Here is a 230,686-nt window from a genome sequence, read left to right as displayed (position 1 = left end):
AGACCACTTCTCCAGCGCTTCCGGCAGCAGGGTGTGGTTGGTGTAGGAGAAGACCTGGTAGCAGATGGCCCAGGCGGCATCCCAGTGCAGGTCTTCCTCGTCCACCAGCACTCGCATCAGCTCGGGGATGGCCACTGTCGGGTGGGTATCGTTGAGCTGAATGGCAATTTGCGCGGCAAAGTTGCGGAAGTCCGCACCATGGACCCGCTTGTAGCGGCGCATGATGTCCTTGATGGAGCAGGCACAGAAGAAGTACTGCTGGATCAGGCGCAGCTCTTTGCCTGCATCTGTCTCGTCGTTCGGGTAGAGCACCTTGGAGATGGTCTCGGCCTGGGCCTTCTCGGCCTGGGAGTCGATGTAACCACCGGCGTTGAACACATCCCAGTCAAAGAACTCGGAGGCGCGAGATTCCCACAGCCGCAGTATGTTGACGGTGTGACCGCCAAAACCCACCACAGGAATGTCCCAGGGCACCCCTTTGATCTTGCGACCGGCGTGCCACACCTTCTTCAGGCCGCCCTTGTCACCGAACACGGTTTCCACATAACCGTAGAGCGGGATCTCCTGCACCGACTCGGGGCGGCAGATCTCCCAGGGGTTGCCATATTCACGCCAGGAGTCCGGGCGCTCGATCTGGCGCCCATCCTGGATCTCCTGACGGAACAGACCGTGCTCGTAATGGATGCCGTAGCCCACCGCCGGGTAGTTCAGGGTGGCCAGGGAGTCGATGAAGCAGGCGGCCAGACGACCCAGGCCGCCGTTGCCAAGGGCCATGTCCGGCTCTTGTTCGCACAGATCGGTCAGTTCCAGACCGAGTTCACCCAGGGCCTCTTCGCAAATCTTGTACAGAGAGAGGTTGTGCAGGTTGTTGGAGGTCAAACGCCCCATCAGGAATTCAGCAGAGAGATAGTGAATCGCACGAGTATCTTTCTTGAAGTGAGTCTGCTGAGTACGGGTCAGGCGCTCGTACACCTGTTCGTTGACGGCGGCAGCGGTCGCTTTCCACCATGCTTCGGGGGAGGCTTTCTGTTCGCTTGTACCCAAGGTAGAACGCAGGTGACGCACGATGCTCGCCTTGAGCTGATCTTTATCCAGTTGGAGATCCTGGTCTGTCTTCTTCTTGGTAGCCATAAACCATTTTCCTTCGTTACAAATAAAAATGTTATCCCCTTGAGGGACCGGCGCTGTTGTTATCTCAGAATATGTTCCGGCGTGGGCATACTAGCTAAAGCCGGGGGTTTAAAAGTTAACGTGAGTCACACTTTAACGTATAAAAATGACAGTTTCACCATGAAAACCCTTTCCTATATCCCGCCTGAACAAAATAAAAATAACCTTAAAAATCAAAACATTGAATGAAATTCAAAAAGATGAATTCATGAATAGGTTTTCAATGATTGCCAGCGGCTGAAAATACGTGAAAATAAGCGGCTATTCGGCCGGTGATGAAATCGCTTTCAATGCTTGATGCATCAGCGCGGCAATAAAAGGAAGCTGCCCCAATTGGGGCAGCTTCCTGAGCTGAATTAACCATGAGCCTTGAACTGGTTACTCATGGGGTCGTAGTGATAACCAATCTGCTGCAGACGGGTGGCCAGCTGATCCTCCGTCATGTCGTAGTAAGCCAGCAACTCTTCCAGACCATCGCACTCCAGCCGCAGCTTCTCGTTGATGATCCCGAGCAGAATATTGGCGTCCAGCCGTTGCAAGGTGCTCACATCCATCTTGGTCCCTCCTCTTGCCATACAGACTGTATAACCATGAGCGCCGACCCGCGCTTTGTCTACAGGTTAAAAAACACCCGCCCCACCATCAATATAAATAGTATTTAAATTCAAATAGTTAATAAAAAACCCTGTTAGTCGGCTCACATTTTTAATCACAAACGCCTTGTCACTGGCATGAGATAGAACTACTGTATACACATACAGCATGGTTATTCATACAGGACGCACATATGAGCCAGCCCCTGAGTCACAGCCCACTCTCCTCCTCTGCCGGTGTTATCCCCACCTGGCCCACCCGCCATCAGGGCAAGGCGGAGCATGAGCATCGACTGGCCATGGATCTCCATGAAGCCCCGCTGCTGGATGCGCTGGGAAGATTGAGCCAGAGCGACAGCGGCTGGATTTTGCTCATAGCCCCGCCAGGGCTGCCCGTGGCCAAGCAACTGCAGGCACAGGGGATCAACCCCGCCCGGGTACTGGTGGTCCACGGCCCCAAGATCAAGAACTGGCAACGTCTGCTGGAGCAGAGCCTGGCCAACGGCCATTGTGCCGCCGTCTTGACCTGGCTGCCGGAACGGGTTGCCCTGGATCGCAGCCGCCTCAGCACCCTGGGGCAACGTGCAGGTGTCCTGACCCGCTTCTTCGAGCCCACCCCCTCCCAAGGTGGCCCCCTCTGTTACGGTGGGCAGGACGTCTACCTGAACCATTGAGTCATATAGTGCCAACCCAGGCTGGCAGGGCTCCCCGCCCCCGCGCGTCAATCAGGCGGTAACCAAGACGAGAAAGGCGACCCTGAGGTCGCCTTCTGTCATATGGCCTGTGTGATGGGCTGCTATCTGCCCGGCCCCCGCCAGGGGCTTGCACCGGATCAGGCGAGCCTGGTATCCAGCTCGGCGATTTTGGCAGACCAGTAGGCCGGGCCGGTTTCATGGATATTGTTGCCCTGGGAGTCCACCGCCACTGTCACCGGCATGTCTTCCACCTCGAACTCATAGATGGCTTCCATCCCCAGATCGGCGAAGGCCACCACACGGGCCTTCTTGATGGCCTTGGCCACCAGGTAGGCGGCGCCCCCCACGGCCATCAGATAGACGGCCTGGTGCTGCTTGATGCTCTCGACGGTTTTCGGACCCCGCTCGGACTTGCCTATCATGCCGATGAGGCCGGTTTCCCCCAGCATCATGTCGGTGAACTTGTCCATCCGGGTGGAGGTGGTGGGGCCGGCCGGGCCGACCACTTCGTCACGCACCGCATCGACCGGGCCGACGTAGTAGATGAAGCGGTTGGTGAAGTCGACCCCTTCCGGCAAGCCTTCGCCATTTTTCAGCATGTCGGCAATGCGCTTGTGGGCAGCGTCACGGCCGGTGAGGATCTTGCCGGACAGCAGCACTGTATCACCGCTCTTCCAGCTGGCGAGTTCGGCCTTGGTGATGCCGTCGACGTTGACCCGGCGCACGTTGCCGCCCGCTTCACGGGTGATCTGTGGCCAGTCTTCCAGCTTCGGCGGGGTCAATTCGGCGGGGCCAGAGCCATCGAGCTCGAAGTGAACGTGGCGAGTCGCGGCGCAGTTGGGGATCATCACCACCGGCTTGGAGGCGGCATGGGTCGGGGCGGACTTGACCTTCACATCCAGCACTGTGGTAAGGCCGCCCAGCCCCTGGGCACCAATCCCCAGCCGGTTGACCTTGTCATAGAGCTCGACCCGCAGCTTCTCTTCTGTGGTCTCTGGACCCCGGGCGATCAGCTCCTGAATGTCGATGTGCTCCATCAGGGCTTCCTTCGCGAGCACGGCCGCCTTCTCGGCGGTGCCGCCGATGCCGATCCCCAGCATGCCAGGCGGGCACCAGCCGGCGCCCATGGTCGGCACGGTTTTGAGCACCCATTCGACCACGTCGTCGGAGGGGTTGAGCATCACCATTTTGGACTTGTTCTCGGAGCCGCCGCCTTTGGCCGCAATGCTCACTTCCACCTTGTCCCCCGGGATCATGTCGATGTGCACCACGGCAGGGGCATTGTCCTTGGTGTTCTTGCGACTGCCGGCCGGATCCGCCAGCACGCTGGCACGCAGCGGGTTGTCCGGGTTGGTGTAGGCACGGCGGGTGCCCTCATCCACCATCTCCTGGACCGTCATGTCGCTGTCCCACTGCACCTGCATGCCGATCTTGACGAAGCAGGTGACTATGCCGGTGTCCTGGCACAGAGGGCGATGCCCTTCGGCAGACATGCGGGAGTTGATCAGGATCTGGGCCAGGGCATCCTTGGCGGCCGGGTTGATCTCGCGGTCATAGGCAGCCTTGGCGGCATGGACAAAATCGAGGGGGTGGTAGAAAGAGATGTACTGCAGGGCGTCAGCAATGGAATCGATAAAGTCCTGTTTTCTAATGATGCTCATATCATCCTCACTGGTCCTTGTCGTCGCTTGCGCGAGCAAGGGCTTCCATATGAGCCGGGCCTTCGGCAGGCGGCGAATGCGCACAGAGCCGGCGACTACGGCGTGTTTTTATAACGGTGTTTTTCTTAAAAATGCCGGCGGCCATGATACGCTTGAGCACCTGAACCGGCTAGGGAGCTGGGTGCAAACTGTTGCCTGTGTAACAAAAAATGAAACCAAGACTGCATATCCACCATTTCGACCCGCAAGCATCGCTTCACGCCCTGTTTGCCCGCTTGCAACACCAGGCCTGGGCCATCTTGCTGGAATCGGCAGGCCCAACGGGCGCCGACAACCGCTTTGACATCATCAGCGCCGATCCGCTCGCCACCCTGGAGACCCGGGGTGCCAGCACCAGCCTGCGCCACGCAGGCAGCCAGACCCTGCATGAAGAAGATCCCCTCACCCTGCTCGCCCGCACCCAGCAGGCCCTGCTGGGGGATCTGGTGCAGGATGAACATGACCTGCCCTTCATCGGGGGTGCCCTGGGGCTCTTTGGCTACGATCTGGGGCGGCGATTCGAGCGTCTGCCCACTCAGGCCAGTGCGGACATCCAGGTACCCGACATGGCGGTGGGGATCTACGACTGGGCACTGCTGCGGGAGGTCGCGACCGGCCGCTGGCAGCTGGTGCACTGGGGAGATGAGGCCGGGCTCGCCAGACGATTGCAGTGGCTGGCGGCGCAAACCCCGCAGGCCGGCGCCCCCTTCGCCTTGCAGGGAGAGTGGCAGAGCAACATGAGCCGGGCCGAGTACGGCGAGAAGTTCTCCCGCATCCAGGCCTATCTGGCGGCGGGGGATTGCTATCAAATCAACCTGACCCAGCGCTTCAGCGCCCCCTATGGCGGGGACGAGTGGTCCGCCTATCTCGCCCTCAGTGCCGCCAACAAGGCCCCCTTCTCGGCCTTTGTCCGGCTGCCCCAGAGCGCCATTTTGAGCCTCTCCCCCGAGCGCTTCCTGCTGCTCGATGGCCGCCACATCGAGACCAAGCCCATCAAGGGCACCCGGCCCCGTCATCCGGACACCGCCATCGACAGGCAAGTGGCCGAGTCGCTCGCCAGTGCCGACAAGGACAGATCGGAGAACCTGATGATCGTGGATCTGCTGCGCAACGACATAGGCCGGGTCAGCCGCCCGGGCTCCGTCAGCGTGCCGAGCCTGTTTGCGGTGGAGTCCTTCCCCGCCGTACATCACCTTGTCTCCACCATTCACGGTGAGCTGGATGCGCGCTGGCAGGGGGTGGATCTGCTGCGGGCCTGTTTCCCTGGCGGCTCCATCACGGGGGCCCCCAAGATCCGGGCAATGGAGATCATAGAGGAGCTGGAGCCGGTGCGGCGCAACGCCTATTGCGGCAGCATCGGCTACCTGAGCCAGCACGGCCGGATGGACACCAGCATCTGCATTCGCACCCTGATAGCCGAAGCCGGCCGGCTCCATTGCTGGGCGGGAGGGGGCATCATCGCCGACTCAGACCCGGACGCCGAATATCAGGAGACCTACGACAAGGTGGCCCGCATCCTGCCGCTGCTGGATGCCCTGCGCCAATGAACCTGTGACTGCCCTCGCCCGCCCCAAGGAGACCAGGACCGAGATGGATATCGAGATGAACCGCGCCGAGCTGCTGACCCGTTTCCTGTTGCAGCGCCCCGCCCCCGCCCATCGCCTGATGCTGGCGGGGCTCAAACCGGCGGCTGTGCTGATCCCCCTGGTGGAACGCCCCCAGGGGTTGCACCTGTTGCTGACCCGCCGCAGCCCCACCCTGCGCCACCACCCGGGGCAGATAAGCTTTCCCGGCGGGCGCCAGGATCCGGAAGATGAGAGCCTGATCCACACGGCCCTGCGAGAGACCCACGAGGAGTTGGGGATCCCCGCCTCCCAGATCCGGGTCATCGGCAGCCTCACCCCCCTCAACACCATTTCCCTGTATGACGTCCTGCCGGTGCTGGCCATGATAGACCCCGACTATCGGCTTGCCCTCAGCCCCGATGAGGTGGAGCAGGCCTTCGAGGTGCCCCTCAGCCATGTGCTGGATCCGGCCCATCACATAGCCCTGACCCTCCCAAGGGCGGGCAAGCGCCACACCATCTACTGGATCCCCTGGCAACACTCCTTCATCTGGGGGGCCACCGCCAGCATGATCCGCCAACTGGCCCAGCACCTGTCAGGACAACATATTGATAACCTGGCGAGGTGAAAGATTATCCATTTAACATTCAACTAACACAGCATATGATAAATAAATTTTGATTATTTATTCTTTTGATCACATTTCTATAAGAAAGTGCGGGTTTCAGCCTCATAAAGGTGAATCTGATCAACATTTTTGATTAAAAAAAAAGTATTCTTGCGCCGACTAATTAAAACCACACATTCGGGGTGAGACACATGTCCAATACTGTCACTGGCGCACAGGATGTTGCAGCCGCACAGGAGCAAGGGATCCGCTCGGTCCAATCACGCGGTTGGAGCAAACAAGACACCACCTGGGTTATCAGCCTGTTCGGCACCGCCGTCGGCGCTGGCATCCTGTTCCTGCCCATCAACGCCGGCATGGGTGGCTTCTGGCCACTGGTGGTGATGGCGCTGCTGGTCGGCCCCATGACTTACCTGGCCCACCGTGGCCTGGCGCGCTTCGTGCTCTCCTCCAAGAAGCCAAATGCGGATATCACCGAAGTGGTGGAAGAGCATTTCGGCGTGGGCGCCGGCAAATTAATCACCCTGCTCTACTTCTTCGCCATCTACCCCATAGTGCTGATCTACGGCGTGGGCATCACCAATACCGTCGAGAGCTTCCTGGTCAACCAGCTGCAGATGACGGCGCCACCGCGCTGGATCCTCTCCATCGTGCTGATCATGGCCATGATGTCGGTCATGCTGGCCGGTGAGAAGCTGATGCTGAAGGTCACCGAGTTCCTGGTGTACCCGCTCATCGCCATCCTGGCGGGCATCTCCCTCTACCTGATCCCGGACTGGACAGGTGCCGCCCTGGCCCAGGTGCCTTCCGCCAAGGATTTCGCCACCACCCTGTGGCTGACCATCCCTGTGCTGGTGTTCTCCTTCAACCACAGCCCGGCCATCTCCAGCTTCGCTCTGGCCCAGCGCCGTGATCACGGTGACAACGCCGTCGCCAAGTCAGATGCCATCTTGAAGCGCACCGCCATCGTACTGCTGGGCTTCGTGATGTTCTTCGTCTTCTCCTGCGTGATGAGCCTGACTCCGGCCCAGCTGGCAGAAGCCAAGTCCCAGAACATTGCCGTGCTCTCCTACCTGGCCAACCAGCATGCGAGCCCCTTCATCTCCTACTTCGGCCCGCTGGTTGCCTTCGTCGCCATCGTCTCCTCCTTCTTCGGCCACTACCTGGGTGCCCGTGAAGGTCTGAAGGGCATGGTGATGCAGCAGATGCGCTCCTCCGGCAAAGAGCCGAACCACAAGAAGATTGAGCTGTTCATCATCGCCTTCTTCATTCTGACCCTGTGGAGTGTGGCCGTGATCAACCCCTCCATCCTCGGCATGATCGAATCCCTGGGTGGCCCCATCATCGCCACAATCCTGTTCCTGATGCCGATGTACGCCATCAAGCGCGTCCCGGCCATGGCGAAATACCAGGGCCAGATCAGCAATGTGTTCGTGGCAACCATGGGCCTCATTGCCATCTCTGCCATCCTCTATCAGCTGGTCGGCTAACCCCGTCCCCGATAGCCAGGGTCAACCGGATCGCCGGCTGACCCGACCAGAGACCCACAGCCCGGCAGGCTCAGCGTGCCGGGCTGTTTTCATTGCTCTGCCCCGGGCCCCTTCAAGGGCCAGGATCAAGGCCATCTTCCGTATCAAGCGCCCTACCCCAGTCGTTTCCCCCGCCCGTGCAATCTGCCCCTCTCCTCACACCCCACCCTTGGGCGAAAAGCAGGGATGACTGCCTGGTAGCCCCCTTGCTGCCGAGTGACCCGTATCCCCGCCCACTTTCCCTTCTTACCTTCCCCAGCCCTTTGCCGGGTGCCAATGCACGGAGATGGATGCGATGCCGCGCCAGCATGGTGCCACCAGGGCCGCCCCTCAGGGGCCTGGGTTTGCACCCGAAACACGGGATGTCGTCGCTCGCCCACGATCCGATGCGGCGACACAGAACGAGAGCCCTGATGCGCCAATCCTGCGCCCATATGCCTGCTGAGGAGCCTTGGTGCTTTGCCGCTATGACGACGCAGCGGTTGACTGCCCATCAGCGCCTGAGCCTATAGACACCACCACGCCTGCGGCCCTTCTTGCCAGAGGGGATAGGCGCGACCGCCCTCACCAGCAGGCGCATCCTCCCATGGACAAGAGGCCCACAGCGGCAACCGGCAGATGGGATTAAGGAAGGGGCAAGTGTCGCTGACATGAGATCGCAGGTAATAAAAAGCGCCCTCCGAAGAGGGCGCCAGCATTTAGGGAAAAGCTAAGGGGATCAGGCTTCGCGGCTGGGGACCGGGGCCGCCTCCATCAGGCTCTCATCCTCGGCCATGCAAGCGGCCGCGGTGAACAGTACGTCGGTGGAGCTGTTGAGGGCCGTCTCGGCGGAATCCTGCAGCACCCCTATGATGAAGCCCACGGCGACGACCTGCATGGCGATGTCGTTGCTGATGCCAAACAGGCTGCACGCCAGCGGGATCAGCAGCAGGGAACCGCCGGCCACGCCGGAGGCGCCACAGGCGCTGACGGTGGCGACCACGGAGAGCAGAATGGCGGTAGCCAGATCCACTTCCATCCCCAGGGTATGCACCGCTGCCATGGAGAGCACAGTGATGGTGATGGCGGCGCCGGCCATGTTGATGGTGGCACCCAGCGGAATGGAGACAGCGTAGGTGTCTTCCGGCAGACGCAGCTTCTCAGCCAGCGCCATGTTGACCGGGATGTTGGCGGCTGAGCTGCGGGTGAAGAAGGCGGTCACGCCACTCTCTTTCAGGCAGGTCAGCACCAGCGGATAGGGGTTGCGCTTGATCTTCCAGAACACGATGAGCGGGTTGACCACGAAGGCGATGAACAGCATGCAGCCGATCAGCACCATCAGCAGCTGGGCATAGCCAAACAGGGCATCGAAACCTGTCTCGGCCAGGGTGGATGCCACCAGGCCCAGAATGCCGAGCGGCGCGCAGCGGATCACCGCCTTGACGATGGCAGACACCCCGTGGGACAGGTCGGTGATCAGCGCCTTGGTGCTGTCACCCGCGTGACGCATGGCGATGCCAAGGCCGATGGCCCAGGCCAGGATACCTATGTAGTTGGCATCCAGCAGCGCCTTCACCGGGTTGGTCACCACGTTGAACAGCAGGGTCTGCAGTACCTCGGTGATGCCACCCGGCGGGGTGATCTCGGCGCTGCTGGCCACCAGATGCAGGTTGGTGGGGAACAGGAAGCTGGCCATCACGGCCACCACGGCTGCCAGGAAGGTCCCCAGCACATAGAGCAGCAAGATCGGCTTCATGTTGGTCTTCTGACCCTGCTTGTGACCGATGATCGCCGACATCACCAGTACGAAGACCAGCAGCGGGGCGACCGCCTTCAGGGCACCGACGAACAGGCTGCCAAGCAGACCCGCCGCCTTGGCCCATTCAGGCATGAACATGGCAAGGAGGATACCGAATACCAGACCGACCAGGATCTGGCTAACCAGACTGGTGCTGTTGACCAGTTTTATGAGGGGGTGTTGTTGTGTCATCAAATAGTCCCTGTGCACTCATGGTGCGTGAATCATTAGTCCTGTTGGCAACCTGCCGCGCGCATTGACACCGGCCTGTGGACGGTGGTGCCGTTGGCAAACCTTCTTCTGGATCTGTCCAGTACGCGTGGTGTTGCGGACAAGGAATATCCCATCTGCCACCGTTTTTTTCCACATAATCACTGAAAAATATCAGGGTTACCTCACAAAAAATCTACAACAATGTGATAACACAATATCAACCACGGTCGAATTGTCACCAAACCAGTCCGATCATCGGCCGATGTAGGGGCGACAGTGGTATCATGCCGCTCACTTTGCACTGGAGCCTGTTGCCATGATCACCTCTTTATTGACCCGACACTTCGGCTTCGATCGGCTGCGACCCGGCCAGGAAGCGGTGATCAGCCGCCTGCTGGCCGGCAAGAGTGCGGCGGCCATCTTCCCGACCGGCGCAGGCAAGTCCCTCTGCTATCAGTTGCCCGCGCTGGCACTGCCCCATCTGACCCTGGTCATCTCCCCCCTGCTGGCGCTGATGCACGATCAGCTCGCCTTCTTGCAGCGCAAGGGGATTGCCGCCGCGACCCTGGACTCCAGCCAGACCCCCGAGGAGAGCCGCCGGGTGATGCAGCAGGCCAGTGACGGCCAGCTCAAGATCCTGATGATCTCGGTGGAGCGCCTCAAGAACGAGCGCTTTCGCCGCTTCATCGCCCAGGTGCCGCTCTCCCTGCTGGTGGTGGATGAGGCGCACTGCATCTCGGAATGGGGTCACAATTTTCGGCCCGACTATCTGAAGCTGCCGGACCATCGCCGCGATCTGGCCATTCCTCAGGTACTGCTGCTCACCGCCACCGCCACTCCGGCGGTCATGGCAGACATGCAGGCCAAATTTGCCATCGAGGCCGAGGATCTGGTAGTGACAGGCTTCTATCGCCCCAATCTGGATCTCGCCGTCATTCCGCTGGCCGGCAGTGCCCGCGATGGCTGGCTGCGTGACGAGCTGCGCCGCGATCCCGCGGCCCCCACCATCGTCTACGTCACCCTGCAGCACAGCGCGCAGCAATGTGCCGATCAGTTGCAGGCCATCGGCATTCGCGCCTGTGCCTATCATGCGGGGCTGGATCCTGCCCTGCGCAGCCAGATCCAGCACGACTTCATGGCCGGCCGACTCGACTGCATCGTCGCCACCATCGCCTTTGGCATGGGCATCGACAAGGCCGATATCCGCCGTGTCATTCACTACGATCTGCCCAAATCCATCGAGAACTACAGCCAGGAGATAGGCCGCGCCGGACGTGATGGCCTCCCCTCCCGCTGTATGGTGCTGGCGAGCCGCGCCCAGTTGCCTGTGCTGGAAAACTTCGTCTATGGGGATACCCCGGACAGGGACGCCATCCTGAGCTTGCTCCAGATCCTGCAACAAAGCGGTGCCGAGTGGGAATTTGGTCTGCTGCGCCTCTCCAACGAGACCAACATTCGCCAACTGCCCCTCAAGACACTGCTGGTCTATCTGGAGATGGCGGGGATCATTGCCCCGGCCTACAGCTACTTTGCCGAGTATCGCTTCAAGTTCGTGCTGGAAAAACGGGAGATCCTGGCCCGCTTCAACCCCGATCGCCGCCAGTTCCTGGAGCAACTGTTTGCCTGTGCTCCCCAGGCGCGCAGCTGGTGCACCATGGACTTCGATGCGCTGTGGCAGGGGTATCAGGGGGAACGGCAAAGAGCCGCCGCCGCGCTGGACTATCTGCAGCAGCAGGGCTGGATCGAGCTGGAAAGCAAGCAGATGACGGAGGTATATCGAGTCGTGCGCCAGGATCTCGCCATCGAGTCGCTGGCAGATCAGCTCCATGCCCTGTTCGAGCAAAAGGAGCAAAGTGAATTGGCCCGACTCCAGGCCCTGCTGGGGTTCTTTACCTCGAGCCGCTGCCTGAGCCATGAGCTGGCCCGCTATTTTGCCGATGAAGAGGCGCCCGAGCAGTGCGGGCACTGCTCCGTCTGCCGGGGGGAGATAGCCGTGTTGCCGCCGTTGCCGCCGCAGGGCTTGCCCAACGAGCATGGCTTGCGCGCCTGGTGCGATCCGCTGATTGCCCTGTGTCAGCAGCGCCATCCCCGGATCCTGACCCGCTTCCTGTGTGGTATCGCCACCCCCCTGACCACCCGGACCAAGGCGAGAAACCTGGCCGGTTTTGGCCAGTTGGCCTCCCATCCCTTCGCCGAGGTGCTGGCGGCGGTGTCGGCGATCTATCCTGCCGACTCTTGATCACCAGCTTGCCGGACGCTGAAAAAATAAGACCCTCGCGGATGCGAGGGTCAAGCCAACGGAAACGTGCTTAAACAGAGCTTAGTATCTGCACAATCACCCACTCTCTTGCTAAAGCGATGACTGCTCGACACAGGGCCAATCTAGAGCAGCAGGAATGTAGCGTCAATGTAAAAATTAGAGCTTAAACACCAAACAACAGACGTTACGTTGACGTAAGCGTCATTAAGTTTCACCTCTTCTCCCCTACCGCCCTTGCCCCGCCTGCACTTCGATTCCACAAACCAGGAAGCCATCATTTTCTGCCCCTGCCACACAAACATTTATTTTTTATGTCTTTGACATTTGCATCACTGTCGTGGCAAAAATAATTTAACAGTCAGTAACATAGAGATGTCATTGGCTGCCTCTTCCCGCATGAGGATCGGGAAGCTCCCGTACAAACTTAAACCAATGACGGCGATGGATTACTGGGGGCTGTTGACTAGGCTTAAGAGGTAAACAGAACAAAAGTAGTGATCCACTCTTTTTCAGGGTAAGCGACTATAACGAGGGCTAAGTTATGGGCATCTTCGAGCACTATCAACAGCGGTATGAGAAGGCCAGAGAGGAGGAGTACAGCATCCAGGAGTTTCTGGATATGTGCAAACAGGACAAATCCTGCTACGCCTCCGCCGCCGAACGACTGCTGGTTGCCATCGGCGAACCGGAAATGATCGACACCTCCGTCAATCCGCGCCTCAGCCGCCTCTTTTCCAACCGCGTCGTCGCACGCTATCCCGCTTTCAAAGACTTTTATGGCATGGAAGAGGCGATCGAGCAGATCGTCTCCTACCTCAAGCACTCCGCCCAGGGACTGGAAGAGAAGAAACAGATCCTCTACCTGCTGGGTCCCGTTGGCGGCGGCAAATCCTCGCTGGCCGAGAAACTCAAGTCCCTGATGCAAAAAGTGCCCATCTATCGCATCAAGGGATCGCCGGTCAACGACCACCCCTTCTGCCTGTTCGACATCGAAGAGGACGGCGAGATCCTGGAAAAAGAGTACGGCATACCGCGCCGCTACCTGAGGCCCATCATGTCTCCCTGGGCGGCCAAGCGGCTGCACGAGTTTGGCGGTGACATCACCAAGTTCAAGGTGGAGAAGGTCAACCCCTCCATCCTGGATCAGATCGCCATCGCGAAGACAGAACCCGGCGATGACAACAACCAGGACATCTCCTCCCTGGTGGGCAAGGTCGACATCCGCATGCTGGAGCACTATGCCCAGGATGATGCCGATGCCTACTCCTACTCAGGCGCTCTGTGCAAGGCGAACCAGGGGATGATGGAGTTCGTGGAGATGTTCAAGGCGCCCATCAAGGTGTTGCACCCCTTGCTGACCGCGACTCAGGAAGGAAACTACAACGGCACCGAGGGGCTCTCCGCCCTCCCCTTCGACGGCATCCTGCTGGCCCACTCCAACGAATCCGAATGGCAGCAGTTCCGTAACAACAAGAACAACGAGGCCTTCCTAGACCGGGTTTACATCGTCAAGGTGCCCTACTGCCTGCGTGTCTCGGAAGAGGTGAAGATCTACGAAAAACTGTTGTTCAACAGCGAGCTGACCGAGGCCAAGTGCGCCCCGGGTACCCTGGAGTTGCTGGGCCAGTTCTCCGTATTGTCACGGCTGAAAGAGCCGGAAAACTCCAGCCTCTACTCCAAGATGCGAGTCTATGACGGCGAGAGCCTCAAGGACACGGATCCCAAGGCCAAGAGCTATCAGGAGTATCGCGACTACGCTGGCGTCGACGAGGGCATGAACGGCCTCTCCACCCGCTTTGCGTTCAAGATCCTCTCCCGCGTCTTCAACTTCGACCATGCGGAAGTGGCGGCCAACCCGGTGCACCTCTTCTATGTGCTGGAGCAGCAGATAGAGCGCGAGCAGTTTCCGCAGGAGCTGCACGATCGCTACCTTGAGTTCATCAAGGGCTATCTGACCCCGCGCTACGTGGAATTTATCGGCAAGGAGATCCAGACCGCCTACCTCGAGTCGTATTCAGAGTACGGACAGAACATCTTCGATCGCTACGTCACCTACGCCGACTTCTGGATCCAGGATCAGGAGTACCGTGACCCCGAAACCGGCCAGCTGTTTGATCGGGCATCGCTCAACAGCGAGCTGGAAAAGATTGAAAAACCGGCCGGGATCAGCAACCCGAAAGATTTTCGCAACGAGATCGTCAACTTCGTGCTGCGTGCACGGGCCAACAATGCAGGCCGTAACCCCAACTGGACCAGTTACGAGAAGCTGCGCACCGTGATCGAGAAGAAGATGTTCTCCAACACGGAAGAGCTGCTGCCGGTTATCTCCTTCAACAGCAAAACCTCGGCCGAGGAGCAGAAGAAGCACGATAACTTTGTCGAACGGATGATGGAGAAGGGCTACACCCGCAAACAGGTACGCCTGCTCTCCGAATGGTATCTCAGGGTACGCAAGTCATCCTGACCCTGCCGTGTTCAAGGGGGAGTTATGGCGCATTTTATCGACCGCAGGCTCAACGGCAAAAACAAAAGCGCTGTCAATCGGCAGCGCTTCATCCGCCGCTACAAGAAGCAGATCAAACAAGCGGTCTCGGATGCTGTCTCCAAGCGCAGCATTCAGGACGTAGACAAGGGCGAGAGCATCAGCATCCCGACCAAGGACATCGGTGAGCCCCATTTCCATCAAGGCCAAGGCGGCAAACGGGAGATGGTGCACCCGGGCAACGATCAGTTCGTCTCCGGTGACAAGATTGACAGACCCAAGGGAGGGGGCAGCGGTCAGGGCGGGGGCGAAGGCCAGGCTTCTGATCAGGGAGAGGGAGCAGACGACTTCGTGTTCCAGATCTCGAAAGACGAATACCTGGACCTGCTGTTTGAGGATCTGGAGCTGCCACGGCTGCAGAAGACCCAGCTCAACCAGCTGATGGAGATGAAAACCTACCGCGCGGGCTACACCTCCAACGGGGTACCCGCCAACATCAACGTGGTGCGCTCGCTGCAAAATTCGCTGGCGCGTCGCATGGCACTGCAGGCGGGCAAGAAGCGCCAGATGCGTGAACTGGAGGAGCGGCTGGCCCTGCTGGCCCTCGATCCCAACGAACATTTTGCCGAGATGGCACAGCTCGAAAAAGAGATCAGGGAGCTGAAACGACGGATCGAGGCTGTGCCCTTCATCGACACCTTCGATCTCAAGTTCAACAACTTCGTCAAACGGCCCGTGCCCTCCAGCCAGGCGGTGATGTTCTGCCTGATGGATGTCTCCGGCTCCATGGATCAAGCCACCAAGGAGATGGCCAAGCGTTTCTACATCTTGCTCTATCTGTTCCTGAGCCGGACCTACAAGAACGTCGAAGTGGTTTACATTCGCCACCACACCCAGGCCAAGGAGGTTGACGAACACGAGTTCTTCTATTCCCAGGAGACCGGCGGCACCATAGTATCCAGCGCCCTCAAGATGATGAACGACATCATCAACGAGCGTTACCCTGCCAACCAGTGGAACATCTATGCGGCGCAGGCGTCCGATGGCGACAACTGGGCGGATGACTCGCCTCAGTGCCGGGAGATACTGATGCGCGACATCATGCCGCGGGTGCGCTACTACTCCTACATAGAGATCACCACCCGCGCTCACCAGACCCTGTGGCACGAATACGAGTCGGTAGCCGACCACTACCCCCACTTCGCGATGGAGCACATTCGCAAGGTAGAGGACATCTATCCGGTGTTCCGGGAGTTGTTCAAGAAGCAAGCGGCTTGAGGGATCACATATGGTAGAAACCGCGAGAAAAATAGCGCCGCTGGACGATGGGCCTGACTGGAACTTCGATCTGCTGGAGACCTATCACCAGGAGATAGCCCGGGTTGCCAAGTTTTATCGGCTGGATACCTATCCCAACCAGATCGAGGTGATCACCGCCGAGCAGATGATGGATGCCTACTCCAGTGTGGGCATGCCCATCGGCTACCAGCACTGGTCATTTGGTAAGCGTTTCATCCACACCGAACGCAACTACAAGCGCGGCCAGATGGGCTTGGCTTATGAGATCGTCATCAACTCGGATCCCTGCATCGCCTACCTGATGGAAGAGAACACCATGCCGATGCAGGCTCTGGTGATGGCCCACGCCTGCTATGGTCACAACTCCTTTTTCAAGAACAACTACCTGTTCAAGGCCTGGACCGATGCCTCCTCCATCATCGACTACCTGCTGTTTGCCAAGAACTACATCACCGAATGCGAGGAGAAACACGGGATTGATGCCGTGGAGCGGCTGCTCGACTCCTGCCATGCCCTGATGAACTACGGGGTGGATCGCTACAAGCGGCCCCAGAAGATCTCCCTGGCGGAGGAGAAGCGGCGCCAGAAGGCGCGGGAAGATTACCTGCAGACCCAGGTCAACGAGCTGTGGCGCACCCTGCCCAAGCAGCACAAGGCAGCCGGTATCGAGGACAGACGCTATCCGCCCGAGCCTCAGGAGAACATCCTCTACTTCATCGAGAAAAACGCCCCATTGCTGGAGCCCTGGCAGCGGGAGGTGGTGCGCATAGTGCGCAAGATCAGCCAGTACTTCTATCCGCAGAAACAGACCCAGGTGATGAACGAGGGCTGGGCCACCTTCTGGCACTACACCATCCTCAATCACCTGTATGACGAGGGGAAGATCAGCGATCGCTTCATGATAGAGGTGCTGCACAGCCACACCAACGTGGTGTACCAGCCCCCCTACAACAGCCGCTACTACTCGGGCATCAACCCCTATGCCCTCGGTTTTGCCATGTTCACCGACCTGCGCCGCATCTGCGAGCACCCCACAGAGGAGGACAGATACTGGTTCCCCGATTACGCCGGCACCAACTGGGTCGATACCCTGCACTTCGCCATGCAGAACTTCAAGGACGAGAGCTTCATCAGCCAGTTCCTCAGCCCCAAGGTGATGCGCGACATGAAGCTGTTTGCCATCGATGACGACGATCTGAAGAACTACCTCAAGGTCTCCGCCATCCACAACGAGGAGGGTTACCGGCTGGTGCGCAACACCCTGTCTGCCCAATACAACTTGAGCAATCTGGAGCCCAACATTCAGGTCTACAACGTGGCGGTGAAGGGGGATCGCTCACTCACCCTGCGTTATGTCCCCCACAACCGGATCCCCCTCGGCGAGTCGCGCCACGAGGTGCTCAAACATCTGCACCAGCTGTGGGGATTTGATGTGGTGCTGGAGCAGGATAACGGCGAGCTCACCGCCGACATCATAGGGCGTTGCCCGGATCGCAAGAGCCTGACCTGATGGGCAGGCGAGGAGCATAAAAAAACGCGCCATTCGGCGCGTTTTTTCTTGGAAGCAAAGGATCAGTTATCGCACAGGTTGCTCGGCATGTCCTGGCGAAGACGAGTCCACAGCTTGCCGGATTCTATGCCGTACTGACGCACCGTCATGAACACGGCCTCGTGATTCTTGGTCTCGGCCAAGCCCAGCAGCGTCTTGTAGTAGGCATCCGCCGTCTCGCGCGCCTGCTTGTCGGAGAAGTAATAACGCCCGACGCGGCTGTACAACCCTTTGAAGCCATTGAGGATCAAGGCATAGATGGGGTTGCCGGAAGCAAATGAAAGCTGATGGTGCAGGCGATAGTCGAACTCAGCGTACGCCTCCGGGGAATTATCAACCTCATCGGCCCCGCGCAAGATCTCGGCCGCTTGCTCCGGGTTGTTGCGAATGGCGCCACGGATGAAGATGGTGCAGATGTTGGTGCGCGCAGACAGCAGCTGAGCCACCAGATCCGGCACCTTGTCCTGATCGAGCCGTGCCAGGGTCTCCAGGATGTTGAGACCCGAGGTCTCCCAGAAGTTGTTGACCTTGGTCGGTTTGCCATGCTGGATGGTGAGCCAGCCATCGCGGGCAAGGCGCTGCAGCACTTCGCGCAAGGTAGTGCGAGTCACGCCAATCAGCTCGGACAGCTCGCGCTCCGCCGGCAGAATGGATCCTGGAGGAAAGCGATTGTTCCAGATGGACTCGATGATGTATTCCTCGGCAAACCCGGCAGGGCTTTGCGCTTTTATGACCATGTGGTGACTCTGTTGTAGTGCGTAAAAAGGCTCACGAATAATAGCAAAGCCGGTCATGCTGGCAAGCAGAAGGTCAGTCCTCTGCTCACATTAACCCGAACTTTTTGTTAAAAGTATGTATACAGCGACATGGCAGGAGCCAAGCAACACCAAATGATGGTGATATCGACGCCTCGCCGCTGGGCAAGCACAGCGGCGTTATTTATAGTTAGCGCTCCCTTGATTAAAATCATGTGCAATCAATTTGATAAAGGTGAATATCCGGATGTTCGGGTCGAGTCGGGCTCGACTGCATAGACGCAGATACCAACAACAGAACAGAGAACCATCATTATGCCAATCAGCCTAGGGCGCGCTTTTGCAAAGAATTTTTTGGGTAATGCCCCTCGGTGGTACAAAATTGCCATCGTCATATTCCTGCTGATCAATCCGATCGTCTTCCACATTGATCCCTTCCTGGCTGGCTGGTTGCTGGTGGTCGAGTTCATCTTCACCCTGGCCATGGCGCTCAAGTGCTACCCGCTGCAACCCGGCGGCCTGCTGGCCATCGAAGCCGTGCTCATCGGCATGACCTCGGCGAACCAGATCAAGCATGAGCTGGTGGCCAACATCGAAGTGCTGCTGTTGCTGGTCTTCATGGTGGCCGGCATCTATTTCATGAAGCAGTTGCTGCTCTACGTCTTCACCAAGATGCTGGTCCGCATCCATTCCAAGACCCTGCTCTCCCTCGCCTTCTGCCTGGTATCGGCCTTCCTGTCCGCCTTCCTCGACGCCCTGACGGTGATCGCCGTGGTCATCAGCGTCGCCACCGGTTTCTACGCCATCTATCACAAGGTGGCCTCCCGCGACGAGTTTGAGGGTCAGCATCAGGATGACGAGGACATTGACGAGCTGTCTCGCCAGCACCTGAACGAGTTCCGCGCCTTTTTGCGCAGCCTGATGATGCATGCCGCCATCGGCACTGCCCTGGGGGGTGTTTGCACCCTGGTCGGCGAGCCCCAGAACCTCATCATTGGTGAGCAGGCGGGCTGGCATTTCGGTGAATTTGCCATTCGCATGGCCCCGGTCACCCTTCCCGTCTTCCTCTGCGGTCTGCTCACCTGCATCCTGGTGGAGAAATGCCGCTGGTTCGGATATGGCACCAAGTTGCCCGAGCCCGTGCGCCACATCATGGAAGCCTACGAGCGCGACGAAGATGCCCAGCGCAGCCCGCAAGAGAAGGCCAAGCTGCTGGTCCAGGCGGCCATCGCCATCTGGCTCATCACAGGTCTGGCCCTGCATCTGGCGGCGGTGGGCCTGATCGGCCTGACCGTCATAGTGCTCGCGACGTCCTTCACCGGCGTCACCGAGGAGCATGCCCTCGGCAAGGCCTTCCATGAGGCGCTGCCCTTCACCGCCCTGCTCACCGTCTTCTTCAGCGTGGTGGCGGTGATCATCGATCAACAGCTGTTCAAGCCGGTGATCCAGTGGGTGCTGGCCGCCAAACCCGAGGATCAGCTCGCCCTCTTCTATCTGGCCAACGGCTTGCTCTCCATGGTGAGCGACAACGTCTTCGTCGGCACCGTCTACATCAACGAGGTGAAGACCGCCCTGCTCAATGGCGCCATCAGCCGCGAGCATTTCGATCTGCTGGCGGTGGCCATCAACACCGGGACCAACCTGCCGTCGGTGGCCACCCCCAATGGCCAGGCAGCCTTCCTGTTCATGCTGACCTCGGCGCTGGCGCCGCTGCTGCGCCTCTCCTATGGCCGCATGGTGTGGATGGCCCTGCCCTACACCCTGGTGCTGGGGCTGGTGGGTTTCTTTGCGGTGGAGCAACTGCTCGCCCCTGCCACCGAATGGTTCTACCAGGCTGGCTGGCTGACGCAGGGTGGCGCCGTGCCGACCCTGGTACCGGCGGCACACTGATGATGCTAGGGGCCATTAGGCCCCTTTCTTTTTAAGTAGGGCTCTGCTCTAATTCAGCCACTATTTTTCTCTGTGAGATCAATCAGATGATCGAGTTTCTTCGCCGTATTGCCAGCCACCGTCTGGCCTGGGGCTTGCTGGCCGCGTCCGCCCTCTGCTTCGAGCTGTGCGCCCTCTTCTTCCAGCATGTGTTGGGTCTGCACCCTTGCGTGATGTGCATCTATGAGCGGATCGCCATCCTGGGGGTGTTCGCTGCCGGTCTGCTCGGCATGGTGGCACCAGAGAAGTGGTATCTCCGCTGGAGCGCCATGCTGCTGTGGGGCTACAGTGCTTTCTGGGGCCTGAAACTGGCACTCAAGCATGTGGATTACCAGGTGAACCCCTCCCCCTTCAACGTGTGCGAAGGCTTCGTCGATTTCCCAAGCTGGGCTCCCCTCGACAAGTGGGTGCCCTGGCTCTTCTTCCCGGACGGCGATTGCAGCGAGATCAGCTGGCAGTTCCTGAGTTTCTCCATGCCGCAGTGGCTGGTGGCCATCTTCGCCGCCTACCTGCTGGTGTTTGCGGTGGTCGCCATCGGCAACCTGGTCAAGGGCCGTTGCTGCAACTGACGCTGACGCCGCCATATATGACGCACACAAAAGGGAGCCATCGGCTCCCTTTTCAATCAGCGGTGTCAACCACCCAAGCCGATCCCGTTTCTCCATGCCCCTGTCATCTGGCTGGTGGCCATCTTCGCCGCCTACCTGCTGGTGTTTGCTGTGGTCGCCATCGGCAACCTGGTCAAGGGCCGCTGCAGCCACTGGCCATCACACCCGCGTGGAAACAACAAGGGGGAGCCATGATGGTTCCCCCTTTCGCATTTTGTCTGGCCTTTCTACGCCTTGGCGGTGTTCATCCTGGCCTTCACCATGCCGACGACCATGGGCAGCAGCGAGATACCGATGATGCCGAAGATGAGCAGAGTGAAGTTGTGACGCACCACCGGCAGGTTGCCGAAGAAGTGGCCCGCGTAGACGAACGACAACACCCACAGCAAGCCGCCAATCAGGTTGAACGCCAGGAAGCGCGGGTAGGTCATGGCTCCCATGCCGGCCACGAAGGGGGCAAAGGTACGCACTATGGGCAGGAAACGGGTGATGATGATGGTCTTGCCCCCATGCTTGGCATAGAAGGCATGGGTCTTGACCAGATAGTCGCGGCGGAAGATCTTCGAATCGGGATTGCGAAACAGCTGATCCCCGAAGAAGTGGCCTATGGTGTAGTTCACCACGTTGCCGAGCACGGCGGCGATGATCAGCACCCCCGCAAGGGTGTGCACGTCCAGCACACTTCCCACTGTGAGGGCGCCTGCGGCAAACAGCAGGGAATCGCCGGGCAGGAAGGGGGTCACCACCAGGCCGGTCTCACAGAAGATGATGAGGAACAGGATGGCATAAACCCAGATGCCATAGTGCTCGAACAGCTCTTTCAGGTGCACGTCAACGTGCAGAATAAAGTCGATTGCAAACAGGATCAGATCCATTTTTTCATACCCATGAAGTGAACGGCGTGGAGTCTACGCCAATGCCTTACGCCCGACAATCTGCGGCATCGCCTCTCCCCTCATTCCAGGGTATCCAGCCCCTTCCTGACCGTTGCGGGCAGGCAGGACTCCCACCCCCAGAGCAGCAACAGCAGCAGGCTGACGTCGTCGAGCCAGCCAACGAAGGGCACCAGATCCGGGATGAGATCCACCGGACTGATGCCATAGACGAGGATGAGGATCACCAGCCCCTTGGCCCACCAGGGGGTGTCCGGGTGGCGAAAACCGGCATAGAGGCGGCGCAGGCGCCGCCAGATCAGCCAGCGCTTGCCACTCATGATTCGATCAACTCGCCGCGCAGCCGCTGGATCTGATCCCGCATGGCGGCGGCCTGCTCGAACTCCAGATCCCGGGCATGCTGGAACATCTGCTCTTCCATCCGTTTAATCTCCTTGGCGATCTCGCTGGCGGTGCGAGCATGGTACTCCCCTTGCGGCTCGGCCGCCTTGCGACTGCCTCTGCCCGGTTTGCCGGCGGTGCGGCTCCCCCCCATGTCCATCACATCCCCCACCGACTTGTTGAGGCCTGTTGGCGTGATGCCGTGCTCCAGGTTGTGGGCGTGCTGCAGGGCTCGGCGCCGCTCGGTCTCTTCTATGGCCACCTTCATGGAGTTGGTGATGGTGTCGCCGTAGAGAATGACCTTGCCGTTGAGGTTGCGGGCGGCGCGGCCTATGGTCTGGATGAGGGAGCGGGTGGAACGCAGGAAGCCCTCCTTGTCCGCATCCAGGATGGCCACCAGCGACACCTCCGGCATGTCGAGCCCTTCCCGCAGCAGGTTGATGCCCACCAGCACGTCGAACTTGCCGAGGCGCAGATCGCGAATGATCTCCACCCGCTCCACGGTATCTATGTCCGAATGCAGGTAACGCACCCGCACATCGTGATCCGCCAGGTACTCGGTCAAGTCCTCCGCCATCCGCTTGGTGAGGGTGGTGACCAGCACCCGCTCCTCCACCGCCACCCGCAGCCGGATCTCGGAGAGCAAGTCGTCCACCTGGGTGGTGACGGGGCGCACCTCGATGACAGGATCGAGCAGGCCGGTGGGACGCACCACCTGCTGCACAACATCGCCGCCGGATTTTTCCAGCTCGTAGGGGCCAGGGGTCGCCGAGACGAACACCGTCTGGGGCATCAGGGCCTCGAACTCGTCAAACTTCAGGGGTCTGTTGTCGAGCGCCGAGGGGAGCCGGAAGCCGTACTCCACCAGGGTCTCCTTGCGGGATCTGTCCCCTTTGAACATGGCGCCTATCTGCGGCACTGTGACGTGGGACTCGTCGATGATGAGCAAACCATCCCCCGGCAGGTAGTCAAACAGGGTGGGCGGCGGCTCGCCGGGGGCCCGGCCCGAGAGGTAGCGGCTGTAGTTCTCGATGCCGGAGCAGTACCCCAACTCCTGCATCATCTCGATGTCGAACTGGGTACGCTGGCTGATGCGCTGCTCTTCCACCAGCTTGTTCAGGGACAACAGCTGCTCGCGGCGTCCCTTGAGCTCTTCCTTGATGTGATCGATGGCGCCCAGTATGGTCTCCCTCGGCGTGGCGTAGTGGGTCTTGGGGTAGATGGTGTAGCGCACCACAGTCTGCTCGATGGCCCCGGTCAGGGGATCGAACTGGGAGAGGCGCTCCACCTCCTCGTCAAACAGCTCCACCCGCAGGGCCAGCTTGTCCGATTCGGCAGGGTAGATGTCGATCACCTCCCCCCGCACCCGGAAGGTGCCGCGGCTAAACGCCACGTCGTTGCGGGTGTATTGCAGCTCGGCGAGGCGGCGCAGTATGTCCCGCTGGTTGATCACATCCCCCACCTTGAGATGCAGCATCATGCTGAGGTAGGCCTGGGGGTCCCCCAGACCATAGATGGCCGATACCGAGGCGACGATCACTACGTCGCGCCGTTCCAGCAGCGCCTTGGTGGCCGACAATCGCATCTGCTCGATGTGATCGTTGATGGAGGCATCCTTCTCTATGAAGGTGTCCGTGGTCGGCACATAGGCTTCCGGCTGGTAATAGTCGTAATAAGAGACGAAGTACTCCACCGAGTTCTCGGGGAAGAACTCCTTCATCTCCCCATAGAGCTGGGCGGCCAGGGTCTTGTTGGGAGCCAGTATCATGGTCGGGCGGTTCAGGGTGGCGATGACGTTGGCCATGGTGAAGGTCTTGCCCGACCCAGTCACCCCGAGCAGGGTCTGATGAGCGAGGCCGGACTCTATGCCATCGAGCAGGCGGGCGATGGCCGCGGGCTGATCCCCCGCGGGTTGAAACTGGCTGGCCAGCTTGAAAGGCTTATTCATGACGACTCCCGACAAAAAACGGCAAGAGAGCAGTGTACCCCGAGTTGACGGGCCTGGGTATCCGCTCTCGGCCCCTGACGGCTATTGACCCCGAAATGCGACCTCTGTATGATGCTCCTCCTTGCCTGATGTTCCCCCGTAGTTCAGTCGGTAGAACGGCGGACTGTTAATCCGTATGTCACTGGTTCAAGTCCAGTCGGGGGAGCCAATTCCTCACCATCTCGGTGCAAGTTATCCACTTTAGTGCTTTCCTCTGCCAATTTTAATGCACAAGCCGTCCCTCGCGGCGCACTCCCCATTTGATCCCCGGTTCCTGGCCAGCAGCGTTTTGTTCTGCTGCGTATAACTATTTGATTTTTATAGAAACATTTTTTTGCCGGTATTTTTTGAACAGCGCTTGCACCCCAGTATTGGCGCGGCTTGCAGGCTGATCACCAAGTTTCATGAACAGGGTTATCCACAGTTTCTGTGGGTAAGTGTGCCAAACCCAATGCAGGCCTAGGTTGGCAGCGATTGTCTCCGCTTTGGCGAGGCGACACACCTCGCCCCCCATTTTCTCCTGTTTTTGCCCTCCCCCCTAAATGGGTCGGACGGGGGCGAGACATCCTCTTTCTCCCGCTTTTTTTTCGCCATGCCCCGTGCCATGGGTCAGCCTCCCCCTGACGGCAAAAAGGGTTCCTTTGCATCCCTTTATCACCACCAGTCAAAAATGCTGAAAACCATGCTCAATAGCCCCCTGCGCAGCAGGTAATAAATTGTCCACAGGGCTGTCACGCCTTCCCCCGCCGACAGCAGAAATCACTCATTGACAGCGAGAACGGCAGCGGAAAATAGAGGTATTTTCCCCAAGTCGCCCGCGCATCCCTCCCCTCCCCGGGGAGACCAGCACTTAACTGGCTGTTAATCCGCTTTCGCGCTTCTTTCTTGATGAGGGATCCGGCACAATATCGGCCCCACTTTTTTCCTCGGTTTTTCCGGGCATGACCATAGATTTCGTGACACTGCTACATCAAAGCGACTCCCTGCTGCTGTTCGTGGTACTGGCCTTCGGCCTGCTGCTGGGCAAGGTGCGCATCGGCAACTTCCAGATTGGCAACACCATAGGGGTGCTGTTCACCGCCCTGCTGTTTGGCCAGATGGGGTTCCAGTTCTCCACCTCGACCGAGAACGTCGGCTTCATGCTGTTCATTTTCTGCGTGGGGATCGAGGCTGGCCCTCACTTCTTCAGCGTCTTCCTGCGCGACGGCATCCACTACATCACCCTGACCCTGGTGATCCTGCTGACCGCCTTGCTGCTGACGGTGGGACTGGCCAAGTTCTTCAACCTGGGGCCCGGCATGGCGGCGGGGATACTGGCGGGATCGCTCACCTCGACCCCGGCGCTGGTGGGGGCCCAGGATGCCCTGCGCAGCGGCCTGCTCAACCTGCCCCACGGTACCGACATGCAACCCGTGCTCGACAACATGGGGATAGGCTACGCCCTGACCTACCTGGTGGGCCTGGTGGGGCTGATGCTGGTGGTGCGCTACCTCCCCTCCCTGGCACGACTCGACCTCAATACCGAGGCGCAGAAGATAGCCCGCGAGCGGGGACTCTCTGACAGCGAGAGCCGCAAGACCTATCTGCCCATCATTCGCGCCTACAGGGTCGGCCCCGAGCTCGCCGCCTGGATAGGTGGCCGCACCCTGCGCGAGACCGGCATCTACCCCCACACCGGCTGCTATGTGGAGCGGATCCGCCGCAACGGCATTCTGGCAAGCCCCGATGGTGACGCCGTCATTCAGGAAGGGGACGAGATCGCCCTGGTGGGCTATCCCGAGAGCCACGAGAAGCTCGACGTCAACTACCGCAACGGCAAGGAGGTGTTTGATCGCAACCTGCTTGACCTGCAGATAGTCACCGAAGAGATAGTGGTGAAGAACGATTCAGTGGTGGGCCGCCATCTGGTGGAGCTCAACCTCACCGAGAAGGGCTGCTTCCTCAACCGGGTGGTGCGCTCCCAGATCGAGATGCCGTTCGATCGCAACATCATGCTGCAAAAGGGCGACGTGCTGCAGATCAGCGGCGAGAAGCAGCGGGTCAAACTGCTGGCCAACAAGATAGGCTTCATCAGCATCCACAGCCAGACCACGGATCTGGTGGCCTTCACCACCTTCTTCGTGCTGGGTCTGCTCATCGGCTCCGTCTCCCTGGTGTTCGGCCAGATAGAGTTCGGCCTCGGCAACGCCGTCGGCCTCCTGCTGGCGGGCATCCTGATGGGCTACCTGAGGGCCAACCACCCGACGGTCGGCTATGTGCCGCCGGGGGCGCTGCGCCTGGCCAAGGATCTCGGTCTCGCGGTCTTTATGGTGAGCACTGGCCTGAAGGCCGGTGGCGGCATCCTGGATCACCTCAGCGAGGTGGGGGTGGTGGTGCTCTTCTCCGGCATGCTGGTGACCACCTTGCCGGTGCTGGTGGGCTATCTGTTCGGGGTCTGGGTACTGAAGATGAACCCGGCCCTGCTGCTCGGGGCCATCACCGGGGCCCGTACCTGCGCCCCGGCCATGGATGTGGTCAACGAGGCCGCCAACAGCTCGATTCCGGCGCTCGGCTACGCCGGCACCTATGCGGTGGCCAACGTGATGCTGACCCTGGCGGGCTCCTTCATCATCGGCTTCTGGTTCTAGCCCGGGTCGCCTTGACAGGATGTAAACCGAGAAAAGGGAGCCCAAGGGCTCCCTTTTCTGTTGCAGGGCTGACGCCTTTTCAATGGCCAATGGGAGCTCGGCGCTGGATAGCAAGAATCGTGCTATCGGATGGCATCGATGAAACTCAAAGAGCTAAAGCCCCCCCTGCGCGGCACTTACACTCAGTAAAACGAGTGAGGTGATCTTTATGAAACGCTTATGGATTTTCCTTTTTTGGGTACTGGGCTCCCTGCCACTGGCCTGGAGTGCTGAAGCGGACAAGGCGGCAACCGAAGCAGAGGAGCGCAGCGCCCTCAGCTTCGCCAGCGAGGAGCTCGCCAAGCCCATGTTGGGGGATCTCGACGCCATGATGGAGCGGCGCACCATCAGGGTGCTGACCACCTACAACAAGACCGGCTACTTCATCCACAAGGGGGTGCAACGGGGGGTCACCTACGACGCCTTCATGCAGGTTGAAAAACGGCTCAACGAGCAACTGCGCAAGGACAAGGCCATCAAGCGCCACCTCAAGCTGAACTTCGTCTTCATTCCGGTCGCCCGGGAAAACCTGCTGAAGGCCCTCATCGACGGCAAGGGGGACATCGCCGCCGCCAACCTCACCATCACGGACAAGCGCAAGCAGCAGGGCGTGGAGTTCAGCGCCCCCCTCATCGAGAACGTGCGCGAGTTGCTCATCTCGGGGCCGGACTCCCCCAAGGTGGAGAGCGCCGCGGATCTGGCGGGCAAGAGCATCTATGTCAGGCCCTCCTCCAGCTACTTCGAGAGCCTCATGGCCTACAACCAGGCGCGCAAGGAGGCGGGAGAGCCTCTCATCGACATCCAGCCCGCCTCCGAGGTGCTGGAGGATGAAGATCTGGTGGAGATGGTCAATGCGGGCCTGCTCCCCTTCATCGTCATGGATGAGCACAAGGCCCGCTTCTGGCAGAAGATCTTCCCGGCTATCCAGATCCACGAAGAGCCGGTGTTCCGCGACGGCGGCATCATCGCCTGGGCGGTACGCAAGGAGAGCCCCCAACTGCTCACCATGCTCAACGAGCAGATCAAGGCGCTGCGGGGCAAGGCCACCGGCGAGGCCATCCTGGCCCGTTACCTCAAGCAGAACAAATTCATCAAGAGCGCGGCCGCCGAGGCAGAGCGCAAGAAATTCCTGCAGGTGGTGGAGCTGTTTCGTGAATACGGCGGCAAATACGACGTGGACTGGCTGTTGATCGCGGCCCAAGGCTATCAGGAGTCGGCCCTCAACCAGAAGGCGCGCAGCCACGTCGGCGCCATCGGCATCATGCAGATCATGCCCGCCACCGGGAAAGGGCTCAAGGTGGGGGACATCCGCCAGCTCGAGCCCAACATCCACGGCGGCGTCAAATACATGCGCTGGATGATAGATCACTACTACGCCGACGAGCCCATGACGGCCCTCGACAAGGCCCTGTTCTCGTTTGCCTCCTACAACGCCGGTCCCGCCCGGGTGGCGCGGCTGCGGGCCGAGGCCAAGAAGCGGGGGCTGGATCCCAATGTGTGGTTCCACAACGTCGAGTACGTGGCGGCGGAGAAAATTGGCCCGGAGACAGTGACCTATGTGGGCAACATCTACAAGTACTACATCGCCTACAAGCTGGTGATGGAGCAGTTGCAGCTCAAGGAGCAGGCCACAGAGACTCTCAAGCAGCAGGAGAAGATGGTCGAGAAAGTCTCGGCGGCAGAGAAATCATAGGCAGCTCAAACCAAGGCCAGTTGCAGGCGGGGCTCCCTCTTCAGCAGAGGCGAGCCCCGCCTCTTTTTAGGCGAAAAGACCCCTTCTCCCCATGACCAGAATGAACAGAATGGGCACAACAGCCTTAATAGCCATTACGGCCAGATTGTTTTCCAATCAGATACGATTAATTAACCTCCTCGCAACAATCACAAGGAGAACACCATGTTGCAAGGAACCTTCAAGCGCACCCTGCTCTGCTGCCTGCTGGGCGCCAGCCTCGGCGTCCAGGCCAAGATAGACGAAGTCCACTTCCTGATCCCGGGCGGCGCCGGCGGCGGCTGGGACAACACGGCCCGTGGCACCGGCGAGGCCCTGACCAAGTCCGGCCTCATCACCACAGCCTCCTACCAGAACATCTCGGCCGGCGGCGGCGCCAAGGCGATCGCCCACCTTATCGAGACCTCGGCCCAGTCCGACAAGACGCTGCTGGTCAACTCCACCCCCATCATCGTCAAGTCCCTCTCCAAGGAGCTGCCGCAATCCTTCCGGGATCTCACCCCGGTCGCCGCCATCATCGCCGACTATCAGGCGCTGGCGGTGCCCCTGGACTCCCCCTATCAGAACTGGGCCCAGTTGCTGGCCGCCTATGAAGCCAATCCCGCCAAGGTGAAGATTGCCGGCGGCTCCGCCCGCGGCAGCCTGGATCACCTGGTGGCGGCCATGACCTTCAAGAATGCGGGGGCCGATGCCGGCAAGCTACGCTACGTGGCCTATGACGCCGGTGGCAGCGCCATGGCGGCTGTGCTGGCGGGGGAAACCCAGGTGCTCTCCACCGGCTTTGGCGAGGCGATGGAGGCGGTCAAGTCCGGCCAGATGCGGATCCTCGGCGTCACCGCCCCGGAGCGGATGCCGGACGCCAGCCAGGTGCCCACCTTCTCCGAGCAGGGCAACCCCACCGTCTTTGCCAACTGGCGTGGCTACTTCGCCTCCCCCGACGTCAGTCCCGAGCAGTCCGCCGAGTTCGCCGCCCTGCTCAAGCAGATGTACGACAAGCCGGAGTGGGAAGTGGTGCGCGCACGCAACAGCTGGATCAACCAGTATCAGGCCGGTCCCGAGTTTACTGCCTTCCTCAACAGTCAGGAGCAGCAAATTGGCGGCCTGATGCGCGAGCTCGGCTTCATCAAGTAACCCTCAGCCCGTGGCGGGCCAGGCCCGCCCATCGGAGTCATCATGCGACTGACCAAGGAAAGGTTCGGGGGGCTGCTGTTTTTGCTGCTCTCCCTCGCCTACGGCTATCACGCCACCCAGATCCCCGGTTACCCGGGGGACGAATATGAACCCTTTACCGCCAGCACCCTGCCCTATGCCCTGGCGGGTGTCGGGGTCCTGCTCTCCCTGATCCTGATCTGCTCGCCAGGAGGAGAGCGACTGGGCAAGGAGTCCGGCAACTGGCGACTGGTGTTCGCCCTGCTGGGGCTGATGCTGGTCTATGGCCTGGCCCTCGGCTGGCTCGGCTTCCTTATCGCCACCATCTTGTTCCTCATCGGCGGCATACTGCTGATGGGCGAGCGCAGCCTCGCCTTCGCCTGCAAGGTGAGCATACCTTTCACCCTCATCTTCTGGGCCCTGCTGACCAAGGGGCTCAATGTCTATCTCGAGCCGGGTCGGCTGTTCACCCAGTTGCTGGGATAAGGAGAACCCATGTTAGACGGAATCCTGCAAGGGCTCGGCACCGCCATGATGCCCATCAACCTCTTCATGGTGGTGGTCGGCTGCTTCGTCGGCACCTTCATCGGCATGCTGCCCGGTCTGGGCCCGGTCACCGCCATCGCCCTGATGATCCCCATCACCTACGGGCTGGATCCGGCCTCCGGCATCATCTTGATGGCCGGGGTCTATTACGGCTCCATGTTCGGCGGCTCCACCGCCTCCATCCTGATCAACACCCCGGGCTGCTCCGCCAGCATGATCACCGCCATCGACGGCTATCCGCTGGCCTGCAAGGGGCAGGCGGGCAAGGCGCTGGCCATCGCCGCCTACGCCTCCTTCGTCGGCGGCACCCTGTCTGCCATCTTCCTGATGGTGGCAGCCCCCCTGCTCGCCAAGGTCTCCCTCTCCTTCCAGTCGGCGGACTACTTCGCCCTCATGGTGCTCGGGCTCTCCGCGGTGGCGGCCTTCGCCGGCAAGGGCCAGGTGCTCAAGGCGCTGATCATGGCGCTGTTTGGCATAATGATCTCCACCGTCGGCATCGACCGCAGCGTCGGGGTGGACAGATTCACCTTCGGCCTGCCGGACTTGCGCGATGGCTTCTCCTTCCTGCTGCTGGCCATGGCCACCTTCGCCCTGGCGGAGATCCTGATGACGGTGCTGCGCCCGGGCAAGGACACCAGCCAGGAGGAGGCGAGCAAGATGCAGCAACTCGGCTCCCTCAAGCTGAGCCGGGACGAGGTGAAGGAGATAGCGCCCCCCATAGCCCGCTCCTCTGTGCTGGGGTTCCTCATCGGCGTACTGCCGGGGGCCGGTGCCACCATCGCCTCCTTCATGGCCTATGGGGCCGAGCGCAACTTCGCCCGCAAAGCGAAGCGGGACGAGTTTGGCAAGGGCAGCCTGACCGGCATAGCCGCGCCTGAAGCGGCCAACAACGCCGCCTCCAGCGGGGCCTTCGTGCCGCTGCTGACCCTGGGGATCCCGGGGTCCGGCACCACGGCCCTGATGCTGGGGGCCCTCATCGCCTACGGCATCCAGCCTGGCCCGCGCCTCTTCATGGAGCACCCGGACGTGTTCTGGTCGGTGATCATCTCCATGTATCTGGGCAACGTGGTGCTGCTGATCCTCAACCTGCCGCTCATTCCCTATCTGGCCAAGATACTGCAAGTGCCGCGCCCCGTGCTCATCCCCATGGTGCTGCTGTTCTCGCTGATCGGGGTCTATCTGGTCTCCTTCAACACCATGGACATCTATGTGATGGTGCTGGTGGCCCTGGTGGCAATAGGGCTGCGCCTGCTGGACTTCCCCATGGCCCCCATGCTGCTCGGCTTCATCCTGGGGGGCATGCTGGAGGACAACCTGCGCCGGGCCCTGGTGATCAACGACGGCTCCCTGAGCTTCCTGTGGGAGCGCCCCATCACCCTGGGCTTCACCCTGGTCACCCTGGTGATGCTGTTGCTGCCGCTCTGGCAGTGGTGGCAAGCTCGTCGCACGCCGGTGGCGACCCTGCAATCCGATCCGACCTGATCCCAGTCATCCCAAAAAAAAGAGCGCCAACAGGCGCTCTTTTTTTTGGGATGTGAACCCGCCACTCAACGCTGGCGGTAGCGCCGCTCCGGCCGCCCGACGGTGCCGTATTCGAGCTCGGGGCTCGCGAGTTGCTGACCCACCAGAAACTCCAGGTAGCGGCGCGCCGTGGTGCGGCTCACCCCGACCCGATTGCCTATCTCCTCGGCGCTGGCCCCCTGCTGATTGAGGGCCGCCAGCACCCGTTGCAGGGTGAGGGCGTCTATCCCCTTGGGCAGGCCGCCCGCCGCCACCTGTTGCAGCGGGGTGCCAAAGAGCGCATCCACCGCCTGCTGATCGATGTCCGCCAGGGCCGCCAGCGCGGCGCGGCTCTCGGCATAGTTGCCCAGGGTATCGCGCAGTCGCTCGAACACCACGGGTTTCAAGATGAAATCCACCACCCCGAGGCGCATCGCCTCCTGCAAGGCCGCGGCCTCACGGGCGGCGGTGAGCAGGATGACGTCGAGGTGGGCCCCGCTCTGGCGCAGCTCCCGCAACAGGGAGAAGCCCTCCCCGTCCGGCAGCCACACATCCAGCAACACCAGATCCGGCTTGAGTATGGCTATCTGCTCTCTGGCATCGAACAGGGTGAGCGCCACCCCCAGCACCTCGAACCCCGCCAGCCGCTGCACGAAGCGACGGTGGATCTCGGCAATGGCCGGATAATCCTCGACGATCAGGATCTTGATCACTCACACCTCCTTGGGAATGTAACAGACGACGCAACTTCCCTGCGCCGTGGCTTCTATGGTGATGGTCCCCTGCAAGGCATCCAGGGTCTTGCGCACCAGGGCCAGCCCTATGCCGTGGCCGGGCTCCGCCTTGCTGCTGACCCCGCGCTCGAACAAGGTGTCCGCCAAAGCGGGATCCACCCCACCTGCCCCGTCCTCCACCTCCAGGATGAGATCCTGGCCAAGATCGCTCAACGAGACCCGGATCGGCTGGTAGGGGGCGCCGTGGCGGCGGGTCGCCTCGAAGGCGTTGTCGATGAGGTTGCCAAGCAGGGTCACCAGCTGGGAGCCGCTGACCCGGGCGGGAATGTCGTGCAGGCGGGAATCCGGGTCCACTTCCAGCACCAGTCCCAGCTCATGGGCCCTGTGGTACTTGCCAAGCAGCAGGCCCGCCACCTTGGGCTTGGCGATGGCCCCCATCAAAAAGCTCAGCAGGGTCTGCTCGGTGGCCGCCTCCCGGCCGATGAAGGCGAGCGCCTCCCGGGTGGCGCCCAGCTCGATGAGACCGGCTATGGTGCCGAGCTGGTTGTTGTGTTCGTGGGTCTGCACCCGCAGCAGATCGCTGTAGGCCTGCACCTGGGAGAGCTGGGCACTGAGCTCGGCCAGCTCGTCCTTGCGCCGAAAACTCGAGACGGCGCCAATCAGCCTGCCCTCCTGCACCAGGGGCAGCCGGTTGACGATGAGGGACTGGCCGTTGAGCACTATCTCCTCGTCATACTGGGGCCGGGGATCCTGAATGAGGGAGAGCATGCGGCTGCCGGGCAGCAAGCGGGTGACGGGCTGGCCTATGGCGGCCTGCGCGGCCCGCTCATCGAGGCGCAGCAGCCGGATGCCGTTGGGGTTGAGGGAGGTGAGCCTGCCTTGCTCGTCTATGGTGAGTATCCCTTCGCGCACTGTGCGCAGGGTGCAGTCGAGCTCCGCATAGAGGCGCCCTATCTGCTCGGGCTCAAACCCCAGCAGGGCCCGCTTGTAGCGCTTGGCCAGCCAGGCCGCGGCGGCGCTGTTGAGCAGCACTATGAGCAGGGTCATGGCGAGGCCAAAGCGCAGGAAGCCCTGCAGGTCCGCCTCTATGTCCCGCACCAGATAACCGACCGAGACCACGCCTATGACCCTGCCCATCTCATCCCGGATGGGCCCCTTGCCGCGCACCGAGACCCCGAGGGAGCCTTGCGCGCGGGAGATGTAGAACTCCCCCCGCAGGGCCCGGGCAGGATCGTCCCCCATCATGGGTTTGCCTATCCGGTCCGCATTGGGGTGCACCAGGCGGCGCGCCTCCTCATCGCCGATGACGATGTAGCTGGCACCGACCTCGGCCCGCATCCGCTCCACCAGCACGTTGAGCCGCGCCCGATCGACCCGCTTCACCCCGGCGATGACGCCGGGCTCACGGGCCACCAGCCGCGCCACATCCAGGGCCTGATCCCCCACCTCCCGGTAGCGCTGCTCGGCGACATAGTAGTAGCTGGCCCCGCTCAGCAGCACCAGTTGCAGCAGGCTGACCAGGCAGAGCATGAGCAGGATGCGTCCTTGCAACCCGAGCCTCATGCCTCCCTGTCACCTCGCAACAGGTCGAGCAGCAGGCTGCCGTCCCGCAGGGCCTTGTGCACCTGCACCGAGGTGGGCTTGGTGGGATCTTCGTAAAAATGGGTGGACTCGATCTGCAGGCGCACCAGGTATTCTGCTGGCAGCTGGCTCGCCAGGGACTGGTGCAGCATGGGGAACAGCAGCCGGTCGGCCCGGGTGATCTCCCCCCCCAACAGCAGCTTGCCCGGGTTGAGCAGGCAGATGAGGTTGGCAAGCACCCGGGAGAGCCGACCCGCCGCCTGATGCAGTATGTCCTGGCACAGGCTGTTGCCCGCCAGCGCCAGCTCGCACAGTTCGCGGATGTTGACGCTCGCCGGCAGATCGTGCTCCTGCATCCGCTCACGCAGGTCCCGGTACTGGGCCTCCAGGGCCTGGTTGGTCACCAGGGTGCAGGCGCAGCCGAAGCCACCGCAGTAGCAGCGCTGGCCATAGGGTTCGAGCTGCAGGTGGCTGAGATCCCCGAGCAGGGCCGACTCGCTCTCGATGAGCTGGCCGTTGACCACCATGCCCACCCCTATGTCGTTGTGGACGAACACCAGCACCGCATCGGCGCAGTTCTTGGCGGCGCCCCACTCCCGCTCGGCCTGGATCCAGGTGCGCACGTCACCGCTCACCAGCACAGGCACCTCGAAGGCCTCTTGCAGGGTCGGACCAAGGGGCCAGTTGCGCAGATCGTAGAAGGGAAAGTGTTTGACCATGCCGGAGTGGCGCTCTACCTGCCCGGGCAGGCAGAGGGCGATGCAGGCCAGCCGCAGGGCCTTCTTCGGCAAGAAGCCCTCGATGGCCCGCACCAGGCTGGCCAGCAGGTCTTCGCGTTCCGACTCGCTGAACAGGTGGCGATGGCGCGCCAGGGAGTGACCGGCGAGATCGAACAGGGCCATGTCCACGTAGCCGCGGCCAAGACGCATGGAGAGAAACTGGAAGCGGCGCTCGTTGATGCGCAGCAGGGTCTGACGACGGCCGCGGCCCACCGAGCTCTCGCCACAGGTGACCACCAGACCGCCATCGAGCAGTTCGCGGGTGATCTTGGTGATGCTGGCCGGTGAGAGGCCGGTCAAACGGGACAGATCGGTACGGGACAGTTCCTTGTGCTCTTCCAGGCTGGCGTAGACCAGGCCGTAGTTGAGCTGACGGATCAAATCGATACTGCCTTTCACGATCTCATTCATAGGGTAGGGGCTAACGAAAGGAACGAATGGCGCGATTTTCCCACATTCTGCGCCGATCCCCAAATTTGCCGTCTGGAAATGACGTCCAGACGGCAAAAATGTGACTAGTAACGGAAGCGGGAGACGAGTTGACGCAATTTGTCACCCGTGCCGGCCAGGGCGCGGGTGGTGGTGTTGGACTCCCCGGCGGCCTCGGTCAGCTCGCTGACGATCTGCTGTATGGCCACCAGGTTCTTGTTGATCTCCTCGGAGACCGCATGCTGCTCCTCGGCGGCGGTCGCTATCTGGATGTTCATGTCGTTGATGGTGCTGACCGCCGTCACCATGCTGTCGAGGGAGCTGGCAATGTGGCTCGCCTCCTGCACCGTCTCCTGGCTGCGCGCCTCGCTCGCCTGCATCACCTCCACCGCCTGGCGCACGCCCCCCTGCAGCCGTTGCAGCATCTCGTTGATCTCCTTGGTGCTCTGCTGGGTGCGACCGGCCAGGGATCGCACCTCGTCCGCCACCACCGCAAAGCCACGCCCCTGCTCACCGGCCCGGGCCGCCTCTATGGCCGCATTCAGGGCCAGCAGGTTGGTCTGATCGGCGATGCCGCGGATCACCTCCACCACGGATCCTATCTTGCCGGTCTCCTGAGCCAGCTGCTCGATGACACCGGAGGCGGTGTGCACCTCCTCCACCAGGCGGTTGATGCTGCCGATGGCACTGCCCACCACCTCACGGGCCGCATCGGATTCCCGCGCCGCGTCGCTGGTGGCCGTGGCCGCGTTGGAGGCGCTGGCCGCCACTTCCTGGGCGGTGGAGCTCATCTCGGTCACCGCGGTGACCACCTGATCCGTCTCACGGCCATGGCCGTGCATCTGCCGGTCGGCGTGCTCGCTCAAGCTGTGCAGCCTGTCCACGGCCCCCAGCAGCTGATGGCTGGTCTCCCCGACCTGGCTCACCACCGACTGGATCCGCTCCACGAAACGGTTGAAGGCGCTGGCCAGCTGGCCCACCTCGTCCTCGCTCTGCACCTTGAGGCGTCGGGTCAGATCCCCCTCCCCATCGGCGATGTCATTGAGGGCCGCGACCGCATCCGCCAGCGGCCGGGTGACCCGGTTGCCAAGCACCACTGTCACCGCCAGGGTCACCCCCAGGATCACCAGAATGAGCAGCACGCTGCTCTGCAGGGAGCCGTGCATGTTCTCCTCGCGCTCGCTGCGCAGGGCCGCCAGCTCGGCGTCGATATCATCTATGTAGAAGCCGGTGCCCACCACCCACTGATACTTGTCGAGCACCAGGTTGAAGGAGAGCTTGGGCGCATCCCGCCCTATGGAAGGCTTGTTGGTCCAGTACTCCGAGTAGCCATCCCCCTCACGGGCCGCCTTGACGATCTCCTGAATGAGGAAGGTGCCCTTGGTATCCTTGTCCTGCCAGCGGTTCTTGCCCTCCACCTCGGGGCGGGTGGGCAGCAGCAGAGTATTGCCCTGGAAGTCGTAGACGAAGAAGTAACCGTCACTGCCATAACGCAAGGGGCGCAGGATCTCCTTCACCCGGGCACGGGCCTCTGGGCTGTCCGGCTCGGCATAGACCTTGTCGATGGCCGTCTTGGCGAGCATCAGGTAGCTGCTGAGCAGGGCCTTGCGCTCCTTGACCGCCTTGTCCCTCGCCACCACCAGCTCGGACTCCAGGTCGCTCCTGGCCACCAGGTAGTTGCTGAGGTTGACCACCAGGGCCATCAGCAGCACGGGGATGGCCCCCAGTAACAGGATCTTCTGCTTAAGTGTCATGGTGTAATCCTTTCTGCTGTTTATTCTTGATGTTCAGTTCCTACCGTATCGGCATGGGATGCTGGCCGAGGGGGGGCCGCTTTCGCTACAATCCCGCCACCTTCTATATCGACCCGATGAACCGACCCATGAGCCAATGTCCTTGCGGATCCTCTCTTTCTCTCCCCCATTGCTGCGGCGCGCTTCACGAAGGCCAAGCCGCCACCACCACAGAGCAGCTGATGCGCTCGCGCTACAGCGCCTTCGTGCTGGGGCTGGGGGAGTACCTGGTCCACAGCTGGCACCCGGACTATCTGGGCCCTCTGACCGTGGAGGAGCTCTCCCGCACCGACACCCGCTGGGATGGGCTGGAGATCCTGGCTGCCCAGGGCGGCCCAGCGGATGAGAGCGGCATGGTGGAGTTCAAGGCCTGGTTCTTGGAGGGGGATGAGCGCCCCTTCCTGCGCCATTGCCTACATGAACGCTCCCGCTTCGTGCGTTACCAGGGGCGCTGGGTCTACACCGAGGGCGAGCAGGATCCCGCCCCCCTGCGGGTCGGTCGCAACGACCCCTGCCCCTGTGGCAGCGGCAAGAAGTTCAAGAAGTGCTGCGGCTGAGGACCTGGCCCGCGCGGCTGCGGGGCGGCCATCGGGGGCGAGCCGCCATCTGCCCCTTCCTCTCTCTGCTCGGTTCTTTGCTCTCGACTCTCTGCTCTATCCCGTATACCCCTTCCCGCTTTTCTCTTTTTTGAGGTGCCGACCCTGGTCCCGCCCTGATCGGGATGTGACTATGGTCACAGTTCGCTCATCAACCCCACCATCAATGAGCGTTTGCGAACATTAATTTGGCCCATATCAAACATTTTCAGCCAGACAGGCGCCACACTGGCCCCATCTGGACGAGATGAGACGGGCAAGAATGAAAAGAATAACCACAGAAGTCGTCATCATAGGCGGCGGCGCTACCGGGGCCGGCATCATGCGCGATTGCGCCCTGCGCGGCATCGACTGCATCCTGCTGGAGCGGGATGACATAGCCGCAGGCACCACGGGGCGCAACCACGGCCTGCTCCATTCGGGGGCCCGCTACGCGGTGACGGATCCGGAGTCCGCCCGCGAGTGCATTCAGGAGAACCGCATCCTCAAGCGGATCGCCAGCCACTGCGTGGAGGCGACCGGCGGCCTCTTCCTCACCCTGCCGGAAGATGACATCCATTTCCAAAGTACCTTTATGGATGCCTGCGCCCTGGCGGGCATAGAGACACGCCAGCTGGATCCCCGCGAGGCGCTGCGGCTCGAACCCAACGCCAACCCGGCGATGATAGGCGCCATTCATGTGCCGGATGGCACCGTCGATCCCTTCCGCCTGGCCGCCGCAAACGTCTTGGATGCCAAGGAACATGGCGCCCGCATCTTCACCCACAGCAAGGTGCTGGGGCTGCTGCGCACGCAAGATCGGGTGCACGGGGTCAAGGCCATCAACACCCGCACCGGCGAAGCGTTCGAGGTGGAGTGCCAGGAGGTGATCAACGCCGCCGGCATCTGGGGCCAGCAAATCTGCGAATACGCCGATCTCGGCATCCGCATGTTCCCGGCCAAGGGCTCCCTGCTCATCATGGATTACCGCATCAACCAGCTGGTGCTCAACCGCGCCCGCAAGCCGGCTGACGCGGACATTCTGGTGCCGGGCGATACCATCTCCCTCATCGGCACCACGTCCAGCCGCATCGATTACAACAAGATTGATCAGCTCACCGTCGAGCCCGAAGAGGTAGAGGTGCTGCTGCGCGAAGGGATCAAGCTCGCCCCCATCATGGCCCGCACCCGCTTGCTGCGCGCCTACGCCGGGGTGCGCCCCCTGGTGGCGGTGGACGGTGACGACACCGGCCGCAACATCAGTCGCGGCATAGTGCTGCTGGATCACAGCGATCGTGACGGTCTCAAGGGCTTCAACACCATCACCGGCGGCAAGCTGATGACCTACCGCCTGATGGCGGAGTGGGCCACCGATCTCGTCGCCAACAAGCTGGGCAATTCCCGGCCCTGCCGCACCGCCGAACTCAATCTGCCCGGCTCGCGGGATCCTGAGAAGGTCTCGGCCCCCGGTCTCTCGGTGCCGGTCGAAGGCTCCGCCCAATACCGCCACGGCGAGCGGGTCATCGCCTTCTTCCGGGACAACCCCAAGGCCAACGCCCTCATCTGCGAGTGCGAGATGGTGACCGCAGGCGAAATCGAATACGCCCTGCGCGAGCTCGACGTGGACAACCTGGTGGATCTGCGCCGCCGCACTCGCCTCGGCATGGGTCCCTGTCAGGGAGAGCTGTGCGCCTACCGCGCCGCCGGTCTGATGCAGGAGTACGGCAAGGCCGATGGCCGTGAGGCCTGCGTCATGCTGCGCCAGTTCCTGGAGGAGCGTTACAAGGGGACCCGCCCCGTGCTCTGGGGGGATGCCCTGCGCGAAGCCGAGTTTACCTACTGGATCTACGAAGGGCTCTTTGGCCTGGGGGAATGGACGGCGCCCCATCTGGTGAGCGATCCCCCCTTTCCCCTCGCCCGGACCTCGTCAAGCCCATCCAGCCAAGGAGTGCAGCCATGAAATTTGACACTATCGTGATAGGCGGCGGCATGGCAGGCCTGTCGGCGGCCCTGCGTCTGGCCGAGGCGGGCCAGAAGACCCTGCTGATGGCCTCGGGCCAGAGCGCCCTGCACTTCTCTTCCGGCTCGGTGGATCTGCTCGAAAGCGAAGGCGACCCTCGCGCCACCCTGCCCGCCTTTATGGCCGCCCATCCGGATCACCCCTACAGCAAGGTGGGGTTGACCAATATAGAGGCGAGCCTCACGGATCTGCAGCGCCACTGCCACGAGCAGGGGTTGCCCCTGTTTCGCCAGGAACGCAACCATCAGCGGCTGACCCCCATCGGCACCCTGAAATCCACCTGGCTCTCCCCCGAGACCTGCGCCTGCGTCACGGAGGCCCCCGCCCCGGACGTCCTGCTGCTGGCGACGCTCGAGGGCTTTCGCGACTTCCACCCGGTGCTGGCGGCTGCCAATCTGGCGACCCATTCCCGCTTCGCCCACTGCCGCATCCTGACCGGTGAAATTCGCCTGCCCCAGCTCGCCGCATTCAGCCGCAATCCCCACGAGTTTCGCTCCGCCGATATCGCCCGCCTGTTTGACAAACAGCAGCACGACAAGCAGGACCTGCTGACGGATCTGGCCCGCGAGATAGGCCGCATGGTGCAGGAGTGCGGCGAGCCTGGCTGCCGCCATATAGTGCTGCCCGCCTGCCTGTCGCTGGGGCTGGTCGGCCCCCGTCTGGCTGAGCTGGAGGCGCGCACCGGCTGCACCATCAAGGAGGTGGCCACCATGCCGCCGTCCCTCATCGGGATGCGGATGCAGGAGGCGCTCAAGCGCCGCTTCCTGGCCCTCGGCGGCACCTTCCTCACCAGCGAACGGGTGCTGGGCGCCAGCTACGACGGCGATCGGGTGGTAGGCGTGCACAGCCAGAACGGCGACGATCAGCTGTTCGAGGCGGACCACTTCGTGCTCGCCTCCGGCAGCTTCTTCAGCCGCGGGCTGGAGTCCCGCCTCGGCGGCATTCGCGAGCCCATCTTCGACGCCGACGTCTTGAGCCTCCCCGAGCGCGACGCCTGGGCCGGCCGCCGCCTGTTCGACCACCACCCCTTCATGGGCTTCGGGGTCAAGACGGACGACCAGCTGCGAGTGCTGCGCGGCGGCAAGCCCCTTGCCAACCTCTATGGCGCCGGCAGCGTGCTGGCCCACTACGATCCCGTGCGAGAAGGCTCGGGCTCCGGGGTCGCGGTCGCCACCGGCTGGCAGGCTGCCGGCCATATTCTGGGCGCGGCCCAATGATTACTTCGTCCCATATCCCGTGTCTTCATCATCGCCGGGAGGAGAACTGACATGCTACTGGATCACGCCAATCAAACCTTCGATCAGTGCATCAAATGCACCGTCTGCACCGCCTACTGCCCGGTGGCCAAGGCCAACCCCGCCTACCCGGGCCCCAAGCAGGCGGGCCCGGATGGGGAGCGGCTGCGCATCAAAAGCCCGGAGCTCTTTGACAGCGCCCTCAAGCACTGCACCAACTGCAAACGCTGTGAGGTGGCCTGCCCAAGCGGGGTGCGCATCGGCGACATCATTGCCAAGGCCAAGCACCAGTACAGCGGCTTCAAACCGGGGATCCGCGAGTTCGTGCTCTCCCACACCGATCTGATGGGCAGCATGTCTACCCTGATGGCCCCCGTGGTCAACTTCACCACCGGCCTCAAGCCGATGAAGCTGGTGCTGGACAAGGCGCTGGGGGTCTCCTCCCACCGGGATCTGCCCAAGTATTCCCAGGGCACCTTCCGTGGCTGGTACAAAAAGCAGAAGGCCACCCAGGCCCGCTTCGAGCGCCAGATCGCCTACTTCCACGGCTGCTACGTCAACTACAACCACCCGCAGCTCGGCAAGGAGCTGGTGCAGGTGCTCAACGCCATGAACATAGGCATGCAACTGCTGGATCGGGAGAAGTGCTGCGGCGTGCCGCTCATTGCCAACGGCTTCATGGACAAGGCCAAGCAGCAGGCGGCCTTCAACATTCAGCAGATGGAGAACAGCCTGCTGGGCAACGAGATGCCGCTCCTGGCCACCTCCTCCACCTGCGGCTTCACCCTGCGCGATGAATACCCCCACCTGCTGGAGCAGGACAACCGCAAGGTGCGGGATCGCATCTCCCTGGTGACCCGCTTCCTGTGGAACGAGTTCTACCGGGGCAACAAACCGGCGATGAAACCGCTCAACCTGCACATCGCCTACCACACCCCCTGCCACATGGAGAAGATGGGGGGCGTCATCTACACCCTCGAATTGCTGCGCGCCATTCCCGGGGTCAAGGTGACCGTGCTCGACTCCCAGTGCTGCGGCATCGCCGGTACCTACGGCTTCAAGTCGGAGAACTACGAGACCAGCCAGACCATAGGTGAGGGGCTGTTCGATCAGATAAACCGCCTCAAGCCTGATCTGGTGATCACCGACTGCGAGACCTGCAAATGGCAGATCGAGATGAGCACGGCGTTCCGCTGCGAGCATCCGATCCATCTGCTTGCCCAGGCATTGGTATAGCGGGCGACAGTCGGGGGCATAAGCAGAGACTTATCGAGATGAGCACTCCGATCTGCCGCTGCGAGCATCCGATCCACCTGCTGGCCCAGGCGCTGGCCTGACCGACCCGGGTGCCCGACTGATAACAAAAAACAATCCACGCAGAGATCCGGTTACGCGGTGATCAACCCGCAGTAACAAACAGGCAGTGATAAAACAAGAGCCGGCAATTGCCGGCTCTTTTCCATGGTGCTGTCTCCCTCAGATTCAGGGGTGCTGGATGATCAGGCTGTGCTGATCCAGCATGGACTGCAGTATGTCGTGGGAGGAGGAGCCGCTCAGGTTCCAGCCGCTCAGATCCACGTCCTTCAGGGTGATCTGCTGGGTCACCTGACCATCCCCCGCCGGGGAGACCGACAGGCTCACGTCGCTCAGCCCGCCGTTGCCGGCGGTCACAGACGCAGAGAGGTGGCCCAGCAAGCCATCCACGCTGTTGTCGGTCACCCCCTTGAGCAGGTCCGCCAGATCTATCTTGTCCCCCTCCTCCGGGTGGAAGTCGGTGACGGTGTCGATGGCCGGCAAGGCCGCCGTTCCTTCATCGCCACTGCCCCACACGAAGAGATCGCTGCCTGCACCACCGGTCAGGATGTCATTGCCCTGACCGCCCCGGAGCACGTCATCCCCCAGGCCGCCCAGTATGCGATCGTCGCCGGTGGAGCCGAACAGCCAGTCACTCTGATCCGAGCCCAGCAGGTCATGGCCGCTCTGGCTGTGGATGTTGAGGGTCTCCTCGGCCGATCTCAGGGTGCTGCCACCCGCGCTGGATTCCGCACTCAGGGTCAGGGCATGATCCCCCGCCGTCAGACCGCTGAGGTAGAGGGGCACGGACTGATCCCCCGGCAGCAGCCAGTCGCCGTTGCTGTCCGCATGACCCACGCTCTGGCCGTGCTCGTCCACCACCTGGGCGCTCCCCAGATTCTGGATGCGGATGGAGAGTTCGCCGGTTGCCGGGTTGACCACGCTGGCGCTCAGGTTGAGCGGCACCCAGGCCCCTTGCAGGGCATGGATGTCGTGGGTGCCCAGGCTGAGCTGGGGATCGTCTGCCTCTGCGGTCACCTGGATGCCAATCTGGGCGCTGTCGGTCAGGACACCGCCCGATCCGGTATTGCCCTGATCCGAAGTGGTGATGGTCAGGTTGTCCTGTCCCCAGAAGTCCTTGGCCGGCTCGTAATGCAGGTTGCCATTGATGAGGTTGTTAAGATCATCAAGGGAGCCCACCAGGGTGATCTCGCTGCTGCCCGCCCCCTGCACCGAGACGGCGCCCGCCGCCCCGAGCAGGGTCAGCACGCCGTGTTCGACCCTCAGCACCATGGAGATGGGGGCAGTGCCCGCATCCACGTCCTTCACGCTGATCCCGGCGAGGGACAGTGAACCATCTTCCTTCACCTGCATGGCGCCCGGCACCTGGGTCACAGGGGCATCGTTGACCGCCTGCACCTCGATGGGCAGCACGTCGGTGTCGACCAGGGCGCCACCGCTGCCGGTGTTGCCCTTGTCGTTGGTCACCATGGTCAGGGCATCCTGGCCATTGAAGTCCTGCTCGCCCTGATAGGTCACGCCGCCCGCCAGCAGGGCATTGATGGCATCTTGCGATCCGCTCAGCACCAGGGTATCGCTGCCGCTGCCAGTCACCGTCACCCCGCTGCCGTCCGCCAGCACCAGGGTGCCGTGCAGGACCGACAGACGCACCTCCATGGGACTGCTGCCCGCATCCACGTCCTGTACCTGCAGGCCCTTGATGACGAAGGGGGTATCCTCCTGTGCCACCTGAGGGGTGCCCGGCAGCAGGTTGACGGGGGCATCATTGACCGCTTGCACCTCGATGGGCAGCACGTCTGTGTCGCCGAGCGCCCCGCCGCTGCCGGTGTTGCCCAGATCATTGGTGACCATGGTCAGGGCGTCATTGCCGTGGAAGTCGCCGTTGCCCTGATAGGTCACGCCACCAGAGAGCAAGGCGTTGAGATCCGCCAGGGTGCCGGTCAGCACCAGAGAGCCGGTGCCGTTGCCGGTCAGGGTCACGCCGCTGCCTGCCGGCAGGTTGAGGGTGCCGTGCTCCACCGACAGGCGCACCTCCATGGTGCCGCTGCCCGCGTCCACATCCTTCACCTGCAAACCCTGAATGGTGAAGGGCTTGTCCTCCTGGGCCACCTGGGGATCCGTTGGCAGCACGTTGATGGGGGCGTCGTTGACCGGGCTCACCTCCACCTGGATGGTGCCACTGACCTCGGGGCCGAGGGCGCCGTTGTCCAGGCTCTGGGCCGTCACCTTGAGATCCAGGGTGCCATTGGCGTCGTTGGTCACCAGCTCCACGGCCGCCAGCTTGCCGCCCGTCGTGGTCACTTGCCAGACGCCGCCGCCCAGATCCACCACAGTGCCGGTCACCCCGCTCGGCAGACGGATCTCTGCCCCATCGGGTACCCCTTCTATGGTGACCCGCACCTGCTCCGGGCCGTTCTCGTTAACGTTGGTGGCGCTGCCGCCGGTGGCCTGGGTGTCCTTGGTCTCCAGCCCCAGGTTGAGGGTGACCACGTCCCCCTCGGTGCCGCTCGCCTTGTCCTGAATGTCGGCGATGATGACATCCCCCACCGGCTTGACGGTGACGGTGAAGCTGCCCTTGGTCTCGAGGGGCATGGTGAGCCCCAAATCCTGGGTGAAGGCGCTCAGGGTGAGCTCCACGTTGCCGCTGAAGTTGGCGGGCGGGATCAGGGTCAGCTTGGAGAAGTCTGTGCCCACAGGCACCTGCCATACGCCACCGCCGTTGTTGACCGCCGGTGCCGACAGGGTGAAGCCATCCGGCACGCCCTTGATCTGCAGCGCCACTATCTGTTCGGATCCATCATTGTCGACCAGGGTCGCGCCTAGCCCGCCGAGGCTGACGCTGCCATCCTCGTTGCCGCTCACATCCTTCACCGTGAGCTGGGCCGGATCATTGACCGGCAGCACCTCAAAGCTCGCATTGCCGCTCCAGCTGCCGCGATCCGTCCCCGTGGTGGCACTGTCCAGAATGTCGACCTTGATGCCCAGGGGTACCTGACCGCTGAAGTGCTCCCTGGGTACGAACACCAGATCCTTGAGGCCATTGGCATCCACCACCAGGGACTGGACGGGATTCCTATTAGCATCGAGGAAATGGCCATACTGGGCATCGACGGTCAGGGTTACCCGCTCCACCGTCTCCAGGCCGCCGTTGGCCACCGAGGGGCTGATGTCCGCGAGTTTGACCGAGAGATCGAGGTGGATCTCGGTGTCTTCCAGGTTGCTCGGCTGACCGTTCACCTCCTTCACCTGCAGGTGCAGCTCGGGCTGGCCATCCGCGCCGCCCTTGATGTCCACCTCGGGGGTGATGGAGAGGGAAACGACCTTCTCCACCGTATTGGTGTTGCCGCTCACTGTGTCGGTATTGACCAGACGCACGTTGAAGCTCAGGCCGCTGCCGGCGTAATCCTCCGGCAGGGTCAGGGTCAGCTTGTCGAGGTCACTGAGGCCACCCGGCAGCTTGATGAGGTACTCGCCGTTGACGAAGTCGAAGGTGAGCCCCTGCACGCTAACGCCGGGGGGCAGACCGGTGAGGACTATGCTGAGCTCGTCATCACCGATGTTTGCCGTCCCCAGGGTCACCATGCTCTTGAGCTGGGTGCCAAAGTTGACGCCGTGATCCTCTACCCCTGTGATGGGCTGGCTGTTGTCGAGATCGATGCCGGCCGCAAGCTGGCCAGAGTTGGTTGCACCTTTGAACTCGGCGCTGGTGGTGATCTCCCGATAAGCCGGTGCGCTGACATCCCCTTCGTTGTTGTCGCCAAGATCGATCACCTTGGCGCTGACCTTGAAGGTGGCAGTGCCGGTGAAACCATCCGGTGAACGCAGGGAGAAGCTCCCGAGGGCGCTGTTAGGCACTGTCCAGTTGCCCTGGCCGTCGTTGATCCCCCCCACCACCACGAAGCCGGGGGGCAGATCGCTGATGACCAGGTAGTCGATGACCTCATCGCTGGTCGGATCCCTGTCATCGAACACGAAGACATCTTTGAGCGGGATGTCATGACCATCCGGGCTGACCAGATCCCCACCCTGCTGCACTAGGTTGCCATCCGGTTCGACCACGGCCTGGATATCCACGTGCAGCTGACCATTGACCTCTTTGCTGACTACAACATTGGAATCCACATCTTTCTGAGTCACGGTGACATGGCTTTTGATGGTGGTGTCCCTGTCGCTGTCTTGTGGCGCCTTCACCAGCAGCTGACCGCCGCCGAGCAGGCTCTTCAGATCCGCGTCACTCAACTCCACCTTGCCGCCCGTCACGTTAAGCTGGGTCTCGGCCCCGCCCACCCGGATCCAGATCTCGTAACCCGGCTCTATGTCGGAGAGGCTGAGGTGAGTCACCTTTTCGGCGCTGTCGGTCAGGTCCGGCTGCCAGTCGAGCACGGCGAACTCATCCTCCAGACCATGGCTGGTCTTGGCATAGTCACCGGCATCGATCGCGGGCTCCACCTTGATGGTGAGCGGAACATCGAAACTCTGGTGATCCCCGTCGTTCTCGGTCACCACCACGTGGCCGATAAGGTGGATATCGGCGGTGCTGTTGGGGGGTGGCTGGATCTGCAGGTTGCCCAGACTCGAGACGTCGACCTGATAGGTCGGCTTGCCCTGGGCGTCGAGCCCGGCGAAGGTGAGGGTGAGCTCCTTGCCGTTGCCATCGAACACCTTGGCCCCTTCCGGCAAGCCTTCCAGCACCAGGTTGAGGGTTTCGGAACCATCGCTCGTCGTCTCCCCCGACGTCAGTTTGAAGTCCAGCGGCGCCTTGCCATCTTCCCCTATGGTGGTGGTGTAGCCCTTGCCATCCTGGCTCCAGCCGGTACTGTCCAGATTAAAATGAGGCTCATCCACCACCCCCACCAGATCCACATGCAGGCCCTGGCTGCCGGTCACCTTCTCGTTGACCACTGTCTGGGTCTGACCATTGGCATCGGTCAGGGTGGCGGTATCCTTTACCACCCCCTGGATGTTGAGATCGAAGTCGACGTTGCTGTCCTTCGGCGGCTCGAGCTTGAGCTCGCCGATGCGGGCATAGGGCACCTCGTAATAACCGTTCGCATCCAGGGTGACCGCCACGCCGCCGAGCCAGAGGGTGGCACCGGCGGGCAGGCCGCTGATGCGCACGAACATCTGCTCGGAGCCATCAGCAGTATCCCCCAGATGGGCGAGCGCTATCTTGCTGCCCAGATCCAGCAGGCTGTCTTCCTTGCCCTGGATGTCGCGCACCGTCAGCTTGGCGTCATCCGCCAGCGGGTTGACGTTGATGATGAGATCGATGGGATCCCCAAGGGCTGTCTCCTTCCCGGTGACTACGGGGGTTTTCTCGGTACTGACCGGGGTCACGACCAGCTTGATGTCACCGCTGTAGTCCTTGCCGGGCACGACTGTGATCTTGTTGATGTCACTGCCCGAAACGGTATAGAGGCCGTTCGCATCGGGCGTGAGCACCTTGCCGTTCAGAGTCAGGCTGCCCTCCCCGGACGCCCACTTGATCTGGTAGCTCAGGGTCTCTGAGCCATCGGTGTCGGTGAGCCTGGCCTGCACGTTGAGGGCTATGCCGGTGCTGTCCTCATCGGTGCTGTAGTGCTTATTCGTGCTGCCGTCATCCCAGAGCGGCTTGTCGGCAATGCCCTGCACAGTGATGGCCAGGTTGCCGGTCAGCACTGAGGGTTTGCTCCCCTCGGTGACGCCGACCTGCAACTGGATCGGGAAGCGAAGCGGGTTGCCGCCATCGTTGTAGCTCGAGTAGTCGTGATCGGGAACGAAGGTCACACCGGTCAACTGGAACTTGTCATCGGTATTGACCACCGCCACCATGGCCGCTGGCGGCACCTGATACCAGGTCTTGCCACCCTGAGTGATGGTAGTGAGCGCAACACCGTTGAAATAGAAGGAGCCATGGGTATTGGCAGGGGCCTGGATAAGCAATGTCTCGACAAACTCGCCCCGATCGTAGTCGCCTATGTCCAGGTTCATGGTGATGGGGATGCCATGAGTGGGGTCGCTGGCCCCCGCATCCTCGGCACCGGTGGCGGCACTGACGGTCAACTTGCCCGCCTCATCCCTTATGGTCAGGGTCAGCACCCCGTCATCGGTATCCCCATCCCCGTCCACCAGGTGGAAGTCGATCTTCTGCACCAGGGTGTTGTTGCTGTGATCTATGTCCGCCTTGGCGCTGAAGCTGTAATTCCCCTCGCCGTTGATCACCAGGGTGCCTATGGCCTGGCCAGTGCTGTCTGTGACCGCAATGGTGGTATTACCGCTGGCGGCGATGGGGTGTTCGACCCCGTTGATGGTGACCGATCTCACCACCGCATCGTCGGCACCCTCGCTGGCGGTAGCCAGCAGATCGCCGCTCACTTTCGCCCCCTGGTTCAGGGTCTTGCCGGCATCGACCGCGACGGGCACATCGTCCTGCACGCTGACGTGACCTATCACCTCGCCGCTGAGATCCCCATCGCTGTCCAGGGCCTGCAACGGCAGCTGGATATCCAGTAGATCCTTGCCCTGGGCACTGTGGTCCAGGTTGCCGGTCAGTTCGAAGGTATAACGGCCGGAGACATCCAGGGTCAGCTTGAAGATGAGCTTGCCCCCGCTGTCCTTGCCCAGATAGACACCCGGCTGGCTGTCGGCGCTGATGCTGACGGCCTTGCCCCCGGAGCTGAGCTGGTTGAGGGCGTTGAAGCGGGCCACATCCAGTTGCAGGGCGGCCACCCTGTCGCTCCCGGCGGCGATCACCACCTGACCGACGGCCAGCTCCCCGGTCCCGGACGGGCTGGTGCCGCCGTGCTGGCCGGAACCGCCATTGAGATCCGACTCCTTGACGGTGACACTCCCGATGGAGCTGATCACGGGGTCAGCGGCATCGGTGATCACCGCCGTGGTGTTGCCGGTGATCACAGAGCCATCGCTGTCGGTCACCCGCACTGGCAGGGTCAGGTTGAGCTTGTCGTCGGCGCCGTGATCCAGGTTGGTGTGCACAGTGACCTGGTAATCCAGGGTCGCCGAGCTGTGGGCCGCTATGCTGCCCGGCACGCTCGGCAGGGTCACGCTCAGCACCAGGGTGCCGCTCGCGGTCACCCCCTGGAAGCTGTGACCCTTGCTGCCCGGCACCTCCTGCCAGGTCAGCGTCTCGCCATTGTGGGTGATGGCCTTGCCGCTGGCATCCACGACCTGACCGGAGAGAGTCAGGCGCACGTCCACCACGGGATCGGAGTCCGCCTTGATGGTGAGGGTGCCGCTGGCCTGCTGGTCGTCCGCCGTCTGGTTGTTCGCTGCCCCATCGAAGCGCCCTTCGTTCAGGGTCACCCCGGTGAGGCTGAGGGTCGGTTTGTCCCCTTCCGCAACGCTGATGTTGAGGGTGCCCGAGGCGCTGTCGTTGTTGCCGGCCCCCTTGTCGCTGTCGACGACGTTGATCTTGAACGGCAGCTCGGTGCTGCTGCCATTGGCCTGGTGGACCCCCTCGAACAGGGTCACCTTGTAGTCGAAGCCATTGCTGGCGGCGTTGTCGAGCTTGCCGCTGATTTCGACCTGCAGCACCTCGACCCGCACCCCGTTCACGTCCACATAGCCTTTGAGGATCTGGTTGCCCGGGATGCTGGCATCGCCGCCCACCAGTTCGTATTTCACGCTCTGACCCAGGGCAGTCAGGGCTGGCTGCTCTGCGATATCGGCGAACGACACCTCGCTCACCCGATCCGAGCCCGCGTCCACGGTGAAGTGACCCGTGCCGGTCAGGGGGCTGCTGCCATCGAGGTTGCCCTCGTCCAGGCTCACCCCGCTGCCCGCCACGAAGCCAGGTGCATTGCCGTCCTTGATGGTCAGCGGCAACTGGGTGGAGACCCTGTCCCCGTCCTTGTCCGTGAGGGTGATGGCCAGGGGCAGGTCGAGGGACTCGCTGCCCTGGTGATCCAGCTCGCCGCTCAAGGTCACCTTGGTGGTGACGCTCCAGTTGCCGTTGTTGTCCACGAGATCCAGCTCGGCGCGCAGCACCTCGCGGCCATCGGCGCTGGTCCCCACCAGCTCCCCGTTGGCATCCAGGGTGAAGGTGACAGGGCTGCCGTGGCTGCTGTATTTGCCGTCCAGGCTCTGCTGGATGGCGTTGATATCGAACCTGAGACTGTCGGGGGCCAAGGCATCAGCACCGTGGTTCACGGTGAAGCTCATATTGCCCACCACGGCGCCGTCGCCTTGGTTGGCCTCGGTCAGGCTGGTGCCGGTCACGGCGCTGATCACCGGGTTGGCCCCATCGCCGATGGCGATGCTCAAGGAAGAAGAAACGGTGTCCCCATCACTGTCGGTGAGAGTAAAGCCCGCCTTGATCAAGCTATCCACACTGCCTTGATCCAGCGGCTGGTTCAGGGTGAAGACGTAGTGACCCTGCTGATCCAGCGTCAAGGTGAAGACGTTCTGGCCGTTGACGGCGCCGCTGATGCTGTTGCCGCTGACGCTTATAACGACCGGCTGCCCACCGCTGGTGAGCCCCTGCAGGCCCGGCTGGCTGGCATCGAAGCTGATGCTGGCAAGGGGATCGCTGCCGGCGGTGATGTTCAGATCACCGGACAGGGTCTGGGCCGCGCTCCAGTCGCTGTCCTCCACCAGGGTCAGGGTGACGGGGTCGACCTGGGGCAAGACGCCGTCGGTGATCTGGATGTTGAGGGTACCGAGGTTGCTCTGGTCGCCGTCAAAGTCGGTGCCCTGCACCTGCAGCCCCAGGTTGACGCTGTTGCTGCTGACCGGTTGATCCAGCACGCCATCGAGCTTCACATGGTACTTGCCGTCCAGGTCCAGGGTCACGGTCAGCACCGTCTTGCCGCCCGCATCCAGCAGGGTGATGACATTGCCATTGACCTGATAGCTGGTCGGCTTGCCACCACTGGTGAGACCATCCAGGGCGGGCTGGCTTGACTCGAAGTTCAGGGACACCAGGCGGTCACTGCCCACATTGACCGGCAGCTGGCCATCCAGGGTCTGGCCAGAGGCCCCTTCCTGCAGGCTGATGCCAGTGTCGATGCCAAGGCTGGGGTCGGCCGCATCGGTGATCACCGCTGTTGTGTTGCCGGTGATCACAGAGCCGTCGCTGTCGGTCACCCGCACCGGCAGGGTCAGGTTCAGCTTGTCGTCGGCGCCGTGATCCAGGTTGGTGTGCACAGTGACCTGGTAATCCAGGGTTGCCGAGCTGTGGGCCGCTATGCTGCCCGGCACGCTCGGCAGGGTCACGCTCAGCACCAGGGTGCCGCTCGCGGTCACTCCCTGGAAGCTGTGGCCGTTACTGCCCGGCACCTCCTGCCAGGTCAGCGTCTCGCCATTGTGGGTGATGGCCTTGCCGCTGGCATCCACGACCTGACCGAAGAGAGTCAGGCGCACATCCACCACGGGATCCGAGTCCGCCTCGATGGTCAGGGTGCCGCTGGCCTGCTGGTCGTCCGCCGTCTGGTTGCTGCCAGCCCCATCGAAGCGCCCTTCATTCAGGGTCACCCCGGTGAGGCTGAGGGTCGGTTTGTCCCCTTCCGCAACGCTGATGTTGAGGGTGCCCGAGGTGGTGTCGTTGTTGCCTGATCCCTTGTCGCTGTCGACGACGTTGACCTTGAACGGCAGCGCTGTGCTGCTGCCATTGGTCTGGTGTACCCCCTCGAACAGGGTCACCTTGTAGTCAAAACCGTTGCTGGCGGCGTTGTCGAGCTTGCCGCTGATTTCGACCTGCAGCACCTCGACCCGCACCCCGTTCACTTCCACATAGCCCTTGAGGATCTGGTTGCCCGGGATGCCGGCATCGCCGTCCACCAGTTCGTATTTCACGCTCTGGCCCAGGGCGGTCAGGGCCGGCTGCTCGGCGGGATCGGCGAAAGACACCTCGCTCACCCGATCCGAGCCTGCGTCCACGGTGAAGTGGCCCGTGCCGGTCAGGGGGTTGCTGCCATCGAGGTTGCCCTCGTCCAGGCTCACCCCGCTGCCTGCCACGAAGCCGGGCGCATTGCCGTCCTTGATGGTCAACGGCAACTGGGTGGAGACCCTGTCCCCATCCTTGTCCGTGAGGGTGATGGCAAGAGGCAGGTCGAGGGACTCGCTGCCCTGGTGATCCAGCTCACCACTCAGGGTCACCTTGGTGGTGACGCTCCAGTTGCCGTTGCTATCCACCAAGTCCAGCTCGGCGCGCAGCACCTCGCGGCCATCCGCGCTGGTGCCCACCAGATCCCCGTTGGCATCCAGGGTAAAGGTCACCGGGCTGCCGTGGCTGCTGTACTTGCCATCCAGACTGCTCTGGATCGCCGCAATATCGAACTTGAGGCTGCTCTGATCGAGGGCATCCGAGCCGTGGCTCACGGTGAAGCTCATATTGCCCACCACGGCGGCGTCGCCCTGGTTGGCCTCGGTCAGGCTGGTGCCGGTCACGGCGCTGATCACCGGGTTTGCCCCATCGCCGATGGCGACGCTCAAGGTGGAGGAGACTTTGTCCCCATCACTGTCTGTGAGGGTGAAGCCCGCCTTGATCAGGCTGTCCGCACTGCCCTGATCCAGCGGCTGGTTCAGGGTGAAGACATAGTGACCTTTCTGATCAAGCGTGAGGGTGAACACATTCTGGCCGTTGACGGCGCCGCTGATGCTGTTGCCGCTGATGCTGATGACAACTGGCTGACCGCCGCTGGTGAGCCCCTGCAGGCCCGGCTGGCTGGCATCGAAACTGATGTTGGCAAGGGGGTCGCTGCCGGCGGTGATATTGAGATCCCCGGAGAGGGTCTGGGCCGCGCTCCAGTTGCTATCTTCGGTCAGAGTCAGGGAGACGGGGTCGACCTGGGGCAAGGCGCCATCGGTGATCTGGATATTGAGGGTGCCGAGGTTGCTCTGGTCGCCGTCAAAGTCGGTGCCTTGCACCTGCAGCCCCAGATTGACGCTGTTGGTGCCCACAGGTTGATCCAGCACGCCATCGAGCCGCACATGGTACTTTCCATCCAGATCCAGGGTCACGGTCAGCACCGTCTTGCCCCCCGCATCCAGCAGGGTGATGACATTGCCATTGACCTGATAGCTGGTCGGCTTGCCGCCGCTGGTGAGACCATCCAGGGCGGGCTGGTTCCCCTCGAAGTTCAGGGACACCAGGCGATCGCTGCCCACATTGACCGGCAGCTGGCCATCCAGGCTCTGGCCAGAGGCCCCTTCCTGCAGGCTGATGCCGGTGTCGATGCCGAGGCTGGGGTTGGCCGCATCGGTGATCACTGCCGTGGTGTTGCCGGTGCTCACCGAGCCGTCGCTGTCGGTCACCTGGACCGGCAGGGTCAGGGTGAGCTTGTCGTCGGCGCCGTGATCCAGGTTGGTGTGCACAGTGACCTGGTAATCCAGGGTCGCCGAGCTGTGGGCCGCTATGCTGCCCGGCACGCTCGGCAGGGTCACGCTCAGCACCAGGGTGCCGATCGCAGTCACCCCCTGGAAGCTGTGACCGTTACTGCCCGGCACCTCCTGCCAGGTCAGGGTCTCCCCGTTGTGGGTGATGGCCTTGCCGCTGGCGTCCACGACCTGACCGGAGAGGGTCAGGCGTACGTCCACCACGGGATCAGAATCCGCCTTGATGGTGAGGGTGCCGGTGGCCTGCTGGTCGTCCGCCGTCTGGTTGCTGCCGGCCCCATCGAAGCGCCCTTCATTCAGGGTCACCCCGGTGAGGCTGAGGGTCGGTTTGTCCCCTTCCGCAACGCTGATGTTGAGGGTGCCCAAGGTGCTGTCGTTGTTGCCTGATCCCTTGTCGCTGTCGACGACGTTGACCTTGAACGGCAGCTCTGTGCTACTGCCATTGGTCTGGTGTACCCCCTCGAACAGGGTCACCTTGTAGTCAAAGCCGTTACTGGCGGCGTTGTCGAGCTTGCCGCTGATTTCGACCTGCAACACCTCGACCCGTACCCCGTTCACTTCCACATAGCCCTTGAGGATCTGGTTGCCCGGGATGCCGGCATCGCCGTCCACCAGTTCGTATTTCACGCTCTGGCCTAGGGCGGTCAGGGCCGGCTGCTCGGCAGGATCGGCGAACGACACCTCGCTCACCCGATCCGAGCCTGCGTCCACGGTGAAGTGGCCCGTGCCGGTCAGGGGGTTGCTGCCATCGAGGTTGCCCTCGTCCAGGCTCACCCCGCTGCCCGCCACGAAGCCGGGCGCATTGCCGTCCTTGATGGTCAGCGGCAACTGGGTGGAGACCCTGTCCCCGTCCTTGTCCGTGAGGGTGATGGAAAGAGGCAGGTCGAGGGACTCGCTGCCCTGGTGATCCAGCTCACCGCTCAAGGTTACCTTGGTGGTGACGCTCCAGTTGCCGTTGCTGTCCACCAAGTCCAGCTCGGCGCGCAGCACCTCGCGGCCATCCGCGCTGGTGCCCACCAGATCCCCATTGGCATCCAGGGTAAAGGTCACCGGGCTGCCGTGGCTGCTGTATTTGCCATCCAGACTGCTCTGGATCGCCGCGATATCGAACCTGAGGCTGCTCTGATCGAGGGCATCCGAGCCGTGGCTCACGGTGAAGCTCATATTGCCCACCACGGCGGCGTCGCCCTGGTTGGACTCGGTCAGGCTGGTGCCGGTCACGGCGCTGATCACCGGGTTGGCTCCATCGCCGATGGCGACGCTCAAGGTGGAGGAGACTTTGTCCCCATCCGAATCAGTCAAGGTGAAGCCCGCCTTGATCAGGCTCTCCGCACTGCCCTGATCCAGCGGCTGGTTCAGGGTGAAGACGTAGTGACCTCTCTGATCAAGCGTGAGAGTAAAGACATTCTGGCCGTTGACGGCGCCGCTGATGCTGTTGCCGCTGATGCTGATGACAACGGGCTGGCCGCCGCTGGTGAGCCCCTGCAGGCCCGGCTGGCTGGCATCGAAACTGATGTTGGCAAGGGGATCGCTGCCGGCGGTGATGTTCAGATCCCCGGAGAGGGTCTGGGCCGCGCTCCAGTTGCTGTCCTCCACCAGAGTCAGGGAGACGGGGTCGACCTGGGGCAAGACGCCGTCGGTGATCTGGATGTTGAGGGTGCCGAGGTTGCTCTGGTCGCCGTCAAAGTCGGTGCCTTGCACCTGCAGCCCCAGATTGACGCTATTGGTATTGACCGGTTGATCCAGCACGCCATCGAGCTGCACATGGTACTTGCCGTCCAGGTCCAGGGTGACAGTCAAAATCACCTTGCCAGCGGCATCGAGCAGGGTGACCTGGTTGCCATTGACCTGATAGCTGGTCGGCTTGCCGCCGCTGGTGAGACCATCCAAGGCGGGCTGGCTTACCTCGAAGCTCAGGGACACCAGGCGATCGCTGCCCACATTGACCGGCAGCTGACCATCCAGGCTCTGACCGGCGGCCCCTTCCTGCAGGCTGATGCCAGTGTCGGTGCCGAGGCTGGGATCCATGCCGTCATTGATGGTGACCTGGAGATCGGCGCGGGTCTCGTCACCGTCTATCTCCTTGGCAGAGATGGAGAGGCCGAGGGAGAGCTGGTCGCTGCCCTGATGATCCAGGGGGCCATTGAGGGAGACGGTGACCTTGCCATCGATATCGCTGCCATTTTGGCTGGCTGTCAGCTCGGCTTTCAGCACCTCGACCCGGTTGCCGTTGGCATCCTGGTAATAGCCGGTCAGCAGGCGATCGCCGGTGAATTCGAAGCTGAGCACATGGCCGTCGCTGCTGAGCCCGCTGCCGTTCAGGCGAGTGAGCGTCGCGGCCTGGTCGGCAAAGGCAAGGGAGTCTGCCAGCAGGGGATCGGCCTGGTGGCCGACCACGAACTCGCTCTGACCCACCACGGCGCCCTGCTGGGTGAAGCCGTCTTCCGTGAGCGAGATGGAGGCTATGGTGAAGTCCGGCGGCGTGCTGTCCACCAGCTTGACGGTGAGATTGGCGCTCACCAGATCCCCGTCGCTGTCGCGGTATTCGAGGGAGAACGGCAGGCTCTGGCTGTCCTGGCCGTGATCCAGGCTCTGCTGCCAGAGGATGCGATAGCTGCCGTCATTGGCCAGGGTCAGGGTGAAGACGGTGACCCCCCCCGCGCTCGCGGTCAGGGTCTGGCCGTTTATCTGGTAGCTGAGGGCCGAGCCCTGGCTGGTGAGGCCGAGCTGCTCGAGGGCGCTCTGATCGGCGCCGAAGCTCACCTGCAGGTTGCCATCCAGGCCCGCCCCCGTGTGCAGGGAGCCGGTGGCGCTCACCGGGCCCTTGGCCAGATCCGCCTCGGACAGGGTCAGGGTATCGCTCTGGCCGATGAGGGGGGCGCCATCGATCACCCGGTTTCCCGCGAGATCCGTCACCTCAGCCCGCACCTCGAAGGGGCCTTCAATGCCGGAGAGATCCAGGCCATTGAGCTGCCAGCGGCCGTCGCTCCCCACCAGGGCGGAGCCGCTGTAAAGGGTCTGGCCGTTCTGGCCGATGAGGCTGATGGTGACGCGCTGGCCCGCTTCCACCTCTGTGGTGCTGCCGCTCAGGGTGACGTTGCCCTGGCCCAGCAGGCTCTGGGTGTCAAGATCGTCGATGTCGATACCAGCCCGGGTATCGACGGTCACGGTCAGGGTGTCGCTGGCTCTGTTGCCGGCGATGTCCACCGAATCGACGCGAAAATCATAGGCACCGTCGGCCATGTCACTGGGGATCTGGTATTGCCAGTTGCCGTTGCCATCCACGGTGAGCACGGTCAGAACGTTTCCGCCGAGGCTCAGGGTGACGGTGGCTCCGGGCTCTCCCTTGCCTTGCAGCAGCGGCGTGGTGTCGCGGGTCAGATCGTCCACCTGGCTGGCGCCGCTGTCGCTCTCGTCACTGAGATCCAGCGTGATGGTGGTGATGGTGTCGAGCAGGGTCTGACCGGTGTCGCTGGCCCGGTTGCCGGCCGCATCCTGGGTATCGGCCACTATGGTGAGCGGGCCGTCCACCAGCTTGCCGGTGACATCACCGAAGTTGGCCTCCCAGACGAAGCCCGGCAGCACCACTGTGGTGGTGGTGAGGCGGTTACCATCCTGGTCTATCAGGGTAACGGTGACGGTCTGGCCGACCTCCACATCCTCGACAAAGCCGCGAATGATGACGCCGGTCGCCTCGTCGGCGTTGATGATGTTGTCGGTGGTCTGGGGCTCGGTGATGGTGATGGCCGCCAGGAGATCCTGATCCTCCGAATAGAGCAGCTCGTCCCCTGGCTGGGCGCCCTGATGATCGGTGTCAAAGCCAGACTCCGCCAAGGTATATTCGCTGTTGAGATCCACCACCACAAAGCCGCCAGCGCTGGAGCCGACCACACCGCCACCCGTGGCGGCTGCCGCGTTACCGGCCGCGGTCTCCTCAAACAGCTCGGTCGGGTCGGCCCCCTGACGGATGGCCTCCTGCAAGCTGGCCAGCTCGGGATCCATGGCCAGGTTCGGTTCTGTCTGCGCCAGCTCGGGCTGGTCGGCGTTTGGGGTCTTCGCGGGATCGGCCAGCTCGAAACGCCCGTCCCCTTCGGTGAGCAGGCGCATTCCCGGCAGCAGCTGCATCCCCAGAGTAGCAGGGTGCAAGGAGCCATTGGCATCCATTACAAACACGGCACCCTCCACCTGGGTAACAAGAGTCGGTTTCTCTATTCGCAGCTCAGCCATACATCCTCCAACGGGTAAACACAGACAGTCCAGACCCACAAGGGTACAGGACGTCACCGTGACAGGCGGCTATTTTACCGCCTCTACGGACACAGATCCCTTCGTCATTTTCGAAAATATCGAAAGTAAATGCCGTAAACCTTCCTATTAAATTCAAAAAAGAGCTGCAATTCATGGAATAGCTCAGGATATAAGTCCGATTTTCTGCCTGAAATTAAGAATATAACCCTATTGGCACCCATTCATGCGACAGCTTCTGACCTGAACGCGCCCGACAGGCTTTCCCACTATTTCACCAGGGGAAGGCAAGGCACCCCTCCCCAGCAGAAATAAAGAATAAGTATTCATTTTCGCTTGGCGGCACCCCAGGTCACAGAGGCCATTCCCCTGCTCTCCCGCCCTTTGGCACGCTCCCGCATCCCCGAGGCGATGGCCAGCCGCAGCGCATCACCATGGAGAGATGATGGGGGTAACCACCCGACTGGGCTCAATAATTCAACCTGGATCTCACTTTTTGCATTAGCCCCCCATGCCAATTGATCTAGCGCAACTCCCACAGGGATAAATGATTATCCATTTTACCCATTTGGTATTATCTCCACGAGCAAATGCATAAAAATCATTTTCTATGCAGTCATAACAATTAATCGGCCTGCCATGCCCATCGACCATGGGCACAGATGTCCACGCACCAAGATGGAACGGTCAGGCTCGGCATGGACATTTTATCTGGGAGTGATGACCGTGGGTTCACATAACAAGCCATTTCGGCCGGGTCTGGCCGCCCTGCTGCTGACTGCCCTGCTGGGCACCAGCATGCTGGCACAGGCAGACGAGGCCACCCCCGAGGGCAAGATAGAGGCGCGCAGCGAGCTGTTCGCCAAGGATCACGCCGATCAGTTCAGCAGTTGGAAAAACACCAGCGAGAGCCGGGAGCGCACCGACGCCCTGGCGGAAGATCCGCAGATGGTGGTGCTCTGGGCCGGCTACCCCTTCTCCAAGGATTACAACAAGCCCCGCGGTCACTTCTATGCCCTGACGGACGTGCGCGAGACACTGCGCACCGGGGCACCGAAAACCGCCGAAGACGGTCCCCTGCCCATGGCCTGCTGGAGCTGCAAGGGCCCGGATGTGGCCCGCGTCATCGACGAGAAAGGCGAAGATGGCTACTTCAAGGGGATGTGGGCCAAGGGCGGGCTGGAAATCGTCAATACCATAGGCTGCGCCGACTGCCACGACACCGCCTCGAAAGAGTTCAAGGAAGGGAAACCTGCCCTGCACCTCTCCCGCCCCTATGCAGACCGCGCCATGACCGCCATCGGCAAACCGTTTAAGGAGCAGGGCCGCTTCGATCAACAGTCCCAGGTGTGCGGCCAGTGCCACGTGGAGTACTACTTCAATGGCCCCACCAAGGCGGTGAAATTCCCCTGGGACAAGGGCACCACTGTCGAGCAGATGGAAGAGTACTACGACGAAATCGGCTTCGCCGACTGGACCCATGCCCTCTCCAAGACCCCCATGCTCAAAGCCCAGCACCCCGAGTACGAGACCTGGCGCGCCGGCATTCACGGCCAGAACAACGTCGCCTGCGTCGACTGCCACATGCCCAAGGTGCAGAACGAGCAGGGCAAGGTCTACACGGATCACAAGGTGGGTAACCCCTTCGATCGCTTCGAGCAGACCTGCCGCAACTGCCACACCCAGAGCAAGGAGATGCTGCAGGGGGTGGTCAAGCAGCGCAAGGATGCGGTGACCGAGATCAAATTGAAGGTCGAGAAGCAGCTGGTGCACGCCCACTTCGAGGCCAAGGCGGCCTGGGATGCCGGCGCCACCGATGCCGAGATGAAGGACATTTTGCAAGACATCCGTCACGCCCAATGGCGCTGGGACTTCTCCATCGCCTCCCACGGGGTGCAGATGCACGCCCCTGAAGTGGCGCTGCGCATGCTGGGTACCGCCCTGGACAAGGCCGCCGACGCCCGCACCAAGCTGGCTCGCCTGCTGGCGGCCAAGGGGATCAGCCACGAGATCGCCATTCCTGACATCTCCAGCAAGGAGAAGGCCCAGGCCGCCCTTGGCATGGACATGAAGCAGATGAACGGCGACAAGGCCCAGTTCCTCAAGACCACAGTCCCCGCCTGGGATGCCGAGGCCAAAGCGGCCGGACGGCTCGCACAGTAACGAGATTTGCGGGCCCGCCGAGTCGGGCCCGCAATCGGATGGAGGCTTCCTATGGGTGATTTAACGATGGATTTCTTACGACTGATGCTGATGGCGGCCATGCTGCTGACCAGCCTGCAGGGCCAGGCTGCCGAGGCGACGATCGCGCCTGCGGCCCTGCCCCAAACGCATGACGTGGCGTTCTTGCGCAGCCCCGACAAGGCCTGCACCGACTGCCACAAGGAGCAGACCGAGGGGATGCATGGCAAGCATGGTCAGGCGACCAATCCCAACAACCTGGCACCTGTCACCTGCACCAACTGCCACGGCCAGCCCTCCCCCCAGCACAGGGAAGGGGTCAAGGACGTGATGCGCTTTAGCGACAGCTTCAATGAGAAGCAAGGTGACGATGGCTACCCCATCGCCGAGCAGAACGGGGTCTGCATGAGCTGCCACGAGCCCAAACCCCTGCGCGAGGCGCTCTGGGCCCACGACGTGCACGCCACCAAGCTCAGCTGCACCAGCTGTCACGCGCTGCACCCGGCCAAGGAACCCATGGTGGGGATAGCCGAAAAATCCCGCATCAAGATCTGCGTCGATTGCCACAGCAAGCAGCATCAAGCCAAGGCGGCCGGCCTGCAGGTCAATGCGGGCAAGGAGGCACCATGAGCTGCTCTCGTCGTGACTTTATGGCTGGCATGGGAGCGGGTGCGCTGATCATGATGACGGGGCCTGTTCGCGCGACGGCCCTCGCCCACAGCCAGGCCATAGACGGGGTGCGTTACGGCATGCTGCACGACGAGACGGCCTGCATCGGCTGTACCGCCTGCATGGATGCCTGCCGGGAGGTGAACCAGGTGCCACAGGGGGTCTCGCGGCTCGAGATCCTCCGCACCGGCCCCGTCGGCACCTTCCCCGATGCCGACTACCACTTCTTTCGCAAGTCCTGCCAGCACTGCGACAACGCCCCCTGCGTCCACGTCTGCCCGACCGGTGCCTCCCATATCCGCAAGGAGGATGGCATCGTCGACGTGGACCCGGACTTGTGCGTCGGCTGCATGTACTGTCTGGCCGCCTGCCCCTATCAGGTGCGCTTCATCAACCCGGTCACCCGGGTAGCGGACAAGTGCGATTTTTGCCGCAAGACCAACCTGGCGGCGGGCAAGGAGCCGGCCTGCGTGGCCTCCTGCCCCACCAAGGCGCTGGTGTTCGGCAATCTGGATGATCCCGATAGCCCCATAGCCAAACGGCTGGTGAAGGAGACCACCTATCGCTACAAGCAGGGGCTCGGCACCTCGCCCAAGATGTACCGCGTGCCCAAAGGGGAGATAACGTCATGACCATGCAAGCGGCATTTCACTTCCCCTCGCTGGTGTGGGGATTTGCCCCATCGCCGTCTACCCCGGCAATAACCCATGGAGGGAATGACCATGTGGTATGACGCATTTCACTTCCCTTCCCTTGTCTGGGACTGGCCGATCGCTATCTATCTGTTTCTGCTCGGCATCTCCGCCGGGGCTACTAGCCTCTCGGTGCTATTGCGCCGCAAGGGTGCTGGCAGCGAGAGCGGCATCATCAAGGCGACCGCCCTGCTGGCGCCACTCTCGGTGATCCTGGGGCTCTTGATCCTCATCTTCCACCTGGCCCGCCCCTGGACCTTCTGGAAGCTGATGTTCCACTACCAGTTCGATTCTGTGATGTCGATGGGGGTCATGCTGTTCCAGCTCTATATGGCGGTGCTGTTCGCCTGGCTGGCGGTGGTGTTTCGGGCCGAAATTGAGACCCTGCGCCGTCACCTGCTGAAAGAGAAGTTCGCCTTTGTGGATGGGCTGATCGCCCTGTTGGCCCGCGTCGAGCGGCTGTTGGCGCCGCTCTTGTTGCTGCTGGCGGTGCTGCTGGGGGCCTACACCGGCTTTCTGCTCTCGGCGCTCAAGACCTATCCGCTCTTGAACAACCCTGTGCTGCCGGTGCTCTTCCTGGTCTCCGGCATCAGCTCAGGGATCGCCTCCACCATCTTGCTGGCGGTGACCCTGTTCAAGGAGCACCACCACAGCCCGGGCGTGAGCTTTGTGCATAGCTTCGAGCGCCCCGTGTTGGCGGTAGAGGTGCTGCTGCTGGTCTGCTTCTTTACCGGTCTCTACTTCGGTGGCGGTCAGAAGGAGGTGGCCATGTGGGCCGCCATCGGCAGCGGCTTCTGGGCTCAGGTGTTCTGGGTCGGGGTGGTGGGGATCGGCATGCTGTTGCCCCAGCTGCTCTCCCTGCTGGCTCCGGCCGCGCTGCGGGAGCGAAACGGCCACCTGGTGCTGGTCTGCAGCCTGACCCTGGTGGGAATACTGCTGCTGCGCTACTTCGTGCTCTATGCCGGTCAGATGACGGTTGTATAAGGGGAAATGCATGATTTGTAGCAAAAGCGACCATACGACGTCGGCTTGCAGCATGACCCTGATGGGCATGCTGCTGTCTGATGCTGCGTCATCCTCGTATGCCGGCCAGATGACGGTTGTTTAAAAGTATGATCACCAGCGCCAGCCACCCTCGGGGGACTGGCGCTGGTTTGTTTCCAAGAGTGTGGATGTTATCCCCCAGCGCCGGTGCTGTGCAGACGCTGCGGCATAACATAAACGAATGAAACTGGAGGTTGTGTGCTGGCGGAGTTCGGCTATCTCTCACTGCTGCTGGCGGCGGCACTCTCCCTGCTGCAGGGCACCCTGCCCTGGCTGGGCTTGCGCCTCGCCTCCCCGACCCTGCTGCGCTGCGCCAAGCCGCTGGCGCTGCTCAATGCCGCCCTGCTCGGGGCGGCGCTGGGGCTGCTCGCCAGCTGCTTTGCCCGGGATGACTTCACCATCAGCTATGTGGCCCAGCACGCCAACAGCGCCCTGCCCATGGGCTTCAAGCTGGCGGCCGTGTGGGGAGGCCACGAGGGCTCCATGCTGTTCTTCGTCTTTGCGCTGGCGCTCTGGGGGGCGCTGGTCGGACTCTGCTCGAAACGGGTCGATCCATTGATCACCACTCGAGTGCTGGCCATCATGGGGCTGATCGTAGGGCTATTTGCCCTCTATACCCTGATCTTCTCCAGCCCCTTTGACCGCCAGTTCCCCGGGCCGCTTGAGGGGCGCGATCTCAACCCCATGCTGCAGGATATCGGCCTTATCATTCACCCCCCCTTGCTCTATCTCGGCTACGTCGGCTTTGCGGTCAACTTCGCCTTCGCCATGGCGGCGCTGCACTCGGGCCGACTGGACGGCGCCCTGGCTCACTGGAGCCGCCCCTGGGCGCTCGGCTCCTGGGTGTTTCTCACCGCCGGTATCCTGCTCGGCTCCTGGTGGGCCTATTACGAACTGGGCTGGGGCGGCTGGTGGTTCTGGGATCCGGTGGAGAATGCCTCCCTGCTGCCCTGGCTGCTGGGCACAGCCCTCTTGCATGCCCTCATTGTCTGCGAGAAGCGCGGCGCTTACGGCCACGGTGTGCTGCTGCTCTCCATCTTCACCTTCGCCCTGAGCCTGCTCGGCACCTTCGTGGTGCGCTCCGGGGTGCTCACCTCGGTGCACGCCTTCGCGGTGGACCCCAATCGCGGCCTCACCCTCTTGCTGCTGCTCGGCCTGTTATTGACCACGGCACTCACCCTGTTTGCCCTGCGGGCCGATACCCGCGCCCCCTACGCCCACTTCGGCTTCTGGTCAAAGGAGGGGCTGCTGGGCGCCGCCATACTGCTGCTGTCGGTGGCCTGCGCCTGCGTGCTGCTCGGCACCTTCTACCCCATGGTGTTCCAGTCCCTGCATCTGGGGTCGCTCTCGGTGGGCGCCCCCTATTTCAACGCTGTTTTCGTGCCGCTGGCACTGGTGCTGATGGCACTGATGACCCAGATCCCGCGCCTGCGCTGGCAGGGGCTGATGGCATCCTCCCGCCTCAAGATACTGCTGCCGCCCCTGTTCGGCCTGCTGGGGGGCGGCCTGCTCAGCCTCAGTTATCGCGAACAGGGAACCCTGGGCTGGAGTGGCATCCTCGCCAATATGATAAGCCTCTGGCTCATCGCGAGCCTGCTGATCAATTTCTCATTCAATATCCATGGCCTGAGTGCCAACCGGCTCGGGAGCCTGCTGGCCCACCTCGGGGTGGCGGTATGCGCCCTCGGCATCGCTCAGGTGAGCCACCACAGCCAGGAGGGGGGCACAGTGCTCGCCGCCAATAAACCCTATCGCCTCGGCGCCCATGAATTTCGCTATGAGGGGAGCGAGCCGCTGATCGGCCCCAACTACACGGCCGAGCGCATCACTGTCAGCGTGCACAAGGATGGCCGGGAGGTGGCCAGGCTGGCCCCGGAGCGGCGCCACTACAGCGTGCGCACCATGAACATGAACGAACCCGGCATCCAGGGGGGCCTGTTTGGCGATCTCTACGTGGTGCTCGGCGAGAAGATGGGGCCCGGGGCCTACGCCATGCGCCTGCACCACAAGCCACTGGTGCGCTGGATCTGGCTGGGTGGCCTGCTGATGATGACGGGCGGCGCCCTGCGTCTGCTGGGGCGCAAGCCGTTGCTGGCAGCCCAACCGCAGACCTCTGCACATCAAGTCGCGGGCTTGCTCCCCAAGGAGGCGCCATGAGAGCCCGCCTGCGTCTCTTCCTCCCCCTGATAGTCACTCTGGGCCTAGGCGCCCTGCTCTGGCTCGGCCTTGGCAAGGATCCTTACCGCCAGGACGAGGCGACCCTGGGGCGCACCCTGCCGACCTGGCAGAGCGAAAACCTGCTGGATGGGGGGATTATTGATACCGCTGAGCTAAAAGGTGAGCCCTTCGTGCTCAACGTCTGGGCCAGCTGGTGCCCGAGCTGCCGCGCCGAGCATCCTCTGCTGGCCGAGCTGGCCAAGACAGTGCCCCTCTACGGTCTCAACTATCGGGACAAGGGGGACGCGGCCCGCGCCTGGCTTATCCAGGCGGGCAACCCCTATAAAGCCGTGCTGGCAGACCCGAACGGCAAGCTGGCGCTGGAGCTCGGCGTCTACGGTACGCCCGAGACCTATCTCTTTGCCGCCGATGGCACCCTGCTCAGCCGCCACACAGGCGAGCTCACCAAGGAGGTCTGGCAGCGCCAGTTTGTGCCACTGCTTGCCAGGGCCCGTGCCCTGCCCACCCCACAGGCGGAGGGGCAGCCATGAAGATCCGCCCCCTCATCAACCCGTTGCTGATGGCCATCACGCTGATCATCGCACTGAGCCCGGCGGCCACGGCCAGCGGCGTCGACACCTACCAGTTCCAGCACCCCGAGTTGCAAGCCAGGGCTCAGGATCTCGCCCGTGCCCTGCGTTGCCCCCAGTGCCAGAACCAGAACCTGGTGGAGTCCAACTCCCCCATAGCCCGGGATCTGCGCCTCGAGGTCTACCGCTGGATAGACGAAGGACAGAGCGATGAACAGGTGATCGCCCGCATGACCAGTCGATTTGGCGACTTCGTGCGCTACGATCCCCCCTTCAAGGCAAGCACGGCGCTGCTGTGGGGAGGACCCCTGCTGCTGCTGGGGCTGGCGCTGAAGCGCCTTCGTCGCCGCCTGAAGGCCAGAGGAGAGCTGGCCATTCCGCCCGATGGCAGGGTCAATCTGCGTGAGAGAGATACCCGCAGCGCATTGAATCGCCTCATCATGGCAAGGGAGCAGGCAGGCCTCACTCCCCATGAGCCCCTCTATCGGGAGCTGGCAGCCGCCCACCTTGCCAATGCCACGCCTGTCGCCGAGCTGGCCCTGCGCGAGCGACTGACCCAGGCCCCCGGCCGCAGCGGGCGGCACGCGCGCGCCCTGCTGCTGCTCGGGATAGTGGCGATAGGCGCCGTTGCCGCCGGTTATGCCGCCAGCGGCCGCTATCAGGCCTGGCAGGCCTATCAGTCCCGCCCCGATCCCCTGGCGGGGATGAGCCCCCGAGATCTGCAGGACAAGGCGCTCGGCGCCCTGCACCAGCGGCTGCAGCGCAACCCCGCCGACCTCGAGGCCTGGGCCGAGCTCGGCCAGTTGTATCTGTATCGGGACGAGTACGACAACGCCCTGCTCGCCTACCAGCGCCTCGCCCTGCTGGAGGGGGGTGCCAGCGCCGCGACCCAGGCCGCTCAGGCAACCGTGCTCTACTACCAGGCGGGCCAGCAACTCACCCCGCAGTCGCAACGCCTGCTCGATGACGCCCTCAAGCAGGACAAGGGGGAAGTGAGCGCCCTGATGCTGCTCGCCTCCGATCATTTCCTGCACGGTCGCTACCGCCAGGCCATCACCCTGTGGCAGCAGCTGCTCGACAGCGAGCGCCCCCGCATCAACCGCGCCGCCCTGATCCAGGCCATTCAGACAGCCCGCATCATGGGGGGATAACCGGGGACAGGGCGGGACGCAGAAAATGGGGCAAGGGGCGCCGAACAACCCCATAATGCAAACCGTGATTTCACGACGACAAGGTACAGACATGATCCCCATTCGCTGCAACGCCGTTGCCGGAGTGGCACTATCGGACATCGATGGCCAGATAAAGATACTGCTGATGAACAGGGTCAAGGGCGGCTTCTGGTGCCATGTGGCGGGCACGGTCGAGGCGGGGGAAACCGGCTGGCAGACCATAGTGCGCGAATTTGGCGAGGAGACGGGCATCAAAGTGACCGAGCTCTATAACGGCCAATATCTGGAGCAGTTTTACGACGCTGCCACCAATTCCGTGATGGTGGTGCCTGTGTTCGTGGTCTATTGCCCGCCCCATCAGGCTGTGACCCTCAACAACGAGCACACCGAGTACCGCTGGTGTTCGCTCGCCGAGGCCAAGGCACTGGTCAGCTTTCCCGGGCAGCAGGCGCTCTATGACCATGTCTGGCACCATTTTGTGGCGCGTAGCCCCTCGCCGTTGATGAGGGTGGTGCTGCGCTGATCCGGGTCGGCTGGCATCCCCCTCGCAGCACCTGCCGGCGCCTATCTTCCCGACACAAAGAGGATTAATGGTGCCTTCGGTCCAATGCCGCCCCGGAAGGCGCAAAAAGAGTAGCAATGATTGGTCAGAAAGGGCATATAGTGCGCCCCATGACGGGCTGAACCAGGCCAATGTGTGCGCCATGAATGGCTCATTATGAATCCCGTGAGAGGGCGCTATAGCCGTGAATTCGGCTATTTCAAGGTGAGCCATCCCATAAAATGGAAATATCGGGCCGTCAGACGTTGTGAAGCGTCAATTACCGTCATATAACTTAGCCAAATGTCCCTGTCAGTCGTAGTAGAGCCAAACCATGAACCTTCGTCCTTTTCTTCCCCTGCTGCTCGGCGCCTTCCTCCTTCCCGCCAGCATGGAAAGCGCCCATGCCAACCCGTTTTCTGCGACCTCTTCCTCCACCAACAGCCTGATAGCACCACGCACCAATCTCGCCCTGGGATCCGATGCCTTCGTGGTCGCCAACCCCAGAACCGGGGAGATCCTGGCTGAACGCAACGCCAACCGGGTGATGGCAATCGCCTCCATCACCAAGCTGATGACGGCGCTGGTGGTGCTGGATGGCAACCAGCGCCTCAACGAGATGCTCACCGTCACCATGGACGATGTGGACAGGATCAAGGGCACAGGTTCCCGCCTGGCCATAGGCTCCCGTCTCAGCCGCGCCGACATGCTGCACATCGCCCTGATGTCGTCGGAAAACCGCGCCGCCTCGGCCCTGGCGAGACACTACCCCGGCGGTCGCCGCGCCTTTATCGAGGCGATGAACGCCAAGGCCCGCATGCTCGGCATGTGGAGCACCCATTTCGCCGACAGCACAGGGCTCAACCCGCGCAACGTCTCCAGCGCCCACGATCTCGCCAAGCTGGTGGCCAGCGCCTCCAGCTACCCGCTGATCCGCCAATACTCCACCACAGAGCACAGGCTGGTGCGCAACGGCAAACGCCAGATGCAGTACCACAACTCCAACCGCCTGGTGCGGGAAGGAAGCTGGCCCATCATGGTCTCCAAGACCGGCTACATCCGCGAAGCGGGTCGCTGCCTGGTGATGGACACCCGGGTCAACAATGAACCCGTGGTCATGGTGCTGCTTCACGCCAATACCACGGATGAGCGGGTGGCCGACGCCAAGAAGATCAGAACCTGGCTGGAAACCTCGGGCCGCATGACCCTGACCGCCCAGTCCACGCCCCGCACCAAGCTGTTCAGCAACCAGTAACGGTCACAGAAGGCCCCCGCACCGACAGGTGCGGGGGCCTTCTCATTGCACCTCTCTCCTCGCAAGCCGGAACGACCTCTTTCCCGTCCCACTGTGATCCCATCCTGGTTGCGCTTCGTTATGCAGGCAGAGTTCGGTCAACCCAGTGAACGAGGCGGAACATGCACCTCAAACCCCATCTACCCGAGAAAGTCTGCCCCGTCTGCCAGCGTCCCTTCACCTGGCGGCGCAAGTGGGCCCGCTGCTGGCAGGAGGTGCGCTACTGCAGCGAACGCTGCCGCCGTCAGAAGGAGCACTCCTGATGGAGCTGCGCCTCATCCTCGGGGATCAACTGAACGCCGGTCACAGCTGGTTTCGCACGCCGGATCCCGCGGTCTGCTACCTGATGGCGGAGCTGCGCCAGGAGACGGACTACTGCCGCCACCATCGTCAGAAGGTGCTGGCCTTCTTTGCCGCCATGCGCACCTTCGCCGCCGCCCTCACCAAGGCAGGCCACCGGGTCTGCTACCTGACTCTCGATGAGAGCACCCCCTGGCCCGATTTGCCCAGCTTGCTGGCGGCCCAGATCGCCCACCATCAAGCCGAGCGCTTTGCCTGGCAGAGCCCGGACGAGTGGCGCCTTGCCAGCCAGCTTACCCAGTGGGCCGCAGGTCTTGCCATCCCGACCCGCGAAGTGGACAGCGAGCATTTTCTCACCCCCCGGGATGGCTGGCGGCGCTACCCCCACAGCCGGATGGAGTTCTTCTACCGCGCCCTGCGAAAGCAGTACAAGGTGCTGCTTGATGAAAATGGCCAGCCCCTTGGCGGGCGCTGGAACTTCGATAACGAGAACCGCGCCAGACTGCCGGAGCGCCAGCCCATACCGGCAACCCTCACATTTGCCAACGAGGTGAGCGACATCGATGCCATGCTGACCCGCCACGGCGTCGCCACCATTGGCACTGCGGATACCAGCGCCCTGCCCTGGCCCGTCTCCCGGCGCCAGAGTCGCGCGCTGCTTGAGCACTTTCTGGCGCACTGCCTGCCCCACTTCGGCCGCTATCAGGACGCCCTGAGCGAGCGGGGCTGGAGCCTGTTCCACAGTCGCCTGTCGTTTTCGATGAACAGCAAGATGCTCCATCCCCTCGAGGTGATCCGCGCCGCGCAATCCCACTGGCAGGCCAATCAGGCCACCATCACCCTGGCACAGGTGGAGGGCTTCATTCGCCAGATCCTCGGCTGGCGCGAGTTTGTCCGCGCCCTCTACTGGGAAAAGATGCCGGACTATGGTCGCGTCAATGCCCTGGGGGCCGAGCGCCCCCTGCCCGGTTTCTTCTGGAACGGGCAGACCCGGATGGCCTGCGTGCGCCACGCGATCCAGCAGTCCCTTGATCACGCCTATGCCCACCATATCCAGCGGCTGATGGTGACCGGCAACTTCGCCCTGCTGGCGGGGATCCATCCGGATGAGGTGGATGCCTGGTATCTCGGCATCTATGTGGATGCCATCGAGTGGGTGGAGCTGCCCAACACCCGCGGCATGAGCCAGTTTGCCGATGGCGGTCTGATGGGCAGCAAGCCCTACGCCAGCAGCGGCGCCTACCTGGAGCGGATGGGCCACTACTGCAAGGGGTGCCACTACGAGGTGAAGGAGCGCAGCGGGCCGGACAGTTGCCCGTTCAACAGCCTCTACTGGCACTTTTTATGGCGCCATCGGGAGAGGCTCGGCAGCCACCCTCGCCTCGCCCTGCCCTATGCCAACTGGGATGGTCAGCCAACCTCCCGGCAACAGGCAATCCTGGCGACGGCGGAGCACCATTTGCTCCACCTGGAACGACTCTGAATCGACCGGATTTAATGCCAGAAAGTGAGCAAATGACAACATTGAGAGCCAGTTAACAAAATGTGAATGGTGATAATCACCAATGATAACGACACCAGTTGAATATCCTGTGGCGGCTGATTAAGGTGGAGGCCCCAGTCAAGGAGAGACAAGATGGACATAGTGGTACTCGGTGGTGGCGTGGTCGGTGTGACCAGCGCCTGGTATCTGGCCAAAGCCGGTCACAAGGTGACCCTGCTGGAGCGGCGCGGCGGGGTGGCCCTTGAAACCAGCCATGCCAATGCGGGTCAGATCTCCCCGGGTTATGCCTCCCCCTGGGCTGCCCCCGGCATTCCCCTCAAGGCGGCCAAATGGCTGCTGCAAAAACACGCCCCCTTCACGGTGCGCCCCACCTCGGATCCCTTCCAGCTGCGCTGGATGTTGAAGATGTTCGCCAACTGCACCCCGGCAGCCTATGCGGTCAACAAGGGGCGCATGGTGCGCCTAGCCGAATACAGCCGCGACTGCATGAAGCTTTTGCGCGACGAGCTGGCGCTGGACTACGAGGGTCGCCAGCTCGGCACCCTGCAACTGTTTCGAAGCCAGGCCCAGCGCGATGCCAGCCAGCGCGACATCGAAGTGCTTGAAGAGTACGGCGTCCCCTACCAGTCCCTAAATGCCGACGGCTGTGAAGAGGTGGAGCCCGCCCTGGCAAGGGTGCGCGGCAAGATAGTGGGGGGCCTGCGCCTGCCGGGGGACGAGACGGGTGACTGCTTCCGTTTCACCCAGGCCCTGGCTGACGAGGCACGGCGGCTCGGGGTGAACTTCATCTTCAACTGCGCCATCGACGAGGTCGAGCTCGCCCAGGGGCGCGCCGTGGCGGTGCGTGCCGGCGAGCGGCGCTTCAAGGCCGACGCCATCGTCTGCGCTCTGGGCAGCTATGGCACTGGCTTCTTGCGCCCCCTCGGGATAGAGCTCCCCGTCTACCCGGTCAAGGGCTACTCCCTCACCCTGCCGATGACGGACGCCGCTGGGGCGCCGCGCAGCACTGTGCTGGATGAAACCTACAAGGTCGCCATCACCCGCTTCGATGAGCGGATCCGGGTCGGCGGCATGGCCGAGCTCAGCGGCTTCAATCTGGCGCTCAACCCCAGACGCCACGACACCCTGGCCATGGTGGTGAGGGATCTCTTCCCCGAGGGGGGCGATCTCCCCCGGGCCGAGTTCTGGACCGGGCTGCGCCCCATGACCCCGGACGGCACGCCCCTGGTGGGCCCCAGCCCCATCCCGGGCCTCTGGCTCAATACCGGCCACGGCACCCTGGGCTGGACCATGGCGGCAGGGTCGGGCCGGTTGCTCAGCGATCTCATCTCGGGCAGCGCCCCCGCCATCAGCGACGAGGGGCTCACCCTGGCCCGCTACGGCTAGCCCGCAGGGCGCAATGCCAGATGCAAGAGAGGGAGTGCCTGGCACTCCCTCTCTTTATTCGCCTCTCTTCTATTCGCCCCCCTTCGCGGCGGCTTGGCAACCCGGCGCCAGTCCCGGCATCGACTGCCAGACCCGGGCGGGATCCGGCTCCTCGATGGCCGCCATCATCAGCTGCTCGCTCCAGCGTCTATGCAGTTGCCACAGCTGCGCCCCCGCCTCCCCCTGTCCCTTGGTGCACTGCTTGGCCACGTCCGCGGTCCGGTAGAAGTAGCGCACCAGGGTGGTGAGCTCGGGCTCGGGCCAGCGGCAGCCAAAGTGGCGCAGCCGCTCGGACCAGAAGGCTACCTGACGCCCCTCGTGCTCCTGCTCGACCCCGTGCAGGGCGGGAATGAGATCCATCGCCTGCCACAGCGCCCCATAGCCGACGAAGCGCTCATCCAGCGCCTCCAGCGCCTCGTCCAGCATCAGCAGGGTCTGCGGCCAGCTGTCGGCCTGCTCGCGGATGCTCTCCTGCGCCTCGCACACCGCCGCCAGCCAGTCCAGGGCCAGCCGGCAGATGATGGCCTCCTTGTTGGGGAACAGATGGTAGAGCGACTTGATGCCCACCCCGGCGCGGGCGGCGATGGCGTTGGTGTTGAGGGCCGCAAACCCCTGCTCCTGCAACAGGGCCAGGGTGGCCTGCTCGATGCGGCTCGCCACCTCCTGGCTGCGCAGTTGCCTGGGTTGGCGCCGCATGCACAGTTCGGCCGGCAGCTCGTGTTGTGACATTCTCTTCCCCCGATGCGGTCTCCGCCCCCAAGGGGCGACTGGTTGTCATAACTACATGATGAGACAAGGTAAACACAAGTCAAAAAAAGTGCAGCAATCACTGGCATTTTTCAGAATAGCTGCAATAACCATAAGTGCTCATATCTGCAGTAAAAACTGCAATTAACCCAAGGAGAGCGCGCTATGGATAGCAAACACCCCCGTCTCAGGCTGGGCGCCATCGCCCTGCTGGTGAGCGGCCTGCTCGGCTGCCAGCAAGACAGCAGTGAGCCGCCGCCCGGCAACACCCTCTATCTCAACGGCAAGATCCACACCCAGGATGGGCAGCGCAGCCAGGCCGAGGCCATGGTGGTGCAAGGGGGCAAGTTCACTTACGTGGGCTCCCGCGCGGGGGCCGAGGCCCTGAAGAACAGTGCGACCCAGGTGGTGGATCTGCAAGGGAGGATGGTGCTGCCAGGGCTGCACGACAACCACATCCACCTGCTCGGCACGGTTGCGCTCGACATGTGCGATCTGGACGGCCAGAGCGTCAACCTGGATCAGCTCGCGGCCAAGATCAGCGAGTGCCTGCCCCGCTACGCCCCGGCCCCCGGGGACTGGCTGGTGGTCAACCAGTGGTCGCCCTATGACGGCAACACCCCGACCGCCACCCATGCCACCCTGCTGGCGGCCCTGGATGCGGCGGCGCCGAACAACCCCGTGATGCTGGCCGGGGTCGACGGCCATGCCGGCGGCTACAACTCCCAGGCGCTGGCGCTGGCACAGGACGAGGACGGCAATGTGGTCGGCTTCAATGCCACCACCCTGGCCCCGGGCGGCGTGTTCGAGGCCTTCATCCCCTATGTGGATCTGGCAACCGGCGTGATCCGGGACGCGGCCCGCAGCGCCATTGCAGTCCCCGACACCGGGGTGCTGAGCGCGGAGGGGGAACAGGCGGAGGCCCAGTATGACAAGATACTCCCCGCCATCTCCGAGCTGATGGCGTCCCGCGGCATCACGGGGGTGCAGGATGCCTGCGCCAACGACTTCATCCGGGAGCGGATGCTCAAGATGCAGGACCAGGATCTGCTGCACATGCGCGTCACCGCTGCCACCTGCTTCAACCAGGATGACTACAGCGGCAAGCTGGACATCGACGGGCACCTGGCCAAGGCGAACCAGGTGCGTGACGCCTTCGCAGGCAACCCGCTGATCAAGGCCGATGCGGTCAAGATCTTCCTCGACGGCGTGCTGGAGGGGGATCCCTTCACCAGCCCCCCCTTCCTGCCCAATGCCGGCATGCTGGAGAACTACCACAGTCCCCATCTGGCCCTGGATCCCGACAGCGGCGAGGTGAGCATCACAGCGGACAGCGAGGATGCGGGCAGCAACGGCATAGTCAACTACAAGGAGGCGGATCTGACGCGCTACGTCACTGCGCTGGATGGGGCCGGGTTTGGCATCCACATGCACAGCATCGGCGATCGCAGCACCCGGGTGGCCCTCGATGCCCTGGAGGCGGCCCGCGCCAGCAACGGGGAGAGCGGCATCCCCCACACCCTGGCCCACCTGCAGGTGGTGCACCCGGACGATCAGAAACGCCTCGGCGAACTTGGCCTCTACCTCACCTTCACCTATGCCTGGACCACGCCCCAGCTTGCCTACGACATGCTGGTCAGCCCCTTCATCCAGCCAACCAGGGTGGGACAGTCCCTGAGCGAAGCCATCTACGACCCCATGGGCTATCTCCATGACGCCCTCTACCCGGTCGAGAGTTCGCGCCAGGCTGGCGCCGTGCTGGTGGCGGGCAGCGACGCCCCGGTGGACAGCCGGGACCCGCGCCCGTTCGAGAACATGGCCGCCGGCATAGTGAAGGCGGCCGGCAGCGGCGACGACTTCAGGGCAAGTCAGCGCACCTCCCTTGCCGAGATGCTGGCCGCCTACACCATCAACGGCGCCAGGGCGGTACGTCAGGAGGCGATCACCGGCTCCATCGAGGCGGGCAAGTCGGCGGACTTCATCGTGCTGGACCGGGACCTGTTCGCCCTGGTCAAGGCCGGCACGCCGGAGCAGATCGCACAGACCCGGGTCGAGCAGACGGTCTTCATGGGGGAGACCGTCTACCCCAAACCCTGAACAAAACGGGCCCCGCAAGGGGCCCGCTTCTTATGGCTCGCAGGCGGGCGCCTCCTCCGCCTGCCCGGGTTGCAAGGCCAGGGTGAACAGGGCCGCCACCATGTCGGACTGGGTGATGATGCCCACCAGCCGCTCTCCTTCCACCACAGGCATGTGGTGCAAGCCTCCGTCGGAGAAGGCTTCTACCAGATCGTAGAGGGGTTGGTAGCGCCGCGCCGCCCGTACCTCCCGGGTCATCAGATCCGCCACCCGCAATTGCTCGAGCGCCTCCCGCCCCCTGGGCTGGCGGCTCTCCCTGTCGATCATCAGGTCATGCAGGGTGATGATGCCCGCCAATCGGCCCTCTTCGTCCGCCACCGGCAGCGCCTTGATCTGATGGTGAGAGAGCAGATCCCAGGCCGCCATGGCTGACGCCTCTGGGGAGCTGACCACCAGATCCCGCGACATCACATCCTGACAGCGCACCGTGCCCACTCGCCCCCGCAGGGCGTGCAGCTGGGCCTCCTGCAGCAGCTCCTGCAGATCCTGGCGGCTGATGTCGAGCAGCTCCCCGTGCTTGTCCAGGGCAAAGTCGATGTCCTGGGTCGCGAGCCGGGCGCTCGGCTGGGGATCCGCCGTCTGGTGACGATTGGGCGCCACCTTGCCGCCATTGGGATAACGGCGCCCCAGGGCGCGGTTGTAGAGCAGCCCCAGGCTCAACAACAGCAGGGAGTTGAGCAGCACAGGTAGCAGCACATAACCCCCCCCCAGCGCCCGGATCCCCTCACCGCCGATGACGGCGGTCAGGGCCACGGCCCCGCCGGGCGGGTGCAGGCTGCGGGTGAGGAACATGGCGGCGATGGCCAGCATCACGGCCAGGGCCGAGGCGAGGGCCATGTCCGGCACCAGGCTGGCACTCAGTACCCCCATCAGGGCCGAGACCCCGTTGCCCACCAGGATGGACCAGGGCTGGGCCAGGGGGCTCGCCGGGGCGGCAAACAGCAGCACGGCGGAGGCCCCCATGGGGGCGATCAGCCAGTGCACCTCCAGCCCCAACCCCCACTGGCAGAGCCAGGCGGTGCCCAGCAATCCGACGAAGGCGCCGAGGGCACCGTAACAACTCTCTTTGAGGCTGGTATTGGTCGATACCGGCAAAAAATCCCTGAACTGCATCCTGCTCCCGAAGACGATAACATTTATTTCAAATGCGCAATTCTAGCCAGTAACCCCGGTCCAATACCAGCCCGCCAGGGGTTGACCACCCGGCTTATTGCCCGCTGATCCTGCCGCCACCGGCTCCACGGCACTTTTTCCTCCCTCTTAACGCTGGCTTAAGGGTCGGCTGTCACCTTGCTGCCATCCTCATGAACGGAGCCAAACGCTATGAAGACTCTCAGAGATGCCCTGCGCCGCTTCGATGGCCAGCGCCGCAGCTGGACCGCCGGGCTGGAGCGGGCCACCCTCGCCTGGCTGGCCAGACGGGGCCGCCTGCCCCCCTCACCTCAGGCGCGCAGGCGGATCCTGGTCATTCGCAGCACCAACCGCATCGGCAACAACCTCTTCCTGCTGCCCTTTCTGCAGCGGCTGAGACGGGATCACCCCAACGCCGAGATCGAGCTGGTGTGCAGCGGCGGCCCCTTGCTCCCCTTTCTCGCCGATCTGCAACTGGGGGCCATCCATCGGGTCCGCTTGCAGGGCAAGCAGCTGATCGGCGCCCTGGCGGTGCTGTGGCGCCTGCGCCAGCGGCACTATGACAGCGTCTATGTGCCGTTTGCCTCCAGCACGGATCACCTGATCGCCGCCTGGGTGCGGGCCGGCGAGAAGTTCGGCTTTGACGACGCCAAGGGGGATGCCCTGTTCGATCAGCCCCTCCGCCCCGACAGTGGCTGCCACTACGCCCACCAGCCCCTGCAACTGCTCGGTCGCCATGGCAACCCGGCGGAGCAGATTGAGCTTGGCAGCGAGATCCAGGTACCCTGCCCGCCGCTGGCCGCGTTGCGGCGGGCCCACCCAAACCGCCCCCTCATCGGCTTCTTCACCGGCGCCCGCAAGGGCAAGGGGCTCTCCGCCACCCAGTGGCGGCGACTGCTCGGGGATCTGCGCCGCCACAGTCCGGATGCCCTGCTGATCCAGCTCGAAGATCCGGCCTGCCCCCAACCCCTGCTGGGGGATCTGCACCTATCCCTGGCCAGCATGAGCGAGCTGGCCCGCTTCACCCGCGGTCTCGCCCTCTTCGTCAGTTGCGACACAGGTCCCCTGCATCTGGCGGCCGCGAGCGGCGTGCCCTGCCTCGGCCTCTTCACCCAGACAGACCCGGCGCGCTACGGCTGCCTCGGCGCCCAGCACCTCAATCTGGTGATCGAGGATCGCAATGCCATCCCCCTCGACGGGCGCTGGCTGGCCGAGGCGCTGGCGCGAGAGGCACCATCGCAGGGGTGGCACAGGCCGCAAAGCCCAGCACCATACCCGCAAACCGGCGCCCCCCTGCTGCTCGCCCCCTGAGGGGGCCTCAGGGCCTGCATACAAAAAAGAGGGAAGGCCTGCGCCTTCCCTCTGTCGTTATCTCAGTGCTCTTGCGTTGTCTGCCGAGCAGTAAGAGGCCGCTCAGGCCAGTTCGGCTCGCAGCGCCCGGGTCGCATCGACCATCACCTTGAGGGCAGCCGTGGTCTCTTCCCAGCCGCGGGTCTTGAGGCCGCAATCCGGGTTGACCCAGAGGCGATCGGCCGGGATCTGTCTGGCCGCCTTGCGGATGAGGTCTTCAATCCAGCCCTGGCTCGGCACGTTCGGCGAGTGGATGTCGTAGACGCCCGGCCCGATCTCGTTGGGGTAGTTGAAGCGCTCGAACGCCTCGAGCAACTGCATCTGGCTGCGGCTGGTCTCTATGGTGATGACGTCCGCGTCCAGCGCCGCCACCGCCTCTATGATGAGGTTGAAGTCGCTGTAACACATGTGGGTGTGGATCTGGGTGCTGTCCACCACAGGGCTTGCGCTCAGGCGGAAGGCGCGCACCGCCCAGTCGAGGTAAGCCTGGTGATCCTGCTTGCGCAGGGGCAAGCCTTCGCGGATGGCCGGTTCGTCGATCTGGATGATCTTGATGCCGGCGGCTTCGAGATCTGCCACCTCGTCGCGAATGGCCAGGCCAATTTGCAGGGCGGACTGCTCGCGGCTCACGTCTTCCCGGGGGAAGGACCAGCAGAGGATGGTCACGGGCCCGGTCAGCATCCCCTTGACCGGCTTGTCGGTCAGGCTCTGGGCAAACTTGGTCCACGCAAGCGTCATGGGGGTCGGGCGGTCAATATCCCGGGTGATCACCGGCGGCTTGACGCAGCGGGAGCCATAGCTCTGCACCCAGCCGAAGCGGGTGATGGCAAAGCCGTCCAGCAGTTCGCCGAAATACTCCACCATGTCGTTGCGCTCGGCCTCGCCGTGCACCAGCACGTCCAGCCCGATTGCTTCCTGACGCGCGATGGCATCCTTGATCTGGGCCTGAATGCCCGCCTCGTAGGCAGCGTCGTCGATGCGACCGGCCCGCCACTCCTGGCGCAGCAACCGGATGTCGGAGGTCTGCGGGAAGGAGCCTATGGTAGTGGTGGGCAAGAGCGGCAGCTTGAGATCAATGCGCTGGGCCTCGGCGCGTACCGGATAGGCGCTTTGGCGGTCAAAATCGCTGTTGGTGAGGCTGGCCAGACGGGACTGCACCGCGCGCTTGTGGACCCGGCTGTCGGACTCCCGATCGACGATGGGCTGGCTGTAGGCGGTGATCTTGTCCAGATCCCCTCCATCCAGGTAGTCGGAGAGCAGCCCCAGCTCGTAGCACTTTTGCAGGGCGAAGGCGAACCAACTGCGGGTCTGGCCGTCCAGCTCGTGCTCCAGGGTCAAGTCCACCGGGCTGTGCAGCAGGGAGCAGGAAGAGGCCACCCAGAGCCGCTCACCGAGCTTGGCTTTCAATGCTTTCAGGGTCGGCGCCAGCTTGCCCAGGTTGGCACGCCAGACGTTGCGGCCGTTGATGACGCCAGCGGAGAGGACCCACTGGGCCGGCAAGTGCGGGACCAGGGTCTCCAGCTGCTCGGGGGCGGCCACCAGATCCAGGTGCAGGCCATCCACTTTGAGGCTGGTGATGATGTCGCGCTGATGGGCAACCGAGCCGAAATAGGTGGTGAGCAGCAGCTTGCAGGGACCGCTCAGGCGCTCGTAAGCATTGAGGTAAGCCAGGCGCCACTCGTCCGGCAGGTCCAGCGCCAGGGCCGGCTCGTCGATCTGCACCCATTCCACTCCCTGGGATGCCAGTTTCGCCAGGATCTCCTGATAGACGATCAGCAGGCGGTCGAGCAATTCCAGACGAGAGAAGCCGCTCTCTTTCTCCTTGCCGAGCCAGAGGTAGGAGACCGGGCCCAGCAGCACCGCCTTGACCGGCAGCCCTAGCGCCTTGGCCTCTTCGACCTCTTCAAAGAGTTGGCTCCAGCCCAGCTTGAAGCGCTGGTCGCGGCTGAACTCGGGCACCAGATAGTGATAGTTGGTGTTGAACCACTTGGTCATCTCGGCGGCGGCAGCTGCGGGGCCGGTCGGCGCACGGCCACGGGCAACACGGAACAGGGTGTCGAGATCGGTGTCGCTCTTACCATCGACAACATGGCGGTGACGGGCAGGCACGGCGTCCACCAGCAGGCTGGTGCCGAGCACTTGGTCGTACCAGGCGAAGTCGCCCACCGGCAGCAGGTTGACCCCGGCGGCGCGCTGGGCCTGCCAGTGGCGTTCCCGCAGGCTCTTGCCCACGGCGACCAGCTCGGCCTGGGTGGTCTCGCCGCGCCAGTAGGATTCCAGGGCAAATTTCAACTCGCGCTTGGCGCCGATACGGGGGAAGCCCAGGGTGTGTGCTCGTGTCATAGGTCCAATTCCTTATGCTCATTCATCTGATGGGAAACTGGATGATTTAGCCATCCAGATGTTTACACATCTAGAGTGACGAGATAAGGTGGCCTTGGCTATTGAATCCTCTTCAACTGGCTCTCAAGAAATCCTCAACTGACACACAAAGGAGCAGTGCCATGGGTGTGCCCAACCAGTCGACCAGCCATCAGAACACCAACGCGGGCATAGATCTCAAGCACCTGAAGACCATCAGCGCCCTGGCCGAGCAGGGCTCACTGGCGGGGGCGGCCCTCTGCCTCAACCTCACCCAGTCCGCCCTCTCCCACCAGTTGAAAGAGCTGGAGACCCGCCTCAACCTGGAGCTTTATCTGCGCAAGAGCCGCCCCCTGGTGCTGACGGCGGCCGGCCAGCATCTGCTGGCCCTGGCCCGTCAGGTGCTGCCCGCCCTGGCCCAGACCGAGCGCCAGCTGCTGGCCCTGCACAGCGGCGACGCGGGCAGGCTGCACCTGGCGCTCGATTGCCACAGCTGCATCCAGTGGCTGCTGCCGCTGTTGCCGGGCTTTCGCCGCCAGTGGCCCGGGGTGGCGCTCGAGGTGGAGTCGGTACCCGGCTTCGATGCCATCAGCGCCCTGCTCGGCGGCCAACTGGACTTGCTGCTCACCTCGGACGTGCAGCCCCGCGGGGATCTCCACTTCGAGCCCCTGTTCGCCTTCGATCTCACCCTGGTGATGGCCCCCGATCACCCCCTCTGTCACCAGGCCAAGATAGCCCCGGAGGATCTCAAGCAGGAGGTGCTGCTGGTCTACCCGGTGGAGCGGGCCCGCATGGACGTGTTCAGTCGCTTCCTGCAACCCGCCGGGGTGGAGCCCGCCCGCTGCAAGCCGGTGGACAACACCTCCGTCATGTTGCAGATGGCCGCCGCCGGGCTCGGTGTCGCCGCCCTGCCGCGCTGGGCCAGCGAGGAGTTCGTGCGCCAGGGCTTGCTCGAGGCGCGCCCCCTGGGCAGCGGGATCCGCCGCCATATGTACGGGGCCGTGCGGGCCGCTGATCGGGATCAGCCCTGCCTGCAGAGCCTGTTCGAGCGCATTCGCAGCCAGATGGCCGAACAGTAAAGGGCATGAAAAAGCCGCCCCAGGGGGCGGCGCTCACGCAGCTCGATGTGCCTGCTCTCAGGCGCCTCAGGATCCCTAGTCGCAGCTGGCGGCTCCCTGCCGTCTCGGGCAGTTGCCACAAAGCTCCCCATCCCCTCGCCTGTAGTGCAGGCAGCAGCGCTGGCGCACATAGCCAGGAAAAGCCTCATCCCGGGGGAGCGAGGCCGGACGCCAGCCCGCCAGATGCCCGGCGGGCAGGCCGCAGGCGGCGAGCCAGAGCGGCGCATGGGCTTGGACCACCTCGGGGCTTATCTCCCCGAAGAAATCCGGCACCCGCACCAGGGCCGCCAGCAGATCGTCCGCCAGGAGCGGGCGCACGAAGCCGGGGCGTAGCCGCTGCACCTCTCCAAGCAGTGCGAACAATTCCTGCCAGTGGGCCTGCAACCGCTCACCCGCCGTCTTGATCAGAATTTTCACCTCCCCCTTGATCATGGGCTCCGCCGGCAGGCTGAAGCCGGACACCAGCCCCTCCTGATAGCCCTGTCCCATCCGATCCAGGGCGGGCACCGCCCCCACCCGATAGACGGCAACCATGGCGAGATAGATGGACTGCCAGCAGAGCATGCCCCAGCTGCGGGTCAACCAGTAGGCCGCCCCCGCCTCAGGGTGCGCCTGCTGCCAGTGGCCATGCAGGGCAGCCGCGACCTCGTTCGGGGCGCCATGAGAGGGGGCCGTCAGCAGAGCGGAGGACTCCCCCACCAACTGCCCCTTGAGGGAGGGGATGAGCCCGGCCGCCGCCGCAAACAGGGCGTCGTGATCCGCCAGCAGGGTATGCTGGCTGTTCACCGCCAGGGTGCCGAGGCCGCGAGGCAGGGCGTACTGGCGGCCATCGGGACCCGCAGAGAGGGCATGCCCCGGCGCAGGTCCGGGGCGCAAGGTCAGAATACGTATTTGAGTCGAGCCTCCACATTGCGCTCAGCCCCGAACCAGCAGTTGTTCTGGTCGTAGCAGGAGTAGTAGGTCTTGTTGAGCAGGTTGCTGGCGCTAAGGGATGCCCCCACCCCCTTCAGACTCGCGCTGAGGGCGGCGAGATCATAGGAGGCGGACATGTCCATCAGCAGATAATCCGGCACTGTGTCGGTGTTGGCGGCATCGAGCTGGGCCTCCCCCACGTAGCGCAGGCCGGCGCCGACCCGCATCCCCTCCAGGCTGCCGCCCGCCTGGTAGTTGCTCCACAAGGAGGCCATCTGCCTGGGCACCCAGACCGGGGTCTTGCCCTGCAAGTCTGTGGTGTCCTTGGTGATCTCCATGTTCTGGCGGGTATAGCTCAGCGCCAGATCCAACCGGCTGGTGAGATCGGCGCGCCCTTCCAGCTCTATCCCCTTGGAGACGATTTCGCCGGTCTGCAGCTTGGGCCCGTAGACGTTGTCCGGATCCGTCACCAGGGCGTTTTGCTTGGTGATATGGAAGGCGGCGACGGTGAAGGTCTTGCTCATGTCCTCGGAGAGGAACTTGAGTCCCCCCTCCCACTGGTGGCCCGTAGAGGGATCGAACGCCTTGCCGCTCTTGTCCGCCCCCGGTACCGGCTCGAAGCTCTCGGCATAGCTCACATAGGGCGACAAGCCATAGTCGAGCTCGTAGAGGGCGCCGAGGCGGAAGGAGAGGTTGTCCTGATCGACTTGGGCCAGGGACTGGCTGGCGGCCCCCAGGTAGAGACCGCGGCTGTCGGTGTCCATCCGGTAGCTGTCGTAGCGGGCGCCGCCTATGGCCACCAGCCGGTCGAGGCGCACCTGATCCTGCAGATAGACACCGGTCTGGGACTGACGGATGGTCTTGCGATCCTCATAGGAGAAGGCCAGGGCATCCGGCCGGATCTGGTTGTGGTCCGGGTTGAAGATGTCGATGGCGGGGGCAGAGTAGTCGAGGGTGTCCTGATAGAGGATACGCGCGTCCAGATATTGATAGTCGACCCCAAGCAGCAGGTTGTGCTGGGCCGGCCCCGTCATCACCTTGCCCGCCAGCTGGTTGTCGATGACAAAGCCCCTCGAGTCTTCATCCGTCAGGTAGGCGTTGCGGGCCAGGGTGCGGTTGTCCGCCGCCAGGGCCGCGTTGTAAGTGTTGCGCTGATAGGCGGAGGCATCCATGTAGCGGGCGTTTTGCAGCACCTGCCAGTTCACGTTGAAGTCGTGGCTCAGCTTGTAGCCGAGCAGGGTCACATCCCGGTTGTACTCGTTCCAGTTCTGGTCGCCAAGGAAGGTATCGCTGCCAAGCTGCCCCAGGGGGTTGCTTTTGACCGAGCCGCTGGCGGGTACAGTGGTGTAGATGCCTGCCTCGGGGTCTTTCTGGTAGTAGAGGTTCAGGTTGAGCAGGGTGCGCTTGCCGAGCTGCCAGTCCAGAGAGGGCGCAAAGACGTAGCGCTCCTCTTCGGAGGTCACCGCCTGCCCCTCCTTCTGGCGGGCCAGCCCCACCACACGGTAGGCGAGCTGGTCGTTGATGGCCCCTGTGCTGTCGAGGGTCATCTCCTTGAGGGTGCCGGTGCCGGTCGCCAGGCTGACGCTGTGCTTGGCTTCCCGCTGCGGGCGCTTGGCAATCAGGTTGACCATACCGCCCGGCGGCATGCTGCCATAGAGCACCGAAGTCGGCCCCTTGAACACCTCCAGCTGCTCTATGGCCACGGGATCTATCTGGGGTTGCAGGTTCCACTCGTTGTACTGCAGCAAGAGGCCGTCATAGAAGTTCTGGTAGTTGTCAAAGCCACGGATGTTGAACAGATCCAGCCGGTTGACCGCCCCGCCGCGCAGCTCGGTATTGACCCCGGGCACGTAGCGCAGCGCCTCGCTCACCGAGCTGACGCCACGCTGTTCCAGGGTCTCGCTCTCCACTACCGAGATGGCCTGGGGCGTCTCTATGGGGTCGAGCCGGGTCTTGGTCGCGGTGTTGCGATAGGTCTGACCCAGCACCGTCAGGGTCTCGTCGGCCAGCGCCGCGTCCTGGCTGCTGGGCGCGGCGGCCAGCACAGAGCCTGCCAACAGGGTAGAGATGGTCGCGGCGACCACGGTCAATGGGGGGTGAACAAGTTGCATCTGATCCTCGACTGCCTACTGCATGTGAATAGTAACAAATATCATTTGCATTTTATTGTTCTAAATTGCCCCGGAATTAACAATTTGGGGCATGTTGGCGGGTCAGTGACAAAGAAAGGGGGAGAGAAGGGCGCCATCTGACTTCGTGACGAGTGAAATAGAGTGCAGGGGAAGCCAAATGGAGAGGATGCGGCCTGGGGCTGGTCTGGATGCGCTTTCGCCGGGGTGGCCTCAAGGCCCCCTGCCCTGCTGGCCGAACCGGGCCGGATCAGCCATCCGCATCCGGCCTTCATTTTAGAGTGTTTGCTCTTTTTTCATCCACACCCTTGATCCGGGTCAAGCCCTGCCGACAGGGATGGCGATAGTATGCGGCCCCTTTTATCAGTCCTGTTTGAGACGATACGAGGCCAAACGATCACGCCAATGAATGACATCATCAATAAAGATCTGCACTGTCACACCCAGCTCCACGTCTCCTTCGCCGTGATAGTGCTGACCCTGCTCACCGCCCTGGTGGGGGTCAGCTGCAGCATCCAGCGTGCGGCCGAGGTGAAGTATCACAAGGTGGCCGCCATGTTCGTGCACAACATGGCGACCCAGTTCATCGCGTTGCAATTCAAGCCGCTGGAGCACGTCCTCAACGAGACCGGCAGCTTTATTGACAAGCCCGCCCTGCAGGCCTTCCTCGGCAACGGGCACGCCCCCCTTCGCAAGACCCTGATGCAAACGTTGTCCCTCACCCCCTATGTGAAAAGCATCCTGGTCGCCGATCAGCAGGGGCATTTCAACTCTGTCCCCCACCTGCCGGTCGAGGCGGACTTTGATGCCAGGGAGCGGCCCTGGTTCAAATCCGCTACCTCCCGCCCCCTCTTCGTCAGCTACACGGACCACTACGCCAGCAGGATTGACCAGCAGCGGACCATTTCCGTCTCCCGGCCCATCGTCGACAGGGAGGGCTTTCCCCTCGGCACCCTGGCCATGGAGCTCGATCTCGAGCAGATGAGCCATCCCCTGCGCCTGCTCAAGAGCCCCCTCAAGGGGGAGTTCTATCTCATCGCCCGTACCGGCGACACCCTGCTGCACGCCAATGTGGGCAACCTGTTTCACCGCCAGCTGGCGCCACGGCTCATCGCACAGATGACCAACGGGGCCGACCATCTCTATGACGCCGAGCACCAGACCCATGTCTACTACTACGCCTTCTCCAACCCGGACTGGTTCGCCATCTACACCGTCAGCGACGCCGAGTTCAAGGAGGCCAGCCACAGCGAATCCTATCAGTTGCAGATCGCCGTGGCGGGCTGCCTGCTGATCTGCCTGCTCTGCTGGGGCTCACTGCGCCATGCCATCAACAAGATGATCGTCGAGATCATCGCCCTGATGCGCGTCGGCCGCATCGACATGAGCAAGCCCGGAGAGCTGCTGCGCCAGGAGATCCAAAGCGCCCATCATCAGATGCAGGAAGCCGTCGCCGCCTCCAACACGGATGCCCTGACCGGCCTCTTCAATCGCCGCAGCTTCGATCAGGATCTGGCCAGCCATCTGGCTGACGGCCGCCCCTTCTCCCTCGGCATGATAGATCTGGACAACTTCAAGTCCATCAACGACCAGCTGGGGCACCTGGTGGGCGACAGCGTCCTCCAGGCCGTGGCGCAGGAAGGGGGGACGGTGGCCGACGGCCTGGCCAGGCTCTACCGGTACGGCGGGGAGGAGCTGGCCATCCTGATCCCGGGGGAAGACGAGGCCCAGGCACTGGCCCTGCTGGAGCGCTGGCGCCTTCGGGTCCTGCAGCGTCAATGGCGAGAGGCCGGACTGGTGGTGACCTTCTCGGCGGGGCTGGGGCTGTGGCGCCATGAATCGGCCGCACAGCTGATAGCAAGGGTCGATCGGGCACTCTATCAGGCCAAGGAGGCGGGCAAGAACCGGGTTCACCCTGCGGACTGACGGGGCTGGCCGCCTGAGATCATGTAGGCGTCTCGTTGCCGAGCCTAGCGGGGCGCTATGGGCAGCCAGTACTCCATGGAGGCATCGGGCTGCTGGCCGTCAAAGCCCGGGGCATAGCGCTCCAGCTCGAAGCCATCCAACCCGCGATAGCTGGAAGAGGGCAGCCAGTGCAGGATGAACCAGTTGAGGCACTGCCCAAGCGTATCGATGGGGCCCAGGTGGCTGAGTACGGCGTACTCCTGTGCCGGCACCCTGAGGCGCGCCAGCCCGGGGCCGGGCTCGCTCCCCTCCTCTGCCGCCACCCCGGCCCAGTAAGGCAGCCGCTCCCCCGCCCCCGACACGTCCACCACCCCGAGCAACTCGCTGGAGGACAGGCGCCCCCCCGCCTCGCGCCAGGCGCCCCAGATGGCGGGCACCGTCTGCTGAAAATCGGGCTCGCTGGCAAACAGGCCCCGGATCTCCCCCCTGACGCCGTGCAGGGTGAACCCAGGCCGGCTCTCCACCCGCACCTGCACCAGTCTGGGGGGACTGGCCAGGGGCATGGGGACCCGAACCAGGGGGGTACGCAGCCCCAGCCGCAGGCCCCGCTTGCGATAGGCCAGGGGGGAGCAGCCAAAGTGCTGCTTGAAGGCCCGGCTGAAGCTGACTTCCGAGCCAAAACCGTGGTTCAGCGCCAGATCCAGTACCCGCTGACGGCTCGAGAGCAGCGCCTCCGCCGCCAGGCTCAGCTTCAACTCGCGCACATAGTGGGCCACCGTCTGGCCGGTCTCATGCAAGAAGACCCGCTGCAACTGCCAGCGCGACCAGCAGCTCTGCTCGGCCAGCTGCTCCAGCGACAGGGGCTGATCCAAGTGGGCGTGAATGTAGTCGAGCACTCGCTCGATGCGGGTGAAATGGGGGCGCGTCCGTGGCGCCGGGTCTGGGAAAGCGGGGGAGCTTGTCATGCTGTGGTCAGGCTCTGTGCCGGCGAAGGGGCGCATTCGCCCAAGTGGCCACATTAAACATGGCCGCCGTGCCGGGGGCAAGCCTTGTGCGGCCCCGGCAACCCCGGCGTCTGGCCGCTGCCGGCACGGCTTCCCCTCGCGAGCCCCCTCCCCCAGGCGCCCCCCTGTCACAAAAATGACGCCTTTCCCTGCCACATTGTTTGCAAACAATGTTGTCAATTGCCCCCAGGGGCACAGTTCAACTCGTGATATGCAGGGAGAGCCAAGATGAAGAAGATTGCCTTGATCACCGGAGCCCGGGGCGGCATCGGATCCGCCATCACCACCGCCTTGCTGGCCCAGGGGTATCGCATCATCGCCACCCACTCCAGCGTCAACAGTGCGGCGGCCCACGACTGGTACGCAGAGCAGGGCTATCACCAGGATCAGGTGCGGCTGCTGGCGCTGGACGTGGCCGACACCGCCATGTGCCGCGAGACCCTGGGCCGCCTGTTGCAGGAGGAGGGCCGGGTGGACGTGCTGGTCAACAACGCCGGCATCACCCGGGATGGCGCCTTCAAGCGGATGGCGCCGGATCAGTGGTTCGAGGTGATCCACACCAACCTGTGCAGCCTCTACAACGTGACCCAGCCGCTGTTCGACGCCATGTGCGAGCAGCGCGATGCCCGCATCATCAACATCTCCTCGGTCAACGGCCAGAAGGGACAGTTCGGTCAGGTCAACTACTCGGCGGCCAAGGCGGGCATGCTGGGCTTTACCAAGGCGCTGGCGGCGGAAGGGGCCCGCTTCGGGGTCACGGTCAACGCCATCGCCCCCGGCTACACCGCCACCCCCATGGTGGCGGCGATCCGCACCGACATCCTCGACAGCATCAAGGCCGACATTCCCATGCGCCGCCTCGCCAAACCCGAGGAGATAGCCGCCGCCGTGGCCTTCCTCGCCAGCGAAGCGGGGGCCTATATCACGGGGGAGACCCTGGCCATCAACGGCGGTCTCTATATGAAGTAGCGCCGGGGTCATTGCGATAAACAGAGGGCAGCCAACGGGCTGCCCTCTGCTTTTGGTCGGTGCTACAGCGGGCGCGCCGTCCCCCCTGGCTCGGCGAAATGGCTGCGCAGGGCGGTGATCACCCGCCGCACCTTCTCCGGGATCTCTCGCTGGGGGGTGATGGCGTGGATCTCCATGGGCGGCACCCGAAAGCCTGGCAGCAGTTCCAGCAGGCGGCCCTGGGCGAGATCCTCGCCAACCTCTCCCTCGGGTTGCAGGGAGATCCCCTGCCCCGCCAGGGCAAACTGGCGCAGGGGTAGGACGTTGTTGCAGAGCACCCTGGGCTTGAACCTCACCCTGTGCTCGCCCCCTCGCTCGTCAAGGAGCAGCAAGCCACTCCCCAGCATGTCGCCACTGAGCCAGTCGTGAGTCGCCAGATCGGCGGGGGTGCGCGGCGTCCCCTTGCGCGCCAGGTAGGCGGGGGCGGCGCAGAGCAGCATCCGGGTCTGGCCCAGCTTGCGGGCCACCAGGGTGGAGTCCGGCAGGGAGCCGACCCGCAGCGCCACGTCGATGCGCTCGGCAATGAGATCCCGCTTCTCGTCGTCGGCGATGATCTGGATGCAGAGGCCCGGATGGGCCTGCAACAGGGGTGACAAGGCCAGCGCCAGCGGCTGGCCCGCCATGCCCACGGGCGCGGTGATCCGCACCTCCCCGAGCAGGCTGTCGCGCACTTCCGAGAGGCGCAGCTCGGTCTGGTTGAGGGTCTGTTGCAGGGACTGGCACCCCTGCCATACCACCTCCCCCGCCTCGGTCAGACTAAGGCGGCGGGTGGAGCGATGGAGCAGGGTGAGGCCGAGCAGGCTCTCCAGCTGGCCTATATGCTGGCTGACCGCGGAGGGGGTCATGCCGAGGGCCTTGGCGGCCCCCGTCATGGTGCCCGCCTCCACCACGGCGGCGAAGATGGCGTAACGTCTGAGCTGATCCATTATTAAATCCAGCTTACAAGTGAATGCAATTTACAGGTGATTATTAAATCACATCCGGGGGCGTAGGATAGCCTCATTCCCACAGTGAAGGAGACGTCTCCATGAAAATTGCCCTCATAGGTGCCAGCGGTTTTGTCGGTTCAGCCATCCTCAATGAGGCCGTCAGCCGTGGCCATCACGTCACCGCCATAGTGCGCGACACAAGTAAAGTCGCCCCCCACCCGCAGATCACCACAGTGGCGGTCGATGCCCAGGACCCGCAGGCGCTGGCCGACGTGCTCAAGGGGCAGGATAGGGTGATCAGCGCCTACAACCCGGGCTGGAGTGCCCCTGATATCCATGATCAGTACCTCAAGGGCGCCAGCGCCATTGTCGAGGCAGCCAAAGCCGCCCACAGCTGGTTGCTGGTGGTCGGCGGTGCCGGCAGCCTGGAGATAGCCCCCGGCGTGCAGCTGGTGGATACCCCGGACTTCCCGGCCGAGTGGAAGCAAGGGGCGCTGGCGGCCCGCGACGGTCTCACCGTCCTGCGCCGCGAAGCCGCCCTCGACTGGCGCTTCGTCTCCCCGCCTGTGTTCCTCGAACCCGGCGAGAAGCGCGGCGGCTACCGTCTCGGGGGCGATCAGGTGCTCTTTAGCGGCGACAAGCCTGCCGGGATCACGGTCGGGGATCTGGCGAACGCTGTGCTCAACGAAGCGGAACAACCGGCGCACCTGCGCCAGCGCTTCACCCTGGGTTACTGAAGACACTGACCGGGGCGCACCGAGCGGGCACTCGCCCTTGCTCCTTGCGCCCCACCAACAAAGGGGAGGCTGATGCCTCCCCTTTGTTCATTCGCCTCCCACGGGCACTGCACCTTCTCTGCCCCCGACCCCAGGCGGGCTCATGGGCAAGGGGATCGGCAGGGGCGCATTTTCTCCGTGCAATCGACAGGCGGATCCACAGCGTTCGAATTCTATTTCGATTTTTGTATATAACTAAGAATATTTTGTTGCTTCCACCTTATAACCCCGAACAGTAGCATCCCCCTCAACCCACATGGTGCCATCGTGAGCCACGGACCCCGACGCCTGCCACGAACCACACCGCCGTCTTTGTACCGGAGCCTCGGGACTGCACCCGACATCCGGCAAGTGAGGAGATGCACATGGAACATTCATCACTGCCCATCATCGACTATGCCGCGATCAATGGCACCCCCGAGGAACGTCGCCAGATGCTGGCCAAGCTTGGCCGGGCGGCCCGCGACATCGGCTTCTTCTATCTGACAGGCCATGGTCTGAGCGAAGCGGAGCAACGGGAGACACTGGCGCTGGCGGCCCGCTTCTTCGCCCTGCCCCTGCAGGAGAAGCTGGCGGTGCAGATGGTGCACTCCCCCCACTTTCGTGGCTACAACCTGGTGGGGGCCGAGCTCACCCGGGAGCGGCCGGACAGGCGGGAGCAGTTCGACATCATGAACGAGGAGCAGGCCCTCCCCCTGGCGCAGACCGGTAAACCCTGGCAGCGGCTCACAGGGCCCAACCAGTGGCCCACCGCCCTGCCCGAGATGAAGACGCAACTGCTGGACTGGCAGGAGCGGCTGAGCGACATCACCCTCACCCTGCTCGCCGCCTTTGCCGAGGTGCTGGAGCAACCGGCCGGGGTGTTCGACGAGAGCATCCAGGGCGCCCCCTATCAGCACATGAAGCTCATTCACTACCCGGGACGGGAAGCGGGAGGCAGCGGCCAGGGGGTCGGCGCCCACAAGGATCCCGGCTACCTGACCCTGGTGATGCAGGACGATCACTCGGGGCTAGAGGTGGAGACGGCGCATGGCTGGATTTCAGCACCGCCCCTGCCCGGCGCCCTGGTGGTCAACATAGGCGAGCTGCTGGAGCTTGCCTCCAACGGCTACCTCAAGGCGACCCTGCACCGGGTGCAGAGCCCGCCCCCCGGAGTCTCGCGTCTCTCCTGCGCCTTCTTTATGGCAGCGAGACTCGATGCCACAGTGCCGCTGCTCACCCTCTCCCCCGAGCTGGCGGCGCAGGCACAAGGGCCAGAGAGCGACCCCGCCAACCCCCTCTTCTATCAGGTGGGGGAAAACGTGCTCAAGGGCCGACTGCGCTCCCATCCCGATGTGGCGGCGCGCCACTATGCTCAGCAACACAGGGTAGCGCAGGAGCCGGTACCGGCCTGACGCCATCAAGGGGGTGGCGACAAGCCGCCATCCCGACCACAGGAGAGGGGCGCCGGCGCGGCCCCGTCCACCGATTTTCACACCAGAACAACAACGCCATAGCCTGGCGACCACGGAGCAAAACGATGAAATTCAAGACCATGAGCGTGCACAGCGGCCAACGGATCGATCCCCAGACCGGCGCCCTCACCACACCGCTCTACCAGAGCAGCACCTTCAGCTACGTCAATGCCCAGGCGGGCAAGGAGCGCTTCGCAGGCCAGGCCCCGGGCTTTATCTACAGCCGCTTCGGCAACCCCACCACCGCCGAGCTGGAGCTGAAACTGGCGGCCCTGGAGGGCGCCGACGAGGCGCTGGTGGTGGCGAGCGGCATGGCGGCGGTGAGCGCCATCCTCTATGCCCTGGCCAGCAGCGGAGATGAAGTGGCCTATGTCGGCCCGCTGTACGGCGGTACAGATGCGTTTCTCAAGCAGACCTTCAGCCGCGCCGGCATCACTATCACAAGTTACGACAGCGATCAGGATCTGCTGGCCAACATCAGCCCCGCCACCAAGGTGATCCTGTTCGAGACCCTGACCAACCCCACCCTCAAGGTGGTGGATCCCCGGGTGGTGGTGGAAGCGGCTCGCAAGGTGGGCGCCATCAGCGTCTGTGACAACACCTTCCTTACCCCCTATCTGCTGCGCCCGCTGGAGCTGGGCATCGATCTGGTGATGCACAGCGGCACCAAGTACCTGGGCGGCCACGGCGACATCATCGCCGGTGTGGTGGCGGGCTCCCACGCGCTGATGAAGTCGGTGCGCACCGTGGCCCTCAAGCACATAGGCTCCCCCATTGGGCCACAGGAGGCCTACCTGCTGCAGCGCGGGGTCAAGACCCTGCCGCTGCGGATGGATGCCCACCTGCACAATGCCCAGAAGGTGGCAGACTTCCTCGCCGCCCACCCGGCGGTGAAGAAGGTGATCTACCCGGGGCTTGCCAGCCATCCGGGCCACGACGCCCTCGGCGCCTTCGCCAGCGGCTTTGGCGGCATGGTGAGCATAGAGCTGGAAGGGGGCTTCGCGCGCTGCGCCACCCTGCTCGACAACCTGCAGCTGTTCGTGCAGGCGGTGAGCCTGGGGGATCTCGAGAGCCTGGCCTGCCATCCGGCCAGCACCACCCACGCCGCCATGGACGAGGCGAGCCGCCTCGCGGCCGGGGTCAATGACGACCTCATCCGCTTCAGCATCGGAGTGGAAGACGCCGATGATCTCATCGCCGATCTGGCGGCGGCGCTGGCCCTGATCTGACAAGGCCGCCTCTGCCCAGTCGCCTCGGCAGAGCATCACGTTCGACCAGCAATAAAAAAGGGAAGGCCAGGCCTTCCCTTTCTCTTATCCATTCCCTAGTGCGGGAAGGGGCCCTGCTCAGGCGTCGTGATAATCCTGGCAGGCGCTCAGGGTGTTCTCCATCAGGCTGGCTACCGTCATGGGCCCCACACCACCGGGCACAGGGGTGATGAAGGCGGCATGATTGCGCGCCGTTTCAAACTCCACGTCCCCCACCAGGGAGCCGTCGGCCAGGCGGTTGATCCCCACATCGATCACCAGGGCGCCGGGCTTGACCCACTCCCCCGGGATGAAGTTCGGCTTGCCCACCGCCACCACCAGCAGATCGGCACGGCGCACCTGGGCCTCCAGATCCTGGGTGAAACGATGGCAGGTCGTGGTGGTGCAACCCGCCAGCAGCAGCTCCAGCGTCATCGGGCGCCCGACTATGTTGGAGGCACCGACCACCACAGCATGCAGACCGTGGGTCTTGACGCCGGTCGCCTCGATCAGGGTCATGATCCCCTTGGGGGTGCAGGGACGCAGCGCCGGGATGCGCTGGGCCAGACGGCCCACGTTATAGGGGTGGAAACCATCCACGTCCTTGTCGGGACGAATGCGCTCCAGCACCTGGGTAGTGTCGCAATGAGCCGGCAGGGGCAGTTGCACCAGAATGCCGTCCACCTCCGCATCCTCATTGAGCCGGTCGATCAGGGCCAGCAACTCTTCCTGGGTCGCATTGGCGCTGAGATCATAGGAGCGGGAGACAAACCCCACCTCTTCACAGGCACGACGCTTGCTGCCCACATAGACCTGGGACGCCGGATCCAGCCCTACCAGGATCACCGCCAGACCCGGTGCCCGCTTGCCCAGTGCCAACCGCTGTTGGACTTGTTCGGCGACCTGATTGCGAATCGTTTGCGCAACCTGTTTTCCATCAATGATTTTGGCAGACATCGTTCTTCACTCACCATGTGTTCAACTGCCGCGCATTGTCGCATTTTTTTGGCGCGGGTGTTAGCGGCTCTCGCCTGGCGGGCAATAAGTAGGCATTTGAATTTACTGGCGGAAAAAGTCATTGACGCTGACTTTGACGCTTGGGTATGATGCCCGCCCGTTGCCCAGTCATACCGCCCCCGGTATGCTGGACGATAAGATTTCGGTGATTAGCGCAGCCCGGTAGCGCATCTGGTTTGGGACCAGAGGGTCAAAGGTTCGAATCCTTTATCACCGACCAGGTTCATCGAGACGTCTTTTGACGGCTCGATACAGAGCGCCCTTAGCTCAGTCGGATAGAGCAACGGCCTTCTAAGCCGTGGGTCGCAGGTTCGAATCCTGCAGGGCGCGCCATTAATGTGACTCTTCCCTCGAAGAGGAGCATTGAAGGCAGATTTCAGTGGTGGCTGTAGCTCAGTTGGTAGAGTCCCGGATTGTGATTCCGGTTGTCGTGGGTTCGAGCCCCATCAGCCACCCCATTATTGCCTGTTCGTGCTGGATCAAGCCGACAGGGGCAAGCCTGACTTGCCATGCACCGGGCATCTGGTGCCCTCATCAAAACCGGCCCAGCGCCGGTTTTTTTGTGCCTGCGTTCCAGACTCACCGCCGGCCCCGAGCGCTCTGCTTCCTCTTTTATTCTCTTTGTTCCCCCTGCTCCCTCACGCTTGTCTCTTTGCTGATCGGTCAGCGTCACGCCAGCTCGCCGCGTTGCCACATCGCCTGGCCGGATCACAGAAATGATCGGAGCCATCACGGCCCCCAGCTGTATCCCTGCTCACCATGATGCAGCGCAAGCTTAAATGCCGATGGCCGTGATATGGATAAAAACCAGACAAATGCCTTGCCAGCTTCCCTCATCAAGGGCAAGCAACCCCTTGCGCCCAGGCAGCACTATCACGCGTGGCCGCCGCGCCTGACACCAGGGGAAGACGGGCAGAACGTAAATAGATTGTTAAACTAGATGGTCGTGATTCATCTTTTCGTAATCCGTTCACTGCACAATAACGCAATAAATTGAAAATAAAGGAGTTATTGATAAGGACCCGAACAACAGCAGACAGCTCCCCTGCCATGACCCCACACAGCGCAGTGGAAATCTTCCCATACTAAGTTGTCAGCAATGTACATGCCCTCCAAGGAGAGACTGAGATGAGTGAAGAAAGCAAATGCCCCTTCAACCACACCGCCGGCGTCGGCAGAACCAATCGTGATTGGTGGCCGAATCAGTTGCGGCTGGATCTGCTGCACCAGCATTCCCCCAGCTCCGATCCCATGGACAAAGATTTCAACTATGCCGAGGCATTCAACAGCCTCGACTACAAGGCACTCAAGAAAGATCTGGTCAAGCTGATGACAGACTCCCAGGAGTGGTGGCCGGCGGACTTCGGTCACTACGGTCCCCAGTTCATCCGCATGACCTGGCACGCCGCAGGCACCTATCGCATCACGGATGGCCGTGGCGGTGGCGGTCGTGGCCAGCAACGCTTCGCCCCCCTCAACAGCTGGCCCGACAACGTCAACATCGACAAGTCCCGCCGCCTGCTCTGGCCCATCAAGCAGAAGTACGGCAACAAGATCTCCTGGGCCGATCTGCTGATCCTCGCCGGCAACGTCGCGCTGGAGTCCATGGGCTTTAGAACCTTCGGATTTGGTGGCGGCCGCCCGGATGTGTGGGAGCCGGATCAGGACGTCAACTGGGGTGATGAAATCGCCTGGCTCGGGGTCGACCCCGATCGGGTCAAGGGCGATCGCGAGCTCGCGGCGCCCTTTGGCGCAACCCATATGGGGCTGATCTACGTCAACCCCGAAGGCCCCAATGCCAGCGGCGACTACATGGAGGCGGCCAAAGACATCCGCTCCACCTTCGGCCGCATGGCCATGAATGACGAAGAGACGGTCGCCCTCATTGCCGGTGGCCACACCTTCGGCAAGGCCCACGGCGCCGCCCCCGAGTCCCACAAGGGGCCCGAGCCGGAGGCCGCGCCCCTGGAAGCCCAGGGCCTGGGCTGGATGAGCGACTACGGCAGCGGCCACGGCAAGGATACCGTCTCCAGCGGTCTCGAGGTGACCTGGACCAAGACCCCGGCCCTTTGGAGCAACAACTTCTTCGAGAACCTGTTCAAGTACGAGTGGGAGCTGACCAAGTCACCGGCAGGCGCCAAACAGTGGGTGGCCAAGGATGCACCGGAGATCATCCCCGATGCGCATATCCCGGGCAAGTTCCACAAGCCGACCATGCTGACCACCGACCTGACCCTGCGCTTTGACCCAGAATTCGGCAAGATCTCCCGCCACTTCTACGAGGATCCCCAGGCCTTCGCCGATGCCTTTGCCCGCGCCTGGTACAAGCTGACCCACAGGGACATGGGCCCCATCGCACGCTACCTGGGGCCGGAAGTGCCCAGCGAGGAGCTGATCTGGCAAGACCCCATCCCCGCCGTCAATCACCCCCTGGTCGATGACAAGGACCTGGCCGCCCTCAAGGAGAAGATCCTCGCGGCCTCCCTGACCGTCGCCGAGCTGGCATCGACCGCCTGGGCCTCTGCCGCCACCTTCCGCGGCTCTGACAAGCGGGGCGGCGCCAACGGGGCGCGCATCCGGCTCGCACCGCAAAAAGAGTGGGCAGCAAACCAACCGGCACAGCTGGCCAAGGTGCTCAAGACCCTAGAAGGCATCCAGCAGGGGTTCAACGCCTCGGCCACTGGCGGCAAGCAGGTATCCCTGGCCGATCTGATCGTGCTGGCCGGCGGCGTCGGCGTCGAGCAGGCGGCCAAACTGGCGGGGGTCACAGTGACTGTGCCCTTCACGCCGGGTCGCATGGATGCCTCCCAGGCGCAGACGGATGTCGACTCCTTTGCCGTGCTCGAACCCCTCGCCGACGGTTTTCGCAACTATCTGGGCGGTGACTACGCAGAGCTCTCGGAAGCCATGCTGGTGGACAAGGCCCAGTTGCTGACTCTCAGCGCCCCCGAGATGACGGTGCTGATCGGTGGCATGCGCGTGCTCGGCACCAACACCGGCAACTGCCACGGGGTGTTTACCGCAACGCCTGGGACCCTCTCCAACGACTTCTTCATCAACCTGCTCGACATGGGCACTGAGTGGAAACCGGCGGCAGGAGCCAAGGGCATCTACGAGGGGAGTGATCGCAAGACGGGCAAGGTCAAGTGGACCGGCACCCGCGTCGATCTGCTGTTCGGCTCTAACTCCCAGTTGCGGGCGCTGGCCGAGGTGTATGCCAGTGCGGACGGGAAAGAGAAGTTCGTGAAGGACTTCGTGGCGGCCTGGACCAAGGTGATGAACCTGGATCGCTTCGATCTCGCCTGACGCTCACTCCCTGCATGCCGCCAGGCCTGCTTCAAGGGAAATGCGTGAGAGATGACCAGGCACCACAAGACAAAAACCCGACCATAAGGTCGGGTTTTTATGTTGCCGGCGGGTCTGGATTTAACCGGACCATCATGCCCCCTTGTCGAACCAGGGTTCGAACCGAGCCGCCCATCACCGGATAAAGTAAAAGGGCCTGTCTTGCGACAGGCCCTTTTACTTTATTTGGCGGTGAGGGAGGGATTCGAACCCTCGATACGTTGCCGTATACACACTTTCCAGGCGTGCTCCTTCAGCCACTCGGACACCTCACCAATTTGTTTCAGTCATCTGCCTGTGGCTTGCGGAGCACGCGCTGCGTGCTTTCTTGCCGATTTCATCGGCTGGCAGCCACTTGGGCACATCACCAAATTTTTGTCTGTGGTTTAACGTGTTCAGCCAACACGACATTCGCGGAGCGGTTGCGCCGGAACGGGGCGTAATTTAGGGGAAAGCCCCGCCGGCGTCAACGGCTTTTTGGCTGCCGCGAACCGTTCGCACATTAAACGCGCAACTCAGTGCACAGATTCCGGTGCGACCTGGATCTCCGGCAGATTGAGGAAGCCGAGGCGTTCACATTCGGAAACCACTTCATGGGTCGCCGCCGTGGTGCTTTCGACGAACAGCAGGAACTGCTCGACGGAGAGACCCGCCTTGGTGAAGACGGTATGGCCCACGACGAGGCGCGGCAGGTTGTCATCTATGATGTCGAGGAACACCTTGAGGGACGGGTATTGCATGTTGAGACGACCCAGCTCGGCCACCAGGGGCAGCAGGGATGAGGGGCGTACCTCCAGCTCGGATGAAAACAGCAACCCTTCCTCTTCCACGAAGATTCGGCTCTCCTGGATGCCCTCGACGGACTGCAGGGAGACCATGTGGATGCCGTGGCACTGATCGCACACATAGTGCTCGATCCGGGCCTGCTGCAGCCAACGCATTATCATTTCAGAGCTGGGGATATTCATCATTTTCACGAACACAATAAGGATCAAGGGGCGCAGTCTAAACCAATTTTCCGACAACCAAAAGCGCACAGGCGGGATCACTCCTGGTCTCGCTTCTTTTTGGCAAGCGCTATGCATATACTCAGCCATTCTCGTACCGCACTCGCCTCCACAGAAGGCCCGATGACCATCCAAGAAAAGTATCGCCTGCACCTGAAATCCCTCTCGGATGAACTGCTCGCCCTGCAAAAACCCATTCGCATCCTGGATGCCATCAAATGGCCCCGCCACCTGCAGACCGAGTTTCTCGCCAAGGGCGGACGAGCGCTGCCCGCCATCGATGCCGACTTCTATCAGGCCCTCCCCCTCGATTTCGATCCCCGCAACAAATACCTGGAGCTCAAGGAGCTGAGGGACAGGATCCGCAGAAAGCTGGGGCCGCAGGATGATCTGGGCCGGATCCTGCAAGAGACGGTGGATCAGTACATGGTGGTGATCGAGATGCTGCGCCAGCGCGGGCAGCCGGACTTTCAGCGCTACAGCCAGTTGCTGTACGGCTCGGCGAGCGATCACCTGCGCGGGGATCGCAAGACTCTGAAAGAGCTGGGGGCCCGGCTGTGCGACATCTTCTCCCTGCCTGGCGCCCGCCATCTGGTGCGCCCCTACCCCAAGGAGTTCGAGGGGGAAGCGGCGGTGGCCAAACTGCAGGGCAAGCTGTCGAACTATTTCAGCGACGGCACGGTGCAAGTCAAGCTGAGCGATGGCATCGTCTCCGATGCCGCCGCCGGGGGGGATTACATCAAGCTGAGCTCCCACGCCCGCTTCTCCGAGCTGGACTTGCAGGTATTGGAGGTGCACGAGGGCTGGGTGCACGTCGGCACCACCCTCAACGGCCGCCAGCAATCCTATGCCACCTGGCTGGGTGCCGGCTCGCCGCGCATCACCGCCTGCCAGGAGGGGCTGGCTGTGCTCATTGAGACCCTCACCTTCAGCTCCTTTCCGGACAGGGCCAAGCGCATCTCGGATCGGGTGATGGCCATCGACATGGCGGAGCGCGGCGCCGACTTCATCGAGGTGTTCCGCCACTTCGTCGAGAAGGGGGCCAGCGAGCACGATGCCTACAAGATCACCCAGCGGGTGTTTAGGGGCGGCATGGTCGAGGGAGGCGCCTGCTTCACCAAGGATCTCTCCTACGTGAGAGGCTATGTGGAGACGGTCAACTTCATCCGCAGCGCCGTGCTGGAAGGGGTGCCGGAGATCCTGCCCATGCTGTTCGTCGGCAAGGTGACCCTGGACGACATCCCTGTGCTCTATCAGCACTATCTGGAGGGGCTCATCGATGCGCCCCGCTACCTGCCCCCCATGTTTCGCGATCTAACCGGTCTCTATGTCTGGTTCGGCTTCGCTTCCGGCATGTCGCTCATCGACATCGGCCGGGTACAGCAGCATTTTCGCCAGCTGTTCCACCGCCTGCCGGTGGCCGACCCCATCATAGCGCCGGTGGACATAGAGATAGACTGAGCCCTTCGTCGACAAAAAAGGGCGCCCGTGAGGCGCCCTTCTTCATGCTGTGGCTTACTTGTAAGCCCGCCCTTCCAGATAGTGCTTGCGGCAGAGCGACACATAGCGGTCGTTGCCCCCTATCTCCACCTGCTCGCCGTCACGCATTACCAACCCGGCTTCGTTCACCCGGGAGTTCATGTGTGCCTTGTTGCCACACCAGCAGATGCTCTTGAGCTCCTCGAACTTGTCGGCCAGACAGAGCAGGTGGTAGGAGCCGGGGAACAGCTCGCCGCGAAAATCTGTCTTGAGGCCGTAGGCCATGACCGGGATCTTGAGCTCATCGACGATACGGGCCAGCTGATACACCTGCTCGCGGGTCAGGAACTGCGCCTCGTCGACGATGAACACATCGATCTTCTTCTCGCCGTGGCGCGCCTTGACCATCTCGAACAGATCGCAGCTGTCACTGAACACTTCCACTTTCAGCTCCAGACCCACTCTGGCGCGGATCACCCCGACCCCGAAGCGGTCGTCGATGACCGGCGTCATGGCCAGCGGATTCATACCGCGCTCCAGATAGTTGAAATGCGCCTGGATGAGCTGGGTCGACTTGCCCGAGTTCATGGTGGCAAATTTGTAGTGCAGTGAAGCCATGGTACTGTTCCGAAACTGAATTTATGGGGCGCATGCTAACCAAAGCCCCTGCCAAAACCAAGGGGCCCGTGGGCCCCTTGTTTTATTTATGCGACCGCCAGGTCTCGCTGGAGCCGCGCTTTACGCAAATGGTAACCGGAGAAGATGATGAACCAGAGCCCGCTGACGGTGAAACCCGCCAGCACAGAGTGCATCATCCCCATCACTAGGTAACCGAGGGCGGCACCGAAGGCGATGGCGAGCGCATAGGGCAGCTGGGTCATCACGTGATCGATGTGATGGCAGCCGGCGCCTGTGGCCGACAGTATGCTGGTGCTGGAGATGGGCGAGCTGTGATCACCGAACACAGAGCCCGCCAGCACGGCGGCCAGCATCGGCAGCATCAGGCTGATGTCGCTGGCGGCCGCCATGTCACCGGCCAGCGGCAGCATGATGCCGAAGGTGCCCCAGCTGGTCCCCGTGGCAAAGGCCATGGCGCAGGAGAGGATGAAGACCACAGCCGGCAACACTTCGATCGGCAGGTTGCCGTTGGCCATGGAGGCCAGGTACTTGCCGGTCTCCACGTCGCGCACCACGGCGCCTATGGTCCAGGCGAACAGCAGTATGTTGATGGCGGGCAGCATGGCCATGATCCCCTGGGGGGCCGCCTTCATCCAGTTCTTGGCACCCAGCTTGAGGCGCATGGCCAGACCGATGGAGACCACCAGGCTGCACAGGGCGCCATAGACCAGGGAGGAGCCGACGTTGGTGTTCTCGAACGAGCCGAGCACGCTGAACGACAGGCCTTTGCCGGCCAGCACGGCGGCGCCGGAATCTATCATGAAGTAGACGGTCGCCAGGGTCAGGGTCAGGATCGGCAGCACCATGTCGATCATGCCGCCATTGCTCTCCTCCGGAGACTCCATGTCCAGGCCGATGGGACGGCCCTTGGACTCATCCCACAGCTTGCCTTCCAGCGCCCACTGCTCGTGTTGACGCATGGAGCCGATGTCGAGCTGGAAGGCAATCACCACCAGCACCATGATCAGGGTGAAGACCGCATAGAGGTTCATCGGGATCATCTCGACGAAGGCGGAGATGGGGCTCTGATCGGTCAGGCCATGGGCCGCCATTATGCCGCCCACCAGAGCGATGATGTAAGCGCCCCAGGAGGAGATGGGCATCAGCACGCAGACCGGCGCCGCGGTGGAGTCCAGCAGATAGGCCAGCTTGGCACGGGAGATCTGGAAGCGATCGGTGACCGGACGGCAGATGGCCCCCACCGACAGGCTGTGGAAGAAGTCATCGATGAAGAAGGCGAAGACCATCATGCCGGTGAGGGCCTTGGCCCCCTTGCGGGTCTTGGCGCGGCGCGCCGCCCACTCGGCGAAGGCCCGGGTCGCCCCGGAGACGCTCATCAGGCTGATGAGGCCCCCCAGCAGCAACATGAACAGGATCATGTTGACGTTGTCCCGGTTGATCGCACCGTCGACCCAGAAGATCTTGAGCACAGTGTTCAGCATGTAATGCAGGGAATCGAGGGGGGAGAACTGGTTGAGCAGCAGACTGCCGGCCACAATACCCACCCCCAGCGACACCAGGACGCGGCGGGTGATGATCGCAAGGGCGACGGCCAACAAGGGGGGAACGACGGACCAACCGGAGTCGGCGTAATGAACGATGTCCATGATCTCTTTGCACCTAAAGACAACAGGTGGAGATCTACCGAGAGGATCAAAGAAACAAAACCCAGGGCGGGCATACTCCTCAGCCCCTTCAGGTAGCGCTCCATAGTGGATGACTATGGCAGTCCTGCACCTGTTCGATGCAGAACCAGCAACCCGGTATGATGGCCTGGTCACTTCGGCGCCGACTCCTTTCATCGAGCATCGCAGGCATCACCCTCCGCTCGGTTACTCATAGGCAGCGCGCCTCTACTTAAAGGTATTCGCGGCACATTTTATCGAGCCACCGGGTGATAGCAAGTTTTTTGATTAAATTTCAAGGCTTGTGTGGCGAAAAGTGGAAAAATGGTAGTCAAATGGTTCATAAAATACGATATGGTCGATATTTTCATCTACTCAGCACTCATTCGGAAATGAACTCGCCGCAAAGAGAATAAACCGGCCGTCGTGAATAATTGCCAGACTTTATTTATCTACCTAATTAATTATTTTGGCAGACTTGACTTGATGCCAAATCCCCCTATAAATTATCGAAAAACCAGCCCTTCCCATTAATATTTCTGCTCGCGTGGTAGCCAATATGAACGAATTTTTGAAAATTCTGCTGAATATCCGTAGTCTGCGCGCAGCCTGCCGCGATTTGTCCCTGGAGCAACTGGAAGAGGGACTGCAGAAATTGTCCGAGGTGGTCGCCGAGCGCCAGCAGGATGAATCTGCCGAACGCCAGGCCCGTGAAGAACATCAGAAGAAAATTGCCGAATACGCCGAAATGTTGAAAGCCGCGGGGATAGATCCTGCTGAATTGGTGGGCACAGTTGCCACCGAAAGCACCAAGGCCAGCAAAGGCAAACGCGCTCCCCGCCCCGCCAAATATCGTTATCTGGACAATGGCGTGGAAAAAACCTGGACCGGCCAGGGCCGCATGCCCTCCACCATTGCCAAGGCAGTGGCCGAAGGCAAATCCGTGGAAGACTTTGCCATCTGATCTGAAGCACAGTCCCGCCCAATAAAAAACCTCGCCATGCGAGGTTTTTTATTGTGTCAGTGCCGGGCGTTTCAGCGCCTGTCTGCCGCCTTGACCCAGAGCACTTCCGGGGTGCCGGCAGAGACCAGCAAGTATCTGGCCACCGTGAAAAACCAGTCACTTAGCCGATTCAGATAGGGCAGGATAGCCGGGTTCACCTGCTCTTCCCGGCTCAGGCCAAGCAGCAGCCGCTCGCAGCGACGGGTCAGGGTGCGCACCACATGGGCCTGCGCCGCCGCCCGTGATCCGCTCGGCAGAATGAAATTGCGCAATACCGGCAACTGGGCGCTGTAGGCGTCAATCTGTTGCTCCAACCGCGCCGTCCAGGCCTCATTGACCTGCCACAGGGAAGCATTTTGCGCCTCGCTGGAAAACGCCAGCTCCCCGCCCAAATCAAACAGCTCTTGCTGCAGCAATATGAGTTCAGCCAATAATGCCAGCTCATTCTCGGGTATTTCGGCCATCAGCAGACCTATCTGGGAATTGAGCTCGTCAATGGCGCCATAGGTCTCGACCCGCCTGTCATCTTTTGCAAGGGAGGAGCCATCAGCCAGCCGCGTGAGGCCCTTGTCCCCTTGCCGGGTATATATTCTCATTCTGACATCCTGTTAATAATGGGAATAATCATGGATTCGAGTCCATTGAGTTTTATCTCGTACGCCAGTGCCAGGGTTTGGCCCAATGCGCCAGCCGGAAAACCGCTGCGCGCCATCCATACTAGATAGGGCTCTGGAATATCTATGATGCGTCGCCCCTGATATTTACCGTAGGGCATCTTGCCCGCCAGGGTGAGCAATACCCGCTCATCGGAGAGTCTGTCCATATCAATCGATATTCAGATATTTATGGGTCTGGATGGAGAGCCGCCAATTACGGGCGATGCAGGTCGCCATGGCCAGTTCGGTGGCCCTGGGCTTCTGGCTGATGGGCTGCAATGCTATCACCACGTCGGGACGCAGGCTGGCTGTCGCCAGCAGGGCATCGAGCTCCTCGATATGGCGCTCGGTGGCCACCGGATGCTTGATCTCGTTGGCCCGCTCCAAAGCCGACACCAGCACAGGCAGGCCCCCCTTCATGCCAATCTTGGGGGAGACTGTGACCCAGGTCTGCGCGTGGGTCAGGATCTCGCTGGTACCACTGGTTTCGATCTGCACCTGATATCCCGCCGCCAGCAGGGCCGACGAGAGTTCGTGCAGATCGTAGAGACAGGGCTCGCCACCGGTCAACACCACATGGCGCGCCCGGTAACCCAGGGTCTCGAAGCTCCCCAGGATCTCCTCCGTGCTCATCTTGCTCCAGCCATCGGACTCGTTGGATCGGTCGAGCACCTCGCGGCTGCCCACCTCACGGGCAGGATCCACCACCCAGGTATGGCGGGTATCGCACCAGGGGCAGCCCACCGGGCAGCCTTGCAGGCGAACGAAGATGGCGGGCACGCCGGTGAAGACGCCCTCCCCCTGGATGGTCTGGAAGATCTCGTTGATTGGGTAGTGCATCTCGGTCACGGCTTGCTGCAAAAGGCGCGGATTATACCCCAAACCCGGGAAAGAGGCAGGATCACAATCCGGTTTTCTCGCGCAAGCTGGCCATGATGCCCACCTTGTCGCCCAGATAGCGCTGCAGGCCGCGGCTGCGCAGCTCGCAGGCGGGGCAAGTGCCGCAGCCATCCCCCTGGATACCGTTGTAGCAGGTGAGGGTCTGCTGGCGCACCGTCTCGAGGTGGCCATAGTGATCCGCCAGCGCCCAGGTTTCCGCCTTGTCGAGCCACATCAAGGGGGTCTCGAAGCGAATGGCGCGATCCAGCCCCAGCGACACAGCCTGATTGAGGGCCTTGACGAAGTCGTCGCGGCAATCGGGATAACCGGAGAAGTCGGTCTCGCACACCCCGGTGATCAGGGTGTCGGCACCGACCTGATAGGCATAGATGGCCGCCAGGGTCAGAAACAGTATGTTGCGACCCGGCACGAAGGTGTTGGGCAGGCCGTTGTCCTGCAGCTCACCGCTGACCGGGATGTCATCCCGGGTCAGGGCCGAGACGGCCAGCTCACCCAGCATGGTCACATCCATCACCTTGTGGGCGGCAATCCCGAGCTGCCCTGCCAGACGGCGAGCAGTCTCGATCTCTTCCCGATGACGCTGGCCATAGTCGAAGGTGATGGCGTGCACTTCATCATAGAGGGCCAGGGCCTGCACCAGGCAGGTGGTACTGTCCTGACCACCACTGAATACCACGACGGCTTTTTTCACGTTCATCACTCCTGTTTGCAATTCAGATTCAAGCGCGGCGACCTTGGGCAAAGTCATGCCACTGCCGGTTCAACTGGGTAAAGAGGTTCATCAGCGGGGCGAAGCGCTCGGGATCCCCTTCCCACTGGGATAACAGATGGTAGCCCGCCTCCAGGGTCGACAGCGCCTCGGGAAACGGCTTCTTGCGAATGGAATATTGCCCCGCCATGGTGCCGAGCGTGATCCTCGGCAATCCCTGCAGGGCCGGGTTGCTATGCAACATGCGATAGGCCTTGCGCCAGGTGCCATCGAGCAGGATAAAGTGCACCTCTTTGGCGTGCTCACGGCCCTCGCGCACCTGTGCCAGGGTCAGGGCCTCTTCGTCAGGCCACAGCAGATAGCACTGCACCTTGGGGTCGGCGAGCAGGGCATTGAGCCAGTCGGCATCGGCGAAGCTCTCCCCCACGTGAATGTAGGCATGGCTGAGGGAGGCGGCCAGCAGGGCGGCCGTGCCCTTGGGGTGAGCGACCTCGCCGGGATGCTGCAGGATATGGAGCGGTGCGAAGTGAGTCACCTGCTGGATATATTCACACAGGCAGGCTTTGAGGGCTCGGGTACAGCGTGTACAGTATCGGCTCTCTCTGTCGTTGGGTTGTTTCATGTTGTCAGAAAAATCGGGTCTGCTCTGGGTCATCACGCTTTCGCTCGTCACTGCCTTGCTCTTCTTCACCGTACCTAACCACCTGCTCTCCTTCGATCGCGACCTGATCGCCCAGGGCGAAGGGTGGCGCATCATAACAGGCAATCTGGCCCACACCAACGGATGGCACCTGCTGCTCAACCTCAGCGGGCTTGCGGTGCTCTACAGCCTGTTTCGCGAATACCTGACGGGCTGGCGCCTGCCCGTGCTGCTTCTGCTGCTGGGGACGGCCGTCGGACTCGGGATCTGGTGGTGGTGCCCGCAGACCCAATGGTACATGGGGCTCTCCGGCTTGCTGCACGGCCTGTTCGTGTGGGGAGCCATGCAGGATATCCGCTATCGTCGCCATTCGGGCTGGCTCATGCTGCTTGGCATCGTCATCAAGCTCGGGCTGGATTTTTACAGTGCGGGAGAGAGCCCTGTCTCTGCCCTCATTGGCGCCAGGGTGCACATAGAGTCGCACCTCATCGGCTCGGCCGCCGGCCTGCTGCTCGGCCTCTTCCCCATCGGCCTGGGTGTGCAGACCGTCAAGTCCTGATCCCTCTCGGATAAGGGCTGCCACTCATTCGCAGCAGCGCTTAACGACCCATCAAAACGCAACAGGCCGGATCTGCAATCCGGCCTGTGGTCATCAAGGGGTCGATCCCTTATCGGCAGAGCTCGGCGTTGATAGCCCCCAGCACGGCGGCCGGATCCGCCGCCTGGGTAATGGGTCGCCCTATCACCAGGTAGTCGGCCCCCGCCTCCACCGCCGCCAGCGGCGTCATGACCCGGCGTTGATCCCCGGCCGCCGATCCGCTCGGGCGAATGCCCGGGGTCACCAGCTTGAAGTCGGTGCCGAGCAAGGCTTTCAACGCACTGGCTTCCTCGGCGGAGCAGACCACACCGTCCAGCCCTGCCGTCTTGGCGAGGGTGGCCAGCCGGATCACCTGCTCGGCCGGGCTCACATCCAGACCCAGGGGGGCCATATCGGACTGCTCCATGCTGGTCAGCACTGTCACCCCGATAAGCCAAGGCGCCTTGTCACCATAGGGCAGCAGCGCCTCCCTGGCAGCGCGCATCATGCGTTCTCCCCCGCTGGCATGGACGTTGACCATCCAGACCCCGAGCTCGGCACTCGCCGCCACGGCCTTGGCAACCGTATTGGGAATGTCGTGAAACTTCAGATCCAGGAACACCTCGAAGCCCTTGGCCACCAGCTGGCGCACGAACTGGGGGCCAAACAGGGTAAACATCTCCTTGCCCACCTTGAGGCGGCACTCGGCCGGAGAGATCTGTTCAATGAAGGCGAAGGCATCGGCTTCGTGCTGATAATCCAGCGCGACCAGTACTTTGGGGTCTTGCATGTCACTTCCTATGGGTTGTTATGCCACATCCAGACTCGACACGGCCGGCGAGCCGGTCGCAGTCTGGCATCTTGCTCACTTGGGTTTGCACCAGGTTCGGCTTGCCGCCCCCGCTCGAGATGCGCGGGGACGGACTTTTGGTCACTAAGGGCTATTCACCATCCAGACCACGGATAGGCTTGATGGAGCCCCACTGCCGGCAGGAGGGACACTGCCAGAACAGGGAATGGGTGGCAAAGCCGCACTGGCGGCACTTGTGGGTCGATTTTATCTTGATCTGCTCGCCGACCAGCTGCTGCAGCAGCTCCAGACTCTCCTTGGCGGGCCCCTCCTCGGCGCTGGCCAGCTGGAAGCCCACCAACTGGTAAAACCCCTTCATGGAGGGGTGGCGCCGCAGCTGACGCAGCACCAGGGCGCGGGCCTGGCTCAGGCCGTCGCGCGCCTCCACCAGATTGGCCAGGGCCAGGGTTACGCTGACACCGGCATGATCCTCCACCGCCTTCTCCAGCAGCGGGATCAGCTCCTGGGTGCGGCCAAGCTGCTGATAGCAATCGAGCAGCCTGGGCATGGCCTCGGAGGCAAAATCCATGTCCTGCTCGAACACCCGCAGCAGATCCTTGCTGGCCTCCTCGTACTTGCCCTCTTCCATCGACAGATCGGCCAGTCGCAGGCTGGCCCGAGCGCAGGCAGGGTGGGCTGCGAGCGCCCGCTTGAACTTGGCGATCCCCGCCCCCTTGTCACCGTCGCGCAAGGCGCTCTCCGCCTGCTCGCAATAGAAATGGGAGATGGGCTCCGCCAGCTTCTTGCCCTGGAATTTCTGCAGGCGAATGGCGACCTCGATGGCCTTGTCCCAGTCACGCAGCTGTTGATGGATGATGAGCAACTGCGCCAGCGCCGTCTCTTCAAAGTCGCTGTCTTCGCACAGCTCCTTCCAGAGCGCTTCGGCTCGATCCAGCAGGCCGGCAGCCAGGAAATCCCGGGCCAGCTCCTGCAGCGCGAGCTGACGCTGCTCCCGGGTCAGCTGGCGGGCGACCAGGTTCTGGTGGATCTTGATGGCGCGATCGACCTCGCCCCGCTGACGAAACAGGTTGCCGAGGGAGAGATGGGTTTCGATGGTTTCGCTGTCGACTTCCAGCAGCTGGATGAAGAGATCCACCGCCTTGTCCGACTCGTCAGACAGCAAATAGTTGAGGCCCGCCACGTACTGGCGGGAAAACTGGTTACTCTGTTGCTGGGTGTCCTGGCGAACACTCCTGCGTCCCATGTACCAGCCATAACCGGCGGCAATCGGCAACAGCAGGAAAAGCAGTTCAAGCATCGAGGGACATTATTCCTTGGCTGGCGACCGGGCTAGCTCCAACTCACGGGATTGACGACGCATGGTGCGACTGAGGGTGCGGTTTTGCAGTTTCAAGCGCAGGAAGAGCAGACCGAACACCAGCCAGCCCAACAGGAAGCCACCGGCAAAGAAGAACCCCAGCAGCATGGAGAGGGAGAACTCCCCCTGGGCGATGAGATAGTTGAACTGCACCAGCTGGCCATTTTGCGAGCCGATGGCGAGGGTCAGTACAAACACCAGCACCAATGGGATGAGGGCCAAGATACGCTTCATAAGATCTCCCTGTCTGTAGCTAATGAGAGACTGATTATCCTTAAAATCACAGGCAGACTCTAGAGCGAATGGGAAAAGACTGCGAGAAACCTGACAAATCACATATCTAAAGACGTAAAAATAAAAAAGGCATACCCAGGTATGCCATTTTCTGCATTATTCGATGATGTTCACGCGTTCGCGCAACTCTTTACCAGGCTTGAAATGCGGGACATATTTCCCGGTTAGTTCAACCTTGTCCCCAGTCTTGGGGTTGCGACCCACGCGGGGCGCACGATAGTGCAGTGAGAAACTTCCAAATCCTCGGATTTCAATCCGGTCGCCGTTTTGCAAGGTCGATGCCATCTGCTCAAGGATCTCCTTGATGGCGGCTTCGACATCTTTGGCCGGCATATGCATGCGGCTGGCAGCCAATTGTTCGATGAGATCTGATTTGGTCATAAGGTTAAATCTCCTTCCCCGATCACATGCAATTTCATTATGCCAAGATAAAAAAGGGCGGCGTGAAGCCGCCCTTTTCTTGCATCAAGGATTACTCACCCTTGGCGGCTTTGAACGCTTCCATCATGGCATTGCTGAACACAACTTCTTCTTGTTGGTTCAGGCTGTCGATGGCAACACGCTCGTCAGCCTCGTCCTTGGCACGGACAGACAGGCTTACGGTACGGTTCTTGCGATCAACACCCATGAATTTGGCTTCAACTTCGTCACCGACAGACAGCACCAGAGTGGCGTCTTCTACACGGTCACGAGCAGCGTCGGAAGCACGCAGGTAGCCTTCCACGCCGTCAGCCAGTTCGATCACGGCACCCTTGGCGTCAACCTCGGTAACCTTACCCTTCACGATAGCACCTTTCTTGTTGTCAGACAGGTACTTGTTGAAGGGGTCTTCTTCGATCTGCTTGACACCCAGAGAGATGCGCTCGCGCTCCGGGTCCACTTGCAGAACAACGGCTTCGATTTCGTCGCCCTTCTTGAATTCACGTACTGCTTCTTCGCCCTGGTTGTTCCAGGAGATGTCAGACAGGTGAACCAGGCCGTCGATGCCGCCGTCCAGACCGATGAAGATACCGAAGTCAGTGATGGACTTGATCTTGCCGGAAACACGGTCGCCCTTGGCGTGAGTTTCGGCAAACAGCTGCCACGGGTTGGACTTGCACTGCTTCAGACCCAGGGAGATACGACGACGCTCTTCGTCGATGTCCAGAACCATCACGTCAACCACGTCGCCAACGTTAACAACCTTGGACGGGTGGATGTTCTTGTTGGTCCAATCCATCTCGGATACGTGTACCAGGCCTTCAACGCCTTCTTCGATTTCAACGAAGCAGCCGTAGTCGGTCAGGTTGGTCACGCGGCCAGACAGACGGGTGGTCTCCGGGTAACGCTTGGCGATAGCAACCCAGGGATCTTCGCCCAGCTGCTTCAGACCCAGGGATACACGGGTACGCTCGCGGTCGAACTTCAGAACCTTGACTGCGATCTCGTCGCCAACGTTGACGATTTCGGAAGGATGCTTAACACGCTTCCACGCCATGTCGGTGATGTGCAGCAGGCCGTCAACACCGCCCAGATCTACGAATGCACCGTAGTCGGTCAGGTTCTTGACGATACCCTTAACTTCTTGACCTTCTTGCAGGTTGGCCAGCAGGCTTTCGCGCTCGGAGGTGTTCTCGGTTTCGATCACGGCACGACGGGAAACGACAACGTTGTTGCGCTTCTGGTCCAGCTTGATGACCTTGAACTCGAGTTCTTTGTTTTCCAGGTGAGCGGTGTCACGGATCGGACGCACGTCAACCAGAGAACCCGGCAGGAAGGCACGGATGCCGTTCAGCTCAACGGTGAAACCACCCTTGACCTTGCCGTTGATGATACCGATAACGGTAGCTTGCTCTTCGTATGCCTTCTCAAGCTGCAGCCAGGCTTCGTGGCGCTTGGCTTTTTCGCGGGACAGCTTGGTTTCGCCGAAACCATCTTCGATAGAGTCCAGAGCCACGTCAACGGTGTCGCCTACGTTGATTTCCAGTTCGCCCAGGGCGTTCTTGAACTCTTCAGCAGGAATGGCAGACTCGGATTTCAGACCGGCGTCAACCAGTACAAAACCGTTCTCGATAGCAACGACGGTACCCTTGACGATGGAACCTTGACGGGTTTCAACGGCGTTCAGGGACTCTTCAAAGAGTTGAGCAAAAGATTCGATCATTGTTTGTGTCACAAATGAAACATCCACTCGCAATCCGGCACAAGCGGGGTTGTTTTAAATTATCTGCGCCATCCATGGTGCAGACGACTGACATCAGCTGGTGCTGACATCACCAAGTTGTTGCTCCGCATAGGCGAGCACCGTTGCCAGTACGTCATCTATGGTCATAGACGTTGAGTCTACCACAAGAGCATCTTCCGCGGGTTTCAGGGGGGCAACGGCGCGATTTCTGTCGCGATCGTCACGTTCCCGAATCTCGGTTAAAAGACGCTCAAAGTTAACATCAAAGCCCTTATCTTGCAACTGCTTATAGCGGCGCTGCGCCCGCTCTTCCGCGCTGGCATCGAGGAAGATCTTCACTTCGGCCTCGGGGAAAACCACAGTCCCCATATCACGACCATCGGCAATGAGACCCGGCAACTGGCGGAAGGCACGCTGGCGGCGCAGCAGCGCCTCGCGCACGCGGGGGAAGACGGCGACCTTGCTGGCGGCATCGCTCACTTCCTGGGAGCGGATGGTACGGGAGACATCCTCCCCTTCCAGCACCACCTTGACCTGTCCGCCGTCGACCTGGAACTGCACGTCCAGATTGGCGGCCAGGGGCACCAGCGCGGCTTCGGCGTCGAGCTCCACATCGTGGTGCAAGGCCGCCAGCGCCAGCACCCGGTAGATGGCACCGGAGTCGAGCAGGTGCCAACCCAGCTTCTCTGCCAACAGCTGGCACAGGGTGCCCTTACCGGCGCCACTCGGGCCATCAATTGTCATCACGGGGGCCATCTGAGGCATAACTTTTCTCCTGCGCACTCGGCATGTTGACTGGTTGCACACATCCCTGGCGGGATGGGGTAATGGGCGCCGATTATACCCGAATGCACCGGCGCTGGCAGTTGTCAGGGCGCACAATTGCGCAAAAGTCGTCGCGATTGCGCCTATTATGACCAATCCGGTAAACCATCCCTCCTGCAAGGTTTTGTTCTTATGGTTGTTATGGACAAGGCGCGCTAAACTGGCCGCCTTTTTTAAGCAGTTGTAGTCAGGAGCAACCCTATGAGCAGCATTAGCCTGGTGGCTAAATCCAAGTTGCCAACCCCCTGGGGCACCTTCACGCTAGTTGGCTTTCAGGAAACCGGTACAGGCAAGGATCACGCCGCACTGGTGATGGGCGATATCGCGGACGGTGAGCCCGTACTGGGCCGAATTCATTCCGAGTGTCTGACCGGGGACGCCCTGTTCAGTCTGCGTTGCGACTGCGGCTTCCAGCTACAGGCCGCCATGGAGAAGATCGCCAAGGCCGGTCGCGGCGTCTTGCTGTATGTCCGCCAGGAAGGTCGTGGCATAGGCCTGCTCAACAAGATCCGTGCCTATCATCTGCAGGATCAGGGCGCCGACACCGTCGAGGCCAACGTGGCACTGGGCTTTGCCGCCGACATGCGCGATTACACCATCTGTGCCGATATGCTGAAGGCCTTGGAGGTCAAGAGCCTGCGCCTGATGACCAACAACCCGCGCAAGCTGAAGGCGATGGAATCCTTTGGCATTCCGGTGGCCGAGCGCGTCCCCCTGCAGGAGGGTCGCAATCCACACAACGAGTTCTATCTCTCCACCAAGGCGAGCAAGCTGGATCACCTGTTCAAGAAGTGATGGCTCGCAGCCTGGCAGCGGAATGAAAACGCCTCCCATCGGGAGGCGTTTTTGTTGGCGATCTTGCTGCCTTATTGCTTGTCCACCAAGGCACCGTATGGGGCTGACGCTGGATTGGCCTGTGCCAGCAGGAAATCCCGCAGCGCCCGGTTGGCCATGGAGAGAGGATCCCCCCGCCGCCAGGCCACGCAGAGATCGAGGAAGATGGGCGGAGCAAAGGGGATGCCGCAAAGCGCCGTCTCCTCCTCCAGCGCCATGCGCAGGAAGGTGGTCACGGCGAACCCCTGTCTCACCACCGCCTTGAGCAGGGGGATGAGGTTGCTCTCGAAGCCGATGTTGGGCTCGATCCCCAAGCCCTGTGCCAGCGCCTCCATGTGCTCTCTGTGGTAGAAACCCCGCCGGAACATGGCGAGCTCCTGGCTGAAGAATTGCGGCAGCGAGACGGCGCCGGCCCCGCGCAGGGGATGCTCCTCCCCCACCACCATCAGCATCTCCTCGCGCAGCAGCTGGGCCCCCTCGAGGGCAGGCGGCAGATCGCTGGTGATAAGGATGGCCAGATCCAGGCTGCCGTCCACCATGCGACTGAGCAGCTCGCGGGTGCCAGCTTCCTCCACCCGGATCTTCAAACCGGGGTAGCTATGCTTGAAGGCCATCAGGATCGGCGGGAAGTAATAGGAGCCCATCATGTAGGGAATGCCGATGCGCACCTCCCCCCGCTCCAGTCCCTTGAGCTCGGCCATCTCCGCCTCTGCTTGGTGCATCTGCAGCAGCAGCCGCTCGGCATGACGGCAGAGCACCTCCCCCTCCGGGGTGAGCCGCACGCTGCGATCCTGCCTGTCGAACAGACGCAACTCGAGCTGTTGCTCCAGCTTGGCGATGGCCATGCTGACGGCCGGTTGCGCCACGTGCAGGACCTGGGCGGCCTTGGTGAAGGAGCCCGTGTCCCGCACCGCCAGCAGGTAACCGAGCTGTTTCAGATCCATATCAATTCCATTTATCAGACTGATAACTTAAATATATTATATTTATATAGAGCGACCCACTACTCTGCACAAAAGTCGTCGGGACAACTCCATATGATCGAAGTAGGCAGTCGCGAATGGATACGCGCCACCCTGGCCCTCAGCCTGGGCTCCTTCTTGGTATTTCTCAATCTCTATCAGACCCATCCCCTGCTGCCCCTGCTGGCACAGGTGTTCTCCGTCAGCTCCCTGTCGGCGGGATGGACCCTGGCGGGCTGCACCGCCGGGCTCGCGGGATCGCTGCTCATCTGCGCCCGCCTGGCGGACAGGTTCGGGCGACGCCGGATCATGCTGTGGACCTTGACCTGCGCCATACTGCTTTCCCTGTGCATTCCCTGGGTGACCCGCTTCGATCTGCTGGTGTGCCTGCGCATGCTGCAGGGGGCGCTCCTGGCCGGGCTGCCTGCCACCGCCATCGCCTACATGGGAGAAGAGTTCAGCAAACGCGCCCTGCTCTCGGCGGTGGGGGTCTATATCGCCGCCAACTCCCTCGGCGGCATCGCCGGCCGGGTGGTCGGCGGCCTGCTGGCGGGCTGGTTTGGCGACTGGCAACATACCTTCCTCGGGATCGGGCTCATCAGTCTCGCCCTGCTGCCGCTGGTCATCTGGTTGCTACCCGCCCAGACCCGTTTCGTGGCCGTGGTAGCGGCGCCCGGACAACTGCGCGGGGCCATCCAGAGCCACCTCGGCAACCCCTTGCTGCTGGGGGCCTATCTCATCGGCGGGCTCAACTTCATGGTGTTCCTGAACCAGTACAGCTACCTTACCTTCCTGCTGGCCAAGGCCCCCTTCTCCCTGCCGACCCAGTGGCTCGGCATGCTGTTTCTGACCTACCTCACCGGCACCCTCGCCTCCTCCCTGAGCGGCCGCTGTGCCCATCGCTTTGGGGCGCAGCGCCTGCTGCTGGCGGGGATCGCCCTGATGGCCCTTGGCAGTCTCGCCCTGCTGCAGGGGACCCTTGCCGCCATCATAGGTGGGCTGCTGGTCTCGAGTTTCGGCTTCTTCCTCGCCCACGCCTGCGCCAGCGCCTGGGTCGGCCAGCATGTGGAGCACAACAGGGCGCTCGCCTCGTCGCTCTATCTGGTGGGGTATTATCTGGGGGCCAGTCTGGGGGGGCTTTACTTGCATCCCTTCTGGGAGCGGGGGGGCCTCTGGGGATTGGTGCTCGGCATCGAGCTGGTGCTCTGCGTCACCGCCGCCTTGAGCCTCTGGCTCGGTCATCTCAAGGGGCGCACAGTGCCGCCCCTCTCCTCTCACGCCTCGTCACGCCAATGACGGGGCCCTCGACTCACAAACTGTCGTAATAGTCTGCCGGCACCGGCACCACGGCGCCTGTGTGCAGCTCCTCGTCGATCACCTCGCTCAGAGGGCGCAGATGAAACTTGATTTGCCCCGAAGGCAGCATCATCCCCACATCCGGGTTGCGCCCGTCGCCCATGTTGGCTGTCTTGAACGCAAGCCCGGGATGCGCGGCCACCAGCGCCGGCAGTGAGGGCACCACCAGCTCTATGTGCTCCAGCCCCGCCTGATGGGCACGGCCCGCCTTGGGGGCGGCCAGCTCGATGCAGGGGACAGTGACCTGTTGCCAGCAGACGGGCTGATGCAGGCGATAGGTGGCGATGGGGCGGCCCCCGATCATCCCCTCCACCAGCAGCACCCCATGGCGCGCCAGCGTCTCTTTCAGGGCCAGGTATTCCGGCAAGCTGGCGGCGCGGTAGCAGAGATGATCTACCACAGGGGCGTCGCACTCCCCCATGAGGGCGTGCATTTCAGTGAGCAGTTGGCAAACGAATGGGGCCATGGGCCCCAGCGTGGTATCCAGTGGATGAGACATGATCACCATTTCTTCTTGGGTTGGAACAGGACATCGAGCTCGTCCGCTTCTTTGTCCTTGATGTTTTGCAGCTCCTTCTCGCTGTGCTGCTGCAGATGCTCTTCCAGCTGGCGCATCCCCTGGCGCATGTCCTCTTCCCGCGCCAGCAGGTAAGGGTCCTTGTCGGAGACATTGGCCAGGGCGCCGAGCCCCTTGGTATAGAGCTGACGGCAGGTGCCGTACTGCCCCTGGATCTGGGCATCCATGGCCCGCTTGATCAGGTTGGCGATGTTGATCTTGAGCTGCATCAGCTCGAGGCGGCGATCCTCCTGGGCGAACCCCTGAGGATCTATCTTGCCCTTGTTGTGCTCGACCCGCAGCACGGCCCGCATCTTCTTGGCCAGCTGCAGCATCTGGATCGCCTGACGGTCGGACTCCGGGGTCTTGAAGTGCCCCTCGTCCTGACTGCTGTAGTTCTCCTGCACATTCTTGATCTGGGTCTGGACGTCGATGATGCGCTGCTTGACCTGGGGATTCGGCATGACCTGCACTATGGCGCGGTAGGCATCCAGGATCCTGTGTTGCAGCAGCAGCACCATGTTCTTGGAGAAGGGCACCAGGTTGACGTTCAACAGCACCTCCTCCGTCTCGTCCGCCACGGCCTTGTGGCGGGCGATGGCCTGGCGCTTGTCGGCTTCCGCTTTCTGTTTGTATTGCTGCACCACGTTATAGGCGATGACCAGAAACAGGAGTGCGCCAATCGACAGCAATATCAAGGTTAAAATCATAGGGTATTCACACTCCTGTCCCAATCCAATTGCGTGATCCTACAACAGCTTACCCGCATAGGGTAGCGCCCAGATCGCACCTTGCCTCACAACAACGCAAGGGAGCCGCGGCGATGGCGATGGCCGGGGCCTCATGCTCCATATCGCCCGCCGCCCCCATTACTTGAGGCAAAACCCCTTCGACTGGAGGAAGCCCAGCATGAAGGGACGCGCCTCCTTGCCGAGGATGGCCTTGATCTGTCCGCTCCAGGTCTGCACCTTGTTGTTGCTGCTGCGGGCCAGGTAGTAGTCGTGGATTTGGCTGTCGTATTGCGCCAGCAGGGCGCGATCGAGTGTCTCTGGATAGCGATTCTCGTGCACCACCAGCGCGCGGGGCAGCCTGGGCTTCTGCTCCGGCTGCTGGGCGGGATGACCCAGGCAGAGGCCGAACAGCGGGATCACCTGATGGGGCAGCCCCAGCAGCTCACTCACCGCCGCCGGGTTGTTGCGAATGCCGCCGATGTAGACGCCGCCAAGGCCCAGGGACTGGGCCGCCAGCAGGGCATTCTGGGCCATCAGGGCCCCGTCGATGGCGCCTATCATGAGCTGCTCCACGAAGCCGGTCTGGGCCTCCTGCACTATCTGGCTGTGACGTTGATAGTCGGCGCAAAACAGCAGGAACTCCGCCGCCTCGGCCACGTAGGCCTGGTGCCCGGCCAGCTCGGCCAGGGTGGCGCGCAGCCCCTTGTCGGTCACCCGGATGAGGCTGTTTGCCTGCAGGAAGCTGGAGCTGGAGGCGCTCTGGGCGGCGCTCAGTATCTGATCGAGTTGCGAGGCGCTGATGGGCTCAGGGGTGAACTGACGAATGGAGCGATGGGAAAGGATGAGATCTATGGTCGGGTTCATGGTGCCTCCAAAATGAAGGTCACACTGTACCCAAAAAAAGCGAGGGGCCCAAGGCCCCTCGTCGCCCTCAGGGGGCAGGATACACATAGGGGGCCTGCAGCCCTAGCGGGAAGCCGAGCGCCCAGTAGAGCAGCAGGAAGCAGGTCCAGCTCACCAGGAAGGCCAGGGAGTAGGGCAGCATCATGGAGACCAGGGTGCCTATCCCGGTGCTCTTCACATACTGCTGGCAATAGACCACCACCAGAGGGAAGAAGACCATCAGCGGGGTGATGATGTTGGAGGCGGAATCCCCCACCCGATAGGCGGCCTGGGTCAGCTCGGGGGAGATCCCCACCGCCATCAGCATGGGCACCAGGATGGGGCTGATGAGGGCCCACTTGGCCGAGGCCGAGCCCACCACCAGGTTGACGCTGGCGGTGAGCAGTATCATGCCGACTATGGTCACTTCGCCCGGCAGCGCCAGGGCGTGGAGCACCTCGGCGCCGGAAAGGGCCAGCAGGGTCCCCAGGTTGGAGTCACCGAACGCCTTGATGAAGAGGGCACAGAAGAAGGCCATCACCATGTAGGAGCCCATCTTGTTCATGGTGGCCGACATGGCATCGATCACGTCCTTGCCGCTCTTGAAGCTCCCCGCCACGAAGCCGTAGACGATGCCGGGCAGGATGAAGAGCAGGAAGATGAGGGGCACTATGGACTTCATCACGGGTGCCGCGAAGGTGGTGAGCGATCCATCCGGTGCCCGCATCGGCGAGTCGTCCGGGGACAGGGCCAGCCCCAGCAGCACCACGGCCGCCAGCATGGCAAACCCGGCCCAGTTGAAGGCCCGGCTCTCCTGCGCGCTGTAGCGCCCCATCTCGTCGGCACTCTCCAGATCCTCGTTGAGGGGCACCTGCTTGAGGCGCGGCTCCACTATCTTCTCGGTGACAAACCAGCCCACGCAGATGATCAGCAGGGAGGAGGCGCCGGTGAAGATGATGTTGCACAGGGTGTTGACCATGTAATCGGGGTCTAGCAGCTGGGCCGCCGACTGGGTGAAACCCTGCAACAGGGCATCACCGCCCGAGGGGAGGAAGTTGGCGGCAAAGCCACCGGAGACCCCGGCAAAGGCCGCGGCTATCCCGGCCAGCGGGTGGCGCCCGGCGGCGTGGAAGATGATGCCACCGATGGGGATGACCAGCACATAACCCGCATCGGCCGCCGTATGACTGACGATGGCCACCAGGATCAGCATGGGCGTCAGGAAACGGGCGGGGGTGACTTTCAGCAGTTTCTTCAGGCCGGTGTTGATGAAGCCGGACTGCTCGGCCACCCCGACCCCCAGCATGGCCACCAGCACTATGCCGAGCGGCGCAAAGCCGGTGAAGGTGGTGACCATGCTGGCGAGAAACTCGGCCAACCCTGCCCCGGTCAACAGGTTGTTGACCACCACGGCCTCCCCGGTTCGGGGGTTGACCAGATCGAAGGAGAACTGGGAGCCTATCCAGGAGCCGACCCAGACGATCAGCAAGGCATAGAGGAACAACATGGCGGGATCCGGCAGCTTGTTGCCCGCCTTCTCGACCCCGTTCAGGAAGCGGTTCAACCAGCCATTGGGACTGGCCTGACGCTCGTTCACTGCGGCTTGACTCATTATGGTGATACTCCATTACCAAGGAATGAGCGCGCATACTAGCGATAACGTCTAATGAATCCCATGATATGAGACAAAAATTCGATTAATTATGTTTAATTTGGCATGTCGCGCTCCTGAAATGGGACATGCCGCACATTGTCAGCGGCGGGATCAGCCGCCGATCAGCGGATAGTGACCAAGCTTGCACCGGATCCCGAAGCCTGCCGCCGCCACTTCCTCCGGGGTCATGGGGGGGCTGAACAGGAACCCCTGGAAGACGTGACAGCCCTGGGCCCGCAGGGCCGCCAGTTCGTGCTCGTCCTCCACCCCTTCCGCCAGGATCCCGAGCCCCAGACTGGTGGCCATGGCCACGGTGGCCCGGATCACCGGCAGGTTCAGCCCCACCACGAAGGAGCGATCCAGCTTGATGGTGTCGATGGGCAGACGGTTGAGATAGGCGAGCGACGAGTAGCCGGTACCAAAATCGTCGATGGCGATCTTGATCCCCTGCTCGCTCAGGGCGTCGAGGATCTCGATGCAGCCCTTCATGTCCAGCATCAGCACGGTTTCGGTCAGCTCCAGCGTCAGCAGGCCCGCCTCGACCCCGGACTCCCTGAGCTGCTGCGCCACCTGCCCCGGCAGGGAGGCGGAGAGCTGGAAGCCGGAGAGGTTGACCGACACTGGCACCCGCACCTGCCATTGGCGCTGCCACTCCCCCATCTGGGCCAAGGCGGTGGCGAGCACCCAGCTCCCTATTTCACGAATGAGCCCCATCTCTTCGGCCAGCGGAATGAACTCCGCCGGCGAGACGTGTCCGAGCACGGGGTTGTACCAGCGCAGCAGGGCCTCCAGACCGATGAGCTTGCCCTGGGCCACATCCACCTGGGGCTGATAGCGCAGGCTCAGCTCCCCCCGGCCGACGGCCTTGGCCAGAAACTGCTTCAGGGTCAGCTTGCGGTGCAGGCTCTGCTGCATGCTGGGGGTGAAGCGCTGCCAGCGCAGGCGCCCCATCTGCTTGGCCTGGTACATGGCCATGTCGGCACGGGTGATGAGGTTGTCCCCGTCGTCCGCGTCGTCCGGATAGATGGCGATGCCGATGCTGCCGCCTATGGTGACCTCGGGCACCCCGCTCAGCTGCAGTGGCTTGCTCATCTGGGAGAGCATGAGATCCGCCACCTCCTGCGCCCGCTCGCTGGCCTGACTGAGGGGCACCAGGGCGGTGAACTCGTCCCCGCCGAGGCGCGCCAGCTCCACATCCCGCGGGCAGATCTGCTTGAGCCGGCCGGCCACCCGCTCCAGCAGGCGATCCCCCGCCTTGTGGCCATAGTTGTCATTGACCAGCTTGAAGTTGTCCAGATCCATGAACACCAGGGCAAAGCGCCCCCCCAGGCCGCAATAGGCCTCGAGGGACTTCATCAGGCCATAGCGATTGAGCAGGCCGGTGAGGGAGTCGTGCCAGGCCAGGTGACGGTGTTCGAGCTCCTCGAGCTTGCGATCGGTGATGTCCCGCATGGTCAGCAAGATCCGCGCACCCTGCTGGATGTGGCGGAACTGATACTGGAACCAGCGCATCCCCTTCTGGGTCCGGCACTCCCCCTCGGCCACCACCTCCCCCACCCGGGAGAGCCGGGTGTAGAAGGCCTCGTCGTCACCGGAGAAGACCTGGGCCAGCCGGGTGATGCCGGTGCCGAAGCACATGTCGAAGTGGTGGTTGCCGCTCTCGAGGGCCCCCTCGTTGTCGAACAGGCAGGCCAGGGTATCGCCGGTGGCGAGGGAGGACTCCTGATAGAGGGTATCGGCATCGATGACAGCCTCCGTCATCATCATCTGGCGCCCGGCGAGCTGGATCCCGGAGAGGCGCAGATAGACCTGCTTCTTGACCCCCTTGGGGGAGAGGGTCCACCACTCGTTGTAACTGCGATCCTGTTGAAAATCACCGAGATAACGCTGCAACAGCAGATCGATGGCGGCGGCCATGTCGGCCGAGAAGTCGCGGGATTGCAGCTCGGCCAGGGAGCTCGCCTCCCACAACCCCAGGGCGGAGCCATTGGCCCAGTAAATGTGGTGACGCTGGATGTCATAGACCCAGATGGGCGTATGGAGCACGTCCATCGCGGTAAGCAGGCGTTCGTCTAGCGTATTCATGTTGCGTGATGATTCATGCTGAAAGCTCATGGCAGAACCAGCCTGGACCCGTCTTTGGCAAACGCGTCCGTGCTGGTACAAAATCCGTTCCGACCCATAATCTGGAAACAGGCAGGTGAAAAAGGGCCGAAATCATATGAAAACGCTACATGTGATCCCCATGGTCAGAAGAAATGGGCTCACACTGGTATTGTTGGGCATGGTCATAACCATTGCTATGATTTTTATACTTTTTTTCTTTCCTGAACAACTACTAATGCCGGTCATCTTCCTCCTGCTGACTGGTCTGATGACAATTCTTGTCGGGGCGCTGAAACTGGCTGAGCCTCATTTTAGTCTCTCCCTGTGTCAGGATTGTCTGCAATATCACCATAAGTACGGTGGCTGGATCCTGAAATGGAGAAATATTCAGCGAATTGATCAGCCACGTATCCATTTAGGGTGGGATCTGGTGCCCCTGCCCTACATTGGCTTGAAGATTAAGGATTACGACGATTTCTTGACGCTGATCACACCCAGACTGGCCGTTCGCCTGCTGACCGAGCAGCGCGCCGTGCTGTTGCAGGCCATCAGCAGCGAGCGCCCCGACTGCCTCACCGGAGGCTGCGGCAGCGGGCTGCTGGGCGAGGGGCTGCTGGAGGAGAGCCGCTTTCGCTCCCCCTCAGGCCAGCAATACGATGGGGTGATCGCCATGCTGGGCAACCGCATGGCCAGACTGCGGGATCTGCTGGGCTATGATCTCCTGGTGCCTGACAACAGCCTGGACCGGCCCCCCGCCGACTTCGTCCATTTGCTCAATCAGTACCAGCGCGAGTCGAATCTAATCCAGATCAATTAAACGCCGGATTGCGCTTGCCAAGCCTGGCGACTCTTCATAAGGTCACGGGCTTGTTACAAACACCCCCTAAGCCGCTTATGAAGTACATCGAAGAGTTCTATCTGTTCGTCAAGGTGGTGCAAGAGGGCGGTTTCTCCCACGCCGCCGCCGCGCTGGGCATGCCGACCGGCACCATCAGTCGACGCATTTCACAACTGGAAGAACAGCTCGGGTGCGCCTTGCTGCACAGATCCACCCGCAAGCTGCGCCTCACCGACGAGGGGCTGCGCTATTACGAGCGCCTGTGCACGCCGCTGGCCGAAATCGAGCAGGCGACCGGCGAGATCCAGGGCCAGGAGAGGGACATCAGCGGCCTCATCCGCCTCGCCGCGCCCATCGCCCTCTCCAATACCATACTGGTCGACATGCTGGCTGACTTCGGTCTGCGCTATCCCGGGGTGCAGTTCGACATCAGCCAGACCAACGACCACGCCCCCCTCTGTGATCAGGACAGGGATCTGGTGTTTTTCAACGGCGAGCTCTCCCAGACCCTGCCCAATGCCCTCTGCCTCGGTCACATCGAGTACGGCCTGTTTGCCTCCCCTCTCTATCTGGAGAAGATGGGCATCCCCTCCCACCCGGCCCAGCTGGAAGAGCACGATCTCATCTACTGCTGGCCCCACCAGCACTGGCAGTTGAGCGGGCGGGACCAGCAGACGGTGCAGGTCAAGCGGACACCGCGCCTGAACGTCAACCAGACTCAGGCTGCCGTGCGGGCAGCCCGGCGCCACCTCGGCATCGTCAATGCCCCCCTGCACTATGTGCACCCCTTCCTGCAAGACGAGCAACTGGTCGCCGTGCTGCCGGACTGGCAGTCGGGCAAGCGCCCCTTCTACATGCTCCATTGCCAGCCCCAGTTCACCCCGTTGCGTGTTAAGATGTTTGCCGATTTCGTCGAGAAATACTCCGCACGCTATCGCCATCATCAGCGGGACGATCAATTTTTGCCGGCCATGCCGCTGCCCGTTGCATCTGACGGTTGATCGCCCACACTTAGCGCAATCCTCGTTGCACAGGTCGGCTAACACTATGAATGTATTGATATGTGATGACTCGGGGTTCGCTCGCAAGCAGTTGATGCGCGCCCTGCCTGCCGGCTGGAATGTCACCCTGCATCAGGCCGCTGACGGCCTGGAAGGGGTTGAGCAGATCCTGATGGGTCACGGCGATCTGACCTTTCTCGATCTGACCATGCCAGAGATGGACGGCTATGGCGTGCTGGAGACCCTCAAGCGCGAGGGGCTGCGCAGCAAGGTGATTGTGGTCTCCGGCGACATCCAGCCGGAAGCCCACGCCCGCGTCATGGCCCTCGGGGCCCTCGATTTCATCAAGAAACCGGCCTCACCGGAGAGCCTGCTCGCGCTGCTCAGCCGCCACGGCTTGTGGCAAGCGGCGCCCCACCCGGCCGCCGCACCCGCCCTTGCCACCGCCGGTCACGCCCCCCTCGAGAGCACCATCCAGTTCACCCCCGAGCTGCGGGATGTCTATCAGGAGCTCGCCAACGTCGCCATGGGCCAGGGGGCCGATCTGCTGGCTCGCCTGCTGGATGCCTTCGTGCTGCTGCCCATCCCCAACGTCAACGTGCTGGAGGTCTCCGAGCTGCACATGGCCCTCTCGGCCGCCGCCGAGTCGGATACCCTCTCCGCCGTCTGCCAGGGCTTCATCGGGGCCGGCATTGCCGGCGAGGCGCTCCTGCTGTTTCACGATGCCAGCTTCCAGGATCTGGCACGCCTGATGAACCATCAGGGGGTGCTGGATCACAACGCCGAGCTGGAACTGCTGATGGATACCGCCAACGTCTTGATCGGGGCCTTCCTGCGCGGCTATGCCAACCAGCTCGACACCCCCTTCAGCCAGGGCCATCCCGTGGTGCTCGGTCAGCACAGGCCCATTAGGGATCTCATTCGCACCAACCAGAGCCGCTGGCGCCGCACCCTGGCCATCGAGATCAACTACCGGGTGCAGGGGTATGCGGTGCAGTGCGACCTGCTGCTGCTGTTCACCGAAGACTCCATCGCCACCATGAACAACAAGATCATGCATATGCTCTAGCGGTGTGATCCCATCGCCAGCATCAATAACAAGTTCATGCACATGCTCTAGCGATTGGATCCCGTCGCCAGCATCAACAACACAGACTCAGGCACCAGGAGTGACCATGGAAATCCGGGAATTTCATTGGCTGATGAACATAGTCCAGAACCTGGACGTGGGGCTGGTCGTGCTCGACAAGGGCTACCGGGTTCAGGTATGGAACGGCTTCATGGAGAGCCACAGCGGCCGACTGGCCGGCGAGGTGCGCGATCAGGTGCTGTTCGATCTCTTCCCCGACGTGGACCGCGCCTGGCTGGAACGCAAGGCGAACATGGTGTTCAAGCTCAACAACCGCGCCTTCAGCACCTGGGAGCAGCGCCCCTATCTGCTGCGCTTCTCCAACTATCGCCCCATCACGGGTTCGGCACCCCACATGTACCAGAACCTGACCCTGGTGCCCCTGGCCGATTTTGGCGGTGAGGTCACCCATCTGGCCATCATGATCTACGACGCCACCGACGAGGCCATGCTGATCACGGGCCAGCGCCAGGGGTGATTCTTCGGCACAGAGACACAAGAAGGGCGCCATCAGGCGCCCTTCTTCGCGTCATGCCGATCAGACTCAGCCGTTCAGAAACTCGGTGAAGGCATCTATCACCTCGTCGATGTCGTCATCGGTGATCTGCAGATGGGTCACCAGCCTCAGCTCCCCATAGCCGGAGAAGAGGATGCCGCGCTCCTTCATGAAGCCGAGCAAGGTGGCGGGATCCCCCTGAGTCAAGCGCAGGAACACCATGTTGGTCTGCACCTCTTCCATATTGAGCGCTATGCCGGGCAAGGGGGCCAACCCCTCAGCCAGGCGTCTGGCGCGGCGATGATCGTCCGCCAGCCGGGTGACGTGCTGATCCAGGGCGAACAGGGCGGCCTGGGCCAGGATCCCCCCCTGACGCATGCCGCCCCCCAGCATCTTGCGCAGCCGTCTGGCCCGCGCGATGAAGCCATGGGAGCCCACCAGCAGTGAACCGACCGGCGCCCCCAATCCCTTGGAGAGGCAGACGGAGATGCTGTCGAAGGGGGCCGCTATCGCCGCGACCGGCTCGCCGCTCGCCACCACCGCATTGAAGAGGCGGGCCCCGTCCAGGTGCAGCAGCAAGCCATGCTCATCCACAAAGTCGCGCATCTCGCGCAGGTAATGCAGCGGCAGCACCTTGCCATTATGGGTATTTTCAAGGCACACCAGCCGGGTCTGGACGAAGTGGGCGTCATCGGGAGCTATGACGGCCCGCACGTCGCTCAGGGCCAGGGTACCGTCGGCCTGCATGGGGACAGACTGCAGGGCCACCGAGCCCAGCACGGCAGAGCCCTGCGCCTCGTAGCGATAGATGTGGGAGGCAGAGCCCAGCACGGCCCCTTCCCCGCGCTGGCAGTGGCTCATCATCGCCAGCAGGTTGGACATGGTGCCGGATGGCACGAACAGGGCCGCCTCTTTGCCCAGCAGCTCGGCACCTTTGTGCTCGAGCGCATTGATGCTGGGATCTTCCCCGTAGACATCATCTCCCACCTCGGCGTGCAGCATGCTCTGGCGCATGGCTTCCGTGGGTTGGGTCACGGTATCACTTCGTAAATCGATATAGCGCATGTCATCCTCCTGATGCAGGAGCATGACATTAACCAGCCGGCATCATGCTGGCAAGGGATGGGGGGCGGGAATGTGAGCCCGGCGGCTCACCAGGGCAGCGGCTGGCCGCGCAAGTCCACGAAGCGGCCGGAGTGCGCCAGGGTCAGCGAGGCCAGGAGATCCAGCAACTGCGGTGCCACCAGGGCGGGATCCTGCAACAGGGCCGGGTCAAGACCCTGCCGGAAGGGTTGCTGCATGGGGGTATCCATGAGCCCGGGGTGAACCGTGATGACCCCGGCGCCGGGGAAGCGCTCGGCCCACTCGGCGGCCAGGATCCTGGCCCCCATGTTGAGGGCCGCCTTGCTCATCCGGTAGCTGTAGCGCCCGACGGCCTCCAGGTTGCCCGTCCCCAGGCTGCCCGCCAGATCCGAGAGAGAGCAGAGCCACAGCCGGCTCTCGGGTGTCATGAGCCGGCTCAGGCTGGCACCCAGGGCCAGGTGGGGCCAGGCATTGGCCTGCAGGCTCTCCCCAAGCCACTGGGGGCTCACCTCCTCCACCCGCCGCTCCGGCATGTGGTTGAGATCGTGCAGCAGACCTATGGTGTTGATCACCACCCTCGGCAATGTGGTGGCGTCATAGAGGGTGAACAGGGCCTCGAAGGAGAGCGGGTCCACTTCCTGCAACGGGAAGTAGCAGGCGGGATCCAGCCCTTTTGGCAACTGCCTGCCCGCCAGCAACCACTCTTCGCCACGGCTGGCGAGTTCATGGGCCAGGGCCCCCCCCAATCCGCCACTGCCCAGGATCAGATAACTCATCTGCGTGTCCTTGGATTTGTCCATTGCTTAGAGGGTATCAGAAGAATGGCGCCCTGCCGGGGACCCCGGCGGCCTCAGGCCTCTGCCAGATGGCGGCCGAACTCCCGCGCCCGCGCCAGATCCAGAAAACCGTCCCCCTGCTTGTGGCTGCGCAGGAACTGGTAATAAGCGAGCAGGGTCACCAGATGCTGCTCGTCCGGCAGCGGCTGGCCGGGGAGCTTCTCCTGCACCAGCGCCCCTGCCGCCGCCAGCGCGTCCCTGTCCACCACCTCGGCCTGGCGATAGAGGTAACCGCAGCCGGTGGCGAGCCACTCCAGGGAGCAGTTGGCCCCCATGGCGATCTGGTTCGCCTTGCCAAGACCGGGCTCGGCCCCTTTCAGATACTTGCGGATCAGGGCCTCACTCAGCCCCACCTTGCGGGCGAAGGCGCTGACGCTGCCCTCCCCGATCAGGCTCTGCAGCCTGGCGGCAAATCCTTCCATCACAACTTCTCCATCGTCTTTTTGGCCCGTCTCTGCGCCCGGGCCCCTGTGTCGGTCAGAACCATAGTTCGAATTCGCGAGGGGGGCATTATTGCCTTGTCCGCCAGAAGAGACCAAGATGCTGGCAGCATTGATTCTGCCTTTATTTGTCCGTCTCTTTATCCGTAGAGGAGTCACCATGTCCGTATCCCGTCTTGCCCTGCACCATCAAGGCCCCACCTTCTCCCGCCTCATCATGGGCTACTGGCGCCTGATGGAGTGGCAACTCTCCCCGGCCGCCCTGCTGGATCTGATGAAATACCACCTGGATCTCGGGGTCACCACCATAGATCACGCCGACATCTACGGCGGTTACCAGTGCGAGGAGGCCTTCGGCCAGGCCCTGCGTCTGGAGCCCTCCCTGCGCAGCCGGATGGAGCTTGTCAGCAAGTGCGGCATCGCCCTCACCGCCAAGCCGGAACACGCCCTCAATCACTACAACACCAGCAAGGGCCACATCGTCGCCAGCGCCGAGGCTTCCTTGCAAAAGCTCGGCACCGATCACCTGGATCTGCTGCTGATCCACCGACCGGATCCCTTGATGAATGCCGACGAGGTGGCCGAGGCCTTCATCAGCCTCAAGCAGGCGGGCAAGATCAAGCACGCCGGTGTCTCCAACTTCACGCCCCACCAGTTCGCGCTGCTGCAATCCCGCCTGCCCTTCCCCCTGGTCACCAACCAGCTGGAGATCTCGCCGCTGCACCAGGAAGGAACGCTGGATGGCGCCCTGGATCAGTGCCAGCAACTGGGCATCAAACCCATGGCCTGGTCCTGCCTCGGTGGCGGACGGCTGTTCAACGATCCCGCCTATGCCCCGCTGCGGGCCGAGCTCGAGCAGATCCGCCATGAAGTGGGCGCTCAGCACATAGAGCAGGTGGTCTACGCCTGGGTGATGATGCTGCCGAGCCAGCCGCTGCCGCTCATCGGCTCGGGCAAGCGGGAGCGGATCGCCGGCGCCGTGGCGGCCGAGTCCATCCAGCTCAACCGCCAGCAGTGGTTCCGCATTCGCAAGGCCGCCCTGGGTTACGATGTGCCCTGATCCCGCCGGCCACTGAGCGCGAGGCAAACAAAAACGGCATGGATTGCTCCATGCCGTTTTTCGTTATCGAGACGATTCAACGATGGCGCTGGGGGCGACCACGAGGTGCATCTGTCTTCGGTTTGGCCTGGTTGACTGTGATGGTCCGGCCACCTATTTCGGTGCCGTGCAACTCGGCGATGGCCTTCTCGGCATCCCCGTTGACAGGCATTTCAATGAAGCCAAACCCCTTGGACTGACCGGTATCGCGATCGATGATGATATCGACCTTGTCTACCTGCCCAAATTGGCTGAACACATTTGTCAGTTCGTCGGCCGTCATCCGGTACGACAGATTACCTACGTAAATCTTCATGCCATCCACTCTCGATTCAAGGTGCCTTCTCTATGCATCCACCGACCTGGAGTAAGGGCACAACCCCCCTGCCGGACCAGCCATGGCATCATGCCGTGGCACTCCCTGCCTCGAGGCCCAAGTCGTTGATCTCTTGGACTATCGGAGCAGGAAAGATCAATTCGAATCAGAGGGAGTATCTGAGCTTTGCGATAAATTGTCGAGAAAATAGTCAGACTGGTTGCAGCACGGCCAACAAGCTGCTCAGGGCGCGGCGGCTGTGCCAGGCCCGTTTAAAACCAAAGCGATAGACTCCGGGGGCCACCTCATGGGTGCCTTCCCGGGTCAGCCCCAGCAAGGCGGTGGCGTCGGCCAGGGCCTCCCCATCCAGCCCCAGATCCAGGCTGAAGTCGAGCCACTGACCGTCGTGCCCCACCTTGCGATCCTGCTCTATGCCCACCAATGCCGCCCTCGGCAGGGCCAGGGCCCTGTCTTCGCCGCCGTTGAGCAGATAGAGGTGATGGTCGTCCCAGGCGAGCTCCGCCAACCGCCAGCGCTGCCAGTTGCGCGGCAACACCATCATCACCAGCACTATGCCGCCAAACACCAGACCGACCCAGGGCAGCAGCCCCATCTCGGGATACCCCAGCAAGAGCGCGGCCACCACAGTGCCCAGGCTCGCCAGCAACAGGCAGATCATGACCCCGTAGAAGCGCCGCGCCGGGGGCATCAGCCAGTTCACGCCCCCCCGCGATGCCAGTTCACTGACTCTCATTTCATCCTCCTCACATGATGGAAACGGCCCTGCCGTCCCGTGTTGGCCCGCATTGTGCGCGAGCCCGCCCATGGGTTGCAACCGGCGCGGCGGCGCGGATGACGACTGGCCGCCACTCTTGGTATGCTTGGGGCTGTCTGAGCCCGCCATCTTCAGGAGTCCCATGTTCGCCACTGCCCTGCTGTTCACCACCAGCGCCCTCTATGCAGAAGCCATCGGCGGCTACGCGGCCGGTTGTCTGAAAAACGGCGTATCCCTGCCGCTGACGGGACCCGGTTATCAGGTGATCCGCACCAAGCGGCTGCGCTATTACGGTCACCCCGATCTCATTCACTACTTGCAGGGCCTGGCCAACCAGACCAGGCTGGCCGGCATGCCGGATCTCTATATCGCCGATCTCGCCATGGCGCGGGGCGGCCCCTTCACCTCCGGCCATCGCAGCCACCAGACCGGCCTCGACGCCGACATCTGGTTCCGGATGGCAAACCGCCCCATCAGCAAATGGGAGCAGGACGCCCCCAAGGAGTGGGCGCTGATCGATGAGCCCAGCTACAAAATGCTGCCGGGGCGCTTTGGCCCCCAGCAGCTCAATCTGCTGCGCCTCGCCGCCAGCAAGCCCGAGGTGGCGCGCATCTTCGTCAACCCCGTCATCAAGGCCGAGGTGTGCAAACGGGCGGCCGATGAACCCTGGGTCGCCAAGCTGCGCCCCTGGGTCGGCCACTTCAGCCACTTCCACGTCAGGTTGCGCTGCCCGGCGAACAGCCCGGATTGCCAGCCCCAGGCCCCCATCCCACCCGGCAACGGTTGCGATGCCGAGCTGGCCTCCTGGCTCAAGGACAAGCCCCAGTTGCCCAAGGTCTCCATGAGCTACCGTGCCCCCGTCTTACCGAGGCGTTGTGAGGGTTGACCACAAGCTGCTATGGTGAGCCGATATCCGTCAGAAATTTCAATGGAGAACAACAAGATGGCCACTTCACTCCGGCACAGGGCCACCCAGTGCCTGCTGACTTTCACCCTGCTGCTGGGATTGACCGGGTGCGGCATGAACAACATCCCCACCCTGGATGAGCAGGTCAAGGCAAGCTGGGGCCAGGTCGAGAACCAGTACCAGCGCCGCGCCGATCTCATTCCCAACCTGGTGGCCACCGTCAAGGGCTACGCCAGCCACGAGCAGGAGACCCTGAAAGCGGTCACCGATGCCCGCGCCCGGGTCGGCAGCGTGCAGGTGAGCGACCCCTCCCAGCTCAAGGCCTTTGAAGCGGCCCAGGATCAGCTCTCCAGCGCCCTCTCCCGCCTGATGGTGGTGGTCGAGCGCTACCCGGATCTGAAAGCGGATCAGCAGTTCCTGACCCTGCAGGCCCAGCTGGAAGGCACCGAGAATCGCATCGCTGTGGCCAGGCGCGACTACATAGAGGCGGTACGCCAGTTCAACACCGAGATCCGCACCTTCCCGGGGGTCATCTGGTCCAAGCTGCTCTATTCGGATCTCGAGGCCAAACCCAGTTTCAGCGCCAAGCCCGGTGCCGATGAGGCGCCCAAGGTCAGCTTCCAATGACCATGATGTTGCGCGCGCTGCTCCCCTTGCTGCTGCTCTGGACGGCGGCGCTGCAAGCCGCGCCCACCTTTCCGGCCCTGAGCGGACGTGTGGTGGATGAGGCGGCCCTGATGTCCCGCAAACAGGCCCACCAGCTGACCCAGCAGCTGGCTGCCTTCGAGAAGCGCAGCGGCATCCAGCTGGTGGTGGTCTCCGTCGACAACCTCGATGGGGAGACCATAGAGGAGTACGGCTACCAGCTCGGTCGCCACTGGGGCATAGGCCAGAAGGGCAAGAACAACGGCGTGCTGCTGCTGATCGCCCAGGATGAGCGCAAGGTGCGCATAGAGGTGGGCTATGGCCTGGAGGGCGCCCTGCCCGATGCCATCGCCGCCAACATCATCCAGACCCGGATCCTGCCAGCCTTCAAGCGCGGCGACATGGTGGCCGGCGTGGTGGCCGGCAGCCAGAGCATCATGAAGGCACTCGCCGGAGAGTATCAGCCGGCCGAGCAGCCGAAGAGTGACAGCGGTGGCGGCCCCTGGCTGTTTATTCTGGTGGTGATTGCGATGATAGTGCTGCACAACCTGCGTGGTGGCGGCGGTGGGCCGGGGGGGCGACGTCGGGCGGCCTACATGGCCGGTGGATTTGGTGCCGGCTCCTTTGGTGGTCGCGGTGGCGGCGGATTCAGCGGTGGCGGCGGCAGCTTTGGCGGCGGCGGAGCCTCCGGTGGCTGGTAACAGGAGTAAAGAGACAAATCATGATTTCTAAACAGTTCTTCCACACGCTTCAGGCCAAGGTGCGCGAAGCGGAGCTAGAGACTGATGCTGAACTGGTCACGGTGCTGGCTCCGGCCAGCGATGGGTATCGCTACATTCCCACTCTCTGGGCGGCGCTGCTGGCCATGCTCACCCCCTTGCTGGTGTTCCAGCTCGGCTTCTGGCTCGGCTGGTACGAGATCCTGCTGGTGCAGTGGTCGGTCTGGTTGCTGCTGAGCCTGCTGTTCCACTGGACCCCCATCAAGATGCGGCTGATCCCGAAAAAGGTGCGTCAGCACAGGGCTGCACTGATGGCCCGCCTGCAATTTGTCGAGCAGGGGCTGCACCGCACCCGCGACCGGCTCGGGGTGCTGATCTTCGTCTCGGTGGCGGAGCACTATGTGGAGATCCTGGTGGATGACGGCATAGCCCAGCACATAGACAACGCGCAGTGGCAGCAGATCATCGACGACTTCGTGGTGCGAGTGCGCAACAAGGAGGTGGAGCAGGGCTTCCTCGAGTGCGTGGAGCGTACCAGCGCCATCCTGACCGATGCGTTTCCGGCGACCCGGGATCAAAACGAGTTGCCCGACAGCCTGATCATTTTGGACAAACCCTGAGCCGGTTTAAAAAACCGGCATTCTGTGCAAGGGATAGGCATTCGATAAAGATTCTGAAAAATAAGGGGAAAAGTGTTTGACCCCGAGTCAGCTTTCCCCTAAATTACGCCCCGTTCCAGCGCAACAGCGCAGCGAACCACGTGGCGATTGAACACGTTAAACAGCAGTCAAAAATTTGGTGAGGTGTCCGAGTGGCTGAAGGAGCACGCCTGGAAAGTGTGTATACGGCAACGTATCGAGGGTTCGAATCCCTCCCTCACCGCCAAATAAAGTAAAAAGGCCTGTCGCAAGACAGGCCTTTTTACTTTATCCGGTGATGGGCGGCTCGGTTCTAACCCTGGTTCGACAAGGGGGCAGGACAGCCGCAGGCTGCCCGCAGGGCGAGCGCCAGGGATGGCGCGAGTCAATCCCGACCCACCGCCAAATTGAAAAACCGACCTCAGGGTCGGTTTTTTGCATCTGGTGGCTCAGCAAAATCTGATGCCCATGGAGGGAGGGTGAGAACCCTCGCCGGGTTCGAGCAGAGCAGCTTGCTGCGATGAACGGCCAACGGCCGCCCCGAAGGGGTGAGCCACGCAGTGGCGAATCATCCCTCCCTCACCGCCAAATAAAGTAAAAGGGCCTGTCGCAAGACAGGCCTTTTTACTTTATCCGGTGATGGGCGGCTCGGTTCTAACCCTGGTTCGACAAGGGGGCAGGACAGCCCCCTTGGACAGCCGCAGGCTGCCCGCAGGGCGAGCGCCAGGGATGGCGCGAGTCAATCCCGACCCACCGCCAAATTATAAAAAACCGACCTCAGGGTCGGTTTTTTGCGTTTGAACTCCTGCGCCCCCAGAACCGAGGGAGGAAGACCGATCTCCACCACTCCTCGCCCATCACTCTCTTTTTATCACCGACCTGTCGGCACAATCCCTCTCCACTTGACCAAGGGGCCAGGATACCCGGTTGCCCCTTGCTGCCATGCTGGTGCTTGCCAGCCCTCATGATCCCGCGACTCGGGCCGACACAGTAGGGTAACCCCGTGCCGGTTAGCTCCCGGATATTGCTCACCGATTGTATTTCGTTTTGAAAAACTGATAGTTAAATGGCTACACTAGCCACACACAACGCATAGGGATATGGACAAATGAGTCTTATTGGTTTGCTGCTGGCCCTGGCTGCCATCCTGGGTGGCAACATCATCGAGGGGGGGCACCCCAGCGCCCTGCTCGATCTCCCCGCCTTTCTCATCGTGATCGGGGGCACAGTGGGTGCCGCCCTGACCCAATTCCCCTTCTCCGTGGTCGGCAAGACCTTCAAGCGTTTCAAGTGGCTCATCTCTCCCCTGCGCCTCGACATGCTGGAGCAGGCCCAGTTGCTGGAGACCCTGGCAGGCAACGCCCGGCGCAGCGGCATGCTGGCGCTGGAGGGGATGATCGATGACATCAAGGATCCCTTCCTGAAAAAAGGGGTGCAGATGATGGTGGATGGCTACGAGAAGACCAAGATCCACGAGGTGCTGGAAAATGAGATCGAGTTCGAGCAGGAAGATCTCGAGCAGACCGTCAAATTCTACGAAGCCATGGGGGGCTACTGCCCGACCATGGGGATAGTCGGGGCCGTGTTCGGTCTCATTCACGCCATGGGGCTGCTGGATGCGCCGGACAAACTCGGTGGCGCCATCGCGGTGGCCTTCATCGCCACCATCTACGGGGTCGGTGCCGCCAACCTGATCTTCCTGCCCTTTGGCAACCGCTACAAGGGATTCGCCCACCAGATCCGCCACTACAAGGAGATGACCCTGACCGGCATCCTCTGCATAGTGGACGGCGAGTCACAACAACGGCTGCAAGTGACCCTTGAACCCTATCTCGGAGGCCATGGTGGCGAAAAAGAAAAAGGCTGAGGCACCGGAGAACCATGAGCGCTGGCTGGTCTCCTATGCCGACTTCATGACCCTGCTGTTTGCCCTGTTCGTGGTGCTCTACTCCTTCGCCATGGCCAAGCAGTCGGAGACCCGGGTGCTGATCCAGGGCTTTATCGAGTCTCTTGGCAAGATAGGTCTCATCTCTCTGCCCGCGGGCTCTCCCGTGATGCAGGGGGGGACCGGCATACTGGAGCCGGAATCCAAGACCACCCCGGGTACCTCCCAGAAGGAGGAGCTGCTGGACACCCAGAGCCCGGCCGCCGCGGCCGACCCCTTCAACGAGACCATAGGCGCCTCGGAGAAGCCCAGCGCCACCGAGTCATGGCCCCACAAGACCAAGGAGCAGGATTGGGCCACTGTCACCAAGCAGAAACTGCAGCAGCAGCTCAAGAGCCAGATTGAATCCCAGGAGATCGAGGTAGAGCAGCTCGGCAGCCAGCTGGTGATCCGCATCGGCGAGAAGACCTTGTTCCCCGCCGATTCGGCCTTCCTGCAGCCTCAGTTCATCCCCCTGGTCAACAAGGTCTCCGATGTGCTGGCCGATATTCCGGGCATGGTGGTAGTCACCGGCCACACCGACAACTCCCAGGCGCCGGTGGAGCTCTATCGCAACAACTGGGAGCTGTCGGTGCTGCGGGCGGCCACCATAGTCCACACCCTGCTCACCAACCCCAAGCTGGATTCACGGCGTGTCATCGCCCAGGGCGTGGCTGACACCCAGCCCCGCTTTGCCAACGACACCCCGGCCCATCGCCAGGCCAACCGCCGGGTGGAGATAGTGCTCTCCCAGGGCAAGGCGGCGGAGCAAGCCCTCCCCCTCCTCGCCCCCTGATGAAAAGACCCCGCCATGCGGGGTCTTTCGTTTTGTCGATTAGTTAATTTTTCAAGCGAATCAGCTGTTTTCCCCACCGCGTAAAAGCAATTGAAAATGATTCTCAAATGAGAAAATTGACCCCGCTAGCAAAACGCGATTTTCCTCCCGTTGATTAATAATTAATCCTTTGAAATGACATGTAAATCAGTATGGAACTGGCATAATACGTAGCATCCTTGTTAAGTCACATGATTAATTCGGTTAGGGAAAACTCCTATGTTTGCTGATATTGCTGTCCAGCATTGGGCCTTTGCTGTCTATGTCATTGGGGCCATCTGCATCTGCCTGACCATGATAGGCGTCGCGGCCTTGCTGGGGGGACGAGCCTATGGCCGTGCCAAAAACAGGCCCTTCGAATCCGGCATAGATTCCGTCGGCAATGCCCGTCTGCGTTTCTCCGCCAAGTTCTATCTGGTCGCCATGTTCTTCGTCATCTTCGACGTCGAAGCGCTCTATCTCTTCGCCTGGTCCGTCTCCGTTCGGGAAAGCGGCTGGGTCGGCTTTATCGAAGCCACCATCTTCATCACCCTGCTGCTGGTAGGCCTCATCTACCTGTGGCGCATCGGTGCCCTTGACTGGGCCCCGAAGAAACGCGTCCTGACTGACAAGAAGCCAGACTGATTTACCGATTATCCCTTTGAGGTTGCACCATGAAGTACACCCTGACCCGGATTGACCCGGATGCGCCCGTTGAGCGCTACCCCCAGGAACAGCGCCAGACCGTCGATGACCCGCTGGCGCAGCAGGCGACCCGCGGCATCATGATCGGGCGCCTCGAAGAGGTGCTGCAAGACACCGTCAACTGGGGCCGCAAGAACTCCCTCTGGCCCTACAACTTCGGCATCTCCTGCTGCTATGTGGAGATGTGTACCGCCTTCACCTCCCCCCATGATGTGGCCCGCTTCGGCGCCGAGGTCATCCGGGCCTCGCCCCGTCAGGCGGATTTCATGGTGATCGCCGGTACCCCCTTCATCAAGATGGCGCCTGTCATCCAGCGCCTCTATGAACAGCTGCTCGAACCCAAGTGGGTCATCTCCATGGGCGCCTGTGCCAACTCGGGCGGCATGTATGACATCTATTCCGTGGTGCAGGGGGTGGACAAGTTCCTGCCGGTCGACGTCTACATTCCGGGCTGCCCGCCCCGTCCCGAAGCCTTCCTGCAGGCCCTGATGCTGCTGCAGGACTCCATCGGCAAGGAGCGCCGCCCCCTCTCCTGGGTGGTGGGCGATCAGGGGATCTACCGTCCCCAGATGCAGGCCGAGAAGGATCGCAAGCGGGAAGAGCGCATCCAAGTCACCAACCTGCGCACGCCGGATGAGATCTGACCATGAAACTGACTCGAGAATTCCCAAGCAACTACACCATGGCCCAGGGGCAGACGGCGGATCACGCCGATGCCCAGGTGGTCGGCGAGCTGTTCGCCCACTTCGGTGCCGAGCGCTTCACGGTGCAGAGCACCCGTACCGGGGTGCCGGTGATCTGGCTCTCCCGCGATCTGCTGCTGGACGTGATGGGCTTCCTGCAAAAGCTTCCCTCCCCCTTCGTGATGCTGTTTGATCTCAGCGCCACCGACGAGCGGATGCGCAGCCATCGCCACGGCCTGCCGGGCAGCGACTTCACCGTCTTCTATCACCTCATCTCCATCGACCGTAACGCCGATGTGATGCTGAAGGTGCCACTGATGGAGAGCGATCTGCACCTGCCCACCGTCAGCCGTCACTTCCCCAACGCCAACTGGTACGAGCGGGAAGTCTGGGATCTGATGGGCATCACCTTCGACGGTCACCCCCATCTCACCCGCATCATGATGCCAAAGAGCTGGCAGGGACACCCGCTGCGCAAGGACTACCCGGCCCGTGCCACCGAGTTTGATCCCTTCATGCTCGATGCGGTCAAGCAGGATCAGGAGCAGGACAACCTGCTGTTCAAGCCCGAAGAGTGGGGCATGGCCCGGGGCAACGAGAACGAGGACTACATGTTCCTGAACCTCGGTCCCAACCACCCCTCGGCCCACGGCGCCTTCCGCCTGGTGCTGCAGCTCGACGGGGAAGAGATCCGCGACTGCGTGCCTGACATCGGCTATCACCACCGCGGTGCCGAGAAGATGGGCGAGCGCCAGTCCTGGCACAGCTACATCCCCTACACAGACAGGGTCGAGTACTTAGGCGGGGTGATGAACAACCTGCCCTATGTGCTGGCAGTCGAGAAGCTGGCGGGGATCAAGGTTCCCAACCGGGTCGATATGATCCGGGTGATGATGGCGGAGCTGTTCCGCATCCAGAGCCACCTACTGTTCCTTGGCACCTACATCCAGGACGTGGGGGCCATGACCCCTGTCTTCTTCACCTTCACCGACCGGCAGAAGATCTACACCATCATCGAGGCCATCACGGGCGCCCGCATGCACCCGGCCTGGTTCCGCATCGGCGGTGTGGCCCACGACCTGCCCATCGGCTGGGCCCGTCTCATCCAGGACAACCTGCTGAGCTGGCTGCCCAAGCGCCTGATGGAGTATGAGAAGGCCGCCATGCGCAACAGCATACTGCGCGGTCGCACCATAGGCGTCGCCGCCTACAACACGGCGCAGGCGCTCGCCTGGGGCACCACGGGCGGCGGTCTGCGGGCCACCGGCCTCAACTTCGACGTGCGCAAATGGCGCCCTTATTCCGGCTACGATCAGTTCGAGTTCGAGGTGCCGGTGGGCAGCAATGGGGATGCTTACGATCGCGCTACCGTGCGCATCGAAGAGATCCGCCAGAGCATGCGCATCATAGAGCAGTGCATGAAGAACATGCCGGAGGGCCCCTTCAAGGCGGATCACCCGCTCACCACGCCGCCGCCCAAAGAGCGCACCCTGCAGGACATCGAGACCCTGATCACCCACTTCCTGCAAGTCTCCTGGGGCCCTGTGATGCCGGCCGCCGAGTCCTTCCAGATGATAGAGGCGACCAAGGGGATCAACAGCTACTACCTGACCAGCGACGGCTCCACCATGAGCTACCGGACCCGGATCCGGACCCCGAGCTTTGCCCACCTGCAGCAGATCCCCTCGGTGATCCGCGGCCAGATGGTGTCGGATCTCATCGTCTACCTGGGCAGTATCGATTTCGTCATGTCGGATGTGGATCGTTAAGTCCCCGCCGCGTCCTCACAGGGGCGCAACGGGACAAGAAGAATAAACGACAAAAGGTTAAGTTCATGAGCCAGCAATGTCAGTGCAAGAATACATCGTCCAACGCGGGACAGAGCGCATGCCAGAGCAAGGGGGACGGCTTCGTCCCAAGCCAGAAGGACGACTTCGTCCTGAGCCAGGCCGAGCGCGATGCCATAGCGCATGAGACGCACCACTACGAAGATCCCCGCGCCGCCAGCATAGAAGCACTCAAGATAGTGCAGCAGGCCCGCGGCTGGGTGCCGGATGGCGCCATCCACGCCATCGCCGCCGTGCTCGGCATCCCTGCCAGCGACGTGGAAGGGGTCGCCACCTTCTACAGCCAGATCTTCCGCCAGCCGGTAGGCCGCCACATCATCCGTGTCTGCGACAGCATGGTCTGCTACATCAACGGCCATGAGCAGCTGCTGGCCGGCCTGAAAGAAGTCATGGATCTGGCCCCCGGCCAGACCTCCCCTGACGGTCGCTTCACCCTGCTGCCGGTCTGCTGCCTCGGCAACTGCGACAAGGGGCCGGCGCTGATGATAGACGACGATACCTACGGCGGGCTCGATGCCGTCAGCCTGCTCAAGACCCTGGAGGCTTACCCATGAGCATTCAGCCAGGCAAGACGCTTGCCTCCCTCGGCACCGCCAACCGCATCGCCCGTGCCCCCGAGACCCATCCGCTCACCTGGCGGTTGCGCGATGACGGCCAGCCGGTCTGGCTGGACGAATACCAGAGCAAGCAGGGCTACGATGCGGCCCGCAAAGCACTGAGTCAGATGAGCCCTGACGAGATCGTCGGCACCGTCAAGGACGCCGGCCTCAAGGGGCGCGGCGGCGCCGGCTTCTCCACCGGGGTGAAGTGGGGCCTGATGCCCAAAGACGAGAGCATGAACATCCGTTACCTGCTCTGCAACGCCGACGAGATGGAGCCGAACACCTGGAAAGACCGGCTGCTGATGGAGCAACTGCCCCATCTGCTGATCGAGGGGATGATCATCAGTGCCCGTGCCCTCAAGGCCTACCGTGGCTACATCTTCCTGCGCGGCGAGTACGTGGATGCCGCCATCAACCTGCGCCGCGCGGTGGAAGAGGCCAAGGCCGCCGGCCTGCTCGGCAAGAACATCCTGGGCTCGGGCTTTGACTTCGAGCTGTTCGTCCACACTGGCGCAGGGCGTTACATCTGCGGCGAAGAGACGGCGCTCATCAACTCCCTGGAAGGGCGCCGCGCCAACCCGCGGGCCAAACCCCCCTTCCCCGCCGTCAGCGGTGTCTGGGGCAAGCCCACCTGCGTCAACAACGTCGAAACCCTGTGCAACGTGCCCGCCATCATAGGCAACGGCGTCGAGTGGTACCAGGGATTGGCGCTGCCAGGCTCGGAAGATCACGGCACCAAGCTGATGGGCTTCTCCGGCAAGGTCAACAACCCGGGCCTGTGGGAGCTGCCCTTTGGTATCACGGCGCGTGAGCTGTTCGAGGGCTATGCCGGCGGCATGAAACCTGGCTATCGCCTCAAGGCCTGGCAACCTGGCGGCGCCGGTACCGGCTTCCTGCTGCCCGAGCACCTGGATGCCCAGATGTATGCCGGAGGCATCGGCAAGGTCGGCACCCGTATGGGCACAGGGCTCGCCATGGCGGTGGATGACAGCATCAACATGGTCGGACTCTTGCGCAACATGGAGGAGTTCTTCGCCCGCGAATCCTGTGGCTGGTGCACCCCCTGCCGCGACGGCCTGCCCTGGAGCGTCAAGATCCTGCGGGCCCTGGAGCGAGGCGAAGGCCAACCCGAGGATCTCGCCACCCTGGAGCAGCTGGTCAGCTTCCTGGGGCCGGGCAAGACCTTCTGCGCCCATGCCCCTGGCGCCGTCGAGCCCCTTGGCAGTGCGATGAAGTACTTCCGGTCCGAGTTCGAGGCCGGGGTCAAGGCCCCCCATGACAATCACAAGCTGTTCAAGGGTATCCAGCCCAATCTGCTGGGCGAGCGCTGGTAATACGCCAGAACGCATCGGGCAATAGCCGATTTCACAAAACAGGTTTCAGGGAAGTTGTATGGCAACCATTCATGTAGACGGTAAAGAGTTCGAGGTAGACGGGGCAGATAACCTTCTGCAAGCCTGTCTGTCGCTGGGTCTGGACGTCCCCTATTTTTGCTGGCACCCGGCGCTTGGTAGCGTCGGCGCCTGCCGCCAGTGTGCGGTAAAACAGTATCAGAATGCCGACGACAAGCGCGGCCGCCTGGTCATGTCCTGCATGACCCCCTCCACCGATGGCACCTATATCTCCATCGAGGACGAAGAGGCGAAGGAGTTTCGCAAGACTGTGGTGGAGTGGCAGATGACCAACCACCCCCACGACTGCCCGGTATGTGAAGAGGGTGGCGCCTGCCACCTGCAAGACATGACGGTGATGACGGGCCACAACAGCCGCCGCTACCGCTTCACCAAGCGCACCCACCAGAATCAGGATCTCGGCCCCTTCATCAACCACGAGATGAACCGCTGCATCGCCTGCTATCGCTGCGTGCGCTACTACAAGGATTACGCCGGCGGCGAGGATCTGGGTGTCTACGGCGCCCACGACAACGTCTACTTCGGCCGGGTCGAGGATGGCACCCTGGAGAGCGAGTTCTCCGGCAACCTGGTGGAGGTCTGCCCCACCGGCGTCTTCACCGACAAGACCCATTCCGAGCGCTACAACCGCAAGTGGGACATGCAGTTCGCCCCCAGCATCTGCCAGCAGTGCTCGGTCGGCTGCAACATCAGCCCGGGTGAGCGATATGGCGAGCTGCGCCGCATCGAGAACCGCTTCCACGGCGCCCTGAACCACTACTTCCTCTGTGATCGTGGCCGCTTCGGTTACGGCTATGTCAACCAGGCCGACCGCCCGCGCCAACCCCTGCTTCAGGATGGCAATGACAAGCTGGCCATCACGGTCGATGGCGCCCTCAACCGCGCCGCCGATGCCCTGCGCACCGCAAGCGGCATCATCGGCATCGGCTCGCCCCGGGCGTCACTCGAGAGCAACTTCGCCCTGCGCGAGCTGGTGGGCGCCGCCAACTTCTACGCAGGGGTCGAGCAGAGCGAATGGGCCTGCCTGCAGAAGATGCTGCATGTCCTGCACCAGGGCGGGGTACGCACCCCCAGCCTGCGTGACATGGAAGAGGCCGACGCCGTGCTGGTGCTGGGTGAAGATGTCACCCAGACGGCCGCCCGGATCAGCCTGGCACTGCGTCAGGCAGTCAAGGGCAAGGGACGTGAAATCGCCCGCAAGCTGAAGGTGGACCTGTGGCAAGTCGCCGCAGTGCAGACGCTCGCTCAGAATGAGCGTTATCCGCTGCTCATCACCAGCCTGGATCAGACCCGTCTCGACGACGTGGCCGCCGATACCCTGCATGCCCCTCACGCCGATCAGGCCCGCCTCGGCTTTGCCATCGCCCACCTGCTCGACGGTTCCGCCCCTGCCCCGCAGGATCTGGGCGCCGATCAGCTGGCTCAAGCGACCCGCTGGGCCGAGCTGCTTGGCAACGCCAAGAAGCCGCTCATCATCGCAGGCTCCGGTGCCCGCAGCCAGGCGCTGATCGAGGCGGCCAGCAACATAGCCCACGCCCTCAAGGGTCGTGGTCAGACCGTCGAACTGGCACTGGTGGCCCAGGAGGCCAACAGCCTGGGGCTGGCCATGCTGGCCGGCAACGCCGCGCCCCTGGAAGCCGCCCTCGAGCGCATCGAAGGGAGCGAGTCCCTTGCGCTGATCACCCTGGAGAACGATCTCTATCACCGTGCCCCCCGCAACCGGGTCGATGCCGCCATCAAGCGCCTGCAGCATCTGCTGGTGGTGGATCATCAGGACACCCGCACCGCCCAGCAGGCCCACCTGGTGCTGCCTGCCGCCAGCTTTGCGGAGGCCGATGGCACTGTGGTGAACATGGAAGGCCGTGCCCAGCGCTTCTTCCAGGTCTATGCCCCCGCCTTCTACGACGCCGACATCCAGGTGCGCGAAGGCTGGCGCTGGCTGGCCGCGCTGCAAGGCACGCTGGACGGCAAGTCCCCGCGCTGGAGCAGCTTCGACGAGGTGAGTGCGGCCTGCGCCGCCTCTGCCCCGCTGCTGGCCACCATGGGCGAAGCCGCCCCCAATGCCGGGCTGCGTATCCGCGGCATGAAGCTCGCGCGCGAGCCGCACCGCTACAGCGGCCGCACCTCCATGCTGGCGGATCAGAACGTGAGCGAGCCCCGGGTGGCGCAAGACCCCGACTCCCCCTTCAACTTCTCCATGGAAGGCTACGCCGGTGCCCGCCAACCCCTGCAACAGGTGCCGTTCGCCTGGGCACCGGGCTGGAACTCCCCCTCCGCCTGGAACAAGTTCCAGGACGAGGTGGGTGGCAACCTGCGGGCCGGCGATCCCGGTCGTCGCCTGCTGGAGCCGGGCAGCGAGTCCCTCGGCTGGTTCGACACCATTCCCGCCCCCTTCACCGCCCAGGCGGCGCTGCAAGTGGTGAGCTATGACCAGCTGTTCGGTGGCGACGAGCTCTCCGCGCGCAGCCCCGTCATCCAGGCCCGCATGGGGGACCCCGAGCTGGTGCTGAACCCGGTCGATGCCGCCCGTTTGGCCCTTCACGCCGGCAATCTAGTGGCCTTCTCCTGGGGTGGTCACCACTGGCGGCTGATCCTGCGGATCAGCGAACGGCTGGCACCGGGTCTGCTTGGCCTGCCCCTGGGCGCCCATGGTCTGCCGACCGCGCTGCACCAGGCCTATGTGACTGACTTGCAGGAGGCCATCGCATGAGCAATGAGCTGATCGATCTGTTGCTGGAGGTAGGCAAAGCCTTGATCGTGCTGGTGGGGATTGTGGGGGCTGGCGCCTTCATGAGCTTCATCGAGCGCCGTCTGCTGGCGCTCTGGCAAGACAGGTACGGCCCCAACCGGGTGGGTCCCTTCGGCCTGCTGCAACTGGCGGCCGACATGGTCAAGATGTTCTTCAAGGAGGACTGGATCCCGCCCTTCGCGGATCGCCGGATCTTCGTGCTGGCCCCCATCATCGCCTTTACCGCCTTCATCCTGGCGTTTGCGGTGGTGCCCATCACCCCCACCTGGGGCGTGGCGGATCTCAACGTGGGGCTGCTCTACATCCTGGCCATAGCGGGGCTGGCGGTCTACGCCGTGCTCTTTGCCGGCTGGTCGAGCAACAACAAGTACTCCCTGCTCGGCAGCCTGCGCGCCTCGGCCCAGACCCTCTCCTACGAGGTGTTCCTCGGCCTCTCCTTGATGGGGATCGTCATCCAGACCGGCAGCTTCAACCTGCGGGAGATCGTGGAGGCGCAAGCCGGATTGTGGAACGTGGTCCCCCAGTTCCTGGGTTTCATCACCTTCCTGTTTGCCGGGGTTGCCGTCACCCACCGTCACCCGTTTGACCAGCCGGAGGCCGAGCAGGAGCTCGCCGACGGCTATCACATCGAGTACGCGGGCATGAAGTGGGGTCTGTTCTTCGTGGGCGAGTACATCGGCATAGTGCTGATCTCCTCCCTCATCGTGACCCTCTTCTTCGGTGGCTGGCACGGCCCCTGGTTGCCGCCCTTCATCTGGTTTGCCCTGAAGACCGCCTGTTTCATGGTGTTCTTCATCCTGCTGCGGGCCTCCCTGCCCCGCCCGCGCTTTGACCAGGTGATGTCCTTTGGCTGGAAAGTCTGCTTACCGCTTACCTTGCTCAACATGCTGGTAACCGGCGCCGTCGTGCTTATGAACGTGCAGTGAGGCACCAATGAAAATTACGAGCATTATCAAGGGTGTTGGCACCCAACTGCGCAGCCTGGGGATGGTCTTCTCCCATGCCTGGCGCCCCCGCGAGACTCTGAGCTACCCGGAGCAGCAGGTCTATGCCGCGCCCCGTTTCCGTGGTCGCATCGTGTTGACCCGGGATCCGGACGGTGACGAGCGCTGCGTGGCGTGCAACCTGTGCGCCGTGGCCTGCCCGGTCGGCTGTATCTCGCTGCAAAAAGCGGAGCGGGACGACGGTCGCTGGTACCCGGAGTTCTTCCGCATCAACTTCTCCCGCTGCATCTTCTGCGGTCTGTGTGAAGAGGCCTGCCCCACCACCGCCATCCAGCTGACGCCGGATTTCGAGATGGGTGAGTATCGCCGCCAGGATCTGGTGTACGAGAAGGAAGATCTGCTGATCAGCGGCCCCGGCAAATACCCGGACTACAACTTCTACCGCATGAGCGGGATGGCCATCGACGGCAAGCCCAAAGGGGATGCCGAGAACGAAGCCAAACCCATCGATGTCAAGAGCCTGCTGCCCTAGGAGTCAATCATGGAACTGGCATTTTATGCCGCGGCCCTGGTCGCCGTTTACAGCACGCTGCGGGTCATCAGCACCAGCAACCCCATGCATGCGCTGCTCAATCTCATCATTTCGCTCATCGCCGTGGCCATGATCTTCTTCTGCCTGGGAGCCTCCTTTGCTGGCGCCCTGCAGGTGATCGTCTACGCCGGCGCCATCATGGTGCTGTTCGTGTTCGTGGTGATGATGCTGAACCTGGGTTCATCCCAGGATCAGGAGCGCAACTGGCTCACCCCCATGACCTGGGGTGGGCCTGCCCTGCTCTCCCTCATCCTGCTCGGCTTCCTGGCCTACGGCATTCTCGGGGTCACCGGCGGTGAGCTCGGGCAGACCGACGTCAGTGCCAAGGAAGTCGGCATCGCCCTGTTCGGCCCCTATGTGCTGGCGGTGGAGCTCGCCTCCATACTGCTGCTGGCGGGTCTGGTCACCGCCTATCACCTTGGCCGTGAAGACAAGAGCGGGGAAGTGCTTTCCGTCCCCAAACCCACCGCTCGCCCATCCCAGGAAGGAGGTCAGCAATGAGTGGCATACCCATGGAACACGGTCTTCTGCTGGCCGCCATCCTGTTCTGCATCGGTTTGTGCGGTCTGCTGATCCGCCGCAACCTGCTGTTTATCCTCATGAGTATCGAGATCATGATGAATGCGTCCGCCCTGGCGTTCGTGGTGGCGGGTAGCCGCTGGGCCCAGGCCGACGGCCAGATCATGTACATACTGGTGATTTCTCTGGCGGCAGCGGAGGCCAGTATCGGCCTAGCCCTGTTACTGCTGCTCTATCGTCGTTACCACACCCTGAACGTGGACACTGTGAGCGAGATGCGCGGATGAGCCTCCTATATCTGACTTTCCTGTTCCCCCTGCTGGGGTGGCTGCTACTGGCCTTCTCCATCGGCCGTCTCGGCGAGCGCAGCGCGGCACTCATCGGTGTCGGCAGCATAGGCCTGTCGGCCCTGACCACAATCTGGGTCGGGTTCGACTTCCTCAATCACACCCCCGAGGGCGGCGTCTATACCCAGACCCTGTGGCAGTGGATGTCGGTGGGTGAATTCCAGCCCACCTTCCGTCTGGCGCTGGATGGGCTGTCGCTGACCATGCTGGGGGTGGTGACCGGGGTGGGCTTCTTCATCCACCTGTTCGCCTCCTGGTACATGCGCGGAGAAGAGGGGTATTCCCGCTTCTTCACCTACACCAACCTCTTCATCGCCAGCATGCTGTTCCTGGTGCTGGCAGACGATCTGCTGTTCGTCTACCTGGGCTGGGAAGGGGTGGGGCTGTGCAGCTACCTGCTGATCGGCTTCTACTACCGCAACCCGGCCAACGGCGCCGCCGCCCTCAAGGCGTTCGTGGTGACCCGGGTCGGTGACGTCTTCCTCGCCATCGGGCTCTTCGTGCTCTACCGCGAGCTCGGCACCCTCAACATCCACGAGCTGCTGGTGCGCGCCCCAGTGGTCTTTGCCGAGGGCTCCCCTGCCCTGTCGTTCGCCTGCCTGATGCTGCTCGGCGGCGCGGTTGGCAAATCCGCCCAGCTGCCCCTGCAGACCTGGCTGGCAGACGCCATGGCGGGCCCGACCCCGGTCTCGGCACTGATCCACGCGGCCACCATGGTGACCGCCGGTGTCTACCTCATCGCCCGCACCCACGGCCTCTTCCTGCTGGCCCCGGAGATCCTCCATCTGGTGGCTCTGGTCGGCGCCATCACACTGGTGCTGGCGGGCTTTGCCGCCCTGGTGCAGACCGACATCAAGCGGATCCTGGCTTACTCCACCATGAGCCAGATAGGCTACATGTTCCTGGCCCTGGGGGTCGGTGCCTGGGAAGGGGCCATCTTCCACCTGATGACCCACGCCTTCTTCAAGGCGCTGTTGTTCCTCTCCGCCGGTGCCGTCATAGTCGCGACCCACCACGAGCAGAACATCTTCAAGATGGGGGGCCTGCGCAAGAGCCTGCCCCTGGTCTATGCCTGCTTCCTGGTGGGGGGCTCGGCCCTGGCCGCGCTGCCGCTGGTCACCGCCGGCTTCTACAGTAAAGACGCCATCCTCTGGCAGGTGCAGGCCAGTGGCCAGAGCGCCCTGCTGTGGGCCGGTCTGGGTGGGGCCTTCCTGACCTCCCTCTACACCTTCCGCCTCATCTTCATCGCCTTCCACGGCAAGGCGCAGACGCAGGCGCACAAAGGCCACGGCCTGGCCCACCAGCTGCCGCTGCTGGTGCTGCTGGTGCTCTCCACCGGTGTGGGTGCCCTGATAGTGCCGCCGCTCGCCGGAGTGCTGCCGGCAGGCCCGGGGGATCATATCGAAGAGGGACGCCACAGCCTCGAGATCCTCTCCGGCGTCATCGCCGTGGCAGGCATTGCGCTCGCCGCCTTCCTCTTCCTCGGCGAACGTCGCCTGGCGAAGGGGATCGCCGAGAGTGCCGCTGGCCGCGCGCTCAGCACCCTCTGGTTCAATGCCTGGGGCTTTGACTGGCTCTATGACTGGATCTGGGTCAAGCCCTACCTGCTGGTGACCCGCTTGCTCGGCAAGGACCCGCTGGATCGGATGATGAACCTGCCCGCCGTGCTGGCCCAGGGTGGCCACCAGCTGCTGGCCTGGACTGTGTCCGGCAAGCTGCGCTGGTACGCCGCCTCCATGGGGATGGGCGCCGCCCTGATCCTGGCCCTGCTGCTGCTCGGCTGATCCATGAGCCCAATATGTGTGGCAGGCCCGGGGCCTGCCCGACTAGAACCTAGACGAGAGCTGATATCGTGACCTTACTCTGGATCTTGTTAATTCCTTTTATCGGCGGCTTGCTCTGCTGGCAGATGGAGCGGCTCGGCGGACAATTCGTTCGCTGGGTAGCCCTGCTCTCCATGAGCGCCTGCCTGGTGCTCTCCGGTGCCATCTGGCTGGGGGGTGACTTCTCCCTCGCCAGCCCCGGCCTCCCCGTCTGGGCGGCCGAGTGGCAGCAACCCTGGATCCCCCGCTTCGGCATCTCATTGCACCTGGCGGTAGACGGCCTGTCGCTCCTGATGGTGATGCTCACCAGCTTCATCGGCGTGCTGGCCATCCTCTGCTCCTGGAAGGAAATCGTGCAGCGCATCGGCTTCTTCCACCTCAACCTGCTGTGGATCCTGGGGGGCGTGCTCGGCGTCTTCATGGCGGTGGACCTGTTCCTCTTCTTCTTCTTCTGGGAGATGATGCTGGTTCCCATGTACTTCCTGATCGCACTCTGGGGCCACTCGGTCACCGACGGTAAATCCCGGATCAACGCGGCCACCAAGTTCTTCATCTACACCCAAGCGAGCGGCCTCATCATGCTGGTGGCCATCCTCGGGCTGGTGCTGACCCACCACGCCAGCACCGGGGTCTTCACCTTCAACTACCTCGACCTGCTCAACACCCCGATGAGCAAGGGCGTGCAGTGGCTGCTGATGCTGGGCTTCTTCATCGCCTTCGCGGTCAAGATGCCCCTGGTGCCGCTCCATGGCTGGTTGCCGGACGCCCATAGCCAGGCGCCGACCGCGGGTTCTGTGGACTTGGCGGGCATCCTGCTCAAAACCGCCGCCTACGGCCTGCTGCGCTTCACCCTGCCGCTGTTCCCGGAGGCCTCCGCCGAGTTCGCCCCCTACGCCATGCTCCTTGGCCTCTTCGGCATCGTCTACGGTGCTCTGCTGGCGTTCGCCCAGACCGACATCAAGCGTCTGGTGGCCTACACCAGCATCTCCCACATGGGCTTCGTGATGATCGCCATCTATTCGGGCAGCGAGCTGGCCCTGCAAGGGGCGGTGGTGCAGATGATCGCCCACGGCCTCTCCGCCGCCGGTCTCTTCATCCTGTGCGGCCAGCTCTACGAGCGGCTGCACACCCGTGACCTGCGCCTGATGGGCGGCCTCTGGGGTCGGCTGCGCTACCTGCCCGGCGTCATGCTGTTCTTCTCGGTGGCCTCCCTTGGTATGCCGGGTACCGGCAACTTCGTCGGCGAGTTCCTGATCCTCATCGGCAGCTTCCAGGTGGCCCCCATCATCACCATCATCGCCACCTTCGGCCTGGTGCTGGCCTCGGTCTACTCCCTCATCATGCTGCAGCGCGCCTGTTTCGGTGCCCCCAAGGACGAGAGTGTCCTCAAGGGCCTGGACAGACGGGAGCTGGCCATGATGCTGACCATAGCCGGCCTGCTGGTGCTGCTCGGTCTCTACCCGCAACCCGTGCTCGACACCGCCAGCAGCAGCCTGCTGAGTGTGCTGCACTGGTACGCGCTGCCAGCCACAGGAGCACTGCAATGATGCCCTCTGTTTCTCTCTCCCTTTCCTTGTCCACACCGGGAGCCTTGTCATGACGTTTACTGCCGCCCAACTATTGGCCCTGCTGCCCCTGTTGCTGACCACAGGGGCCATGGTCGCCCTGATGCTCGCCATCGCCTGGAAGCGCTGCGATGACACCGCCTTCGTGGTGACCATCACAGGCCTCAACCTGGCGCTCTTCTCCCTGCCCATCGTCATGGCCCAGGGGGATCAGGGGGTCACTCCCCTGCTGCAAGTGGACAGCTACGCGGTCTTCTACATGGGGCTGGTGCTCATTGGCGCCCTGGCCACCTGTACCTTCGGTCGCTCCTGGCTCAAGGGCTACCCGGACAACCGGGAAGAGTTCTACTTGCTGCTCTTGATCGCTACCGCCGGTGGCCTGGTGCTGGCGGGGTCTCGCCATCTCGCGTCACTGTTTATCGGGATCGAGATGCTGACCCTGCCCATGTTCGGTCTGGTGGGTTATGCCTATCGCGAGCGCCATTCCCTGGAGGCCAGCATTAAGTACATGGTGCTCTCCGCCGCCGCCACCGCCTTCCTGCTGTTCGGCATGGCGCTGCTCTATGCCCAGGCGGGTAGCCTGAGCTTCAGCGATCTCGGCCTGACCCTGGCCCAGAGCCCGGCTCACCACCCGCTGCTGATGGGAGGCTTTGGCCTGATGCTGGTGGGCTTTGCGTTCAAGTTGTCGCTCGCCCCCTTCCACCTCTGGACCCCGGATGTCTATGAGGGCGCCCCGGCACCTGTGGCCACCTTCCTCGCCACCGTGAGCAAGATCGCCGTGTTCTGCGTGCTGCTGCGCTTCTACCTGGCGGTGCCGGCCACCTCGGATCCCATGATCCACTGGCTGCTGGCGGCCATGGCGGTCATCTCCATCGTGGTCGGCAACCTCTTGGCGCTGATCCAGACCAACATCAAGCGGATGATGGGTTACTCCTCCATCTCCCACTTCGGCTACCTGCTGGCGGTGATAGTGGCGAGCCGCCTCGGCCAGATGCCGGTGGAAGCGGCCGGTGTCTACCTGCTGATGTACCTCTTCACCAGCCTGGGGGCCTTCGGCGTCATCAGCATGATGTCCAGCCCCTATCGCGGCAAGGATGCGGACTCCCTGCACAGCTATCGCGGCCTGTTCTGGAAGCGCCCCTACCTGACCGCCGTCATGACGGTGATGATGCTCTCCTTGGCGGGCATCCCCATGACGCTTGGCTTCATCGGCAAGTTCTACCTCATCGGGGTGACGGTCGATGCCCAGCTGTGGTGGCTCTCCGGCGCCATAGTGCTCGGCAGCGCCCTGGGGCTCTACTACTACCTGCGCGTCATGGTCACCCTCTACCTGCGGGAACCCGGCATGCAGCTGCGCGATGCCAAGGCCGACTGGGCCTTCTCCTCCGGCGGGCTTGTGGTGCTGCTCTCCGCCATCCTGGTGGTGGCGCTCGGCATCTACCCCCAGCCTGTCATCAGCCTGGTGCAGGGCTTCCAGCACGTGGTGCTGCGCTAGCATCACGCTCAGTCCCAACGAAAAACCGGCCCCCGTGGCCGGTTTTTTTTATCTCGCCAGACTGCCGGGCCCAGGTATCAACCCGGCAAGGGAGCCCGGCTCACAGTGTCAGCTCCCTCCCCTGTCCGCCCTCTCCCCTCAGCTCTCTCATCTTTCATCTCACTTCCCTCCACCACCAGCCATGGACCCAAGGCTCGCAGAGCTTGTCACAGGCCCATAAAAAAACCGGCCACGGGGGCCGGTTTTTGATTCTCTAGAACGTCAGCGCGGGATTAACCCAGACGCACGCGAGCGTTTCTGAACATCCGCATCCAGGCGCCATCCTCGCCCCAGTTGTCCGGGTGCCAGGAGTTCGCCACTGTGCGGAACACCCGCTCCGGGTGCGGCATCATGATAGTAGCGCGACCGTCAGTGGTGGTGACCGCAGTGATACCCGCCGGTGCCCCGTTCGGGTTGGCCGGATACTGCTCGGTGACCAGGCCGCGGTTGTCCACGAAACGAAGCCCCACCAGGCCGCTCTGTTGCAGCGCGGCAAGGTGAGCGGCATCGCGCACTTCCACCCGCCCTTCCCCGTGGGAGACGGCGATGGGCATCACAGAGCCCGCCATGCCGGCGAAGAAGGCGGACGGGGAGTCCTGCACTTCCACCAGGCTGAAGCGCGCCTCGAAACGCTCGGAGCGGTTGCGCACGAAGCGCGGCCACAGATCGGCCCCCGGGATGAGATCCCGCAGGTTGGACATCATCTGGCAACCGTTGCACACCCCCAAGGAGAGGGTGTCGCCACGCTCGAAGAAGCGCTGGAACTGCTCGCGGGCGTTGTCGTTGAACAGGATGGACTTGGCCCAGCCTTCCCCCGCCCCCAGCACGTCGCCGTAGGAGAAGCCGCCACAGGCCACCAGGGTCTGGAACTCTTCCAGCTTGATGCGACCGGACAGGATGTCACTCATATGCACATCCACCGCCGCGAACCCGGCGCGGTCGAACGCGGCTGCCATCTCCACGTGGGAGTTGACCCCCTGCTCGCGCAGCACCGCCAGACGGGGGGAGACCCCACGGGCGATATAGGGCGCGGCCACATCCTCGGACGGGTTGTAGGTCAGCCTGGCCTGCAGACCCGGGTCTGTGGCGTCCTGGCGGGCGGCATGTTCCTGATCCGCGCACTCGGGGTTGTCCCGCAGGCGCTGCATCTGCCAGCTGGTCTCGCCCCAGAGGGTGCGAAGGGCGGTGCGGCTGGCGCGGTACACTTCGGTCCCGGCACGCTGGAACAGGATGAGATCGTCTTCACGCACAGTACCCAGCACATGGGAGCAGGCCGCCAGACCGTGACCGGCCAACAGGGTCAGCACGGCCTCCTTGTCGTCGCGGCGCACCTGGATGACGGCACCCAGCTCCTCGTTGAACAGGGTAGGCAGCAGTTCGCCACCCACGCGGTCGAGCTGGATGTCGAGGCCGCAGTGACCGGCGAAGGCCATCTCGGTCAGGGTGACGAAGAGGCCGCCGTCGGAGCGGTCGTGGTAGGCAATCAGCTTGCGATCCGCCACCAGCGCCTGGATGGCGTTGAAGAAGCCCTTGAGCTGGACGGGGTTGTCCAGATCCGGGGCGCTCTGACCAAGCTGGCGATAGACCTGGGCCAGGGCGGAGGCGCCGAGGCGCTGCTTGCCGTTGCCAAGGTCGATCAGGATAAGGTCGGTCTCGCCGAGATCGGTACGCAGCTGCGGCGTGACGGTATTGCGCACGTCTTCCACGCGCGCGAAGGCGGAGATAAGCAGGGAGAGCGGCGAGGTGACGCTGCGCTCCTCACCGTCCTGCTGCCAGCGGGTCTTCATGGACATGGAGTCCTTGCCCACCGGAATGGTGATGCCAAGGGCCGGGCAGAGCTCCTCGCCCACCGCCTTGACCGCCTCATAGAGGCCGGCATCTTCCCCCGGGTGACCGGCGGCAGACATCCAGTTGGCGGAAAGCTTGACCCGCTTGAGGGAACCGATATGAGCCGGTGCCAGGTTGGTCAGGGCCTCGGCCACCGCCATACGGGCAGAAGCCGCGTGGGAGAGCAGCGCCACCGGGGTACGCTCCCCCATGGACATGGCTTCGCCGTGGTAGCTGTCGTAGGTGGCGGCGGTGACGGCGCAATCGGCCACCGGGATCTGCCAGGGGCCGACCATCTGGTCGCGGTTGACCAAACCGGTCACGCTGCGATCGCCGATGGTGATGAGGAAGGACTTCTCCGCCACTGTCGGCAGGCGCAGTACCCGCTCGGCCGCGTCATTCAGGGTGATGCCGTCCAGTTGCAGGGCCTTGCCCTGGGCGGGCAGGCTCTGCACGTCGCGGTGCATCTTGGGCGCCTTGCCGAGCAGCACGTCCAGGGGCAGATCGATGGGCTGGTTGTCGAAATGCGCATCCGAGAGAGTGAGGTGCTTCTCTTCGGTGGCGGTGCCGATGACCGCATAGGGGGCGCGCTCACGCTCGCACAGGGCCTTGAACAGGGGCAGCTTGTCCTGGGCGACCGCCAGCACGTAACGCTCCTGGGATTCGTTGCACCAGATCTCCAGCGGGCTCATGCCCGGCTCGTCGCTGGCGATGGCGCGCAGGTCGAAGCGACCACCGCGCTCGCCGTCGTTCACCAGCTCCGGCATGGCGTTGGAGAGGCCACCGGCACCCACGTCGTGGATGAAGACGATGGGGTTGTCATCGCCGAGCTGCCAGCAGCGATCGATCACCTCCTGGCAACGGCGCTCCATCTCGGGGTTGTCCCGCTGCACAGAGGCGAAATCGAGGTCTTCGGCAGACTGGCCGGAGGCCATGCTCGATGCCGCGCCACCACCCAGACCTATGTTCATGGCCGGACCGCCCAGCACGATCAGGGCTGCCCCCACCGGGATCTCCCCTTTCTGGACGTGTTCGCTGCGGATGTTGCCTATGCCGCCCGCCAGCATGATGGGCTTGTGGTAACCGCGCACTTCGACGCCGTTGTGGCTCGGCACCTGCTCTTCGAAGGTACGGAAGTAGCCGAGGATGGCCGGACGACCGAATTCGTTGTTGAAGGCGGCGCCGCCAAGGGGCCCCTCCTGCATGATGTCAAAGGCGCTGACGATGCGGCTCGGCTTGCCGAAATCCTGCTCCCAGGGCTGCTCGAAACCTGGGATGCGCAGGTTGGAGACGGAGAAGCCCACCAGGCCCGCCTTGGGCTTGGCGCCACGGCCTGTCGCGCCCTCGTCGCGAATTTCGCCGCCGGAGCCGGTGGCCGCCCCCGGGAAGGGGGAGATGGCGGTCGGGTGGTTGTGAGTCTCCACCTTCATCAGGATGTCGACGCGCTCCTGGTGATACTGGTATTCGCCACTGGCGGGGCTCGGGAAGAAGCGGCCACCCTGGCTGCCTTCCATCACGGCGGCGTTGTCTTTATAGGCAGACAGGACATGATCCGGCGTCTGCTCGAAGGTGTTCTTGATCATCTTGAACAGCGACTTGGGCTGCTGCTCACCGTCTATGGTCCAGTCGGCGTTGAAGATCTTGTGACGGCAGTGCTCGGAGTTCGCCTGGGCGAACATGTAGAGCTCGATGTCGTTGGGATTGCGACCAAGGCGGGTGAAGTTCTCCACCAGGTAGTCGATTTCGTCATCGGCGAGCGCCAGGCCCAGCTCGATGTTGGCCGAGGCCAGGGCGCTGCGGCCACCGCCCAGCACATCCACCTGGGTGAAGGGGCGCGGCTCGTGATGGGCAAACAGGGCGGCTGCCTGGCTCGGCTCATCGAACACCACCTCCATCATGCGATCGTGCAGCAGGGCCGCGACCTCGCCACGCTGGGCTGCGGTCAGCTCACCCTTGGCCTGCACGTAATAGGCGATGCCGCGCTCCAACCGCTTGACCTGGTTCAGGCCGCAGTTGTGGGCGATGTCGGTTGCTTTGGAAGACCAGGGGGAGATAGTGCCGGGGCGGGGGGTAACGAGAAACAGCTGACCGCTGGGGGTGTGTTCCGGGATGGTCGGGCCGTAGCGCAGAAGCTGGCCCAAGGTCGCTCGCTCCGGGGGCGAGAGCGGGCTCGAAAGCTCGGCAAAGTGCACGTATTCGGCATAGACGTCTGCTATCTCTACTCCTCTCTGTGCGCAGCTCTGCAGCAGCTTGTGGACACGAAACTCAGACAGTGCTGGGGCACCACGCAAGATTTCCATATACCTTTCTCACCAAGTTTTAGAGTGTGGGGGGATTTGAGACGCGCGTATTATAGGGATCAGGCTCACCGCGAACAAACGTTTTTCTCATCTCCCACGATGTGACTCCCTCCACACTCTCTGGTATAAAGGTGCCTCTCTTTTGACAAATGCCGATTTTTTCAACAAGGGTACTCACCTACTTGCGCTGCATTTTTCGACTATTTATCGGGATGTTGCTGACACTGGCCCTGGCCGGCTGTGACTTCTATTCCCCCTCCAGCCAGCTGGAGCAGATCCGCCAACGGGGCGAGATCCGTGTTGGCACCCTCTATGGTCCCACTTCCTATTACCAGCGTGACGACACCGCCCAGGGGTTCGATTACGAGCTGGCGCAGCACTATGCCGACTGGCTGGGGGTCAAGCTGACCATAGTCCCGGCCTACTCCACCGCCGAGCTGGTCGAACAGCTGCAGAAGGGGAGCCTGGATCTCGCTGCCGCCGCCATCGTGGTGACCCCGGAGCGACGCAAGCTGTTTCGCTTCGGCCCCGGCTTCTACCAGGTCTCCCCCAAGCTGGTCTATCGCAACGGCTCCCCCAGGCCCAAGGATCTCGGCGACATCAAGGGCACCATAGTGGTGCCTGCCGGCTCCACCGGTGAGGATCTGATGAAGGAGCTGGCCAGCCAGTACCCCAATCTGAGCTGGCGCATCAACCGGGACGCCGACGTGGAAGAGCTGCTCAAGCAGGTCGCCGATGGCGAGGTGGACTACACGGTGGTGCAGGATACTGTGCTGGCCCGCACCCAGCGCTACTACCCCGAGCTCACCGAGGGGCTGACCCTGGCCAGCAAGCAGACAGTGGCCTGGGCCATGACCAAGCTGCCCGATGACAGCCTCTACGCCAGCATCATCGACTTCTTCGGCCAGCGCTTCATGGATGGCTCCATCGCCAAGCTCGACGAGAAGTACTTCGGCCACGTGCAAAACTTCGATTTCGTCGACACCCGCACCTTCCTCAAGCGGGCCAAGAGCCTGCTGCCCAAGTATCAGGCGCTGTTCCAGACCCATGCCAAGGACATAGACTGGCGCCTGCTGGCCGCCATCAGCTATCAGGAGTCCCACTGGGACCCCCAGGCCCGCTCCTACACAGGGGTGCGCGGCATGATGATGCTGACCGAGCCCACCGCCAAGGCGATGGGGGTAAACGATCGAACCCACCCGGAAGAGAGCATCAAGGGGGGCGCCCGCTACCTGCAGGAGATGATGGAGAAGGTGCCGGACTCGGTGCCGGCGGACGAGAAGGTGTGGTTTGCCCTCACCGCCTACAACATCGGCTATGGCCACATGATGGATGCCCGCCGCCTGACCAAGCAGCTCGGCAAGAATCCCGATGCCTGGAGCGACGTGAAAGAGGTGTTGCCCCTGCTGCAGCAGTCACGCTGGCATCGCAAGGTGCGCTATGGCTATGCCCGGGGTGGCGAGGCGCGCAACTACGTCAACAACGTGCGCCAGTACTACCAGAGCCTGCTCTGGCTCGACAACGAGCAGCAGAAGGCCCATCGCCGCGAAACCCTGGACGAGGACGACGGCAGCGAGCCGGCCGCCCCGGCACAGCGCCCCGCCATCATCGCCGAGGTGGTCAGCCAGATCATCACCCCCTGAGCCCTGCGGGGTGTGTCGCCTGGGGGAATTCTCTGTTACCATTGCCCCAGGCCCGAGCCTGTCTGAGAGAGGCTTATTGCAATATATTCATCAACTTGCGATACCGATGGCCGCCCATCTCAGGGGCCGTCAGTGTCGCCGGGATGACCAGGGAGAAAAACCAGATGCGAACACGCAGAAGAGCCACGTTGACCAGAAAGACCAGATGCGCCTGGAGCCCCAGACGCAAGCTGAAACTGGCCGACATGAAACGCAAGATATGGCACCGAAATCGCTCCTATACCTTGCTGATTGCGGAGCACACAACAGCATAAACCCGGCCAAGGCCGGGTTTTTTATTCCGTCAGCTCGCCTCGGCCGGGATCGCCTCGAACCGCACGGCACGCTTGGAGACCAGGCTGTTGCAGTGGTTGCAGAAGTAATCCACGGCGCCGCAAGCCCGAAGCCGCTCCAGGCTCTGCTGACAGGTCGGGCACAGGGCCCGGATCCGATAGCGGGCATGGCACTGGCTGCAGCTCACCTCGGGGCTGCGGCTGTCCAGCTCGGCCTGGCAGGCCGGGCATGTCAAGAGACTCATGGTCATCTCCTCTCAAGGGCAAGAGCACTGGGCTCATCCCTCGTTCGACAGATAGAAAAACGGCTGCCACCAGGGCAGCCGTCAGGGCTTATTTCTTGCTCTTGTTCTTCGCCTTGAGCAGGCGATCCCGTTGCCGCTCCTGGCTCAGGGTCAGGGTATTCTTCTTGCCCTCGAAGGGGTTGACCGACTCCTGGAACTCGACCCGGATCGGGGTACCCATGATCTTCAGGGATTTGCGGAAGTAGTTGATGAGATACCGCTTGTAGGAGTCCGGCAGATCGTTCAACTGGTTGCCGTGGATCACGATACGCGGCGGGTTGTAGCCACCGGCGTGGGCATACTTGAGCTTGACGCGGCGACCGTTGACCATGGGCGGCTGGTGATCTTCCTGCGCCATCTGCATGATGCGGGTCAGCATGGCGGTGCTGGTACGACGGGTGGCGGACTGGTAAGCCTCGTTGATGGACTCGAACAGATGGCCGACGCCGCTGCCGTGCAGGGCGGAGATGAAGTGGACGCGGGCGAAATCGATGAAGCCCAGGCGTCTGTCCAGCTCGTTCTTGATGTCTTCCTTCACCTTCTGATCCAGACCGTCCCACTTGTTCACCACCAGCACCACGGAGCGGCCGCTGCTCAGCACGAAGCCGAGGATGCTCAAGTCCTGATCCGTGATGGTCTCGCGAGCGTCTATCACCAGCAGGCAGACGTTGGCGTCCTCAATGGCTTTCAAGGTCTTGATGACGGAGAACTTCTCCACCGTCTCGTGCACCTTGCCACGGCGACGCACGCCGGCGGTGTCGATGACCACGTACTTCTGCTCGTCACGCTCCATGGGGATGTAGACGGAGTCGCGGGTGGTGCCCGGCATGTCATAGACGATGACGCGGTCTTCACCCAGCATGCGGTTGGTCAGGGTGGACTTGCCGACGTTGGGGCGACCGACGATGGCGAACTTGATGGGCAAGTCGGCGAACGGGGTCTCCTTGGTGTCTTCCCGGGTGTCGAGATCACCGGCGGCCACCATGCGCAGCAGGGCTTCTTCGTCGAAGTCCTCCTCTTCCTGCGCCTCTTCTTCGGCGGCGGCCTCGACCAGGGTCTCAAGGTGGGGGGCCAGCGCCAGCTCCAGCAGGCTCAGCACCCCACGACCGTGGGCGGCGGCGATCTGGTAGACCTCCCCCAGCGCCAGGCCGTAGAACTCGGAGACCGCGGAGTCACCGTCGATGCCGTCGGTCTTGTTGGCGACCAGGAACACCTTCTTGTGGGTCTTGCGCAGGTGCTCGGCGATGGCCTGATCCGCGGCGGTCAAACCGGCACGGGCATCCACCATGAAGAGCACCACATCGGCTTCCTCGATGGCCAGCAGCGACTGCTCGGCCATCTTCAGCTCGATCCCCTCCTCGGTGCCATCGATACCGCCGGTATCGACCACGATAAATTCCAGCTCGCCCAACTTCGCCTGGCCGTATTTACGGTCCCGGGTCAGGCCGGGGAAATCGGCAACCAGGGCATCCCGGGTACGGGTCAGGCGGTTAAACAGGGTGGATTTCCCCACGTTGGGGCGGCCCACCAGGGCTACTACAGGAGTCATAAAAGCCTCATTCTCAAGACGACAAAGGCTCCGGGTCCGAAGACCAGGAGCCGGATATTCAGATTGACGGGCGATCAGGGACGCTTGATAGCGTACAACTTGCCGCCACGGCTCTGCACATACAGGGTGTCACCGTCCACCAGGGGAGCGGCATAGAGACCACTGCTGTCGAGCTGCTGCATGGCCTTGATGGACCCATCGGTCCGATCCAGCCAATACAGGTAACCTTCCACATCGCCGACCACCACGTAGTCACCCAGGACGACGGGAGCTGTCACGGTGCGGTTTTCCAGCTGGGTGTTGGACCACAGCTCAAGACCATTCCGACGATCCACCGCAAACAGATGACTACGGCTGTCGGTCAGCACTATGGCATTGCCGGTGACCGCCATGTCGCGGTAGCCGGAATACTTGCGCTTCCACACCTCGTCACCCGTCATCAGCTTGCGGGCCATCAGCTGGCCATTGTAGGCGATGGCATAGAGCTCATCACCGGCAATCAGCGGACGGGCGTCCACATCGACCATGCGATCCAGCTCGGTGGCACCGCGCGGGTCGGCCACCTTGGACTGGCGCACCGGCTGGCCGTTGCTCAGCAGGGCTATGCCCACCTTGCCATCGGCACGGCCATAGAGCACGGCGCCGTTGGTGATGACAGGGGTGCTGGCGCTGCGCAGGGTCAGGGGCGGCTGCTCTTCGGACAGGGTCCACTGCAGCTTGCCCTCATCGGTATCGAGCGCCATCAGACGGCCCGAGGTGGTCAGCACCACCACGCGACCATCCTCGACGGCGGGGCTCGCCACCACTTCACCGGGCACAGTGGTCTGCCACAGCACTTCCCCGTTCGCTTCGTTCAGGGCGTAGACCACCCCGTTCTCGGAGCCGAGGAACAGCTTACCATAGCGGGAGACCAGACCGCCGGAGAGGCGGGCGCTGCGCTTGTCGGCGTTGATGGGCAAGTCTGCCAGATCCACGCTCCACAGGGTCTCGCCACTGTTGCGATCGAAGGCGGTCACATCCCCATCACGGGCGGCAGCATAGATGTGATCCTCTTCCACCACGGGTTGCAGCTGGGAGTAGAAATCACCTATGCCATCCCCGACGGAGGAGGACCACTGGGTATCGGCACTGAAGGCGGACTCCACCACGGGCAGAGGCGCCATCGGGGTCAAATCTTCCTCTGAACTGAACAGGGAGCAACCCTGCAGGGCCAGGGAGACTGCCACCCCCAGCGCCATTTTCTTGTACAGATTACGCATCCGGAGCCTCACCCGCAGTGACCGCTGGCAGCGCCAGATCGTCCATCTTCAGCTTGAGTTCGGCGCTGCTCTGCAGGCCGCCGGCATCGGCCGCCACCTGATAGGCATCGCGCGCCTCTTCGGGCTTGCCCTGCCCCAGCAGCACGTCACCACGCACTTCCGCCACCTGGGCCTTGAAGGCGTCGTTGTTGATCTTGCCAAGCTGGGCCAGGGCCTCGTCGGCCTTGCCCTGATCCTTGAGCACCCGTGCCAGGCGCAGGGCGGCGATGGGCTTGATGCTCTCGTCGCCGTTCGCGGCCACCTGGGTCAGCTGCTCGGCGGCCAGATCCAGCTTGCCCGCCTTGACCGCAGCCGCGGCCAGTTGCAGGGCAGCCAGCTCCGCATAGGCGTCGCCCTGATGGGCGCTGATAAAGCTCTTGGCCTGCTCAAGGGCGGCATCGTCACCCTTGGCGAGCTGGGCTGTCATGGCGTTATAAGCCTGGGAGGCGGCTTCCTGGTTGGTCTGCTGCAGCTCGTTGTAGTAACGCCAGCCAAAGAGGCCGACCAGACCGATCACAGTCCCGGCGAGTACCGAGGTGCCGTTCTCTTTCCACCAGCTCTTGATGACCTCAACCTGTTGTTCTTCAGTGGTATACACTTCCACAGCTTACTCTCCTTTAGCTGCCAGCAGGGCGATGGCGGCATCGACCGAGACGGTCTGTTGCTCGGCCTGGCCACGCAGATATTTGATGGTGATCTCCCCGCTTTGCACCTCGGTCTCGCCGAGGATCAGGGCAATGGCCGCGCCGCTCTTGTCGGCACGCTTGAGTTGTTTCTTGAAGTTGCCGCCACCGCAGTGGCTCATCAGGCGCAAGTCCGGCAGGGCGTCGCGCAGCCGCTCGGCAAGCTGGAAGCCTGCCTGCTCGGTGCCCTCGCCCACCATGGCCAGATAGACATCCACCGCCGGGCGGATGTCGGCGTTGAGCTCGAGGGTTTCGAGCATCAGCACCAGGCGCTCCATGCCCATGGCAAAGCCCACGCCCGGGGTCGCCTGACCGCCGAGCTGCTCCACCAGGCCGTCGTAACGGCCTCCGGCCAGGACTGTGCCCTGAGCGCCCAGGCTGCTCGTCACCCACTCGAACACAGTGAGGTTGTAGTAGTCGAGGCCGCGCACCAGCCGCTCGTTCACCTCGTATTGGATGCCGGCAGACTCGAGCAGGCGCTTGAGCCCCTCGAAGTGGGCCAGGCTCTCTTCACCCAGGTGATCGAACAGACGTGGGGCACCCACCAGAATGGCCTGTACCTTCTCGTCCTTGGAGTCGAGCACCCGCAGCGGGTTGCTGTACATGCGGCGCTGGCTCTCTTCGTCCAGCTCGCTCTTGTACTGCTCCAGGTAGGCCACCAGGGCATCGCGGTAGGCGGCGCGCTCGGCGCTCTGACCGAGCGTGTTGAGCTGCAGGGTGACGTGATCGCTGATGCCGAACAGACGCCACAGGCGGTGGGTCAGCATGATGAGCTCGGCGTCGATGTCAGGCCCGTTGATGCCAAACAGCTCGACCCCGAACTGGTGGAACTGGCGATAACGGCCCTTCTGGGGACGCTCGTGACGGAACATGGGGCCCATGTACCACATCCGGCGCTCCTGGTTGTAGAGCAGGCCGTGCTCGATGCCGGCACGGACGCAGCTGGCGGTCCCTTCCGGACGCAGGCTCAGGCTGTCGCCGTTGCGGTCTTCAAAGGTGTACATCTCTTTTTCGACCACGTCGGTCACTTCACCGATGGCGCGCTTGAACAGATGGGTCTGTTCGACGATGGGCATGCGCACTTCGCTGTAGCCGTAGCTGGCGACGACCTGGCGCAGGATCTGTTCCACTTTCTGCCATACCGGGCTCTGCTCCGGCAGGCAATCATTCATACCGCGAATAGCTTGGATCTGTTTTGCCACGTTGATACTCGAGAAAAAGAGGTAAAATTTGGCCGCATTATAGGGATTTTCGGCCCCGAGGTAAAATCAGGGTGCCCGGATGCGGGATTTAAAATCAACAACCTAAAGCCGGGGCCACCCCAGGTGGCCCCTCAATGGTTCAACCTTTGTCCACCTGGATCTGGTTGGCCGGATCCAGCATGGCCGCCCGGGCGCGGATACGGCGCTCCAGGGTCGGGATGAGATCCTTGTTGTCGAGCCGGTCGACCCGCTGGCCCCCTTCATAGAAGGCACTCTTGTTGGCGGCGCCCGCCAGCCCCAGATCCGAGACCAGGGCCTCGCCCGGGCCGTTCACCACGCAGCCGATGATGGAGACGTCCATCGGGGTGATGATGTCCTCGAGCCGCTCTTCCAGGGCGTTCACCGTCCCTATCACATCGAACTCCTGACGGGAGCAGGAGGGACAGGCGATGAAGTTGATGCCGCGAGAGCGAATGCGCAGGGACTTGAGAATATCGAAGCCCACCTTCACCTCTTCCACCGGATCGGCGGCCAGGGAGATGCGGATGGTGTCGCCTATGCCATCGGCCAGCAGCATGCCGAGCCCGATGGCGGATTTCACCGCGCCGGCACGGAAGCCGCCCGCCTCGGTGATCCCCAGGTGCAGCGGCTGGTCGATCTGCTTGGCCAGCAAGCGATAGGCACCGACCGCCAGGAAGACGTCGGAGGCCTTGACGCTCACCTTGAAATTCTCAAAGTTGAGGCGATCCAGGTAATCCACGTGGCGCATGGCAGACTCGAGCAGGGCTTCCGGGGTCGGCTCGCCATACTTTTCCTGGATATCACGCTCCAGGGAGCCGCCGTTGACGCCGATGCGGATCGGAATGTTGTAATGACGGGCACAGTCGACCACGGCGCGCACCCGCTCTTCGTTGCCTATGTTGCCCGGGTTGATGCGCAGGCAGTCGGCACCGTATTCGGCCACTTTCAGGGCGATGCGGTAGTCGAAGTGGATGTCGGCGACGATGGGAATGCGGGTCTGCTGTTTGATGAGCTTGAAGGCTTCCGCCGCTTCCATGGTCGGTACCGAGACCCGGACTATGTCAGCGCCAACCCGCTCGATCCGCTGGATCTGCTCGACGGTGGCGGAGACATCCGTGGTCTTGGTGTTGGTCATGGTTTGCACCGTGATGGGGGCATTGCCCCCAACCGGCACATTGCCGACCATGATCTGCCTGGATTGACGACGAATAATGGGGGATTCGTGAGCGGACATGGCGGACAGATTACTCCTGCGGCAGTGAGAAGCGAGCAGTCCGGCCGTTGTTGTAACGGCTCATGTCGAAGGACTTGCCCTGGTATTCGAGATTGACCGCCATGGGCGCGCCAACGATGAATCTGAGTGGCTCGGGTCCTTCCAGCACAAGCTCGTCGTTCGCCTTCTTCAGACCGCTGAACAGGGTCTTGCCGTTGGCATCCTTGACATCCAGCCAGCAGTCGGCGGTGAAGCTCATCTTGAGCTGGGGCGCCTTGCCAGGTTCGGTGGCGGCCGGCTCTGCCGGTGCCAGGGTTGCCTCAGCAGCCGAGGCCTCGGTAGACAGGGCGGCACTGGTCGCGGCAACGACGGCAGGCACAGTGGCGGCGGCGTCACTCACCACAACTTCCGTCGCCACGGCGTCGGAGGCCACGGGCAATACGGGGTCGGCGACATCCACGGCGGGCGTCACGCTGGCGACAGACATCGTCTGCTCCGTGCCCATCTCGCTCGCCGCCAGGGCTTCATCCCCGGCGGAACGACGTGCAGTGCTCTGCCACCACCAGGCGATGGAGAGCGCGATCAGCACCAGGATCACCAGCCAGGTCACCACCTTGAGCCGACTGTCGTTGGCTTGCTGGCGGGAGCGACGGGAAAAGCTCTGCATGTCGATGTTATCGGGCGGCGTCAGTCCCAGCTTGTCGTAGGCCGCGAGTATGGTCTCCTCGGGAATGCCGACCAGCTTGGCATAGGCGCGCAGATAGCCGCGAATGAAGGTGTGGGACGTATGTTTGTCGTAGGTATCCGCCTCGATGGCGGCGATCAGGGTCAGACGAAGGTGAATGCGGGACGCAACCTGCTCTCGCGTCCAGCCAAGCTGTTCACGGGCGTTGCGCAGCAGCTGGCCTGGGCCCACTGCCTGGGAGTCGTCTTGAAAATCGTGTGGCTGTTCAGTAGTCATTGGCTAAGTAACGCTTGGCTTGTTGCGAAGTGGGATATTGCCTTACCAGCTCAGTCCCGAATTGGTGAAGTAATGCCGGTTTGTCCATGGCCTGGGCCAGCCGCAGCCGGAGCCAGAGGCTCTCCTCGTTTTCGTCTGCCACTTCGGCAAAACGCACGAGGTAAGACTGCACATCAGGCAGCTTGCCATCTTTCATGGAAAGCTCGGCCATGTCCAGCAATAACCTTGGATTGCGGGGATTATACCCCAAGGCCAGACGATAGTACTCGTTGGCCTTGTCATTTCTGTTATTTTGCACCGAGCAGAGCGCCGCATTCTCGTAGGTATCGGCGATCTTGACGTAATCTGGCTGGCTGACCGCCTGCAGGAATGCCTTCTCTGCCTCCTCGAAACGCCCACGGTTGCACAGGAAGGCACCGTAGTTGTTCATCGCGTCAGCATTGGTCGGATCCATGGCCAGCGCCTTCTTGTAGTTCTCCTCGGCCGCCTTGAAATCGGATACCTGCTGGTAGAAATAGGCGAAGCCGATATAGACCTGAGGGTTGCTGGGATCGTACTGGAGGGCGCGGTCAAGGTTGAATTTGGCCTGTTCGGCATTGCCCTGACGCAGATATTGAATACCCAGATCGAGACGGGTCTGGGCAGCCGCCTTGAAGTCGGGACCCACTTCACGCTGGGTCGAATTCTGGCCAGCGTAAGTGGTCTCGGTGACACAGCCAGGCAGCGCGCAGAGCGCTGCCACTACGATCAATGTACGGATATCCATTTCCTGTCTATACAATGGCTTAGCGAGTTAAACCATTTTGACGGAAATCCCATCCTGTTGCATCCGATTTTTCATGGTGCGCTTGGTGCGGTCGATCACCTCCCCCACCAGCTGGCCACAGGCGGCGTCTATGTCATCCCCGCGGGTCTTGCGCACTATGACGGTCAGGCCGTATTCCATCAGCACCTTGGAGAAACGGTCGATGCGGCTGTTGCTCGGCTTGCCGAACGGATTGCCCGGGAAGGGGTTGAAGGGGATCAGGTTGATCTTGCAAGGGGTCTCTTTGAGGACCTGCGCCAGCTCGTGGGCATGCTGCATGTCGTCATTGATATGATCGAGCAGCACATACTCCACCGTCACCCGGCCGCCATTGGCGTTGGATTTGGCCAGATAACGGCGCACTCCCGCCAGGAAGGCCTCGATGTTGTACTTGTCGTTGATCGGCATGATCTCGGAGCGCAACTTGTCGTTCGGCGCATGCAGGGAGATGGCCAGGGCCACGTCGATCTGGTCCCCCAACATGTCCAGTGCCGGTACCACACCGGAGGTGGAGAGAGTGACGCGGCGCTTGGATATGCCAAAACCAAAGTCATCCATCATCAGGCTCATGGCTGGCACCACGTTGGCGAGGTTCAGCAACGGCTCGCCCATGCCCATCATCACCACGTTGGTGATGGGGCGCTTGCCACCGACTATCTTGGCGGCGCGCCAGACCTGGCCGATGATCTCGGAAACCTTCAGGTTGCGGTTGAAACCTTGCTGGGCGGTGGAGCAGAAGGTGCACGCCAGGGCGCAGCCGACCTGGGAGGAGACACAGAGGGTCGCACGATCCGCCTCCGGGATGTAGACGGTCTCGACTTCCTGATCCCCGACCTGCAGGGCCCACTTGATGGTGCCATCTGCGGAGCGTTGCTCGCGGCTCACCTCGGGGGCGCGGATCTCGGCAATGGCCTTGAGACGCTCACGCAACGCCTTGTTGACGTTGCTCATCTGATCGAAGTCATCACAACCGGAGTGGTAGATCCACTTCATTATCTGATCTGCCCGGAACGGCTTCTCGCCCAGCTCGACGAAGAAGGCACGCATGGCATCCCGATCGAGATCCAGCAGGTTGGTTTTTGTTTCGCTCATCAAGGGCCTCAGCTCACACACTTCATAAATTATCGGCTGACCTACGTCAGGGGGCGGCATTGTACAAATAATGGGTCTGCCTTTCCACCTGGAGAATAAGGGGATATTGACCGAATGACCAAAAAACAAAAGGGAGCCGAGGCTCCCTTGATGATCTTCTGACGAAAATCAGCCGCGCGGGCAGATCTCGGCGTCGGAGAAGAAGTAGGCGATTTCACGGGCGGCAGAGGCCGGGGCATCGGAACCGTGCACGGCGTTGCGATCTATGCTCTCGGCGTAGCAGGAACGCAGGGTACCGGCCAGGGCCTCTTTCGGGTTGGTGGCGCCCATGATTTCGCGGTGACGGCGAATGGCGTCTTCCCCTTCCAGCACCTGTACCATGACGGGACCCGAGGTCATGAAAGCGACCAGGCCATCATAGAAAGGCTTGCCCTGGTGTTCGGCGTAGAAACCGGCGGCCTGTTCGCTGCTCAGGTGCAGCATCTTGGCGGCAACCACTTTCAGGCCGGAGCTCTCGAAGCGGCTGTAGATGGCACCGATCAGGTTCTTGCTGACCGCGTCCGGCTTGACGATAGAGAAGGTACGTTCGATAGCCATTGAGTTCTTTCCTTAACTACAGAGTTTTATTGTAGGAATCCATGTTCGGCGGCGATTATACGTAAACAAAAAACGAAATAACACACAAAAAAGCAACTTTTTATTAAACAAATAATTCCTTGAAACAACATGGTGACTCATCTTGTGCCATGGCACTGAGAAAAAATGTGCGCTTGTGCACGATAGTCACGCTAACCCGCTAAAACCCTATCTATTGCTCATATAACCAGCACCACTGAAAAGGGCACCCCGAGGTGCCCTTTCGCCTTGTCATGCCCCTCGGCGCGTCTCCGCCAGCAGGGTATGGGCTATGGTGCGCATCCCCAGGGTGTTGGCCCCGGGGGCCCAGAGGTTGTCGCCGTTCTCGCTGAAACAAGCGGCCAGATCCACGTGCAGCCAGCCCTGCCCTTCATTGCCGACGAAGCGGGAGAGGAAACCCGCCGCGTTGGAGGCACCGCCCGGGCCACCGCCCGGCACCGGACGGCTGTTGGCCGTGTCGGCGTAGTGGGATGGGCACTGCTGGCGGTGCCAGGGCTCGAGCGGCAGCGGCCAGGCCGGCTCCTGCTCCGCATCCGAGTAGGCCATGGCGCGGCTCACCAGCCCCTTGTCCAGACCAAACAGGGCGTTGTAGCGTCCCCCCAGCGCCATTACCGCGGCCCCCGTCAGGGTGGCGGCGTCAATGATGAGGGGCGCGCCGGATTCACCGGCGAGCTGCAGGCCGTCGGCCAACACCAGGCGCCCCTCTGCGTCTGTGTTGACGATTTCGACCGTGGTGCCGTTCTTGTAGGTGAGGATGTCACCCAGCTTGTAGGCATGGCCGGAGACCAGATTCTCGGCGCAGCAGAGGATGAGCTTCACCCGCTTGTCGAGGCCGCGCAGTATGGCCAGCGCCAGGGCGCCGGTGACAATGGCCGCCCCCCCCATGTCATGCTTCATGGTGAGCATGCCCTGGGAGGTTTTCATGGAGTAGCCGCCGGAGTCGAAGGTGATCCCCTTGCCCACCAGGGCCGCCACCACGGGGGCGTTGCGATCCCCGGTGGGGTTGTAGTCCAGCTCCAGCATCACGGGCTCCCGATCGCTGCCGCGGCCAACCTGATAGAGACCGACCCAACCCGCCTGTTGCAGCGCCTCCCCCTTGAGGATGCGATGGCTGATCCTGTCCGGCGCCAGCTCGGTGATGAAGGCCGCCGCCTCCACCGCCAGCTCCAGCGGGCCCAGCTGCTCCGGGGTCGCATTGGTCATCTCGCGCACCCAGCGCCCGCACAGCCAGCGCGCCTCCAGCTCCTCCCTGTCCTCTTCGGACGAGGTCGCCCACTGCAGCTCCACCTCTGCCTTGGGGGTCTGCAGCCCCTGGGCGAAGGCCCACTGCTGCTCGCGCTCCCAGTGACCGCACAGGGCGACCTTCTGGATCCCCTGACCACAGAGGCGGCGGGCCGCCTGCTGGATATCCAGCAAGGGCGACGCCGTCACCAGGTGGATCACCATGCCATCGGGGCGATGGGAAAGCAGTGCCCCCTCTCCCCACTCGGGGGCGGCAAATTCACGGCTCAGCCAGATGTTCATTGAGTCACCTCCTGCAGCCAGCGGGCGATAGTGCGCAGACCGTGGCCCTTGGCGCCAGTCGCCCACAGCTCGTTGCCGGATTTTTGATAGGAGGCGGCGAGATCCAGGTGCACCCAGCCCTTGCCCTCGTCACGCACGAAGCGCGACAAAAACGCGGCCGCCGTGGTGGCACCGGCCGTGCCTTCGGCGGAGGCCACGTTGCCCAGCTCGGCGAAGGCCGAGGTGAGCTGACCCACATGCCAGGGTTCCAGCGGCAGGGGCCAGGCCTTCTCGTTCTCGGCTTTAGCGGCGGCCAGGGCGCGCTGCTGCTCGGTTTCATCCAGCGCAAACACCGCGTTGTAGTCACGGCCCAGCGCCGTCTTGGCGGCGCCGGTCAGGGTGGCGGCATCGAGAATGTGGGCCGCGCCGCTGTCGGAGGCCGCCAGCAGGCCATCGGCCAGCACCAGACGCCCTTCTGCGTCAGTGTTCTGGATCTCCACCGAGATGCCGTTCTTGTAGGTGAGGATGTCACCCAGCTTGAAGGCGTGGCCGGAGACCAGGTTCTCGGCGCAGCAGAGAATGAGCTTCACTCGCTTGTCGAGGCCACGGCTGATGGCGAGCGCCAGGGCGCCGGTCACCATGGCGGCACCGCCCATGTCGGACTTCATCGGCAGCATGTTGTCAGAGGACTTCATGGAGTAGCCGCCGGAGTCGAAGGTGATGCCCTTGCCCACCAGGGCCGCCACCACGGGGGCGTTGCGATCCCCGGTCGGGTTGTAGTCCAGCTCCAGCAGCACGGGCTCGCGCTCGCTGCCGCGGCCCACCGACCAGATCCCGATATGACCGGCCTCCCGCAGGGCTTCTCCTGCGGTGATGCGGGCGGTGACCTGATCGCCACCCAGGCCGCGGATCAGCAGCAGGGCGGACTCCGCCAGGCTCATGGGGTAGATCTCTTCCGGGCAACCGTTGGTCACCTCGCGCACCCAGCGGGTCGCCTTGATCAGCGCCTCCAGCTCACGGGCCTGCGCCGCGCTCTGCTCGCCGAAGTCCAGTTCACGCTGCCCCTTGGCGGCATAGAAGCCCTGGGCGAAGGCGTAACGACGCTCCAGATCCCAACCCTCACCGGCCAGGCTCACCCGCTTGATGCCACTCGATTCGAGTCGGCGGGCTGCCCGCTGAATGGTGCGCAAGGCATCCTGCTGCTGGGCGGTGGCGCCCAGATGGATCAGGGTCTCCTCACCGCTGAAACTGAGCAGGGCGCCTTCACCCCAGACTGCGGCAGCGGCCTGGGTGGATAACAGTACCTTCATCATGTCAGCCATCTTCTCTTGCTTCCTTTTTTCTTGGCACGATTCATTAACAACGCGGGGTAACGGAGACAAAAAAGGCCGTTCCCCCGAGGGGTACGGCCTTCACCATATCATCACTGCACCATGGGATGCTGCACGCGCAATTCACTCATGTGTAATTAGCGGGTCAATCAGTGGCGCTCGGAGGCGAGGTTGATGGTGTACTTGGGCAGCTCCACCACCAGATCCTCGTCCGCCAGACGGGCCTGGCAGCTCAGACGGGATTCCGGCTCCAGTCCCCATGCCTTGTCCAGCATGTCGTCTTCCAGCTCATCGCTCGGCTCGAGGGAGTCAAAGCCCTCCCGCACCACGCAGTGGCAGGTGGTACAGGCACAGGACTTCTCGCAGGCATGCTCGATCTCGATGCCGTTGCGCAGGGCGATGTCCAGTATGGTCTCACCGGTTGCGCCCTCGAGGGCAGCGCCGTCCGGACAGAGTTCGGGGTGAGGCAGAATGATCAGTTTTGGCATATTACACCTTGTTGACGTTTTGGCCGGTCAGCACCTTGCGAATGGAGGCATCCATGCGACGGGCCGCAAACTCGCCACTGACGGCATCCGCCGCCTCGATGGCATCTTTGATTTGATTGGTTGTGCCTGTGGCACGCATGGCCAGCAGATGAGTGATCGCGGCATCGATCTCGGCACGTTCGGCGGCGCTCAACAGCGCCTCGCCATCGGCGGCCAGCGCCACATTGAGGCTCTCCACCACCCGATCGGCTTCGACCTGCTGTTCCGCCAGCATGCGGGCATCCATGTCCTGCTGGGCATTGGCGATGGAGGCGCTCAGCATGCTGAGGATGTCCTCTTCCGCCAAGCCATAGGAGGGCTTGACCTGGATCTCCGCCTGCACGCCGGAGGACTTCTCCATCGCGCTGACCGACAGCAGCCCGTCCGCATCCACCTGGAAGGTGACGCGAATGTGGGCGGCGCCGGCCGCCATGGGCGGAATACCGGTCAGGGTGAAGCGGGCCAGGGAGCGGCAATCCGCCACCAGCTCGCGCTCTCCCTGCACCACGTGGATGGCCATGGCAGTCTGGCCATCCTTGAAAGTGGTGAACTCCTGGGCGCGAGCCACCGGTATGGTGGTATTGCGCGGGATCACCTTCTCGGCGAGCCCCCCCATGGTCTCAAGACCGAGGGAGAGCGGGATGACGTCCAGCAGCAGCATCTCGGCATCGGGCTTGTTGCCCACCAGGATGTCGGCCTGGATGGCGGCGCCGATGGCGACCACCTTGTCCGGATCTATGCTGGTCAGGGGCGTACGCTGGAAGAACTCCCCCACCTGCTCGCGCACCAGCGGCACCCGGGTGGAGCCCCCTACCATCACCACTTCCAGCACTTCCACCTGCTCGAGCCCCGCATCGCGCAGGGCGCGGCGGCAAGCCAGCAGGGTGCGCTTGACCAGCGGCATGATGAGCTCGTCGAACTGGCTGCGGCTCACCTCCCCCTGCCAACCGGCAAAGGTGCAGGAAACGCGGTCGGCATCGGTCAGGCCGTGCTTGACCGCCGCCGCCACGTCCAGCAGCTCGCGCTGGGTGCGGGCATCGAGCTGGCCGCTCAGGCCGGCTTGTGCCTTGATCCAGTCCGCCAGCAGGTGATCGAAGTCATCGCCCCCCAGCGCCGAGTCGCCGCCGGTGGCCATCACCTCGAACACACCGCGATGCAGGCGCAGGATGGAGATGTCGAAGGTGCCGCCACCGAGGTCATAGACGGCAATCACCCCTTCCTGACCGGAGTCGAGGCCGTAGGCGATGGCGGCGGCAGTGGGTTCATTGAGCAGCCGCAGCACGTGCAGGCCGGCCAGACGAGCCGCATCCTTGGTGCCCTGGCGCTGGGCGTCGTCGAAATAGGCGGGCACAGTGATGACCACGCCATCGAGGTCGCCGCCGAGGGAGGCTGCGCCGCGCTCGGCCAATTTTTTCAGGATCTCGGCCGAAACCTGCACCGGATTGACCAGCCCCTGGCGGGTCTGGATCTGGGGCATGCCGTTGTCGGCGGCCACGAACTCGTAAGGCTGCTGACGGGTATCCATGTCGGCCAGCGCCTTGCCCATCATCCGTTTGACCGAGACTATGGTGTTGTGGGGATCGAGGGAGGCTTCGCGCTTGGCATCAAAGCCCACCCGGATGGCGTCGGCCTGGCTCCCGGCAGCTTGATAGTGCACCACAGAGGGCAGCAGATCGCGCCCTTGCTCGTCACACAGGGTATCGGCCTGGCCGCTGCGGACGGCGGCGACCAGGGAGTTGGTGGTGCCGAGATCGATGCCAACGGCACGTTTGTGCTGATGAGGCGCGGCGCTCTGGCCGGGCTCGGCGATTTGCAGTAATGCCATGGGTAATCACAATTCCAGCGTTAGAGGGTCAAGACTCGAACAGCGAGTCTTCGAATCGTTCCAGCTCCTCGAGGAGCTTGTCGACAAACTTGAGTTTGCGCACGCAATCGGCCGCCGTCAGATCTTCACCCGCGGTGAGGGCGTCGGTCAGCCGTTGCATCAGAGACTGGTGATCATGCCTGATCTCGCGACGAAAATCTTCGATGGCACGCTCAGGACTCGCATTCCCTTTCAGGTCAGCCAGACGCTCGCGCCACTCCAGCTGTTGCATCAGGAAGGCGGTGTCTTGCAGAGTCTGTTGCTCGCCTCGAATGTCGGTGCCGCGCAGGGAGAGCAGGTATTCGGCTCGGCGCAGGGGGGACTTGAGGGTAGTGAAGGCATCGTTGATCTGGGCGGCACGCTGCACCGCGGCCAACTGCTCCCGCTCGGGGGCGGTGGCAAAACGATCGGGGTGGAACCGGGTTTGCAACTGGCGGTAGGTGTCTGCCAGCTGGCGGGTATCGAGCTCGAAGCCCTCTGCCAGCCCGAACAGCTCGAAATGATTCATTCTGTGTCCTCAGACTCGAAGGCTAGTGCCTTGCTCAACATCCATCTTGAACGGCAAAGCCGGCAGCAGGCTGCCGGCTTCATCGATTAGACGCTGAAGCTCTCGCCACAACCGCACTCGCCCTTGGCGTTCGGGTTGTTGAACTGGAAGCCCTCGTTGAGGCCCTCCTTGACGAAGTCCAGCTCGGTGCCATCCAGATGGATCAGGCTCTTGGCATCGACGATGATCTTGACACCGTTCTGCTCGAACACCTGATCCTCAGCGGCCAGCTCATCCACAAACTCGAGCACATAGGCAAGGCCAGAACAGCCGGTGGTCTTAACGCCGAGGCGCAGGCCTATGCCCTTGCCCCGGTTGGTTATAAAAGAGGAAACCCGTGCCGCTGCGGCATCTGTCATGGTAATGGCCATACTGCTCTCCGGACCTTAGAGACCTTTCTTCTGCTTGTAATCGGCGATGGCGGCCTTGATGGCATCCTCCGCCAGAATGGAGCAGTGGATCTTCACCGGTGGCAGGGCCAGCTCTTCGGCGATGTCGGTATTCTTGATACCGGCGGCTTCGTCCAGGGTCTTGCCCTTGACCCACTCGGTCACCAGGGAGCTGGAGGCGATGGCGGAACCACAGCCGTAGGTCTTGAACTTGGCATCTTCGATGATGCCGTCGTCGCTGATCTTCAGTTGCAGCTTCATCACGTCGCCACAGGCCGGGGCGCCGACCATGCCGGTCGCGATGCTGGGATCGTTCTTGTCAAAACCACCGACGTTGCGGGGATTCTCGTAGTGGTCGATTACTTTTTCACTGTAAGCCATATCTAACTCCTGCTAATTCCGTTGTTCACCAAACACTTGCCACGCTGGCAAGGATCAGTGATGTGCCCATTCGACCGTATTCAGATCGACGCCGTCCTTGAACATCTCCCACAGGGGAGACATCTCGCGCAGACGACCGATGGAGTCGCAGATGAGCTTGATTGCGTAGTCGATCTCTTCCTCTGTGGTGAAGCGACCGATGCTGAAACGGATGGAGCTGTGCGCCAGCTCGTCGTTCAGGCCCAGGGCGCGCAACACGTAGGAAGGCTCCAGGCTGGCCGAGGTACAGGCCGAACCGGAAGAGACAGCCAGATCCTTCAGCGCCATGATGAGGGATTCCCCTTCCACATAGGCGAAGCTGACGTTCAGGTTACCCGGGACACGATGGTCCAGATCGCCGTTGATATAGACTTCTTCGATGTTCTTGATGCCGTTCCACAGACGCTGACGCAGGGCCATGATGTGCTGGCTCTCGCTCGCCATCTCTTCCTTGGCGATGCGGAAGGCCTCGCCCATGCCGACGATCTGGTGGGTCGCCAGGGTGCCGGAGCGCATGCCGCGCTCATGACCACCACCGTGCATCTGGGCTTCCAGACGGACCCGCGGCTTGCGGCGCACGTACAGGGCACCTATGCCCTTAGGGCCGTATACCTTGTGGGCGGACATGGAGAGCAGATCCACTTTCAGCGCTTCCACGTCGACCGGGATCTTGCCCACGCTCTGGACTGCGTCCACGTGCAGCAGGATCTTGCGGGAGCGGCACAGCTCGCCGATGGCGGCGATATCTTGCACCACACCGATCTCGTTGTTGACGTGCATGATGCTGACCAGAATGGTGTCATCGCGCAGGGCGCCTTCGATCTGCTCCAGAGTAAACAGGCCGCTGGGCATCGGCTCGAGGTAGGTCACCTCGTAGCCTTCACGCTCCAGCTGACGGCAGGTGTCGAGCACCGCCTTGTGTTCGGTCTTGGAGGTGATGATGTGCTTGCCCTTGCCAGCATAGAAGTGGGCTATGCCCTTGATGGCCAGGTTGTTGGATTCGGTCGCGCCGGAGGTGAAGACGATCTCGCGAGGATCTGCACCAATCAGCTCTGCCACTTGATTACGGGCCAGGTCCACCGCCTCTTCGGCCTGCCAGCCGAAACGGTGAGAGCGGGAGGCAGGATTGCCAAACAGGCCGTCCATGGTGAGGCACTGCATCATTTTTTCTGCGACACGCGGGTCCACCGGACAGGTTGCCGAATAATCAAGGTAAATAGGCAGTTTCATGTTTTTCTCCGTTACGACGGAGTCACACAGCGACTCGTCGTGGAAAGCACGTTTATAGTTGGACTTTCAAGCTCACATCACCGCGTTCTGCCCGGTCAACCAGGGACAACACGGTCTTCATTTGTTCATCTTGCTTGCCGGCGATGCGGCGCACATCGGCCTGGCCGACCAGCTCCGCCAGGGTGATGTCACCCAGGAAACTGGAAATGCGCTCGCTCAAGTCACGCCACAGGGAGTGGGTCAGACACTGGGTACCGCCATGGCAGCCACCCTTGCCGAGACACTTGGTCGCATCGACCGACTCATCGACCGCGGTGATCACCTGACCTACCGAGATCTCGCCAGGGGCCAGGCCGAGGCGATAACCGCCGCCCGGGCCGCGCACGCTGCTCACCAGTCCATGCTTGCGCAGACGGGCAAACAGTTGTTCCAGATAGGACAAGGAGATGCCCTGGCGCTCTGAAATATCAGCCAGGGGAACGGGCCCCTGCTCTGCATGCAACGCCACGTCTAGCATGGCTGTCACAGCGTAACGTCCTTTTGAGGTCAGTCTCATATGCCTTACCGTCTTGCGAACAAATCAATATGGGCACATGGTCACATACCCGACTAAAACAGTCAAGTATATGGTTGAGTAAATCAGTCGGGATTAATCCTGCGGCCGGGCTTTCTGCACCGAGGTGAGAATGCCCCGCAATATATTCAATTCAACCACTTCCGGCCGGGCGCGATTGAACAGACGACGCAGCTTGCTCATCACATGACCGGGGTGCTCCTCGGTGATGAAACCTGTCTTCTGCAGAGTCTGCTCCAGGTGTTGATAGAAGCCTTCCAGTTGCTGCGCGCTGGGATAATCGACCCGCTCCGCCTCTGCCGCTGTGTCAGTCTCCTGAGTCGCCAGCCAGTGCATGCGCACCTCGTAGCAGAGGGTCTGCACCGCCATGGCAAGATTGAGGGAGCTGTATTCGGGATTGGCCGGGATGGCCACGTGATAGTGGCATTTTTGCAGCTCATCGTTGGTGAGGCCGGTGCGTTCACGGCCAAACACCAGGGCGACCGGGTGCTTCACCCCTTCCGCTACCAGCTTCTCGCCCGCTTCGCGGGGATCCAGCATGGGCCAGCTCAGGGTGCGGGATCGGGCACTGGTGCCGATGACCAGGCCGCAATCGGCGATGGCGTCATCCAGCGTCGGGACTATGCGGGCATTGGCCAGCACATCGCTGGCCCCTGCCGCCAGGGCGATGGCATCGTCATCTGGCAAGGCTTGCGGATCAACCAACACCAGCTGCGTCAGCCCCATGGTCTTCATGGCTCTCGCCGCAGACCCCATGTTGCCGGTGTGAGAGGTGTTTACCAACACGATACGAATCTGATCCAACATGCCCAGTCAATCTTCAGTCAAAAATGGCGCGCAATTGTAACATAACCAATCGCTATTTTGGCACCGCTTCTGACCCTGCATTTCAGAACAAAAGTGATGGCTCGTATAACCAACCGACCTGAAGGCGGGAAAAGGGAGGGCTAACCTTAGAGGGTCAAGCTGCATTACCCGGAGTCACCCTCTCATGCTGCCCCCCTGGATCTATGAACAACTGCCGCTGCTTTACCTGCTGCTCTCCGCCGTGCTGTGGTCCTTTGCCCACTCCCCGCTGCTCTGGCTCGCGGCGACCCTGCTGTTTGCCGTGGGCGCCCTCATCTGGATGATGCGCTCCAACTACAGGCGCACCGATTTGGTCATCTATCCCGCCAAGCGCTGGCTGCAACCGGAGTGGTACTACGAGGCTCTTCCTTTTCTGTGGCTGGCGCTCGGGCTGGTGCTGCTGCGCCTGCCTGACACCACGGCCCTGCTCGCCCTGCTCCCCTGTCTCTGGGGTGGCCGCTGCCTGTGGGCCCGGCGGCGTCACCGCCACCATACCCGGGGGCTGGCCCTGCAGCTGAGACGCGGCTCAGGCCATAGACGCGGGCAGCGGATCCTGCGCTGAGCGTACCCGCTCTATCAGGGTGGCCAGATCCATCAGGGGATATTTCATCAGCCCTGGCAGCCCATCGAGGTCCAGGCTGTCCATCAGGTTCTTCACCTCAAGGCCCAGCTCGGTATCCCCTTCTATCTTCAGCCTGCGCTGGAAGAAGAGGGAGTCCGGATCCTCCTTGCGACCGGCAATCAGGATGAGATCCTGGCTGCTGCCGCTGAAGCAGACATCGGCTCGCTCGCATTCACGGGCCACCACCAGTTTTCCCGCTCGCTCGCTGACAAACCAGCAGAGCTCGAGATCTGACACCTCGACCTTGAGCCACTTGCCCGCCAGGAAGGCGAAGTCCCCATCCTGGATGGCCTCCTTGAACGCCTGCGCCAGCAAGGCCTCCATCAGGTTTTGCTGCAGGGTGAAGGGCACCAGCTTGAGGGGATGGCGCAAGAGACGAGGGGCCTGTTCGACCAGGCGGCGTTGCAGTTGATGAAACACGATAAACTCCCAGTTTTTTGCCCATTCAAACACAGTGCAATTATCAGGATCCTGTTGAAAATCAAACTTGTGCCGACTTACCTCAAGAAGGGTAAAGCCACCTAAAGCTGCCTCAGGTCAAAAAGCGGGGGCCCAAGCCTGCATACAATCGGGCCACTTTTTGCATTTTTGCCCTCTCGGAGCGTACCCGATGGAATTACTCTGCCCGGCAGGCAGCCTGCCGGCACTGAAGACAGCCGTGGATAACGGGGCCGACGCCGTCTATATCGGCTTCAAGGACGACACCAATGCCCGCCACTTCGCCGGCCTCAACTTCACGGACAGCAAGCTGGAAAGAGCGGTGGACTATGTGCACCAGCACGGTCGCAAGCTGCACATCGCCATCAACACCTTCGCCCACCCGGGCTCGGATGCCAGATGGAAGCAGGCGGTGGACAGAGGGGTGGCACTCGGTGCCGATGCCCTGATCATCGCCGATCTCGCCGTGCTGGATTACGCCAGCCGCCATCATCCCGACATGGAGCTCCATGTCTCTGTCCAGGCCAGCGCCACCAACGCCGCCGCCATTCGCTTCTACCAGCAGCACTTCAAGGTCGGCCGGGTGGTATTGCCACGGGTGCTCTCCATGCATCAGGTCAGGCAGCTGGCCCGCGAGACCGACGTCGGCCTCGAGGTGTTCGCCTTCGGCAGCCTCTGCATCATGGCGGAGGGGCGCTGCTACCTCTCCTCCTACATGACCGGCGAGAGCCCCAATACCGTGGGCGCCTGCTCCCCCGCCAAGTTCGTGCGCTGGGAGGAGACCCCGAACGGCCTCGAATCCCGTCTCAACGAGGTGCTGATCGACCGCTACGGCCCCGGGGAAAACGCCGGTTACCCGACCCTGTGCAAGGGGCGTTTCGAGGTGGATGGCCAGACCTATCACGCCCTGGAGGAGCCCACCAGCCTCAACACCCTCGGCTTGTTACCTGAGCTGTTCCAGACCGGGATCCAGTCGGTCAAGATCGAGGGCCGCCAGCGCAGCCCCGCCTATGTCGAGCAGGTGACCCGGGTCTGGCGCGCCGCCATCGACGCCTATCAGGCCAACCCCGACACCTACAGCGTCAAGAGCGAGTGGGATGCCCAGCTTGCCCGCGTCTCCGAGGGAAGCCAGACCACCCTCGGCGCCTATCATCGCCAGTGGCAATAAAAGGAGCACATCATGCAATTCTCTCTCGGGCCCCTGCTCTTCTACTGGCCCAAGGCCGATACCCAGGCCTTCTATGAGGCGGCGGCGCAGAGCCAGGCCGACATCATCTATCTGGGCGAGACCGTGTGCAGCAAGCGCCGTGAACTGAAAGGGGATGACTGGATTGCCCTGGCCCGCCAGGTGGCGAGCTCGGGCAAGCAGGCCGTGCTCTCCACCCTGGCGCTGATCTCGGCGCCGTCGGAACTCAAGGAGGTCAAGCGGCTGGTCGACAATGGCGATCTCATGGTCGAGGCCAACGATCTCGGCGCCGTCCAGCTCGCCTGGGAGGCGGGGCTGCCCTTCGTGTGCGGCCCGGCCATCAATGCCTACAACGCCGAGGTGCTGCGCATGCTGCTCAAACAGGGGATGCGGCGCTGGGTGATGCCGGTGGAGCTCTCCCGCGACTGGCTGGTGCAGCTCAATGAGGATCTGGGCAGCGCCCGCCAGCAGTTCGAGGTGGAGGTGTTCGCCTACGGCCACCTGCCGCTGGCCTATTCGGCGCGCTGCTTCACCGCCCGCTCCCTCGACAAGCCCAAGGACAACTGCGAGCTCGCCTGCATCCACTACCCCACTGGGCGCCTCGCCAGCAGCCGCGAGGGGCAGAAGGTGTTCAATCTCAACGGCATCCAGACCCAGTCCGGCTACTGCTACAACCTCGGCAACGAGCTCGAAGGCATGGCGGGACTGGTGGACGTGGTGCGCCTATCCCCAGAAGGGATGGACACACTCGACATGTTGGCCCGTTTCAAGGCCAACCTGCAGGGTCAGGCACCGCTGCCCCTGCAGCAGGAGCGGGACTGCAACGGTTACTGGCGGCAGATCCCCGGCATGAGCCTGGTGGAATGACAATGGAATGACACCCCGCATCCCCCAGCAACAGACAGCAAAAAGGCCTCATCAAGAGGCCTTTTTCACTGAGGGCTGATGCCCTTCTCACGCTTTGCTGTTTTTGCCCTGGGCACCCGGCGGCAAGGGCTTGCGCGCCATCAGCTCCAGCTCGAGCAGGGCATAGCGATGCTCGATGAAGTCATAGACGTTGTTGGCCAGCGCCAGCTTGAAGTAGCTGATGGCTTCCTTGCGGTTGCCCTTGGCCAGCTCGAACTTGCCGAGGTAGAAGTAGGTCTCGCACAGGCGCTCGGCGAGCTCCCGGTTGTCCTTCACTCCTTTCACCACGTTGCCCATCAGCTGGGTGGCGTTGATCTCGCCGGTATAGAGGCGGACCAGATCCCAGTTCCAGGCGTCGTCGTCATACTTGTTCAGCCGCTCGCGCATCCGGCTCATGGCCGCCGGCCCGTTGAGCTTCTGCTCGGCCAGATAGAGCCAGATCACCCGGTAGGGATCTTCCGGCTGCGCCTCGTAGAAACGCTTCATGTCGGCGGTGGCAAGCTCGGGCCTGTTGCCGTAATAGAGCGCTATGCCACGGTTGAGGTAGGCGTAATCGTAATCCGGGGCGAGCTCGAGAGCCGAATCGAATGCCTCATAGGCCTCGTCATAGTTCTGTTGCTGAACCAGATAGACACCGATGAAGTTGTAAGCCTCGGCAAAGTCGGGCTTCTCCCGCAAGGCGCGGTTGAAGTCGAGCCGAGCGAGGGAACGAAGGCCAACCCGGTCAAACACCACGGCACGCTCATAGAACAACTCGGCGCGCTGTTCGGTCGTCAATTCCATTTCACTGAGCATCTGCCCGAGTCGCGCCAAGGCCAACTCGCTCTGGTAGGAGACCTGCAAGGGGGTCGCCAATACCAATGAAGCGGGTTGCGGCTTGGGAACTTGAGGCGCTGTAACCTGACTGCTACTGCTGCATCCCCACATGGGGAGCAACAACAGGATACCGGTGAGGTATCCAATCCCTATCCTGACGTTCAATGAACACTCCGACGCTTACGCTTGACCCCGCATATGGTAAAGGTCAACCGGCCTTTTGTCATGTGGCGCAACCCCTATCCCTCAAATAAATCAGGATTCGACAGGGTATCCGGCGTCACACCAACCACGAAAGCCTCCATCGACGCTGACCACCCGGGAATACCCCATCTTTTGCAGGTTGTCCGCCGCCAGGATGGAGCGAAATCCCCCACCACAATAGAGGTAGAGCTCGGTGTCGGGATCGGGAAAACGGGTCTCGATGTCCCGCTCCATCACACCGCGGCCAAGGTGTTCGGCCCCCGGCAGGTGCCCTTTCGCCCACTCGTTATCTTCCCGCACATCGATCAGGTGAAAAAAACGGCCTTCTTCCTGCCAGCGCCTGATCTGGTGCACGTCGGTTTCCCGTATCTGCGGGCGAATGGCCTCTACCAGGGCCAGAAAACGGGGATTGTGTTGCATGGCTTGCTCCTTGCATTCTTGCAATGGGTCATGAGGATGGGTACTGGGGAGCATAATGACTCAGCCGCCCCCCAAGAGAAAGGGCGCCTTGTGGCGCCCTTGTCTGTTACGGCAGGATCTCTTGCTGATCCGCCCCTTCTTTTTCCACCTGGGTCGGCAGCATGTGCTCCCGCTTGACCCCGAAGAACATGGCAGAGGCACTCGCCACATAGATGGAGGAGTAGGTCCCGAAGGCCACCCCTATCACCATGGCGATGGCAAAACCGTGGATCAGCGGGCCGCCCTTGAGCAGCAGCGCCACCACCACCACGAAGGTCAACCCCGAGGTGATGATGGTCCGGCTCAGGGTCTCGGTCATGGAGAGATCCATGATGAAGGCGGTATCCCCCTTGCGCACCTTGCGGAAGTTCTCCCGCAGGCGGTCGAACACCACTATGGTGTCGTTCAGGGAGTAGCCCACCAGGGTCATCAGCGCCGCCAGCACGGTCAGATCGAACTCGTACTGGAAGTAGGCGAAGATGCCGAGGGTGATGATCACATCGTGCGCCAGGGAAAGGATGCCCCCCATCGCCAGACGCCATTCGAAGCGCACCGCCACGTAGGCCAGGATACAGAGGATGGAGGCCAGCATGGCCAGGGCACCATCTGTCGCCAGCTCGTCACCCACCGAAGGACCGACGAACTCGACCCGCTTGAGCACGGCGCCCTCGTCGATCAGCTTGGCGGCCGCCAGCACCTCGTTGCCCTGCTGCTCGACCTTGACCCCCTCCTGGGGGGCCATGCGCACCAGCACATCGCGGCTGGAGCCGAAGAATTGCAGGGTCGCCCCTTCAATCTTCTGCTGATCCAGCGCCTCATGCATCTTGTCCAGGCTCACCGATTGCTGGAACCCCACCTCTATGGTGGTGCCCCCGGTAAAGTCCAGCCCCCAGTTCAGGCCGCGATCGAACAGGCAGAACAGGGCAAGCATCGTCAGCAAGGCAGAGAACACCATTCCCGACTTGGCGAAACGCATGAAGGGGATGGGCTTTTCAAAATGTAGAATCTGAAACATGTCTCTTCCTTAGATCGGCAGCTTGTCGATGCGCCGTCCGCCCCAGGCCAGGTTGATGATGGCGCGGGATACAGTAATGGCCGTAAACATGGAGGCGGTCAGACCTATGCCCAGGGTCAGGGCGAAGCCCTTGATGGCGCCGGTGCCGATACCAAACAAGATCACACAGGTGATGAGCGAGGTGACGTTGGAGTCGGCGATGGTCGAGAAGGCGCGGTCGAAGCCCATGTGGATGGCTTGCTGCACCCCGCGGCCGTTGCGGATCTCTTCACGAATACGCTCGTAGATCAGCACGTTCGCATCCACCGCCATGCCCAGCGTCAGCACGATACCGGCGATACCCGGCAGTGTCATGGTGGCCCCGGGTATCATCGACATGATGCCGACGATCAGCACCAGGTTCATGGAGAGGGCCAGGTTGGCCACCCAGCCGAACGCACGGTAGTAGATCCCCATGAACAGCACTATCACCAGCATGGCCCAGCCGATGGCTTCCATACCGCTGTCGATGTTCTGCTGACCCAGGCTCGGGCCTATGGTGCGTTCTTCGACTATCTGAATGGGGGCTATCAGGGCACCGGCACGCAGCAGCAGCGCCAGGTTGTGCGCTTCGTTGGCGTTGTCGATACCTGTGATGCGGAACTGGCTGCCAAGGCGCGACTGGATGGTGGCGACGTTGATCACCTCCTCCTGCTTGCGGAACTTGCGCTTGCCGTCCGGACCGGGTTGACCCACCGGCTTGTACTCGATGAAGACGGTGGCCATGCCCTTACCAACGTTGTCCTTGGTAAAGTTGGCCATCTTGTTGCCACCCTGGCCATCGAGCTTGATGTTGACCTGGGGACGGCTGTATTCATCGAAACCGGACTGGGCACCCACTATGTGGTCACCGGTCAGGATCACGCGCTTTTGCAGCACCACGGGACGACCGTTGCGATCGTTGTAGACCTTGGAGCTCGGCGGCACCCGGCCCGCGGCAGCGGCCTGGATGTCGGCGGCCTCATCGACCATGTGGAACTCCAGGGTGGCTGTGGCCCCCAGGATCTCCTTGGCACGGGCGGTGTCTTGGATACCGGGCAGCTCCACCACGATGCGCTCGGCACCCTGCTGTTGTACCAGCGGCTCGGCCACACCCAGCTCGTTCACCCGGTTACGGATGATGGTGATGTTCTGCTCGAGGGCGTACTTCTTCACTTCCTTGATCTTGGCTTCACTCAGACCAGCCAGCAGGATGAAGTCATCCCCTTTCTGCTCAGTGGTGAAGGTGAGATCCGGATTCTGCCGACGCAGGAAAGAGGCCGCCTTGGCCTGATCGGCCTCCTCGCGGAACACCACCTGCACCTGATCACCGACCCGGCGCACGCCGGAGTAACGGATCTTCTGGGTGCGCAGCTCGGAGCGGAAATCCTGCACCATCTGCTCTTGCTGCTTGGTCAGCGCCTCGGCCATGTCCACTTCCATCAGGAAGTGCACACCACCGCGCAGGTCCAGACCCAGCTTGAGGGGAGCGGCGCCTATGGCTTCGAGCCAGGCAGGAGTGGAAGGTGCCAGGTTGAGGGCAGTGATGAAGTTGTCGCCCAGCTTGTTGGCGACGATGTCACGTGCCTTGAGCTGGTCTTCGGTATTGGTGAACCGGATCAGAATGAAACCGTGTTCGAACGCAGCATGTTTGACCGGGATCTGAGCCGCTTCGAGCGTCTCCTTCACCTGATCGAGCGTCTCTAGTTTGACTTCGGCACCACGGCTGGCAGATACCTGCAAGGCCGGGTCTTCGCCGTAAAGATTGGGGGCTGCATATAGAAAACCGATGGCGATCACGACGATCACCATCAGGTATTTCCACAGCGGATAGCGATTTAACACGCTGTGCTCCTCGGGAGATTAAAGGGACTGGATAGAACCCTTGGGCAGAACGGCAGAGACGAAATCACGCTTGATGGTGACTTGGGTCTGATCGTTCAGGGCCAGCACTATGTAGTCGCTATCGGTGGAGACCTTGGCGATCTTGCCGACCAGGCCACCGGAGGTGAGCACTTCGTCACCCTTGGCCAGGGAGCTCATCAGATCGCGATGAGTCTTGGCGCGCTTGGCCTGGGGACGATAGATCATGAAATAGAAGATGAGGCCAAACACGGCCAGCATGATGATCATTTCCATGCCACCACCCTGTGCACCCGGAGCTGCGCCTTCTGCATACGCCTTGGAGATAATGCTCATTTAACAACCTCTTATTGATGTAGATTTGAAAACTAACTTATATGTCGTTGTTATTTCACGTCATTTTCAGTTAACGGAGGCACGGGCTTCCCTTGCCGACGGTAAAACTCAGTTACAAAGTCGTCTAATTTACCCTGCTCGATCGCGTCCCGCAAACCCTGCATCACACGCTGGTAATAACGCAGGTTATGAATGGTATTCAGACGGGCACCGAGGATCTCGTTGCACTTGTCCAGATGGTACAGATAGCTGCGGGTGTAGTTCTTGCAGGTGTAGCAGTCGCAGTCCGCATCCAGGGTGCTGGTGTCCTCGCGATACTTGGCGTTGCGGATCTTGACCACGCCGTCCGTGGTGAACAGATGACCGTTGCGGGCGTTGCGGGTCGGCATCACGCAATCGAACATGTCGATGCCGCGGCGCACCCCTTCCACCAGATCTTCGGGCTTGCCCACCCCCATCAGGTAGCGCGGCTTGTCGGCCGGAATTTTCGGGCAGACGTGATCCAGGATGCGGTGCATGTCCTCCTTGGGCTCACCCACCGCCAGACCGCCGACCGCATAGCCGTCGAAGCCTATCTCCAGCAGGCCGTCCAGAGAGACATCCCGCAGCGGCTCGTAGACGGAGCCCTGGATGATGCCGAACAGGGCGTTCTTGTTGCCCAGGGCATCAAACTTGTCGCGGGAGCGCTTGGCCCAGCGCAGGGACATCTCCATGGACTTGCGCGCCTCTTCGTAGGTCGCCGGATAGGGCGTGCACTCGTCGAAGATCATCACGATGTCGGAGCCCAGATCGTACTGGATCTCCATGGATTTCTCGGGGTCGAGGAAGATCTTCTCGCCGTTGATGGGATGACGGAAGTGCACCCCCTCTTCGGTGATCTTGCGAATGTGACCCAGGCTGAACACCTGGAAACCGCCGGAATCGGTGAGGATGGGGCCTTGCCAGTTCATGAAGTCGTGCAGGTCGCCGTGGGCGCGCATCACCGCCTGACCCGGCCGCAGCCAGAGGTGGAAGGTGTTGCCAAGCAGGATCTGGGCGCCGGTCTCGCGCACCTCTTCCGGGGTCATCCCCTTGACGGTGCCGTAGGTACCGACCGGCATGAAGGCCGGGGTCTGGACCACACCGCGCTCGAATACCAGTTGACCGCGACGGGCGCGACCATCTGTGGTTTTCAGTTCAAATTTCATTGCTACCTCGATTCAGTCAGAGAAACAGTCTGACAACGGAGGGCCCCATGGGCCCGATACAAGAAACCGGCCAGGATCCTGACAAGGAGTCCCTGAACGGCTTCTGAAGGCTGAGGCTTATGTCTCAACCTGGCGACGGGTGACGAACATGGCGTCCCCGTAGCTGAAGAAACGGTACTGCTCTTCCACCGCCGCCTGATAGGCCGCCATCACCTGATCGTACCCCGCAAAGGCGCTGACCAGCATGATCAGGGTCGATTCGGGCAGGTGGAAGTTGGTGACCATGGCATCGACAATCTGGAACTCGTAGCCCGGGAAGATGAAGATGTCGGTGTCGCTGAAGAAGGGCGCCAGCGGCTTGCCCTGGGCCAGGGTTACCTTGGCGGCGCTCTCCAGGGAGCGCACCGAGGTGGTGCCCACCGCAATCACTCGGCCACCCCGGGCCCGAGTCGCGTTGATGGCATCCACCACCTCCTGCGGCACTTCGGCATACTCGGAGTGCATGTGGTGATCTTCAATCTTGTCCACCCGCACCGGCTGGAAGGTCCCCGCCCCTACATGCAGGGTGACGAAGGCCGTTTCAACCCCCTTGGCGCGGATCTTTGCCAGCAGGGGCTCATCGAAGTGCAGCCCCGCGGTCGGCGCCGCCACGGCGCCCGGCTTCTGGTTGTAGACGGTCTGGTAGCGCTCCTTGTCGGCGTCCTCGTCGGGTCGGTCGATATAGGGGGGCAGCGGCATGTGGCCTATGGCCTCCAGGATCTCAAGCACCGGACGGGGGTCCAGGAAGTGGATCTCGAACAGGGCATCGTGGCGGGCGCGCATCTCGGCCTCGACCCCACCATCAAGAATGAGACGGGTGCCGGGCTTGGGGGACTTGGAGGAGCGGACATGGGCAAGCACGCTATGCTCGTCCAGGATGCGCTCCACCAGCACCTCCAGCTTGCCGCCGCTGGCCTTCTGGCCAAACATGCGTGCCGGAATGACCCGGGTGTTGTTGAACACCAGCAGGTCGCCCGGGTTGAGCTGGTCCAGCACATCCACAAATTGACCGTGGCGCAGGGCGCCGCTTTGACCATCGAGCTGCAACAGGCGGCTGGCGGTACGCTCTGCCATCGGATAGCGGGCAATCAGCTCGTCTGGCAGATCAAAATGAAAATCGGATACTTGCATCTTTCACCTCGGGGGAATCGGCGGCTAGTCTAGTTATCCCCCTCTTCCAAGGCAACCCAAAAGACCAAAAACCCAAGGCCGGCAAGGGATAGCGCTCTTTTTGTGAGCCTTGTGGGCCCTTGACGCGCCGACACGGGCGCTTGGGCGCCAATTTGTGCCCCGCAGCGCTCACAGCCCCTGAGTTAATGATTCTTTAATGATCTGTATTGACCCTGATCAGGTTCCACGGCCAGGAGCTGAGCTAGGGTGAGATCAGAGACACAAGGAGGCCCACCATGATGACCCTGACTGAAATCATGACCGAACACCCCTTCACCCTGGGGCCGCAGAACAGCGTCAAGCAGGCGATGGAGCTGATGCAGCAGGAGCAGATCCGCCACATCCCCATCGTCGACGAGCACCAGCATCTGCTGGGACTGGTCACCCTCTCCGACATCCTGGCCACTCGCGAGTCCAAGCTGCTGCTGATCAATCCGGAGCGGGAGGCAGAATTCACCGACAGCGTCCAGCTCGACGAGATCATGACCCGCCAGGTGGCGAGCGTGGATCCCCACGCCGGCATCAAGGAGGCGGCCCTCTACCTGCAGCGCCACAAATATGGCTGCCTGCCGGTGGTACGGGGACGCAAGCTGGTGGGCATAGTCACGGAGTCGGATTTCATCACAGTGGCCATCAATCTGCTGGAACTGATGGAAGAGCAGGAGCCGCCCTCCGATTTCTGATCACAAAAAACTGTAATAAAATTACAATAAAAGCGTTTTCAGCTTAATTTACCGGCTAAATAACTGAAACACTTTCAGTTTGACTGAAAAATTACACCACAAACTTGCTTTGTGATCTTCATCACACTATGATGCCGTCCATGCAATAGTTGCCGAAGAGGAGATGAGGATTGTGCACCCGATGTCTTCTCTTCATATGTCTGCAAGTTTGCACACCCCGTAGTTAGTCTTTGCTGTAAAGCATTTTTATATCGCCATTCCTTGTTTGATGACCCGGCCCTGTCTGTGCGACGGCGCCGGGATTTTTTTGCCCGTCTCTCATGCTCTCCCCCCCTGTCCCGACGCGCCTTCAATACTCCTCTCGCCCCTCTGGCATAAAACAAGTTCCCATCCGGGACTTGAAAATGTGACATGGAGGACAGAAATTGAACTTCGACAATGAGTTATCTCTGAAGGCCTGAGATATTCATGTTAGGTACAGTTGCGATGGGCTATCTAAGAAGTAGATTTAAGTAATTCAAAATTGTGGCTTTGACCGATTAGAGAAAAGCCCTATGATGCCTCCATCGAAAGTTAAGCGCCTCGCCTGGCCAAGCACTTCACGACCAGACGGGCATATGTACATCACCAAGGAGCAAATACATGTCTACCTATATCAACACTGAAATCAAGCCGTTCAACGCTACCGCCTACCACAATGGCAAATTCGTTCAGGTGTCTGACGCTGACCTGAAAGGCAAGTGGTCCGTGGTCTTCTTCTACCCGGCTGACTTCACCTTCGTTTGCCCGACCGAGCTGGGCGATCTGGCTGACAACTACGCTGCCTTCAAGAAGCTGGGCGTCGAGATCTACGCCGTCTCCACCGACACCCACTTCACTCACAAGGCCTGGCACGACACTTCTGACACCATCAAGAAGATCCAGTACCCGATGATCGGCGACCCGACCGGCACCATCACCCGCAACTTCGGCGTGATGATCGAAGAAGCTGGCCTGGCTGACCGCGGTACCTTCGTCATCGACCCGCAAGGCGTCATCCAGATCGTTGAAATCAACGCCGGCGGTATCGGCCGTGACGCTCTGGAACTGCTGCGCAAGGTCAAGGCTGCCCAGTACGTTGCCGCTCACCCGGGTGAAGTGTGCCCGGCCAAATGGCAAGAAGGCGATGCCACCCTGGCCCCGTCCCTGGATCTGGTAGGCAAAATCTAAGCCTCCTGCTCTCCAAGACCGGCCCACTCAAGGGCCGGTCTGCTTTCTGGCCCAGCGCTTCCTGCATTCACTGTTTTTTGCATCCAGTGCTTTCTGTATTCATGAATAGTGCCGACCGCCATAACAAGAAGGAATTCGACCATGTTAGATACCAACCTCAAACAACAACTCAACGGTTACTTGCAGTACATCGTCAATCCCATCGAGATCAGCGTGTCCGGCAATGACAGCGACAAATCCGCAGAGCTCCTGGCATTGGCCAACGAGATAGCAGAGATGTCCCCCAAGATTTCCATGACCGATGGCACCGCCGCTCGCAAGCCTTCCATGAGCGTGGCGCCACAAGGCCAGGCACCGCGCGTGCATTTTGCTGGCATCCCCATGGGTCATGAATTTACCTCCCTGGTGCTCGCCCTGCTGCAAAGCGGCGGTCACCCCTCCAAGGCCGATCCGGCCGTGCTGGAGCAGGTCAAGAACCTGAAGGGCGAGTTCCACTTCGAGACCTATATTTCCCTCTCCTGCCACAACTGCCCGGACGTAGTGCAGGCCCTGAACCTGATGGCCACCCTGAACCCCGGCATCACCCACACCATGATCGACGGTGCCCTGTTCCAGGATGAGGTGAACGAGCGCCAGATCATGGCGGTGCCGAACGTCTACCTGAACGGCCAGCCGTTCAGCCAGGGTCGCACCTCGCTCGAAGAGATAGTCGCCAAGCTCGATACCGGCGCAAGCGATCGCAAGGCCGCAGAGCTGAGCGAAAAAGCCCCCTATGACGTGCTGGTGGTCGGCGGTGGCCCGGCTGGCGCTGCAGCCGCCATCTATGCCGCCCGCAAGGGGATCCGCACCGCCATCGTCGCCGAGCGCTTCGGCGGCCAGGTGATGGACACCGTCGGTATCGAGAACTTCATCTCCGTGCCCTACACCGAGGGCCCCAAGCTGGCCGCCAGCCTGGAGCAACACGTCAAGCAGTACGGCGTGGAAGTGATCACCGAGCAGCGTGCCGCCGCCATCAGCAAGGATGGCTATGTGAACGTGGAGCTGGCCTCCGGCGCCACCTTGAAGAGCCGCGCCGTGATCCTGGCGACCGGTGCCCGCTGGCGCGATCTGAACGTGCCGGGCGAGCTCGAGTACCGCACCAAGGGCGTGGCCTACTGCCCGCACTGCGACGGTCCCTTCTTCAAGGGCAAGCGGGTGGCGGTGATAGGTGGCGGTAACTCCGGCATCGAAGCGGCCATCGACTTGGCCGGCATCGTCGAGCACGTCACCGTGGTGGAGTTCGCCGATACCCTGCGCGCCGACGAGGTGCTGCAGAAGAAGGCCCGCTCCATGGGCAACATCGACATCATCATGAGCGCCCGCACCACCGAAGTCATCGGTGACGGCAGCAAGGTGGTGGGCATGGACTACGAGGACCGCACCACGGGCGAGATCAAGCACCTGGCGGTGGCTGGCATCTTCGTGCAGATAGGTCTGGTACCGAACACCGAGTTCCTGAAAGGGAGCGAGGTGGCCCTGACCCGCTTTGGCGAGATCGAGATCGACACCAAGGGCGCGACCTCCCTGCCCGGCGTCTATGCCGCAGGGGACGCCACCACAGTGCCGTTCAAGCAGATCATCATCTCCATGGGCGCCGGTGCCACCGCAGCCCTGGGTGCCTTCGATTACCTTATCCGCAATGCGGCCCCTGAGGCTCATGCCGTCAAAGCCGACGCCGTGACCGCCTGATAACGGCCTTAGCACCAACAAGAAGCCGACTCCCTGGGAGTCGGCTTTTTTATGCGCGTCTTCGGGCAGGCTGGCTCTCAGCGAGCCTGCGGCTCCTCCATCCCCTCCACATCCTCCACCTCGGGCGTGGCATAGGTCGCGGGCACCGCCTCCCCTTCCAGATCTGTTCTTGGCTCCAGCTCGGCGGTCATGGGGGTATTGGGCGGCACCGGCATGAACACCTGGTGCTCGGCCAGGGGAATGGGTGCCCGCTGCCGCCTGCGCCAGCCCAGATAGCCCGCCAGCAGGGCACCGCACAGGGCGAAGTAGACGAACAGCCCCTCTGGCCCGAACTGCAGCATGACGAAGGGGGCCAGCAGCGGCCCTATCATGGCCCCCAGGCTGTAGGCGAGCAGCAGCCCCTGATTGGCCCCCAGCACCTGATCCGGGCGCAACTCGTCGCAGGCGTGACTGAGGCTCAAGGGATAGATGGAAAACGCCATCCCCCCCAGCAGGAACACCAGGGCCCCCGCGATCGGCTCGCGCCAGCCCTCGGGCAACAACACCATCAGCAGGGCGAGCAGAGTCAGCGCTGCGCACAGCAGCAGGATCACCAGCCGCCTGTCATAGCGGTCAGACATCCGCCCTATGGGGTATTGCAGGCACATGCCCCCCAGGATCACCAGCGCCATCATGTCCGCCACCCGCGAGAGCGAGGCGCCGCTGTCGGTAAAATAGAGCGGCAACAGGCCGTAGATGGCCCCGAGAATCAGGCCCGAGGTGAAGCTGCTACCCATCCCAGCTGGGGTGAGCCGGACAAGCTCCAGCACCCCCACCGGCTGGGGCGCCACCATGGCAGGGGTGGCCACCCGGGAGAGGGCGAGCGGCACCACCGACAGGGTGGCGGCCATGGCGCACAGGGCAAAGGGGGTCAACACCATGGGATCCACCCACTTGAGCAGCAACTGGCCCATGGCCAGGGATCCGTAGAGCAGTATCATGTAGAGGGACATCAGCCGTCCCCGGTTGGCCGGGGTGCTGGAGACCAGCATCCAGGACTCCAGCACCACGAAGAGGCCGCCGGTGGCAAAGCCCCCCACCAGCCGCAGCGCCGCCCAAGCGATGGGCTCCACCACCATGCCGTGCAGCAGGAACAGGAAACAGAGCAGGGAGGCGTAGGCCGCATAGGCCCGGATATGGCCCACCCGTATGATGAGGCGGGCGTTGATGAAGGCCCCCAGCACCAGGCCCCCGAAATAGGCGGCCGACACCAGGCCGATGGCCTGCACCGACACCTGCTCTGCCGAGAGGCGCACCGTCAGCAGGGTATTGAACATGCCGTGACCCAGAATGAAGATCACCAGACTGGTCAGGGGTGACAACAACCTTGTGAGTGTCATGACGCCTCCTCGTGTCGAAAAGATCATGGTAGCGTCTGTTTCTTGCCCGGTTCAACCCAATAGTCCCGGCCCTGTGGGGCTATTCTTAACGGGATCCCATCAAGGAGGTCGTCAAAATGAGACTCATGCTGTTGTTGGCCGCCCTGCTCTTCGCCGGGAGCGCCATCGCCTTTCACTGCCCCATGGACATGAAGAAGATTGATGATGCCCTGGCCACGAACCCCGCCCTCAGTGCCGAGAAACTGGCCGAGGTGAAGCAGCTAAGGGCCGAAGGAGAGACCCTGCATAACGCGGGCAAGCATCAGGAATCCGTCGATACCCTGGCCAAAGCCATGGCCATCCTGGGCATAGACCAGGGCTAAGGTCACAAGGCCCCCTCGCGACTGTCTGCTTCGCAGCACAGCCAAACGAGGTACCCGGGAAATAACAAAGGCCCTCGCCGTGAACGACGAGGGCCTTGTCATGAGAGAGACACCTGCAGCCAGGGCGCTCACTCCTCGCTGCGATGAATGCGGTTCTTGCCGGCCCGTTTGGCTTGATACATGGCCTTGTCGACCAGGGTCATCAGCGCCTCGGGGGTGCGCCCCTGGCTTTCGCCTATGCCGGCACTGAAGGTGACCCGCATCCCCTTCTCCCGCCATTTCAGCTCACTGAGCCGGCAGCGCCACAGCTCCATCAACCCCTCGGCCTGCGCCAGCGAGTGCTGCTCGAAGAGGGCGACCAGCTCCTCGCCACCGTAACGACACAGGGAAACCCCCTCCCCCAGCAACTCCCGTCCCAGCTCGACACTGCGGCACAGCGCCGCATCACCGCCGGCATGACCATAGACGTCGTTGAGCTGCTTGAAATTGTCCAGATCGACCAGGGCGAGGACGACACTGCGCTCCTCCTGGTGCAACTGGCGCAGCCGCTGATCCAGGAAGCGCCGATTATAGCTGCCGGTGAGCGCGTCCCTGTGGGCCAGGTCAAAGGACTCTTGCAGGTGATCGGACACCTGATCCAGCTCCTGATCCAGCAAGGCCATCTCAGGGAAGGAGGGCAAGGCACTCACCGGCCGGGGTTCGCGCGCACCGGCGCCGAGTCGGCGGATGCGGCTCGCCAGACTGTCGATGAGTACCAGCAAACGCAGGCGAAAGAAGGCCGACATTGTGATGAAGAGGGCGCAGGCAACGGCCAGCAGCCCCAGCGCCAGGCTGCCCCCGATGACGGCAACCGAATCCCGCCTTGGCTGCACAGTGATGGCCATCCAGTGCTCCCTGTCTGGCAGGGTACCGTAAGCCACATATTCGTTGCTCATCTCCTCGTAGAAAGAGCCTGATTGCGCCGTCAGACGCGCCAGCCAGGGAGCCTGCAAGATCTGGCCGTTGTAGGCCGACTGCGAACTCACCAGGATCTGGTTGGTGCGGCGGTCAATCACCATGTGGCTCACGGCGTTGTCCCCATAGAGCATGTCCCTGAGCATCTGGGACCACTGTGCGACGTTCACATCGATGCCGATGACCCGCTCACCCTGCTGCTGGTCATCGGGCAGGCGGTGGGCCAGGGTCAGAATATAGTCGCCCGTCAAGATGTCCTGATAGGCAGGCGTCCAGTAGAAGGCGCGCGACGCCAGCGCTCCCTTGAACCAGGCGCGGGAGTCCACATTGACCTTGGCATTCACCCAGGCCAGATCCGCCTCTTCGCTGCCGGAGAAGAAATAGCCATTCGAATCGGCATGAAAAATCAGCATCACCAGGGGATCCAGGGCCGTCATCTTCCCCCAGCGCTCGCGATAAGCCTCCCGGGTCCTGGAGGTGGAGAGCACTGGGGTCAGTGCATCCGCAGTGACTTCGACAGACATCAGCTGCTCGAGGTGATCGAGCATCCTGGCTTCGGTCACCACCGCCATGCCGTTGAGGCTGACCAGCTTCTGCTCCACCACCACCCCGTGGTTGTAGACGGAGAGGGCGAACATGCCGCCGATCCCGAGCAGCATCGGCAAGGCCAGCAGCCAGAGATAGCCCGTAATGAAGGTGAAATTTTTCTGCGTGCGTCTGAAGGTCAACATACCCTGGGTCCTGCTCAATACCCCGCTGTTTGCCCTGCAAGACAGGCATGGCCACATCGGAAGGCGCGCAGTATGCCGCCAGCCCTTCAGGGAGGGCGACTCTTTTCACGGCCTTGTTCAAGCACGATTCAGGCAGATTTTCGGCGAAATTAGGTTTTATCAGGGGAAACAGAGAGATGCGGTCTATTTTCTGAGCAAAAAAACCAGTCGGCAACGCCAGGGGGTCGTTTTCTGCGATTAGAGAACGGGAGCCAAGGGAGCATGCCGTTCGCGCCGACTGTCACCAGTCCACGCGATTGGGCATACCTCCCCTGCCCCGTCGCCTTCATTTTCTGCATGTGCCCCGTTACACCCGGCCGCTGTAGACCAGGGTGCAATAGTTGAAAGAAACCCTGCCGCCCACCGCATTTCGGCCAAATTCGCGGCGGATGAGCGCCGTCATCTGCTCATGGGCCGGGGTGCCGACGGCGGGGGCATAGGAGGAGGAGTTGAGCCGCCCCAGCACGCCGTCCAGATCGAACAACTGGCGGTTCTCGAAGCGATCGAGCCGATACTCCCCCTCGAAGAAGGCACTAAAGTCGTGCTCGCCGAGGTTGCGATGATTGACCTCCTCGTAATCCCCGGAATAGGCGTGCACCCCCTCCTCATAGGCCCTGAGAAAGGGGGTGTCGGTCAGCCTGTCATTCCAGATGAGGGCGACCCGGCCACCGGGTCTGAGCAGGCGCTGACACTCCTGCCGAAAGGCCGCGCGATCGAACCAGTGAAACGCCTGGGCGACAGTGACCAGATCCACCGAGCCCGTCGGCAGCCCTGTGGCCTCCGCACTGCCGTGGGACCAACCGATGTTGCCCACATCCGCCAGCAGCCGTCTCGCGGCGGCGCGCATCTCGTCATTGGGCTCCACCGCCCAGACCCGCGCCACCCGGGGTGCGAGCAGGGCGGTCAGGATGCCGGTGCCCGCCCCTATGTCGGCCACCTGGGCCTCGGGCCCCATGGCAAGATCCTGGGCCAGAAAGTCCAGCATGGCCGCCGGATAACCGGGGCGGTACTTCACATAGGCCTCGACCCGGGTCGAGAATCGCTGGGTACTGTCCATCGCGCACACCTCTCTTGTCATTGGCGGGGCATAGGGTCGCCCTGCCTGTCGCTCTGCACGCCAAACCGGGCGGCCCGGATCCCTATGCCACTACACTTGACGACATCATGCAACTCCCCGGCTGGCAACAGAGGGCGCCAGGCGGCAACGCCCGGGCGAGATGAAGAGAGAACAGGATGACAGACACCAAGATGAGAGCAACCGACAGGAGCCACGAGATGATGACAGCCGCAAAGAACAGGATTTGCCTCTGGTATGACGGGGATGCCGAGGAGGCGGCACGGTTTTACGCAAGCACCTTCCCCGACTCCGCCGTCGACGCCGTGCACCGCGCCCCGGCCGACTACCCCGCCGGCAAGCGAGGGGATGTGCTGACGGTCGAGTTCAGGGTGATGGGGATCCCCTGCCTAGGGCTCAATGGCGGCCCCGGGGTCAGCCACAGCTGGGCCTTCTCGTTCCAGGTCGCAACGAAGACCCAGGCTGAGACGGATCGCTATTGGCACGCCATCATCGATAACGGTGGTCAGGCGAGCGAGTGCGGCTGGTGCCAGGACAAGTGGGGCATCTCCTGGCAGATCACCCCCCTGGCCCTCACCGAGGCGATCACGGATCCCGACCCCGAGGCCGCCAGGCGCGCCTTCGAGGCCATGATGCAGATGGGCAAGATAGATATCGCCGCCATAGAGGCGGCGCGCCGAGGCTGAACACCGTTTGGGGGCGCAACAAACAACAAGGCCACCCGATGGGGTGGCCTTGTGCTTATGGGCTGTCAGCCCTTCCGGGCGCCGCTATTACTTGGCGTAATCCTCGGTCGGGACGCAAGAGCAGAACAGGTTGCGATCGCCGTAGACGTCGTCGATGCGGTTGACCGAGGGCCACAGCTTGCTGGCGCGCACGGCCTCGGAGGGGAAGACCGCCTCGGCGCGGGTGTAGCCGCGGTTCCACTGTTCGTCCATGACGTCATCCTGGGTGTGGGGCGCATTGACCAGGGGGTTGTCAGTCAGGCTCCAGTGGCCGTCCTGCACCCGGGCTATCTCGGCGCGGATCGCCGTCATGGCCTCGACGAAGCGATCCAGCTCGCGCTTGGATTCGGATTCGGTCGGCTCGACCATCAGGGTGCCCGCCACCGGGAAGCTCATGGTCGGCGCGTGGAAGCCGTAGTCCATCAGGCGCTTGGCCACGTCCATCTCGCTGATGCCGGAGGCTTCTTTGAGCGGACGGATGTCCAGGATGCACTCGTGGGCCACCCGGCCGTTGCGCCCGGTGTAGAGCACGGGGAAGGATTCTCCCAGCTTCTTGGCCAGGTAGTTGGCGTTGAGGATGGCCACCTGGGTGGATTTTTTCAGCCCCTCATCACCCAGCATGGCGATGTACATCCAGCTGATGGGCAAAATGCTGGCCGAACCGAACGGGGCCGCCGAGACGGCGCCGTTGTCACGGCTCTCCTTGTCGGTCTTGACCACGGCGTGGCCGGCCACGAAGGGTGCCAGGTGCTGCTTCACGCCTATGGGGCCCATGCCCGGGCCGCCACCGCCATGGGGAATGGCGAAGGTCTTGTGCAGGTTGAGGTGAGAGACGTCAGCCCCGATAAAGCCTGGCGCCGTCAGACCGACTTGCGCGTTCATATTGGCGCCGTCCAGATACACCTGACCGCCATATTGGTGAACGATGTCGCACACCTCCTTGATGGTCTCCTCGTACACCCCGTGGGTGGAGGGATAGGTCACCATCAGGCAGCTAAGCTTCTCCCCCACCTCGGCGGCCTTGGCGCGCAGATCGTCCAAGTCCACGTTACCGAACTTGTCGCAGGCGGTGACGATGACCTTGAGTCCCGCCATCTGGGCTGAGGCCGGGTTGGTGCCGTGGGCCGATGCCGGGATGAGGCAGACATCGCGATGCCCTTCGCCGCGGGACTCGTGGTACTTCTTGATGGCAAGCAGACCGGCGTATTCGCCCTGGGCGCCGGAGTTCGGCTGCATGCAGACCGCATCGTAACCTGTCACCTTCACCAGCCAGTCTTCCAGGTCTGCCAGCAGCAGCTGGTAACCCTGGGTCTGGGCCAGCGGGGCGAAGGGGTGCAGCTTGCCAAACTCGGGCCATGTCACCGGGATCATCTCGGCGGTGGCGTTGAGCTTCATGGTGCAGGAGCCGAGCGAAATCATGGCGTAGTTCAGGGCCAGATCCTTGGCTTCGAGACGGTGGATGTAGCGCAGCATCTCGGTCTCGGAGTGGTACTTGTTGAACACCTCGTGGGTCAGCACGGCGTCGGTGCGCAGCAGATCCTGCGGGATGCCGTGGTGAGCCTGGGCCTTGGCATCCAGGGCCGCGACATCCAGGCCATGGCCTTGACCGAGGAACAGATCGAACAGCTCGACCACGTCATCGCGGGTGGTGGTCTCGGAGAGGGACACACCGACAGCACCGTCCAGATCGGCGCGCAGGTTGATGCCCAGTCCTTCGGCCTTGGCGATCAGCTCGGATTTGTCCGCGGTCAACACGGTGAGGGTATCGAACCAGCTGTCGTGTTTGAGGGTCAGTCCCTTGGCGGTGAGCCCCAGCGCCAGGATGCTGGTCAGGCGATGGACCCGGGAGGCGATGGTCTTCAGCCCCACAGGGCCGTGGTAGACGGCGTAGAAGCTCGCCATGTTGGCCAGCAGTACCTGGGCGGTACAGATGTTGGAGTTCGCCTTCTCGCGGCGGATATGTTGCTCGCGGGTCTGCATCGCCATTCGCAGGGCACTCTTGCCACGGGCATCCTTGGAGACGCCTATGATGCGGCCCGGCATGGAGCGCTTGTAGGCATCGCGGGTGGCGAAGAAGGCAGCGTGGGGACCACCGTAGCCCATGGGCACGCCGAAGCGCTGGGCGGAGCCGAACACCACGTCGGCCCCCAGTTCACCCGGGGATTTGAGCAGCAGCAGGGAGAGCATGTCGGTCCCGACGCAGGCCAGCCCCTTCTGGGCCTGGACGGCGGCGATCAGGGAACGCAGATCGGTCACCTGGCCTGTGGTGCCCGGGTATTGGAACATGGCACCGAACACCTCCTCGCTCACAGCATCACAGGCGGGGCCCACGGCCACGTCGAAACCGAAGTGCACCGCGCGCTCCTTGACCACGTCGATCACCTGGGGGTGTACGTCGTCGGCCACGAAGAAGAGGTTGGACTTGGACTTGGCCATGCGCTTGGCGAGCGCCATGGCTTCGGCAGCGGCGGTGGCTTCATCGAGCAGGGAGGCGCTCGCCAGATCCATGCCGGTCAAGTCCAGGGTGAGCTGCTGGAAGTTGAGCAGGGCCTCGAGACGGCCCTGGGCCAGCTCCGGTTGATAGGGGGTATAGGCGGTGTACCAGCCCGGGTTTTCCAAGACGTTGCGCAAGATGACGTGGGGCACGTGAGTGTCGTGGTAGCCCATGCCGATGTAGCTCTTGGCGATCTGGTTCTTGGCCGCATAGCCCTTGAGCTTGGCCAGGGCTTCCACTTCGGTCATGGGGGCGCCGATACCGAGCGGGCCCAGGCGGCGGATGGCGGCGGGGACAGTCTGCTCAATCAGATCGTCCAGGCTCTCGGCGCCCACGGTGGCGAGCAGGGCCCGCACTTCTTCCTCACCCGGGCCTATGTGGCGACGGATGAAATCGGTTTTTTGCTCGAGTTCAAACAGTGACTGGGTCATTTCCCTATTTCCTGGTAAATAAGTCCTGGTATGAAATCCTGATAACCAAGACCTGATGTTCCGGATCGTCGGCGGATACCGACTCCACTCATGTTCTGGGCCCCGCAGACAGGGTGCGGCGCCGGATGCTGCGACAGCATCGACAGGGGATCGCCTTGTGGCGTACCGACCCGCTTGCCCCCTGGCAAGGCCAGGCTGGCAAAGGGCAGGCTGGCAAAGGGCAGGCGCGGGCGACTTCACCCTTCCACCGGCCGGCGTGTACCCGGCTGGCGGTCATACAAAGGGGCCCTGCTGTGTTGGCAGGGCCCGGGGGCATTACTCTTCGTCCACCACGTTCTGGTAGCCTTCGGCATCCAGCAGGTTGGCGAGCTCGCCCGCGTCATCCAGCTTGATGCGGAACAGCCAGCCAGCACCATAGGGGTCGGAGTTGACCAGCTCGGGGCTGCCTTCCAGCTCTTCGTTGATGGCCAGGATCTCGCCACTCACCGGGCTGTAGATGTCGGAGGCGGCTTTCACCGACTCGGCCACGGCGCAATCTTCGCCGGCACTCACCTGCTTGCCCACTTCCGGCAGATCGACGAACACCATGTCACCCAGCAGATCCTGGGCGTGCTCGGTGATACCGATCACGGCCTCGCCGTTGGCTTCAACACGGACCCACTCGTGGGAGGTGGCATATTTCAGTTCGCTCGGGATATGGCTCATTTGTGCTTCCTTTATGCTCTTGGATCGCTTCAACAAAAATGGGGCGGCGAAGGGACACCCTTAGCCGCAATCAATGATTACACCAGGGGCTGGCCGTTGCGCACGAAGGCCGGCTTGGTGACCTTCACGGTGACCAGCTTCTTGCGGATCTCCACCTGGGCTTCAGCGCCGATGTCGCGGGGCACCCGCGCCAGGGCGATGCTGTAGCCCAGGGTGGGGGAGAAGGAGCCGGAGGTGATCACCCCTTCACGCTGCTCACCGCTCGCGCTGGTGAAGGTGACCGGCATGCCGGCACGCAGCACGCCTTTCTCTTCCATCACCAGACCCACCAGCTTAGGGCTAGTGCCGGTGGCCTTCTGGTCTTCCAGGGCGGCGCGACCGATAAACTGGCGGGAGGCAGGCTCCCAGGCCAGGGTCCAGGCCATGTTGGCGGCCAGGGGCGAGATTGACTCGTCCATGTCCTGGCCGTAGAGGTTCATGCCCGCTTCCAGGCGCAGGGTGTCGCGGGCGCCGAGGCCGCAGGGGGCCACGCCGTTGTCCAGCAGGGCCTGCCACAGATCGCACGCCTTCTCCTGGGGGACCACGATTTCGTAGCCATCTTCGCCTGTGTAGCCTGTGGTGGCGATGAAGAGATCACCGGCCTGCACACCGAAGAAGGGCTTCATGCCTTCGACAGCCGCATTTTGCTCGGGGGTGAACACCTTGGCCGCCTTGGCCTTGGCGTTGGGGCCCTGCACCGCGATCATGGCAAGCTCCGGGCGCTCGGTCACGCTCACCCCAAAGTCGATGGCGTGGTGACGGATCCAGGCCAGATCCTTCTCGCGGGTGGCGGAGTTCACCACCAGGCGGTAGAAGGTATCGGTCAGGAAATAGGTGATGAGGTCATCGATGACGCCGCCTTCCGGGTTGAGCATGCCGCTGTAGAGGGCCTTGCCGGGGACGGTGAGCTTGGCCACGTCGTTGGCCAGCAGGTGTTGCAGGAAGGCTTTGACCCGCTCGCCGGTCAGGTCGACTATGGTCATGTGGGAGACATCGAACATGCCCGCATCGCTGCGCACCGCGTGGTGCTCTTCCAGCTGGGAGCCGTAGTTGATGGGCATTTCCCAACCGTGGAAGTCCACCATCTTGGCGCCAGCTTCCAGGTGTTTGGGATGCAGTACAGTAGTCTGGATCATCGCTGTGTTTCCTTAAGCGTTCGCGACAACGCTCGCAATCCGCTCCGGCTCCCCAGCACAGCGGGAGGGCGGACCACAAGGTCTGTGCTCGTTCCCACCCGTGGGGCAGGAGTGATTCCTTGAACGGTGCGGATTATATGACAAGAGCGCCTGGGTGCCGCTCAAAAAAAACTAATACCGCCCCGACAAACTGACACCAGACACTAAGACAAAAACAGTGATAAAAACAGTACAAACCCGGCATGCGCGAGATTTAATGTTGATTTTTACCGTTACGTCACAATTTACAGAAAAACGTTTCGCTTCCCGCCAACATTAAAGGCTGACACCCCGGAGGGGCATTCAGCCTTGTCAGATTAGATTTATTGTCAAAACCCGGGAGTAAGATTAGATTTTTTCACCCTTGGCCAGGGCGGGCAGCTCACCCTCTAACCCCATGGCCGCCCGAATAACCCCTTGTTTGAGCGGCGCCAGGCCATCGACGGCCCGCAGTCCCACCCCGCGCACCAGCTTCTTGAGAGGGTGGCTGCCACCAAATAGCCGCTTGAGCCCTTCCATCGCCGCCAACATGCGGGCAGCCTCGCTCTTGCGCCAGCGCTCATAGCCGCGCAGGTTGGCCAGCAGGCCTATATCCGCCCGCGCGCTCTGGCTCTTGAGGAGCTGCTCGGCCAGGGCCGCCGCATCCAGCAGGCCCAGGTTGACCCCCTGCCCCGCCAGCGGGTGTATGGTGTGGGCCGCATCCCCCACCAGCACCAGCCGCTCGCGGGCAAAATCCCGGGCGTAGCGGGCGGTGAGCGGGATGGCGCTGCGGGGCCCCTCCACCTTGCACAGTCCCAGGCGCCCATCAAAGGCGGCGGTGAGCTGGCGATTGAACCCTTCGTCATCCAGGGCGCACAGCGCCTCGGCCCGCACGGCGGGCACCGACCAGACGATGGAGCAGAGGTCGGGTTGCCACAGGGGCAGGAAGGCGAGCGGGCCGTCGGGGGTGAAGATCTGGCGGGCCACCGCCTCGTGGGGCTCGGCACTGCGCACCGTCGCCACCAGGGCGTGGTGGCCGTAGTCCCAGCTGGTGAGCGGTATGTCCGCCTGGCGGCGCACCCAGGAGTGGGCACCGTCGGCGGCCACCACCACTTTAGCCGAGAGGGCGCGGCCATCTTCCAGCAGCAACAGGGCTCCCGCGTCGCTCACTTGCAGGCTCTGGGCCCGGGCCGGGGTAATCAGGCTGATGTTGCTCGCCCCCGCAATGGCATCAAGCAGCGCCAGCTGGATGACCCGGTTTTCGACTATGTGGCCGAGTGCCGGTTGACGCAAGCTGGCGGCATCGAAGCCGATATGGCCGAAGCTGTCCTGCTCCCACACCTCCATGCTGCCATAGGGTTGCAGGCGCCGCGCCACTATCCCGTCCCAGGCACCGACCCCCTGCAAGATGCGCTGGCTGGCGAGGCTCAGGGCGCTGACCCTGTTGTCCGGTGCCTCCCCGAGCCCGGTGTCGGGCAACTGCCCCTCGACGATGGCGACCTTGAGCGCGCTGTTCTTGAGGGCGGCGGCGAGCCCAAGGCCCACCATGCCGCCCCCCACAATCACCACATCCACATTTTGCATCTGCATCATCTCTATCCTTTCGTGGCTGATCGCCGGGATCAGCAGGGGGACGCCCGCTGGCATCCCCTCATCAAGTTGTCCGCTGTGGCCTCTTCTCGGCACACCTCATTATTTACGGCACAGGTCGGCGACGAACCCCAGGGTGCGGGAGGCAAGCGGCGCCTGCAGCCAGGGCAGTCGCCCCATCAGGGAGAGCGCCAGATTGCGGCCAACCACCAGGGGGGCATGGCCGTTGGAGAAGAGCTGGGCCAGGGAGGAGGTGAGCCAGATGGTCTGCTCCTGATCTCCCTTGCGCCGCTGCCAGTAAGCGCTCAGCACCTCGAAACTGCCGATGTCCTCCCCGGCTGCAAGCGCCCGGGCCACCGCCTGGGTGAGCAAGTCCAAGTCGCGCATGCCGAGATTGAAGCCCTGACCGGCGATGGGGTGCAGCAGATGGGCGGCATTGCCCACCAGCACGGTGCGCTGGGCCAGCGGATAGTCGGCCACTGTCAGCACCAGGGGGTAGAGGTGACGCGCCCCGGTGCGCACGAAGCGCCCGAGCCGCCAGCCAAAGGCCTGCTGCAGGCGGGCCAGAAAGGCGGCGTCATCCAGCGCCATCAGGGCCTGTGCCTCGTCCCGGGCGACGCTCCACACCAGGGAGGAGAGCCCCTCCTGCATGGGCAGCAGCGCCAGCGGGCCCCCTTCGGTGAAACGCTCGAAGGCCCGGCCGGCGGGATCCTCGGCGGTCTTGACCGTGGCGATGATGGCGCTCTGCTCATAGTCATGGCGACTGACCGGCAGCTTGAAGTGCTGGCGCACGAAGGAGTTGCCCCCATCGGCCGCCACCAGCAGCCGGGTCTGATAGCGCTCGCCGCTGGCGAGGGTCAGGGTCACCCCCTCCTCCTGCGGCGCTATGGTCGAAAGCTGGGCCGGACAGCACAGCCTGATGTTCGCGGTGGCGTCCATCGCCTGCTGCAGCTCTATGCCGGCGGCGGAGAGTTCGATCACCTGGCCGAGGGCGGGCAGACCAAACTGCGCCGCCGTGAGCCGGGTCTGGCCGCAGTGGCCCCGATCCGAGACATGGATATGGGTGATGGGGGCGCAGTGAGGGGCAAAACGGGACCAGAGCCCGTGACGGGCCAGCGCCTCGCAGGTGCCGGCGGAGAGCGCGATGGCGCGGGCATCGAAGCCGGGATGGCGATGAAGTTCGGGGGCGCTCGCCTCCAGCAGCAGGATCTGCAGGGGGGCACCGCTCGGCCCTTTCAGGGCGGCGAGGGAGAGGGCCAGCACGGCGCCGCTCATACCACCGCCGACGATAGCCACGTCGACGTGAACCGGATCAGAATGAGACATGAGAAGAGGGCATAGGCTAAAAACGTGGGCCAATGCTATCACAAAGCCGGGGGGCGGGATGCGAGGCCACGGGCAAAAAACCGATTTGGCACCGTCAGTTGGCCCGCAAGACAGCGCCGAGCGCTCCCTCCCCCCGGGCAGAGCCGTCACGTAAAAAGAGCGCCATCAGGCGCTCTTTTCTATGTCAGTGTGGGGACTCTTGCGGTATTCAGTGCAGGGTCGGCGGGGCGCTCGGGGTATCCGGGCGCTTGCCAAACTCTTCGAACGCCATCATGACCCCGAGGCGCACGTGTTCGTAGAGCACCAGGAAAGAGGCTTCGTTCTCGTCATCCTCCTGATCGAACTCCGCGGAGACCTGGGTGATGCTGGCGATGTCCTGGATCATCTCCTGCAGCTCCTCGGAGGCCTTGGAGAGCTCCTGCTGTACCACGCCGAAACCGGCCAGGAAGGCCTGGGACCAGTCCACCAGGGCGTCGATGCGCTCGTCGAGGGGCGCCTCGTCGCTTGGCAGCAGCAGCTCGACCCCTTTTTGCGCCATCAGGCTCTCGATGACACCCTGATAGAGATCTGTCATCACCTGGCGCACCGGCGCCGGCAGGCCGAAACCATCGTTGATCAGATCGTTGAAAGGGGGCAGCCAGCTCTTGTCATCCAGTACCACGCCACCACACACCAGGCCGCAGATCACGCCATGGGCCTCGACAGCCGTCGCCATCAGCTCGTGCTGCTCCATCAGGTCGGCCACGGCCGCGTATTTCAGGGGGTTCGTTTTGCTCATCGAAGATCCGCTCAAAGTTCAGGCAAATATGCAAAAATTATGGCCGAGATCCTAGCATTCTCCCCCTCCCAGAGCCAGCAAGGCCTTGAAACTTCTGCATCTGCGCTATATAGTCCCGCCCAGTTGTCCACGTGGATAAAGGCGGGAATCAGCCCCGCCGTATTGAGGAAGGCATGAGCATAGAGGCCGTAGAAATCGTCATTTTGGGACGTCCCTACAAGGTATCCTGTCCCTTGGGACAACAGGATGCCCTGCGCCAGGCCGCCGACCAGCTGAGTGACAAGCTTATCGAGCTGCGTCAACGCTCCAAGGTCTCCAGCAATGAACAGCTTGCCATCATGGCGGCGCTCAATTTCTGTCATGAGCTCTGCCTTGAAAAAGACAAGAACCACCAATACTCTGAGACCATGGACAAGCGGATCAAGATGCTGCAGCGCACCATAGAAGCGGCCTTGATCGAGCACGGACAATATGGTGATTCCAGCGATGAGGGCCTTAAGCCCTAAGCGCGACCCGTTTTAAAATTCCCTGGGGTGTGCGTCAGCCGGTTCAAGTCCCCGAGCCGATAATCATACCCAACAGGAGTTCTATCTTCTGACTATTGCGCATGCTCGGCCCGACCGAGAAGCCTGCGGCCAGTTTAGGACTCCGCCTTGAACTCACGGTTCAAGGGCCCAAACCGGCAACGGCATCTCCGGGGTACCTAGTGCAAAAGCCCGTCATTGATATGACGGGCTTTTTTTATTCGTACCCCCCACTCAGCCCCCTTCGCAGCAAAATCGCCATTAAAAATACGCACAATATCAACGCGATATCTGATTGTTATTTTTTTGTTACTTCTTCCTTGCAAACTCTCCCGGTCTCACCTAAAAATGTAATCGATTACATTTCAACCACAGGAACCAGGAATGAGCCGCTCCCCCGCCCCCGTCAATCCCGTCTCCATGGCCGCCGTCGCGGCGCGGGCCGGGGTGTCGGTCGCCACCGTGTCAAGGGTGCTGAACCATCAGGAGGGCGTCACCGGCAAGACCCAGGCCAAGGTCAACCGCGCCGTCGAGGAGCTCGGCTATCGCGTCAATCAGCTGGCCAACAGCCTGCGCACCGCCAGAAGCTGGCTGCTGCTCATCATGGTGCCCGACCTCGGCAACCCCTTCTACATCGAGATAGTGCGCGGCATAGACAGGGTGGCCCGCCAGCACGGCTACTTCGTGCTGCTGTGCGACACCGGAGCCGATCCGGGCCGGGAGCGCTCGGCCTTCGAACTGCTGCGCACCCACAGAGCCGACGGCGCCATCTGCCTGGATCCCGACTCCATCCAGCAGGGACTGAGCCAGGAGATCAACGCGCTGCCCTGGATTGCCTGCTGCGAGTTTGACCCCGCCATGCCGGTTCCCTACGTGGGCATAGATAACCAGGGAGCGGCGGCGGAAGCGATCCGCTATCTGCTGAGCCGGGGCCACAGCCGCATCGCGCTCATAGGCGCGGATCCCGCCTACCTCTATGCCCGCCAGCGGGAGGCCGGGGTCCGCCAGGCCCTGGCAGAAGCCGGTCTCGCGCTGGCGGATGAGTGGAATATCCGGGTCACCAGCCTCAGCTTCCTGGCCGGGGCCGAGGCGGCGCAGCAACTGCTCGACTGCCCGCAGCGCCCGACCGCCATCTTCGCCGTCGCCGATGCGCTGGCCATAGGCCTGATGCACCGCTTGCAGGAGGCGGGGCTGCGCATCCCGGACGACATCGCCATCATGGGTTTCGATGACATACCCATGGCCGCCCAGCTCAATCCACCGCTCACCACAATGGCGCAACCCATGGAGGCGCTCGGCGCCGAGGCCGCCCAGCTGCTGCTGCAGCGCCTGAACGCCCCCGACACCCCGCTGATCGGGCGCCTGCTCCCCCATCGGCTCGTCAGCAGAGCCAGCGCCTGATGCAAGCCCCCATCACCAGACAGCGCGAAATAAGCATCAAAGGAGAAGCTGATGAGCCTCAGTGTCGAATTTAGTGGCGTCTGCAAGGACTTCGGCCCCATCCGGGTGCTGCACGGGGTCGACTTCAGCCTGGCGCCGGGGCGGGTCTACGGCCTGCTGGGGGAGAATGGCGCCGGCAAGTCCACCCTGATGAAGATCCTCGCCGGTTACGAGCCCATCAGTGCCGGGGTGATCCGCATCGATGGCGAGGAGCGCAGTTGGCTCTCCTCCCGCGAGGCGGAACAGGCGGGCATAGTGCTCATTCATCAAGAGCTCAACCTGGCCGAACACCTCACCCTGACCCAGAACCTCTTCCTCGGCCATGAGCTGACCAGGGGCGGTCTGCTGGACGAGCGCACCATGGCGACCCGGGCCCAGCACTATCTGGAGCAGGTCGGGCTGCAACGCGCCCCTGCCACCAAGGTACGGCAGCTTATCGTCGCGGAGAAGCAGCTGGTGGAGATCGCCAAGGCGCTGTCACGCCAGGCCCGCCTGCTGATCATGGATGAGCCGACCGCCACCCTGACCCCGGGGGAGACGGCGCGGCTGTTCGCCCTCATCGCCAGGCTCAAGGCCCAGGGCACCACCATCATCTACATCTCCCACAAGCTGGACGAGGTCAAGCAGATCACCGACGAGGTGGTAGTCATGCGTGATGGCCGTTTCGTCAATCGGGGGGAGACGGCGGCCTTCACCCGCCAACAGATGGCCAACCTCATGGTAGGGCGCGAGATGTCGGACATGTTCCCCCCCAGGCTGCCGCCGCCGGAGGGCAACGAGATCGCCATCGCGGTGAGCGGGCTCTGCGTCCCCGGCTGGGTGACTGACCTCGATTTCGAGGTGCGCAGCGGCGAGATCTATGGCTTCGCCGGACTGGTGGGGGCCGGTCGCACCGAGGCCTTCGAGGCCATCCTCGGCTTGCGCGAGCGCCAGGGGGGCCGCATCCAATTGGCGGGTAAGACAGTGCGCATCGACAGTCCGCTCGCCGCCATGCGCCAGGGACTCACCTATCTGCCGGAGGATCGCAAGGGCAAGGGGCTGCACATCGACCTCGGGCTGGCCGAGAACCTCACCCTGATGACGCTGGCGCGCTATGCCCACCCCTGGCTGGACAAGGGGGCCGAGCAGGCGGCCCTCACCCAGGCCATCAATGACTTCGGCATCAAGGCCGGCTCCCACTCGGCCCGGGCCCGCATGATGTCGGGGGGCAATCAGCAAAAGCTGGCTCTCGCCAAGTTCCTGCACCCGGACCCCAGGGTCATCGTCCTTGACGAGCCCACCCGGGGGGTGGATGTGGGCGCCAAACGTGACATCTATTTCCTGATCCAGCGACTGGCCGCCGAGGGGCGCGCCGTCATCGTCATCTCGAGCGAGCTGATCGAGCTGATCGGCCTGTGCCACAGAGTCGCCGTGCTGCGGGCCGGCCGTCTCCAGGCGGTGCTGCCCGCCCATCATCTGACCGAAGAGGAGTTGATCGCCTATGCAACCGGTACCCACTGATACTCGCAAAGAGCGGTTGCTCTCACTGCTATCGGCGACTGGCCCGCTGCTGGGGCTGATCCTGCTGTGCCTGCTCGGCGCCCTGCTCAACCCCGACTTCGCCACCCTGGACAACCTGCTCAACGTGCTGACCCGCACCGCCTTCATCGGCATCATAGCGGTGGGCATGACCTTCGTTATCATGTCCGGCGGCATCGATCTCTCGGTCGGTGCCATGGCCGCCCTGATCGCCGGGGCCATGATCCTCATCATGAACCGGCTCGGCGCCGGGGTGCTGGCGGATGCCCCCCTGCTGGTGGTTGTGCTCGGCATAGGGCTGGCCCTGCTGCTCGGCCTGCTGTTTGGCGCCGGTCACGGCCTGCTCATCACCAAAGGCAGGATTGAGCCCTTTATCGTCACCCTGGGCACCCTCGGCATCTTTCGGGCCGTCCTGACCTATCTGGCCGATGGCGGCGCCCTGACCCTGGACGATGCCCTCGGCGATAGCTACAGCCCCGTCTATTACGGCAGCCTGCTGGGGGTGCCCATCCCGGTCTGGGTCCTGCTGCTGGTGGCGCTGGCGGGGGGGCTGCTGCTCAACCGCACCGCCTTCGGCCGCCATGTGCAGGCCATCGGCTCCAACGAGCAGGTGGCGCGCTATGCCGCCATCCGGGTCGATCGGGTCAAGCTGCTCACCTATGCGCTGCTCGGGCTCTGCGTCGGCATCGCCACCCTGCTCTATGTGCCGCGTCTGGGCTCAGCCACCCCCACCACAGGGCTCTTGTGGGAGCTGGAGGCCATCGCCGCCGTGGTGGTAGGAGGCACCTCCCTCAAGGGGGGAGAGGGGCGCATCTTCGGCACCCTGGTGGGCGCCATACTGCTGTCGGTCATCAGCAATATCCTCAATCTGACCAGCATCATCAGTGTTTACCTCAATGCCGCCGTGCAGGGCATAGTGATCATCATGGTTGCCTTCATGCAACACAGGCGTTGAGGCTGTTGTGGACAGGAAGATGAAAGCGAAGAAACGGCAATGACACCAGTGGCGGGGTCTCCCCTCGCCTGCGACAAGGAACGGGCGCAAGCCCAACAGTCAAGAGGCTATCAAGATGAACAAGATGCTACACAACTTAACGCTACACACCCTGGGCGCCTGCGCCCTGATGATCGCTGCCGGCAGCGCCTCGGCAGCCGAGAAGATGACACTGGGGGTCTCCATCCCGACCGCGACCCACAGCTTCACCGCCGGCATCGTCTGGTGGGCCAACAAGGCCAAGGAGGATCTGGAGAAGGCCCATCCCGATCTCAAGGTGATCGTCAAGACCGCCGCCAATGCCCCTGAACAGGCCAACCAGCTGCAGGATCTGCTGACGGTCAACAAGATGGATACGCTGGTCATCTTCCCGTTCGAGTCAGCCTCCCTGACCAAGCCGGTGGCCCAGGTCAAGCAGAAGGGGGTCTATGTCACCGTGGTGGACCGGGGGCTGACGGACACCAGCGCCCAGGATGCCTATGTGGCCGGGGACAACACCGCCTTCGGCAAGCTGCCCGCCGAGTTCATCGCCAAGACCCTCAACGGCAAGGGAGACATAGTCGCCCTGCGCGGCATTCCGACCACCCTGGACAACGAGCGCTTCGAGGCCTTCAGCGGGGTGATGAAGCAGCATGGCGGCATCAAGATCCTCGACGCCAAATATGGCAACTGGAACCGGGATGATGCCTTCAAGGTGATGCAGGACTTCCTGACCCGCTTCAAGCACATCGACGCCGTCTGGGCCGCCGATGACGACATGGCGGTGGGGGTGCTCAAGGCCATCGATCAGGCCAAGCGTACCGACATCAAGCTGGTGTTTGGTGGCGCCGGGGCCAAGGGGGCGATCAAGAACCTGATGGAGGGCAGCGACCCCCGCATCCAGGCCAACGTCTCCTACTCCCCCAAGTTCATGTATGACGCCATCATGCTGACCGCAGAGGCTCGCCTCAAGGGCGAGCGCCTGCCAGCCAACACCATCATCCCCTCGGTGCTGATCACCCCGCAAACGGCCAAGGAGTTCTACTTCCCCGACTCCCCGTTCTAAGGCTGTCATATGTAAGAACCCCGGCCTCCCCTTCACGGGAGCCCAGACCCCACCCCAAGCCTCCCCTTCGCAGGGGAGGGAGTTTTTACTCCTCCTCCTTGTGAAGGGGGAGGCCGGGAGGGGGTTAACTGCCTTTATTCAGGAGTGCCCATGAAGACCATCAAGGGACCGGCCATCTTCCTCGCCCAGTTCATGGGGGACAAGCCACCATTCGATACCCTCACCGGCCTGGCGGACTGGGCCGCCGGCCTCGGCTTTCGCGGCCTGCAACTGCCGACGGACCCGCGCCTGTTCGATCTGACCCGGGCGGCGGCCAGCCAGGACTATTGCGACGAGATAAGCGGCCTGCTGGCCGAGCGGGGGCTGGTCATCACAGAGCTCTCCACCCACCTGCAAGGCCAGCTGCTGGCCGTCCACCCCGCCTATGACAGCCTGTTCGATGGCTTCGCACCGGCGGCGGTGCGCGGCAAGCCCGCCGCCCGCACCCAGTGGGCCGCCGATCAGCTCAAGGCGGCCGCCCTCGCCTCCCGAAGGCTTGGCCTCGAGGCCCACGTCACCTTCTCAGGCGCCCTCGCCTGGCCCTATCTCTACCCCTGGCCCCAGCGCCCCGCCGGGCTCGTCGAGGAGGCCTTCGCCGAGCTGGCCCGGCGCTGGCTCCCCCTGCTCAATGCCTTTGACGAGGCCGGAGTGGACCTCTGCTACGAGCTGCACCCGGGGGAGGACTTGTTCGATGGCGCCACGCTGGAGCGCTTCCTCGAGGCGACCGGCGAGCACCCCAGGGTCAACGTGCTCTACGACCCCAGCCACATGCTGTTGCAGCAGCTCGATTACCTCGCCTTCCTCGACCTCTATCACGAGCGGGTGCGCGCCTTCCACGTGAAGGATGCCGAATTCAGGCCCTCGGGGCGCCAGGGGGTCTACGGGGGCTACGCCCCCTGGCTCGGGCGGGCGGGACGCTTTCGCTCCCTGGGGGATGGCCAGATAGACTTTGGCGCCATCTTCAGCAAGCTCGCCCAGTACGACTACCCCGGCTGGGCCGTGCTGGAGTGGGAGTGCGCCCTCAAGCACCCGGAGGATGGCGCCGCCGAGGGGGCCGACTTCATTCGCAATCATATTATCCGGGTCGCCGAGCGCCCCTTCGATGACTTCGCCGGCAGCGGCCTGGCGCGGGAAGAGGTCAGAAGCCTGCTCGGTCTCAGTGCGGATCCGGCCGGCAAGCAAGGAGACAAGCGATGACAAGACGACTGCGTCTGGGCATGGTCGGCGGCGGCCAGGGAGCCTTCATCGGCGCCGTGCACCGGCTGGCGGCCCGCATGGACGATCACTATGAGCTGCTCGCCGCCGCCCTCTCCGCCGATCCCGCCAATGCCCGCTCAAGCGCCCTCGCCCTCGGGCTGGATCCGGCCCGCGCCTACGAGGATTACGCCAGGATGGCCCGGGCCGAAGCGGCCCGGGCCGACGGCATAGAGGTGGTGGCCATCACCACCCCCAATCACCTGCACGCCCCGGTGGCGACAGCCTTTCTCGAAGCCGGCATCCACGTTATCTGCGACAAGCCGCTGGCGCTGACCCTGGCCGAGGGGGAGGAACTCGCCCGCCTCGCCCGCCAGCGGCGGCGGCTGTTTGCCCTGACCCACACCTATTCGGGCTACCCCATGGTGCGCCACGCCCGCGAGCTGGTCGCCGCCGGTGAGCTCGGCGAGCTGCGCTACGTCCAGGTGGAATACCTGCAGGACTGGCTCGCCAACCCCATCCCACCGGGTCAGAACAAGCAGGCGGACTGGCGGGCAGATCCGGCCCGCGCCGGGCGAGCCGGTTGCCTCGGCGACATCGGCACCCACGCCTACCAACTGGCGGCCTTCATCACCGGGCAGTTGCCAAATGCGCTCGCTGCCGAACTGCACAGCTTCGTGCCGGGGCGCCTGGTGGACGATCATCTGCAGGTCTGGTTGCGCTACCCCGAGGGGATGCGCGGATCGCTCAACGCCAGCCAGGTCGCCAGCGGCGAGGAGAACCGGTTGCAGATCCGCCTCTATGGCGACAAGGCCAGCCTGATCTTCCGCCAGGAGGCACCCAATGAGCTCTGGCTGACCCCCATTGGCGGGGCCAGCCAGCGGCTGACCCGGGGCCGGGTGGCGAGCGACGCGGCACGCCATGCCAGCCGAGTGCCAGCCGGTCATCCCGAGGGTTATCTGGAGGCCTTTGCCCAGCTCTACACGGACGCGGCCTTGCAGATCCACGCCCTGGCGGCCGGGGAGGCGCCGCCCCCCGAGAGCCTGGCCCTCACCACTGTGGAAGACGGAGTGGCGGGGATGCGCTTCATCGAGACCAGCCTGGCCAGCCACGCCGCCGACGGACGCTGGCTGCCGCTCTCCTGACCCGCCATGGCGGAAGGTGGGGCCCGCCGCAAAACCGGCGGGCGGCCTTCCCCCTTCAGGTGCCGGACAATAAAAAGCCCGCCGACGAGGGCGGGCTCTTCACCTGACCTGGATGCACTCAGACGGCCATCTGCTCGTGGGGGGAGCCATGGTGGCGCAGCCAGAGGAAGCTCAAAGCCACGATCAGCACCATCACCACCATGATGGCCCCCAGAGTCAGCTGCCCCTCCATGGGGAAGCTGGCGGCCAGCAGGGTCACGACACCCGCCCCCAGGTTCTGCATGCCCCCCAGGATGGCCCCGGCGGTGCCCGCCTGACCCGGGAAGGGCTCGATGGCGCAGGAGGTGGCGGTCGGGTAGAGGATGCCGCTGCCGATGAAGTAGACGGCCGCGCCCCCCACCAGAGAGGCTGCACTCACCAGCCCGAACAGGCCTGGCACCAGTATGATGAGGGCCCCCAGCCCCAGGAAGGCGATGCCAAGGCGCATCAGCTTGCCCTGACTCAGCCGGAAGCTCAAGCGGGCGGAGAGCCAGGCGCCAAACAGGTAGCCGGGCAGCGGCAACACGAACAGCACGCTCACTGTGCGGGCGCTCAGTTTGAGTACGTCGCCGAGCAGCACCCCGGCCGCCGCCTCGAATACCGCGAGCCCCGCGAAGGTCGCCATCAGGCAGAGCAGGTTGCCCTGGAAGCGCGGGTTGCCGAGCACGTGGCGGTAGGCGGCGCCGACCCGCAGTGGCTGCTGACGGGCGGTCGCCGGCAGGGTCTCGCCAAACCAGGCCAGCAGGGCCAGGGTGGTCAGGGCGCCGAAGCCGAACAGGAACCAGTAGCCGGCGCGCCAGTTGAACAGCTCGGTCAGCCAGCCCCCCAGCACGGGGGCCAGCAATGGGGAGAAGATCACCCCCATGCTCACCAGGCTGTTGGCGCGGTTGAGCTCGGCACCGCTGTAGCGATCCCGCATCACTGTCCGGCTCATGGCGCCACCGGCTCCCGTGCCCAGCCCCTGGATGAAGCTGCCGGCCAGCAGGGCGGCAAAGTGCGGGATCAGCTGAATGGTCAGGGTGCCCACCAGAAACACCATCATGCCGATGAGCAGCACGGGGCGCCGGCCGATGCGATCAGACAGCGGACCGTAGACGAACTGGGAGAGGCCGTACGGGATCAGGTAGCAGGCCATCACCGCCTGCAACTGGCCGGAGGCCACATGAAAGTCCCCCGCCATCATGGGAATGGAGGGCACATAGAGGGTCTGGGTCATCTGGCCCACGGCGACCATCAGAATGGTCAGGAAAAACAGCGGATAAAAACTGTGCCGATACATATCTCAGTCCCGAAAAATCATCGAAAAGCTGCCCGCCTCTGGCAGAAAACCGCAGAGGGGATCCAATAAACAGGGTTGATCAAAGGTGAAACGCAAGGCGGAGGACCCGCACCCGCCAGGAGCAGGACGCTCTTTGGCTTGCGGTGATCTTAGTGATTCATGTCACAAAAAACGAACGAATCTTTATAATCTGCTTTCCCAAGTTTTTCTAATGTGACGGGGTCATCGGCCCCGTCGAAGCGACATCGAAAGGGAGCGGGCGCCTGTGCCCAGGCGCCTCGCTCCCCTTAGCCCACCCGTCTCAACTCGGTGGGCACCAGCTCTTGCTCAGTTGTGCCAGCCGCCCCCAGTCGCAGGCAGCGGCTGGCGACCTTGCCTGCCAGCGCCTCGTCATGGGTCACCAGCAGCAGGGCGCAGCCTATCTCCCCCAGCGCCCCTAGCAGGCAGGCGATGGTCTGCTGCTGGCTCAGGGGATCGAGCCGGGAGCTGGGCTCATCGGCAAAGAGCAGCACGGGGCGCAGCAGCAGGGCCCGGATCAGCGACAGCCGTTGCAGCTCTCCCCCCGACACCTGGCTCGGCAGCCGAGTCAGCAGCCGCTCATCGAGGCCTAGCCTCGCCAGATAGTCGATGAGGGGCTGGCGGGGCAGCCTGTGCAGGCGCAGCAGATCGTCAAACTGGGTGGCGAGGCGCACCCGGCTGGCGAAGGCCTGCACCGGATCCTGATAGAGCTTCTGCCAGCGGTGGGGGGCTATGCCCCCCTGACGCAGCACCCGCCCCCGCAGCGGGCGCTGCAACCCCAGCAGCACATTGCCGAGGGTGCTCTTGCCCGCACCGCTCGGCGCCATGATGGCGAGCCGCTCCCCTCGGGCCAGTGGCAGATCCAGCCCCTCGAACAGGGTCTGCTCCCCGTAACCCATGGCGAGCCCCTCCCCCCTGAGCAGCCAGTCGCCGGTCGGGGGATGCACGGCCTCGGGCCAGGCAGACGGCTCTGCCGCCAGCAGGGCGCGGCTGTAGGCATGGGAAGGTGTCTGCAACACCTGCTCGGCGGGCCCCTGCTCCACTACCTCACCCCCCTTGACCACCAGCACCCAGCCCCCCAGCGCCCGTGCCAGGGCCAGATCGTGGGTGATGGTCAGCAGGTGGCGTCCCTCGGTCAGATAGTCCTGTAGCAATGTTTGCAGCCTGGCGCTGGCCCGGCTGTCGAGCCCCTTGGTCGGTTCGTCGGCGATGAGCAAACGGGCCTGCCCCAGGGTGGCGGCGGCAAAGGCGGCGCGCTGGGCCATGCCCCCGGAGAGCTGGTGCGGGAAGTGGCGCTCCCGCCCGGCGAGCCCGAGCCGCGCCAGGGCGTCCCGCGCCCGCGAGCGCGCCTCCTTGCCTCCCGTCAGCCAGCCCTCCTCCACCTGGGGCAGCAGCCCCATGGTGGGGTCCAGCGCCAGCACAGGCTCCTGGGGCAGCATGGCCAGCTCCCGCCCCCAGAGGGTGCGCAGGGCCTGGGGGTCCGCCAGGCTGTGATGCCGGCCGCCCATCGCCATCTCACCCCGGCCTCGCAGGGGGGCGGGCAGCGTCCCCATCAGGGCGTGGGCCAGCAGGGATTTGCCCGAGCCGCTCTCCCCTATCAGGGTCAAAGCACTGCCGGGGAGCAGGGTGAGATCCAGTGCCTGCAACAGGGTCTGCCGGCCGTCATCCACCTGCAGGCCCTTGATATGAATGGTCGTCATGGGGTGACTCCTTGTGGGGATGGGGTGTGAAGAGTGCCCTTCTGATTGAGCAGCACCAGGGCCAGCAGCATCATTCCCATCACCAGGATGGGGGCCAGCAGCAGGCGGGGCGCCTCCTGATAGTGGGGCAGCGCCTCCGTCATCATCAGGCCAAGCTCGGGGGTGGGCGGCTGGATGCCCACCCCGACGAAGCCCAGGGTCGAGAGGGTCAGGATGGCCCCGGCGAGGCCAAAGGCCATCATGGTCAGCAGCTGGGGGGCCAGCTCGGGCCAGAGGTGGCGACGCACTATGTGGGCGTTACCAAAGCCCAGCAGCCGGGACGCCTCCACCTGGGGCGAGGCGAGCAGCGCCCGGCTGCGGGCCCGCACCACCCGGTAGTATTCCACCCACTGGGCCATGGCCAGCCCGAGATAGAGGATGGCGAAGCCCCCCTGGGCCATGGCGGAGAAGAGCAGCACCAGCAGCAGGCTCGGCAGGGCCAGCACGCCGTCGGCCAGGCTGCGCAGCAGGCCGTCAACCCAGCCACCGCGCCAGGCTGAGAGCCAGCCCAGCAAGGATCCCAGCAGGGCCGCCGTCAGGACGCACAGCATCCCCAGCAGCAGGGAGAGCCGGGTCGCCGCCGCGAGCCGCGCCATCAGGCTGCGGCCCATCTGATCGCGCCCGAGCGGCTCCTGCCATGAGGGCTCGGCCAGGAACTGCACCAGATCCTGGGCGGCGGGATCGGGCCAGAGCATTGGGCCCAGCAGGGCAAACAGCACCACCAGCAGGAGCAGGCTTGCTCCCGCTTTGACAGAGAAAGACATGATCAGGACTCCTTGGGACCGCGGGGATCGATGGCGAGACAGAGCAGATCCGTCAGGGTATTGAGCAGCACGAAGAGCGCCGCCAGCACCAGCACGGTGCCCTGCACCATGGGGATGTCGCGCCAGAAGATGGCGTGCACCAGGGCATGGCCGATGCCGGGCCAGGCGAACAGGCTCTCCACCACCACTACCCCTTCGATAAGCAGCACCAGTTGCACGCCGGTATAGGCGATGACGCTGACCCCGCTGTTGCGCAGGCCGTGACGCCTGAAGACCCGGGCGGGCGAGAGCCCCTTGGTCAGGGCGAAGCGGTAATAGCCGGACTGCACCACGGTGAGCACGCTCTCGCGCACCACCCGGGAGAGTACCCCCGAGAGCCCCAGCCCCAGGGTGAGGGCGGGCAGCAGCAGGTTGCTCCCCTCCCCGTGGCCGGCGGCGCTGACCCAGCCCAGCTCCACCGAGAGCAGCACCATGAGCACCAGGCCGAGCAGGAAGGGAGGCAGCGCACGCATCAGCACGCTCCAGCCCAGGGTCAGGCGATCACACCATCCTCCGGGGCGCAGGGCGCTCAGGCTGCCGAGCGGCAGCGCCACCACCAGGGCCAAGGCCACGGCGGCCACCGCCAGGGACAGGGTGGCCCCCAGGTGGTGAGCCACTTCGCTTGCCACAGGCGCCCCCGTCACCAGGGAGCTGCCGAGATCCCCCTGCAGCAGGGCGCCCAGCCAGTCAGCGAAGCGGGAGAGGGCCGAACCGGCCAGCCCTAGCTCGCTGCGCACCGCATTGGCGGCCTCGGCGGTGACATAGTCATAGCCGTAGCGGCCTGCGGCGATGCGAAAGGCGAGGTCTCCGGGCAGGGATTGCACCATCAGAAAGCAGAGCCCGGCCACCAGCAGGGCCACCATCAGCGCCTGCACCAGCCGCTGACCCAGGATCCCCATGACGGCGGAGAAGGGAATCGCTGTCATTGGGCGCTCCATGTCAGTGTGTCCAGACGGTAGCTGCGCTCCTGGGGATCCAGCTCAAAGCCCTTCAGCGCACGGTTGACTGCCGCGCTCTGGCGGTACCAGGCGATGGGCAGCAGCGGCAACTCCTGCTGCAGGGTGGTGGCGATGTCACGGCGCAGTGCCGCGGCCTCCCCGGCGGGCAGGGTCTCCTTGCCAAGGCGGGCCAATTTTTGCTCCATGGTCGGGGATTGCCAGTTCATCACCCCCCAGTCGGCACCTGTCGGGGCCAGATCCCCCAACAGGGTGACCAGGGGATCCGGCACCAGGGCATAGTTGCGGGCATAGAGGCCGAGCTGGAGCGAGCCATCCTGATGCCCGGCCGGGATCTCGCTCGAGTTGCCCACCGCCACCCTGAGATCCACCCCCACCGCCTGCCACTGCGCCTGCAGTGCCGTAGCTAACAGGGGCAGTTCAGGGCGATCCGGGAAGGTGCGCAGAGTCAGGGCGAAGCGCTCCTCCCCCTTGTGCAGCACACCATCCGCCCCCAACAGCCAGCCTGCCGCCGCCAAGGCCGCCTGAGCTGCCTTGACGTCATAGGCGAGCGGGGTCAGCCCGGGTTGATGCCACTCCCCCAGGGTGGGAGGGAAGAGCTGGGTCGCCGCCATCTCGGGATCCCGCAGCAGGGCCGCCGCCATGCCACGGCGATCGATGGCGAGACTGAGGGCGCGGCGCACCGCTGGATCCTTCAGAAGGGGATCGGCCCCATTGAGCTTGAGCTGTATGGTGCGCGGCAGGGTGACGGAGGCGATGGCGACCCGGGGCGCCTGCTGCAAGCGGCGGATGCTGACCGGATCCAGCCCCCAGGCGATGTCTGCCTGACCGCTCTCGGCCATCAGGGTGCGGCTCTCGGCACGGCCCACCGTCAGGTAGCTCACCTGCGAGATGGCAGGCTGGGGGCCCTGCCAGCCATCGAAGCGCTCGGTTTCGACTCGCTGGGGCTGCTGCAACCGGGTGATGCGATAGGGGCCTGAGCCGATGACCTGGATCACCTCCCCCCTGGCATCATAGGCCTCCTTCGCCAGGATCTGGGTGCTGGGGTGAGCCAGCACGGCAGCCAAGGGGGCGAAGGGTTCGGTGAGGGTGACCAGCAGAGCCCCCTCGCGGGCCTCAATGGACGCTATGGGGGCGCTGGTCATGACGCCGGGTTTGCGCCAGGCCTGCTGCAGGGCAAAGGCGGCCTGCTCGGCGCTCACCTCGCTGCCATCGTGAAAGCGGGCCCCGGGGCGCAGGGTGAATCGCCATTGCAAACCATCCCCGGAGTTTGACCACTGGCTGGCGAGTCCGGGTTGCAGATTGCCCTGGCCGTCGACCTCGACCTCGACCAGGGTCTCCGCCACCTGCATGCGGGTAAAGAAGACCCCGTTGCTGGCAGGGTCGACACTGTGGATCTCCCAGGGCCCCACCATGGCCAGCGGCTTGCCGTGAGCGGCATTCATCCCCACCAGCAGTGCCAATGCGCACCATCCCGAACAGCTGTGTATTTTTGTCATCCATTCCATCCAAACGATAATGATTACCAACTGAAAGGTGGCGTTATAACATAACAATTAATCGGAATGAATGACTTTCCATATTTGATAAATGGCTTATTTACAGCGGGAAAGGGGTGAGCAGGTGAGAGGCCCAGCAGGCGTGAAGGGCAGGCAATGGGGCGGCGATCATAAAAAGAGATGGCCCGTCATAGAGCCATCCTCATCATGCTAGCGGGTCACCATCTGCTGCGCCCGCTTGACCAGATCCTCGGGACTTTCGTTGCGCGGCGGTATGGTGATGCCCTTCTGGCAGGCGGGTTTGGCCTCCATGCGCGCCATCCAGGCCTGCAGATGCGGCAGACCCTCGATGGAGATGCCGCTCCAGTCATAGATCCGCACCCAGGGCCAGGTGGCGATGTCGGCGATGCTGTACTCGTCGGCCAGGTACTCATGATGTGCCAGGTGACCGTCCAGCACCTCGAACAGACGGCGCCCCTCCTTCTGGTAGCGCTCTATGGCCGCCGGGATCTTCTCGGGGAAGTAGCGGTAGAAGACGTTGGCCTGCCCCATCATGGGGCCGACGCCGCCCATCTGGAACATCAGCCACTGGATGGCCTGGGAGCGGCGCTTGGGATCTTGCGGCAGCAGCTTGCCGGTTTTTTCCGCCAGATAGAGCAGGATGGCGCCGGATTCGAACACGGCGAAGTCACCGTTATCCCGATCGACAATGGCCGGAATACGGCCATTGGGGTTGATGGCCAGAAACTCGGGCTTCTTCTGCTCCATGGTCGAGAAATCCAGCGGGATCACCTTGTAAGGCAAGCCCAGCTCCTCGAGGGCGATCGACACCTTGAACCCATTGGGCGTGGCGGCAGTGTACAAATCTATCATCTTGGACTCCTTGGACGTTCAAACGTAATGATCAGGCCTGGGCGCTGGGACGGGCACTCACCCGCTCATGCCAGGCCTGCAAGTGATGCTGGTGCGGGGCGATGCGAAGACCGACGACCTTGCCAAAGTCGATGGTGCACAGGGCCAGGATGTCGGCGATGGTGAAGCGATCTCCTGCCACATAGGGCACCTCGGCAAGACGGGCATCGAGCCTGGCAAACCATGCCAGGGCCTGCTGCTTGCACTCCTCCCCCCACTCGGGGAAGACGGTCTCGCGATCCTGGTAAAAGCCGGTGATGTGGCGAAACGCCATGCCGGTGGGCAGCCAGAGATTGAATTCGACGATACGGCTCCACATCTCTATGGTGGCGCGCTCCAGCGCCGTGTTGCCAAACAGGTTGGGCTCGGGGTTGAGCTCCTCGAAGTAGCGGCAGATGGCCACAGTCTCGCTGAGACAGGTGCCATCATCGAGCTCGAGCACAGGAATGCGCCCCGCCGGGTTCTTGGCCAGAAATGCCGGTTCAAGGTTCTCCCCTGCCCCCAGATCCACTTGCTGATAGGTCATCTCGACCCCCTTCTCCGCCAGAAACATCCTGACCCGGCGGGCGTTGGGGGCACGTTTCAACTCATAGACCTTCATCTCACCTCCGTTGACAGGAACACAGCGGGCCGCTTCCCATCCCCACAGGGGACAACAGCCAAGCGGCGCAATATCGGTCTGTTATGACAAATATTGCGCCGCTTGAACAGCCCAAAGAAGGGGGGAAGCAATCAGCTGCACAGCACCAGGGGTTGACGCTGACGCAGCAGGATGAGGCGGGAGAGAAGCGGGAAATAGGACTCTAACTTGCTCTGCAGGACCAGGCTGCAGGCGGGATCCGCGAGCTCAGTTTCATCCAGCACTATGCCATTGGATACGAAGTAAAAACGCGGGTCCCTGACATCCGGCCCCTGGGGAGGGCTGTCATATTGTCGATGCACCAGCAGGGGCAGCACGGGCAAGCCCAGGGCAGTGCCGCTAGCGGGCCAGACTGGCTCCGGCCATGCCGCATCATCCTCTTCCAGCAGCAAGATGGCCGCCTCCTCCTTCGACGGTTGCCACCGATCCGGTTGTGCGACCCTCACCTCGGTGAAGTAATCCCCGTATCCGCTGGCGGCACGCAGTGCGGCCAGCACCCCCAATGTCGTCGCTGCCGACGGTTTTTGACTGACTAATGACAGATTCATGGCTCATGTCCCGATGCTCACCACAGCCTGTTAACCGGCTGTCGCGATAAGACTAGCCGATAACAGGTCTTTATTGGAGCCGTCAGATCTGCCAGCACCCGCCATGACCGAATGCGGGTACCATGGTTGCTATTCCAGAATATCTTGGTAAGATACCGCGTCCTTTTATCCCCCGTTCTTTAACATCCAGTGGTGAACCTATGCATCCGATGCTGAATATCGCCGTGCGCGCTGCGCGCAACGCCGGTCAAGTTGTAGTAAAAGCCTTCTCCCAGCCCGAGAACATCGAGGCTATCCAAAAAGGCAGCCACGACTTCGTGACCAACGTTGACCGTGAAGCCGAAGCGGCCATCATTCACACCATCAAGAAGTCTTACCCGGAACACAGCATAGTGGCTGAAGAGTCTGGTGAGATTACCGGTACCAATCCGGATTACCAATGGATCATCGACCCACTGGATGGCACGACCAACCTGGTCAAGGGCATTCCGCACTTTGCCGTCTCCATCGCCCTGCGCGTCAAGGGCAAGACCGAACAAGCCGTCGTTTACGATCCCATTCGTGACGAGCTGTTTACCAGCACCCGTGGCAACGGCGCCCAGCTGAACGGCTACCGCATCCGTGTCGGCAAGGCCAAAGAGATGGCTGGCACCGTACTGGCCACCGGTTTCCCGTTCAAGCAGAAGCACCACATCGAGCCGTACCTGAAGATGTTCCAGAGCATGTTCATCGAATGTGCCGATATCCGCCGCGCCGGCTGCCCCGCCCTGGATCTGGCCTATGTGGCTGCTGGCCGCATCGACGGTTTCTGGGAAATCGGCCTGAAGCCCTGGGAAACGGCCGCCGGTGAGCTGCTGGCCAAGGAAGCCGGTGCCATAGTCACCGACTTCGTGGGTGGTCACAACTACGAAAACTCCGGCAACATAGTGGTTGCCAACCCGCGCGTCCTGAAAGAGATGCTCGGCAAGATCCGCGAGAACCTGCCGGATTCTTTGGCTAAATAAGCTGGCCAAGTAAGTCACGAACCCTTGAAAAAAATGCCAGTCGGCCCAGCCGACTGGCATTTTTTTATCTCTGTGATCGGGATAATGAGCCGCAGCAGCCTGGGCCTGGCCCCTGCCCCGTTTCAGATGAGCAGGCTAGAGCGCAGGGTTCTTCACTTTAGATGGTGCCGTTACGCCCCATGTTGATCACGACCCGGCGGTTCTTGGCTCGGCCCGTGTCCGTCTCGTTGGAGGCCACGTGTTGTTTCTCGCCATGCCCCTCCACCGAGATCTTCCCCTCCTCGATGCCAAGATCCACGAACACCTGCTTGATGGCATCTGCCCGTTTCTCGGAGAGCTTCTGATTGGGCCAGCGCCCGCCGTAGCTGTCGCTGTAGGCGTCGATCACCACCACATCTATGCTCTTGTCCGCCTTCACATAGTCGCCGATCAGCGCCAGCCGCCGCTTGGAGGCCGGCGACAGCTGATCGCTGTTCTTGTCATAGGAGAGCACGCTGAAGGCGATGTCGTTGAAGCTGTAGGGCAGCAGGCCACTCAGGCAATCCATGAAGGCCTGGTACTTGACCCTGAAGTTGACCGAGGAGAGCGACACCCGCACCGGCCTGTCCTGGCGATACCAGTCTCTGTACTGGAAGGTGGGCATGCGCCCCCCCTCCAGCTCGTCCAGCATGGTCCAGGCGGTTTGCCCCGCCACCAGGCCGTCAAACTGTTGATAAAACTGCAACTGGCTTATCTGGCGTCCGGAGACACCGGGGCGCCAGCTGGGAGGCATGATCCCGAGGCTCACCGTCTGGGTCCTGGCCTGCGGCCGCTGCCCCTTCAGCTCGAAGTCCAGATTGATCTTGCGACCGGCCCGGCTGACGAAGGCGCCCGTGCCCCAGCGGGGAATGGGGTGTTCGAGACGGCACTCCACCTGAGTATCCGAGGTCAACCGCCAGACGGATTGATCCAGGCCGGCACCGAACTCGGTCACTCCCGCCTGCAACTGCATACTCACGGATATGCTGATCAACCCTAACACCCAAGCATTCAACGGCTTGCCCTCCATACGATCTCGGATTAACTATCGGCAGTGGCAAGCCAAGCTTTAGGGCAAAACACGCAAGGGGCGGCAGGCGCTGAGCGCCAGCGATCCCGCCCCTCCAGAAAATCATTGTCATCAATGTCTGCGCCAAGCCCCATGGCCGACGCAACTGCTGACAATAGAAGCGGTTGGCGTACTCATGGCGGCGCAGGAGGGACAAGGGCCGGCTTTTTTGCCATAATGCCGCCTCCTTTCACGCCGACCGAGATACCATGACCGACGCCGTTCACACCCTCAAGGGCCGTTTTCGTGGCTTTTACCCCGTCGTCATCGATGTTGAAACCGCCGGATTCAATGCCAAGACCGATGCCCTGCTGGAGATCGCCGCCTATACCCTCAAGATGGATGAGCAGGGCTGGCTCATGCCCGATCAGATCTTCCATTTTCATGTGGCGCCATTCGAAGGGGCCAATCTGGAGAAGGCCGCCCTGGAGTTCACCGGCATAGACCCCTTCAATCCACTGCGCGGCGCCGTGGACGAGAAGGAAGCACTCACCGAGATCTTCAAGGGGGTGCGCAAGGGCATGAAGGAGAGCGACTGCAGCCGGGCCATCATAGTGGCCCACAACGCCACCTTCGATCACGGCTTCGTGATGGCCGCCGCCGAGCGGGCCGGTCTCAAGCGCAATCCGTTCCACCCCTTCGCCACCTTCGACACCGCGGCCCTCTCCGGCCTGGCCCTGGGGCAGACGGTGCTGGCCAAGGCATGTCAGAGTGCGAACATCCCCTTTGACAACAAAGAGGCCCACTCCGCCCTCTATGACACCGAGCGCACCACTGAGCTGTTCTGTCATATCGTCAACCGCTGGAAGAGCCTGGGGGGTTGGCCCCTGGCCACTCCGGAAGACGTTCCCGCCGATGACAACCCCCAGTAGTGCCACTGGGGCATGAGAAAGAGGCTGCCTTGGCAGCCTCTTTCCATGAGGTCGTGTGGGGAACCGCCGCCGGGCATCTGGTTTGACCAGAACGGCATAAACAGGGTCATCCAGCACCGTTCTCAGCATTCCATCCCGACAGCGCTGGATAAGCTCGGCAGGAATGCCGTGAAGAGGCCATTTTGCCGTTTTTTTTCTCGACATTTGTCACGTTTTTCGCAAACTAGCTGACTTTCCCCCGACAGACAGCAACACAATCTATAAGGAAATCAAATGAATCCTGTTGTTATCGCGGTGGCGCTGATGCTGGTGCTCAGCCTGCTGCGGATCAATGTGGTGGTCTCTCTCGCCATCGGCGCCATCGTCGGCGGCCTGCTCGGCGGCCTCTCCCTCGAACAGACCCTCAGCACCTTCACCGGCGGACTGGGTGGCGGCGCAGAAATCGCCCTCTCCTATGCCATGCTGGGGGCCTTCGCGGTGGCCATCTCCCGCTCCGGGATCACCGACTTGCTGGCCCGCAAGGTGATCAGCCAGCTCGGCAAGGATGCCAGTTCGTCCCGCATCCTCTGGGTCAAGAGCCTGCTGCTCACCTCGGTACTGGGGGTCTCCATCTCCTCCCAGAACCTGATCCCGGTCCACATCGCCTTCATTCCCATCCTGATCCCGCCGCTGTTGCACGTCATGGCCCAGATGCAGATCGATCGCCGCCAGGTGGCCTGCGTCATCACCTTCGGCCTGACCGCGACCTACATGCTGCTGCCGGTAGGTTTTGGTGGCATCTTCCTCAACAACATCCTGGCCAAGAACCTGATCGATAACGGGGTGGCAGTCGAGTTCAGCCAGCTGCCGCTGGCGATGGCTATTCCGGTGCTCGGCATGTTCATCGGGCTGCTGGTCGCCGTGTTCATCACCTACCGCAAGCCGCGCCAATATGACCTGGAGAAGATCCTGGCCGCCGAGCCGGAAACCGTCGAACTGAACCTCAACCACATCTGGGTCGCCCTGCTGGCCATCGCCGTCGCCCTGGGGCTGCAGCTGATGACCAACAGCATAGTGCTGGGGGCCCTCGCCGGTTTCATCATCTTCACCTGCGGTGGCGTCATCAAGTTTCGCGAGAGCCAGGACGCCTTCACCCAGGGCGTGCGCATGATGTCCCTCATCGGCTTCATCATGATCTCCGCCGCCGGCTTCGCCGCCGTGATGAAGGAGACCCACGGGGTGGAAAGCCTGGTGCAGTCCGTCTCCGGCATGATGGCGGGCCACAAGGGGCTGGCCGCCTTCCTGATGCTGCTGGTGGGCCTGCTCATCACCATGGGGATAGGTTCCTCCTTCTCCACAGTGCCCATCATCGCCACCATCTATGTGCCCCTGTGCATCCACCTCGGCTTCTCCCCCATGGCGACCATAGCCCTGGTCGGTACCGCAGGTGCGCTGGGGGATGCAGGCTCCCCTGCCTCCGACTCGACACTCGGCCCCACCTCGGGCCTCAATGCCGATGGCCAGCACGACCATATCTGGGACAGCGTGGTGCCCACCTTCATCCACTACAACATCCCGCTCATTATCTTCGGCTGGATAGCCGCCATGGTGCTCTGACACGGCACCACGCAGGCAGATGAAAGGCGACCCCAGGGTCGCCTTTATTGTCTCTGGCACTCGTCTCAGGAGGCCGGTTGCAGACTCCGCTTCCTGGCGAGGGCGGTCAAGCAGGCCATCAGCGCCAGCGCGAGGCCCACCCAACCCACACCGACCCAGCTCCCCTGCTGCCAGGCCAGCATGGCCAGGCTCGAGCCGAGCGTCCCTCCCAGGAACATGCCCGTCATGAAGAGGGTATTGACCCGCCCCCTCGCCTCGGCCCTCAGGCCATAAATGTGCTGCTGATGGGCGACGAGCGCACTCTGCACACCCAGATCCAGCAAGATGACCCCGAGCGCCAGCCCGACCAGGGAGAGCCATGTCTCGAACAGGATCCAGGCCAGCACCGCCAGCAGGGTGCCCACCAGCACCACTGGCCTTGCTCCCAGCCTGTCGGCCATCCGTCCTGCCAGCGGGGCAGCCACCACCCCCGCCACGCCGATCACCCCGAACAGCCCAGCGACCTCGGCCCCGAGTCCGTAGGCGGGATCGGCGAGGTAGAAGGCCAACACAGTCCAGAAGGCACTGAAGGAGGCAAACAGCAAGGCCTGGGTCAAGGTGGCGCGGCGCAAGGCGGGCTCTTCACGCCACAGGCCGATGAGGGAGTGCAGCAGCCGGGCATAGCTCAGGGTGGAGCGAGGCAACCCCAGCGGGATCATCCGGGCCATCAGCAGGCCCCCCAGCAGGGCCAGCGGCACCCCGAGCCAGAACATGGCGCGCCAGCTTCCATAGGCGGTGACAAGGCCCGCCAGAGTACGGCTGAGCAGGATGCCGCCGAGCAGGCCGCTCATCACGCTGCCGACCACGGCCCCTCGCCTGGCCGGTTCGGCCAGGGTGGCCGCCACCGGCACTATCTGCTGGGCCGCCGTGGCGCCTATCCCGAGCAGAACTGAGGCCAGCATCAACATGGTCGGCCCCGTGGCCATGGCCGCCATGGTGGAGGCCAATGCAATCAATACGAACTGCCCCAGAATGAGCCAGCGACGCTCGACGACATCCCCGAGCGGCACCAGCAGCAACAGGCCGGCCGCATAACCGAGCTGGGTCAGCATGGCGATCAGGGGGATGGCGGATTGGCCGGGAAAATCCTGCGCCATCACCGCCAGCATGGGCTGGTTGTAATAGATGTTGGCGACCGCCAGACCGCAGGACAGGGCCATGGCAAAGACAAGGGCGGGGCCGGGCGTGCTGCTCGCCATGGCGGCCCGCTCGGTGGAGATTGATGAACTCATGATGCCATCCTCATAGATGAATAAACCCCGTGCAGGCACGGGCTGGATGAGCACAGCCTACCCAGGGACACGGGGCGGCAGTAGCAGGCGCCCCGCCATAACACCTATTCCCCCCCAGCATGCTCCGACCCCTGCCCCACGCTGGGCAGCCCGGCCACGAAGGTCAGGAAGGCGCGCGCCTTGGCGCTGAGTTCGCGACCTGCCGGCAGCAGGGTCCAGAGCTCCAGCGCCGGCAATTGCCACCCTGGCAGCGCCACCACCACCGCCCCCCGGGCAAGCTCGGGGGCGAACATCCACTCGGAGGCGATGCCGAGCCCGAGCCCCGCCAGCACGGCAGCCCGCATCCCCTCGGCGGCCGAGACCGTCAACCGTCCCCGCCCTCGCACCGCAATCCGTTCGTCGCCCCGGCAAAACAGCCACTGCTGCCCCATGCCGGGCTTGGGGCTGTAGAGCACCAGCTCGTGATCCTGCAACCCCTGGGGGGAGGCTGGCATGCCCCTGGCAGCAAAGTAGGCCGGAGTGCCCAGCACCCGCATCTCGCAGCGGGAGAGGCGACGGGCCACCAGCGCTGAATCCGCCTGATCCCCGAGCCGCAAGGCGACATCGATACCGGCCGAGATGAGATCGACGTTGCCATCATCCAGCAGGATCTCGAGCTCCAGCCCGGGGTGATCCCTGAGAAAATCCGACAGGTACGGGATGATGTGCAGGCGGGCGAAGGTGACGGGCGCGCTCACCCGCAAGCGACCACTCAGGCCAGCCCGGCACTGCTGCACCATGGCGTCGGCCTCGTTGACCTGCGCCAATATCTCCCTGGCGCGCCTATAGTAGGCCTCCCCCGCCTCGGTGGGGGCCAGACCACGGGTCGAGCGCAGCAGCAGGCGGCTGCCAAGACGCTCCTCCAGCTGGGCAATCAGCCTGGAGACTGTGGGTTGACCCAGTCCCAGCCGACGCCCCACCGCCGAGAAGGAGCCTGTCTCCACCGCCAGCACGAAGACCTCCATCACCCCCAATCTATCCATCCGTCTCTCCCCTGTCGTCCGTCACTGCCCGGCGGCGTCTCACCTTGCGCCGCCGGCATCCAGTGGCACAAGGTAACATCCCGCCCCCTCGACCGCACTCCACGGGTTGGCAGCTTGCCATCCTCCTCGGAGTCTTGAGCGATTGGCCTGTCCGAACGAGGCGCACAAAAAAGGCCGCTCATGGAGCGGCCTTTCATCAATCAGGTCTGGACTTAGCTGTCGCGGCGCTTGTTGCCACCGAACTTGCGATCCTTGTTGAAGCCACCTTCACGGCGCTCCCCGCTCTTGTTGAACGGACGGTCACCGCTGGGACGGCGATCCTTGTTGAAGGGACGATCGCTGCGGGGCGGACGGGGGGCGGTGTTGCTGCCGGCCGGCACCTCGGTGTAGCGAGTGATCTGCAGCGGACGCTGGCAGACACGGGCCTTCTTGATCACTTCCAGCACATCGGCAGTCATGCCCTTGGGCAGATCGACGGTGGAGAAGTCATCGGCGATGTCGATGTTGCCGATGAAACGGCTCTCGATGTTCGCTTCGTTGGCGATGGCGCCCACGATCTGACCCGGCTTGACGCCGTGATGGGCACCCACGTCTACGCGATAACGCTCCATCTCTACGTCAGGATTGTCTTTGAGCGGACGCGGCTCCAGGGACGGCATGCGACGGGCAGGACGATCGCCACGGTCACCGAAATCACGGGGAGCACGATCACCGAAGTCACGACGCTCGAACTCACGGCCAGCACGGTCGCTTGCCGGTTCAGTGATGGAGTCATCCAGCAGCAGCGGTTGGTCACCCTGCACCAGCTTGGCCAGGGCGGCAGCCAGCTCCAGCGGATCGGCAGAATCTTCTTCGATCAGCTCGTTCACCAGGTTCACGTAGATCTCAAGCTCTTCGCCCATCATGGTTTCCCGGATGCGCTCCTTGAACTTGGTCATGCGGTGCTGGTTGATGTCCTCGGTGCTCGGCATCTTCATCGGCTCGATGGCCTGACGAGTAGCGTGCTCGATGGCGCGCAGCATGCGGCGCTCGCGGGGAGCCACGAACAGGATGGCTTCGCCCTTGCGACCGGCACGACCGGTACGGCCGATACGGTGAACGTAGGATTCGGTGTCGTAAGGAATGTCGTAGTTCACCACGTGGGTGATGCGCTCGACGTCCAGACCACGGGCGACGACGTCGGTGGCGATCAGGATGTCCAGCTGGCCTTGACGCAGCTTGTCGACGGTACGCTCACGCAGCTTCTGCGGGATGTCACCGTGCAGGGCTTCACAGGCGTGGCCACGGGCGGCCAGCTTGCCAGCCAGCTCTTCGGCGGCATTCTTGGTGCGCACGAAGACCAGTACGGCTTCGTACGGCTCGACTTCCAGCAGACGGGTCATGGCGTCCAGCTTGTGCAGACCGGTTACCTGCCAGTAGCGCTGGCGGATGGTCGGTGCAGTGGACGTCTTGGTGATGATCTTGATCTCTTTCGGCTGCTTCAGGTGCTTCTGGGCAACACGACGGATCTGGTCCGGCATGGTGGCAGAGAACAGGGCAACCTGACGGGTGGCCGGGCACTGTTCCATGATCCAGTCCACGTCGTCGATGAAGCCCATACGCAGCATTTCATCGGCTTCGTCCAGTACCAGGGCTTTCAGGCCGGAGAGGTCCAGGTTCTTGCGACGGATCAAGTCCATCACACGACCCGGGGTACCGACGACCACCTGGGCACCACGGCGCAGGGCGCGGGTCTGGGTTTCGTAAGAGGAACCACCGTAGATGGGCAGGACATGGAAGTCAGGCATGTGCTTGGCGTAACGTTGGCACGCCTCGGCAACTTGCAGCGCCAGCTCACGGGTCGGTGCCAGCACCAAAATCTGAGTGTTACGGTTACCAGCTTCCAGACGAGACAACAGAGGCAAGGCAAAAGCAGCGGTCTTCCCTGTACCGGTTTGCGCCTGCCCCAGCAGATCGTGTCCCGCCATCAGGTGGGGAATTGCTGCGGCCTGGATCGGTGACGGGCGCTCATAGCCCACGTCTTGCAGCGCTTTCAATACAGGCGCGGCCAGTCCAAGCTCACTAAAAAGGGGCAGTTGTTCGGTATCAGACATAGATTCTTCCAGATTAAGGCAGGCGGCTAACACCGCGGAATAGCAAAAAGGCGGCGATTATAGCGCCACTTTGTTCTGCTGTCTTGAAAAATGTGATAAGCCTCTCAAGACGTTGGCAATTATAGAGGGATCTCGCGACTATGGCTTGCTTATTTTGCACCCATGGTGCGTTATTGCAGATCACTCCTCGCCGGAGGCCTTGTCCCGCTTGTGTTTGAGCACCGCCATGGTCAGTCTGCTGGTGCACAATAAACGCCCACGTTCGTCCCGGATTTCAATCTGCCACACCTGGGTCGTGGCCCCCAGATGCAGTGGCGAGCAACGCCCTGTCGCCACCCCTTCCCGTTTGGCACGCAGGTGGTTGGCGTTCACCTCCAGTCCCACGCAGTAGCTCTCCTCCCCTACCGCCATGTTGGCGGCCAGCGACCCCAGCGTCTCCGCCAGCACCACGGAGGCGCCGCCGTGCAGCATGCCGAGGGGTTGATGGGTGCGGTGATCCACCGGCATGCTGGCCTCGAGCCAGTCGGGCCCAAAGGCGGTATAGAGGATACCAAGGTGGGCCATCAGGGTGTTGCGGGAGCTGGCATTGAGCCCCTCCAGGCTCATGGGCTTGCGCCAGATGGGGGCATTTTCTTGACTCATGGCGAGCAGACTCCTTATGTGATCAATAGGTTGGACACGAGCCGTGTCGGCGAAGAAGAAAAAAGATGCCCCGAACCGGGGCATCTTGACAAGTACCTTGCATCACCAGGGGTAGGTCACCCCGGGCCACTCGGCCCAGGGCAGCTCACGCCCCGGCAGGCGCGGGTGGTGCCAGTGCCACACCTTGCCCAGCCAGGCGCGCAGCTCGGCCTCCAGCACGGCGTCAGCGAGGGGAGCCTCGGCCACCTTCCAGAAGAAGAGCTCCACCTCCACCTCCGGCAGCACCGAAGGGTAGAGATAGACCCCACCCCAGAACTCGGGCTCCCGCTCCGGGCTCCAGAGGCCATAGGCAAAGGATCGCTTGGCGAGAAACTCCGAGCACTGCCACTCCAGATCGGCCTCGTGCTGACTCAGGCTGAACTGGGCCGAGGGCCAGACATCATCCGGGCGAAACAGCCGATGGAGCTGCTCCCGCTCGCGCAGCATGGCGACGAACTCCACCACCGCCTGGCTCGGGCTGGCAGGCAGCAGCAGAAAGTCCGGGTGCCGATAGGCTTGCGGCACCCGAAACCGCTTGGGGAAGCGCAGCATCAGAGCAGTTCCAGCAGCGCCTGCAGCGGATGCTTGAGTTTCTCCCCCTCCATCCGCTTGACCTGACTGCGGCAGGAATAACCGGTCGCCAGACAACGATCCTTGGGCAAGCGTGCCAGGGGCTCGGCCCAGCTGAGACCATAGATCCCCTTGGAGTTCTCCACCTGTTTGGCGTCGTGACCATAGGTGCCGGCCATGCCGCAGCAGCCCACAGACACAGGCCGCAAGCTGGCCCCAAAACGCTGGAACAAGGTGCCCCAGTCGCCGTGGGTCGAGGGCTTGGCGGTCTTCTCGGTGCAGTGGGCAAACAGATACCAGGGCTCGGCCTGCTCCGGCTCTTTCGCTGCGGCCCTGACTTGCGGGGCCGGAAGAGAGAGCAGCCACTCCTGGGGCAGCAACACCTGGAAGTCGCCGCGGGCGGGGCCCAGGGCTTTCACATACTCATCGCGATAACAGAGCACCAGGGAGGGATCCACCCCCACCATGGGGATGCCCAGCGCCGCCATCTTGTTGAGGAACTGGGCGCCGCTCGCGGCGGTGCGGGCGAAGGCGCGCAGGAATCCCTTCACGTGCTGGGGCTTGCCGTTCGGCTTGAAGGGCAGCAGGTAGGGCTGATAGCCCAGCTTGCTGGCGAGCCTCACCAGATCCCGCACCACGGGGGCGTCGTAATAGCTGGTGAAGGGATCCTGCACGATCAGCACCACTTGTCGGCGCTGCTCGGGGCTCATGGCCTCGAGGCCCGGCAGATCGAAATAGCGGGCCTTGTGATCACGCAGCTCCTCGGCCAGGGTGGGGATGCTCAGAAGCGGCACATCCACCATGCCGATGCTCTTCGCAGTCGCCTTCTGGGCCCACTCTTTCTCCAGGAAGAAGTTGACCAGCTTGGGGGCCTTGGCGAGCAGCGGGGCGTAAGCTTCGACGGTGCCGACGAAGTAATCCTTGGGGCCGCGCAGATAGCGGCTGTGGTAGAGCTGCATGAAACGGGCGCGGAAGGTGGGCACGTCCACCTTGATGGGGCACTGGCTGGTGCATGCCTTGCAGGCGAGGCACCCCTCCATCGCCTCCATCACCTCGTGGGAGAAGTCATACTGGCCGCGAGCGCGGGCCAGGGTGTTGCGCGTCTTGTCGATGATGGCCTTGATAGACAAACCGCCGCTTTGCAGGGCCACCTCCTGCGCGAGCGGGTCGAAGCCCTGCTCCGCCAGCTGGCGCAGCCATTCGCGCATCAGCCCGGCCCGCCCCTTGGGAGAGTGGCGGCGGTCGCGGCTTATCTTGACCGAGGGACACATGGGGGAATCGGTCTCGAAGGTGAAGCAGAGGCCGTTGCCGTTGCAGTCCATGGCGCGGGTGTAGCTCTCCCGCACCGCGATCGGGATCTGGCGGTCAAACTTGCCGCGCTTGGGCCCGTCCACCGACACAAGCGAAGCGCCACTGCCATAAGGGATGCAGATCTTGCCCGGGTTGATGCGGTTGGCGGGATCGAAGGCGCCCTTGACCCGCTGCAGCTCCTCCCACAGCTCACCGAAGAAGGCGGGGCTGTATTCGGAGCGGAAACCCTTGCCGTGCTCCCCCCACATCAGACCGCCATATTTGGCGGTGAGCGCCACCACCTGATCCGAGATGCGCCGCAGCAGCACCTCCTGCTCGGGGTCGCACAAGTCCAGCGCCGGGCGCACGTGCAGCACCCCCGCATCCACGTGGCCAAACATGCCGTAGTCGAGACCGTGGCCGTCCAGCAGGGCGCGAAACTCCATGATAAAGTCCGCCAGGGATTCCGGCGGCACGGCGGTGTCTTCGGTGAAGGCCACCGGCTTCTTGCGCCCCTCGGCATTGCCGAGCAGCCCCACCGACTTCTTGCGCATGCCGTAGATGGTCTCGATGCTCGGCAGGTGGTCACACACCTGATAGCCGATGATCCCCGCCTCGCCGCTCGCCAGCAGGCCGTCGATACGGCGGCACAGCTCGGCCACCTTGGCCTTGTGCTCGGCTTCGTCGGTGTCCGCAAACTCGACTATGTTGAGCCCCTGCAGATCCTTGCCGGGCACGTCCTGAATGAACTCTTTGACCGAATGCCAGATGATGTCGGCACGGGCCAGCCCCAGCACCCGGGAGTCCACCGTCTCCACCGACAGGGCATGGGCCTCCACCATAAAGGGGGCATTCCTGAGGGCCGAGGGGAAGCTGTCGTACTTGACGTTGACCAGGGTGCGGTAGCGCGGAATGGGGGTGATGTTGAGGCGAGCCTCTGTGATGAAGCCGAGGGACCCCTCAGATCCGCACAGCACCCGGCTTATATCCAGGGTGTCGGTGTCGGGCTGATAAAGATGCTTGAGATCGTAACCGGTCAAAAAGCGGTTGAGCTTGGGGAAGGTCGCCTCTATGTCGGCGCGCCGCTCCTTGCCGATGCGATAGAGGGTGCGGTAGATCTCCCCCTCGCGGCTCTCGAGGGCCAGCTTGTCCGCCAGGCGCTGGCCGTTCACCGGCTCGGTGGCCATGATGTCGCCGTTTTCCAGCACGGCTTTGAGGCCGAGCACGTGATCCGAGGTCTTGCCGTAGACGAGCGACCCCTGACCGGACGCATCTGTGTTGACCATGCCGCCCAGGGTGGCGCGGTTGGAGGTGGAGAGATCCGGCGAGAAGAAGTAGCCGTGAGGTTTGAGGTAGGCGTTGAGCTGATCCTTCACCACCCCGGCCTGGGCGCGCACCCAGCCCTCTTCCAGATTAATTTCCAGGATCTGGTTCATATGGCGCGAGAGATCGACGATAATGCCGCCGCCCAGGGACTGGCCATTGGTGCCGGTGCCGCCGCCGCGAGGGAAGAAACTCAAGGTGGCGTACTCTGGCCCCTGAGCCAGCTTGAGCATCAC

Annotated in this window: 187 protein-coding genes, 6 tRNA genes, 2 other RNA genes and 1 riboswitch (2 of these 196 running past the window's edge); of the genes, 95 read left to right on the top strand and 100 right to left on the bottom strand. The window is 62.7% G+C overall.

All coding sequences use genetic code 11. The features are described from left to right. A protein-coding gene (locus Aeroheme_RS09500; protein ID WP_111911836.1) for a glycogen/starch/alpha-glucan phosphorylase crosses the window boundary here: on the bottom strand, positions 1-1,131 show its beginning. 1,344 nt of this gene lie to the left of the window's left edge; the window shows 1,131 of its 2,475 coding nt (coding positions 1-1,131); it begins with the start codon at positions 1,129-1,131; the stop codon falls past the left edge of the window. Between the two features lie 395 nt (positions 1,132-1,526). Beyond that, complete coding sequence (locus Aeroheme_RS09495) at positions 1,527-1,724, bottom strand: DUF4250 domain-containing protein (RefSeq protein WP_005323525.1); 198 nt, start codon at positions 1,722-1,724, stop codon at positions 1,527-1,529. Between the two features lie 233 nt (positions 1,725-1,957). On the opposite strand from Aeroheme_RS09495, the gene Aeroheme_RS09490 reads away from it, so the two are divergent. Then, positions 1,958-2,437: a cell division inhibitor gene (locus Aeroheme_RS09490; protein WP_408836175.1), complete on the top strand. Its 480-nt coding sequence runs from the start codon at positions 1,958-1,960 to the stop codon at positions 2,435-2,437. 158 nt (positions 2,438-2,595) lie between these two features. Here Aeroheme_RS09490 and Aeroheme_RS09485 read toward each other — a convergent pair whose 3' ends face one another. Beyond that, a complete protein-coding gene (locus Aeroheme_RS09485; RefSeq protein WP_163147601.1) occupies positions 2,596-4,119 on the bottom strand; it encodes a fumarate hydratase in 1,524 nt (507 codons plus the stop codon). Between the two features lie 209 nt (positions 4,120-4,328). Here Aeroheme_RS09485 and pabB point away from each other — a divergent pair, with 209 nt between their 5' ends. The 3 genes from pabB (at position 4,329) to Aeroheme_RS09470 (ending at position 7,841) form a co-directional block, all read left to right on the top strand. Further along, the gene (gene pabB / locus Aeroheme_RS09480) at positions 4,329-5,705 is read left to right on the top strand and encodes an aminodeoxychorismate synthase component I (RefSeq protein ID WP_411167155.1); all 1,377 of its coding nucleotides are present in this window, start codon (positions 4,329-4,331) and stop codon (positions 5,703-5,705) included. Positions 5,706-5,760: 55 nt separating this feature from the next. After that, entirely contained in the window at positions 5,761-6,351 is a 591-nt protein-coding gene (locus Aeroheme_RS09475) for a CoA pyrophosphatase (RefSeq protein WP_163157417.1), read from the top strand. A 191-nt stretch (positions 6,352-6,542) separates the two neighbouring features. Beyond that, entirely contained in the window at positions 6,543-7,841 is a 1,299-nt protein-coding gene (locus Aeroheme_RS09470; RefSeq protein ID WP_106886661.1) for an HAAAP family serine/threonine permease, read from the top strand. A gap of 757 nt (positions 7,842-8,598) precedes the next feature. Here the strand turns inward: Aeroheme_RS09470 and sstT are convergent. Further along, on the bottom strand, positions 8,599-9,849 hold the full coding sequence (gene sstT, locus Aeroheme_RS09465) for a serine/threonine transporter SstT (RefSeq protein WP_411167154.1): 1,251 nt from the start codon (positions 9,847-9,849) through the stop codon (positions 8,599-8,601). Between the two features lie 337 nt (positions 9,850-10,186). On the opposite strand from sstT, the gene Aeroheme_RS09460 reads away from it, so the two are divergent. The 4 genes from Aeroheme_RS09460 to Aeroheme_RS09445 all read left to right on the top strand — a co-directional run bounded on the left by Aeroheme_RS09460 (position 10,187) and on the right by Aeroheme_RS09445 (position 17,421). Continuing rightward, a complete protein-coding gene (locus tag Aeroheme_RS09460; protein WP_411167153.1) occupies positions 10,187-12,109 on the top strand; it encodes an ATP-dependent DNA helicase RecQ in 1,923 nt (640 codons plus the stop codon). 562 nt (positions 12,110-12,671) lie between these two features. Then, the gene (locus Aeroheme_RS09455) at positions 12,672-14,594 is read left to right on the top strand and encodes a PrkA family serine protein kinase (RefSeq protein ID WP_005327853.1); all 1,923 of its coding nucleotides are present in this window, start codon (positions 12,672-12,674) and stop codon (positions 14,592-14,594) included. Between the two features lie 24 nt (positions 14,595-14,618). Further along, a complete protein-coding gene (locus Aeroheme_RS09450) occupies positions 14,619-15,890 on the top strand; it encodes a YeaH/YhbH family protein (RefSeq protein ID WP_139744305.1) in 1,272 nt (423 codons plus the stop codon). A gap of 10 nt (positions 15,891-15,900) precedes the next feature. Beyond that, positions 15,901-17,421: a SpoVR family protein gene (locus tag Aeroheme_RS09445; RefSeq protein WP_106886657.1), complete on the top strand. Its 1,521-nt coding sequence runs from the start codon at positions 15,901-15,903 to the stop codon at positions 17,419-17,421. 62 nt (positions 17,422-17,483) lie between these two features. On the opposite strand, the gene fadR is transcribed toward Aeroheme_RS09445, so the two are convergent. Beyond that, positions 17,484-18,197 (bottom strand): fatty acid metabolism transcriptional regulator FadR, encoded by a 714-nt coding sequence (gene fadR, locus Aeroheme_RS09440; protein ID WP_106886656.1) that lies wholly within the window; start codon positions 18,195-18,197, stop codon positions 17,484-17,486. A 333-nt stretch (positions 18,198-18,530) separates the two neighbouring features. Between fadR and nhaB the strand changes: the two genes are divergently transcribed. Both nhaB and dsbB read left to right on the top strand, forming a co-directional pair. Beyond that, positions 18,531-20,105, top strand: a complete 1,575-nt coding sequence (gene nhaB / locus Aeroheme_RS09435) for a sodium/proton antiporter NhaB (RefSeq protein WP_213345059.1) — start codon at positions 18,531-18,533, stop codon at positions 20,103-20,105. An 86-nt stretch (positions 20,106-20,191) separates the two neighbouring features. Continuing rightward, the gene (dsbB, locus tag Aeroheme_RS09430; protein WP_111911820.1) at positions 20,192-20,713 is read left to right on the top strand and encodes a disulfide bond formation protein DsbB; all 522 of its coding nucleotides are present in this window, start codon (positions 20,192-20,194) and stop codon (positions 20,711-20,713) included. Between the two features lie 266 nt (positions 20,714-20,979). On the opposite strand, the gene Aeroheme_RS09425 is transcribed toward dsbB, so the two are convergent. The 3 genes from Aeroheme_RS09425 to uvrB all read right to left on the bottom strand — a co-directional run bounded on the left by Aeroheme_RS09425 (position 20,980) and on the right by uvrB (position 23,974). Further along, on the bottom strand, positions 20,980-21,627 hold the full coding sequence (locus Aeroheme_RS09425) for a DedA family protein (RefSeq protein WP_163157341.1): 648 nt from the start codon (positions 21,625-21,627) through the stop codon (positions 20,980-20,982). Between the two features lie 80 nt (positions 21,628-21,707). Beyond that, positions 21,708-21,965 (bottom strand): YkvA family protein, encoded by a 258-nt coding sequence (locus Aeroheme_RS09420; RefSeq protein ID WP_025327135.1) that lies wholly within the window; start codon positions 21,963-21,965, stop codon positions 21,708-21,710. Beyond that, the gene (gene uvrB, locus Aeroheme_RS09415; RefSeq protein ID WP_111911816.1) at positions 21,962-23,974 is read right to left on the bottom strand and encodes an excinuclease ABC subunit UvrB; all 2,013 of its coding nucleotides are present in this window, start codon (positions 23,972-23,974) and stop codon (positions 21,962-21,964) included. Before uvrB ends, Aeroheme_RS09420 begins: the two co-directional genes overlap by 4 nt. A gap of 132 nt (positions 23,975-24,106) precedes the next feature. Here uvrB and Aeroheme_RS09410 point away from each other — a divergent pair. From Aeroheme_RS09410 to Aeroheme_RS09385, 6 genes are all read left to right on the top strand, one after another. Then, positions 24,107-24,182: transfer RNA gene (locus Aeroheme_RS09410), tRNA-Asn, on the top strand. Between the two features lie 772 nt (positions 24,183-24,954). Next, positions 24,955-26,640, top strand: a complete 1,686-nt coding sequence (locus Aeroheme_RS09405) for an aspartate:alanine antiporter (protein WP_025327138.1) — start codon at positions 24,955-24,957, stop codon at positions 26,638-26,640. 208 nt (positions 26,641-26,848) lie between these two features. Further along, a complete protein-coding gene (locus Aeroheme_RS09400) occupies positions 26,849-28,372 on the top strand; it encodes a transglycosylase SLT domain-containing protein (protein ID WP_411167152.1) in 1,524 nt (507 codons plus the stop codon). A gap of 204 nt (positions 28,373-28,576) precedes the next feature. Continuing rightward, the gene (locus tag Aeroheme_RS09395) at positions 28,577-29,542 is read left to right on the top strand and encodes a tripartite tricarboxylate transporter substrate binding protein (protein ID WP_005327879.1); all 966 of its coding nucleotides are present in this window, start codon (positions 28,577-28,579) and stop codon (positions 29,540-29,542) included. Between the two features lie 42 nt (positions 29,543-29,584). Next, a complete protein-coding gene (locus tag Aeroheme_RS09390) occupies positions 29,585-30,046 on the top strand; it encodes a tripartite tricarboxylate transporter TctB family protein (protein WP_025327141.1) in 462 nt (153 codons plus the stop codon). Positions 30,047-30,055: 9 nt separating this feature from the next. Beyond that, positions 30,056-31,588, top strand: a complete 1,533-nt coding sequence (locus Aeroheme_RS09385) for a tripartite tricarboxylate transporter permease (RefSeq protein ID WP_139744297.1) — start codon at positions 30,056-30,058, stop codon at positions 31,586-31,588. 65 nt (positions 31,589-31,653) lie between these two features. Here Aeroheme_RS09385 and Aeroheme_RS09380 read toward each other — a convergent pair whose 3' ends face one another. The 4 genes from Aeroheme_RS09380 to Aeroheme_RS09365 form a co-directional block, all read right to left on the bottom strand. After that, the gene (locus Aeroheme_RS09380) at positions 31,654-32,319 is read right to left on the bottom strand and encodes a response regulator (RefSeq protein ID WP_411167151.1); all 666 of its coding nucleotides are present in this window, start codon (positions 32,317-32,319) and stop codon (positions 31,654-31,656) included. Then, positions 32,320-33,903, bottom strand: coding sequence for an ATP-binding protein (locus Aeroheme_RS09375; RefSeq protein WP_411167150.1), 1,584 nt, complete (start codon positions 33,901-33,903; stop codon positions 32,320-32,322). After that, positions 33,900-35,111 (bottom strand): ROK family protein, encoded by a 1,212-nt coding sequence (locus Aeroheme_RS09370; protein WP_234689856.1) that lies wholly within the window; start codon positions 35,109-35,111, stop codon positions 33,900-33,902. The genes Aeroheme_RS09375 and Aeroheme_RS09370 overlap by 4 nt, the downstream gene beginning before the upstream one ends. Before the next feature lie 104 nt (positions 35,112-35,215). Then, positions 35,216-36,883, bottom strand: a complete 1,668-nt coding sequence (locus Aeroheme_RS09365) for a methyl-accepting chemotaxis protein (protein ID WP_411167149.1) — start codon at positions 36,881-36,883, stop codon at positions 35,216-35,218. 128 nt (positions 36,884-37,011) lie between these two features. On the opposite strand from Aeroheme_RS09365, the gene Aeroheme_RS09360 reads away from it, so the two are divergent. The 4 genes from Aeroheme_RS09360 (at position 37,012) to glpC (ending at position 41,988) form a co-directional block, all read left to right on the top strand. After that, a complete protein-coding gene (locus Aeroheme_RS09360; protein WP_411167148.1) occupies positions 37,012-37,479 on the top strand; it encodes a YchJ family protein in 468 nt (155 codons plus the stop codon). A gap of 301 nt (positions 37,480-37,780) precedes the next feature. Continuing rightward, positions 37,781-39,457 carry an anaerobic glycerol-3-phosphate dehydrogenase subunit A gene (gene glpA, locus Aeroheme_RS09355; RefSeq protein ID WP_411167147.1) on the top strand — a complete coding sequence of 559 codons (1,677 nt, stop codon included), beginning with the start codon at positions 37,781-37,783 and terminating at the stop codon, positions 39,455-39,457. Beyond that, the gene (gene glpB / locus Aeroheme_RS09350; protein ID WP_411167146.1) at positions 39,454-40,734 is read left to right on the top strand and encodes a glycerol-3-phosphate dehydrogenase subunit GlpB; all 1,281 of its coding nucleotides are present in this window, start codon (positions 39,454-39,456) and stop codon (positions 40,732-40,734) included. The genes glpA and glpB overlap by 4 nt, the downstream gene beginning before the upstream one ends. Positions 40,735-40,785: 51 nt before the next feature. Next, on the top strand, positions 40,786-41,988 hold the full coding sequence (gene glpC, locus Aeroheme_RS09345) for an anaerobic glycerol-3-phosphate dehydrogenase subunit GlpC (RefSeq protein WP_411167145.1): 1,203 nt from the start codon (positions 40,786-40,788) through the stop codon (positions 41,986-41,988). A gap of 246 nt (positions 41,989-42,234) precedes the next feature. Here the strand turns inward: glpC and Aeroheme_RS09340 are convergent, their stop codons facing one another. Then, a complete protein-coding gene (locus Aeroheme_RS09340; protein WP_411167144.1) occupies positions 42,235-57,627 on the bottom strand; it encodes a retention module-containing protein in 15,393 nt (5,130 codons plus the stop codon). Between the two features lie 738 nt (positions 57,628-58,365). Between Aeroheme_RS09340 and nrfA the strand changes: the two genes are divergently transcribed. The 12 genes from nrfA to Aeroheme_RS09280 all read left to right on the top strand — a co-directional run bounded on the left by nrfA (position 58,366) and on the right by Aeroheme_RS09280 (position 71,175). Beyond that, the gene (nrfA, locus tag Aeroheme_RS09335; RefSeq protein WP_411167143.1) at positions 58,366-59,808 is read left to right on the top strand and encodes an ammonia-forming nitrite reductase cytochrome c552 subunit; all 1,443 of its coding nucleotides are present in this window, start codon (positions 58,366-58,368) and stop codon (positions 59,806-59,808) included. A 51-nt stretch (positions 59,809-59,859) separates the two neighbouring features. Continuing rightward, positions 59,860-60,456 (top strand): cytochrome c nitrite reductase pentaheme subunit, encoded by a 597-nt coding sequence (nrfB, locus tag Aeroheme_RS09330; protein WP_395950062.1) that lies wholly within the window; start codon positions 59,860-59,862, stop codon positions 60,454-60,456. After that, positions 60,453-61,127 (top strand): 4Fe-4S dicluster domain-containing protein, encoded by a 675-nt coding sequence (locus tag Aeroheme_RS09325; RefSeq protein ID WP_408778905.1) that lies wholly within the window; start codon positions 60,453-60,455, stop codon positions 61,125-61,127. The genes nrfB and Aeroheme_RS09325 overlap by 4 nt, the downstream gene beginning before the upstream one ends. A gap of 90 nt (positions 61,128-61,217) precedes the next feature. After that, positions 61,218-62,171 carry a cytochrome c nitrite reductase subunit NrfD gene (gene nrfD, locus Aeroheme_RS09320; protein WP_234689858.1) on the top strand — a complete coding sequence of 318 codons (954 nt, stop codon included), beginning with the start codon at positions 61,218-61,220 and terminating at the stop codon, positions 62,169-62,171. Between the two features lie 258 nt (positions 62,172-62,429). Continuing rightward, positions 62,430-64,388: a heme lyase NrfEFG subunit NrfE gene (gene nrfE / locus Aeroheme_RS09315; RefSeq protein WP_408778908.1), complete on the top strand. Its 1,959-nt coding sequence runs from the start codon at positions 62,430-62,432 to the stop codon at positions 64,386-64,388. Beyond that, positions 64,385-64,939 (top strand): DsbE family thiol:disulfide interchange protein, encoded by a 555-nt coding sequence (locus tag Aeroheme_RS09310; protein ID WP_411167142.1) that lies wholly within the window; start codon positions 64,385-64,387, stop codon positions 64,937-64,939. The genes nrfE and Aeroheme_RS09310 overlap by 4 nt, the downstream gene beginning before the upstream one ends. Continuing rightward, a complete protein-coding gene (nrfF, locus tag Aeroheme_RS09305) occupies positions 64,936-66,129 on the top strand; it encodes a heme lyase NrfEFG subunit NrfF (protein ID WP_411167141.1) in 1,194 nt (397 codons plus the stop codon). The genes Aeroheme_RS09310 and nrfF overlap by 4 nt, the downstream gene beginning before the upstream one ends. A gap of 91 nt (positions 66,130-66,220) precedes the next feature. Next, positions 66,221-66,673 (top strand): NUDIX hydrolase, encoded by a 453-nt coding sequence (locus Aeroheme_RS09300; protein ID WP_411167140.1) that lies wholly within the window; start codon positions 66,221-66,223, stop codon positions 66,671-66,673. 352 nt (positions 66,674-67,025) lie between these two features. Then, positions 67,026-67,946 (top strand): D-alanyl-D-alanine endopeptidase, encoded by a 921-nt coding sequence (gene pbpG, locus Aeroheme_RS09295; protein WP_139744283.1) that lies wholly within the window; start codon positions 67,026-67,028, stop codon positions 67,944-67,946. 161 nt (positions 67,947-68,107) lie between these two features. Then, positions 68,108-68,248 (top strand): DUF2256 domain-containing protein, encoded by a 141-nt coding sequence (locus Aeroheme_RS09290; protein WP_411167139.1) that lies wholly within the window; start codon positions 68,108-68,110, stop codon positions 68,246-68,248. Then, on the top strand, positions 68,248-69,768 hold the full coding sequence (locus tag Aeroheme_RS09285; RefSeq protein ID WP_411167138.1) for a cryptochrome/photolyase family protein: 1,521 nt from the start codon (positions 68,248-68,250) through the stop codon (positions 69,766-69,768). The genes Aeroheme_RS09290 and Aeroheme_RS09285 overlap by 1 nt, the downstream gene beginning before the upstream one ends. A gap of 153 nt (positions 69,769-69,921) precedes the next feature. Continuing rightward, positions 69,922-71,175 carry a D-amino acid dehydrogenase gene (locus Aeroheme_RS09280; RefSeq protein WP_411167137.1) on the top strand — a complete coding sequence of 418 codons (1,254 nt, stop codon included), beginning with the start codon at positions 69,922-69,924 and terminating at the stop codon, positions 71,173-71,175. A gap of 69 nt (positions 71,176-71,244) precedes the next feature. Here Aeroheme_RS09280 and Aeroheme_RS09275 read toward each other — a convergent pair whose 3' ends face one another. Beyond that, the gene (locus Aeroheme_RS09275) at positions 71,245-71,943 is read right to left on the bottom strand and encodes a TetR/AcrR family transcriptional regulator (RefSeq protein ID WP_411167136.1); all 699 of its coding nucleotides are present in this window, start codon (positions 71,941-71,943) and stop codon (positions 71,245-71,247) included. Positions 71,944-72,126: 183 nt separating this feature from the next. Here Aeroheme_RS09275 and Aeroheme_RS09270 point away from each other — a divergent pair, with 183 nt between their 5' ends. Then, positions 72,127-74,058, top strand: a complete 1,932-nt coding sequence (locus Aeroheme_RS09270) for an amidohydrolase (RefSeq protein ID WP_393935878.1) — start codon at positions 72,127-72,129, stop codon at positions 74,056-74,058. Positions 74,059-74,088: 30 nt separating this feature from the next. On the opposite strand, the gene Aeroheme_RS09265 is transcribed toward Aeroheme_RS09270, so the two are convergent. Further along, positions 74,089-75,210, bottom strand: a complete 1,122-nt coding sequence (locus tag Aeroheme_RS09265) for an HPP family protein (RefSeq protein ID WP_411167135.1) — start codon at positions 75,208-75,210, stop codon at positions 74,089-74,091. A 210-nt stretch (positions 75,211-75,420) separates the two neighbouring features. Here Aeroheme_RS09265 and Aeroheme_RS09260 point away from each other — a divergent pair, with 210 nt between their 5' ends. Then, positions 75,421-76,539, top strand: a complete 1,119-nt coding sequence (locus Aeroheme_RS09260) for a glycosyltransferase family 9 protein (protein WP_408848878.1) — start codon at positions 75,421-75,423, stop codon at positions 76,537-76,539. Positions 76,540-76,641: 102 nt separating this feature from the next. On the opposite strand, the gene metE is transcribed toward Aeroheme_RS09260, so the two are convergent. Next, entirely contained in the window at positions 76,642-78,921 is a 2,280-nt protein-coding gene (gene metE, locus Aeroheme_RS09255) for a 5-methyltetrahydropteroyltriglutamate--homocysteine S-methyltransferase (protein ID WP_411167134.1), read from the bottom strand. A gap of 161 nt (positions 78,922-79,082) precedes the next feature. On the opposite strand from metE, the gene Aeroheme_RS09250 reads away from it, so the two are divergent. Next, positions 79,083-80,018 (top strand): LysR substrate-binding domain-containing protein, encoded by a 936-nt coding sequence (locus Aeroheme_RS09250; protein ID WP_411167133.1) that lies wholly within the window; start codon positions 79,083-79,085, stop codon positions 80,016-80,018. Between the two features lie 75 nt (positions 80,019-80,093). On the opposite strand, the gene Aeroheme_RS09245 is transcribed toward Aeroheme_RS09250, so the two are convergent. Continuing rightward, complete coding sequence (locus tag Aeroheme_RS09245) at positions 80,094-80,870, bottom strand: siderophore ferric iron reductase (protein WP_411167233.1); 777 nt, start codon at positions 80,868-80,870, stop codon at positions 80,094-80,096. Positions 80,871-80,935: 65 nt separating this feature from the next. After that, entirely contained in the window at positions 80,936-83,080 is a 2,145-nt protein-coding gene (locus tag Aeroheme_RS09240; RefSeq protein WP_411167132.1) for a TonB-dependent siderophore receptor, read from the bottom strand. 423 nt (positions 83,081-83,503) lie between these two features. On the opposite strand from Aeroheme_RS09240, the gene Aeroheme_RS09235 reads away from it, so the two are divergent. Then, on the top strand, positions 83,504-85,024 hold the full coding sequence (locus tag Aeroheme_RS09235; protein ID WP_411167131.1) for a diguanylate cyclase domain-containing protein: 1,521 nt from the start codon (positions 83,504-83,506) through the stop codon (positions 85,022-85,024). 44 nt (positions 85,025-85,068) lie between these two features. Here Aeroheme_RS09235 and Aeroheme_RS09230 read toward each other — a convergent pair whose 3' ends face one another. Further along, entirely contained in the window at positions 85,069-86,049 is a 981-nt protein-coding gene (locus Aeroheme_RS09230; RefSeq protein ID WP_411167232.1) for a helix-turn-helix domain-containing protein, read from the bottom strand. A 186-nt stretch (positions 86,050-86,235) separates the two neighbouring features. Between Aeroheme_RS09230 and Aeroheme_RS09225 the strand changes: the two genes are divergently transcribed. After that, on the top strand, positions 86,236-86,976 hold the full coding sequence (locus Aeroheme_RS09225; RefSeq protein WP_025327172.1) for an SDR family oxidoreductase: 741 nt from the start codon (positions 86,236-86,238) through the stop codon (positions 86,974-86,976). A gap of 62 nt (positions 86,977-87,038) precedes the next feature. Here Aeroheme_RS09225 and Aeroheme_RS09220 read toward each other — a convergent pair whose 3' ends face one another. Then, positions 87,039-87,941 carry a LysR family transcriptional regulator gene (locus Aeroheme_RS09220; protein WP_168235231.1) on the bottom strand — a complete coding sequence of 301 codons (903 nt, stop codon included), beginning with the start codon at positions 87,939-87,941 and terminating at the stop codon, positions 87,039-87,041. 101 nt (positions 87,942-88,042) lie between these two features. Here Aeroheme_RS09220 and Aeroheme_RS09215 point away from each other — a divergent pair, with 101 nt between their 5' ends. The 3 genes from Aeroheme_RS09215 to Aeroheme_RS09205 all read left to right on the top strand — a co-directional run bounded on the left by Aeroheme_RS09215 (position 88,043) and on the right by Aeroheme_RS09205 (position 91,403). Beyond that, entirely contained in the window at positions 88,043-88,681 is a 639-nt protein-coding gene (locus tag Aeroheme_RS09215) for an NAD(P)-dependent oxidoreductase (protein ID WP_411167130.1), read from the top strand. 404 nt (positions 88,682-89,085) lie between these two features. Then, positions 89,086-90,114 carry an isopenicillin N synthase family dioxygenase gene (locus Aeroheme_RS09210; protein WP_139746360.1) on the top strand — a complete coding sequence of 343 codons (1,029 nt, stop codon included), beginning with the start codon at positions 89,086-89,088 and terminating at the stop codon, positions 90,112-90,114. A 125-nt stretch (positions 90,115-90,239) separates the two neighbouring features. Beyond that, a complete protein-coding gene (locus Aeroheme_RS09205; RefSeq protein ID WP_106886616.1) occupies positions 90,240-91,403 on the top strand; it encodes a trans-sulfuration enzyme family protein in 1,164 nt (387 codons plus the stop codon). A gap of 117 nt (positions 91,404-91,520) precedes the next feature. Here Aeroheme_RS09205 and folD read toward each other — a convergent pair whose 3' ends face one another. Then, positions 91,521-92,378 (bottom strand): bifunctional methylenetetrahydrofolate dehydrogenase/methenyltetrahydrofolate cyclohydrolase FolD, encoded by an 858-nt coding sequence (gene folD / locus Aeroheme_RS09200; RefSeq protein WP_005326697.1) that lies wholly within the window; start codon positions 92,376-92,378, stop codon positions 91,521-91,523. Positions 92,379-92,581: 203 nt separating this feature from the next. Here folD and Aeroheme_RS09195 point away from each other — a divergent pair. From Aeroheme_RS09195 to katG, 4 genes are all read left to right on the top strand, one after another. Further along, positions 92,582-92,658 (top strand) — tRNA-Pro (locus tag Aeroheme_RS09195). Between the two features lie 36 nt (positions 92,659-92,694). Further along, positions 92,695-92,771, top strand: a tRNA-Arg gene (locus tag Aeroheme_RS09190). A gap of 49 nt (positions 92,772-92,820) precedes the next feature. Continuing rightward, positions 92,821-92,896, top strand: a tRNA-His gene (locus Aeroheme_RS09185). Between the two features lie 670 nt (positions 92,897-93,566). Further along, positions 93,567-95,744, top strand: coding sequence for a catalase/peroxidase HPI (gene katG, locus Aeroheme_RS09180; protein WP_368169073.1), 2,178 nt, complete (start codon positions 93,567-93,569; stop codon positions 95,742-95,744). A gap of 226 nt (positions 95,745-95,970) precedes the next feature. Here the strand turns inward: katG and Aeroheme_RS09175 are convergent. Further along, positions 95,971-96,058: transfer RNA gene (locus Aeroheme_RS09175), tRNA-Ser, on the bottom strand. 240 nt (positions 96,059-96,298) lie between these two features. Further along, positions 96,299-96,754, bottom strand: coding sequence for a YbjN domain-containing protein (locus Aeroheme_RS09170; protein ID WP_161507131.1), 456 nt, complete (start codon positions 96,752-96,754; stop codon positions 96,299-96,301). Positions 96,755-96,913: 159 nt separating this feature from the next. Between Aeroheme_RS09170 and Aeroheme_RS09165 the strand changes: the two genes are divergently transcribed. Beyond that, positions 96,914-98,251 carry a flavohemoglobin expression-modulating QEGLA motif protein gene (locus Aeroheme_RS09165; protein ID WP_163137843.1) on the top strand — a complete coding sequence of 446 codons (1,338 nt, stop codon included), beginning with the start codon at positions 96,914-96,916 and terminating at the stop codon, positions 98,249-98,251. Positions 98,252-98,305: 54 nt separating this feature from the next. Here Aeroheme_RS09165 and Aeroheme_RS09160 read toward each other — a convergent pair whose 3' ends face one another. Together Aeroheme_RS09160 and Aeroheme_RS09155 are read right to left on the bottom strand one after the other, a co-directional pair. Continuing rightward, the gene (locus Aeroheme_RS09160; protein WP_106886613.1) at positions 98,306-98,887 is read right to left on the bottom strand and encodes a thymidine kinase; all 582 of its coding nucleotides are present in this window, start codon (positions 98,885-98,887) and stop codon (positions 98,306-98,308) included. An 86-nt stretch (positions 98,888-98,973) separates the two neighbouring features. After that, on the bottom strand, positions 98,974-100,554 hold the full coding sequence (locus tag Aeroheme_RS09155) for a Na+/H+ antiporter NhaC family protein (protein ID WP_163137841.1): 1,581 nt from the start codon (positions 100,552-100,554) through the stop codon (positions 98,974-98,976). An 85-nt stretch (positions 100,555-100,639) separates the two neighbouring features. Next, positions 100,640-100,811: riboswitch (Lysine riboswitch) on the bottom strand. 320 nt (positions 100,812-101,131) lie between these two features. Between Aeroheme_RS09155 and Aeroheme_RS09150 the strand changes: the two genes are divergently transcribed. Continuing rightward, positions 101,132-101,536: an H-NS family nucleoid-associated regulatory protein gene (locus Aeroheme_RS09150; RefSeq protein WP_163137840.1), complete on the top strand. Its 405-nt coding sequence runs from the start codon at positions 101,132-101,134 to the stop codon at positions 101,534-101,536. Positions 101,537-101,607: 71 nt separating this feature from the next. Here the strand turns inward: Aeroheme_RS09150 and Aeroheme_RS09145 are convergent, their stop codons facing one another. From Aeroheme_RS09145 to Aeroheme_RS09125, 5 genes are all read right to left on the bottom strand, one after another. Continuing rightward, the gene (locus Aeroheme_RS09145; RefSeq protein WP_411167129.1) at positions 101,608-102,171 is read right to left on the bottom strand and encodes a cob(I)yrinic acid a,c-diamide adenosyltransferase; all 564 of its coding nucleotides are present in this window, start codon (positions 102,169-102,171) and stop codon (positions 101,608-101,610) included. Beyond that, on the bottom strand, positions 102,168-102,398 hold the full coding sequence (locus Aeroheme_RS09140) for a DUF3820 family protein (protein ID WP_005327834.1): 231 nt from the start codon (positions 102,396-102,398) through the stop codon (positions 102,168-102,170). Before Aeroheme_RS09140 ends, Aeroheme_RS09145 begins: the two co-directional genes overlap by 4 nt. Before the next feature lies 1 nt (position 102,399). After that, the gene (gene queE, locus Aeroheme_RS09135; protein WP_262110641.1) at positions 102,400-103,071 is read right to left on the bottom strand and encodes a 7-carboxy-7-deazaguanine synthase QueE; all 672 of its coding nucleotides are present in this window, start codon (positions 103,069-103,071) and stop codon (positions 102,400-102,402) included. Positions 103,072-103,132: 61 nt separating this feature from the next. Next, positions 103,133-103,822, bottom strand: a complete 690-nt coding sequence (queC, locus tag Aeroheme_RS09130; protein ID WP_163157272.1) for a 7-cyano-7-deazaguanine synthase QueC — start codon at positions 103,820-103,822, stop codon at positions 103,133-103,135. A 28-nt stretch (positions 103,823-103,850) separates the two neighbouring features. Beyond that, positions 103,851-104,495 carry a tRNA-uridine aminocarboxypropyltransferase gene (locus Aeroheme_RS09125; protein WP_411167128.1) on the bottom strand — a complete coding sequence of 215 codons (645 nt, stop codon included), beginning with the start codon at positions 104,493-104,495 and terminating at the stop codon, positions 103,851-103,853. Here Aeroheme_RS09125 and rrtA point away from each other — a divergent pair. Further along, positions 104,461-105,039, top strand: coding sequence for a rhombosortase (rrtA, locus tag Aeroheme_RS09120; protein ID WP_234571099.1), 579 nt, complete (start codon positions 104,461-104,463; stop codon positions 105,037-105,039). The genes Aeroheme_RS09125 and rrtA overlap by 35 nt on opposite strands. Positions 105,040-105,148: 109 nt before the next feature. Here the strand turns inward: rrtA and pyrF are convergent, their stop codons facing one another. From pyrF to cmk, 6 genes are all read right to left on the bottom strand, one after another. Then, positions 105,149-105,847 (bottom strand): orotidine-5'-phosphate decarboxylase, encoded by a 699-nt coding sequence (pyrF, locus tag Aeroheme_RS09115; protein ID WP_163157268.1) that lies wholly within the window; start codon positions 105,845-105,847, stop codon positions 105,149-105,151. Positions 105,848-105,998: 151 nt separating this feature from the next. Further along, positions 105,999-107,165 (bottom strand): lipopolysaccharide assembly protein LapB, encoded by a 1,167-nt coding sequence (gene lapB / locus Aeroheme_RS09110; protein WP_106886608.1) that lies wholly within the window; start codon positions 107,163-107,165, stop codon positions 105,999-106,001. Positions 107,166-107,174: 9 nt separating this feature from the next. After that, positions 107,175-107,459, bottom strand: coding sequence for a LapA family protein (locus Aeroheme_RS09105; protein WP_005327818.1), 285 nt, complete (start codon positions 107,457-107,459; stop codon positions 107,175-107,177). 156 nt (positions 107,460-107,615) lie between these two features. After that, entirely contained in the window at positions 107,616-107,900 is a 285-nt protein-coding gene (gene ihfB, locus Aeroheme_RS09100; protein ID WP_005299934.1) for an integration host factor subunit beta, read from the bottom strand. A gap of 91 nt (positions 107,901-107,991) precedes the next feature. After that, entirely contained in the window at positions 107,992-109,662 is a 1,671-nt protein-coding gene (rpsA, locus tag Aeroheme_RS09095) for a 30S ribosomal protein S1 (protein WP_005327816.1), read from the bottom strand. 93 nt (positions 109,663-109,755) lie between these two features. After that, entirely contained in the window at positions 109,756-110,448 is a 693-nt protein-coding gene (cmk, locus tag Aeroheme_RS09090; protein ID WP_042649706.1) for a (d)CMP kinase, read from the bottom strand. A 261-nt stretch (positions 110,449-110,709) separates the two neighbouring features. Here cmk and ribA point away from each other — a divergent pair, with 261 nt between their 5' ends. Then, positions 110,710-111,303: a GTP cyclohydrolase II gene (gene ribA / locus Aeroheme_RS09085; protein WP_411167127.1), complete on the top strand. Its 594-nt coding sequence runs from the start codon at positions 110,710-110,712 to the stop codon at positions 111,301-111,303. Between the two features lie 71 nt (positions 111,304-111,374). Here ribA and Aeroheme_RS09080 read toward each other — a convergent pair whose 3' ends face one another. Beyond that, entirely contained in the window at positions 111,375-112,286 is a 912-nt protein-coding gene (locus Aeroheme_RS09080) for a LysR family transcriptional regulator (RefSeq protein WP_411167126.1), read from the bottom strand. A 93-nt stretch (positions 112,287-112,379) separates the two neighbouring features. On the opposite strand from Aeroheme_RS09080, the gene Aeroheme_RS09075 reads away from it, so the two are divergent. Continuing rightward, the gene (locus Aeroheme_RS09075; protein WP_411167125.1) at positions 112,380-113,600 is read left to right on the top strand and encodes an MFS transporter; all 1,221 of its coding nucleotides are present in this window, start codon (positions 112,380-112,382) and stop codon (positions 113,598-113,600) included. A gap of 13 nt (positions 113,601-113,613) precedes the next feature. Here the strand turns inward: Aeroheme_RS09075 and Aeroheme_RS09070 are convergent, their stop codons facing one another. The 5 genes from Aeroheme_RS09070 to Aeroheme_RS09050 all read right to left on the bottom strand — a co-directional run bounded on the left by Aeroheme_RS09070 (position 113,614) and on the right by Aeroheme_RS09050 (position 119,535). Continuing rightward, a complete protein-coding gene (locus tag Aeroheme_RS09070) occupies positions 113,614-114,168 on the bottom strand; it encodes a VOC family protein (protein ID WP_411167124.1) in 555 nt (184 codons plus the stop codon). Next, positions 114,162-114,926 carry a hypothetical protein gene (locus tag Aeroheme_RS09065; protein ID WP_042650272.1) on the bottom strand — a complete coding sequence of 255 codons (765 nt, stop codon included), beginning with the start codon at positions 114,924-114,926 and terminating at the stop codon, positions 114,162-114,164. Before Aeroheme_RS09065 ends, Aeroheme_RS09070 begins: the two co-directional genes overlap by 7 nt. A gap of 159 nt (positions 114,927-115,085) precedes the next feature. Next, positions 115,086-115,811, bottom strand: a complete 726-nt coding sequence (gene nfsA, locus Aeroheme_RS09060; protein WP_411167123.1) for an oxygen-insensitive NADPH nitroreductase — start codon at positions 115,809-115,811, stop codon at positions 115,086-115,088. A 67-nt stretch (positions 115,812-115,878) separates the two neighbouring features. Further along, the gene (locus Aeroheme_RS09055; RefSeq protein ID WP_163157260.1) at positions 115,879-117,441 is read right to left on the bottom strand and encodes an AbgT family transporter; all 1,563 of its coding nucleotides are present in this window, start codon (positions 117,439-117,441) and stop codon (positions 115,879-115,881) included. A gap of 153 nt (positions 117,442-117,594) precedes the next feature. Then, the gene (locus tag Aeroheme_RS09050) at positions 117,595-119,535 is read right to left on the bottom strand and encodes a putative bifunctional diguanylate cyclase/phosphodiesterase (protein WP_163157413.1); all 1,941 of its coding nucleotides are present in this window, start codon (positions 119,533-119,535) and stop codon (positions 117,595-117,597) included. Positions 119,536-119,704: 169 nt separating this feature from the next. Between Aeroheme_RS09050 and Aeroheme_RS09045 the strand changes: the two genes are divergently transcribed. The 4 genes from Aeroheme_RS09045 (at position 119,705) to Aeroheme_RS09030 (ending at position 123,035) form a co-directional block, all read left to right on the top strand. Then, positions 119,705-120,406, top strand: coding sequence for a DUF2982 domain-containing protein (locus Aeroheme_RS09045; protein WP_111913365.1), 702 nt, complete (start codon positions 119,705-119,707; stop codon positions 120,404-120,406). Between the two features lie 77 nt (positions 120,407-120,483). Next, entirely contained in the window at positions 120,484-121,428 is a 945-nt protein-coding gene (locus Aeroheme_RS09040) for a LysR family transcriptional regulator (RefSeq protein WP_106886601.1), read from the top strand. Between the two features lie 46 nt (positions 121,429-121,474). Further along, entirely contained in the window at positions 121,475-122,497 is a 1,023-nt protein-coding gene (locus tag Aeroheme_RS09035) for a response regulator (RefSeq protein ID WP_411167122.1), read from the top strand. 106 nt (positions 122,498-122,603) lie between these two features. Continuing rightward, positions 122,604-123,035 (top strand): PAS domain-containing protein, encoded by a 432-nt coding sequence (locus tag Aeroheme_RS09030; RefSeq protein WP_042650276.1) that lies wholly within the window; start codon positions 122,604-122,606, stop codon positions 123,033-123,035. A gap of 66 nt (positions 123,036-123,101) precedes the next feature. On the opposite strand, the gene ltaE is transcribed toward Aeroheme_RS09030, so the two are convergent. The 3 genes from ltaE to Aeroheme_RS09015 form a co-directional block, all read right to left on the bottom strand. Continuing rightward, positions 123,102-124,118, bottom strand: a complete 1,017-nt coding sequence (gene ltaE / locus Aeroheme_RS09025; RefSeq protein ID WP_411167121.1) for a low-specificity L-threonine aldolase — start codon at positions 124,116-124,118, stop codon at positions 123,102-123,104. Between the two features lie 86 nt (positions 124,119-124,204). Next, positions 124,205-124,912: a short-chain dehydrogenase gene (locus Aeroheme_RS09020; protein WP_168235248.1), complete on the bottom strand. Its 708-nt coding sequence runs from the start codon at positions 124,910-124,912 to the stop codon at positions 124,205-124,207. A gap of 74 nt (positions 124,913-124,986) precedes the next feature. Then, on the bottom strand, positions 124,987-125,394 hold the full coding sequence (locus Aeroheme_RS09015; protein WP_171276292.1) for an XRE family transcriptional regulator: 408 nt from the start codon (positions 125,392-125,394) through the stop codon (positions 124,987-124,989). A gap of 178 nt (positions 125,395-125,572) precedes the next feature. Here Aeroheme_RS09015 and Aeroheme_RS09010 point away from each other — a divergent pair, with 178 nt between their 5' ends. After that, a complete protein-coding gene (locus Aeroheme_RS09010; RefSeq protein ID WP_411167120.1) occupies positions 125,573-126,472 on the top strand; it encodes an aldo/keto reductase family oxidoreductase in 900 nt (299 codons plus the stop codon). 76 nt (positions 126,473-126,548) lie between these two features. On the opposite strand, the gene Aeroheme_RS09005 is transcribed toward Aeroheme_RS09010, so the two are convergent. Both Aeroheme_RS09005 and Aeroheme_RS09000 read right to left on the bottom strand, forming a co-directional pair. Next, entirely contained in the window at positions 126,549-126,827 is a 279-nt protein-coding gene (locus Aeroheme_RS09005; protein ID WP_081805676.1) for an RNA recognition motif domain-containing protein, read from the bottom strand. A gap of 211 nt (positions 126,828-127,038) precedes the next feature. Continuing rightward, the gene (locus Aeroheme_RS09000) at positions 127,039-127,581 is read right to left on the bottom strand and encodes a hypothetical protein (RefSeq protein WP_411167119.1); all 543 of its coding nucleotides are present in this window, start codon (positions 127,579-127,581) and stop codon (positions 127,039-127,041) included. 163 nt (positions 127,582-127,744) lie between these two features. Between Aeroheme_RS09000 and mepA the strand changes: the two genes are divergently transcribed. From mepA to nuoN, 21 genes are all read left to right on the top strand, one after another. Continuing rightward, positions 127,745-128,488, top strand: a complete 744-nt coding sequence (gene mepA, locus Aeroheme_RS08995) for a penicillin-insensitive murein endopeptidase (protein WP_106886596.1) — start codon at positions 127,745-127,747, stop codon at positions 128,486-128,488. A gap of 42 nt (positions 128,489-128,530) precedes the next feature. Next, positions 128,531-129,136 (top strand): LemA family protein, encoded by a 606-nt coding sequence (locus Aeroheme_RS08990; protein ID WP_162519308.1) that lies wholly within the window; start codon positions 128,531-128,533, stop codon positions 129,134-129,136. After that, the gene (locus Aeroheme_RS08985) at positions 129,133-129,855 is read left to right on the top strand and encodes a TPM domain-containing protein (protein WP_411167118.1); all 723 of its coding nucleotides are present in this window, start codon (positions 129,133-129,135) and stop codon (positions 129,853-129,855) included. The genes Aeroheme_RS08990 and Aeroheme_RS08985 overlap by 4 nt, the downstream gene beginning before the upstream one ends. 20 nt (positions 129,856-129,875) lie before the next feature. After that, a complete protein-coding gene (locus Aeroheme_RS08980) occupies positions 129,876-130,493 on the top strand; it encodes a TPM domain-containing protein (protein ID WP_106886594.1) in 618 nt (205 codons plus the stop codon). 177 nt (positions 130,494-130,670) lie between these two features. Further along, positions 130,671-130,758, top strand: a tRNA-Ser gene (locus Aeroheme_RS08975). Between the two features lie 212 nt (positions 130,759-130,970). Then, positions 130,971-131,099: non-coding RNA, RtT sRNA (locus Aeroheme_RS08970), on the top strand. A 520-nt stretch (positions 131,100-131,619) separates the two neighbouring features. Continuing rightward, positions 131,620-132,378 (top strand): flagellar motor protein, encoded by a 759-nt coding sequence (locus Aeroheme_RS08965; RefSeq protein ID WP_025327212.1) that lies wholly within the window; start codon positions 131,620-131,622, stop codon positions 132,376-132,378. After that, positions 132,353-133,231: a MotB family protein gene (locus Aeroheme_RS08960; protein WP_041204280.1), complete on the top strand. Its 879-nt coding sequence runs from the start codon at positions 132,353-132,355 to the stop codon at positions 133,229-133,231. Before Aeroheme_RS08965 ends, Aeroheme_RS08960 begins: the two co-directional genes overlap by 26 nt. Positions 133,232-133,489: 258 nt before the next feature. Further along, complete coding sequence (locus tag Aeroheme_RS08955) at positions 133,490-133,894, top strand: NADH-quinone oxidoreductase subunit A (protein ID WP_025327214.1); 405 nt, start codon at positions 133,490-133,492, stop codon at positions 133,892-133,894. Positions 133,895-133,923: 29 nt separating this feature from the next. Beyond that, positions 133,924-134,598, top strand: a complete 675-nt coding sequence (locus tag Aeroheme_RS08950) for a NuoB/complex I 20 kDa subunit family protein (RefSeq protein ID WP_025327215.1) — start codon at positions 133,924-133,926, stop codon at positions 134,596-134,598. A gap of 2 nt (positions 134,599-134,600) precedes the next feature. Continuing rightward, the gene (gene nuoC / locus Aeroheme_RS08945; protein ID WP_049832185.1) at positions 134,601-136,406 is read left to right on the top strand and encodes an NADH-quinone oxidoreductase subunit C/D; all 1,806 of its coding nucleotides are present in this window, start codon (positions 134,601-134,603) and stop codon (positions 136,404-136,406) included. Between the two features lie 65 nt (positions 136,407-136,471). Next, positions 136,472-137,038 carry an NADH-quinone oxidoreductase subunit NuoE gene (gene nuoE, locus Aeroheme_RS08940; protein ID WP_411167117.1) on the top strand — a complete coding sequence of 189 codons (567 nt, stop codon included), beginning with the start codon at positions 136,472-136,474 and terminating at the stop codon, positions 137,036-137,038. Beyond that, positions 137,035-138,420, top strand: coding sequence for an NADH-quinone oxidoreductase subunit NuoF (gene nuoF, locus Aeroheme_RS08935; protein ID WP_411167116.1), 1,386 nt, complete (start codon positions 137,035-137,037; stop codon positions 138,418-138,420). The genes nuoE and nuoF overlap by 4 nt, the downstream gene beginning before the upstream one ends. Before the next feature lie 58 nt (positions 138,421-138,478). Beyond that, on the top strand, positions 138,479-141,208 hold the full coding sequence (gene nuoG / locus Aeroheme_RS08930) for an NADH-quinone oxidoreductase subunit NuoG (protein WP_411167115.1): 2,730 nt from the start codon (positions 138,479-138,481) through the stop codon (positions 141,206-141,208). After that, on the top strand, positions 141,205-142,173 hold the full coding sequence (gene nuoH / locus Aeroheme_RS08925; protein WP_411167114.1) for an NADH-quinone oxidoreductase subunit NuoH: 969 nt from the start codon (positions 141,205-141,207) through the stop codon (positions 142,171-142,173). The genes nuoG and nuoH overlap by 4 nt, the downstream gene beginning before the upstream one ends. A 7-nt stretch (positions 142,174-142,180) precedes the next feature. After that, positions 142,181-142,723, top strand: coding sequence for an NADH-quinone oxidoreductase subunit NuoI (nuoI, locus tag Aeroheme_RS08920; protein WP_005324242.1), 543 nt, complete (start codon positions 142,181-142,183; stop codon positions 142,721-142,723). Positions 142,724-142,732: 9 nt separating this feature from the next. Then, complete coding sequence (gene nuoJ, locus Aeroheme_RS08915; RefSeq protein ID WP_163137819.1) at positions 142,733-143,284, top strand: NADH-quinone oxidoreductase subunit J; 552 nt, start codon at positions 142,733-142,735, stop codon at positions 143,282-143,284. Then, positions 143,281-143,589, top strand: coding sequence for an NADH-quinone oxidoreductase subunit NuoK (gene nuoK / locus Aeroheme_RS08910; RefSeq protein WP_041205926.1), 309 nt, complete (start codon positions 143,281-143,283; stop codon positions 143,587-143,589). Before nuoJ ends, nuoK begins: the two co-directional genes overlap by 4 nt. After that, positions 143,586-145,433 (top strand): NADH-quinone oxidoreductase subunit L, encoded by a 1,848-nt coding sequence (gene nuoL / locus Aeroheme_RS08905; RefSeq protein WP_411167113.1) that lies wholly within the window; start codon positions 143,586-143,588, stop codon positions 145,431-145,433. Before nuoK ends, nuoL begins: the two co-directional genes overlap by 4 nt. Before the next feature lie 68 nt (positions 145,434-145,501). Next, complete coding sequence (gene nuoM, locus Aeroheme_RS08900; protein WP_041205928.1) at positions 145,502-147,019, top strand: NADH-quinone oxidoreductase subunit M; 1,518 nt, start codon at positions 145,502-145,504, stop codon at positions 147,017-147,019. Positions 147,020-147,068: 49 nt separating this feature from the next. Next, positions 147,069-148,532, top strand: coding sequence for an NADH-quinone oxidoreductase subunit NuoN (gene nuoN, locus Aeroheme_RS08895; protein ID WP_139745047.1), 1,464 nt, complete (start codon positions 147,069-147,071; stop codon positions 148,530-148,532). A 272-nt stretch (positions 148,533-148,804) separates the two neighbouring features. Here the strand turns inward: nuoN and purL are convergent, their stop codons facing one another. Then, on the bottom strand, positions 148,805-152,698 hold the full coding sequence (gene purL, locus Aeroheme_RS08890) for a phosphoribosylformylglycinamidine synthase (protein ID WP_411167112.1): 3,894 nt from the start codon (positions 152,696-152,698) through the stop codon (positions 148,805-148,807). Positions 152,699-152,847: 149 nt separating this feature from the next. Here purL and mltF point away from each other — a divergent pair, with 149 nt between their 5' ends. Next, positions 152,848-154,341, top strand: coding sequence for a membrane-bound lytic murein transglycosylase MltF (mltF, locus tag Aeroheme_RS08885; protein WP_111912205.1), 1,494 nt, complete (start codon positions 152,848-152,850; stop codon positions 154,339-154,341). A gap of 343 nt (positions 154,342-154,684) precedes the next feature. Here mltF and Aeroheme_RS08880 read toward each other — a convergent pair whose 3' ends face one another. The 20 genes from Aeroheme_RS08880 to trmJ all read right to left on the bottom strand — a co-directional run bounded on the left by Aeroheme_RS08880 (position 154,685) and on the right by trmJ (position 173,609). Beyond that, positions 154,685-154,918 carry a zinc ribbon domain-containing protein gene (locus Aeroheme_RS08880; protein ID WP_168235257.1) on the bottom strand — a complete coding sequence of 78 codons (234 nt, stop codon included), beginning with the start codon at positions 154,916-154,918 and terminating at the stop codon, positions 154,685-154,687. Positions 154,919-155,006: 88 nt separating this feature from the next. Further along, positions 155,007-156,506: a ribosome biogenesis GTPase Der gene (der, locus tag Aeroheme_RS08875; protein ID WP_106886585.1), complete on the bottom strand. Its 1,500-nt coding sequence runs from the start codon at positions 156,504-156,506 to the stop codon at positions 155,007-155,009. Between the two features lie 74 nt (positions 156,507-156,580). Further along, positions 156,581-157,765: an outer membrane protein assembly factor BamB gene (gene bamB, locus Aeroheme_RS08870; protein ID WP_106886584.1), complete on the bottom strand. Its 1,185-nt coding sequence runs from the start codon at positions 157,763-157,765 to the stop codon at positions 156,581-156,583. After that, the gene (locus Aeroheme_RS08865; protein ID WP_041205942.1) at positions 157,758-158,408 is read right to left on the bottom strand and encodes a YfgM family protein; all 651 of its coding nucleotides are present in this window, start codon (positions 158,406-158,408) and stop codon (positions 157,758-157,760) included. The genes bamB and Aeroheme_RS08865 overlap by 8 nt, the downstream gene beginning before the upstream one ends. Before the next feature lie 3 nt (positions 158,409-158,411). After that, a complete protein-coding gene (gene hisS, locus Aeroheme_RS08860) occupies positions 158,412-159,689 on the bottom strand; it encodes a histidine--tRNA ligase (RefSeq protein ID WP_163147511.1) in 1,278 nt (425 codons plus the stop codon). 139 nt (positions 159,690-159,828) lie between these two features. Further along, complete coding sequence (gene ispG / locus Aeroheme_RS08855) at positions 159,829-160,944, bottom strand: flavodoxin-dependent (E)-4-hydroxy-3-methylbut-2-enyl-diphosphate synthase (protein WP_411167111.1); 1,116 nt, start codon at positions 160,942-160,944, stop codon at positions 159,829-159,831. A gap of 10 nt (positions 160,945-160,954) precedes the next feature. Beyond that, positions 160,955-161,884: a RodZ domain-containing protein gene (locus Aeroheme_RS08850; RefSeq protein ID WP_289977314.1), complete on the bottom strand. Its 930-nt coding sequence runs from the start codon at positions 161,882-161,884 to the stop codon at positions 160,955-160,957. Next, complete coding sequence (gene tapF / locus Aeroheme_RS08845) at positions 161,874-162,665, bottom strand: PilW family type IVa pilus biogenesis/stability lipoprotein TapF (protein ID WP_106886581.1); 792 nt, start codon at positions 162,663-162,665, stop codon at positions 161,874-161,876. The genes Aeroheme_RS08850 and tapF overlap by 11 nt, the downstream gene beginning before the upstream one ends. A gap of 12 nt (positions 162,666-162,677) precedes the next feature. Continuing rightward, the gene (locus Aeroheme_RS08840; protein ID WP_025327235.1) at positions 162,678-163,781 is read right to left on the bottom strand and encodes a bifunctional tRNA (adenosine(37)-C2)-methyltransferase TrmG/ribosomal RNA large subunit methyltransferase RlmN; all 1,104 of its coding nucleotides are present in this window, start codon (positions 163,779-163,781) and stop codon (positions 162,678-162,680) included. Between the two features lie 168 nt (positions 163,782-163,949). Beyond that, positions 163,950-164,378 (bottom strand): nucleoside-diphosphate kinase, encoded by a 429-nt coding sequence (ndk, locus tag Aeroheme_RS08835; RefSeq protein ID WP_408848810.1) that lies wholly within the window; start codon positions 164,376-164,378, stop codon positions 163,950-163,952. Positions 164,379-164,648: 270 nt separating this feature from the next. Next, positions 164,649-165,941, bottom strand: a complete 1,293-nt coding sequence (gene pepB / locus Aeroheme_RS08830; RefSeq protein ID WP_289977326.1) for an aminopeptidase PepB — start codon at positions 165,939-165,941, stop codon at positions 164,649-164,651. After that, a complete protein-coding gene (gene pepB, locus Aeroheme_RS08825) occupies positions 165,938-167,242 on the bottom strand; it encodes an aminopeptidase PepB (protein ID WP_411167110.1) in 1,305 nt (434 codons plus the stop codon). The genes pepB (Aeroheme_RS08830) and pepB (Aeroheme_RS08825) overlap by 4 nt, the downstream gene beginning before the upstream one ends. 158 nt (positions 167,243-167,400) lie before the next feature. Then, positions 167,401-167,739 carry an ISC system 2Fe-2S type ferredoxin gene (fdx, locus tag Aeroheme_RS08820; RefSeq protein ID WP_005324284.1) on the bottom strand — a complete coding sequence of 113 codons (339 nt, stop codon included), beginning with the start codon at positions 167,737-167,739 and terminating at the stop codon, positions 167,401-167,403. A 1-nt stretch (position 167,740) separates the two neighbouring features. Further along, positions 167,741-169,603 carry a Fe-S protein assembly chaperone HscA gene (gene hscA / locus Aeroheme_RS08815; protein WP_411167109.1) on the bottom strand — a complete coding sequence of 621 codons (1,863 nt, stop codon included), beginning with the start codon at positions 169,601-169,603 and terminating at the stop codon, positions 167,741-167,743. 28 nt (positions 169,604-169,631) lie between these two features. Next, the gene (gene hscB, locus Aeroheme_RS08810) at positions 169,632-170,150 is read right to left on the bottom strand and encodes a co-chaperone HscB (RefSeq protein ID WP_163147502.1); all 519 of its coding nucleotides are present in this window, start codon (positions 170,148-170,150) and stop codon (positions 169,632-169,634) included. 86 nt (positions 170,151-170,236) lie between these two features. Beyond that, positions 170,237-170,560: an iron-sulfur cluster assembly protein IscA gene (gene iscA / locus Aeroheme_RS08805; RefSeq protein ID WP_005324290.1), complete on the bottom strand. Its 324-nt coding sequence runs from the start codon at positions 170,558-170,560 to the stop codon at positions 170,237-170,239. A gap of 15 nt (positions 170,561-170,575) precedes the next feature. After that, positions 170,576-170,959 (bottom strand): Fe-S cluster assembly scaffold IscU, encoded by a 384-nt coding sequence (iscU, locus tag Aeroheme_RS08800; protein ID WP_005299770.1) that lies wholly within the window; start codon positions 170,957-170,959, stop codon positions 170,576-170,578. A gap of 54 nt (positions 170,960-171,013) precedes the next feature. Continuing rightward, on the bottom strand, positions 171,014-172,228 hold the full coding sequence (locus Aeroheme_RS08795) for an IscS subfamily cysteine desulfurase (protein WP_163147500.1): 1,215 nt from the start codon (positions 172,226-172,228) through the stop codon (positions 171,014-171,016). Positions 172,229-172,280: 52 nt separating this feature from the next. Further along, a complete protein-coding gene (iscR, locus tag Aeroheme_RS08790; RefSeq protein WP_025327241.1) occupies positions 172,281-172,784 on the bottom strand; it encodes a Fe-S cluster assembly transcriptional regulator IscR in 504 nt (167 codons plus the stop codon). A gap of 93 nt (positions 172,785-172,877) precedes the next feature. Continuing rightward, positions 172,878-173,609 carry a tRNA (cytosine(32)/uridine(32)-2'-O)-methyltransferase TrmJ gene (trmJ, locus tag Aeroheme_RS08785; protein ID WP_408849316.1) on the bottom strand — a complete coding sequence of 244 codons (732 nt, stop codon included), beginning with the start codon at positions 173,607-173,609 and terminating at the stop codon, positions 172,878-172,880. Positions 173,610-173,793: 184 nt separating this feature from the next. Here trmJ and Aeroheme_RS08780 point away from each other — a divergent pair, with 184 nt between their 5' ends. After that, positions 173,794-174,210, top strand: coding sequence for a hypothetical protein (locus Aeroheme_RS08780; RefSeq protein ID WP_163137805.1), 417 nt, complete (start codon positions 173,794-173,796; stop codon positions 174,208-174,210). On the opposite strand, the gene Aeroheme_RS08775 is transcribed toward Aeroheme_RS08780, so the two are convergent. Next, positions 174,175-174,690: an SCP2 domain-containing protein gene (locus tag Aeroheme_RS08775; protein ID WP_111912229.1), complete on the bottom strand. Its 516-nt coding sequence runs from the start codon at positions 174,688-174,690 to the stop codon at positions 174,175-174,177. The genes Aeroheme_RS08780 and Aeroheme_RS08775 overlap by 36 nt on opposite strands. Positions 174,691-174,880: 190 nt before the next feature. Here Aeroheme_RS08775 and Aeroheme_RS08770 point away from each other — a divergent pair, with 190 nt between their 5' ends. Next, the gene (locus Aeroheme_RS08770; RefSeq protein ID WP_411167108.1) at positions 174,881-175,876 is read left to right on the top strand and encodes a peptidase U32 family protein; all 996 of its coding nucleotides are present in this window, start codon (positions 174,881-174,883) and stop codon (positions 175,874-175,876) included. Positions 175,877-175,888: 12 nt separating this feature from the next. Continuing rightward, on the top strand, positions 175,889-176,761 hold the full coding sequence (locus Aeroheme_RS08765; protein WP_404838940.1) for a U32 family peptidase: 873 nt from the start codon (positions 175,889-175,891) through the stop codon (positions 176,759-176,761). 87 nt (positions 176,762-176,848) lie between these two features. On the opposite strand, the gene nlpI is transcribed toward Aeroheme_RS08765, so the two are convergent. From nlpI to queA, 7 genes are all read right to left on the bottom strand, one after another. Beyond that, positions 176,849-177,781 (bottom strand): lipoprotein NlpI, encoded by a 933-nt coding sequence (gene nlpI / locus Aeroheme_RS08760; protein WP_307764782.1) that lies wholly within the window; start codon positions 177,779-177,781, stop codon positions 176,849-176,851. A 90-nt stretch (positions 177,782-177,871) separates the two neighbouring features. Beyond that, positions 177,872-178,240 carry a rhodanese-like domain-containing protein gene (locus tag Aeroheme_RS08755; protein ID WP_106886571.1) on the bottom strand — a complete coding sequence of 123 codons (369 nt, stop codon included), beginning with the start codon at positions 178,238-178,240 and terminating at the stop codon, positions 177,872-177,874. A gap of 106 nt (positions 178,241-178,346) precedes the next feature. Further along, positions 178,347-179,294 carry a protein translocase subunit SecF gene (gene secF, locus Aeroheme_RS08750; RefSeq protein WP_106886570.1) on the bottom strand — a complete coding sequence of 316 codons (948 nt, stop codon included), beginning with the start codon at positions 179,292-179,294 and terminating at the stop codon, positions 178,347-178,349. Between the two features lie 9 nt (positions 179,295-179,303). Further along, complete coding sequence (gene secD / locus Aeroheme_RS08745; protein ID WP_025327250.1) at positions 179,304-181,157, bottom strand: protein translocase subunit SecD; 1,854 nt, start codon at positions 181,155-181,157, stop codon at positions 179,304-179,306. 18 nt (positions 181,158-181,175) lie between these two features. Continuing rightward, positions 181,176-181,511: a preprotein translocase subunit YajC gene (yajC, locus tag Aeroheme_RS08740; RefSeq protein WP_025327251.1), complete on the bottom strand. Its 336-nt coding sequence runs from the start codon at positions 181,509-181,511 to the stop codon at positions 181,176-181,178. Positions 181,512-181,561: 50 nt separating this feature from the next. Then, positions 181,562-182,698 carry a tRNA guanosine(34) transglycosylase Tgt gene (gene tgt / locus Aeroheme_RS08735; RefSeq protein WP_025327252.1) on the bottom strand — a complete coding sequence of 379 codons (1,137 nt, stop codon included), beginning with the start codon at positions 182,696-182,698 and terminating at the stop codon, positions 181,562-181,564. Positions 182,699-182,815: 117 nt separating this feature from the next. Beyond that, on the bottom strand, positions 182,816-183,868 hold the full coding sequence (gene queA / locus Aeroheme_RS08730) for a tRNA preQ1(34) S-adenosylmethionine ribosyltransferase-isomerase QueA (RefSeq protein WP_411167107.1): 1,053 nt from the start codon (positions 183,866-183,868) through the stop codon (positions 182,816-182,818). A gap of 275 nt (positions 183,869-184,143) precedes the next feature. Between queA and Aeroheme_RS08725 the strand changes: the two genes are divergently transcribed. The 3 genes from Aeroheme_RS08725 (at position 184,144) to ahpF (ending at position 187,527) form a co-directional block, all read left to right on the top strand. Beyond that, positions 184,144-184,590: a CBS domain-containing protein gene (locus tag Aeroheme_RS08725; RefSeq protein ID WP_106886567.1), complete on the top strand. Its 447-nt coding sequence runs from the start codon at positions 184,144-184,146 to the stop codon at positions 184,588-184,590. A 642-nt stretch (positions 184,591-185,232) separates the two neighbouring features. Next, on the top strand, positions 185,233-185,799 hold the full coding sequence (gene ahpC / locus Aeroheme_RS08720; protein ID WP_005324327.1) for an alkyl hydroperoxide reductase subunit C: 567 nt from the start codon (positions 185,233-185,235) through the stop codon (positions 185,797-185,799). Between the two features lie 141 nt (positions 185,800-185,940). Then, complete coding sequence (ahpF, locus tag Aeroheme_RS08715; protein ID WP_411167106.1) at positions 185,941-187,527, top strand: alkyl hydroperoxide reductase subunit F; 1,587 nt, start codon at positions 185,941-185,943, stop codon at positions 187,525-187,527. A 77-nt stretch (positions 187,528-187,604) separates the two neighbouring features. Here the strand turns inward: ahpF and Aeroheme_RS08710 are convergent, their stop codons facing one another. Beyond that, complete coding sequence (locus Aeroheme_RS08710; protein WP_303808098.1) at positions 187,605-188,906, bottom strand: MFS transporter; 1,302 nt, start codon at positions 188,904-188,906, stop codon at positions 187,605-187,607. 116 nt (positions 188,907-189,022) lie between these two features. Between Aeroheme_RS08710 and Aeroheme_RS08705 the strand changes: the two genes are divergently transcribed. Beyond that, on the top strand, positions 189,023-189,268 hold the full coding sequence (locus Aeroheme_RS08705; protein WP_025327258.1) for a hypothetical protein: 246 nt from the start codon (positions 189,023-189,025) through the stop codon (positions 189,266-189,268). 128 nt (positions 189,269-189,396) lie between these two features. Here the strand turns inward: Aeroheme_RS08705 and Aeroheme_RS08700 are convergent, their stop codons facing one another. Together Aeroheme_RS08700 and Aeroheme_RS08695 are read right to left on the bottom strand one after the other, a co-directional pair. After that, complete coding sequence (locus tag Aeroheme_RS08700) at positions 189,397-190,953, bottom strand: diguanylate cyclase domain-containing protein (RefSeq protein ID WP_411167105.1); 1,557 nt, start codon at positions 190,951-190,953, stop codon at positions 189,397-189,399. A 346-nt stretch (positions 190,954-191,299) separates the two neighbouring features. Next, the gene (locus tag Aeroheme_RS08695; protein ID WP_411167104.1) at positions 191,300-192,049 is read right to left on the bottom strand and encodes a class I SAM-dependent methyltransferase; all 750 of its coding nucleotides are present in this window, start codon (positions 192,047-192,049) and stop codon (positions 191,300-191,302) included. Positions 192,050-192,267: 218 nt separating this feature from the next. On the opposite strand from Aeroheme_RS08695, the gene Aeroheme_RS08690 reads away from it, so the two are divergent. Next, positions 192,268-192,753, top strand: a complete 486-nt coding sequence (locus Aeroheme_RS08690) for a VOC family protein (RefSeq protein WP_139745026.1) — start codon at positions 192,268-192,270, stop codon at positions 192,751-192,753. Between the two features lie 87 nt (positions 192,754-192,840). On the opposite strand, the gene gcvP is transcribed toward Aeroheme_RS08690, so the two are convergent. From gcvP to Aeroheme_RS08660, 6 genes are all read right to left on the bottom strand, one after another. After that, entirely contained in the window at positions 192,841-195,717 is a 2,877-nt protein-coding gene (gene gcvP / locus Aeroheme_RS08685; RefSeq protein ID WP_411167103.1) for an aminomethyl-transferring glycine dehydrogenase, read from the bottom strand. 315 nt (positions 195,718-196,032) lie between these two features. Continuing rightward, positions 196,033-196,422: a glycine cleavage system protein GcvH gene (gcvH, locus tag Aeroheme_RS08680; RefSeq protein ID WP_025327266.1), complete on the bottom strand. Its 390-nt coding sequence runs from the start codon at positions 196,420-196,422 to the stop codon at positions 196,033-196,035. 77 nt (positions 196,423-196,499) lie between these two features. Next, positions 196,500-197,597 carry a glycine cleavage system aminomethyltransferase GcvT gene (gene gcvT, locus Aeroheme_RS08675; protein ID WP_411167102.1) on the bottom strand — a complete coding sequence of 366 codons (1,098 nt, stop codon included), beginning with the start codon at positions 197,595-197,597 and terminating at the stop codon, positions 196,500-196,502. A 387-nt stretch (positions 197,598-197,984) separates the two neighbouring features. Continuing rightward, positions 197,985-199,205 carry an FAD-dependent 2-octaprenylphenol hydroxylase gene (locus Aeroheme_RS08670; RefSeq protein ID WP_411167101.1) on the bottom strand — a complete coding sequence of 407 codons (1,221 nt, stop codon included), beginning with the start codon at positions 199,203-199,205 and terminating at the stop codon, positions 197,985-197,987. Between the two features lie 102 nt (positions 199,206-199,307). Next, positions 199,308-200,531, bottom strand: a complete 1,224-nt coding sequence (gene ubiH / locus Aeroheme_RS08665) for a 2-octaprenyl-6-methoxyphenyl hydroxylase (RefSeq protein WP_411167100.1) — start codon at positions 200,529-200,531, stop codon at positions 199,308-199,310. A 208-nt stretch (positions 200,532-200,739) separates the two neighbouring features. After that, a complete protein-coding gene (locus Aeroheme_RS08660; protein WP_106886558.1) occupies positions 200,740-201,309 on the bottom strand; it encodes a UPF0149 family protein in 570 nt (189 codons plus the stop codon). A 173-nt stretch (positions 201,310-201,482) separates the two neighbouring features. Between Aeroheme_RS08660 and zapA the strand changes: the two genes are divergently transcribed. From zapA to Aeroheme_RS08620, 8 genes are all read left to right on the top strand, one after another. Next, entirely contained in the window at positions 201,483-201,815 is a 333-nt protein-coding gene (gene zapA, locus Aeroheme_RS08655) for a cell division protein ZapA (protein ID WP_025327271.1), read from the top strand. 16 nt (positions 201,816-201,831) lie between these two features. Then, positions 201,832-202,014, top strand: a non-coding RNA gene (gene ssrS / locus Aeroheme_RS08650) — 6S RNA. A gap of 203 nt (positions 202,015-202,217) precedes the next feature. Next, positions 202,218-203,234 carry a LacI family DNA-binding transcriptional regulator gene (locus Aeroheme_RS08645; protein ID WP_289985779.1) on the top strand — a complete coding sequence of 339 codons (1,017 nt, stop codon included), beginning with the start codon at positions 202,218-202,220 and terminating at the stop codon, positions 203,232-203,234. A 51-nt stretch (positions 203,235-203,285) separates the two neighbouring features. Continuing rightward, positions 203,286-204,773, top strand: a complete 1,488-nt coding sequence (locus Aeroheme_RS08640; RefSeq protein WP_411167099.1) for a sugar ABC transporter ATP-binding protein — start codon at positions 203,286-203,288, stop codon at positions 204,771-204,773. After that, on the top strand, positions 204,754-205,746 hold the full coding sequence (locus Aeroheme_RS08635; RefSeq protein WP_111913207.1) for an ABC transporter permease: 993 nt from the start codon (positions 204,754-204,756) through the stop codon (positions 205,744-205,746). Before Aeroheme_RS08640 ends, Aeroheme_RS08635 begins: the two co-directional genes overlap by 20 nt. 115 nt (positions 205,747-205,861) lie before the next feature. Then, positions 205,862-206,830 (top strand): substrate-binding domain-containing protein, encoded by a 969-nt coding sequence (locus Aeroheme_RS08630; protein WP_411167098.1) that lies wholly within the window; start codon positions 205,862-205,864, stop codon positions 206,828-206,830. Positions 206,831-206,980: 150 nt separating this feature from the next. After that, positions 206,981-208,066 (top strand): sugar phosphate isomerase/epimerase family protein, encoded by a 1,086-nt coding sequence (locus Aeroheme_RS08625; RefSeq protein WP_411167097.1) that lies wholly within the window; start codon positions 206,981-206,983, stop codon positions 208,064-208,066. Next, a complete protein-coding gene (locus Aeroheme_RS08620) occupies positions 208,063-209,208 on the top strand; it encodes a Gfo/Idh/MocA family protein (RefSeq protein WP_411167096.1) in 1,146 nt (381 codons plus the stop codon). The genes Aeroheme_RS08625 and Aeroheme_RS08620 overlap by 4 nt, the downstream gene beginning before the upstream one ends. Before the next feature lie 118 nt (positions 209,209-209,326). On the opposite strand, the gene emrD is transcribed toward Aeroheme_RS08620, so the two are convergent. From emrD to Aeroheme_RS08580, 8 genes are all read right to left on the bottom strand, one after another. Beyond that, positions 209,327-210,526 (bottom strand): multidrug efflux MFS transporter EmrD, encoded by a 1,200-nt coding sequence (emrD, locus tag Aeroheme_RS08615; RefSeq protein ID WP_106886551.1) that lies wholly within the window; start codon positions 210,524-210,526, stop codon positions 209,327-209,329. 287 nt (positions 210,527-210,813) lie between these two features. Next, complete coding sequence (locus Aeroheme_RS08610; protein WP_411167095.1) at positions 210,814-212,244, bottom strand: ABC transporter ATP-binding protein; 1,431 nt, start codon at positions 212,242-212,244, stop codon at positions 210,814-210,816. Beyond that, positions 212,241-213,047 (bottom strand): ABC transporter permease, encoded by an 807-nt coding sequence (locus tag Aeroheme_RS08605; protein WP_290029715.1) that lies wholly within the window; start codon positions 213,045-213,047, stop codon positions 212,241-212,243. The genes Aeroheme_RS08610 and Aeroheme_RS08605 overlap by 4 nt, the downstream gene beginning before the upstream one ends. A 2-nt stretch (positions 213,048-213,049) precedes the next feature. Next, positions 213,050-214,012 carry an ABC transporter permease gene (locus Aeroheme_RS08600; RefSeq protein ID WP_411167094.1) on the bottom strand — a complete coding sequence of 321 codons (963 nt, stop codon included), beginning with the start codon at positions 214,010-214,012 and terminating at the stop codon, positions 213,050-213,052. Continuing rightward, positions 214,009-215,541 (bottom strand): ABC transporter substrate-binding protein, encoded by a 1,533-nt coding sequence (locus Aeroheme_RS08595; RefSeq protein WP_411167093.1) that lies wholly within the window; start codon positions 215,539-215,541, stop codon positions 214,009-214,011. Before Aeroheme_RS08595 ends, Aeroheme_RS08600 begins: the two co-directional genes overlap by 4 nt. A 210-nt stretch (positions 215,542-215,751) precedes the next feature. Continuing rightward, the gene (locus Aeroheme_RS08590) at positions 215,752-216,414 is read right to left on the bottom strand and encodes a glutathione S-transferase family protein (protein ID WP_411167092.1); all 663 of its coding nucleotides are present in this window, start codon (positions 216,412-216,414) and stop codon (positions 215,752-215,754) included. A 31-nt stretch (positions 216,415-216,445) separates the two neighbouring features. Further along, positions 216,446-217,054 carry a glutathione S-transferase family protein gene (locus tag Aeroheme_RS08585; protein WP_290029709.1) on the bottom strand — a complete coding sequence of 203 codons (609 nt, stop codon included), beginning with the start codon at positions 217,052-217,054 and terminating at the stop codon, positions 216,446-216,448. 131 nt (positions 217,055-217,185) lie between these two features. Further along, on the bottom strand, positions 217,186-217,641 hold the full coding sequence (locus Aeroheme_RS08580) for a hypothetical protein (protein ID WP_163148681.1): 456 nt from the start codon (positions 217,639-217,641) through the stop codon (positions 217,186-217,188). A gap of 200 nt (positions 217,642-217,841) precedes the next feature. Here Aeroheme_RS08580 and suhB point away from each other — a divergent pair, with 200 nt between their 5' ends. Continuing rightward, complete coding sequence (gene suhB / locus Aeroheme_RS08575; RefSeq protein ID WP_106886543.1) at positions 217,842-218,645, top strand: inositol-1-monophosphatase; 804 nt, start codon at positions 217,842-217,844, stop codon at positions 218,643-218,645. A 157-nt stretch (positions 218,646-218,802) separates the two neighbouring features. Here suhB and Aeroheme_RS08570 read toward each other — a convergent pair whose 3' ends face one another. Further along, entirely contained in the window at positions 218,803-219,678 is an 876-nt protein-coding gene (locus Aeroheme_RS08570) for a flagellar protein MotY (RefSeq protein ID WP_171276332.1), read from the bottom strand. 263 nt (positions 219,679-219,941) lie between these two features. On the opposite strand from Aeroheme_RS08570, the gene rnt reads away from it, so the two are divergent. After that, positions 219,942-220,604, top strand: a complete 663-nt coding sequence (rnt, locus tag Aeroheme_RS08565; protein WP_162520223.1) for a ribonuclease T — start codon at positions 219,942-219,944, stop codon at positions 220,602-220,604. A gap of 273 nt (positions 220,605-220,877) precedes the next feature. Next, positions 220,878-222,200, top strand: a complete 1,323-nt coding sequence (locus Aeroheme_RS08560) for a Na+/H+ antiporter family protein (RefSeq protein ID WP_106886541.1) — start codon at positions 220,878-220,880, stop codon at positions 222,198-222,200. 65 nt (positions 222,201-222,265) lie between these two features. Here Aeroheme_RS08560 and Aeroheme_RS08555 read toward each other — a convergent pair whose 3' ends face one another. The 6 genes from Aeroheme_RS08555 to Aeroheme_RS08530 all read right to left on the bottom strand — a co-directional run. Beyond that, positions 222,266-223,471 carry an MFS transporter gene (locus Aeroheme_RS08555; RefSeq protein WP_408819468.1) on the bottom strand — a complete coding sequence of 402 codons (1,206 nt, stop codon included), beginning with the start codon at positions 223,469-223,471 and terminating at the stop codon, positions 222,266-222,268. Positions 223,472-223,575: 104 nt separating this feature from the next. Next, positions 223,576-224,493 (bottom strand): LysR family transcriptional regulator, encoded by a 918-nt coding sequence (locus tag Aeroheme_RS08550; RefSeq protein ID WP_411167091.1) that lies wholly within the window; start codon positions 224,491-224,493, stop codon positions 223,576-223,578. A gap of 212 nt (positions 224,494-224,705) precedes the next feature. Then, entirely contained in the window at positions 224,706-226,586 is a 1,881-nt protein-coding gene (locus tag Aeroheme_RS08545; RefSeq protein WP_162520224.1) for a DEAD/DEAH box helicase, read from the bottom strand. Between the two features lie 180 nt (positions 226,587-226,766). Next, positions 226,767-227,228, bottom strand: coding sequence for a hotdog fold thioesterase (locus tag Aeroheme_RS08540; protein ID WP_411167090.1), 462 nt, complete (start codon positions 227,226-227,228; stop codon positions 226,767-226,769). 102 nt (positions 227,229-227,330) lie between these two features. After that, positions 227,331-227,819, bottom strand: coding sequence for a hypothetical protein (locus Aeroheme_RS08535; protein WP_163137438.1), 489 nt, complete (start codon positions 227,817-227,819; stop codon positions 227,331-227,333). Further along, positions 227,819-230,686, bottom strand: the 3' portion of a protein-coding gene (locus Aeroheme_RS08530; RefSeq protein WP_411167089.1) for an FAD-binding and (Fe-S)-binding domain-containing protein. Its footprint extends 195 nt past the window's final position; the window shows 2,868 of its 3,063 coding nt (coding positions 196-3,063); its start codon lies beyond the right edge, outside the window; it ends in the stop codon at positions 227,819-227,821. Before Aeroheme_RS08530 ends, Aeroheme_RS08535 begins: the two co-directional genes overlap by 1 nt.

Origin of the sequence: Aeromonas sp. DSM 116730 (genome assembly GCF_046581335.1) — a bacterium.
GTDB lineage: Bacteria > Pseudomonadota > Gammaproteobacteria > Enterobacterales > Aeromonadaceae > Aeromonas > Aeromonas rivipollensis.
This window is presented reverse-complemented; position numbering and strand designations above follow the sequence as displayed.

Excerpts from the sequence above, each read along its gene's own strand:
- Aeroheme_RS09495 (WP_005323525.1), bottom strand. The coding sequence starts at position 1,724 with ATGGATGTGAGCACCTTGCAACGGCTGGACGCCAATATTCTGCTCGGG.
- Aeroheme_RS09490 (WP_408836175.1), top strand. The coding sequence starts at position 1,958 with ATGAGCCAGCCCCTGAGTCACAGCCCACTCTCCTCCTCTGCCGGTGTT.
- Aeroheme_RS09485 (WP_163147601.1), bottom strand. The coding sequence starts at position 4,119 with ATGAGCATCATTAGAAAACAGGACTTTATCGATTCCATTGCTGACGCC.
- pabB (WP_411167155.1), top strand. The coding sequence starts at position 4,329 with ATGAAACCAAGACTGCATATCCACCATTTCGACCCGCAAGCATCGCTT.
- Aeroheme_RS09475 (WP_163157417.1), top strand. The coding sequence starts at position 5,761 with ATGAACCGCGCCGAGCTGCTGACCCGTTTCCTGTTGCAGCGCCCCGCC.
- Aeroheme_RS09470 (WP_106886661.1), top strand. The coding sequence starts at position 6,543 with ATGTCCAATACTGTCACTGGCGCACAGGATGTTGCAGCCGCACAGGAG.
- sstT (WP_411167154.1), bottom strand. The coding sequence starts at position 9,849 with ATGACACAACAACACCCCCTCATAAAACTGGTCAACAGCACCAGTCTG.
- Aeroheme_RS09460 (WP_411167153.1), top strand. The coding sequence starts at position 10,187 with ATGATCACCTCTTTATTGACCCGACACTTCGGCTTCGATCGGCTGCGA.
- Aeroheme_RS09455 (WP_005327853.1), top strand. The coding sequence starts at position 12,672 with ATGGGCATCTTCGAGCACTATCAACAGCGGTATGAGAAGGCCAGAGAG.
- Aeroheme_RS09450 (WP_139744305.1), top strand. The coding sequence starts at position 14,619 with ATGGCGCATTTTATCGACCGCAGGCTCAACGGCAAAAACAAAAGCGCT.
- Aeroheme_RS09445 (WP_106886657.1), top strand. The coding sequence starts at position 15,901 with ATGGTAGAAACCGCGAGAAAAATAGCGCCGCTGGACGATGGGCCTGAC.
- fadR (WP_106886656.1), bottom strand. The coding sequence starts at position 18,197 with ATGGTCATAAAAGCGCAAAGCCCTGCCGGGTTTGCCGAGGAATACATC.
- nhaB (WP_213345059.1), top strand. The coding sequence starts at position 18,531 with ATGCCAATCAGCCTAGGGCGCGCTTTTGCAAAGAATTTTTTGGGTAAT.
- dsbB (WP_111911820.1), top strand. The coding sequence starts at position 20,192 with ATGATCGAGTTTCTTCGCCGTATTGCCAGCCACCGTCTGGCCTGGGGC.
- Aeroheme_RS09425 (WP_163157341.1), bottom strand. The coding sequence starts at position 21,627 with ATGGATCTGATCCTGTTTGCAATCGACTTTATTCTGCACGTTGACGTG.
- Aeroheme_RS09420 (WP_025327135.1), bottom strand. The coding sequence starts at position 21,965 with ATGAGTGGCAAGCGCTGGCTGATCTGGCGGCGCCTGCGCCGCCTCTAT.
- uvrB (WP_111911816.1), bottom strand. The coding sequence starts at position 23,974 with ATGAATAAGCCTTTCAAGCTGGCCAGCCAGTTTCAACCCGCGGGGGAT.
- Aeroheme_RS09405 (WP_025327138.1), top strand. The coding sequence starts at position 24,955 with ATGACCATAGATTTCGTGACACTGCTACATCAAAGCGACTCCCTGCTG.
- Aeroheme_RS09400 (WP_411167152.1), top strand. The coding sequence starts at position 26,849 with ATGAAACGCTTATGGATTTTCCTTTTTTGGGTACTGGGCTCCCTGCCA.
- Aeroheme_RS09395 (WP_005327879.1), top strand. The coding sequence starts at position 28,577 with ATGTTGCAAGGAACCTTCAAGCGCACCCTGCTCTGCTGCCTGCTGGGC.
- Aeroheme_RS09390 (WP_025327141.1), top strand. The coding sequence starts at position 29,585 with ATGCGACTGACCAAGGAAAGGTTCGGGGGGCTGCTGTTTTTGCTGCTC.
- Aeroheme_RS09385 (WP_139744297.1), top strand. The coding sequence starts at position 30,056 with ATGTTAGACGGAATCCTGCAAGGGCTCGGCACCGCCATGATGCCCATC.
- Aeroheme_RS09375 (WP_411167150.1), bottom strand. The coding sequence starts at position 33,903 with ATGAGGCTCGGGTTGCAAGGACGCATCCTGCTCATGCTCTGCCTGGTC.
- Aeroheme_RS09370 (WP_234689856.1), bottom strand. The coding sequence starts at position 35,111 with ATGAATGAGATCGTGAAAGGCAGTATCGATTTGATCCGTCAGCTCAAC.
- Aeroheme_RS09365 (WP_411167149.1), bottom strand. The coding sequence starts at position 36,883 with ATGACACTTAAGCAGAAGATCCTGTTACTGGGGGCCATCCCCGTGCTG.
- Aeroheme_RS09360 (WP_411167148.1), top strand. The coding sequence starts at position 37,012 with ATGAGCCAATGTCCTTGCGGATCCTCTCTTTCTCTCCCCCATTGCTGC.
- glpA (WP_411167147.1), top strand. The coding sequence starts at position 37,781 with ATGAAAAGAATAACCACAGAAGTCGTCATCATAGGCGGCGGCGCTACC.
- glpB (WP_411167146.1), top strand. The coding sequence starts at position 39,454 with ATGAAATTTGACACTATCGTGATAGGCGGCGGCATGGCAGGCCTGTCG.
- glpC (WP_411167145.1), top strand. The coding sequence starts at position 40,786 with ATGCTACTGGATCACGCCAATCAAACCTTCGATCAGTGCATCAAATGC.
- Aeroheme_RS09340 (WP_411167144.1), bottom strand. The coding sequence starts at position 57,627 with ATGGCTGAGCTGCGAATAGAGAAACCGACTCTTGTTACCCAGGTGGAG.
- nrfA (WP_411167143.1), top strand. The coding sequence starts at position 58,366 with ATGACCGTGGGTTCACATAACAAGCCATTTCGGCCGGGTCTGGCCGCC.
- nrfB (WP_395950062.1), top strand. The coding sequence starts at position 59,860 with ATGGGTGATTTAACGATGGATTTCTTACGACTGATGCTGATGGCGGCC.
- Aeroheme_RS09325 (WP_408778905.1), top strand. The coding sequence starts at position 60,453 with ATGAGCTGCTCTCGTCGTGACTTTATGGCTGGCATGGGAGCGGGTGCG.
- nrfD (WP_234689858.1), top strand. The coding sequence starts at position 61,218 with ATGTGGTATGACGCATTTCACTTCCCTTCCCTTGTCTGGGACTGGCCG.
- Aeroheme_RS09310 (WP_411167142.1), top strand. The coding sequence starts at position 64,385 with ATGAGAGCCCGCCTGCGTCTCTTCCTCCCCCTGATAGTCACTCTGGGC.
- nrfF (WP_411167141.1), top strand. The coding sequence starts at position 64,936 with ATGAAGATCCGCCCCCTCATCAACCCGTTGCTGATGGCCATCACGCTG.
- Aeroheme_RS09300 (WP_411167140.1), top strand. The coding sequence starts at position 66,221 with ATGATCCCCATTCGCTGCAACGCCGTTGCCGGAGTGGCACTATCGGAC.
- pbpG (WP_139744283.1), top strand. The coding sequence starts at position 67,026 with ATGAACCTTCGTCCTTTTCTTCCCCTGCTGCTCGGCGCCTTCCTCCTT.
- Aeroheme_RS09290 (WP_411167139.1), top strand. The coding sequence starts at position 68,108 with ATGCACCTCAAACCCCATCTACCCGAGAAAGTCTGCCCCGTCTGCCAG.
- Aeroheme_RS09285 (WP_411167138.1), top strand. The coding sequence starts at position 68,248 with ATGGAGCTGCGCCTCATCCTCGGGGATCAACTGAACGCCGGTCACAGC.
- Aeroheme_RS09280 (WP_411167137.1), top strand. The coding sequence starts at position 69,922 with ATGGACATAGTGGTACTCGGTGGTGGCGTGGTCGGTGTGACCAGCGCC.
- Aeroheme_RS09275 (WP_411167136.1), bottom strand. The coding sequence starts at position 71,943 with ATGTCACAACACGAGCTGCCGGCCGAACTGTGCATGCGGCGCCAACCC.
- Aeroheme_RS09270 (WP_393935878.1), top strand. The coding sequence starts at position 72,127 with ATGGATAGCAAACACCCCCGTCTCAGGCTGGGCGCCATCGCCCTGCTG.
- Aeroheme_RS09265 (WP_411167135.1), bottom strand. The coding sequence starts at position 75,210 with ATGCAGTTCAGGGATTTTTTGCCGGTATCGACCAATACCAGCCTCAAA.
- Aeroheme_RS09260 (WP_408848878.1), top strand. The coding sequence starts at position 75,421 with ATGAAGACTCTCAGAGATGCCCTGCGCCGCTTCGATGGCCAGCGCCGC.
- metE (WP_411167134.1), bottom strand. The coding sequence starts at position 78,921 with ATGACACGAGCACACACCCTGGGCTTCCCCCGTATCGGCGCCAAGCGC.
- Aeroheme_RS09250 (WP_411167133.1), top strand. The coding sequence starts at position 79,083 with ATGGGTGTGCCCAACCAGTCGACCAGCCATCAGAACACCAACGCGGGC.
- Aeroheme_RS09240 (WP_411167132.1), bottom strand. The coding sequence starts at position 83,080 with ATGCAACTTGTTCACCCCCCATTGACCGTGGTCGCCGCGACCATCTCT.
- Aeroheme_RS09235 (WP_411167131.1), top strand. The coding sequence starts at position 83,504 with ATGAATGACATCATCAATAAAGATCTGCACTGTCACACCCAGCTCCAC.
- Aeroheme_RS09225 (WP_025327172.1), top strand. The coding sequence starts at position 86,236 with ATGAAGAAGATTGCCTTGATCACCGGAGCCCGGGGCGGCATCGGATCC.
- Aeroheme_RS09220 (WP_168235231.1), bottom strand. The coding sequence starts at position 87,941 with ATGGATCAGCTCAGACGTTACGCCATCTTCGCCGCCGTGGTGGAGGCG.
- Aeroheme_RS09215 (WP_411167130.1), top strand. The coding sequence starts at position 88,043 with ATGAAAATTGCCCTCATAGGTGCCAGCGGTTTTGTCGGTTCAGCCATC.
- Aeroheme_RS09210 (WP_139746360.1), top strand. The coding sequence starts at position 89,086 with ATGGAACATTCATCACTGCCCATCATCGACTATGCCGCGATCAATGGC.
- Aeroheme_RS09205 (WP_106886616.1), top strand. The coding sequence starts at position 90,240 with ATGAAATTCAAGACCATGAGCGTGCACAGCGGCCAACGGATCGATCCC.
- folD (WP_005326697.1), bottom strand. The coding sequence starts at position 92,378 with ATGTCTGCCAAAATCATTGATGGAAAACAGGTTGCGCAAACGATTCGC.
- katG (WP_368169073.1), top strand. The coding sequence starts at position 93,567 with ATGAGTGAAGAAAGCAAATGCCCCTTCAACCACACCGCCGGCGTCGGC.
- Aeroheme_RS09170 (WP_161507131.1), bottom strand. The coding sequence starts at position 96,754 with ATGATGAATATCCCCAGCTCTGAAATGATAATGCGTTGGCTGCAGCAG.
- Aeroheme_RS09165 (WP_163137843.1), top strand. The coding sequence starts at position 96,914 with ATGACCATCCAAGAAAAGTATCGCCTGCACCTGAAATCCCTCTCGGAT.
- Aeroheme_RS09160 (WP_106886613.1), bottom strand. The coding sequence starts at position 98,887 with ATGGCTTCACTGCACTACAAATTTGCCACCATGAACTCGGGCAAGTCG.
- Aeroheme_RS09155 (WP_163137841.1), bottom strand. The coding sequence starts at position 100,554 with ATGGACATCGTTCATTACGCCGACTCCGGTTGGTCCGTCGTTCCCCCC.
- Aeroheme_RS09150 (WP_163137840.1), top strand. The coding sequence starts at position 101,132 with ATGAACGAATTTTTGAAAATTCTGCTGAATATCCGTAGTCTGCGCGCA.
- Aeroheme_RS09145 (WP_411167129.1), bottom strand. The coding sequence starts at position 102,171 with ATGAGAATATATACCCGGCAAGGGGACAAGGGCCTCACGCGGCTGGCT.
- Aeroheme_RS09140 (WP_005327834.1), bottom strand. The coding sequence starts at position 102,398 with ATGGACAGACTCTCCGATGAGCGGGTATTGCTCACCCTGGCGGGCAAG.
- queE (WP_262110641.1), bottom strand. The coding sequence starts at position 103,071 with ATGCACTACCCAATCAACGAGATCTTCCAGACCATCCAGGGGGAGGGC.
- rrtA (WP_234571099.1), top strand. The coding sequence starts at position 104,461 with ATGTTGTCAGAAAAATCGGGTCTGCTCTGGGTCATCACGCTTTCGCTC.
- Aeroheme_RS09125 (WP_411167128.1), bottom strand. The coding sequence starts at position 104,495 with ATGACCCAGAGCAGACCCGATTTTTCTGACAACATGAAACAACCCAAC.
- pyrF (WP_163157268.1), bottom strand. The coding sequence starts at position 105,847 with ATGCAAGACCCCAAAGTACTGGTCGCGCTGGATTATCAGCACGAAGCC.
- lapB (WP_106886608.1), bottom strand. The coding sequence starts at position 107,165 with ATGCTTGAACTGCTTTTCCTGCTGTTGCCGATTGCCGCCGGTTATGGC.
- Aeroheme_RS09105 (WP_005327818.1), bottom strand. The coding sequence starts at position 107,459 with ATGAAGCGTATCTTGGCCCTCATCCCATTGGTGCTGGTGTTTGTACTG.
- ihfB (WP_005299934.1), bottom strand. The coding sequence starts at position 107,900 with ATGACCAAATCAGATCTCATCGAACAATTGGCTGCCAGCCGCATGCAT.
- rpsA (WP_005327816.1), bottom strand. The coding sequence starts at position 109,662 with ATGATCGAATCTTTTGCTCAACTCTTTGAAGAGTCCCTGAACGCCGTT.
- cmk (WP_042649706.1), bottom strand. The coding sequence starts at position 110,448 with ATGCCTCAGATGGCCCCCGTGATGACAATTGATGGCCCGAGTGGCGCC.
- ribA (WP_411167127.1), top strand. The coding sequence starts at position 110,710 with ATGAGCAGCATTAGCCTGGTGGCTAAATCCAAGTTGCCAACCCCCTGG.
- Aeroheme_RS09080 (WP_411167126.1), bottom strand. The coding sequence starts at position 112,286 with ATGGATCTGAAACAGCTCGGTTACCTGCTGGCGGTGCGGGACACGGGC.
- Aeroheme_RS09075 (WP_411167125.1), top strand. The coding sequence starts at position 112,380 with ATGATCGAAGTAGGCAGTCGCGAATGGATACGCGCCACCCTGGCCCTC.
- Aeroheme_RS09070 (WP_411167124.1), bottom strand. The coding sequence starts at position 114,168 with ATGGTGATCATGTCTCATCCACTGGATACCACGCTGGGGCCCATGGCC.
- Aeroheme_RS09065 (WP_042650272.1), bottom strand. The coding sequence starts at position 114,926 with ATGATTTTAACCTTGATATTGCTGTCGATTGGCGCACTCCTGTTTCTG.
- nfsA (WP_411167123.1), bottom strand. The coding sequence starts at position 115,811 with ATGAACCCGACCATAGATCTCATCCTTTCCCATCGCTCCATTCGTCAG.
- Aeroheme_RS09055 (WP_163157260.1), bottom strand. The coding sequence starts at position 117,441 with ATGAGTCAAGCCGCAGTGAACGAGCGTCAGGCCAGTCCCAATGGCTGG.
- Aeroheme_RS09050 (WP_163157413.1), bottom strand. The coding sequence starts at position 119,535 with ATGGACGTGCTCCATACGCCCATCTGGGTCTATGACATCCAGCGTCAC.
- Aeroheme_RS09045 (WP_111913365.1), top strand. The coding sequence starts at position 119,705 with ATGAAAACGCTACATGTGATCCCCATGGTCAGAAGAAATGGGCTCACA.
- Aeroheme_RS09040 (WP_106886601.1), top strand. The coding sequence starts at position 120,484 with ATGAAGTACATCGAAGAGTTCTATCTGTTCGTCAAGGTGGTGCAAGAG.
- Aeroheme_RS09035 (WP_411167122.1), top strand. The coding sequence starts at position 121,475 with ATGAATGTATTGATATGTGATGACTCGGGGTTCGCTCGCAAGCAGTTG.
- Aeroheme_RS09030 (WP_042650276.1), top strand. The coding sequence starts at position 122,604 with ATGGAAATCCGGGAATTTCATTGGCTGATGAACATAGTCCAGAACCTG.
- ltaE (WP_411167121.1), bottom strand. The coding sequence starts at position 124,118 with ATGCGCTATATCGATTTACGAAGTGATACCGTGACCCAACCCACGGAA.
- Aeroheme_RS09020 (WP_168235248.1), bottom strand. The coding sequence starts at position 124,912 with ATGAGTTATCTGATCCTGGGCAGTGGCGGATTGGGGGGGGCCCTGGCC.
- Aeroheme_RS09015 (WP_171276292.1), bottom strand. The coding sequence starts at position 125,394 with ATGGAAGGATTTGCCGCCAGGCTGCAGAGCCTGATCGGGGAGGGCAGC.
- Aeroheme_RS09010 (WP_411167120.1), top strand. The coding sequence starts at position 125,573 with ATGTCCGTATCCCGTCTTGCCCTGCACCATCAAGGCCCCACCTTCTCC.
- Aeroheme_RS09005 (WP_081805676.1), bottom strand. The coding sequence starts at position 126,827 with ATGAAGATTTACGTAGGTAATCTGTCGTACCGGATGACGGCCGACGAA.
- Aeroheme_RS09000 (WP_411167119.1), bottom strand. The coding sequence starts at position 127,581 with ATGAGAGTCAGTGAACTGGCATCGCGGGGGGGCGTGAACTGGCTGATG.
- mepA (WP_106886596.1), top strand. The coding sequence starts at position 127,745 with ATGTTCGCCACTGCCCTGCTGTTCACCACCAGCGCCCTCTATGCAGAA.
- Aeroheme_RS08990 (WP_162519308.1), top strand. The coding sequence starts at position 128,531 with ATGGAGAACAACAAGATGGCCACTTCACTCCGGCACAGGGCCACCCAG.
- Aeroheme_RS08985 (WP_411167118.1), top strand. The coding sequence starts at position 129,133 with ATGACCATGATGTTGCGCGCGCTGCTCCCCTTGCTGCTGCTCTGGACG.
- Aeroheme_RS08980 (WP_106886594.1), top strand. The coding sequence starts at position 129,876 with ATGATTTCTAAACAGTTCTTCCACACGCTTCAGGCCAAGGTGCGCGAA.
- Aeroheme_RS08965 (WP_025327212.1), top strand. The coding sequence starts at position 131,620 with ATGAGTCTTATTGGTTTGCTGCTGGCCCTGGCTGCCATCCTGGGTGGC.
- Aeroheme_RS08960 (WP_041204280.1), top strand. The coding sequence starts at position 132,353 with ATGGTGGCGAAAAAGAAAAAGGCTGAGGCACCGGAGAACCATGAGCGC.
- Aeroheme_RS08955 (WP_025327214.1), top strand. The coding sequence starts at position 133,490 with ATGTTTGCTGATATTGCTGTCCAGCATTGGGCCTTTGCTGTCTATGTC.
- Aeroheme_RS08950 (WP_025327215.1), top strand. The coding sequence starts at position 133,924 with ATGAAGTACACCCTGACCCGGATTGACCCGGATGCGCCCGTTGAGCGC.
- nuoC (WP_049832185.1), top strand. The coding sequence starts at position 134,601 with ATGAAACTGACTCGAGAATTCCCAAGCAACTACACCATGGCCCAGGGG.
- nuoE (WP_411167117.1), top strand. The coding sequence starts at position 136,472 with ATGAGCCAGCAATGTCAGTGCAAGAATACATCGTCCAACGCGGGACAG.
- nuoF (WP_411167116.1), top strand. The coding sequence starts at position 137,035 with ATGAGCATTCAGCCAGGCAAGACGCTTGCCTCCCTCGGCACCGCCAAC.
- nuoG (WP_411167115.1), top strand. The coding sequence starts at position 138,479 with ATGGCAACCATTCATGTAGACGGTAAAGAGTTCGAGGTAGACGGGGCA.
- nuoH (WP_411167114.1), top strand. The coding sequence starts at position 141,205 with ATGAGCAATGAGCTGATCGATCTGTTGCTGGAGGTAGGCAAAGCCTTG.
- nuoI (WP_005324242.1), top strand. The coding sequence starts at position 142,181 with ATGAAAATTACGAGCATTATCAAGGGTGTTGGCACCCAACTGCGCAGC.
- nuoJ (WP_163137819.1), top strand. The coding sequence starts at position 142,733 with ATGGAACTGGCATTTTATGCCGCGGCCCTGGTCGCCGTTTACAGCACG.
- nuoK (WP_041205926.1), top strand. The coding sequence starts at position 143,281 with ATGAGTGGCATACCCATGGAACACGGTCTTCTGCTGGCCGCCATCCTG.
- nuoL (WP_411167113.1), top strand. The coding sequence starts at position 143,586 with ATGAGCCTCCTATATCTGACTTTCCTGTTCCCCCTGCTGGGGTGGCTG.
- nuoN (WP_139745047.1), top strand. The coding sequence starts at position 147,069 with ATGACGTTTACTGCCGCCCAACTATTGGCCCTGCTGCCCCTGTTGCTG.
- purL (WP_411167112.1), bottom strand. The coding sequence starts at position 152,698 with ATGGAAATCTTGCGTGGTGCCCCAGCACTGTCTGAGTTTCGTGTCCAC.
- mltF (WP_111912205.1), top strand. The coding sequence starts at position 152,848 with ATGCCGATTTTTTCAACAAGGGTACTCACCTACTTGCGCTGCATTTTT.
- Aeroheme_RS08880 (WP_168235257.1), bottom strand. The coding sequence starts at position 154,918 with ATGAGTCTCTTGACATGCCCGGCCTGCCAGGCCGAGCTGGACAGCCGC.
- der (WP_106886585.1), bottom strand. The coding sequence starts at position 156,506 with ATGACTCCTGTAGTAGCCCTGGTGGGCCGCCCCAACGTGGGGAAATCC.
- bamB (WP_106886584.1), bottom strand. The coding sequence starts at position 157,765 with ATGCGTAATCTGTACAAGAAAATGGCGCTGGGGGTGGCAGTCTCCCTG.
- ispG (WP_411167111.1), bottom strand. The coding sequence starts at position 160,944 with ATGTCCGCTCACGAATCCCCCATTATTCGTCGTCAATCCAGGCAGATC.
- Aeroheme_RS08850 (WP_289977314.1), bottom strand. The coding sequence starts at position 161,884 with ATGACTACTGAACAGCCACACGATTTTCAAGACGACTCCCAGGCAGTG.
- Aeroheme_RS08840 (WP_025327235.1), bottom strand. The coding sequence starts at position 163,781 with ATGAGCGAAACAAAAACCAACCTGCTGGATCTCGATCGGGATGCCATG.
- ndk (WP_408848810.1), bottom strand. The coding sequence starts at position 164,378 with ATGGCTATCGAACGTACCTTCTCTATCGTCAAGCCGGACGCGGTCAGC.
- pepB (WP_289977326.1), bottom strand. The coding sequence starts at position 165,941 with ATGAACATCTGGCTGAGCCGTGAATTTGCCGCCCCCGAGTGGGGAGAG.
- pepB (WP_411167110.1), bottom strand. The coding sequence starts at position 167,242 with ATGGCTGACATGATGAAGGTACTGTTATCCACCCAGGCCGCTGCCGCA.
- fdx (WP_005324284.1), bottom strand. The coding sequence starts at position 167,739 with ATGCCAAAACTGATCATTCTGCCTCACCCCGAACTCTGTCCGGACGGC.
- hscA (WP_411167109.1), bottom strand. The coding sequence starts at position 169,603 with ATGGCATTACTGCAAATCGCCGAGCCCGGCCAGAGCGCCGCGCCTCAT.
- hscB (WP_163147502.1), bottom strand. The coding sequence starts at position 170,150 with ATGAATCATTTCGAGCTGTTCGGGCTGGCAGAGGGCTTCGAGCTCGAT.
- iscA (WP_005324290.1), bottom strand. The coding sequence starts at position 170,560 with ATGGCCATTACCATGACAGATGCCGCAGCGGCACGGGTTTCCTCTTTT.
- iscU (WP_005299770.1), bottom strand. The coding sequence starts at position 170,959 with ATGGCTTACAGTGAAAAAGTAATCGACCACTACGAGAATCCCCGCAAC.
- Aeroheme_RS08795 (WP_163147500.1), bottom strand. The coding sequence starts at position 172,228 with ATGAAACTGCCTATTTACCTTGATTATTCGGCAACCTGTCCGGTGGAC.
- iscR (WP_025327241.1), bottom strand. The coding sequence starts at position 172,784 with ATGAGACTGACCTCAAAAGGACGTTACGCTGTGACAGCCATGCTAGAC.
- trmJ (WP_408849316.1), bottom strand. The coding sequence starts at position 173,609 with ATGTTGGATCAGATTCGTATCGTGTTGGTAAACACCTCTCACACCGGC.
- Aeroheme_RS08780 (WP_163137805.1), top strand. The coding sequence starts at position 173,794 with ATGCTGCCCCCCTGGATCTATGAACAACTGCCGCTGCTTTACCTGCTG.
- Aeroheme_RS08770 (WP_411167108.1), top strand. The coding sequence starts at position 174,881 with ATGGAATTACTCTGCCCGGCAGGCAGCCTGCCGGCACTGAAGACAGCC.
- Aeroheme_RS08765 (WP_404838940.1), top strand. The coding sequence starts at position 175,889 with ATGCAATTCTCTCTCGGGCCCCTGCTCTTCTACTGGCCCAAGGCCGAT.
- Aeroheme_RS08755 (WP_106886571.1), bottom strand. The coding sequence starts at position 178,240 with ATGCAACACAATCCCCGTTTTCTGGCCCTGGTAGAGGCCATTCGCCCG.
- secF (WP_106886570.1), bottom strand. The coding sequence starts at position 179,294 with ATGTTTCAGATTCTACATTTTGAAAAGCCCATCCCCTTCATGCGTTTC.
- yajC (WP_025327251.1), bottom strand. The coding sequence starts at position 181,511 with ATGAGCATTATCTCCAAGGCGTATGCAGAAGGCGCAGCTCCGGGTGCA.
- tgt (WP_025327252.1), bottom strand. The coding sequence starts at position 182,698 with ATGAAATTTGAACTGAAAACCACAGATGGTCGCGCCCGTCGCGGTCAA.
- queA (WP_411167107.1), bottom strand. The coding sequence starts at position 183,868 with ATGCAAGTATCCGATTTTCATTTTGATCTGCCAGACGAGCTGATTGCC.
- Aeroheme_RS08725 (WP_106886567.1), top strand. The coding sequence starts at position 184,144 with ATGATGACCCTGACTGAAATCATGACCGAACACCCCTTCACCCTGGGG.
- ahpC (WP_005324327.1), top strand. The coding sequence starts at position 185,233 with ATGTCTACCTATATCAACACTGAAATCAAGCCGTTCAACGCTACCGCC.
- ahpF (WP_411167106.1), top strand. The coding sequence starts at position 185,941 with ATGTTAGATACCAACCTCAAACAACAACTCAACGGTTACTTGCAGTAC.
- Aeroheme_RS08710 (WP_303808098.1), bottom strand. The coding sequence starts at position 188,906 with ATGACACTCACAAGGTTGTTGTCACCCCTGACCAGTCTGGTGATCTTC.
- Aeroheme_RS08705 (WP_025327258.1), top strand. The coding sequence starts at position 189,023 with ATGAGACTCATGCTGTTGTTGGCCGCCCTGCTCTTCGCCGGGAGCGCC.
- Aeroheme_RS08700 (WP_411167105.1), bottom strand. The coding sequence starts at position 190,953 with ATGTTGACCTTCAGACGCACGCAGAAAAATTTCACCTTCATTACGGGC.
- Aeroheme_RS08695 (WP_411167104.1), bottom strand. The coding sequence starts at position 192,049 with ATGGACAGTACCCAGCGATTCTCGACCCGGGTCGAGGCCTATGTGAAG.
- Aeroheme_RS08690 (WP_139745026.1), top strand. The coding sequence starts at position 192,268 with ATGATGACAGCCGCAAAGAACAGGATTTGCCTCTGGTATGACGGGGAT.
- gcvP (WP_411167103.1), bottom strand. The coding sequence starts at position 195,717 with ATGACCCAGTCACTGTTTGAACTCGAGCAAAAAACCGATTTCATCCGT.
- gcvH (WP_025327266.1), bottom strand. The coding sequence starts at position 196,422 with ATGAGCCATATCCCGAGCGAACTGAAATATGCCACCTCCCACGAGTGG.
- gcvT (WP_411167102.1), bottom strand. The coding sequence starts at position 197,597 with ATGATCCAGACTACTGTACTGCATCCCAAACACCTGGAAGCTGGCGCC.
- Aeroheme_RS08670 (WP_411167101.1), bottom strand. The coding sequence starts at position 199,205 with ATGCAGATGCAAAATGTGGATGTGGTGATTGTGGGGGGCGGCATGGTG.
- ubiH (WP_411167100.1), bottom strand. The coding sequence starts at position 200,531 with ATGTCTCATTCTGATCCGGTTCACGTCGACGTGGCTATCGTCGGCGGT.
- Aeroheme_RS08660 (WP_106886558.1), bottom strand. The coding sequence starts at position 201,309 with ATGAGCAAAACGAACCCCCTGAAATACGCGGCCGTGGCCGACCTGATG.
- zapA (WP_025327271.1), top strand. The coding sequence starts at position 201,483 with ATGAGCATAGAGGCCGTAGAAATCGTCATTTTGGGACGTCCCTACAAG.
- Aeroheme_RS08645 (WP_289985779.1), top strand. The coding sequence starts at position 202,218 with ATGAGCCGCTCCCCCGCCCCCGTCAATCCCGTCTCCATGGCCGCCGTC.
- Aeroheme_RS08640 (WP_411167099.1), top strand. The coding sequence starts at position 203,286 with ATGAGCCTCAGTGTCGAATTTAGTGGCGTCTGCAAGGACTTCGGCCCC.
- Aeroheme_RS08635 (WP_111913207.1), top strand. The coding sequence starts at position 204,754 with ATGCAACCGGTACCCACTGATACTCGCAAAGAGCGGTTGCTCTCACTG.
- Aeroheme_RS08630 (WP_411167098.1), top strand. The coding sequence starts at position 205,862 with ATGAACAAGATGCTACACAACTTAACGCTACACACCCTGGGCGCCTGC.
- Aeroheme_RS08625 (WP_411167097.1), top strand. The coding sequence starts at position 206,981 with ATGAAGACCATCAAGGGACCGGCCATCTTCCTCGCCCAGTTCATGGGG.
- Aeroheme_RS08620 (WP_411167096.1), top strand. The coding sequence starts at position 208,063 with ATGACAAGACGACTGCGTCTGGGCATGGTCGGCGGCGGCCAGGGAGCC.
- emrD (WP_106886551.1), bottom strand. The coding sequence starts at position 210,526 with ATGTATCGGCACAGTTTTTATCCGCTGTTTTTCCTGACCATTCTGATG.
- Aeroheme_RS08610 (WP_411167095.1), bottom strand. The coding sequence starts at position 212,244 with ATGACGACCATTCATATCAAGGGCCTGCAGGTGGATGACGGCCGGCAG.
- Aeroheme_RS08605 (WP_290029715.1), bottom strand. The coding sequence starts at position 213,047 with ATGTCTTTCTCTGTCAAAGCGGGAGCAAGCCTGCTCCTGCTGGTGGTG.
- Aeroheme_RS08600 (WP_411167094.1), bottom strand. The coding sequence starts at position 214,012 with ATGACAGCGATTCCCTTCTCCGCCGTCATGGGGATCCTGGGTCAGCGG.
- Aeroheme_RS08595 (WP_411167093.1), bottom strand. The coding sequence starts at position 215,541 with ATGACAAAAATACACAGCTGTTCGGGATGGTGCGCATTGGCACTGCTG.
- Aeroheme_RS08590 (WP_411167092.1), bottom strand. The coding sequence starts at position 216,414 with ATGATAGATTTGTACACTGCCGCCACGCCCAATGGGTTCAAGGTGTCG.
- Aeroheme_RS08585 (WP_290029709.1), bottom strand. The coding sequence starts at position 217,054 with ATGAAGGTCTATGAGTTGAAACGTGCCCCCAACGCCCGCCGGGTCAGG.
- Aeroheme_RS08580 (WP_163148681.1), bottom strand. The coding sequence starts at position 217,641 with ATGAATCTGTCATTAGTCAGTCAAAAACCGTCGGCAGCGACGACATTG.
- suhB (WP_106886543.1), top strand. The coding sequence starts at position 217,842 with ATGCATCCGATGCTGAATATCGCCGTGCGCGCTGCGCGCAACGCCGGT.
- rnt (WP_162520223.1), top strand. The coding sequence starts at position 219,942 with ATGACCGACGCCGTTCACACCCTCAAGGGCCGTTTTCGTGGCTTTTAC.
- Aeroheme_RS08560 (WP_106886541.1), top strand. The coding sequence starts at position 220,878 with ATGAATCCTGTTGTTATCGCGGTGGCGCTGATGCTGGTGCTCAGCCTG.
- Aeroheme_RS08555 (WP_408819468.1), bottom strand. The coding sequence starts at position 223,471 with ATGAGTTCATCAATCTCCACCGAGCGGGCCGCCATGGCGAGCAGCACG.
- Aeroheme_RS08550 (WP_411167091.1), bottom strand. The coding sequence starts at position 224,493 with ATGGATAGATTGGGGGTGATGGAGGTCTTCGTGCTGGCGGTGGAGACA.
- Aeroheme_RS08545 (WP_162520224.1), bottom strand. The coding sequence starts at position 226,586 with ATGTCTGATACCGAACAACTGCCCCTTTTTAGTGAGCTTGGACTGGCC.
- Aeroheme_RS08540 (WP_411167090.1), bottom strand. The coding sequence starts at position 227,228 with ATGAGTCAAGAAAATGCCCCCATCTGGCGCAAGCCCATGAGCCTGGAG.
- Aeroheme_RS08535 (WP_163137438.1), bottom strand. The coding sequence starts at position 227,819 with ATGCTGCGCTTCCCCAAGCGGTTTCGGGTGCCGCAAGCCTATCGGCAC.